Annotated in this window: 234 protein-coding genes, 1 tRNA gene, 1 other RNA gene, 2 pseudogenes and 1 riboswitch (2 of these 239 cut by a window edge); of the genes and pseudogenes, 160 read left to right on the forward strand and 78 right to left on the reverse strand. The window is 72.8% G+C overall.

Features of this window, described 5'->3' with window-relative positions:
• The 8 genes from AB0D10_RS00810 to AB0D10_RS00845 form a co-directional block, all read left to right on the forward strand.
• Positions 1-362, forward strand: the final stretch of a protein-coding gene (locus tag AB0D10_RS00810) for a hypothetical protein (protein WP_360248953.1). Its footprint begins 490 nt before the window's first position; the window shows 362 of its 852 coding nt (coding positions 491-852); the start codon falls outside the window, past its left edge; it ends in the stop codon at positions 360-362.
• A gap of 48 nt (positions 363-410) precedes the next feature.
• Positions 411-1022, forward strand: coding sequence for a hypothetical protein (locus AB0D10_RS00815; protein WP_360248956.1), 612 nt, complete (start codon positions 411-413; stop codon positions 1020-1022).
• 94 nt (positions 1023-1116) lie between these two features.
• Positions 1117-1572, forward strand: a complete 456-nt coding sequence (locus AB0D10_RS00820) for a head decoration protein (protein ID WP_360248959.1) — start codon at positions 1117-1119, stop codon at positions 1570-1572.
• Positions 1573-1586: 14 nt separating this feature from the next.
• Positions 1587-2636 (forward strand): major capsid protein, encoded by a 1050-nt coding sequence (locus AB0D10_RS00825; protein ID WP_360248962.1) that lies wholly within the window; start codon positions 1587-1589, stop codon positions 2634-2636.
• Positions 2636-2896, forward strand: coding sequence for a hypothetical protein (locus AB0D10_RS00830; RefSeq protein ID WP_360248965.1), 261 nt, complete (start codon positions 2636-2638; stop codon positions 2894-2896). The genes AB0D10_RS00825 and AB0D10_RS00830 overlap by 1 nt, the downstream gene beginning before the upstream one ends.
• A 32-nt stretch (positions 2897-2928) precedes the next feature.
• A complete protein-coding gene (locus AB0D10_RS00835; RefSeq protein WP_360249718.1) occupies positions 2929-3405 on the forward strand; it encodes an XF1762 family protein in 477 nt (158 codons plus the stop codon).
• Between the two features lie 56 nt (positions 3406-3461).
• Complete coding sequence (locus AB0D10_RS00840; protein WP_360248968.1) at positions 3462-3791, forward strand: hypothetical protein; 330 nt, start codon at positions 3462-3464, stop codon at positions 3789-3791.
• On the forward strand, positions 3788-4603 hold the full coding sequence (locus AB0D10_RS00845; protein ID WP_360248971.1) for an SGNH/GDSL hydrolase family protein: 816 nt from the start codon (positions 3788-3790) through the stop codon (positions 4601-4603). Before AB0D10_RS00840 ends, AB0D10_RS00845 begins: the two co-directional genes overlap by 4 nt.
• A 66-nt stretch (positions 4604-4669) precedes the next feature.
• Here the strand turns inward: AB0D10_RS00845 and AB0D10_RS00850 are convergent, their stop codons facing one another.
• The 7 genes from AB0D10_RS00850 to AB0D10_RS00880 form a co-directional block, all read right to left on the reverse strand.
• Complete coding sequence (locus tag AB0D10_RS00850; RefSeq protein WP_360248974.1) at positions 4670-5383, reverse strand: hypothetical protein; 714 nt, start codon at positions 5381-5383, stop codon at positions 4670-4672.
• Positions 5380-6078 (reverse strand): pentapeptide repeat-containing protein, encoded by a 699-nt coding sequence (locus AB0D10_RS00855; protein ID WP_360248977.1) that lies wholly within the window; start codon positions 6076-6078, stop codon positions 5380-5382. The genes AB0D10_RS00850 and AB0D10_RS00855 overlap by 4 nt, the downstream gene beginning before the upstream one ends.
• Before the next feature lie 68 nt (positions 6079-6146).
• Positions 6147-6329, reverse strand: a complete 183-nt coding sequence (amcA, locus tag AB0D10_RS00860) for a multiple cyclophane-containing RiPP AmcA (protein WP_360248980.1) — start codon at positions 6327-6329, stop codon at positions 6147-6149.
• Positions 6326-7450 (reverse strand): cyclophane-forming radical SAM peptide maturase AmcB, encoded by a 1125-nt coding sequence (gene amcB / locus AB0D10_RS00865; protein ID WP_360248983.1) that lies wholly within the window; start codon positions 7448-7450, stop codon positions 6326-6328. Before amcB ends, amcA begins: the two co-directional genes overlap by 4 nt.
• 133 nt (positions 7451-7583) lie before the next feature.
• Positions 7584-8432 (reverse strand): helix-turn-helix transcriptional regulator, encoded by an 849-nt coding sequence (locus tag AB0D10_RS00870; protein ID WP_360248986.1) that lies wholly within the window; start codon positions 8430-8432, stop codon positions 7584-7586.
• Between the two features lie 30 nt (positions 8433-8462).
• Positions 8463-8987: a DUF6879 family protein gene (locus AB0D10_RS00875; protein ID WP_360248988.1), complete on the reverse strand. Its 525-nt coding sequence runs from the start codon at positions 8985-8987 to the stop codon at positions 8463-8465.
• Positions 8959-9201, reverse strand: coding sequence for a hypothetical protein (locus AB0D10_RS00880; protein WP_360248991.1), 243 nt, complete (start codon positions 9199-9201; stop codon positions 8959-8961). The genes AB0D10_RS00875 and AB0D10_RS00880 overlap by 29 nt, the downstream gene beginning before the upstream one ends.
• A 390-nt stretch (positions 9202-9591) precedes the next feature.
• On the opposite strand from AB0D10_RS00880, the gene AB0D10_RS00885 reads away from it, so the two are divergent.
• Entirely contained in the window at positions 9592-10305 is a 714-nt protein-coding gene (locus AB0D10_RS00885) for an ASCH domain-containing protein (protein ID WP_360248994.1), read from the forward strand.
• A 251-nt stretch (positions 10306-10556) separates the two neighbouring features.
• A complete protein-coding gene (locus AB0D10_RS00890; RefSeq protein ID WP_360248997.1) occupies positions 10557-10787 on the forward strand; it encodes a DUF397 domain-containing protein in 231 nt (76 codons plus the stop codon).
• 291 nt (positions 10788-11078) lie between these two features.
• Here AB0D10_RS00890 and AB0D10_RS00895 read toward each other — a convergent pair whose 3' ends face one another.
• Both AB0D10_RS00895 and AB0D10_RS00900 read right to left on the reverse strand, forming a co-directional pair.
• The gene (locus tag AB0D10_RS00895) at positions 11079-11300 is read right to left on the reverse strand and encodes a DUF397 domain-containing protein (protein ID WP_360249000.1); all 222 of its coding nucleotides are present in this window, start codon (positions 11298-11300) and stop codon (positions 11079-11081) included.
• Positions 11297-12142, reverse strand: a complete 846-nt coding sequence (locus tag AB0D10_RS00900; protein WP_360249003.1) for a helix-turn-helix transcriptional regulator — start codon at positions 12140-12142, stop codon at positions 11297-11299. Before AB0D10_RS00900 ends, AB0D10_RS00895 begins: the two co-directional genes overlap by 4 nt.
• 362 nt (positions 12143-12504) lie before the next feature.
• Between AB0D10_RS00900 and AB0D10_RS00905 the strand changes: the two genes are divergently transcribed.
• The 3 genes from AB0D10_RS00905 to AB0D10_RS00915 all read left to right on the forward strand — a co-directional run bounded on the left by AB0D10_RS00905 (position 12505) and on the right by AB0D10_RS00915 (position 14519).
• A complete protein-coding gene (locus tag AB0D10_RS00905; protein WP_360249006.1) occupies positions 12505-13128 on the forward strand; it encodes an ATP-binding protein in 624 nt (207 codons plus the stop codon).
• Positions 13129-13637: 509 nt separating this feature from the next.
• A complete protein-coding gene (locus AB0D10_RS00910; protein ID WP_360249009.1) occupies positions 13638-14150 on the forward strand; it encodes a hypothetical protein in 513 nt (170 codons plus the stop codon).
• 168 nt (positions 14151-14318) lie between these two features.
• A complete protein-coding gene (locus AB0D10_RS00915) occupies positions 14319-14519 on the forward strand; it encodes a hypothetical protein (protein ID WP_360249012.1) in 201 nt (66 codons plus the stop codon).
• 221 nt (positions 14520-14740) lie between these two features.
• Here AB0D10_RS00915 and AB0D10_RS00920 read toward each other — a convergent pair whose 3' ends face one another.
• Together AB0D10_RS00920 and AB0D10_RS00925 are read right to left on the reverse strand one after the other, a co-directional pair.
• Positions 14741-15895 carry a helix-turn-helix transcriptional regulator gene (locus AB0D10_RS00920; protein ID WP_360249015.1) on the reverse strand — a complete coding sequence of 385 codons (1155 nt, stop codon included), beginning with the start codon at positions 15893-15895 and terminating at the stop codon, positions 14741-14743.
• A 3-nt stretch (positions 15896-15898) separates the two neighbouring features.
• Entirely contained in the window at positions 15899-16330 is a 432-nt protein-coding gene (locus tag AB0D10_RS00925) for an NUDIX domain-containing protein (RefSeq protein ID WP_360249018.1), read from the reverse strand.
• A gap of 174 nt (positions 16331-16504) precedes the next feature.
• On the opposite strand from AB0D10_RS00925, the gene AB0D10_RS00930 reads away from it, so the two are divergent.
• From AB0D10_RS00930 to AB0D10_RS00970, 9 genes are all read left to right on the forward strand, one after another.
• A complete protein-coding gene (locus AB0D10_RS00930) occupies positions 16505-17323 on the forward strand; it encodes a TauD/TfdA family dioxygenase (protein WP_360249021.1) in 819 nt (272 codons plus the stop codon).
• Positions 17316-18245: an SAM-dependent methyltransferase gene (locus AB0D10_RS00935; protein ID WP_360249024.1), complete on the forward strand. Its 930-nt coding sequence runs from the start codon at positions 17316-17318 to the stop codon at positions 18243-18245. The genes AB0D10_RS00930 and AB0D10_RS00935 overlap by 8 nt, the downstream gene beginning before the upstream one ends.
• 86 nt (positions 18246-18331) lie before the next feature.
• Positions 18332-19546, forward strand: a complete 1215-nt coding sequence (locus AB0D10_RS00940) for a radical SAM protein (RefSeq protein WP_360249027.1) — start codon at positions 18332-18334, stop codon at positions 19544-19546.
• 23 nt (positions 19547-19569) lie between these two features.
• Positions 19570-20766, forward strand: a complete 1197-nt coding sequence (locus AB0D10_RS00945) for a radical SAM protein (protein ID WP_360249030.1) — start codon at positions 19570-19572, stop codon at positions 20764-20766.
• Positions 20763-21923 carry a UDP-galactopyranose mutase gene (locus AB0D10_RS00950; RefSeq protein ID WP_360249033.1) on the forward strand — a complete coding sequence of 387 codons (1161 nt, stop codon included), beginning with the start codon at positions 20763-20765 and terminating at the stop codon, positions 21921-21923. Before AB0D10_RS00945 ends, AB0D10_RS00950 begins: the two co-directional genes overlap by 4 nt.
• A 29-nt stretch (positions 21924-21952) precedes the next feature.
• Positions 21953-22681 carry a WbqC family protein gene (locus AB0D10_RS00955; RefSeq protein ID WP_360249036.1) on the forward strand — a complete coding sequence of 243 codons (729 nt, stop codon included), beginning with the start codon at positions 21953-21955 and terminating at the stop codon, positions 22679-22681.
• Positions 22678-23796, forward strand: coding sequence for a DegT/DnrJ/EryC1/StrS family aminotransferase (locus AB0D10_RS00960; protein WP_360249039.1), 1119 nt, complete (start codon positions 22678-22680; stop codon positions 23794-23796). The genes AB0D10_RS00955 and AB0D10_RS00960 overlap by 4 nt, the downstream gene beginning before the upstream one ends.
• Positions 23793-24515 (forward strand): nucleotidyltransferase family protein, encoded by a 723-nt coding sequence (locus AB0D10_RS00965; protein WP_360249042.1) that lies wholly within the window; start codon positions 23793-23795, stop codon positions 24513-24515. The genes AB0D10_RS00960 and AB0D10_RS00965 overlap by 4 nt, the downstream gene beginning before the upstream one ends.
• A 20-nt stretch (positions 24516-24535) precedes the next feature.
• Positions 24536-25705 carry a UDP-N-acetylglucosamine--N-acetylmuramyl-(pentapeptide) pyrophosphoryl-undecaprenol N-acetylglucosamine transferase gene (locus AB0D10_RS00970; protein ID WP_360249045.1) on the forward strand — a complete coding sequence of 390 codons (1170 nt, stop codon included), beginning with the start codon at positions 24536-24538 and terminating at the stop codon, positions 25703-25705.
• 17 nt (positions 25706-25722) lie between these two features.
• On the opposite strand, the gene AB0D10_RS00975 is transcribed toward AB0D10_RS00970, so the two are convergent.
• On the reverse strand, positions 25723-26247 hold the full coding sequence (locus AB0D10_RS00975) for an NUDIX hydrolase (protein WP_360249048.1): 525 nt from the start codon (positions 26245-26247) through the stop codon (positions 25723-25725).
• A gap of 146 nt (positions 26248-26393) precedes the next feature.
• Between AB0D10_RS00975 and manB the strand changes: the two genes are divergently transcribed.
• From manB to AB0D10_RS01055, 16 genes are all read left to right on the forward strand, one after another.
• Complete coding sequence (gene manB / locus AB0D10_RS00980; RefSeq protein WP_360249051.1) at positions 26394-27773, forward strand: phosphomannomutase/phosphoglucomutase; 1380 nt, start codon at positions 26394-26396, stop codon at positions 27771-27773.
• A 235-nt stretch (positions 27774-28008) separates the two neighbouring features.
• Positions 28009-28143 (forward strand): hypothetical protein, encoded by a 135-nt coding sequence (locus AB0D10_RS00985; protein ID WP_360249054.1) that lies wholly within the window; start codon positions 28009-28011, stop codon positions 28141-28143.
• On the forward strand, positions 28140-28331 hold the full coding sequence (locus tag AB0D10_RS00990) for a hypothetical protein (protein WP_360249057.1): 192 nt from the start codon (positions 28140-28142) through the stop codon (positions 28329-28331). Before AB0D10_RS00985 ends, AB0D10_RS00990 begins: the two co-directional genes overlap by 4 nt.
• A complete protein-coding gene (locus AB0D10_RS00995; protein WP_360249060.1) occupies positions 28328-29197 on the forward strand; it encodes an endonuclease/exonuclease/phosphatase family protein in 870 nt (289 codons plus the stop codon). Before AB0D10_RS00990 ends, AB0D10_RS00995 begins: the two co-directional genes overlap by 4 nt.
• Positions 29194-30129, forward strand: coding sequence for a phosphotransferase (locus AB0D10_RS01000; protein WP_360249063.1), 936 nt, complete (start codon positions 29194-29196; stop codon positions 30127-30129). Before AB0D10_RS00995 ends, AB0D10_RS01000 begins: the two co-directional genes overlap by 4 nt.
• Positions 30126-30632 (forward strand): hypothetical protein, encoded by a 507-nt coding sequence (locus tag AB0D10_RS01005; RefSeq protein ID WP_360249066.1) that lies wholly within the window; start codon positions 30126-30128, stop codon positions 30630-30632. The genes AB0D10_RS01000 and AB0D10_RS01005 overlap by 4 nt, the downstream gene beginning before the upstream one ends.
• Positions 30629-31246 carry a DUF5753 domain-containing protein gene (locus AB0D10_RS01010; RefSeq protein ID WP_360249069.1) on the forward strand — a complete coding sequence of 206 codons (618 nt, stop codon included), beginning with the start codon at positions 30629-30631 and terminating at the stop codon, positions 31244-31246. Before AB0D10_RS01005 ends, AB0D10_RS01010 begins: the two co-directional genes overlap by 4 nt.
• Before the next feature lie 377 nt (positions 31247-31623).
• Positions 31624-32016 (forward strand): hypothetical protein, encoded by a 393-nt coding sequence (locus AB0D10_RS01015; RefSeq protein WP_360249072.1) that lies wholly within the window; start codon positions 31624-31626, stop codon positions 32014-32016.
• 47 nt (positions 32017-32063) lie between these two features.
• Positions 32064-32687, forward strand: coding sequence for a hypothetical protein (locus AB0D10_RS01020; protein ID WP_360249075.1), 624 nt, complete (start codon positions 32064-32066; stop codon positions 32685-32687).
• 315 nt (positions 32688-33002) lie between these two features.
• A complete protein-coding gene (locus AB0D10_RS01025) occupies positions 33003-34958 on the forward strand; it encodes an ABC transporter ATP-binding protein (protein WP_360249078.1) in 1956 nt (651 codons plus the stop codon).
• A 92-nt stretch (positions 34959-35050) separates the two neighbouring features.
• Positions 35051-36472 (forward strand): SAM-dependent methyltransferase, encoded by a 1422-nt coding sequence (locus AB0D10_RS01030; RefSeq protein WP_360249081.1) that lies wholly within the window; start codon positions 35051-35053, stop codon positions 36470-36472.
• 85 nt (positions 36473-36557) lie between these two features.
• Positions 36558-37172, forward strand: a complete 615-nt coding sequence (locus AB0D10_RS01035) for a 3'-5' exonuclease (RefSeq protein WP_360249084.1) — start codon at positions 36558-36560, stop codon at positions 37170-37172.
• A 66-nt stretch (positions 37173-37238) separates the two neighbouring features.
• Positions 37239-38690, forward strand: a complete 1452-nt coding sequence (locus AB0D10_RS01040; RefSeq protein ID WP_360249087.1) for a hypothetical protein — start codon at positions 37239-37241, stop codon at positions 38688-38690.
• 527 nt (positions 38691-39217) lie between these two features.
• The gene (locus tag AB0D10_RS01045) at positions 39218-39424 is read left to right on the forward strand and encodes a hypothetical protein (protein WP_360249090.1); all 207 of its coding nucleotides are present in this window, start codon (positions 39218-39220) and stop codon (positions 39422-39424) included.
• A 48-nt stretch (positions 39425-39472) separates the two neighbouring features.
• A complete protein-coding gene (locus AB0D10_RS01050) occupies positions 39473-39922 on the forward strand; it encodes a DUF6093 family protein (protein ID WP_360249093.1) in 450 nt (149 codons plus the stop codon).
• Positions 39919-40350: a DUF6093 family protein gene (locus tag AB0D10_RS01055; RefSeq protein WP_360249096.1), complete on the forward strand. Its 432-nt coding sequence runs from the start codon at positions 39919-39921 to the stop codon at positions 40348-40350. Before AB0D10_RS01050 ends, AB0D10_RS01055 begins: the two co-directional genes overlap by 4 nt.
• Positions 40351-40448: 98 nt before the next feature.
• On the opposite strand, the gene AB0D10_RS01060 is transcribed toward AB0D10_RS01055, so the two are convergent.
• Positions 40449-41048 (reverse strand): hypothetical protein, encoded by a 600-nt coding sequence (locus AB0D10_RS01060; protein ID WP_360249099.1) that lies wholly within the window; start codon positions 41046-41048, stop codon positions 40449-40451.
• 482 nt (positions 41049-41530) lie between these two features.
• On the opposite strand from AB0D10_RS01060, the gene AB0D10_RS01065 reads away from it, so the two are divergent.
• From AB0D10_RS01065 to AB0D10_RS01360, 60 genes are all read left to right on the forward strand, one after another.
• Positions 41531-41941, forward strand: a complete 411-nt coding sequence (locus tag AB0D10_RS01065) for a hypothetical protein (RefSeq protein ID WP_360249102.1) — start codon at positions 41531-41533, stop codon at positions 41939-41941.
• Positions 41941-42342 carry a hypothetical protein gene (locus tag AB0D10_RS01070; protein WP_360249105.1) on the forward strand — a complete coding sequence of 134 codons (402 nt, stop codon included), beginning with the start codon at positions 41941-41943 and terminating at the stop codon, positions 42340-42342. The genes AB0D10_RS01065 and AB0D10_RS01070 overlap by 1 nt, the downstream gene beginning before the upstream one ends.
• Positions 42339-42608, forward strand: a complete 270-nt coding sequence (locus tag AB0D10_RS01075) for a hypothetical protein (RefSeq protein ID WP_360249108.1) — start codon at positions 42339-42341, stop codon at positions 42606-42608. The genes AB0D10_RS01070 and AB0D10_RS01075 overlap by 4 nt, the downstream gene beginning before the upstream one ends.
• The gene (locus AB0D10_RS01080) at positions 42609-43046 is read left to right on the forward strand and encodes a hypothetical protein (protein ID WP_360249111.1); all 438 of its coding nucleotides are present in this window, start codon (positions 42609-42611) and stop codon (positions 43044-43046) included.
• Positions 43047-43221: 175 nt separating this feature from the next.
• Positions 43222-43719 (forward strand): hypothetical protein, encoded by a 498-nt coding sequence (locus AB0D10_RS01085; protein WP_360249113.1) that lies wholly within the window; start codon positions 43222-43224, stop codon positions 43717-43719.
• A gap of 11 nt (positions 43720-43730) precedes the next feature.
• A complete protein-coding gene (locus AB0D10_RS01090) occupies positions 43731-44339 on the forward strand; it encodes a hypothetical protein (protein ID WP_360249116.1) in 609 nt (202 codons plus the stop codon).
• Positions 44340-44365: 26 nt separating this feature from the next.
• Positions 44366-44665, forward strand: coding sequence for a hypothetical protein (locus AB0D10_RS01095; RefSeq protein WP_360249119.1), 300 nt, complete (start codon positions 44366-44368; stop codon positions 44663-44665).
• Between the two features lie 10 nt (positions 44666-44675).
• Positions 44676-48845 carry a phage tail tape measure protein gene (locus AB0D10_RS01100; RefSeq protein ID WP_360249122.1) on the forward strand — a complete coding sequence of 1390 codons (4170 nt, stop codon included), beginning with the start codon at positions 44676-44678 and terminating at the stop codon, positions 48843-48845.
• Positions 48845-49759: a hypothetical protein gene (locus AB0D10_RS01105; RefSeq protein ID WP_360249125.1), complete on the forward strand. Its 915-nt coding sequence runs from the start codon at positions 48845-48847 to the stop codon at positions 49757-49759. Before AB0D10_RS01100 ends, AB0D10_RS01105 begins: the two co-directional genes overlap by 1 nt.
• A gap of 15 nt (positions 49760-49774) precedes the next feature.
• Entirely contained in the window at positions 49775-50704 is a 930-nt protein-coding gene (locus AB0D10_RS01110) for a hypothetical protein (RefSeq protein ID WP_360249128.1), read from the forward strand.
• Complete coding sequence (locus tag AB0D10_RS01115) at positions 50704-51798, forward strand: hypothetical protein (RefSeq protein ID WP_360249131.1); 1095 nt, start codon at positions 50704-50706, stop codon at positions 51796-51798. Before AB0D10_RS01110 ends, AB0D10_RS01115 begins: the two co-directional genes overlap by 1 nt.
• A 3-nt stretch (positions 51799-51801) precedes the next feature.
• Positions 51802-54333: a hypothetical protein gene (locus AB0D10_RS01120; protein ID WP_360249134.1), complete on the forward strand. Its 2532-nt coding sequence runs from the start codon at positions 51802-51804 to the stop codon at positions 54331-54333.
• A gap of 89 nt (positions 54334-54422) precedes the next feature.
• Positions 54423-56720 (forward strand): hypothetical protein, encoded by a 2298-nt coding sequence (locus tag AB0D10_RS01125; protein WP_360249137.1) that lies wholly within the window; start codon positions 54423-54425, stop codon positions 56718-56720.
• 68 nt (positions 56721-56788) lie between these two features.
• Positions 56789-57148: a hypothetical protein gene (locus AB0D10_RS01130; protein ID WP_360249140.1), complete on the forward strand. Its 360-nt coding sequence runs from the start codon at positions 56789-56791 to the stop codon at positions 57146-57148.
• 58 nt (positions 57149-57206) lie between these two features.
• On the forward strand, positions 57207-57992 hold the full coding sequence (locus tag AB0D10_RS01135) for an N-acetylmuramoyl-L-alanine amidase (RefSeq protein ID WP_360249143.1): 786 nt from the start codon (positions 57207-57209) through the stop codon (positions 57990-57992).
• A gap of 125 nt (positions 57993-58117) precedes the next feature.
• Positions 58118-58372 (forward strand): hypothetical protein, encoded by a 255-nt coding sequence (locus AB0D10_RS01140; protein ID WP_360249146.1) that lies wholly within the window; start codon positions 58118-58120, stop codon positions 58370-58372.
• Positions 58373-58611: 239 nt separating this feature from the next.
• A complete protein-coding gene (locus AB0D10_RS01145; RefSeq protein ID WP_360249149.1) occupies positions 58612-59202 on the forward strand; it encodes a hypothetical protein in 591 nt (196 codons plus the stop codon).
• Between the two features lie 210 nt (positions 59203-59412).
• Entirely contained in the window at positions 59413-59775 is a 363-nt protein-coding gene (locus AB0D10_RS01150; RefSeq protein WP_360249152.1) for a hypothetical protein, read from the forward strand.
• 31 nt (positions 59776-59806) lie between these two features.
• Positions 59807-60901, forward strand: a complete 1095-nt coding sequence (locus AB0D10_RS01155; RefSeq protein ID WP_360249154.1) for an AAA family ATPase — start codon at positions 59807-59809, stop codon at positions 60899-60901.
• 302 nt (positions 60902-61203) lie between these two features.
• A complete protein-coding gene (locus AB0D10_RS01160) occupies positions 61204-62340 on the forward strand; it encodes a hypothetical protein (protein ID WP_360249157.1) in 1137 nt (378 codons plus the stop codon).
• Positions 62341-62389: 49 nt separating this feature from the next.
• Positions 62390-63280, forward strand: a complete 891-nt coding sequence (locus tag AB0D10_RS01165) for a helix-turn-helix domain-containing protein (RefSeq protein WP_360249160.1) — start codon at positions 62390-62392, stop codon at positions 63278-63280.
• Between the two features lie 100 nt (positions 63281-63380).
• On the forward strand, positions 63381-63788 hold the full coding sequence (locus tag AB0D10_RS01170) for a hypothetical protein (protein WP_360249163.1): 408 nt from the start codon (positions 63381-63383) through the stop codon (positions 63786-63788).
• A gap of 83 nt (positions 63789-63871) precedes the next feature.
• A complete protein-coding gene (locus AB0D10_RS01175; protein ID WP_360249166.1) occupies positions 63872-64270 on the forward strand; it encodes a hypothetical protein in 399 nt (132 codons plus the stop codon).
• Positions 64271-64314: 44 nt separating this feature from the next.
• A complete protein-coding gene (locus tag AB0D10_RS01180; RefSeq protein WP_360249169.1) occupies positions 64315-65151 on the forward strand; it encodes a hypothetical protein in 837 nt (278 codons plus the stop codon).
• A complete protein-coding gene (locus AB0D10_RS01185) occupies positions 65144-65359 on the forward strand; it encodes a hypothetical protein (protein WP_360249172.1) in 216 nt (71 codons plus the stop codon). The genes AB0D10_RS01180 and AB0D10_RS01185 overlap by 8 nt, the downstream gene beginning before the upstream one ends.
• 157 nt (positions 65360-65516) lie before the next feature.
• Positions 65517-65957 carry a hypothetical protein gene (locus tag AB0D10_RS01190; protein ID WP_360249175.1) on the forward strand — a complete coding sequence of 147 codons (441 nt, stop codon included), beginning with the start codon at positions 65517-65519 and terminating at the stop codon, positions 65955-65957.
• Between the two features lie 58 nt (positions 65958-66015).
• Positions 66016-66495 carry a hypothetical protein gene (locus tag AB0D10_RS01195; RefSeq protein WP_360249178.1) on the forward strand — a complete coding sequence of 160 codons (480 nt, stop codon included), beginning with the start codon at positions 66016-66018 and terminating at the stop codon, positions 66493-66495.
• A 56-nt stretch (positions 66496-66551) separates the two neighbouring features.
• Positions 66552-66719, forward strand: a complete 168-nt coding sequence (locus tag AB0D10_RS01200; RefSeq protein ID WP_360249181.1) for a hypothetical protein — start codon at positions 66552-66554, stop codon at positions 66717-66719.
• 14 nt (positions 66720-66733) lie between these two features.
• The gene (locus AB0D10_RS01205) at positions 66734-68224 is read left to right on the forward strand and encodes a DNA cytosine methyltransferase (RefSeq protein ID WP_360249184.1); all 1491 of its coding nucleotides are present in this window, start codon (positions 66734-66736) and stop codon (positions 68222-68224) included.
• Positions 68221-68406, forward strand: coding sequence for a hypothetical protein (locus AB0D10_RS01210; RefSeq protein WP_360249187.1), 186 nt, complete (start codon positions 68221-68223; stop codon positions 68404-68406). Before AB0D10_RS01205 ends, AB0D10_RS01210 begins: the two co-directional genes overlap by 4 nt.
• Positions 68403-68669, forward strand: coding sequence for a hypothetical protein (locus AB0D10_RS01215; RefSeq protein WP_360249190.1), 267 nt, complete (start codon positions 68403-68405; stop codon positions 68667-68669). Before AB0D10_RS01210 ends, AB0D10_RS01215 begins: the two co-directional genes overlap by 4 nt.
• Before the next feature lie 66 nt (positions 68670-68735).
• The gene (locus AB0D10_RS01220; protein ID WP_360249193.1) at positions 68736-69173 is read left to right on the forward strand and encodes a hypothetical protein; all 438 of its coding nucleotides are present in this window, start codon (positions 68736-68738) and stop codon (positions 69171-69173) included.
• A 79-nt stretch (positions 69174-69252) separates the two neighbouring features.
• On the forward strand, positions 69253-69624 hold the full coding sequence (locus AB0D10_RS01225; protein WP_360249196.1) for a hypothetical protein: 372 nt from the start codon (positions 69253-69255) through the stop codon (positions 69622-69624).
• Between the two features lie 94 nt (positions 69625-69718).
• Positions 69719-70321: a hypothetical protein gene (locus tag AB0D10_RS01230; protein ID WP_360249199.1), complete on the forward strand. Its 603-nt coding sequence runs from the start codon at positions 69719-69721 to the stop codon at positions 70319-70321.
• A gap of 64 nt (positions 70322-70385) precedes the next feature.
• Entirely contained in the window at positions 70386-70766 is a 381-nt protein-coding gene (locus tag AB0D10_RS01235; RefSeq protein ID WP_360249202.1) for a hypothetical protein, read from the forward strand.
• Between the two features lie 105 nt (positions 70767-70871).
• Positions 70872-71213: a hypothetical protein gene (locus AB0D10_RS01240; protein ID WP_360249205.1), complete on the forward strand. Its 342-nt coding sequence runs from the start codon at positions 70872-70874 to the stop codon at positions 71211-71213.
• Positions 71214-71350: 137 nt separating this feature from the next.
• Complete coding sequence (locus tag AB0D10_RS01245) at positions 71351-71689, forward strand: hypothetical protein (protein ID WP_360249208.1); 339 nt, start codon at positions 71351-71353, stop codon at positions 71687-71689.
• A 211-nt stretch (positions 71690-71900) separates the two neighbouring features.
• Positions 71901-72200, forward strand: coding sequence for a hypothetical protein (locus AB0D10_RS01250; RefSeq protein WP_360249211.1), 300 nt, complete (start codon positions 71901-71903; stop codon positions 72198-72200).
• Entirely contained in the window at positions 72197-72613 is a 417-nt protein-coding gene (locus tag AB0D10_RS01255) for a hypothetical protein (protein ID WP_360249214.1), read from the forward strand. Before AB0D10_RS01250 ends, AB0D10_RS01255 begins: the two co-directional genes overlap by 4 nt.
• Positions 72592-73137, forward strand: a complete 546-nt coding sequence (locus AB0D10_RS01260) for a hypothetical protein (RefSeq protein WP_360249217.1) — start codon at positions 72592-72594, stop codon at positions 73135-73137. The genes AB0D10_RS01255 and AB0D10_RS01260 overlap by 22 nt, the downstream gene beginning before the upstream one ends.
• Before the next feature lie 68 nt (positions 73138-73205).
• Complete coding sequence (locus AB0D10_RS01265) at positions 73206-74303, forward strand: protein phosphatase 2C domain-containing protein (protein WP_360249220.1); 1098 nt, start codon at positions 73206-73208, stop codon at positions 74301-74303.
• 127 nt (positions 74304-74430) lie between these two features.
• Positions 74431-74709 carry a hypothetical protein gene (locus AB0D10_RS01270; RefSeq protein WP_360249223.1) on the forward strand — a complete coding sequence of 93 codons (279 nt, stop codon included), beginning with the start codon at positions 74431-74433 and terminating at the stop codon, positions 74707-74709.
• Positions 74710-74776: 67 nt separating this feature from the next.
• Positions 74777-75160 (forward strand): hypothetical protein, encoded by a 384-nt coding sequence (locus tag AB0D10_RS01275; RefSeq protein WP_360249226.1) that lies wholly within the window; start codon positions 74777-74779, stop codon positions 75158-75160.
• Between the two features lie 59 nt (positions 75161-75219).
• On the forward strand, positions 75220-75573 hold the full coding sequence (locus tag AB0D10_RS01280; RefSeq protein ID WP_360249229.1) for a hypothetical protein: 354 nt from the start codon (positions 75220-75222) through the stop codon (positions 75571-75573).
• Positions 75574-75634: 61 nt separating this feature from the next.
• Positions 75635-76297 (forward strand): hypothetical protein, encoded by a 663-nt coding sequence (locus tag AB0D10_RS01285; RefSeq protein ID WP_360249232.1) that lies wholly within the window; start codon positions 75635-75637, stop codon positions 76295-76297.
• A complete protein-coding gene (locus tag AB0D10_RS01290; RefSeq protein WP_360249235.1) occupies positions 76294-76590 on the forward strand; it encodes a hypothetical protein in 297 nt (98 codons plus the stop codon). Before AB0D10_RS01285 ends, AB0D10_RS01290 begins: the two co-directional genes overlap by 4 nt.
• Positions 76591-76610: 20 nt before the next feature.
• A complete protein-coding gene (locus AB0D10_RS01295) occupies positions 76611-76865 on the forward strand; it encodes a hypothetical protein (RefSeq protein WP_360249238.1) in 255 nt (84 codons plus the stop codon).
• Positions 76866-76958: 93 nt separating this feature from the next.
• Positions 76959-78032 (forward strand): N-6 DNA methylase, encoded by a 1074-nt coding sequence (locus AB0D10_RS01300; RefSeq protein ID WP_360249241.1) that lies wholly within the window; start codon positions 76959-76961, stop codon positions 78030-78032.
• 98 nt (positions 78033-78130) lie between these two features.
• Positions 78131-78631: a hypothetical protein gene (locus tag AB0D10_RS01305; RefSeq protein WP_360249244.1), complete on the forward strand. Its 501-nt coding sequence runs from the start codon at positions 78131-78133 to the stop codon at positions 78629-78631.
• A 153-nt stretch (positions 78632-78784) separates the two neighbouring features.
• Complete coding sequence (locus tag AB0D10_RS01310; protein ID WP_360249247.1) at positions 78785-79672, forward strand: hypothetical protein; 888 nt, start codon at positions 78785-78787, stop codon at positions 79670-79672.
• 64 nt (positions 79673-79736) lie between these two features.
• Complete coding sequence (locus AB0D10_RS01315) at positions 79737-80600, forward strand: hypothetical protein (RefSeq protein WP_360249250.1); 864 nt, start codon at positions 79737-79739, stop codon at positions 80598-80600.
• Positions 80601-80620: 20 nt separating this feature from the next.
• Positions 80621-81046, forward strand: coding sequence for a hypothetical protein (locus AB0D10_RS01320; protein WP_360249252.1), 426 nt, complete (start codon positions 80621-80623; stop codon positions 81044-81046).
• A 64-nt stretch (positions 81047-81110) separates the two neighbouring features.
• Complete coding sequence (locus AB0D10_RS01325; protein ID WP_360249255.1) at positions 81111-81671, forward strand: hypothetical protein; 561 nt, start codon at positions 81111-81113, stop codon at positions 81669-81671.
• Positions 81668-82228: a hypothetical protein gene (locus AB0D10_RS01330; protein WP_360249258.1), complete on the forward strand. Its 561-nt coding sequence runs from the start codon at positions 81668-81670 to the stop codon at positions 82226-82228. The genes AB0D10_RS01325 and AB0D10_RS01330 overlap by 4 nt, the downstream gene beginning before the upstream one ends.
• Positions 82229-82241: 13 nt before the next feature.
• Positions 82242-82871, forward strand: coding sequence for a hypothetical protein (locus tag AB0D10_RS01335; RefSeq protein WP_360249261.1), 630 nt, complete (start codon positions 82242-82244; stop codon positions 82869-82871).
• Positions 82858-83832 carry a DUF6349 family protein gene (locus tag AB0D10_RS01340; protein ID WP_360249264.1) on the forward strand — a complete coding sequence of 325 codons (975 nt, stop codon included), beginning with the start codon at positions 82858-82860 and terminating at the stop codon, positions 83830-83832. The genes AB0D10_RS01335 and AB0D10_RS01340 overlap by 14 nt, the downstream gene beginning before the upstream one ends.
• Positions 83833-84602: 770 nt before the next feature.
• Positions 84603-85550 (forward strand): SPFH domain-containing protein, encoded by a 948-nt coding sequence (locus AB0D10_RS01345; RefSeq protein WP_360249267.1) that lies wholly within the window; start codon positions 84603-84605, stop codon positions 85548-85550.
• Positions 85551-85559: 9 nt separating this feature from the next.
• Positions 85560-85802, forward strand: a complete 243-nt coding sequence (locus AB0D10_RS01350; RefSeq protein WP_360249270.1) for a hypothetical protein — start codon at positions 85560-85562, stop codon at positions 85800-85802.
• 38 nt (positions 85803-85840) lie between these two features.
• Complete coding sequence (locus tag AB0D10_RS01355; protein ID WP_360249273.1) at positions 85841-86491, forward strand: GPP34 family phosphoprotein; 651 nt, start codon at positions 85841-85843, stop codon at positions 86489-86491.
• A gap of 73 nt (positions 86492-86564) precedes the next feature.
• Positions 86565-87476 carry a pyridoxal-phosphate dependent enzyme gene (locus tag AB0D10_RS01360; protein WP_360249276.1) on the forward strand — a complete coding sequence of 304 codons (912 nt, stop codon included), beginning with the start codon at positions 86565-86567 and terminating at the stop codon, positions 87474-87476.
• A 15-nt stretch (positions 87477-87491) separates the two neighbouring features.
• On the opposite strand, the gene AB0D10_RS01365 is transcribed toward AB0D10_RS01360, so the two are convergent.
• Together AB0D10_RS01365 and AB0D10_RS01370 are read right to left on the reverse strand one after the other, a co-directional pair.
• The gene (locus tag AB0D10_RS01365; protein ID WP_360249279.1) at positions 87492-89030 is read right to left on the reverse strand and encodes an LCP family protein; all 1539 of its coding nucleotides are present in this window, start codon (positions 89028-89030) and stop codon (positions 87492-87494) included.
• A gap of 120 nt (positions 89031-89150) precedes the next feature.
• The gene (locus AB0D10_RS01370; protein WP_360249282.1) at positions 89151-89615 is read right to left on the reverse strand and encodes a MarR family transcriptional regulator; all 465 of its coding nucleotides are present in this window, start codon (positions 89613-89615) and stop codon (positions 89151-89153) included.
• A gap of 103 nt (positions 89616-89718) precedes the next feature.
• On the opposite strand from AB0D10_RS01370, the gene AB0D10_RS01375 reads away from it, so the two are divergent.
• Positions 89719-90744: an NADP-dependent oxidoreductase gene (locus AB0D10_RS01375; protein WP_360249285.1), complete on the forward strand. Its 1026-nt coding sequence runs from the start codon at positions 89719-89721 to the stop codon at positions 90742-90744.
• A 366-nt stretch (positions 90745-91110) separates the two neighbouring features.
• Entirely contained in the window at positions 91111-91605 is a 495-nt protein-coding gene (locus AB0D10_RS01380) for a DUF3145 domain-containing protein (RefSeq protein ID WP_360249286.1), read from the forward strand.
• Between the two features lie 79 nt (positions 91606-91684).
• Here AB0D10_RS01380 and fabF read toward each other — a convergent pair whose 3' ends face one another.
• From fabF to AB0D10_RS01405, 5 genes are all read right to left on the reverse strand, one after another.
• Entirely contained in the window at positions 91685-92950 is a 1266-nt protein-coding gene (fabF, locus tag AB0D10_RS01385) for a beta-ketoacyl-ACP synthase II (RefSeq protein ID WP_360249288.1), read from the reverse strand.
• Positions 92951-93132: 182 nt separating this feature from the next.
• On the reverse strand, positions 93133-93375 hold the full coding sequence (locus AB0D10_RS01390; RefSeq protein WP_360249291.1) for an acyl carrier protein: 243 nt from the start codon (positions 93373-93375) through the stop codon (positions 93133-93135).
• 79 nt (positions 93376-93454) lie between these two features.
• On the reverse strand, positions 93455-94486 hold the full coding sequence (locus AB0D10_RS01395; protein ID WP_360249294.1) for a beta-ketoacyl-ACP synthase III: 1032 nt from the start codon (positions 94484-94486) through the stop codon (positions 93455-93457).
• Positions 94483-95433, reverse strand: a complete 951-nt coding sequence (locus AB0D10_RS01400; RefSeq protein ID WP_360249297.1) for an ACP S-malonyltransferase — start codon at positions 95431-95433, stop codon at positions 94483-94485. Before AB0D10_RS01400 ends, AB0D10_RS01395 begins: the two co-directional genes overlap by 4 nt.
• A 79-nt stretch (positions 95434-95512) precedes the next feature.
• A complete protein-coding gene (locus AB0D10_RS01405; protein ID WP_360249721.1) occupies positions 95513-96721 on the reverse strand; it encodes a helix-turn-helix domain-containing protein in 1209 nt (402 codons plus the stop codon).
• 254 nt (positions 96722-96975) lie between these two features.
• Here AB0D10_RS01405 and AB0D10_RS01410 point away from each other — a divergent pair, with 254 nt between their 5' ends.
• Positions 96976-97752, forward strand: coding sequence for a pirin family protein (locus AB0D10_RS01410; RefSeq protein ID WP_360249300.1), 777 nt, complete (start codon positions 96976-96978; stop codon positions 97750-97752).
• 94 nt (positions 97753-97846) lie between these two features.
• On the opposite strand, the gene AB0D10_RS01415 is transcribed toward AB0D10_RS01410, so the two are convergent.
• Complete coding sequence (locus tag AB0D10_RS01415; RefSeq protein WP_360249303.1) at positions 97847-98680, reverse strand: serine hydrolase domain-containing protein; 834 nt, start codon at positions 98678-98680, stop codon at positions 97847-97849.
• 158 nt (positions 98681-98838) lie between these two features.
• On the opposite strand from AB0D10_RS01415, the gene AB0D10_RS01420 reads away from it, so the two are divergent.
• Together AB0D10_RS01420 and AB0D10_RS01425 are read left to right on the forward strand one after the other, a co-directional pair.
• Positions 98839-99357 carry a MerR family transcriptional regulator gene (locus tag AB0D10_RS01420; protein WP_360249306.1) on the forward strand — a complete coding sequence of 173 codons (519 nt, stop codon included), beginning with the start codon at positions 98839-98841 and terminating at the stop codon, positions 99355-99357.
• Positions 99354-100367 carry an aldo/keto reductase gene (locus AB0D10_RS01425; protein WP_360249309.1) on the forward strand — a complete coding sequence of 338 codons (1014 nt, stop codon included), beginning with the start codon at positions 99354-99356 and terminating at the stop codon, positions 100365-100367. The genes AB0D10_RS01420 and AB0D10_RS01425 overlap by 4 nt, the downstream gene beginning before the upstream one ends.
• 160 nt (positions 100368-100527) lie before the next feature.
• Here AB0D10_RS01425 and AB0D10_RS01430 read toward each other — a convergent pair whose 3' ends face one another.
• Positions 100528-101106: a TIGR03086 family metal-binding protein gene (locus tag AB0D10_RS01430; protein WP_360249312.1), complete on the reverse strand. Its 579-nt coding sequence runs from the start codon at positions 101104-101106 to the stop codon at positions 100528-100530.
• A gap of 101 nt (positions 101107-101207) precedes the next feature.
• Here AB0D10_RS01430 and AB0D10_RS01435 point away from each other — a divergent pair, with 101 nt between their 5' ends.
• Positions 101208-102203: a WYL domain-containing protein gene (locus AB0D10_RS01435; RefSeq protein WP_360249315.1), complete on the forward strand. Its 996-nt coding sequence runs from the start codon at positions 101208-101210 to the stop codon at positions 102201-102203.
• A 79-nt stretch (positions 102204-102282) separates the two neighbouring features.
• Here the strand turns inward: AB0D10_RS01435 and AB0D10_RS01440 are convergent, their stop codons facing one another.
• The 9 genes from AB0D10_RS01440 to AB0D10_RS01480 all read right to left on the reverse strand — a co-directional run bounded on the left by AB0D10_RS01440 (position 102283) and on the right by AB0D10_RS01480 (position 114070).
• Positions 102283-103497 (reverse strand): alpha/beta hydrolase, encoded by a 1215-nt coding sequence (locus AB0D10_RS01440; protein ID WP_360249318.1) that lies wholly within the window; start codon positions 103495-103497, stop codon positions 102283-102285.
• A 198-nt stretch (positions 103498-103695) separates the two neighbouring features.
• Positions 103696-104031 carry an MmcQ/YjbR family DNA-binding protein gene (locus tag AB0D10_RS01445; protein WP_360249321.1) on the reverse strand — a complete coding sequence of 112 codons (336 nt, stop codon included), beginning with the start codon at positions 104029-104031 and terminating at the stop codon, positions 103696-103698.
• Positions 104032-104132: 101 nt separating this feature from the next.
• Positions 104133-106538 carry a Dyp-type peroxidase gene (locus AB0D10_RS01450; RefSeq protein ID WP_360249324.1) on the reverse strand — a complete coding sequence of 802 codons (2406 nt, stop codon included), beginning with the start codon at positions 106536-106538 and terminating at the stop codon, positions 104133-104135.
• 28 nt (positions 106539-106566) lie between these two features.
• Positions 106567-108504, reverse strand: coding sequence for a galactose oxidase-like domain-containing protein (locus AB0D10_RS01455; RefSeq protein ID WP_360249327.1), 1938 nt, complete (start codon positions 108502-108504; stop codon positions 106567-106569).
• Positions 108505-108735: 231 nt separating this feature from the next.
• On the reverse strand, positions 108736-109995 hold the full coding sequence (locus tag AB0D10_RS01460) for an acyltransferase (protein ID WP_360249330.1): 1260 nt from the start codon (positions 109993-109995) through the stop codon (positions 108736-108738).
• A gap of 26 nt (positions 109996-110021) precedes the next feature.
• Entirely contained in the window at positions 110022-111143 is a 1122-nt protein-coding gene (locus AB0D10_RS01465) for an alpha/beta hydrolase (RefSeq protein ID WP_360249333.1), read from the reverse strand.
• 126 nt (positions 111144-111269) lie between these two features.
• The gene (locus AB0D10_RS01470; protein WP_360249336.1) at positions 111270-111959 is read right to left on the reverse strand and encodes a response regulator transcription factor; all 690 of its coding nucleotides are present in this window, start codon (positions 111957-111959) and stop codon (positions 111270-111272) included.
• On the reverse strand, positions 111956-113269 hold the full coding sequence (locus AB0D10_RS01475) for a sensor histidine kinase (protein WP_360249339.1): 1314 nt from the start codon (positions 113267-113269) through the stop codon (positions 111956-111958). Before AB0D10_RS01475 ends, AB0D10_RS01470 begins: the two co-directional genes overlap by 4 nt.
• A 120-nt stretch (positions 113270-113389) precedes the next feature.
• Entirely contained in the window at positions 113390-114070 is a 681-nt protein-coding gene (locus AB0D10_RS01480) for a TetR family transcriptional regulator (protein WP_360249342.1), read from the reverse strand.
• Between the two features lie 267 nt (positions 114071-114337).
• On the opposite strand from AB0D10_RS01480, the gene AB0D10_RS01485 reads away from it, so the two are divergent.
• Positions 114338-115891 (forward strand): MFS transporter, encoded by a 1554-nt coding sequence (locus AB0D10_RS01485; protein WP_360249723.1) that lies wholly within the window; start codon positions 114338-114340, stop codon positions 115889-115891.
• 263 nt (positions 115892-116154) lie between these two features.
• On the opposite strand, the gene aceE is transcribed toward AB0D10_RS01485, so the two are convergent.
• The gene (aceE, locus tag AB0D10_RS01490; protein WP_360249345.1) at positions 116155-118905 is read right to left on the reverse strand and encodes a pyruvate dehydrogenase (acetyl-transferring), homodimeric type; all 2751 of its coding nucleotides are present in this window, start codon (positions 118903-118905) and stop codon (positions 116155-116157) included.
• Between the two features lie 518 nt (positions 118906-119423).
• On the opposite strand from aceE, the gene AB0D10_RS01495 reads away from it, so the two are divergent.
• The 5 genes from AB0D10_RS01495 to AB0D10_RS01515 all read left to right on the forward strand — a co-directional run bounded on the left by AB0D10_RS01495 (position 119424) and on the right by AB0D10_RS01515 (position 123623).
• On the forward strand, positions 119424-119864 hold the full coding sequence (locus tag AB0D10_RS01495; RefSeq protein ID WP_360249348.1) for a DUF3052 domain-containing protein: 441 nt from the start codon (positions 119424-119426) through the stop codon (positions 119862-119864).
• Between the two features lie 340 nt (positions 119865-120204).
• Positions 120205-120663 (forward strand): peroxiredoxin, encoded by a 459-nt coding sequence (locus AB0D10_RS01500; protein WP_360249351.1) that lies wholly within the window; start codon positions 120205-120207, stop codon positions 120661-120663.
• Between the two features lie 225 nt (positions 120664-120888).
• A complete protein-coding gene (locus AB0D10_RS01505) occupies positions 120889-121464 on the forward strand; it encodes a TerD family protein (protein WP_360249354.1) in 576 nt (191 codons plus the stop codon).
• A 339-nt stretch (positions 121465-121803) separates the two neighbouring features.
• A complete protein-coding gene (locus AB0D10_RS01510; protein WP_360249357.1) occupies positions 121804-122382 on the forward strand; it encodes a TerD family protein in 579 nt (192 codons plus the stop codon).
• Positions 122383-122528: 146 nt separating this feature from the next.
• Positions 122529-123623 carry a DUF475 domain-containing protein gene (locus AB0D10_RS01515; RefSeq protein ID WP_360249360.1) on the forward strand — a complete coding sequence of 365 codons (1095 nt, stop codon included), beginning with the start codon at positions 122529-122531 and terminating at the stop codon, positions 123621-123623.
• Between the two features lie 93 nt (positions 123624-123716).
• Here AB0D10_RS01515 and AB0D10_RS01520 read toward each other — a convergent pair whose 3' ends face one another.
• Positions 123717-124931, reverse strand: a complete 1215-nt coding sequence (locus AB0D10_RS01520) for a DUF2637 domain-containing protein (RefSeq protein WP_360249363.1) — start codon at positions 124929-124931, stop codon at positions 123717-123719.
• Positions 124932-125491: 560 nt separating this feature from the next.
• On the opposite strand from AB0D10_RS01520, the gene AB0D10_RS01525 reads away from it, so the two are divergent.
• Positions 125492-126241, forward strand: a complete 750-nt coding sequence (locus tag AB0D10_RS01525; protein WP_360249366.1) for a Tellurium resistance — start codon at positions 125492-125494, stop codon at positions 126239-126241.
• A 241-nt stretch (positions 126242-126482) separates the two neighbouring features.
• On the opposite strand, the gene AB0D10_RS01530 is transcribed toward AB0D10_RS01525, so the two are convergent.
• On the reverse strand, positions 126483-127664 hold the full coding sequence (locus tag AB0D10_RS01530) for a TerD family protein (protein WP_360249369.1): 1182 nt from the start codon (positions 127662-127664) through the stop codon (positions 126483-126485).
• Between the two features lie 356 nt (positions 127665-128020).
• On the opposite strand from AB0D10_RS01530, the gene AB0D10_RS01535 reads away from it, so the two are divergent.
• The 3 genes from AB0D10_RS01535 (at position 128021) to AB0D10_RS01545 (ending at position 132967) form a co-directional block, all read left to right on the forward strand.
• Positions 128021-129259, forward strand: coding sequence for an HpcH/HpaI aldolase/citrate lyase family protein (locus AB0D10_RS01535; protein ID WP_360249372.1), 1239 nt, complete (start codon positions 128021-128023; stop codon positions 129257-129259).
• A gap of 244 nt (positions 129260-129503) precedes the next feature.
• The gene (locus AB0D10_RS01540) at positions 129504-132146 is read left to right on the forward strand and encodes a phosphoribosyltransferase (RefSeq protein ID WP_360249375.1); all 2643 of its coding nucleotides are present in this window, start codon (positions 129504-129506) and stop codon (positions 132144-132146) included.
• The gene (locus AB0D10_RS01545; RefSeq protein WP_360249378.1) at positions 132146-132967 is read left to right on the forward strand and encodes an HAD family hydrolase; all 822 of its coding nucleotides are present in this window, start codon (positions 132146-132148) and stop codon (positions 132965-132967) included. Before AB0D10_RS01540 ends, AB0D10_RS01545 begins: the two co-directional genes overlap by 1 nt.
• Positions 132968-133159: 192 nt before the next feature.
• On the opposite strand, the gene AB0D10_RS01550 is transcribed toward AB0D10_RS01545, so the two are convergent.
• Positions 133160-133381, reverse strand: a complete 222-nt coding sequence (locus AB0D10_RS01550) for a zinc ribbon domain-containing protein (protein ID WP_360249381.1) — start codon at positions 133379-133381, stop codon at positions 133160-133162.
• A gap of 37 nt (positions 133382-133418) precedes the next feature.
• The gene (locus tag AB0D10_RS01555; RefSeq protein ID WP_360249384.1) at positions 133419-134789 is read right to left on the reverse strand and encodes a hypothetical protein; all 1371 of its coding nucleotides are present in this window, start codon (positions 134787-134789) and stop codon (positions 133419-133421) included.
• Positions 134790-134995: 206 nt separating this feature from the next.
• Between AB0D10_RS01555 and AB0D10_RS01560 the strand changes: the two genes are divergently transcribed.
• The 10 genes from AB0D10_RS01560 to AB0D10_RS01605 all read left to right on the forward strand — a co-directional run bounded on the left by AB0D10_RS01560 (position 134996) and on the right by AB0D10_RS01605 (position 146129).
• Positions 134996-135070 (forward strand) — tRNA-Val (locus AB0D10_RS01560).
• A 191-nt stretch (positions 135071-135261) separates the two neighbouring features.
• The gene (locus AB0D10_RS01565) at positions 135262-135666 is read left to right on the forward strand and encodes a hypothetical protein (RefSeq protein ID WP_360249387.1); all 405 of its coding nucleotides are present in this window, start codon (positions 135262-135264) and stop codon (positions 135664-135666) included.
• A gap of 316 nt (positions 135667-135982) precedes the next feature.
• On the forward strand, positions 135983-136573 hold the full coding sequence (locus AB0D10_RS01570; RefSeq protein WP_360249726.1) for an HAD-IA family hydrolase: 591 nt from the start codon (positions 135983-135985) through the stop codon (positions 136571-136573).
• A 165-nt stretch (positions 136574-136738) separates the two neighbouring features.
• Entirely contained in the window at positions 136739-137443 is a 705-nt protein-coding gene (locus AB0D10_RS01575; protein WP_360249390.1) for a VIT family protein, read from the forward strand.
• Between the two features lie 192 nt (positions 137444-137635).
• Positions 137636-140170, forward strand: coding sequence for an ATP-dependent Clp protease ATP-binding subunit (locus tag AB0D10_RS01580; RefSeq protein ID WP_360249729.1), 2535 nt, complete (start codon positions 137636-137638; stop codon positions 140168-140170).
• Between the two features lie 98 nt (positions 140171-140268).
• Positions 140269-141498 (forward strand): sensor histidine kinase, encoded by a 1230-nt coding sequence (locus AB0D10_RS01585; protein WP_360249393.1) that lies wholly within the window; start codon positions 140269-140271, stop codon positions 141496-141498.
• Complete coding sequence (locus AB0D10_RS01590; RefSeq protein WP_360249396.1) at positions 141495-142172, forward strand: response regulator transcription factor; 678 nt, start codon at positions 141495-141497, stop codon at positions 142170-142172. The genes AB0D10_RS01585 and AB0D10_RS01590 overlap by 4 nt, the downstream gene beginning before the upstream one ends.
• Positions 142173-142519: 347 nt before the next feature.
• Positions 142520-142807: an SHOCT domain-containing protein gene (locus AB0D10_RS01595; RefSeq protein ID WP_360249399.1), complete on the forward strand. Its 288-nt coding sequence runs from the start codon at positions 142520-142522 to the stop codon at positions 142805-142807.
• Positions 142804-143559, forward strand: coding sequence for an ABC transporter ATP-binding protein (locus AB0D10_RS01600; RefSeq protein ID WP_360249402.1), 756 nt, complete (start codon positions 142804-142806; stop codon positions 143557-143559). Before AB0D10_RS01595 ends, AB0D10_RS01600 begins: the two co-directional genes overlap by 4 nt.
• Positions 143556-146129, forward strand: a complete 2574-nt coding sequence (locus tag AB0D10_RS01605) for an ABC transporter permease (protein WP_360249405.1) — start codon at positions 143556-143558, stop codon at positions 146127-146129. The genes AB0D10_RS01600 and AB0D10_RS01605 overlap by 4 nt, the downstream gene beginning before the upstream one ends.
• An 89-nt stretch (positions 146130-146218) precedes the next feature.
• On the opposite strand, the gene AB0D10_RS01610 is transcribed toward AB0D10_RS01605, so the two are convergent.
• The 3 genes from AB0D10_RS01610 to AB0D10_RS01620 form a co-directional block, all read right to left on the reverse strand.
• Positions 146219-147103 carry a metallophosphoesterase gene (locus AB0D10_RS01610; RefSeq protein ID WP_360249408.1) on the reverse strand — a complete coding sequence of 295 codons (885 nt, stop codon included), beginning with the start codon at positions 147101-147103 and terminating at the stop codon, positions 146219-146221.
• Positions 147104-147226: 123 nt separating this feature from the next.
• Positions 147227-147562, reverse strand: a complete 336-nt coding sequence (locus tag AB0D10_RS01615; protein WP_360249410.1) for a DUF4190 domain-containing protein — start codon at positions 147560-147562, stop codon at positions 147227-147229.
• 56 nt (positions 147563-147618) lie between these two features.
• Entirely contained in the window at positions 147619-147774 is a 156-nt protein-coding gene (locus tag AB0D10_RS01620) for a hypothetical protein (protein ID WP_360249413.1), read from the reverse strand.
• 119 nt (positions 147775-147893) lie between these two features.
• Between AB0D10_RS01620 and AB0D10_RS01625 the strand changes: the two genes are divergently transcribed.
• From AB0D10_RS01625 to AB0D10_RS01650, 6 genes are all read left to right on the forward strand, one after another.
• Positions 147894-148523 carry a TetR family transcriptional regulator gene (locus AB0D10_RS01625; RefSeq protein WP_360249416.1) on the forward strand — a complete coding sequence of 210 codons (630 nt, stop codon included), beginning with the start codon at positions 147894-147896 and terminating at the stop codon, positions 148521-148523.
• Between the two features lie 153 nt (positions 148524-148676).
• On the forward strand, positions 148677-149504 hold the full coding sequence (locus AB0D10_RS01630) for a serine protease (RefSeq protein ID WP_360249419.1): 828 nt from the start codon (positions 148677-148679) through the stop codon (positions 149502-149504).
• A gap of 246 nt (positions 149505-149750) precedes the next feature.
• The gene (locus tag AB0D10_RS01635) at positions 149751-151244 is read left to right on the forward strand and encodes a S28 family serine protease (protein WP_360249422.1); all 1494 of its coding nucleotides are present in this window, start codon (positions 149751-149753) and stop codon (positions 151242-151244) included.
• A 221-nt stretch (positions 151245-151465) separates the two neighbouring features.
• Positions 151466-152116: a TetR/AcrR family transcriptional regulator gene (locus AB0D10_RS01640; RefSeq protein ID WP_360249425.1), complete on the forward strand. Its 651-nt coding sequence runs from the start codon at positions 151466-151468 to the stop codon at positions 152114-152116.
• The gene (locus AB0D10_RS01645) at positions 152100-153734 is read left to right on the forward strand and encodes an acyl-CoA dehydrogenase family protein (RefSeq protein WP_360249428.1); all 1635 of its coding nucleotides are present in this window, start codon (positions 152100-152102) and stop codon (positions 153732-153734) included. Before AB0D10_RS01640 ends, AB0D10_RS01645 begins: the two co-directional genes overlap by 17 nt.
• Positions 153731-154651 (forward strand): amidohydrolase family protein, encoded by a 921-nt coding sequence (locus AB0D10_RS01650; protein WP_360249431.1) that lies wholly within the window; start codon positions 153731-153733, stop codon positions 154649-154651. Before AB0D10_RS01645 ends, AB0D10_RS01650 begins: the two co-directional genes overlap by 4 nt.
• On the opposite strand, the gene AB0D10_RS01655 is transcribed toward AB0D10_RS01650, so the two are convergent.
• Positions 154652-155458 (reverse strand): inositol monophosphatase family protein, encoded by an 807-nt coding sequence (locus tag AB0D10_RS01655; protein WP_360249433.1) that lies wholly within the window; start codon positions 155456-155458, stop codon positions 154652-154654. It lies immediately after the preceding gene.
• 115 nt (positions 155459-155573) lie between these two features.
• Between AB0D10_RS01655 and AB0D10_RS01660 the strand changes: the two genes are divergently transcribed.
• Positions 155574-156566 (forward strand): Lrp/AsnC family transcriptional regulator, encoded by a 993-nt coding sequence (locus AB0D10_RS01660; protein WP_360249436.1) that lies wholly within the window; start codon positions 155574-155576, stop codon positions 156564-156566.
• 139 nt (positions 156567-156705) lie between these two features.
• Positions 156706-157137 (forward strand): hypothetical protein, encoded by a 432-nt coding sequence (locus AB0D10_RS01665; RefSeq protein WP_360249439.1) that lies wholly within the window; start codon positions 156706-156708, stop codon positions 157135-157137.
• Here the strand turns inward: AB0D10_RS01665 and AB0D10_RS01670 are convergent.
• From AB0D10_RS01670 to AB0D10_RS01685, 4 genes are all read right to left on the reverse strand, one after another.
• Positions 157128-158018: a helix-turn-helix transcriptional regulator gene (locus AB0D10_RS01670; protein WP_360249442.1), complete on the reverse strand. Its 891-nt coding sequence runs from the start codon at positions 158016-158018 to the stop codon at positions 157128-157130. The two genes, AB0D10_RS01665 and AB0D10_RS01670, sit on opposite strands and share 10 nt — an antisense overlap.
• Before the next feature lie 95 nt (positions 158019-158113).
• Positions 158114-158596, reverse strand: a complete 483-nt coding sequence (locus tag AB0D10_RS01675) for a hypothetical protein (protein ID WP_360249445.1) — start codon at positions 158594-158596, stop codon at positions 158114-158116.
• 120 nt (positions 158597-158716) lie between these two features.
• Positions 158717-159424: a 4'-phosphopantetheinyl transferase superfamily protein gene (locus AB0D10_RS01680; protein WP_360249447.1), complete on the reverse strand. Its 708-nt coding sequence runs from the start codon at positions 159422-159424 to the stop codon at positions 158717-158719.
• 418 nt (positions 159425-159842) lie between these two features.
• On the reverse strand, positions 159843-160478 hold the full coding sequence (locus AB0D10_RS01685) for a TetR family transcriptional regulator (RefSeq protein ID WP_360249450.1): 636 nt from the start codon (positions 160476-160478) through the stop codon (positions 159843-159845).
• A gap of 76 nt (positions 160479-160554) precedes the next feature.
• Between AB0D10_RS01685 and AB0D10_RS01690 the strand changes: the two genes are divergently transcribed.
• Positions 160555-161526: a hypothetical protein gene (locus AB0D10_RS01690; RefSeq protein WP_360249452.1), complete on the forward strand. Its 972-nt coding sequence runs from the start codon at positions 160555-160557 to the stop codon at positions 161524-161526.
• Here AB0D10_RS01690 and AB0D10_RS01695 read toward each other — a convergent pair.
• The 4 genes and pseudogenes from AB0D10_RS01695 to AB0D10_RS01710 form a co-directional block, all read right to left on the reverse strand.
• Entirely contained in the window at positions 161523-162026 is a 504-nt protein-coding gene (locus AB0D10_RS01695; protein ID WP_360249455.1) for a hypothetical protein, read from the reverse strand. The genes AB0D10_RS01690 and AB0D10_RS01695 overlap by 4 nt on opposite strands.
• 112 nt (positions 162027-162138) lie before the next feature.
• Positions 162139-162421 (reverse strand): annotated as a pseudogene (locus AB0D10_RS01700) (SDR family oxidoreductase); the annotation flags it as partial.
• 158 nt (positions 162422-162579) lie between these two features.
• On the reverse strand, positions 162580-163806 hold the full coding sequence (kynU, locus tag AB0D10_RS01705) for a kynureninase (protein WP_360249458.1): 1227 nt from the start codon (positions 163804-163806) through the stop codon (positions 162580-162582).
• A gap of 26 nt (positions 163807-163832) precedes the next feature.
• A complete protein-coding gene (locus AB0D10_RS01710) occupies positions 163833-164663 on the reverse strand; it encodes a tryptophan 2,3-dioxygenase family protein (RefSeq protein ID WP_360249461.1) in 831 nt (276 codons plus the stop codon).
• 216 nt (positions 164664-164879) lie between these two features.
• On the opposite strand from AB0D10_RS01710, the gene AB0D10_RS01715 reads away from it, so the two are divergent.
• Together AB0D10_RS01715 and AB0D10_RS01720 are read left to right on the forward strand one after the other, a co-directional pair.
• On the forward strand, positions 164880-165314 hold the full coding sequence (locus AB0D10_RS01715; protein WP_360249464.1) for an Lrp/AsnC family transcriptional regulator: 435 nt from the start codon (positions 164880-164882) through the stop codon (positions 165312-165314).
• 106 nt (positions 165315-165420) lie between these two features.
• Positions 165421-165960, forward strand: coding sequence for an NAD(P)H-dependent oxidoreductase (locus AB0D10_RS01720; protein WP_360249467.1), 540 nt, complete (start codon positions 165421-165423; stop codon positions 165958-165960).
• A 72-nt stretch (positions 165961-166032) separates the two neighbouring features.
• On the opposite strand, the gene AB0D10_RS01725 is transcribed toward AB0D10_RS01720, so the two are convergent.
• Positions 166033-166665: a MarC family protein gene (locus AB0D10_RS01725; protein ID WP_360249470.1), complete on the reverse strand. Its 633-nt coding sequence runs from the start codon at positions 166663-166665 to the stop codon at positions 166033-166035.
• A 257-nt stretch (positions 166666-166922) separates the two neighbouring features.
• Between AB0D10_RS01725 and AB0D10_RS01730 the strand changes: the two genes are divergently transcribed.
• From AB0D10_RS01730 to AB0D10_RS01740, 3 genes are all read left to right on the forward strand, one after another.
• Positions 166923-167483 (forward strand): DoxX family protein, encoded by a 561-nt coding sequence (locus AB0D10_RS01730; protein WP_360249473.1) that lies wholly within the window; start codon positions 166923-166925, stop codon positions 167481-167483.
• 154 nt (positions 167484-167637) lie between these two features.
• Complete coding sequence (locus AB0D10_RS01735; RefSeq protein ID WP_360249476.1) at positions 167638-168291, forward strand: FxLYD domain-containing protein; 654 nt, start codon at positions 167638-167640, stop codon at positions 168289-168291.
• 291 nt (positions 168292-168582) lie between these two features.
• Positions 168583-170400 (forward strand): glycosyl hydrolase family 18 protein, encoded by a 1818-nt coding sequence (locus AB0D10_RS01740; protein ID WP_360249479.1) that lies wholly within the window; start codon positions 168583-168585, stop codon positions 170398-170400.
• Positions 170401-170531: 131 nt separating this feature from the next.
• Here AB0D10_RS01740 and AB0D10_RS01745 read toward each other — a convergent pair whose 3' ends face one another.
• The gene (locus tag AB0D10_RS01745) at positions 170532-171077 is read right to left on the reverse strand and encodes a hypothetical protein (RefSeq protein WP_360249482.1); all 546 of its coding nucleotides are present in this window, start codon (positions 171075-171077) and stop codon (positions 170532-170534) included.
• A gap of 101 nt (positions 171078-171178) precedes the next feature.
• Positions 171179-171760: a MarR family transcriptional regulator gene (locus tag AB0D10_RS01750; protein ID WP_360249485.1), complete on the reverse strand. Its 582-nt coding sequence runs from the start codon at positions 171758-171760 to the stop codon at positions 171179-171181.
• Positions 171761-171904: 144 nt separating this feature from the next.
• Here AB0D10_RS01750 and AB0D10_RS01755 point away from each other — a divergent pair, with 144 nt between their 5' ends.
• From AB0D10_RS01755 to AB0D10_RS01770, 4 genes are all read left to right on the forward strand, one after another.
• Entirely contained in the window at positions 171905-173209 is a 1305-nt protein-coding gene (locus tag AB0D10_RS01755) for an MFS transporter (protein ID WP_360249488.1), read from the forward strand.
• A gap of 199 nt (positions 173210-173408) precedes the next feature.
• On the forward strand, positions 173409-175001 hold the full coding sequence (locus AB0D10_RS01760; protein WP_360249491.1) for a phospholipid carrier-dependent glycosyltransferase: 1593 nt from the start codon (positions 173409-173411) through the stop codon (positions 174999-175001).
• On the forward strand, positions 175001-175780 hold the full coding sequence (locus AB0D10_RS01765) for an ABC transporter permease (protein WP_360249732.1): 780 nt from the start codon (positions 175001-175003) through the stop codon (positions 175778-175780). The genes AB0D10_RS01760 and AB0D10_RS01765 overlap by 1 nt, the downstream gene beginning before the upstream one ends.
• A 258-nt stretch (positions 175781-176038) precedes the next feature.
• Positions 176039-176626, forward strand: a complete 588-nt coding sequence (locus AB0D10_RS01770; protein ID WP_360249494.1) for a TMEM165/GDT1 family protein — start codon at positions 176039-176041, stop codon at positions 176624-176626.
• Between the two features lie 87 nt (positions 176627-176713).
• On the opposite strand, the gene AB0D10_RS01775 is transcribed toward AB0D10_RS01770, so the two are convergent.
• Positions 176714-177871: a peptidoglycan-binding protein gene (locus tag AB0D10_RS01775; RefSeq protein WP_360249497.1), complete on the reverse strand. Its 1158-nt coding sequence runs from the start codon at positions 177869-177871 to the stop codon at positions 176714-176716.
• Between the two features lie 337 nt (positions 177872-178208).
• Here AB0D10_RS01775 and AB0D10_RS01780 point away from each other — a divergent pair, with 337 nt between their 5' ends.
• Both AB0D10_RS01780 and AB0D10_RS01785 read left to right on the forward strand, forming a co-directional pair.
• The gene (locus tag AB0D10_RS01780; protein ID WP_360249500.1) at positions 178209-180284 is read left to right on the forward strand and encodes an MFS transporter; all 2076 of its coding nucleotides are present in this window, start codon (positions 178209-178211) and stop codon (positions 180282-180284) included.
• A 106-nt stretch (positions 180285-180390) separates the two neighbouring features.
• A complete protein-coding gene (locus AB0D10_RS01785; protein WP_360249503.1) occupies positions 180391-180867 on the forward strand; it encodes an adenylate cyclase in 477 nt (158 codons plus the stop codon).
• A 209-nt stretch (positions 180868-181076) separates the two neighbouring features.
• Here the strand turns inward: AB0D10_RS01785 and AB0D10_RS01790 are convergent, their stop codons facing one another.
• Positions 181077-181553: a MarR family winged helix-turn-helix transcriptional regulator gene (locus AB0D10_RS01790; RefSeq protein WP_360249506.1), complete on the reverse strand. Its 477-nt coding sequence runs from the start codon at positions 181551-181553 to the stop codon at positions 181077-181079.
• A 62-nt stretch (positions 181554-181615) separates the two neighbouring features.
• Between AB0D10_RS01790 and AB0D10_RS01795 the strand changes: the two genes are divergently transcribed.
• Positions 181616-182026, forward strand: coding sequence for a cupin domain-containing protein (locus tag AB0D10_RS01795; protein WP_360249509.1), 411 nt, complete (start codon positions 181616-181618; stop codon positions 182024-182026).
• A 69-nt stretch (positions 182027-182095) separates the two neighbouring features.
• Positions 182096-182422: an antibiotic biosynthesis monooxygenase gene (locus tag AB0D10_RS01800; protein ID WP_360249512.1), complete on the forward strand. Its 327-nt coding sequence runs from the start codon at positions 182096-182098 to the stop codon at positions 182420-182422.
• Between the two features lie 102 nt (positions 182423-182524).
• Here the strand turns inward: AB0D10_RS01800 and AB0D10_RS01805 are convergent, their stop codons facing one another.
• The 3 genes from AB0D10_RS01805 to AB0D10_RS01815 all read right to left on the reverse strand — a co-directional run bounded on the left by AB0D10_RS01805 (position 182525) and on the right by AB0D10_RS01815 (position 184964).
• Complete coding sequence (locus tag AB0D10_RS01805; RefSeq protein ID WP_360249515.1) at positions 182525-182794, reverse strand: hypothetical protein; 270 nt, start codon at positions 182792-182794, stop codon at positions 182525-182527.
• A 252-nt stretch (positions 182795-183046) separates the two neighbouring features.
• Complete coding sequence (locus tag AB0D10_RS01810; protein ID WP_360249518.1) at positions 183047-183925, reverse strand: LysR family transcriptional regulator; 879 nt, start codon at positions 183923-183925, stop codon at positions 183047-183049.
• Between the two features lie 130 nt (positions 183926-184055).
• Positions 184056-184964, reverse strand: coding sequence for an RNA polymerase sigma-70 factor (locus AB0D10_RS01815; protein WP_360249521.1), 909 nt, complete (start codon positions 184962-184964; stop codon positions 184056-184058).
• A 158-nt stretch (positions 184965-185122) separates the two neighbouring features.
• Here AB0D10_RS01815 and AB0D10_RS01820 point away from each other — a divergent pair, with 158 nt between their 5' ends.
• Positions 185123-186199 carry an FAD-dependent oxidoreductase gene (locus tag AB0D10_RS01820; protein ID WP_360249524.1) on the forward strand — a complete coding sequence of 359 codons (1077 nt, stop codon included), beginning with the start codon at positions 185123-185125 and terminating at the stop codon, positions 186197-186199.
• 51 nt (positions 186200-186250) lie between these two features.
• On the opposite strand, the gene AB0D10_RS01825 is transcribed toward AB0D10_RS01820, so the two are convergent.
• From AB0D10_RS01825 to AB0D10_RS01855, 7 genes are all read right to left on the reverse strand, one after another.
• Positions 186251-186991 carry a hypothetical protein gene (locus tag AB0D10_RS01825; protein WP_360249527.1) on the reverse strand — a complete coding sequence of 247 codons (741 nt, stop codon included), beginning with the start codon at positions 186989-186991 and terminating at the stop codon, positions 186251-186253.
• A gap of 61 nt (positions 186992-187052) precedes the next feature.
• Entirely contained in the window at positions 187053-187886 is an 834-nt protein-coding gene (locus AB0D10_RS01830; protein ID WP_360249530.1) for an ECF transporter S component, read from the reverse strand.
• Positions 187883-189484 carry an ATP-binding cassette domain-containing protein gene (locus AB0D10_RS01835; RefSeq protein WP_360249533.1) on the reverse strand — a complete coding sequence of 534 codons (1602 nt, stop codon included), beginning with the start codon at positions 189482-189484 and terminating at the stop codon, positions 187883-187885. Before AB0D10_RS01835 ends, AB0D10_RS01830 begins: the two co-directional genes overlap by 4 nt.
• Complete coding sequence (locus AB0D10_RS01840) at positions 189481-190590, reverse strand: energy-coupling factor transporter transmembrane protein EcfT (RefSeq protein ID WP_360249536.1); 1110 nt, start codon at positions 190588-190590, stop codon at positions 189481-189483. Before AB0D10_RS01840 ends, AB0D10_RS01835 begins: the two co-directional genes overlap by 4 nt.
• 68 nt (positions 190591-190658) lie before the next feature.
• A complete protein-coding gene (locus AB0D10_RS01845; RefSeq protein WP_360249735.1) occupies positions 190659-191294 on the reverse strand; it encodes an SCO2322 family protein in 636 nt (211 codons plus the stop codon).
• Between the two features lie 101 nt (positions 191295-191395).
• A complete protein-coding gene (locus AB0D10_RS01850; protein WP_360249539.1) occupies positions 191396-192652 on the reverse strand; it encodes a prenyltransferase/squalene oxidase repeat-containing protein in 1257 nt (418 codons plus the stop codon).
• A gap of 106 nt (positions 192653-192758) precedes the next feature.
• A riboswitch (cobalamin riboswitch) is annotated at positions 192759-192836 on the reverse strand.
• Between the two features lie 115 nt (positions 192837-192951).
• The gene (locus AB0D10_RS01855; protein WP_360249542.1) at positions 192952-193578 is read right to left on the reverse strand and encodes a TetR family transcriptional regulator; all 627 of its coding nucleotides are present in this window, start codon (positions 193576-193578) and stop codon (positions 192952-192954) included.
• A 228-nt stretch (positions 193579-193806) separates the two neighbouring features.
• Here AB0D10_RS01855 and AB0D10_RS01860 point away from each other — a divergent pair, with 228 nt between their 5' ends.
• From AB0D10_RS01860 to AB0D10_RS01870, 3 genes are all read left to right on the forward strand, one after another.
• Entirely contained in the window at positions 193807-195117 is a 1311-nt protein-coding gene (locus AB0D10_RS01860) for a glycosyltransferase family 4 protein (RefSeq protein ID WP_360249545.1), read from the forward strand.
• Positions 195118-195233: 116 nt separating this feature from the next.
• Complete coding sequence (locus tag AB0D10_RS01865; RefSeq protein WP_360249548.1) at positions 195234-195977, forward strand: class I SAM-dependent methyltransferase; 744 nt, start codon at positions 195234-195236, stop codon at positions 195975-195977.
• On the forward strand, positions 195974-197035 hold the full coding sequence (locus AB0D10_RS01870) for a prenyltransferase (protein ID WP_360249551.1): 1062 nt from the start codon (positions 195974-195976) through the stop codon (positions 197033-197035). Before AB0D10_RS01865 ends, AB0D10_RS01870 begins: the two co-directional genes overlap by 4 nt.
• An 84-nt stretch (positions 197036-197119) precedes the next feature.
• On the opposite strand, the gene AB0D10_RS01875 is transcribed toward AB0D10_RS01870, so the two are convergent.
• The 4 genes from AB0D10_RS01875 to AB0D10_RS01890 all read right to left on the reverse strand — a co-directional run bounded on the left by AB0D10_RS01875 (position 197120) and on the right by AB0D10_RS01890 (position 201285).
• Entirely contained in the window at positions 197120-198016 is an 897-nt protein-coding gene (locus AB0D10_RS01875) for a hypothetical protein (RefSeq protein ID WP_360249554.1), read from the reverse strand.
• Positions 198017-198233: 217 nt separating this feature from the next.
• A complete protein-coding gene (locus AB0D10_RS01880; RefSeq protein WP_360249557.1) occupies positions 198234-199241 on the reverse strand; it encodes an N-acetylmuramoyl-L-alanine amidase in 1008 nt (335 codons plus the stop codon).
• Positions 199242-199248: 7 nt separating this feature from the next.
• Positions 199249-200472: a hypothetical protein gene (locus AB0D10_RS01885; protein ID WP_360249560.1), complete on the reverse strand. Its 1224-nt coding sequence runs from the start codon at positions 200470-200472 to the stop codon at positions 199249-199251.
• A 159-nt stretch (positions 200473-200631) separates the two neighbouring features.
• Positions 200632-201285, reverse strand: a complete 654-nt coding sequence (locus AB0D10_RS01890; RefSeq protein WP_360249563.1) for a class I SAM-dependent methyltransferase — start codon at positions 201283-201285, stop codon at positions 200632-200634.
• Positions 201286-201513: 228 nt separating this feature from the next.
• Here AB0D10_RS01890 and AB0D10_RS01895 point away from each other — a divergent pair, with 228 nt between their 5' ends.
• A complete protein-coding gene (locus AB0D10_RS01895; protein ID WP_360249566.1) occupies positions 201514-202596 on the forward strand; it encodes an alcohol dehydrogenase catalytic domain-containing protein in 1083 nt (360 codons plus the stop codon).
• Positions 202597-202720: 124 nt separating this feature from the next.
• Here the strand turns inward: AB0D10_RS01895 and AB0D10_RS01900 are convergent, their stop codons facing one another.
• From AB0D10_RS01900 to lanL, 5 genes and pseudogenes are all read right to left on the reverse strand, one after another.
• On the reverse strand, positions 202721-202888 hold the full coding sequence (locus tag AB0D10_RS01900) for a hypothetical protein (protein WP_360249569.1): 168 nt from the start codon (positions 202886-202888) through the stop codon (positions 202721-202723).
• 166 nt (positions 202889-203054) lie between these two features.
• Positions 203055-203723 (reverse strand): annotated as a pseudogene (locus AB0D10_RS01905) (ABC transporter ATP-binding protein); the annotation flags it as partial.
• 117 nt (positions 203724-203840) lie between these two features.
• On the reverse strand, positions 203841-203984 hold the full coding sequence (locus AB0D10_RS01910) for a VenA family class IV lanthipeptide (protein WP_158835523.1): 144 nt from the start codon (positions 203982-203984) through the stop codon (positions 203841-203843).
• Between the two features lie 167 nt (positions 203985-204151).
• On the reverse strand, positions 204152-206143 hold the full coding sequence (locus AB0D10_RS01915; protein ID WP_360249572.1) for an alpha/beta fold hydrolase: 1992 nt from the start codon (positions 206141-206143) through the stop codon (positions 204152-204154).
• A complete protein-coding gene (lanL, locus tag AB0D10_RS01920) occupies positions 206140-209262 on the reverse strand; it encodes a class IV lanthionine synthetase LanL (RefSeq protein WP_360249575.1) in 3123 nt (1040 codons plus the stop codon). Before lanL ends, AB0D10_RS01915 begins: the two co-directional genes overlap by 4 nt.
• 612 nt (positions 209263-209874) lie before the next feature.
• Between lanL and AB0D10_RS01925 the strand changes: the two genes are divergently transcribed.
• The 3 genes from AB0D10_RS01925 to AB0D10_RS01935 are packed head-to-tail and all read left to right on the forward strand — an operon-like array spanning position 209875 to position 212616.
• Positions 209875-210711, forward strand: a complete 837-nt coding sequence (locus AB0D10_RS01925) for a Nif3-like dinuclear metal center hexameric protein (RefSeq protein WP_360249578.1) — start codon at positions 209875-209877, stop codon at positions 210709-210711.
• 23 nt (positions 210712-210734) lie between these two features.
• On the forward strand, positions 210735-211478 hold the full coding sequence (locus tag AB0D10_RS01930) for a C4-type zinc ribbon domain-containing protein (RefSeq protein ID WP_360249581.1): 744 nt from the start codon (positions 210735-210737) through the stop codon (positions 211476-211478).
• A 4-nt stretch (positions 211479-211482) separates the two neighbouring features.
• The gene (locus AB0D10_RS01935) at positions 211483-212616 is read left to right on the forward strand and encodes a bifunctional RNase H/acid phosphatase (RefSeq protein WP_360249583.1); all 1134 of its coding nucleotides are present in this window, start codon (positions 211483-211485) and stop codon (positions 212614-212616) included.
• A 73-nt stretch (positions 212617-212689) separates the two neighbouring features.
• On the opposite strand, the gene yaaA is transcribed toward AB0D10_RS01935, so the two are convergent.
• Both yaaA and AB0D10_RS01945 read right to left on the reverse strand, forming a co-directional pair.
• Positions 212690-213475 carry a peroxide stress protein YaaA gene (yaaA, locus tag AB0D10_RS01940; protein WP_360249586.1) on the reverse strand — a complete coding sequence of 262 codons (786 nt, stop codon included), beginning with the start codon at positions 213473-213475 and terminating at the stop codon, positions 212690-212692.
• 10 nt (positions 213476-213485) lie between these two features.
• Complete coding sequence (locus AB0D10_RS01945) at positions 213486-213938, reverse strand: DUF3995 domain-containing protein (RefSeq protein ID WP_360249589.1); 453 nt, start codon at positions 213936-213938, stop codon at positions 213486-213488.
• Positions 213939-214121: 183 nt separating this feature from the next.
• Between AB0D10_RS01945 and AB0D10_RS01950 the strand changes: the two genes are divergently transcribed.
• The 5 genes from AB0D10_RS01950 (at position 214122) to rnpB (ending at position 218346) form a co-directional block, all read left to right on the forward strand.
• Positions 214122-214460 carry a hypothetical protein gene (locus AB0D10_RS01950; protein WP_360249592.1) on the forward strand — a complete coding sequence of 113 codons (339 nt, stop codon included), beginning with the start codon at positions 214122-214124 and terminating at the stop codon, positions 214458-214460.
• Positions 214457-214837 (forward strand): type II toxin-antitoxin system death-on-curing family toxin, encoded by a 381-nt coding sequence (locus AB0D10_RS01955; protein WP_360249595.1) that lies wholly within the window; start codon positions 214457-214459, stop codon positions 214835-214837. Before AB0D10_RS01950 ends, AB0D10_RS01955 begins: the two co-directional genes overlap by 4 nt.
• 41 nt (positions 214838-214878) lie before the next feature.
• Complete coding sequence (locus AB0D10_RS01960) at positions 214879-216339, forward strand: RNB domain-containing ribonuclease (RefSeq protein WP_360249598.1); 1461 nt, start codon at positions 214879-214881, stop codon at positions 216337-216339.
• 92 nt (positions 216340-216431) lie between these two features.
• Positions 216432-217934: an MFS transporter gene (locus AB0D10_RS01965; protein ID WP_360249601.1), complete on the forward strand. Its 1503-nt coding sequence runs from the start codon at positions 216432-216434 to the stop codon at positions 217932-217934.
• Positions 217935-217947: 13 nt separating this feature from the next.
• An RNA gene (gene rnpB, locus AB0D10_RS01970) (RNase P RNA component class A) lies at positions 217948-218346 on the forward strand.
• Between the two features lie 37 nt (positions 218347-218383).
• On the opposite strand, the gene AB0D10_RS01975 is transcribed toward rnpB, so the two are convergent.
• The 4 genes from AB0D10_RS01975 to AB0D10_RS01990 form a co-directional block, all read right to left on the reverse strand.
• A complete protein-coding gene (locus AB0D10_RS01975; protein WP_188306583.1) occupies positions 218384-218641 on the reverse strand; it encodes a Prokaryotic metallothionein in 258 nt (85 codons plus the stop codon).
• 108 nt (positions 218642-218749) lie between these two features.
• Positions 218750-219160, reverse strand: coding sequence for an ACT domain-containing protein (locus AB0D10_RS01980; protein WP_360249604.1), 411 nt, complete (start codon positions 219158-219160; stop codon positions 218750-218752).
• Between the two features lie 245 nt (positions 219161-219405).
• Positions 219406-220050, reverse strand: a complete 645-nt coding sequence (locus AB0D10_RS01985; RefSeq protein WP_360249607.1) for a hypothetical protein — start codon at positions 220048-220050, stop codon at positions 219406-219408.
• 13 nt (positions 220051-220063) lie between these two features.
• Entirely contained in the window at positions 220064-220951 is an 888-nt protein-coding gene (locus AB0D10_RS01990; protein ID WP_360249610.1) for an HAD family hydrolase, read from the reverse strand.
• Between the two features lie 400 nt (positions 220952-221351).
• Here AB0D10_RS01990 and AB0D10_RS01995 point away from each other — a divergent pair, with 400 nt between their 5' ends.
• Positions 221352-221405 carry the start of a PadR family transcriptional regulator gene (locus AB0D10_RS01995; protein ID WP_360249738.1) on the forward strand. 543 nt of this gene lie beyond the right edge of the window, so 54 of the gene's 597 nt are visible here — the first part of the coding sequence; it begins with the start codon at positions 221352-221354; its stop codon lies beyond the right edge, outside the window.

A 221405-nucleotide genomic window follows, 5' to 3' on the forward strand; every position in this document is an offset into this window, starting at 1 on the left:
TCATCCCGAGCACCCTCGACACGGGCACCGCGACCGCCACCGCCGAGGCAGTGACCCCGTACGTAGACGCGTTCCTGCTCGGCAACACCGCCGCGAACAAGCTCGGCAAACTCCAGCAGGGCAAGGACAACGGCCTGCACACCGTGCTATTCGTCTGGGCGGACTCCTCGCACATGAGCATCGGCATGGCGCTCTCGAACGCCTTCCAGCCCCAGGGCCAACCGGATGTTCCCCCGCACGTGGACGAGTTGTGGCTGGCCAGCTACTACGCCCCGGACACGATCTTCCGGTGGACCAGGACGGCCGGATGGACAGTGGTCTCCTCCCCCGGGGTGTTCGCGTCGGTCACCCCGTCGAGGTAGTCGCTACACTGATCACCGGCGCGGGGGCGCTGCTGCCGGAGGAATCCGATGACCACCGCCCCCCAGCCCCAGTCGACTCCGCCCGCTACCGCGCCGTCCGCGCCGGAGCCGGGCAGCACGCTCATCACCCAGGACACGCTGGCCAAACTCCTCACGCGGGAGAAGGACCAGGGCTCCCGCGCCGGCGTCAAGAAGCTCGTGACTGACCTGGGCTTCGTGGACGCCACTGCGCTCGCCACCTGGGTCGAAGCGCAGCGCACCGCCGAGCAGGCCGCCCTGACCGAGATCGAGCGCCGGGAGCAGGCCGCCGAACAGCGCGAGCAGGCCGCGGCGCAGCGCGAGCAGCAGGCCATCGACCGCCTCAACCAGGCCGTCCGGCACGCCGCGCTGAGCCGCCTCGGCGCGACCGGCCAGAACCTGGACGACGCGATCCGCCTCCTCAGCGCGCCGGACGACGCTGACCAGCAGGCCGTCACCGACGCCGCGCAGCAGCTCGCCGAACGGCGCCCCGAACTGTTCGCTGCCCCAGGCACGGTGGCGCCTGCCCCGGCCCCTGGTGGCTCCCCGGCCGGAGGCCCGCCGCCGCGCGGCCACAACACCCCGGCCGCCGGATCGGCGGGCCTGGACATGGCCAAGCGCCGCGGCTACGTGACCGCCTGACCGGCCGCCACAGCGGCCTGACCCGGCAGCTACCCGGGACGGGGACCACGCCCCAACCGCCCTCTCGTGGACGGCACCACCAGCAGGTGAGTGCGTGACCGCCAACAGCACGAAGGCGATCACCTCCTTGACCATCCAGCCGATCACCACCTCGGCGACGTACACCGCGAACCGCTCCTGGCTCGCGTCCCTGCACGGCACCGACCAGACCGAGACCGTCACCATCGACGCGTCGAAGCTGACCGCCGGCACCCACTACGTCGCGTCCACCGACTCCGCCCAGCCCTACAGCCGCGTGCTGTCCGGCGTCCCGCTCGGCCGGATCACCGCCTCGGGCCTGTACGGCCCGTACGACCCGGCCGCCGTCGACGGCCGCCAGGTCCTCGCCGGCCTCGTCTTCGACGAGACCCTGTTCGCGCCTGGCCAGCCGAAGATCCCGTGCGCCCTGCTGTGGCACGGCGTTGCCCGCACCGCCAAGATCCCCGGCGGTATCGACCCGACCAAGGTCACGTTCTCGCCTGCGGGCGGCGCGCTGATCAGGTTCGTGTGACGGGGGGCTGAACAATGACGATTCAGGACCTCATCAAGGGCGTCAGTGCCAACGACCTCACCACGTTCGCGCGCTCGATCCCATCCCCGGCGGACTTCCTGCTGACCAGCACGGTGTTCCCGACGCTAGTCAGCAACGAGGTGAAGTGGCGGATCAAGCAGAACGGCCGCCGCGTCAACACCGCCAAGTACCGGGCCTACGACTCCAGCGTGCCGTTCGCGGACCGCACCGCGTGGGAGACCACGCGGGAAGGCCTCCTGCCGCCGCTGGGCCAGAAGCTGATCGTGGGTGAGCAGCAGCAGATCCTGCTGGAGCAGTCCCACGGCGCCGACCAGGACCGGCTTCTGGAGCTGCTGTACGACGACGCCGAGCGGCACGTCGAGGCGATCCGTTCCCGCCTCGAACTCGCTGCCGGTGACGTGCTGGTCGACGGCAAGTTCACCCTCAACGCCGAGAACGGCTTGACGATCGAGATCGACTTCGGCGTCCCGGCCGGCAACATGCCCGTTGTCGCGAAGCCGTGGTCCGACCCGACGTCGGACCCGATCCGCGACGAGCTGAGCTGGATCCAGTACCTGGACGACCTCGGCGCACCGGAGCCGGAGATGGTCATCACCTCCCGGCGCGCCCTGTCCTACCTCGCGAGCAACAACGCCTACCGGGCCGCGTACTTCGGCAGTGTCAACCCGTCGAACACGCCTACCCAGACGCTGAACCCCGCCCAGGTCAACACGGTCCGCGCGAACTACGGCCTGCCGCCGGTCACGATCTACAAGGGCCAGGTCAACGTGGACGACGTCGCCACGAAGGTGATCCCCGACGACCGGTGGATCATGCTGCCGCCCGACCGGGCGAAGTGGGGCCAGACCCAGTACGGCGTCACTGCCGAGGCCCTGGTCCTGGCGCGCGGCACGAACCCGGAGATCACCCGCGAGGACGCCCCCGGCATCATCCTCACCCGCGGTGCGCAGGACGACCCGGTGCAGATCTGGTCCAAGGGCGCGGCCGTGGCGATGCCGGTCCTCCACACGCCGGACTGCCACATCGTCGCGAAGGTCCTGTGATGGCCGGCAAGCGGCTCGCCGCCGCCGTCCACGTCCACCACCCGGACACCGGGGAGAAGCTGCTCCTGCTGCCCGGTGACCAGGTCCCGCCTGAGGTGGCCGACCTGATCACCCACCCCGACGCCTTCCACCCGGAAGACGACGAGGAGGACGAGTCGAGCGAGGGTGACGAGGAGGAGGACCAGGACGCTGCTGGCGGCCCTCCGCTGGCGGCTCCCGCCGCCCGAGCCCGCAAGACCCGGGCGAGCACGGCCGAGTAGCGGTGCCTTCTGCTGACACGCTGACCGGCCGGATGACGGTCGCGCCGGTGGCGTTCCGCACGGCCAGCGACTACGTCGACCAGGTCCACCGCAGCCACCGCGCCCCGCAGGGACACAAGTTCTCGCTGGGCGCGGTGGCCGACGGCGACCTGGTCGGCGTCGCCATCGTAGGGCGGCCCGTCGCACGGGCGCTGGACGACGGATTCACCGTCGAGGTCACCCGCCTCGCAACGGCCGGGCACCCCAACGCCTGCTCGTTCCTGTACGGGGCCATCTGGCGCGCCGCCCGGGCCATGGGCTACCGGCGCGCGATCACCTACACCCAGGCAGGCGAGAGCGGCGCCAGCCTGCGAGCGGCAGGGTGGCGGCATGCGGCCGACTGCCGGGCCCGAACCGGCTGGGACACCCCTTCCCGGCCGCGCACCAGCCACGGAACCGAACAGGTCCCGCGAATCCGGTGGGAGATCACCGTGCCCACCCACCACGACCCGCCGACCACTTCCCGGTGACCGGCACCCGGCCCCTCCCCGGGTGCCGCAGCACACTCGACGAACGGAGACCGCCCGTGGACCCCGCCGCCCTGGCCTGGCTCCTCGCACAGCTCGGCCCCACCACCCCCACCGACGACCTCACCGCCCGGCACGCGCGCCTCGGCACCGCCCGCGCAGTCGCGCTCGAAGTCCTCGCCGAACGACGCGCAGTCCTGCTCTCCGAGCCGCTGCGCCTGGTCGTGGACGGCGTGGTAACCATGGACCGCACCGCCAACCTGACCGGCATCGAACGGCAGATCGCCGCCCTCCAAGCGGCCGAGGGCCCGGACGACACCCCCGTCGGCGCGGACGGTCTCCACCAGATCGAAGCGGTGCCGATCCGGGCCGCCCGGCGCACCCGGTGAGCCACCCCGCGGCCGGGGACAGCCAGCAGACCCGCGCCGCAGCAGCCACCGCCGCCGACTCCCTCACCGGCGCCTGGCAGCACCTCGCCGCCGCGCAGGCCGCCGTCCTCGCCGCCCTCCAGGGCCGCCACCGGCCGGAACTTGCCTATGCCCTATCCGAGTTCACCGCCGCGATCCGCCGCTTCCAGCGGGCAGTGGACACGGCCGTCCACGACTTCGCCGACCAGCAGCTGCCCACCCTCTACGAGCAGGGCGCCGGCACCGCAGCCACGACCCTCGGCACCGCCTTCACGTGGACGAGCAGCCACCAGCACGCCGTGCGGACCCTCACCACCGACACCTACACCGACCTGCTGCGCCACTCCCAGCAGACCGTCCGCCGTGCCAGCGCCTTCTACCGGGCCGCCCGCGCCGCAGCCCGCCAGCAGATCCCCACCGCCCTCACCGGACGCACCGCGCTCCAGGCCGCCAAGGCGCTCGCCGACCAACTCGCCGCCGCCCACCCCCTCGCCCGCGTCATCTACCGCAACGGCGCTCGAGTTCCCGTCAGGGCCTGGGCCGAAGCCGCGACCCTTGCCCGGACTGCCGTCGCCTACAACGCGGGCACCCTCGCGGTCGCCCGCGAACACGGCGTCCAGTTCGTCGAGGTGTTCGACGGCTACGACTGCGGCTGGACCAGCCACCCCGACCCGGACAAGGCCACCAGGACCCTGCGCACCGTCGAGGACGCCGCCGAGTGGCCGATCGCGCACCCTCGCTGCACCCGCGCCTTCGGCCTGCGGCCCGACGTGGGGGAACATCACGTCAGGTAGCCGGTCCGGGCGCACGCACAGGGCGTAGGGCTGCCGGTGGGCAGCTTCAGGGGGACGCGCTGACCCTCACCCGGCCTCGCCGCCACGCGCCAGGAGGGGAGGACTGAACGCTCCCCGAGTCCAGTGGCCGAGCCAGAACGCCGCGGTGGATGGCTCGGCATAGCCTGCGGTGGATCCGTCGTGCGGTAGGTACTCCGTCGGGGCGAGGTAGCCGTCGCCGGGCGCGAGCCGTATACGCAGGCAGGTCAGCGGAAGCCCTGCGGCGATGTAGGCCCGCAGGTCATCGGTGTGTGGGTAGCACGTCGCGTAGTCGGGGCGCACTGCTCGGCAGATCGCCTGGATGTCAATGTTGCAGAGCAGCAGGTAGCGGGTTCCAGGGCCGAGGTTCACACACAGGCGTCGACGGCCGCGCGCCTTGTTCTCGTAGTCGAGCTTGTCCCAGTTGTCGAGGTGCAGGCCGATGCGTCGCCCGTCTGCGTAGTTCGGCGTGGTGGTGGCGGCGTTCGGGTAGCTGTCGGCTCGGCCAAGGGCAGTGACGTGGGGTGCGGTGAGCAGGTGGGGCTTGATGTCGGCGGCGCGGACCAGCTCGACGAGCGTGGCGTCGGCGGTGTCGGCGCTGGGCGTCAGCTGGTGACACAGGTCGTCGGTGAGCGGCTGCCAGGGCCCGGCCGGGACCACCGCCCCGTCCTCGTAGACGGCATCGCCAGCGGCGGTGCGCACGGATGTGGCCTCGCACCGCTGCCGGAGGTCGCCTGGGGGCACGGCGATGCTTGCGCTCACCGGCGACTGCCACGAGCCGGGTCGTCCAGGTCCTCCCCGAAGACCACCTCCAGTTCGGTGATCAGGGCACGGGCAAGTTCGGCCTCCTGCCCCCGGTCGAGGATGACCTTCGCCAGGTTGCCGGTGCCGCGCACCTCCGACAGGTCGTTGCCGCGTAGGTCGAGCTCCCGGTAGGAGCCGCGTTCGAACTCGGTGCGGCGGAGCGTGGATGCGTCGATGACGGCCCGGTTGAGATCGCAGCCGGTGAACGTGGCCTCGGTCAGTGTGCACTTGGAGAAGACGATCGGGCCGATGGCCCGGACCTGGGCGAAGGTGGCGAAGTCGAGTTTGCAGCCGTCGAAGAGGACGTTGTCGAGGGTCAGGCCCGTCAACGTCGCGCCCATCAGCTTGCAGTCGCGGAAGACCACCCGGGAGAGCTTGCTGTCGCTCCACTGCGCGGATCCGAGGTCGCAGCCCTCGAACTCCACGGAGTCCGCCCGGACCTCCTCTAGGCGGACGCGTTCGGCTCGGACCGCGGAGATCCGCCCGCTGGTCAGGGTGGTGTCGGCCAGCTCCAGAGCCCGCAGATCGGCGTCGGCGTAGCGGAACTCCTGGACGATGCCGCGCGGGTTGTCGAGGGAGGCGACGTTGGAGAGGTAGCCGTCGTCGATGCCGGGAAGGGAGACGGTGACGCGGCGGAAGGTGCGGTCGTTCACGATGCTGCTCTCTCTCGGGCTGCGGTGCCGGGCCCGCGGAACTGCGGGCCCGGCACCGCAGGCTGCGACTACTTGCCCTGCTTGTTCCAGTTGTCCCACGTCGGGCGGTTGTCGAACGCCGGAGCGGCGTTGGCGTTGTCCCACGTCGGCCTGTTGTCGAACTTCGCGACGGCCGGCAGCGCGCTGGTGGCGTCGGTGAGGTCGATGATCACGGGCGCGTCGGATTCCTTCAGGAGTTCGAGCAGGGTCATGCGGCTTGCTCCTCTCGGACGGTATCGGACAGGGCGACCACGAGAGCTTGCCTCGACACGCGGCAGTAGCTCGTTTCGGTGGTGTCGAAGCGACCGGTCTCGAAGTACCGGTTGCCGGCCTGCGCGCCCCGGCAGTAGCCGAAGAACTCGCAGGTCGCCTCGCAGCGGTCCAGGCCGGTCAGGAACTCGTCCACGTACCTGAGCTGGGCGGCGTTCTCCAGCATCGAGGCGATGGACTGCTCCTGGACGTTCCCGGCCCGGAAGTCGTTGTAGTCCGCAGCGACGGTGTCGGCGAGTTCCGGCGACAGCAGGACGACGTCGCCCGCCGCAGAGATGGTGGGGATCGGGTCGATGAGCACCGAGCGCCAGCCGTCGCCCGCACGCAGGGCCCGCAGGTAACCACCGAGCCTGTCGACTTCGCGCACCGTAAGGTCCCGGTTGCGTCGAGTCCAGGCGATGGTGCGCCGCCAGAACTCGACGGCCTGCTCGAACGTCGGGGTCGGGCGGGTAGAGCTGGCGCCCTCCTGCTCCTCGATGTTGAAGCCGACGCTGTCACATCCGAGGGAGGCGAAGAAGTCCAGCAGCATCTCGGGATGGCCGATGCTGTCGGTCGTGACGACCGCGATCACGGAGAACCTCAGACCGTGGGCACGCAGACGGTCGATGCCCTTCATGATCAGCGGGAATGCCGGCTTTCCGCCCAGACCGACCCGCTGCCTGTTCAGATCCGCCGGGCCGTCGATGCTCACCCCGATCCGGAACTCGTGGTCGGCGAAGAACTCGCACCACGCCGGGGTGATGAGCGTGGCGTTGGTCTGGATGTAGTGGTGCAGGCGGCCTTCGCCGCGCAGTTGTTCGAAAGGGGCGACGAGGCCCGCGAACTGGCGCACGCCCAGGGCGGTGGGTTCCCCGGCGTGCCACACCAGGTCGAGCGGCGTGCCAGTGCCGGCGAAGTCGGCGGCGGAGCGGGCGATGGCCTCGGCCACCACGACGGGCATCGGCCGGCGCCGGGCCTTGAACGGCAGATAGCAGTAGGTACAAGCGAGGTTGCAGAAGGGGTCGCACTGCGCCACCAGGGTCCGGGGCTTTGCGGCGATCCTGCGGGCGTATCGGCCGAGCACGTGGTGCCTCCTTCGCGCGTCGAGGACGTCGAACGGTCGGCGGTACGGGGCGCAGCCCCATCCCGTGGCCCTGGCAGAAGCTACGGGCCAACACTCGCGGGCCTCAACGAAGTTGCGCGGATTTGCGCACGAGTCACCCGAGGGTGTCGATCGCGGCGGTGATCAGCGTGCGGGCAGCGGCGCCGTGGACCGCGAGTCCGGAGAACCGGGCGAACACCTGCGTGTACAGGGCGACGTCGCTGGGCGCGGTCACCGTGACCTGCGCCGACAGCAACTCCGCGCCGGCCTGCCGGTCATCGAAGACGTTGAAGGACTCGGTGGGCCACACGGTGCGGGCCGCCGTGAACGGGATGATGCCCAACGACACCGATGGCACCGACATGACCGTCAGCAGGTGCCCGAGTTGCCCGGCCATCACCGCCTCGTCGCCGACCCGGTACCGCAGTACCGACTCCTCGATGACGGCGACGAAGCGGCGCCCACCTTCGAAGACGACCCGGGAGCGGGCGAGGCGGGCGTCGACAGCATCGGCCACATCGTCAGGAGTCTGGCGGACGTCGGCCACCATGCGCAGCAGGGCGCCGGCGTACCCTCTCGTCTGCAAGGCCCCGGGGATCACCCTGGAGGAGTAGGCGCGGAAGTGGCTCGTGCGCATGTACAGGGGCACACGGGCCTCCTGCGCGTGGCGCAGGCCCGTGCGGGTGATGCGCCGCCACTCGACGTACAGTGAGTCCGCTGCCCGGTTGGAGGCGATCAGGTCAGGGGCCTGATCGTCGGCGCCGCAGGCCCGGCACCACGCCCGGATGTCCGAGTCCGACGGGACTGCCTTGGCGTTGAGGATGCGGGAGGTCTTGGCGGCGTGCCAGCCGCAGCGAACTGACAGCTCCCCGCCCCTCAGGCCGGCGTCGCGCATCAGCTCGCCGAGGCGTGCGGCGAGCGCCACGCGGGCCGCCTGAACGCTGGAGGACGGGGAGATCGACATAGTTGCTGCCGTGCTTGGTACGGGTGGCGGTCAGACGCTGAACTTCTCGTGCGGCACGGCCCGTTCCCAGACCGCCTCGAATGCGCTGGCACACAGCAGGGCCACCGCCGGGTCGTCACTGAAGGACGGCCCCGCAGACTCCCCGTCGCCGGTGAAGTGGTTGAACCTCACCAACTCGCCGTCGAACAACCAGAAGTCATTGCCCGGCAGGGCAATGTCCGATGCTTCACGCCGGGCCAGCCAGCGGATCTGCTCGCCTGCAGCGATGTTGGTGAAGGTCCCGGAGTGCTCGAACCGGATGTACTCCGACACCGGCTCGGACACGATCCGGGCGCGGCGGATCTCGACACCCCGGCCCACGGTCTCCTCGATCGTGGACAGCCACGGACGCCACCAGGATGCCCGGTCGGCCGGGTCGTACCGGAAGCCGTCCCGCCACGCCGCGAACGCCTGCGCCTCCTTCGTCACGCTGTAGGAGTCCCGCATCTCCAGATGGACCGCCGTGGAGCGTGCGGCGGTCAACTGCTCAGCGAACGTGGGCACCTTCGGCGGCATTGCATGCCTTCCTCAAGATCGGCACCATGCGGACCGGCAGCCGAACCACATCCTCCGAATCGGGGATGCTTCCGGTCTCCAGGCACCTGGCGCGCAGCTCGTTGCCGGCCTTCCAGCCCTGTACGACGATCTCGTCAGCTTCGTCGTCGTACCAGACCGTCGGGCACTCGTCGTCCCCCGTGTTGGGGTCGATCCCGATGAACCGTAGTGCCATGCCAACTCCCCCTTGCAACTCGGTTGCGTGGATTTGCATGACGATTCCTGACTGAGTGGCCACCGTCAAGGGCACCACATCCTAACCGTGTTGGTGGCTGCCGCCTCCGAGTAGCTTCAGTAGCGTCAACGGCTGATCATTCGTCACATTCGGTTCGTCATCGCTAGGCAGCGGGCGTGAGCCCAAGGCCTTGGAGCGCAAATCCGCGCAACTGTCTGGCACCGAGCGCAGTCATCCCGTTACGGTCGATCACCTGCCAGGGGAAGCGAGATCCACGCCACCAGCGAGCAAGCCGCTCGGCCGGGAGGTCAGGATCGCCAGACCCCTCGTCGCTGACGGCAATCACCGCACCGGCATCGCCGGCCACACCCAACGTTCGAAGGAGTACCAGTGGCTCATCCCTGGGACACCGTCGCCCAGCTCGTCGGCTGGCTGGACAGAAACGCCAAGCTGCCGCCCGAGCAGGAGCAGCTGATGCGCATCCTCAAGATCAGCGAGGAGGTCGGCGAGGTCAGCGAAGCCTTGGCCGGCGTCCTCAGCTCGAACCCGCGCAAGGGTCGCAGCCACACCGAGGCCGACTTGCAGGCCGAGCTGTGCGACGTGGTCCTCACTGCCATGGTCGCCCTGCGCAGCCGCACCCCCGACGCCGACCAGGTCTTCCGTCGGCACCTCGACCGAGTCGCTCGCCGCTCCCTGCCTGACGACCGCAGCCCGACCGGAACCCACGATCTGCACCTGCAGCCCGAGTACCACCAACTGGTCGCCTCCGGCGCGAAGACGGTGGAAGTACGAACCGCCAGTCCGGCCAAGACCGCCATCCGTGTCGGCGACCAGATCATCTTCCACACCGACGACGACGCGCCTCTCACCTGCAAGGTCGTTCGCGTCAGCCGCTATGCGGACTTCGCCGCCCTCCTGGATCACGAGGACTCAGCCACGATCAACCCCACCACCGACCGGGACGGAATCCTCGCCGCCCTGCACGGCATCTACCCGCCTGAGAAGCAGCAGCTGGGTGCCCTCGCCATCGAGATCCGCGCGCCGCTCGACTCGGAGACTCCGGGCAGCGCCACGGTGACCATCCCACCCTCGAGGGAGTCCTGATGGGCTGGGGGCTTCACCATAGGCAGCACCTCGCCGCGGCGGGGTTGCGGCTGCTGACCGTGCGCGCCCCGGCAGCACCACTCTCCGGCCGGACCGTCACCAGAGCGCACGGCCGAAGTCCGGCCGCTCTTCGACGACGTGCCCCGGATGCCCGGCAGAGCGGGGACAGCGAGTCCGGCACGGCGGGATACTTGCGGAAGCCCGCGCTGCCGCGAGGCTACTCGTGAGCGCCGCCGACCAGGAGAGCATCCGTGACCAACCAGCCCAGCCGAACTCCGAAGCCCTGCGACCTCGACCTCACGGGGGCGCAGTGGCTGGCCGCGCCGGACGCGCCGGAGGGTCCGCAGGTTGCGTTCGTCGGGGAGTACATCGTGATGCGGCACGGCTCCGACAAGTCCGCGCCGCCGCTGGTCTTCGACCAGGACGAGTGGAAGGCGTTCCAGCAGGGCGTGCGGGAAGGCGACTTCAACGAGCTGCCCTGAGCAGCATCAGGCCGTCGACTTCCCGCAACGGGAGGTGTAGCGGTCTACGGGTCGTCTTCGTAGGATCGAGCGGCCTGACCGCGCGCTCGGCGCCGCCGGGGCCTCGATCCTGGCCGGGCATTTGTGCGGCCCGCTTCGCCACGGACGCAGCGGGCCGCACTCCACGAGGGCGGCTGGCCGGTTCGAACCCGACGGTCGACTGGGACGAGCTCGGCCGGATCGCCGACGGCGGGTACGCGAACGGCCCGACACGCCACGGAGGTGTCGGGCCGCGCTCGCAGTGCAGGCTGGTCAGGCAACCGGCACGAGCGTGTTGGTGGCGACGGCGGTCAGGAACGCCCCGAAGGCGATCTCAGGGTGAAGGTGAGCGGGGCCGCTCGGGTCCTTGCTGTCCCGCAGGGCAACGGTGTTGTTGCCGGCGGCAGCGCACTCGACGCAGTTCTCGTTCGGGTTGCTGGCCTGGGCCTTCGTCCAGACGACCGGCAGGTCCGCTGCGTTGGGGTAGTGGGTCACTTGAGCAGTTCTCTCTTCTCGCGGATGAGGGTGAGGGAATCTTCCAGACCAAGGGCATTCGCCATGATCTCGTCGAAGGCCGAGCGGTATGTCTCGACCTCCTGGGGGTCCTCGACCCATCTGCTGCTGATCATGTCGCTCAGCAGGACCAGGTCGAGGGCTCGGAGCGGGAACTCCAGCATCGTGAAGGGGCCGTTCTGGCCCGGGTGCGGAGGTGCCTTGAGTGGCATGACCTGGATCGTGATGTTGTCCCGCTGACTCCACTGGATGAGCCTGTCCAGTTGGTCTTCCATGATGTTGTCGGGCGCCTTCATGGTCAGCGCCGACTCGTGGATGACTGTCCAGAGCTTCAAAGGGTTCTCTTCGCGGGTCAGCACTCCCTGCCGGTTGATCCGGACTTCGACCCGCGCATCGACGCTGGAGCCCTTGTGCGAGCCGGAGGCGATGATGCTGTGCGCGTACCGCCGCGTCTGGAGCAGGCCGGGGATGTATGACACCTCGTAGGACCGGCAGCTGACCGCTGTCTCTTCGAGTCTGATCAGATCCTGGTGTAGCGGGTTGAGGTCGCCGTAGCCGGCGACCCAGCCAGGACGGCCGGTGTCGCGAAGGCCCTCAAGCACGACCTCTGCCAGATCGGGGGCGCACTCGTAGAAGTCGAGCAGCGCCTTCACGACCTCAGGCTTGAGCGCGACGGCCGCGTTCTCGTAGCGGGACAGCTTCATGAGGTTCATGCCGGGGACGGCTACGGCCACCTCCTGCGCCGACTTGCCCGACTCCTTGCGGAGCTTCTGTAGCTCGGCTGCGGCGCGCCGATACCGCACGCGGGGCACTGTTGCGGCCATCCGCTTCCCCCTCCCTATCTGTCCGGGGACCAGTTTGCACGTCGCAGCTGCCGCTTCGCCACCACCGGCCGCTGGCAGCGGTAGAACCTTGCTTCGAAAACTGGGAATTAACAGATTTTGGCGACATGGCTTGCACTGACGATGCATCAGCCGTCATGCTGTCCGTCACGGACCAGTGCCAGACGGTGATAGTTGCCTATGTCGGGCGTCTCGTTCACAGGTTCGATCTGCAAGCCCCGCATGAAGTCGCCTTCTGTCTGCTGCCCCCAGTGGCCGGCATCTGCGCGTGCTCTCGGCGGCCTCCGGGCCGTCGCCGGATTCACCCCCAGCCGCACCACCTTGCCCGGCCCGGAGGATCTGCCATGCACAGCACCGTCATTACCTCGTTCGACACCCCCGCGAGAGACACCTCCGTCGGTCAGGCCCGCCGTACGCTCCTCACCGACCTCGCCTGCCTGAACCTCACCCCGGACCAGGCCCACGCCGTCCGGCTCTGCGTCTCGGAGATCGTCACCAATGCTCTCCGGCACGGCGTCGGCGGCGAGGACAGCCACGAGACCCTGCGCGTGGAAGCCGCCGCCGACCGGACGCGCGGGGTGCTGCGCGTCACGGTCACCGACCCGAGCCGGACGAACTCCACGCCCACGATCCGGCCCACCGCAGCCCCGGACGCCGAGTCCGGCCGGGGCCTGTCGCTCGTCGACTCGCTCGCCGACGCAATGGGTTGGGGTGAGCGGAGAGGCGCGGACGGCAAGCGCCGACGCGACGTGTGGTTCGAACTCGAGGTCTCCTTGGCCGGACTGCCTGTCGCTCCTGCGGCGGCGGAGGAGCCCGTGCCGGAGCCACGCGACGGGCGAACCACGGTGGCCAGCCGGATCGCTCTCCTGCGGGCCGCGACCCTGCTGCCGGCGATGGCGCCAGGCATACGTGTCGGCGCGATCCGCCCGCCCCGGGCCCGGGCGGCCCCCAGGAAGCGCGCAGCCTGACACGGCGAGCGCCACCGACAGGCTCCCGGGCCCGCAACCACGGCCAGATCACCACCCGCTGCTCCGCAGCAGCTGGCCGCCCCCAGGTACCCGCCGACGGGCGGGGCAAGGGCAGCGCCTCCCAACTCATTTGGGGTGAGGGGGAGTACGCCGCCAGCACCTCGGGGCCGCCACCGCAGCGGCCCCGAGCCCGCCGGCTGCCCCGCACCGGGGCAGCCGGCGGGCTGTCCGTCCCGTGGGACGGACAGTCCGGCAGTACCCCTGGTCCGCCACCACGTGGCGCGCACCGCACAGCTCCTCGACCGCCGGCGGAGCACCCCGAAGTCGGGTGGGACCTCGGGAACGCTTCACCGGCTCCGTCGGCCCGCACACCCCCCGCGGCGGGCCGACCAGCCGCCAAGGCCGAGACCCCGGTACCGGCCAGGCGGCGATGCTGCCCCGGGGCCCGGACCGCACAGGCCCCGGAGCAGTACCCCTCCAGCGCGTCAACGACACGGAAGTTCGAAGAGATGAGCAGCATCGAGTTACCCGCCGCGCCGGGAACCGCCCAGATCGAAGGAGCCCGCTGGCTCGCCGAGAAGACCCGCGACCCGCAGAAGACGCTGACCCGCTGGCGGGCCGGAACCGCCGCGCCGGTGCCAGTCGGCGACACGATCGTGGTGGTGCGGGTCCTGGATGATCGCCTCGGGCGGGCCGCGTTCCACACCCTTCAGGAGCGGGCACCGCAGCACCTCGGCCCGGTGATCGCCAACCAGGCCCTCGGGGCGGTCGAGTTCCTGCTGCCCGCCCGGCCTGCCGTGTGGCAGGGAACGGGCACCGCCCTGCTGGACGGCGCCCGCGAGTCGACCCGCGAGGTGAAGTGCCCGCCGCTGGACCGGCGCGCCTCCGGCCGAATGTGGCTGAACCGACCGTCCACCGTACCCGGCTTCGGAGCCGCACTCACCGACCCGTTCGCCCTGGCGAGAGCCCTCGACACTGCCCGCGCCCAACTCGCCCAAGCGGGACACCGCCTGACCGCCTGACCCGCCCCGGGCGCGGTTGTGCTGCGCCCCCGGCCGATGCTCCGAGCGCCGCGCGCACCTTGCCGCCGTGCGCCCCTGGCGACCACCGAGCCAGCCGCTGCCGGAATGCCTCCGGCAGCCAGCTTCCTCTCGGTACTTCTCGCGCTTCAGCTGCTGACCTGATCGGACATGACGATGCCGCAACGCCCGTACGACCCGTTCCCGCCCGCCAAGCAGTGGATCCCCGTCAACGACGCCATCGACACGGAGCCCGCGATCCGACCCTCCGCATGGGGCAGCCGCGCCACGTCGAAGCCCGCCGTGCCTGCGCGCCGAGTCCCCGGACTGTTCGAACCTGACGAGCCCGACCCCGACGGGGACGTGGACTAGGCGCGCCCCGTCCTCAGCCACTGCGACGGAGGCTCCCGGCGAACTAGGCCACCACCCGTACGAGAACCCTCGCCGCGAGGGCGCGGGCAGCGCCACCCCCAAGGCGAGGCCGCAGCTCACCGCCATCGGCAGCCGCCACAACCAGCCCGTACCACCGTCACCGCGCCCAGCAAGAAAGGAGGCTCCCTGTGAACGCGGTTCTGGAGACCGGCCAGCAGCAGTCACGCAGCTATCTGCGCCTTGATCAGGTCGAGCGCGGCGCCCGCCTGCTCCTGCACGGCGGGCAGGCCCCGGCTGGCGCGGACGACCCGCTGAAGCTGGTGAGGGAGCCGGTGAAGAGCCGCCCCCTCGATGGCGCTCTGCAGGTGTTCGGTGGCCGCGCCCTGATCGCCCCGGCGCAGCAGGGCTTCGCCAGCGGTGATCGCCGAAATGATCTGCCACTGGGAGCTGGTCGTCAGGGCGGGGCGCGGGGCGCGGTCCAGGAGTTCGACGGCCTGCTCGACGCGGTCGGTGGTCATGAGGCCGCGCAGGCGCACCTCGTGCACCGTGAATGCGGAGAACAGGGCGCTCGGCGGGGCTTCGCCCAGCAGCTGGCGGGCCTGCTCGGCGGCTTGGTCGAACAGGTCGCGGTGCCCGAGCGCGCCTGCTGCTCGGGCCAGCAGGATGACGGCCTCGGCGCGCTCCAGTGGTGTGCGGGCGAGGTCTCGCGCCTGACCGAGCCGGTGGACCGCGCTGCCGAGGAGGTGGGCCTTGCGCAGCTCGTTGCCGTGGTGGCGCAGTGCGTGGGCGTGCAGGCTCGGGTCGTCGAGCCGGCGGGCGAGTGCGAGGCCCTTGCCGGTCCAGCGGGCCGCGGTCGCCAGGCGCTCTTCGGGCAGGACGTGGCCGAGGGCGACCCCCAGGCTGACGCGGGCGCGGGCGAGCAGCCTCAGGATGTCCCTGTCGGTATGGCCGTCCGTGACGCGGGCCTCCAGTCGGGCGACAAGCGGCCACAACTCGCCGACGGCGGTGGTGGCCTGCCCGGCCTGGCGGGCGATCTCTGCGAGGGCGAGGACGGACTCGGCGAGCTGGATCACGAGTGGCTGGTCTCCGTCGGCGTCGTCCGCGACGCCGAGACTGTGAGGGGGCAGGCCCAGGCACGTGGCGATGTGCCGCAGGGTGCCGATGTCGGTGACGGTGCGCGACCCGGTCTCCAGGCGGGAGATGTAGGTCCTGGAGTAGCCGAGCAGGTCGGCGAGTGCCTGCTGCGGCACCTGGTACAGGTCGCGGTAGAGCAGCAGGATCTCCGCGACGCTGCGGCGGCGCAGGATCTCCTGGGCGCGCGGGGTGGTCCAGTGCCAGCGGATGCCGTCGCCGGGCACGGGCCGCAGCTCGGCCACCGGTCAGCCTCGGGCCGTGTGCTCGAACCAGCTGCTGATCGAGTCCTTGTAGCCGCGGGGCATCGTCAGGGCGTCGATCTCCTCGCGATGGAACAGCCCAGCCTCCTTGTGCTCGTGACTGACCACGGGCGCCCGGCCGGCGTCCTCGGGGGCGAGGACGCAGCCATAGGTGACGATGAAGACGTTCCGGCCGGGGATGGGTTCGTACATCCACACGTCCAGCAGCGGCCCGACCGTGGCGTGCCAGCCGCACTCCTCGCGGATCTCGGTCTCCAGGCGCGCGGCGGGGCCCTCGTCGGCGAGTTCGAGCTTTCCGCCCGGCAGCTCCCACTCCGCGCGTTCGTTCTTGAGCAGCAGCACGCGCTGCTGCCCGTCGAGGATGACGCCCTTGATCGAGACGGGGAAAACGGCTGGCACGTACGGCTGTTCGGTCATGTCTACATCCACGGTGAGCGGTCGGACACAGCGAGTTCGAACCTAGCAGCCGCCTCGCTCCCGCTGACCTCCTCAGGCCATGATCACGATGTGACAGCTTGTCACTTTACGCGCGGCGAAGCGGTGGAGAAGGTGGTTGCCACCCATCCCGCCACCGAGTCCGGGGGGACCTCCATGCCGTTGAACGCCATCACGGACGACTTCTTCCAGGCCGGTCCGCGGCGGGACCAGCCCGGCCTGAACCTGGCCCGGGAGAGCGTGGGTGCGACCATACGCGGGCTCGGAGCGGCGGGCCTGGCGGGGCTGCGCTCGCGCGCTGACGTCCTGGAGGCCGCGCGCCTGCTGATGGAGGAGTTACGGGTCCACCGCGACAGCGGCCCCGACGGGCTGACCGTGGTGCGGGACCTCGGTCAGGTCGGCCACCGGGCAGGGTACGGCGGCTTCGGGCGGGCCGCCCTGCTGCCGCACACGGACGGAACCCAGGTCGCCGAGCCGCCGCGGCTGGTCCTGCTCGCGTGCCAGGTCGCTGCGCGCTCCGGCGGGGAGACCGTCCTCGTCGACGGCAACAACGTGCTGCGCGAGATGGCATCCGCTCACCCCGATGCGTTCTCCGCGCTGACCCAGCCCCGTGCCGCCTACTTCGGAGGCGCTGCAGGCCACTTCGCCCCCGTCCTGCGGCAGGTCGGCGACGGCCGCTGGCAGATCCGCCTTCGCCTCGACCCCGGGCTGGCCCGCTTCTCGCCCGACGCCGAACCCCATCTGCCCGCTCTGCGGGACGTCGTCCGCAGGCACGCCCAGACGATCCTGCTCCGCCCGGGACAGGCCCTCCTCATCGACAACGAACGGACCCTGCACGGGCGCAGCGCCTTCACCGGCGAACGGCTGCTGCTGCGCGCCCTCGGCACCCCACACCCGCAGCTGCGGCTGCTCCCCGGGTTCGCAGCAGCACTGGACGAACAATCCAGCCACGGAACGGAGCAGCCTCGTGCTTGACCAAGTCGTCACAGCAGAACAGGCGTTGGACGCCGTCTTAGACGCGGAGGATCCGCCCAGCACGGCGTTGAAGGAGCTGTTCGCACGGCCGAGTTCCGCCCGCGTGACCGATGCCCTTCGAGGCGGCTACGACAACTTCCAGGCCGACCGGGACCTGTGTGAGCAGTTGGCCAAGGCCGACCCGCTGCTGCCGCACGCCGCCAGGGCCCTCCAGCGGCACGCCGTCAAAGCGAGTGAGTGGGCAGCCGGGCGCGGCATCGTGCAGTACCTCGACCTGGGGTGCGGCCTGCCCTATCCCGGGATCGACCGGCGGCTGCGCAACAGCACGCCCGCCCTGCACGCCTACGCCGTGCTGGCCGGCGCGGACCCGGCCCGCGTCCGCATCACCTACGTCGACACAGACCCGGTGGTTATCAGCCACGCCAACGCCCTCCTCGACGACGGCCCCGCAGTCCGCGTCCTGCGCGCCGACCTGCTCGACATGCAGACCCTGCTGACGGCCGAGAAGGTGAACGGACACCTCGACTCCTCGCTCCCGATCGCCGTCAGCCTGAACGCCGTCCTGCACTGGATCACCGACGACGACGCCGTGCACCACGCCCTCGACCAGCTGACCGCATGGCTGGCTCCGGGCAGCGCCGTGTCGCTCACGCACGCGGCCAGCGACTACAACCCGGCCGTCGCGGCCCACCGCGACGCCACCTCCTGCGAGGCGGGCCTGCCCCTGCGCAGCCGAAGCCGCGACGAGGTCGGGCGCCTGCTCACCGGCTTGGACCTGTACCCGCCCGGCCTGGCCGATGTGACCGACTGGTGGAACGACGACGCCACTGGACCGCTCGGCGTGTGGGCCGCGCTGGGCATCAAACCCGGCCCCCGCCCCGACCGCACGTCCGCCGGCCCGCTGCGAGCCGACGCCCGCTAGCCCCGCGGACCACCCCTGGGCGGCAACGGCCGAGACCCGACGCCGAACGCCCATCCGACCGACACCCCTTCAACCTGGAGGCTCCCGTGGACAGCACTTCCAGCTCGAACGGCACCCAGCCCGCCCGCCGTCGACGACCGCTCCCGCTCGTGTCCGCCACGGCGGTCGTCAACGAGGACGTCGCCGTGCTGACCTCAGGCGCCCGGACCGCCGCCGAACGGCTCGGCTACCGCTACGCCGAACTCGCGCAGCAGCACCAGGTCCGGCACATGTTCCACCCGCTGCGGATGCTCCAGCAGAAGCCGGTGATCGACGCCTACCTCGCCGGGGAGGACCCGTTCCCCACCTCGGTCGAGATCGACCCGGCCAACAGCTGCAACCACCACTGCACCTTCTGCATCTACAGCAGCCTGCACTCCAAGGAGCGCAGCGAGCGGATGGAGCCCGAGCGGCTGCTCGGCCTGGTCGACGAGCTGGCCGGCCTGGGCGTGACCTCGATCCTGTTCGTCGGCGGCGGCGAGCCGATGACCCACCCGGCCACCGTGGACGCCATCGAGCTAGCGGCCTCCCACAGCATGTCGGTGGGCCTGGTCACCAACGGCTCGCGCGTCTTCCCCGACGTCGGGAAGCGCCTCAAGCAGGCCGCCACGTACGTGCGGTTCAGCCTGGACTCCTCCGACCCCGACGTGCACCTGAAACTGCACCGCAACGACGACCACCGGCAGATCATCGCGAACCTGCGGGCGCTGGCCGAAGCCGACGGCCCGTGCACGGTAGGCACCGGGTACTTCATCAACCCCGACAACGTCCACGACCTCGTCGCGGCTGGCCGGCTCGTCAAGGACACCGGCGCCGCGTACATCCAGTACAAGTCCTACTCGGGCGTCGAGATCCCGGCCGACCTGCACGAGCGGATGATCACCGAGCTCGACAAGGCCCTCGACCTCCAGGACGACACGTTCGACGTGCACATCGTCGACCGGATCTTCGACAACAACGTCCACCAGGTCCGCGGCTACACCCGCTGCCACTGGCAGCAGTTCAAGCCGGTCATCGGCGCGGACGGCAACGTGTTCCTGTGCGCCCAGAAGCGCACCCGCACCGAGGACGGCACCGGCATCGCCGGGGTCATCGGCAACATCACGGACCGGACCTTCGCCGAGGTGTGGCGCGGCGAGCAGCGCCGCCAGGTCCTGGCCGACCTGCAGCTCAAGGACTGCCCGTTCTGCGTCCACGGCAAGCAGAACGAACTCGTGGAATTCCTCGGCTCGTTCACCGCGCCGCACGGCTCCTTCTTCTAGCCCGCCAACCACAAGGGGTCACCATGTCCGACCGGAGCACGTCCGGCCCCGCCGGATTCGAGCAGATCACCACCACCGCCAAGCCGAGCCCGTACTCCTCGGCTACCAAGGTCCTCCACGCCGCGACCGGCCTGTTCCCCGGCCGCCGGCTGGTCCGCGAGGTCGACATCGCCCCGGCCCCGCACTCCCTGGAGGTCTACCTGACGATGCGCTGCAACGTCGCGTGCACCCACTGCTACGCGCAGGACCGCAACGAGGAGTACGGCTTCACCGACATGCCGGTGGAGATGGCGCAGCGCCTGCACGCCTCGATCGCGGCGATGGGTGTGCGCGGCATGCAGTACTGCGGCGGCGGGGAGCCGACCCTGTGGCGCGGGGGTGAGGTCGCCGACTACATCGCGGGCCTGGACCTGGCCACCACCCGCGCCGGGATGGCCTCGAACCTCGTGCTGGGCAAGGTGCTGGCCCGCCCCGAGGTCCTGGCCCGGATGACGTTCATCGAGGCCGCGGTGTTCGCCTACGACGACGCGAGTTACCAGGCGGTCGCCGGAGGCAAGAAGTCGCACAGCCGCATGGAGGAGTCGGTCCGGGCGATCCTCGCCGTCCGGGAGGCGGCCGACTTGGACGGGCCGAAGGTCAACGCGAAGGTGCTGATCAACAACGTCAACTACCAGTGGCTGGAGCAGATCTACGACTGGGCGGCCGGTGTCGGCTTCGACAACATCCACCTGCGGCTGGTCGACGACTACGAGGGCAAGGGCGGCTTCACCCTCGATGCCGAGCAGCGCGAGGAGTTCCGCGCCCACTTGACCCGCTTCTCCGCCGACCTGGGCCTGACGTCCTGGCAGCAGCAGATCGGGCAGATCATGGGCGACACCAACAAGGGCGCGAACGGAGCGCACACCTGGTGCTGGACCGTCGCCCGGGGCCTGAACTGCTGGGTCATCGCCAACGGCGAGGTCTACATCTGCGGACCGCAGTGGGGCCGCCAGGAGTACCTGATCGGCGACCTGCGCGAGAACAACCTGGAGGACATCTGGGGCGGCGAGAAGCACCAGCAGGTCGCCCGCAGGCTCATCTCCAACATGGCACTGTCCGGCTGCTACAAGACGGGGTGCCGCCACATCCACCAGAGCCGCGCCATCGAGGAGTGGGCCGACGGGGGCCTGCCGGACCCGGACCCGGCCACGTTCGAGACGCAGCACGGGTGGTTCCTGTGAGCAGCCCCCGCCGACGCCCGGACGTGGCGATCGTCGGCGCGGGCCTGGTCGGTCTGGTCATGGCGGAGCGGCTGACCGCGCTGGTCCCCGGGGTGCAGGTCCTGGTCGTCGAGTCCTCCGGGCGACTCGGTGGCCTGTGCGCCTCCCAGTGGAACGACCACCTGGGCGTCAATGTCCACCCCCGCGGCACCCACGTCCTGGCCACCAGCAGTCGCCGCGTGTGGGCCTACCTCACCGCGCACACCCGCGTCATCCCCTACCGGCACCGCGTCTTCGCCTCCTACCAGGGCGAGTTGATCCCGCTGCCCCTCGGGCTGGAGGCAGTGGAGGCGGTGTACGGCGGCGGGCTCGACCCGGACCAGGCCCGGCGCCTGGTGGAGACGGACACCGCGCCGTACCGCGGGAGGGTGCCGCTCACGGTCGAGGACGTGGCGCTCGCCAAGGTCGGACCCCGCCTGTACGAGGCGTTCGTTCACGGACACGTCTCCAAGCAGTGGGGCGTCGACCCGTCGAAGCTGGACCCGGAGGTCTTCACCAGCCGCTTCGGGCTCACCTTCACCCGCGACAACCAGTACCACCCGGGCAGTCGCTACCAGGGGCTGCCCGCCGGCGGCTGGGGGGCGATGCTGCACAGGCTCGCCGACCGGCCGGGCATCCGGATCGAGCTGGGACGCCAGGCCACCGCCGACGACCCGCCCGAGTACACCCGGGCCTGCGTGGTTACCTCGCCGATCGACCAGTGGTTCGGCTTCGACCAGGGAGTGCTGGAGCGGCGCAGCCTGGCGGTGGAGTGGCGGCGGACCGAGGTGCGCGAGGCCCCCCGGGCGGCGACCGTCACCTACCCCGACCCGTCTGTGCCGTACTACCGCACCCACGCGCCGGCGCTGCTGCCGGGCGGCGGAGCGACCGTCACCAGCTCCAAGTCCCTGGTCGGGTACGAGCGGCACGGGCCCGGCGAGTACCAGACGGACTTCGTCCTGCGCAGCCCGGCCAACAAGGTTCTGGCCGACGCCTACCGGCGGCACGCCAAGCACCTGGCCGCTGGCGGTCTGCTCTTCGCGGGCCGGGGCGCCACCTTCTACGACGACATGGGCACGAGCATCGCAGCAGCCCTGACCTGCGCCACCGCCTTGTCCCGCCGACTGCGCCACGCCTGACCGAGACTGAGAGAGGGGACCTGACGCCCATGGGCCGCACCACCGTGACGATCCACCAACCGCACTACCTGCCCTACCCCGGGCTGCTGGACAAGGCCGACCAGGCGGACCTCGTCATCTGGCTGGACAACGCGGCTTTCTCCAAGGGCGGTTGGCACAACCGTAACCGGATCAAGACCCACACCGGGACGGCGCTGCTCACCGCCCCCGTGAGCCGGGCAGGGGCGCTCACCGGGGAGATCCGCGAGATGCCGCTGGATGCGGCCCGCCGGTGGCAGGCCGTCCACGAGAGGACCGTGCGCCAGGCATACGCGCGGGCCCCGCACCTCCCCTACTGCGAACCGCTCCTGGACGTGCTCTACCATCGGCCGTGGCGCACCCTGGGTGAACTCGCCGACGCCTGCTGCTCGATGCTGATGCGCCTCCTCGGCATCCAGACGCCCGCCGTGGCGGCCAGCGGACTGGGGACCGTCAGCGCGGTGAAGAGCGCCCGGCTGGTCGAGCTGTGCCGCAGGGTGGGGGCCGACACCTACCTTGCAGGCGACGGATCGCGCTGCTACCTGGACGTCCAGGTCTTCGCGGACGCCGGGATCGACATCCAGTGGCAGGGCTACCGGCCGCCCAACTACCCGCAACTGCACCGCCGGCACGGCTTCGTGCCGAACCTCAGCACGCTGGACCTGCTCGCCAACACCGGGCGCAGCGCCCTCGACATCCTGCGCTCAGCCCGCACCCTCCCGGCAGGAGCCGCCGCGTGAGCACCTCACCACGCCGCGAGATCCCGCTATGGAGGCCGCCCGCCCTCGACACGGCCGCGGCCCTGGACGCCTTCGGCCAGCTCCTGGACAGCGGACGGTTCCGGGACGGCCGCCACACCAGCGGTCTGGAGGAGCAGGTCAGCGGGTTCTTCGGACGCCCGTGCGTCGCGGTCGGCAGCGGCATGGACGCCCTCGAACTCCTCCTGGAGGCGGTCGGCGTCCGGGAGCGGCGGGTCCTGATCCCCGTGCACGCCTTCCAGGCGATCCCGGCCCTCGTCGTCCGCCTCGGCGGGTACCCCGTGCCGGTACCGGTCGACCCAGCCAGCCTCGCCCCCACGCCCGCCGTCACCGGCCGGGCGGGACGAGGCGCCGTTGTCATCTGGATCCACCACACCGGGATCGTCGCCACGCACGCCCGAGCCACGATCGAAGCCCTGCGCGGCCAGGGCACCACCGTCATCGAGGACGGCGCTTACCTGCTGCCCGCCGACCCGCACGGCCCCGGAACGTGGGGCGACGCCGCCCTGCTGTCCTTCGCCCCGACGAAACCCATGTCCGCGACCGCGGGCGCCGCCGTCGTCACCGGCAGCGAGGAGACCGCCCACCTCGTGCGAGTGCGCCGCACCCACTCCGGAGTCGAACACCGCTGGCAGGAAGGCGACGTGCTCTGCCGGAACCGGTCGCTGACCGAAGCCGACGCCCTGATCGCCGGCCAGCAGTGGCAGCAGCGCGCCAAGATCGCCGATGGCCTCCAGCGTGTCCAGCACGCCTACGCCCACGCCCTGCTGGCCCGCCGACCCCGTCTGTTGCCGGTCGGCCGCCAGCCGCAGCCCACCTGGGGCCGCTACCTGGTCGACCTGGGCCCGCACACCGCCACCGACGTCCGCCACCGGCTCGCCGCGCACGGCATCGCCACCTCGATCACCGCCCCGGCCCCGTGGACGGCCTACCCGGCCCTCGCCCCGTACCGGACGCCGCGCCAGAGCGATGACCTCCAGCCGCTGCTGAGCCGGACCCTCGCCCTGCCCTACCACCCCGCGCTGCCCGACCACGACGTGCAGTACGTCGCGGACCGCCTCCTCGAAACCCTCGACGACCACAAGGAGCTGCCATGACCACCACTGCGATCCTCCTCGCCGCCGGGCACGGCACCCGCCTGGGCCAGGACAAGCCGACGTTCGAACTCAACGGCGAGTCCCTGGTCCGCCGCCACGTCCGCCAGGCCCGCGCCGCCCACGTCGACCACTTCGTCATCGTCGCCAACCCCGCCAACACCCAGGCCGTCTACGAGCAGGCCCGCCCGGCGGTCGGCGACGTCCCGCTGACCGTGGTCCTCCAGGAAGGCCCCGACGCCCACGCCGCCGCGCTGACGGGCCTGCGCCGACTGTCCGCCGACTGCGAGCAGGTGTTCGTCTCCGGGATCACCGACATCGTCCCCGACACCGCGTACGAGCAGGTCGCCGCGGCCCTTCCCGGCGGCGGCATCGCGATAGCGTCCGCCGTCCTGGAGCGCACCTTCACCGGCGGGATGCTCGGCTTCCACCCCGGCAGCACCACCGACCTGGCCTGCATCATCGAACGACCCGAGGGCGGCTGCCCGCCCGGCCACCTGGTGAACATCTGGGTCCACCACATCTCCGGCCGCCAGCACATCGAGCGGATCACCGAGCTGACCGCCCACCACCGCGACTACGAGGACGCCGTCAACGACGCCCTCGCCGCCGGCACCCCCGGCACGGCCGTGGTCCTCCCCTGGTGGGAGGCCATCAAGGACCCGGCCAGCGTCCAGCGCGCCTACCTGCTGCTCGACCCGCCCGCCGCACCCGCCGCCTGACCCACCCCTGGAGCCCCGCCGTGTCCCGATCCCGCCGCAACACCGTCCGCCTCGTCGTCGCCGGAGGCGGCACGGGCGGCCACACCTACCCGGCGCTGACCACCGTGCAGGCCGTCCGCGACGTCCTCAACGAACGCGGCATCGCCCTCGACGCGGCGTGGTTCGGGACCAGCTCCGGACTCGAAAGCCGCATCGCCAAGGAGAACAGCATCCCCTTCCGGCCGCTCGCCGCTGGGAAGGTCCGCCGCTCGCTGCGCCCCGGCGCGCTCGCCCGTACCGCCCTCGACATGCTCAAGGTGCCGCTGGGCATCGCCCAGGCCATCGCCTCGCTCGCCCGCAGCCGCCCCGACGTCGTGCTGTCCACCGGCGGCTACGTGGCGGTCCCCGTGGGGCTGGCCGCCCGGCTGACCGGCCGGAAGCTGGTGATGCACGAACAGATCATGACGCTGGGCCTGGCCAACCGGGTCCTCGCCCGCTTCGCGACCACGATCGCCGTCAGCCACGCCACCTCCCTCGACTCCCTTTCCGCGCGCGTCCGCAGGCGGGCCGTCGTCACCGGCAACCCGATCCGGCCCGCCCTGCTCGGCGGCAACCGGGCCGCCGCCCACACCCACTACCAGCTCGACCCGTTCCTGCCGCTGGTCTACGTCACCGGCGGCGCCCAGGGCTCCGCGCAGATCAACCGGCTCGTCACCCAGATCCTGCCCGACCTCCTGGAGCACTGCCAGATCCTGCACCAGTGCGGCCCGGACAACCTCGGCCCCCTCCAGGCCGCCACCACCAGCCTGCCCGCCGCCCTCGCCGAGCGGTACCACCTGGTGCCCTACGTGTCCGGCAACCTCGCCGACGTGTACGCGGCGGCCGACGTCGTCGTGTCCCGCTCGGGCGCGGGCACGCTGGCCGAACTCACCGCGCTCGCCCGGCCGTCCGTCCTCATCCCGCTCGTGCCCACCGCCGGTCACGAGCAGCAGCGCGGCGCCGAAGCCCTCCAGGACGCCGGGGCGGCACTCGCCATGGTCGGCGACCAGGCGAGCGCCGAGCGGCTGCGTGAGGTACTGCTGCCGCTGCTCAAGGACTCCAGTCGGCTGGCGGACATGAGCCAGGCCGCCCAGCGGCTCGGCGCCCCGGACGCTGCCCGTCAGCTCGCGGACCTGATCATCGACCACACCTGGGCGGGGCACCACCGGTGAACCCCGCCACCGGCCACCTACACGCGGGGCCGCCCGTACTTCAGGAACACCGGGCCAGCCTGGCGCTCGCGCGCGGCGACAGCCTGCTCAAGGCGCCGGCCGTCCGGGGCGGCCAGCTTCGCCACGGCCTGCGCCAGCGGGAAGAACTGGAACCCGGCGAGTTCGTCGTCCTCGGGCAGGCGGACCTGCTCGCGCGCGGCGGCGTCCATCACTCCGCCGTCGAACACGAAGATCGTCTCTTCGAAGAACCGGCCGTCCTGCGGAATCCAGTCGACGACCAGGAGGTCCCCGACAGGCCACTCAAGACCCAGCTCCTCAGCGACCTCCCGGGCGCACGTCGCGTCCGGGCCAGCGTCGCCGCGGTCCATGCCCCCGCCGGGGAACAGCCACCGGTCCTTCCACTCTCCGGTGTGGTACGTCGGGTTGACGAGCAGCACCCGCCCGTCCTCGTCCGTGATCAGCGCGCCCGCTGCCATCGGCCACGTTGCCCGGACGTACCCGGGTGCGACCTCGGCGTGCCCCGGCGGCACTTCAACGCTCATGCCGAACTCCCCTCTGCCAGCACCGGAACCGCTCCGGTGCTCCTTCGTGGCCTGCCCCCGCGCACCACGAAGCCGGTCGTGCCCCGCTGCAACCGGGGCACGACCGGATACTCCCACGCCCGAACCGCACCAGGAGGAACGCCATCGTGACGACCGTCGAGGAACCGGGCGCGGCCTGCCACCCCGCGATCAAGACCTACGACATCCGGGGCCGTGCCGGGTCCGAGGTCACCCCGGAGCTGGCGCGCGCGACCGGAGAAGCCTTCGTGCACTTCCTCCAGGCGACCGAGGTCATCGTCGGGCACGACATGCGCCCGACGTCGCCCGAGCTGGCGCAGGCGTTCGCGGCCGGTGTCCGCTCGCGCGGCGCCGACGTGCTGTGGGCCGGTCTGACGGCAACCGACGTCATCTACTTCGCCTCCGGCACCCTGGGCCTCCCCGCCGCGATGATCACCGCCAGTCACAACCCGGCCTCGGACAACGGCATCAAGCTGACCCGGGCGGGCGTCGGCCCCATCGCCCGCGGCAGCGGCCTGGAGGAGATCCACTCCCTCCTTCACACCGGCCTGCCCGCCCTCGCCGCCGGCGCCCGCTCCGGCACGACGACGGGGGTCCAGCTCCAGGCCGACTACACGTCGTGCCTGCGCGGACAGGTCGACCTGGACCGCATTCGGCCGCTGCGGATCGTTGCCGACGCGGGCAACGGCATGGCCGGGCTCACCTGGCCGCCGCTGCTGGCCGGGCTGCCGGTCGAGATGGTCGAGCTGTACTTCGAACTCGACGGGACCTTCCCCAACCACGACGCCAACCCCATGGAGCCGGCGAACCTGCGCGACCTCCAACAGGCAGTGGTCGAACACGGAGCCGACCTCGGCCTCGCGTTCGACGGGGACGGGGACCGGTGCTTCGTCGTCGACGAACTCGGCCAGGCCGTACCGCCGTGCGCCCTGCTGGCCCTACTGGCCTGCCGCCACCTCGCGGACCAGCCCGGCGGGACGGTCGTCCACGACCTGCTGACCTCCCACGCCACGACCGAGACGATCCGCGAGCACGGGGGCGTCGCCGTCCGCTCCCGCGTCGGGCACGCCTTCGTCAAGGCGCAGATGCAGGCCACCGACGCGATCCTCGGCGGTGAGGCATCCGGGCACTACTACTTCGGCCGGTTCTGGCACGCGGACTCCGGTCCGCTGGCCGCCCTGCACACCCTCGCCGCGGTGGGCACTCAGCCCTGGCCGGCGTCCGAGCTGTTCGCCCCGTTCACCCGCTACGTCACCTCCGGCGAAATCAACATCCCGGCAGCCGACCCGCGGGCCACCGTCCACCACGTCGCCCAGGCGTTCCCCGGCGCCACCGACCTCCTCGACGGCCTGACGGTGACCTACGGGCCCGGCCGCTGGTTCAACCTGCGCGCCTCGAACGTCGATCCGGTGGTGCGGCTGACGATCGAAGCGGGCTCCCGCACGGACGTCGGCGACCTTCGCCGACGTGTCCTGAGTCTCCTTCCCGGCGGAGTCCACCAGGACTGACCAGCCGCCTCAGCGACCGCTCCACCCCGCTGCTGACCGCCGCCCGCCCCGGCCTCGCGTACCTCGCCGCCGCGATCCCACGGGTGTGCGTCGTCCCGGCCGACCCCGCAGCCCGCGGCGCTGCCGCCAAGTGGATCCTCCGGGAACCCCGCTGACCCAGCCCGCCCCGCCGGCGCGACCTACAAACGACGCCTGGACGCCCCGCCATGCCCGAACCCGAACGAAGGACCAACCGATGACCAAGCCCCAGCAGCCCGTCAGCACCGCCGAGAGCCCGCCCAAGCCGGACCCCGGCCGTTGGGCTCCAGCCGCGCCCGGCGCCGTCTACCGCGTCGTCCGCCGCCCCGCCGTCCAGCCCGGCCCCCGGTGACGGCCACCCCCAGGCCCGAGCTGCCCAGACGCGCCCGAGGCGAGCAGCTCCCCGGCGCGCACAGCACCCCGGCCACCACCGGCCTGGACCTGTTCCAGGCCCGCGTCCAGCCCGCCGCCCAGCTCCGCCGCCAGAACCTCTCCCACTTCCTGCGCCCCGCCAACGCCACTGAGGAGCAATCGAGTTGACCGCCACGAGCACCGTCATCTACTGGAACGTCGAGCACGGCAAGCACCTGGACGAGGCATGCGAGTGGCTGGCCAGCCAGAGGCCCGACCTGGTGTTCTGGGGTGAGCTCCAACCCGGCGACCAGGGCCGCGTGCAGGACGCCCTCGGCATGGCCGGCTACCTCGCCGCGCACACCCCCGTCAGCCCCAACCAGAACGCCATTTTCCTCCGCCCGGACGGCCCGTTCGAGTTCGCCGTCGAGCACACCGCCCAGCACCGCCGCGCCCCCTGGCACCCCAAGGCCAACCTGCAGGTCGCCATCCGCGACGAGCACGGCAACACCGGGCCGGGCCTGCTCGCCCTGGTGTGCGAGCACTCCTGCTACTGGTCACCGACGCTGCGCCTCATCGAAGCGGAGTGGTACAGCACCGTCTCCAAGGCAGACGGCCGGGTGCTGGCCATGGGCGACTGGAACTCCCCGCCCGTCGGGGAGGAGCCCGACCTCGCGCGCATCACCGACCTGCAGTTCCTGCACAACCGCACCTACCTGCACCCGACTCTCGGCCGTATCCCCGACACCCGACCGGACGAGACCATGGCCGCCGCCGGATACGTCGACCTCGCCCGGCACACCGCCGCCCGCAGCAGCGACCACGCGCCGCTCACCCCGACCGCCGGCTACCGCAACCCGGCCCAGGGCGGGGACCGCCGCATCGACCGGGCGTACGCCGACCCGGGAACCGCCAGCGCCATCACCTCCTTCGACGTCGTCCCGGGCCTGGAACACCTCAGCGACCACCGACCGATCCGCGCCGTGTTCGACCTCGACCGGCTGCGAGCCGTCGTCAACAACACCGCCACCGGCCCGCAGGCGGCAGCGGCATGACCCTCATGACCGAACCCGCCTCCCGGCGCGCTGTGTTCAACGCGGCGTGGGAACAGGGCTTCGACCCGGCTACGGCCGAGCTGATCGCCCACGGCTTCAACCACGTGTACCGGCTGCCGCGTGCCGGAGTGATCGCCAAGGTCCACCAACCCGGGACGAGCGCCGAAGCCGCGCACCGCCAGAACCGGATCGCGCTGTGGCTGCTGCGCAACGGCATCCCCGCCCCCCGCCCAGCCGGGCACACCACCCAGCCCGCCACCGCCGACCCGCTGCTCGTCACCTTCGCCGACGACCTCGGCACCGGCCCGGCCGCCAACCCGCACCAACTGGCCACACTGCTGCGCTCCCTCCACTCCCTGGAGGTCCCGAACGACCTCGACCTGCCGGCCATGGACCCGTTCCCGGAACTGGCCCGCCGGATCACCGCCCTGGCACCCACAGCGGTCAACGGCGAGCAGCGGATGCGGCTGCGCGTCCTCTTCGACGAGGCCCGCGAACGGTGGGCAGCTGCGGCGTGGCCAGAGCACCGGTGCGTCGTCCACGGTGACGTCGGCTGGGCCAACACGATCACCACGGCTGCCGGTCCGGCGCTCCTGGACTTCGAACGGGTCGCGGTCGGCTACGCCTGGCAGGACCTGGCCGCCGTGGCCTGGGACCGGGACGCGTTCGGCGGAAACAGCGCGGACTACGCGGAGTTCGCCGCGGCGTACGGCGTCGACGTGGTGCGGCACGACCGGGGCCGCACCTACCAGGCGATCACACGGCTGTCCGCTCTGACCGGCTGCGTGACCGCGCTCGAGGTCTCCGGGGCCCTGCCCCGGTGGCAGGAGGAGGCGGCGCTGCGGCTGGAGACCGTGCTGGCCGTGCCGTCGCCCCGCCTGCCCTGGAGCTGGCGTATGAGCTCGACGCTCGCCGTGGAGGCCACACGATGACCACCCCCGAACACCAGGTACTCGGCGACCTGGCCGCCGACACCGTCGCCCGTACCGGCATCCCCGTCCTCCTGCTCGCCGACCAGGAGGGACCGGCGACCATCACCGCCGCGATCGACGGCGAGCCCCGCCGCTACACGGCCACGACCGTCACCTACGCCGATGGCCTGCGCGGCGAGGTCCACACCCCCGGCGGCCCCACCCCGGAGGAGTTGGCCCGGCGCGCGCTGCCCGGCGGCCGGGCCGCCACCGACGTCTACCTCGCCACGCCCGGCCGGCTCACCGTCGGCGTCGAGGTACGCCACGACGGGCTGCTCGCCCGCGCCGGCACCTGGAACGGCTGGAACCTGCTGACCGTCACCATCGACCGTCGGCAAAGCAGCAGCCTCCCGGCGCTTCGCCTGGTCGGAGCGGACTCCCTGCCCACCGGACGGCCCGGCCGAGCCCTGGCACCGGCCGCAGCTCTCGAACCAGCCCCAACCCCGTCGAGGAGTATCCCATGAGCAACGCGAAGACCATCAGCTGGGAAGGCGGGCCGAGCGGCCTGGGCGCCGTCCAGCGCGTGTTCCTCGACCTCGCCGAGAACACCGCCCACTACAGCGGCTACCACCCGTCCCTGATCTGGGGGAACATCCAGAACCCCACGTACGTGCGGGCCGTGTTCGAGAACCTGCGCGCCATCTACAGCATCACCGACGAGGAGGTCGAGGTCGCGGTGCAGGCCCGCATTGAGCGGGGGAAGTTCCTCGGGCGGCCCGGATACATCTACGAGGTCGTGATGGGCGAGCAGGCACTGCTGACCCCCATCGGCGGGCGGGACGTGCAGCGCGGCCAGCTGGAGCGCCTGATCGCGGAACTCGACACCCCCGGGCTGCGCCTCGGCGTGATCCCCGCCCGCGCTGCGGTGCCCATCCACTCCACCGGCGGCTTCTCGATCTTCTCCGACCAGCAGCAGTCGGGCGGCCGTGTCGAGACCGAGGACCTGTCCGGTCTACGGACGATCACCGCCCCGGACGCCGTCGCCAACTACCGGGCCGTGCACGCCATGCTGCGCCAGGCCGCGCTGTACGGGGCCGACGCCCGCGCGCTGATCGAACAGGTACTGGACGAGACCTGAGGCCCAAGACGGCCCCACCACCTTCCCCGCCCGCCGACCAGACCACCCCGAAGGGAGCAGCTGATGACCAGCCTCACTCTCGCCGCTGGCCCGAGCAGAACAGCCATGATTCCCTTTCGGCTCCGCAGGGGCTCCTTCAGCACCAACCTGGCTACGCCCGGCCAGCAAATCCTGGGGGCGGAGGCTCACCACGGCGTGGTCCTCGCCCGCGCACGCGCTCTGGGGGACCGACCGGTAGCGACCCGCCGGCTGCCCGGCCCGCGCCTCGTCGGGGCTGGGCACCTGCCCGGGGGCCGCACCTGTGGGTTGGCGGCGCTCATCGAACAGGCGGCGGCGTGATTCCGCTTCCCGACACTGCCCCGTCCTCCGTCCTGGTGGTGCCTGGCCTTGCGGAGTTCGCCCGTGGTGGCCGTCCCGCGGTGCCCGCCAACGGCGACGGCAACCCGTGGGAGAGCGGCCTGTGCTGGCTCTACTGCGGTCAGTGGACCCGCGTGATGTGGATCGGCCCCGTCACCGTGGCCGCCGCCACGGCGCCCATGTATGCCTGCGCGCCGTGCATCCGCAAGCTCAACGAGCTGGTGTGGAACCACATCCTGCTCGTCGACACGGGCATCGGCAGGACCGAGCTTGCAGTGCCGACGGACAACGGGCCACCGGTGCTGGAAGCAAGCCGCTCCAGCCCACGTCAGCGGGCTCGCCACCGGCGCTCAACGGTCGACCGCTGGACACAGGGCTGGCGCGGCCGGGTCCGCGACCGTGAGCAGCGGTGACCGACTGCAGGAGTGCACGCTCATCTCCCACCGAAAGGGCTTACTGGATGGCCGAGTTACTGACCGATCCCCGCGTCGGGCTGCCTGTTCCGTACATCGTCGCCTGGAGCCCCGAGACTCCGACCCCGCCGACGGTCGTGCGTCGGCACGGGCCGCAGGGGCAGTACCTCGGGTACGCGGACGAGCACCCCGGGGACCGCCACTGGCGCGGCTTCCTTCTGCCGCGGGAGACACTGGCACGAGGGCGCGGCCACGCCAAGTTCGCGTCCATCCACACCCGGCGTCAGATCCGCTGCATGCGGGACCTGCTGTGCCAGGTCTGCGCGATGCCCGCGCACGAGGACGGCGAGCGGTCGGCGGTGTTCCTCTTCGCGGGAACGGACCGTCCCGTCGAGGGCGCTGTCATCGCGATCCCACCCGTCTGCCCAACCTGCATTCCGACCGCCGTGAGCATGTGCCCCCGGCTACGCGCCGGGTTCACGGCGGTCCGGGCCCAGGACAGCCGCCCGTGGGGCCTCAAGGGGGTGGTGCACGATCCGCTGACCCTGGACGAGCTGTCCGGTGACGAACTGGTACCCGTGGCGTTCGACCAGCTGGAGCTGTGCTGGATGGTGGGCTATCGGCAGCTCAACTCGCTCCACGGCCTCACCGAGGCATCCGTCACCACCTGACCGTCACCGTCAACCAGCTTTGCCGGAAAGCATGTTCTCCCCAGGAGCGGCCTCAGACGATTCTTGATCGACATCCACCAACTCGCCGACAGCGACATGGATCCGACCTGATCGAGTGAGCCCGGCCGAGACACGCCGGACACCTCGTGACCGCACTGCCAGGATCAGGGTCCGCACCAGCGACCCCCCGTCGCAGCCTGCCAGCCCGGCACCGCTGCGACCCAGGCATGCCCCCGCTGGACCCGCCACACCGGCGGGTCCAACGACCCGGCCTGCCCGCGCACCTGCCGCCTAGCCGCCGAACCAGGGAGCAACGTGACCAAGACCCACCCCGAACCGACGCCGGCCGCCGCTACGGCCCAGCCCGCCGCCGAGGAACACGCGGAGGAGTTCCGCACCCAGTACTACGGAGACAAGCGGAAGGAAGCCGGGGAGTCGATCTCCACGGGCGCGATGGTGCGCCGCCTCCCGCAGCTCGTGCGCCGCGCACTGCACCTGGCGTGGGCCGCCGACCGGCGCTCCACCGTGCTGCTCCTGATCTGCCAGGCCGCGTCCGGGATCTTCGGCGCCCTCGCCCTCTACGCCACGACCGGCACCCTGGCGGCTCTGCTGCGCCCTGGGCCTGTCACCGGTCATCTGCGGGCCGCCGCCCCGTCGCTGACCATCCTCACCGCCTCTGCTGCGCTGCGCGCCGTCCTGGCCGTCGCCGTGACCACGTTGTCCGGCAGGGTCGCGCCCCGCATCAACCGCGAGGCGGACATGGCACTCATCGAGGCCGGGTGCTCGGCCGAACTCGCCGCCTACGACGAACCGTCCTACGGGGAGCGGTGGGAGGCCGCCGACCGGGGAGCGGCCACCACCCCGGACCTGCTGACCTCGGCGCAGGACGTCATCGCCTCCACTGTTTCGCTGGTCGCGGCGGCGGGGGTGCTGGCCACGCTGAACCTGTGGCTCGTGCCCTTCCTGCTCCTCGGCTCGGTGCCCACCGGTGTGGCTGCCGTGCGCGCCGCCCGCATCCACTACCTGGCGTCCGTGACGACCGGTGAGGAGCGGCAGGCGCTGCGGATCTACCGTTGGTACCTGATCGACAAGGGACGGGCTGATCAGGTCCGCTCTGACCAGGTCACCCCGCACATGATGGCCAAGTACCGGCACACCGAGGCGCGGATCGCCGCTGCGACCGACCAGGCAGGCCGTGAGGCGGCGAAGGTGTCGCTGCTCGCCGCGGTCGGCACCGGCGCCGGGTCCGCACTGATCTGGGGCGCGCTGCTGTACCTGGTCTCCACCGGCCGGATCGGTCTGGCCGCCGCCGGATCCGCCACGTTCGCGCTGCGCACGGCCGGCAACGGCGTGCAGGGCATGGTCGGTAACGGTGCCCGCCTCTACCGGATGGGGCTCTTCCTCGACGACTTCTTCCAGTTCCTCGACGAAGCCGGCGGGCACCGCATCGCGCGGGGTGACGTGCTGCCCGGGGCGCCGACGAGGATCGAGGTCAAGGCCCTCACGTACACCTACCCCGGTGAGCAGCAGGAGCCGGCACTGCGCGGCATCGACCTGACCCTGACGGAGGGGGAGATCGTCGCGGTGATCGGGCAGAACGGCAGCGGCAAGTCGACGCTCCTGAAGCTGCTGTCCGGCCTGTACATCCCGCAGGACGGCGGCGGGTCGATCACGTGGGACGGCGTGCCGGTCGGCGACCTGGATGCCGACGCGATGTGGTGCAACGTCGCCCGCGTCCCGCAGGAGTTCGCGCGCTGGCCGCTCCCCGCGTCCGAGAACGTGCACCTCGGCCACCACGATGGCGACCCGAACGCAGACGTCGCGGCGGCAGCCGCACTGACCGGCTTCGATGAGATGGTGACCCGGCTGCGGTCGGGCTGGCGGACCCTCCTCGCGCAGGGCTGGCAGGGCGGCGCGGAGCTGTCCGGCGGTGGCTGGCAGCGCGCGGCGGTCGCCCGCGCCTTCTACCGGACCACTCGCCAGCCGGGCCTGCTGATCCTCGATGAGCCGACCAGTGACCTCGATCCGCGCGCTGAGCACAAGATCCTCCACGCGCTGCTCGGTCTGCGCGAAGGCCGGATCACCCTCCTGGTCACGCACAACCTCGCCAACGCCCGTCTCGCTGACCGGGTCGTCGTCATGGACGAAGGCCAGATCGTGCAGATCGGCACCTGGGATGAGCTCGCCCACCGGAGTGACGGTCTGTTCCGTGAACTCCTCGACCTCCAGACAGACCGGTCCGTGCCGGCGCCGCGCACCGCCGCCGAGTAGCGGCCTCGATCTGATCAGGCGTCGGCCGCCGCCCTACCGGCGCGGCCGACGCCCCCGCCTGACCAACGACCCCAACCACCTTCGGAGGACCGATGACCCTGCCGAGTACTACTCCGACCCCTGCCGGCGCCGCCACGACCAACCACGACCCGCTCGCCGAAGGGGGCCGGGTCCGGACCGCGACCGCCGCAGGCGTCTACATCCCCTGCGCCGGGAAGGTGCTCCTCGTGCACCACGCAATGTCGGACACCTGGGTACTGCCGGGAGGCAAGGCGGAGCACGAGTCGCCGCGCCAATGCGCCGAACGCGAAGCCCGCGAAGAGCTCGGGGTGCCCGTGACAGTGCAGCGCCTGCTAGCCGTGCACCACCTCACCGGCGCGAAGCCGATGTTCCCCGGCGCCCAGACCATTCCGGGCGCCTACCCCTGCAACATCATGATCTACCTCGGGGAAATCGACGAGGCCGACACCGACCGGATCAAGGTACCCAGCGACGAGCTGCACGGCTGGGCGTGGAAGGACCCCAAGGACGCCGCCAGCAGCGGCCACATGGAGGAAACCAACGCCGCGGGCCTCCTCGCCTGCGCCCGCGCCTTCCGCACCGGAGGCGTCGCCTACCTGGAGGACGGCACTGAGCTGCCGCCACCCGCGCCGGAGAAGGACGAGCCGGATGCCCTGCTGCCGGGCGGTTCCCGAATCGACCTGTCCCAGCCGAGTACCGCCCGGATCATCGAGGCACTGGCAGGAGGAACGAACTGCTACAACGCCGACCGAGCCGTGGCCGACGACCTCCTCAAGGCCGCGCCCTGCCTGCCCCAGATCGTCAAGGCCGAACAGGCCTACCCCTACCGCGTCGTCGAACACGCCCTCGCCCTGGGCATCCGCCAGTTCCTCGACCTGGGCACGACCCTCCCCCCGGAGGGGCCGTCCGATGAGGACTACGAAGACCGGCTTCTGCACCACCGGGCCCGGCTAGCAGGCGCGGACGCGGACGCGCTCCGCTTCCTCTACGTTGCCAACGACCCGGTCGTGATGGCCTGCGCCAAGACCTGGCTGGACGACTGCGACGCATCCCACGTCATCGAAGCCGACTTGAACAACACGGCCGCAGCCCTCGCCAGGATCGCCCGGTTCCCGTACCTGGACCTGAGCCGACCGGTGGCCGTGACGCTGCACGGCGTTCTGCACTGGATGAACGACGACGAGGTCACCGCCGCGATGACCGCGCTGCGCTCCACCCTGGCCCTGGGCAGCGTCGTGTCCATCAGCCACGCCACCGCCGACGCACACCCTGCGCAGGCAGCCCGGGTCGGCGCGCGCCTGACCACGGCCGGGTTCACGATCCGCCCCCGCAGCCGCGAGCAGGTCCGCGCCCTGTTCGACGGCCTTGAGCTTCTGGACCCTGGCGTGGTCCACACCGATGCCTGGCACCCGCAAGGGCCGGTGCTCGGTCTGCGGGCCAGCTGGGCAGGGGTGGCGGTCAAGCCCGACCCCGACCGAAGCACCCGGTCCTGACGCAGCCTTGCGGCACAGCCGCCGTCGGTCGACGCCTGGCCGCACCGTTCCCCTGCACCTCGAACTGCCCCTCTGGAGAGATCGCGTGGACTTCAGCTCCTGGCCGCGACTGCTGGTCATCGATTCCGAGGGCAACGGCGCCTCACCACCGGATCTGGTGGAACTCGCTGCCGTACCGATCGTCAACGGGACCGTGCTGCCTGCGGAGATCAAGACCGCGCTCGTCCGGCCGCCCACCCCGATCAGCCCGTTCGCGACCAGCGTGCACCACATCTCCAACGACGACGTGGCGGGGGCGCCCCGCTGGGAGAGCATCGCGGCAGGGGTGCAGGCCGACCTGGACGGTGTGTGGATCGCGGCGCACAACGCGGCCGTCGACTACAACCTCCTGATGAGACATCTGCCGACCTGGGCGCCCCTCGGCGTGGTCGACACGCTGAGGCTCGCCCGTGCTGCCGTGCCCGAGGCACCCCGGCACACCCTGGACGCGCTGCTCACTCACACCCGAATCGACACCCGCACGGTGCGGGGAGCACGGCACCGGGCCGGGTACGACGCTCACGTCACCGCGCTGCTGCTCCTCACCCTGGCAGACCAGTACGCGACGTGGGACGACCTGGTCGAAGTCGCGGTCCCGCCGAAGATGCCCGGCCGGCCGGCGGCCGCGAGCAGTGGGCCAGAGGAGCCGACGCTGTGGTGAACTCGGTGCCCGGGGCGGTCGCTCCGGTGTGTCCCGTTGTCGGTGGTATGGGCCATCATGCGGGCCATGGCTGAAGACGAGGCGCCCGCATCGGCGTCGGGTGACGATCTGGAAGACATCCTGCCTCCCTGGGAGGGCGACCTCCTCGCAGAGTTTCAGGGGCTCGCTGGGACTGTGAACCCGCAGCGCCGCGGGCTGCAGCTGGAGAAGCTTCTGGAGCGAGCCTTCCAGCGGGCGCATTTCCGGGTTGTGCGCAACCCCGCTGCCGCGAAGCCCCGACAGACCGACCTGATGGCGTCATCGCGGGACGCCCGGTACTTGATCGAGTCGAAGTGGGAAAGCAAGCCGATCGATGTCGCCACCTTGGGCGGTCTCCGGGAGCGCATGGAGAGGGCTGGCGGCCCGGCAATCGGTGTTCTTATCAGCGTCTCTGGCGTCGCCAAGGGCTTCGATGTCGAGGTGGTGTCCCGCAAGGACAAGGGCTTGGTGGTGGTCTTCGACGAGACCGACATCCGGCAGGCGCTCGCAGACCCGAACGACTTGGTCCGGCTGCTCAGTCTCAAGTACGAACAGCTCGTCGTTCACAGCAATCTGCACCTCGGCGGCCTCGCTGCGGCGAAGCGGACGAAGCAGCGTCGTCGTCCGGTTGGGGAACTACCCGTCACCCGGATGAAGCTTGTCGGGTTGGACGGTGAGCCGCTGAGCGCGATCCCTGGGGCTGGCTTCTTCACGCCGATGACGTTCTCGCTGGAGCTACCTGACATCGACTGGGTGCCAGCCGGGGGCGTAGGGGTGGCGCTAGACATGCCGGTGCCGGCCAGCGACGAGGCGGGCGTGGTCAAGCTGCTGCACGAGCTGCACGCGATGGGCTGGACCACTGGCAGGTCGCAGTGGGTCATCCAGCAGTGGGGCCAGAGCTGGCACGGTGTGGGTGCCGAGGAATTCGTCTCGGCGCTCGGAGACTGGAAGCAGCGGGAAGCAGCGGTTGAGAAGCCGCATCACAGCGAGAGCTTCGTGTACTTCGACGTGTGCGACGGCGGGTTCTACTCCATTACAGCGGACCTGTCGTGTTCCCCGGGACGGCGGGCGTTCCCCTGCAACGTGTCGTTCCAGCTGAGTGGAGTTCCACTGGACGCTTCCCCTCTCCAGCACCTCTACGAGCTGTTCGACGTGTCCCGCAACGGCTACTTTCGGCCGCTGCCTGGGAAGTCCGTGGACCGGACGATGTGCGTGCCGCGGCGAGTCCCGCTCGACGTCGTCGGGTTCGTGCACCAGCCTGGTCGCCGGGATGACGACGAGTGGGTGGTGGGCGTGGTCGCGAAGAACCCGTTCGCCCCGATTGGGGCACTGCCAGAACCGTCCGGCTGGCCGTTCAACTCGGAGGAATCGGGGCTGCTCGTCTGCAGCCTGCGCAGCCACCACCAGCCGAAGGACGCCAAGGACAGCTACTTCCTGTGGTCCTGGGAGCATGCCCGGACCACAGACGCGAGCGTGGTCCGCGTCGTTGCTGACTGGTGACTACGCCTGCTGATCTGTCGCCAATGCCATGGGTGACCATCGACGCCCGGGCTGCTCCTCGGAGACCGCCGGGTAGAGGTAGCCGCCGAGGGGCAGCCCGCGTTCGGGTATGCCGGTCAGGGGTTACTGCCCTTCGGCGCGGACATCTTCGTCGGTGAACGGCGGCCACCAAGGGTCGGCAGCGGCAGGCTGTTCCTCCCACTGGTGTTCGCCGTCGCGGTGCGGCATCGGGCCGGTGCCGTCTGCGCGTTCGCGGTGGCCCCGCGGGCGCAGGCAGGTTCCTGCGTCAGGGCCTGCGTGGCCGCAGGTGGGCCAGAGACCGAGTCGGTGAATCGGCTGATCAGTCATGGCGGCGACGATAGCGGGCCGGGTGGTTTGAGGGGGGTGCGGGCGGGTTCGGAGGAGGGTGCGGTGGGGGCCGTTTACTGTCCTCATAGGTAACTGTCCCAAACCCCGGTTCAGGACAGTTATCAACAGTTTGTTGAAGGCGTGTTTCTGGGCGCCTGAGCACGTGGACGGAGATGCCCGTGGGCCGACACCGCAGACCCCCCGAACCGGCACTTCCCGACGACGCCGACCAGCTGCTCGACGCGATCGCCGCAGGGCAGCCGATCGTCGAGGAAGGCGTCGTGCTCCTGCCCGGCAGCACAGTCCCGTACGGGTACCGCAACGAGTACCGGCCGGACGGGACGGTGCGCCGCGAACTCGTCCGCCTCGCCCCCGGCCCCGCCTGACTGGCTGGCAGCCCGGACGCTGTCGGTCGCGGTTCCTACGCTCGGATCATGACCACCCCACCCCCCACCTCCGGCACCGCCATGCCCGATCCCGGCGGCGTCGTCGGCATCGTCGAGCGGGCCCTGCTGTCCGACGAGACCGTGCGGATCAGCGTGCCCGGCCCGCAGGTCCTCGACCCCAACACCGGCCAGTACGTGCCTGGCCCGCCCGCCGTGCTGTACGAAGGCCCCGGTGCGCACCGCGCCGCCGGCGGGCCCGGCCTGGTGCTGCGCCTGGAAGGGCAGCCGTACAAGGACGACGGCGACGGCCGGTACACGCTGTTCACCCCGCTGTCGGCGCCGGTCGCGCCCGAGGGCGCCGAGATCGTCATCGTGGCCAGCCGCGACGGTGCGGCCGTCGGCCGCGAGTTCAAGGCCCTCGACCCTGGAGAGACCGGTACTCACGCCGTGGTCCGCTCCACGTGGATGCGGATCACCAAGACGGGAGCCGCGGCATGACGACTCCCGAGCAGCCCGCCGACCTCGACACGGTGCGGCAGGTCCTGGAGAAGACGGTGATGGTCGATCAGGTGCGGATCGCCCGGCCGACGGGCACCCCCGTGCTCGACCCGGACACCGGCTTGGTCGGCCCGACCCCGACCAGCACCGTGTGGGAGGGGCACGGCGCGGTGCTGTCCGCTCACGGCCTCGCGGCGGTCGAACATCTCGTCGGCGGCCGGTGGCTGGAGGACACCGCGTCCTGGTACGGGCTCGTCACGCCGCTCGCGGCGCCGACCCCGCAGCGCGGCGACCTCGTCACCGTCACCACCGCAGCGTCCCCGACCGCCGGCACCGTCGGGCGGACGTGGCAGGCCCTCGACCCGGGCGAGGCGAGCACCGTCGCGGTCGCCCGGGTGACCCGCCTCGACGAGATCGTGGTGGCGTAGCCGTGCCGGGCCTCTGGTGGGTCACCTTCCCGTCAGAGGCCCGTGGCCTGACCGCTGGAACCTGGTTGCCTGCACGCCGAGTTGGAGGAGTGAGTTACTCAGTCGTCAGCTGTTGCTTGAGCGGGCACGTCGGCCTTGACGGTGGGTACCTTGCGGGGGCGCCGGGCAGAGGCCCGAATTGGCACAGGTTCCGGCAGCTTGCCGACGCGAGTGCTGGCCTCCAGGACCTGCTCGATGATGCGTCGGCGCATGTCGCCCTGGGGGCCATCCTGAATCCCGTCTGCAAGACGTTCCGCCGTTAGGTAGTAGCCGTTCAGAACCGGCTGGTCGAAGTACCGATTGAGCTGTGCCTGTGATTCCTTGTAGACGAAAAGGAAAGTCTTGCTCAGGTAGGCAGAGATTGCGGCGCCAACTGCCCCTAGGGCTCCGAGGAACCACCTGACCTCATTGCTGGGGACCATCAGCCCAGCGATGAAGCAGGCCATGATCACGAGGAGCCCAGAGGCCATAGCCCTCTGGGCCGTCACGAATGATCGGTCCGCCTGCCCAGTTGCAATGGCATGGTATTGGTCGATTTGCCGCTGATTGATCTCCAAGAGAGTAGCCAGCTCGGTGTGATTCTTGAGCTCAGCCAGCGTCTGTGCATCGAGCGCCTCCTGGCGCCCTGCCGCCTCAATCGCGCGATCCTCTGCTCTCATTCGCGAGCGAATCGAGATAGCGATTAGAACAATCAGGAAAAAAATCAGCAGGCAACCAAGGCCGCTTGCTACAGGGAGAAGCCACGAAGGAACTGAGGAATTCTCCGTACCTCCGAACCAGCGGCTAAGCACCGCTCCGCCTGTGGTTACAGCCACCCCAAGGCCGCCTAGAGCTGGCTCAACCGACCTCCTGGGCTTTCGGCGGGGTGAGCCCCATGTGTGGAAGCCAGGGCGCCGCGGGGAAGCCCCACTGCTTGTCCCGGTAGTGACCGACGGCTGTCGTGGGTCCCCGTCGTCACTGATGGCAGTCTTCATCACGGTCGCGAGGCTACTGCTGGAGGTCGAAAGCAGGCTCGGATTTGACAGAAGTCATCGAACCGGTCGGAGCCTGCCCTGTCGGCGTCGTGGACCTACAAGATCTCGAACGGCTCCCCGACTGGCCGAACCTTGTGATGTCCGTCGCGGCTCCTACCTTGGGGATCATGACCCCTACCCCTATACCTCCCGAGCTTCAGCGTGTCCGCATCCAGGCATCCGGCCCGGCCGCCGTCCTGGAGATCAACGGCCGCAACGTCTCCGACCAGGTCAGCGAGTACCAGCTGCGGCACACCGCCGGGCAGCTGCCGGAGATGCTGCTGCTCCTCAAGCCGACTGCCGGCGCGGACTTCGACGGGGCTGTGCGCGTCCTCGTCGGAGAGGACCCCGACCCGGGCCCGGCCGCCGCCCAGTTCCTCGCCGCGCTCGACGGCGCCGAGGTGGAGCGGGCAGCCCTGGCCCGGCACGATCTCCTCGACGGCGGCGCGCACGAGTTCACCCGGGCGCTGCTCACCCAGCTCGCCGAGTGGGCGCTGGGCAAGCGGCAGCCCGGCGACCCAGGCGAGGTGAGCGGCTGATGGCCGGGGTGAGCAGCAACGCCGCGGTGCTCGCCGCCCGCCTCGAAGCGCAGGCCGAGGCGCTGGTCCCGGCCGCCGTCGGGGTGGTCCGCCATCAGGCGATGCTGCTGGAGACCGCGATCAAGGCAGCGGCGTCCGGGCGACCTGGGCCGAACGCACCGACGGGTGACTACCGCCGCTCGTGGACCACCGAAGTGCGGATTGCCGCCACCGGCGTCGAGGCGGTCGTCGGCACCAACAAGCCGCAGGCGAACAGGTTGGAGTTCGGATTCGTCGGCGCGGACTCGCTGGGCCGGGTCTACCACCAGCCGCCGCTGCCGCACGTCGGCCCGTCCGTGGACCGGCTCGGTCCGGGCTTCGTGGCGGCGCTCGGGCAGCTCGCCGAGGGGATCGTGCGGTGAGCCAGCTGACCGACGACATGCACCAGGCCGTCGCCGAGGTGCTGCGCGCGCACGGGGCCGGGCTGCTGTCCAGGGCGCTGCTGGTGCTGGAGGTCGTGGACGAGGTGTCCGGCGAGCTGGGCCTGTACGTGGAGGCGTCTCCAGCGGACATGCCGATGTGGGACCGGGCCGGGCTGCTGCGCTACGCCGACCTGGACCTTGCGGGGCAGGTCACTGCGTGCCGGATCGACGCCGCGGGGGCTATCGAGGATGAGGAGGACGAGTAGGTGACGGTTCAGGGAAGGGTCCTGTCGCTGGCGGTGCAGGCCGCGCTGAGCGGGGCTACGGGGCGCAGCTGCGGGTACGGGGCAGCGCCGGCGGTGGCGGACAAGCCGACGGGCAACACGATCCCGTACACGGTGCTGTACCCGCTGGGCGGCACCGCGTCCGGGCCGCCGTTCGGCGACAGCCAGGCGGATGGGCGGATGGTGTACCAGGTCAGCGGAATCGGGACGACCGCCGAGCAGGCCGAGTGGATGGCCGACAAGGTCCGGCTCGCGCTGTTCGCGAAGACGGCGAAGGGCGACTTCGCGACGCCGATCGTCGCGGCCGGGCACACGGTCGTCGCCCGGGAGATCGACAAGGAGGACGGGCCGACTGTCGCGAACGGCGTATACAGTTACATCTCGCGGATCATCCTGCACGTGACGACACCTGACAGCTGACCGCCGCACGGCCCTTCGGGGTTGAGCACCCTCACCGTGGAGACCCAGCACGGACGCCCGGCCGCCGGCACGGGCTGACTCCCCGACCACCCCCTGTCTGTGGGTGGCCGTCAGGGGAGACGGGTCTCCGGCGGAAGCTTCACCGGGTCCTGGGCTCCCCGGAAATGAGAGTCGCGTGGCCTCCACGCAGCAGCGGTTCATGCGCCGCGGCATCACCAAGATCTACTTCCTCAAGTCGATCGCCGCCGCCACCAACATCCCGACCCGTGTCGAGCTCACCGCGGTCGGCGCCACCGACCTGTCGAAGCAGGTCGCCGACATCGAGGGCTGGAGCCTCGAAAACTCGCCGATCGAGACCCCGGACCTGGGCAACAAGTTCGCGACGAGCATCCCGGGCGAGGACAAGGCCGCGTCCTCCAGCCTGACGTTCTACGAGGACCTGTCCTCTGAAGTGATCGAGACTCTGCTCGCCAAGGACACGGCCGGCTACGTCTGCATCCTGCGCAAGGGCGACATCCCGTCGTCCAAGTCCCTCGACGTGTTCCCGGTCCGGGTCGGCTCCCGCGCCCCGTCGTACTCGACCGGCACCGAGCCCGCCAAGTACAAGGTCAGCTTCTCCATCTCGGATCTGCCGACCCTGGACGCGCCGGTCCCGGCCGCCGCAGCGGGCTGAGGGGGCGGGCGATGACTACCAGCATCATTGAGCCGCCGGCGGCAGCGGTCGCGGCGGACGCGCACTGGCGAGCCAAGATGGCGAAGCTGCGGGCCCGGCGCCTGCCGGAGCGAACCGTGTCGATCTGCGACGACGATGCGGCGAAGCTCGCCGTCACCGACGCGCAGCTCAAGCTCGCCAAGGCCCTCGCCGAGGCCCGAACTGCCGCCGCCGGCAACGGAGTCGACGCCGGGCAGGTCGACGCCTACGTGGAGGCCCATCCGCAGGTCGTCATCGCCCGCTCGTTCCTCGCCACCGCCCAGCAGCACCTCGCGGACGCGACGGTCGAGGTGACGTTCCGGGCGCTGCCCCGGCCGGCGTGGGAGGCGCTACTGGCCGAGCACACCCCGACCGAGGAGCAGGCCGACAAGGGCATGGACTACAACGTGCTCACCTTCCCGGCGGCGCTGATCGCCGCCAGCCACGTCGAGCGGGACACCGCGGGCGTCGAGGTCGAAGGCATGAGCGCCGCCGACGCGCAGACCCTGCTGGACGAGTGGTCGGACTCGGACGCGAAGGTGCTGTTCACCGGCGCGATGCTCGTCAACCAGCACACCAGGGCTGATCTGGGAAAAGGCTGAGGTCCGACCCGGGGTTCCGGGCGGAGATGGAGCTGTGCGAGAGGTACCACATCCCGCACTCGCAGCTGATGGGAGCTGCCACCGGCCGGTGGACGGCGCTTGACCGCGACAAGGCGTTGGCGTGGGCGGCTCACCAGCGGGACGTGTGCCAGGGATGCGGCACCCGGCCGCAGGAGTGGGACCCGGATCAGGGCGGTGACCGGCACGCATACGTCGCGCAGACGCACCGCTGCCTGGGCTGCGAGCTGATCGAGATGGAGCAGGAGCAGGTCCCGGACGGGACCGAAGGGCGCGGGGTGAAGATCGGGCTGGCGCAGCCCAGATAGGAGCAGCCCGGTGGCGGGCGCCTACACCCTGTACGTCCAGCTCCAGGCGGGGCTGGCCGGTCTGACGACCGGGCTGCGCGGAGGCGCGCAGCAACTTCGCTCGTTCGACGGCCAGTTGTCGTCCACCAGGGCGGAGCTGGAGCGGCTGGAGGCGGCTGCGGTGCGGCTGGGCCGCGCGCAGGCCGCCGCCGCCGAGCAGGCGACCGCCTCCCAGCAGGCGGTGCGCGCGGCGGTGGAGCAGTCCGCCGCCGCGCAGCAGGCCGCCACCACCACCGCGGAGCGCGCGGGCCGGGCGCAGGTCGTCGCGGCGCAGTCCGCCGCCCGGGCGCAGGCCGAACAGACGGCGGCGATCGAGGCGACGGCCCGCGCCGCGCGGGCACAGGAACTCGCACAGACGATGGCCGCCCGCGCGCAGGAGACGACCGGCGCGGGGGCGGTCGCGGCGCAGCGCACCGCTGCCGCTGCGGCGGAGTCCGCGACCCGGGCCGGTGAGGCGCAGGTCGCTCAGGCCGCCCGCGCGGCTGCCGCTCAGGAAGCCGCCGGGCGGGCTGCCGCCCTTTCGGAGCGCACCAGCGCCGGCGCAGCGCAGGCCGCCGCGTCCGCGAGCGCAGCCCGCGCGTCGCTCGCCGCGACGGAGGAGCAGGCCGCCCGCCGGGCCGGTGCTGCGGCGATCGAACTGGGCCGCGCGCAGACCGAGGCCGCTGCCGCTGCCCAGGCCGCCACGGCCGCCCGGGTGTCCGGCCTGGTCAAGGGCGGGGTGCTGCTGGGCGCGATCCTCGCGGCCGGTCTCGCCGGGGCGATCTCCCTGCAGCGGGAGATGGCGAACGTGCTGACGATCTCGCAGCAGATCAACGGGAGCAACGTCGCCGCGTTCACGAACGAGATCATCCGCCTCTCAACTGAACTGCCGCAGACCGCATCACAGTTGGCGCAGGGCCTGTACCAGATCGTCAGTACCGGGTTCGACGGCGCCGAGGCCATGCAGATCCTGGAGGTGTCCGCGAAGGGCGCCTCGGCCGGCCTGACGACCACCGAGACTGCGGCGACGGCGCTGCTCGGCGTGCTGAAGGCCTACGGCCTGCCCGCGTCGAAGGCCAGCGACGTCATGGACATTATGTTCCAAACCGTCAATAAGGGTGTCATTTCGTTCCAGGAGTTGGCGCAGCAGCTCGGCGACGTGGTCCCCATGGCAGCTGCCGCAGGCATCAAGTTCGACGACGTGTCGGCCGCGCTCGCCGCGATCACCCTGTCCGGCATCCCCGCGGCAGAGTCCGCCACCAGCCTCAACATGCTGATGACCCGCCTCATGAAGCCGACGAAGGACCTGGCCGGGCTCATCCACGACCTTGGGTACGAGTCCGCGTCCAGCGCCGTGCAGCAGGACGGCCTGTTCGTCGTCATGGGCAAGATCAACCAGGCGACGCACGGCCAGGCCGAGGCAACTGTCAACCTGTTCAAGGACATTCGCGCAACCAGGGCCGCGCTGGCTCTGGCCGCCGCCGACGGCCAGAACTACGCAGACACCTACCAGGCCATCACCTCCGCCGTGGAGCGCGCCGACGCCACCCAGAAGGCGTACGCCATCCAGATGAACACCGCCGGCGGCCAGTTCGACCTGTTCAAGAACCGCGCCGCCGCCGCAGGCATGGACGTGGCCCGCAGCCTGCTGCCCGTTCTCCAGGAACTCGCGCAGGACGCGTCCGTGGTCGCGAACGCCTTCAACGACCTTCCCGGGCCGGTCAAGTCGAGCGTCGGCGTGCTTGTCGCGCTCGGCGCCGTAGCCCTGGTCACCCGCGCCGGTGTCGCCCAACTCTCCTCCCAGCTCGTCGCGTTCCGCGCCGCAGCCGCCGAGGCGCAGGCCGGCGGGGCGGTCCTGCCCGCGCTGCTGCGCGGCACCAGCCTGGCCGTGTCCGGCCTGACCGGCATCCTCGCCATCGGCGTGCTCGGCTACGCCGCCTACTCGGCCAGCAAGCAGAAGGCCAAGGCCGTCACCGACGACCTCACCGCCGCGCTGCGCGCCGAACGCGAGCAGCACGACGTCGGCGCCGGGATGCGCGCCCTCGCCGAGTCGCTGGCCAACAGCGACGACATGAAGAAGCTGAAGGCCGCCGGGCTGGAGATGACCGAGGTCATCGACGGGCTGATGGACGGCGGCGACAAGCTCGCCAAGCTCAACGACAAGCTCGACCTCGGCAAGGCTGCGTCCTGGGACAAGGACCTGATGGCGTTCGACCCGAGCTTCGACAAGGCGAAGCAGATCCTCGCCCAGCGCCGCAAGACCTGGGACGACGCGATCAAGGCCGACGCGGAGAACGCCACGGCGATGGACCTCGTCACCGCCAAGGTCAAGGGCTCCGTGCAGGCCAACATGGCCGCGTGGACGCCGGACCTGACGCTGCCGACCGACAAGAACGGCCAGCCGAAGTACTCGGACGAGATGAAGGCCCTCGGCAAGGCGCTCGGGGACATCGTGCAGCCCGCCGAGGCGTGGAAGGCCGCCCAGGACCGCGTCACGGCGTCCAGCCGTGCCGGAGCCGCACAGATCGACGTGTCGAAGCTGTCCATCAGCGGGTACATCGACAAGCTCACCGAGCAGGGCAAGGCCGCCCGCCAGTTCCAGACCGACCTGGACGAGCTCACCGCGCGCGGGTACGCCCCGCTCGCCGACCACTTTGCGAAGCTCGGCGACGCCTCCGCCAGCATGGCCCACGACCTCGTCAACAACCTCAAGGCCGGGAAGAAGGGTGCCGCCGACCAGCTCGCCGACCTGACCAAGGTCACCCGGGCGGGCCTGGACGACTACATGGGCGAGCTGCGCCGCCAGTTGGAGGCGCAGCGCAACTTCCAGCACAACCTGTCCGAACTCGCCGTCACCGGGCACACGGAGCTGGTCGACCACTTCGCGCAGCTCGGCGTGAGCTCCGCCGGGATGCTCGACGAACTCGTGAAGCGGATCAAGAACGGGCAGGGGCAGGTCGCCGACGAGCTGACCTCCGTCATCGAGGAGAGCACCAGCCGCTCCACCGCCGCGTACCGGGTCGGCCTGGAGCAGGTCCCGCAGATCGCCGCCAAGTACGGCCAGGAGACTGCGAGGGCGTGGGCAGTGGCCGCCGAAACGGGCGACGTTGGCGCGTTCGGCCGGATCATGCAGCAGATGGCGATCACCGACATGTCGACGGCGGTGAAGGCCGCGACGACGACCGCGCAGGCAGACCTCGGCAGTGGTCTGGACCTGATCAACCAGATGGCGTCCGCGCGCGGCCTGGACGCCGCGAACGCGCTTGCGGACGCCCTGCTGGCTGGCAACGTCGACAAGGCCATGGCCCAGCTCAAGGCCCTGTGGGGGACCTCCCCGCCGATGTCGCCCCCGGACTTGAACAACATCGTCTCCGCGTTCCAGCAGGCCGGTCTCACCTCCAAGGACCAGTGGACGGCGATGTTGACGCTGATCGCCCAGGTGTCGCAGGCCAAGGGCTCCGAGGCGGCCTCCAACCTCACCAAGGCCCTCATGTCGGGCGACATGGCGGCCGTCGAGGCGCAGCTGAACTCCATCGGCGCGTCGGTGAAGAACATCCCCGGGCAGAAGACGATCAACGTCAACGTCAACGCCCCGTCGCGGATCGACGTGCCGGTGGTCCTCACCCCGCAGGGCGCCGCGAACTGGAACGGCGGCGCGTGGGACTCGCCGTTCGCCGCGCGGAAGGCCAACGGCGGGATCATGGAGTTCTACGCCAACGGCGGCATCCGCGCCCCGCGCGGCCCCGAGAACCATATCGCGGAGATCGTGCCCGCCGGCACCTGGAGAGTGATGGCGGAGCCGGAAACGATGGGCGAGTCGTACATCCCTCTCGCCCCGTCCAAGCGCGTCCGCTCGAAGGCGATCTTGGAGGAGACGGCGCGTCGGTTCGGCGGCACCGTGCTGTACGGCGCCGCCGGGCGCCTGCACCTCGCCGCCGGGGCGATCGTCAACGCCCGCCCCACCATCCCGGCCCGGGGAGCGGCCAGCTACCTGCCCGGCCGCGCCCCCGCCACGACCGTGATCGTGCGCGAAGCCGCCGCGCCGGCGCCGCTGGTCGGCGAGATGCCGATCACCGTGTCCGGCTCCACCATCACCGGCGAGCAGGTCGCCGACGCGGTCATGCGACGACTGCGCCACCTCAAGAGGGGAGGGCGCGCCTGATGGCCGCCCAGCTACAGCTCGACGACTGGCAGTTCGACATCGACGGCGTGGTGGTCGGCCACGGAACGCCGGTCCTCGTCGAGGACGTGCAGGGCCTGGGCACGCCCAGCAAGCGCACCCCCGACGCGCCGATCCCCGGAGAGGACGGCGTCTACCCGGGCCGTGACCTGCTGGCCGCGCGGATCCTGCGCTTCACCGCCGGCATCCGCACCCCGGGCGATCCCGCTGCGGGCCTGGATCTGCTCGCCGCCCTGGAGCGCCTGGCCGACTCCGACACCCGGCTCACCCCCGGAGCGACGGCCGTCCTGCGGATCAAGCGCCCCGGCCAGCCGGTTCGCCGCCAGTACGGGCGCGTGACCAGCGCGGAGGCGGTCAGCGTCGCCCGGTCGCCGTACGGCTGGCTGCCGATCGAGCTGGTGTTCTCCGGCTTGGACCCGGTCTGGTATGCCGACCAGCCGTCCGGGGTGACGCTGTCCCTCGACGTGTCGCCGACCCGCCAGCAGGGCTTCACCGCGCCGGTCCGTACTCCCGTCACCTGCGGCACCTCCGACCCGAAGAGCCGCCCCGGCTGGGCCGTCAACCAGGGCAACCGGCGCTCGTGGCCGACCGTGCGGATCAGCGGCCCGGTCGTCTCCCCCCGGGTGTGGCTCGAAGGCATCCCCGGCGCCGTCCTGGACTTCCCGACGCTGGTCCTCGGCGCCGGCGAGTGGATCGACATCGAGACCAGGCCAGGGACCCGCACCGTGCTGCGCAACGGCGGCCAAGGGTCGGCTGCGACCGCCCTGTCCAGGACCAGCCGCCTGGACCAGTTCGCGATCCCGCCCGGCCGCTCCGAGATCCGCTGGGACGCCGTCGACTCCACCAACACCGCCCGCCTGAACGTCACGTGGCGTGACGCCTACACCTCTCTGTAAGGACAACCCCAGCTCATGACGCTCATCCAGCCGCCGCTGATGGTCACCGGCGGCGTCCACACCGCCCGCAGTTTCCGCATGGCCACCCAGGCGTCCACCCGCGGCAGCCAGGGCATCACCGAGGGCGGCGACCTCAAGGTCCGCCAGATGTCCACCCCCGGCGCGGGGGTGCGGGTCGGCAACGGCTCCTCCGTGGTACGCGGCGCCACCTGGGGCCAGGGCTCCTACACGGCGATCAACCTCGGCGACGCCATCGTGCCAATCGCCGCGACCGCCGGCACCGGCCGCACCGACCTCATCGTCCAGCGAGTCGAGGACCCCGAGTTCGAAGGCAACCGCAACCCAGCCAGCGACGACATCGTGTACTTCACCGTCATCCCCGGCGTGTCAGCGAACCAGACCACGCTGCCGCCCGGCATGACCGGCATCGTCCTGGCCCGCGTCGCGCTGCCGCCGAACACCGCCACCGTCACGGATGCGATGATCACCGACCTGCGGAAGATCGCCAACCCGCGCCGCGACCGCAAGATCCAGTCCATCAACGGCTTCCCGTACGTCACGCTGCCTGCTCAGGCCGGGGTGTGGCAGGACGACTGGCCGCCGAACGGCCGCGTCTTCACCGACGTGCCGGCCTGGGCGACCACCGCGAACCTCGTTGCCTCCTTCACGGGCGTGCGGGTCTGGGGTGAGACGTTCTTCGGGGTGCGCCTCAAGTGGGGCAGCTGGATCGGAACCGAATACCAAGTCGATACGGACACGATCACCTACATGTCGAAGACGACCGTCATGGCGTCCGACTCGCCGTGGCTGTCGCCCGACTTCCGCGGCAAGACGCAGGAGTTGAGGCTGCAGGGCGGCCGATACAACAACGCCAACGGCGGAGCGGACGTGTCCGGCAGTACGGCGCTGATCTTCGACGTCGAGTTCATCGAGGGCACGTTCTGATGCCCGCACCCGCCTACCGGTACTTCACCACGCACGCCCTGACGGGGGAGGTCCTGGCGTGGGACCTCCCCCTGTCCGGGGTCTCCTTCGGGCCGGAGCTGTGCGGGCCCGGCTCGATGCACGCCACCATCGCCCCCAAGTTCGCCCACCTCGCACCGCGGCAGGCCGACGGCGGGACCACGCTGCTGTGGGCGGAGCGCGACCAGCGGCTGATGTGGGGCGGCCTGATCTGGGACACCACCCCCGAGGACGAGAAGTACCCGATCGCGGCCTCCGGGTTCTCGTCCTACCTGACCAAGCGGCACGACCTGCACGGCGACCTCGGCGGACGCGGCCCCTACCCGGGCACCGACCCGTGCACGGTCATCGGCCACACCTGGGAGTACTGCCAGCAGCAGCCCGACGGCGACCTCGGCGTGATCGTCGACCTGCCGCCGGGCGGCTCCCCGGTGCGGCTCGGCACCACCGAACGCCCCTACAGCACCAAGGAGTGGGAGGCGACCGCGCTGTCCTCCGTGCTGCGGGACGCGACCGGCTTGGACCGGGGCCCGGAGTGGACGGAGACCGTCACCTGGAACGGCGAGCGGCCCGAGCGGCACATCACCGTCGCCTGGCCACGCCTGGGCGCCCGGCGCCGCGACATCTCGTTCAGCAGCGGCGTCAACATCGCCGAGCCCGTAGCGGTGCCCAGCCACGCCGACGACTTCGCGCAGGTCGTCATCGCCCTCGGGGCCGGCGACGGCTCAGCGAAGGTGCGCACCACCGACGCCGTCCGCGACGGGCGGCTGCGCATGGAGACCGTCCTCGACCGGCCGTCGATCACCAACAAGGACACCCTGGCGCAGCTCGCCCGCGCGGAACGCGAACGCCGCCAGCAGACCGCAGCCATCGACGAGATCACCGTCATCGACCACCCCGCCGCGCCGATCGGGTCGTGGCAGATCGGGGACGACGTGCGGGTGACCCTGCATGACCAGTGGACGGACTACGACGGCTGGTGCCGCATCGTCGCCTGGACGCTCCACCCGGCCGAAGGCGACCGGCCCGAAACGGCAACGCTGCGCCTGGCCCGCCCCTACACGACCGGAGTGTGACCCGTGCCCACCGCTCTCGACGAACTCGCCCAGCGCATAGCCGTCCTGGAGGCCGCGCTTCCGGAGCTGTCCCGCTCCTCCCGGCTGGCGTACTCCAGTGTTGACGACGGCGCGCTGACGGTGACGGCCGCCGGCACGGTGCGGGCCATCATCGGCCAGCAGCCGGACGGCACCACCGCCGTCAACGTGGTCAACGGCCCGCCGCCGCCCACCCCTGCCACGCCGGCGGCCACCGGTGCGCTCGGCGGTGTCGCCGTCACCTGGGACGGCACCTTCGCCGATGGGGCGGTGTGCCCGCTGGACTTCGCACGGGTCGAAGTCCACGCCGCTCGCACCGCTGACGTCGCAGGAGACGCCACCACGCTGATCAGCACCATTGAGTCACCACAGGGCGGCCGGGTTCTGGTGCCCACCGCCGTGCCCGTGACCGTTGTGCTGGTTGCCCGCTCCACGTCCGGCAGGGCTTCCAGCCTGTCCGCAACGGCTACCGCCAGCCCCTCCAAGGTCGTGGCCGACCAGGTGCTGGCTGGGATCGTCGGTGAACTCCAGCTCGCCGACGCCGCCGTGACCGCCGCCAAGGTCGCCGCCGCCGCCATCGACAGCCCGGCTCTCGCCGACGCAGCCGTGACGGCCGCGAAGATCGGCCAGGCCGCCGTCGCCGCAGGCAAACTCGCCAGCGACGCGGTGACCGCCGGCACCATCGCCGCAGATGCGGTCACCGCCCGCGAGATCGCCGCAGGGACCGTCACCACGGCCGAGTTGGCCGCCGGAGCAGTCACCACCACCCAGCTCGCGGCCGGAGCGGTCACGGCCGGGCAGATCGCCGCCGGGGCGATCACCGCCACCCAGCTCGCCGCCAATGCCGTGACCAGCAGCAAGATCGCTGCGGACGCCGTGGCCGCAGGGCAGATCGCAGCAGGAGCGATCACCGGCCGTGAGATCAAGGCCTTGTCCATCAGCGGCGACAAGCTCGCGGCCAACACCATCACCGCAGGGCAGATCGCCGCCGGCGCCATCACCACCGATGCTCTCGCCGTCGGCGTCGTGAACAACTTCGTTCCCGACGGCGGGTTCGAGGGCCCCGTCGGAGCGGCCCTGGTCGCTGCTGCTGGCACCGGCTGGGCCATCGCCGCCGCGGGCAACGGGTCGGTGAAGAGCGCACGAGTCGACGCCTCCGCCGCCACGGCGACCACCAAGTCGATGGGCCTGGTCACCGTCGCCGTGCGGCCCGGGGATCAGCTGCTCTTGCGGTGCGACTACCAGGCGTCGTCGGACTGGAAGGGCAGCGCGGTCAAGTTCTACGCCAAGTGGATGGACGCCACCGGCTCCGTTCTTGGCTACGGTGCCGCGCAGACCCTCACGCCCGCTCTCGGACCGACGTGGCAGCCCCTGAGCGCCACCGTCACCGCCCCGGCGAACACCGCCACCGCGCGGCTGATGCTGGAGACCCTCCAGTCCACCGCCGGGAGCGTGCTGTTCGACAACGCCGAAGCCAAGCCGGTCCTTGGCCAGGTGCAGATCGCCGACGGCACGATCACGGCCGCCAAGCTCAGCGCGGACGCGATCACCGGTAAGACGATCACCGGCGGCACCATCAGCGGCACCTACATCAACGGCGTCAACATCGACGGCGCAACGCTGAGGACCGCAGCGGCCGGCAACAGGGTGGAGATCACCTCCGCCAGCGGCTCGCCCGGCGCGACCGGCATGGTGCGGCTCTACTCCGGCTCGCCGACCGAGGTCGGTCCCGCCGCCGTGTCCAGCAGCTACGACTCCACCGCCAACACCTCCCGGCTCACGCTCATGTCCGCCGCCCTGACCGACGCACCGGCGAAGCCCGCCAAGGGCGGCGTTGTCGCCATGTCGGTACCAACGGCGTGGCCGCAGAGCAGCATCACCCTGTCCTCGTCCCCGGGGAAGTCGCAGATCAGCTTCGAAGCCACCGACACCTACGTCGGCGGCACACTCGGCATCAGGTACGGCATCTCTGCCGGGTACCTAGACCTCAGCGCCACCAGCGCGCCCGTGACCCCGACGCAGGGCGGCGTCCTCTCGGTGTCCAACCCGGCGTTCAGCCACGTCATCATCGGCAACAACGAGATCGTCGCCGCGGCGGGGCAGGACTGGACCGACCTGGTCCTTAACAAGAAGCTCGCCGTCAACCAGGCGGCGATCACCGCCAGCGTGCCGATATCTGCCGCCGGCTGGCAGGCATGGCAGAGCATCACTTACGCCAACGGCACGTCGCAGCTCGGGGGTTGGCAGACCGTCGGCTTCAAGAAGATGGCGGACGGGACGTGCATGCTGCGCGGCATCATCTCCGTGCCGGGCGCCTTCGCCAACGGGGTGGTCGGAACAATCGGCGACCCGACCTGCCGACCGAAGCTGGGCGAGGTGTTCGCGGCCTCCGTGCCCAACAACGTCGGCGGGAACGTGTTCGTCCAGGCGAACGGCAACATCGAGATCTGGAACGCCAGCGGCGCTCTCGGCGGCTGGTTGTCCTTCAGCGGAATCCGGTGGTCGTGCGTGGACTGAGACAGCCCCGCGCTCAGTGCCGCATCAAAGCCCCGACGCCCAGCCGGGGCGACTCTGCCCATCCCTGCACTACCGGAGTGTGCCCCCTCGTGCCTACTGCACTTGACGAACTCGCCCAGCGCATCGCCGTCCTGGAGGCTGCGCTGCCGGAGCTGTCCCGCTCTTCCCACCTGGCGTACTCCTCGATCGACGACGGCGCGCTGACGGTGACGGCCGATGGCACGGTGCGGGCCATCATCGGGCAGCAGCCGGACGGCACCACCGCCGTCAACATGGTCAACGGCCCACCGCCGCCCGCGCCGACGGAACCGATGGCAAGCCCCGTACTCGGAGGCGTGTGCGTCTCGTGGGACGGACGGTTCTCCGGCGGCTCACCGGTGCCACTGGACTTCGCCCGCGTGGAGGTGCACACCTCGCCAGCAGCCGGGTTCACGCCCGGCCCCGACACGTTGGCGACCACGATTGAGTCCCCGCAAGGCGGTGCTGTCACCGTGCCGACCGTCGCTCCGCTGTGGGTGGCGCTGGCCACAAGGTCAACCAGCGGTCGGGCATCCATGCCGTCCCGCCAGACCACCGCCGGGCCCGCGAAGGTCGTCGCGGACTCCGTACTGGCCGGCATCATCACCGAACTCGCCCTCGCGGACGACGCGGTGACCGCGGCGAAGGTCGCCGCCGGGGCGATCAATTCCGACGCGATCGCCGACGCCGCCGTGACCGCGACCAAGCTCGGGCAAGCCGCTGTCGTCGCAGGCAAGTTGGCCGCCGACGCGGTCACTCCCGGTAGCGTCGCCGCCGGCGCCATCAGCACGCGGGAGCTCACTGCCGGGTCCGTCACCACGACAGAGCTCGCGGCCGGTGCGGTGAACACCGCACAGCTCGCGGCCGGTGCGGTGACGGCCGGGCAGATAGCCGCCGGGGCGATCACCGCGACGCTGCTCGCCGCAGGGTCGGTCACCGCCACGAAGGTCGGGGCCAACGCCATCGGCGCGGGGAAGATCGCAGCCGACACGGTCACGGGCAGGGAGATCAAGGCGCTGTCGATCACGGTCGACAAGCTCGCCGTCAACTCGATCACGGCCGCGCAGCTCGCCGCCGGCGCCGTCACCGCCGACGTGCTGGCCGTCGGCACCGTCAACAACTACATCCCAGACGGGTCGTTCGAAGGGCCGGTCGGTGCCGCCCGGGCAGCAGCGGGCAGCCCGTACTGGTCCATCGCCTCCGGCGGCTGCGGGTCCGCGAAGTCCCTGCGCGTTGACGCCACCGCGGCGCCCGCCGCCTCCCGCAGCCTTCCCCTGGCGACCGTCACGGTTCGGCCCGGTGACCAGCTCGTGCTGCGCTACGACTACCAGGCGTCCCCCGACTGGCAGGGCGGCGCGATCAAGTTCTACGCGAAGTGGCTGGACGCCGCCGGCGCCATCGTCGCGTTCAACTCCGCCCAGGTCACTGCCCCGGTGCTCGGCCCGACGTGGCAGGCAGCCACAGCGACCGTGACGGCGCCGCCCGGGACCGCCACCGCAGTCCTCGTCGTGGAGAGTTGGCTGTCCACAGCCGGGCAGGTGTACTTCGACAACGTCGAGGCGAAGCCGGTCCTGGGGCAGGTGCAGATCGCCGACGGCACGGTCACCGCCGCCAAGCTCAGCGCGGACGCCATCAACGGAAAGACGATCACCGGTGCGACCGTGACCGGTGGCACCGTCCAGACCGGTGCAGCGGGCGCCCGGATCGTCCTCAATCCGAGCGTCGCCTGGGACGGCGAAGCGCACTCTCCGGCGCTGCTGATGTACACCGGGGCTTCGTCCGAGAAGGGCCCGGCGAGCATCACCGTGGACACGACAGCGGGGATGGCGATGATCCAGGGGAACTCCTACGGCTTCGGTTCTCCGTACTTCACACTCAGCGGCGGCCGGTCCTCGGACGACGTCGGGCGGATCCAGATGGGCGGCAGCGGCTCGGGAAGCCCGTCCGTGTCGATCGGCGGGCTGGAGCGGCGCATCGACCTGGTGGTGCAGCCGCCCGGGGCCACCAGCCCCACCCGCTTCTCGTTCGGCAAGGAGCTGTCCATCGACGGATGGCAGCCGCTGGTACTCGCCTCCGGGTTCTCCGCCTTCGGCAGCTCGTTCCGCCCTCCCCAGCTTCGGCGGCTTCCCGACGGGCGGTGCACGGTGCGCGGGGTCGTGAAGATCCCTTCCGGGTTCACCGGGGGGAAGGTCGCCACCTTGCCCGACGGGTACCGGCCGAGCGCGCACGAGGTGCTGGAGCTGCTGAACGAGACCGGCACGAAGGCGAATCTGACGGTCTACATGGACGGCACGCTGGGCGTCACGCACGTGTCCGGCCCGCTCGGAGGGTGGATCTCCTTCGGCTCCGCTACCTGGGGAGCGGACTGACCTGCGGATCTGACCGGCAGTGGCCGTAAGATGGGCGGCGGCGCGGGGGCGCAGTCCAGGAGCAATCCGTGAGCGTCCCGCCGACCGCCGAGCCCACCCTGTGGGAACTCCAGCGATCCCTGACACAGCTCCGCGAGGACCAACGCGACTCGATCGCGGGTCTGCGTGAAGACCTTCGGGGCGACCTCCAGGCGCTCGCCCTCAGGCTGGAGCAGTCGGTGACCAAGGACGTGTACCACTCGGACCAGCGGCTGATGGCGCAGCGCATGGACATGGTCGAACGCGACCTTGCCAGCGAACGCCGGGCCCGGGAGGACACCGAGTCCGCCGCGGCCGCCGGCCGCCGCTGGCTCATCGGTGCGTTCGTCGCGCCCGTTGTGGTGGCACTCCTTCAACTGTGGCTCCTGGCCCAGGACAAGCACCCGTAGTCCGCGGCACGCGGAACAGCAACACCCAGGCAGGCGCGGGGGAGAAAGCGCGCACGCCGTGCAGCTCATCACCAGGGACCAGTGGGGCGCTCGCCCCCCGAAGTCCGACTTCACCTTCATCGGCTCCACCCAGGGAGTCAAGGTCCACTACGAGGGCACCGAAGTGCCCGCCGACCTCGCCAACTCCGACCAGCACGGCCGCTGCGCCGGTCGGATGCGCGACATCCAGGCCTCCCACCAGGCCAACCAGCAGGAGAAGTACATCTGCATCGCGTACTCGGCGGTCGTGTGCCCGCACGGCTACGTCTTCGAGGGGCGCGGCCTGCACCACCTGCAGGCCGCGAACGGGCCGGGCCTCAACTCCCAGCACTACTCGGTGTGCGCGATGGTCGGCGACGAGGGTCTGACCAGCCCCACTGATGCCCAGCTGGGTGGCATCCGCGACGCGATCGAGTGGCTGCGCCGCGACGGCGACGCGGGCAACGAGATCAAGGGGCACAGGGACGGGTACGCCACCGACTGCCCCGGCGAGCCGCTCTACCGGTGGGTGCAGGCAGGGGCGCCGCGCCCGGGCGGCAGCACCGCGCCGGTGGGCCCGCCCCCGTCGACCGGCAGCGGACCGGCGTGGCCGGGCCGGTACCTCGCCGACTACTGCGAGGGCCCGGACGTGCTGCTGTGGCAGCAGCACATGGCCGCCCGGGGCTGGTCGATCAGCGCCGACGGCAAGTACGGGCCGAAGTCGGCCGCGACGTGCAGGGCCTTCCAGGCCGACAAGGGCCTGGAACAGGACGGCGTGGTCGGCGCGAAGACCTGGGCGGCGACCTGGAACAGCCCGATCACCTGACCGGCCAGCCCGACCTTCAACTGTCCGGCCCGGATGCGGACGGCCTGCCGGGGCCGGAAACCTGGCGCCGCCTGTGGGCTCTGACACCGCAACACCTGCTCGTATCAACCCAATTGAGGAGTTCAGTGAACGTGTACGTGTCCCTGCTGCGCACCGGCGTGCCTGCGCTGGTCGGCTGGCTGGTGGCCCTCGCCGCCCGCTACGGCCTCGACCTCGACCCGGCCGCGCTGGCCGGAGTCGTCGCGCCGCTGGCCAGCTTCGCCTACTACGCGGTGTTCCGGGTGGCCGAGGTCTACCTGTCGCCGCGCTGGGGCTGGCTGCTCGGCTACGCCCGCCCGCCGCAGTACCCGGGTGGGAAGGTCGCGCTGCCGTCGTCGTGACCTTGTCGCACCCGGGCGTTCGGCCCGGGTGCCCGGTGCCGCGCCGCCCATGAGTAACCCGCCCCTCGGGGTGAGCTGAAAGGGGTAGCAAGACCGCGCGGCCGGGAAACGGTTGGGCCCCCGTTCCTTACGGAATGGGGGCCCGACCTCTTGGATCACCCACTGTAGCAGCGATCCGGCGAATGGCCTCCCTGACCCTGGCGAGTAAAGTCAATACTCACTGATGTGAGGAGAGCGGCATGGCGGGAGCAGGGAGCATCCCCATCGTCTTGGTGGGTGCGCAGGAGTTCAGCACGGTCTACAAGGCGCCGGCGCGGAATGTGGCGCAGTGGATCCAGCGCGGTGTCCTGGACTACTCGGAGGCGGTGATCGTCTCGGGGCGTGCCTACTGGCCGATCGGGGCGGCGGTTGCCTTCGGGGAGAGCACCGATCGGGGCAAGACGCCGGACATGACCTACGTGGAGCAGCTGGTCGCCGAGCAGGCGCCCGGCCGGAGCGTGAAGGCGGCGTTGGCCGTGCGCGCCGCGGACTTGCCGCCGATCGTCGGCAGCCAGGAGATCATGGCGCTGACGGGTGAGGATCCGGTCAAGGCGTTCCCGCCGTTGACCATCGCGGTGAAGGGGGGCGTGTTCACCGAGCCGGACTGGCAGCTGTCGAGGTCGCCGCTGTGGCTGCTGCCGAACGCGCTCGCCGGCTTGGATCGGATGCGTGAGCGCCCGAGGTCGCGGCCCTTGGTGGTGATCCCGGAGGTGCTGAAGGCGCTGGAGAGCGGCACGTATGACGGGCCGGGATCGCAGATCCTGTCGAGGGGCAAGCAGTCGGAGGGGTAGTTGACCAACCTCCCTTGATGAGTATAGAATTTACTCAAGAGGGGGCGACCTGGCCCGCTCATCAGGGCTGGAGTCGCCATGCACGCAAGACCCCCTCCCGCTGACGTCTGGGCGGATGGGTGGCCGATCGCCTTTGCGGGCGTCGGTCTCTGGCTCGACTTGTATGTGGATTCTTCGTAGTATCCCCATCACCAAGAGGGGAGAGCAGCGATGACCACCGTCCTGCAAGACCAGCTGCCCGGCCTGGAAGCCGTGCGCCGCATCGTCCAGCCACCGGCCGGCAGCGTGCGCCAGCAGAGCATCCAGGAGCGGTTCGAGCAGTTCCACGCCCTCAACGGCTGGGTCCTCGCCGAGCTGGAACGGCTGACCGCCGAGTGCATCGACGCGAAGTTCGCCAAGGTCAGCCTCGGGATGCTCTTCGAGATCATCCGCTACTCCTACGGCCGCGCCACCCTCTCCGCCGACGACTTCCGGCTGAACAACGACTTCCGCAGCAGATACGCCCGCCTGCTCATCGAGCAACACCCCGAGTGGGCGACCTACTTCGAGGTCCGCGCCCTGCGCGCGGACTGACGCACCACCATGACCTCTTGGAGAAACACCCGTGCCCCCCAAGCTCAACTCCCGCAAGCCCACCGGCATCGTGCCCTGGCCGTTCATCCTCGTGGAGGGTGACGAAGGCGCCGGAAAGACCTACGGCGCACTCGAATTCAGCGGCAGCAACCGCATCGGACAGATGTACGTGATGGACTTGGCGGAAGGCTCTGCCGACGAGTACGCCGCCATCCCCGGCGCCCGTTTCGAGGTGATCGTCCACGATGGCACCTACCAGTCGATCGCCGACCAGGTCGAAGCGGTGTGGTGGGAAGCCCACCGCGCCGCGACCGCCGGCGAGCCGCCCGTCGTGTTCGTCATCGACTCCGGGTCGGCGCTGTGGAAGATGCTGTCCACCTGGACGTACGAGCGCGCCAAGCGCAGCAACAGCAACCGCGCCAAGCTCTCCGAGAACCCGGACGCGACCATCGACGTCGGCCGTCACCTGTGGAACGACGCCACCGCCCGGTGGTACCGGATCATCCACATGCTCCAGACCATGCCGGGCATCGCCATCATGTTGGCCCGCGGCAAGGAGATCTCAGCCACCGACGACAACGGGCAGCCGCTCATCGTGCAGCGCCGTCCCGTCAAGGAGTGGAAGGTCAGCGCGCAGAAGGACGTCGGCTTCGACAGCACCGTCTGGCTGAGGGTGCGTCGCGACAAGCCGACCGTGGTGATCAAGGCGCGCACCCTGCGGTTCCGGGTCGAGAGCGGCAAGCCCATGCCCTTGCCCCACTTCTCCTACGAGAAGCTGGTGTTCGAGATGCTGGGGTGCTCGACCGAGTCGCAGCCCCGAGACATGCCCGAGCTGACCGGTGACCGCACCGGCCCGTGGATGAAGCGTGTCACCGAGGCCGCCGACCGCGAAACGTGTGTGGCGCTGTGGAAGGAACTCGACGCGGGCCCGGAGACCGGCCTGTCCGAAGCCGAGTGGAAGACCGTCCGCCTGGCCGTGCAGGCCAGGGTGCGTGAGCTGGCCGCCCCGCCCACGACCATCGACGACGAGCCCGCTAGCGACGCCGCCCGGCTGCAGGCCGCCGCCGCGGCGCAGCAGGCCGAGGCGGACGCCGAAGTCCTCGGCGAGCCGGCAGCCGCCGCGTAGCGCCGTCGGCGGGGCCACCCAACCCGGTTGGGGTGGCCCCGCCGACGGAACCGACGATGAACGACACCCCTGTCCCCGCCTGGCCGTGCGCCAGTGCCACCTGCGGCGACCACTGCGGCTGCTGCCGCGAGTGCGGCATGCCGCCCGAGGACTGGTGCCCCGGCTGCGCCGCCTGCGTGTGCGTCCCGCCCTGCGCCTGCCCGCCAGTGAGCTGACCGCCCGGCAGCTGTCCTCTTCGCCTGAGGTTCGGCCCTACCCCGGCCGCGCCCCGACTCTTCACGACCTCTTGGAGCAGTACAGCCATGTCCACCCCGACGATCACAGATCCGTCGCCGTCCATCTGGGTCGCCGCCGACGCGATCGACCGCGCCCGGCCGCGCTCGAGGCAGCGCCAGCTCGGCGCGTCCGACACCGCGTGCGAGCGGCGTAGCGCCTACAAGTACCACGGCTGGAAGCCGACCGACCTGGTCATCAGCCCCGCCGCGATGCTCGGCACCTACATCCACGAGGGCCTGACGACCGCCGCCCGCAAGGAGTTCGGGTGGCTGGTGGAGAAGAAGGTCGCCGACGCGGCCGTGCGCGGATCCATCGACATCGTCCAGCTCGACCGAGCGACCGCACGCCAACTTCCCCGCCGGATGCGGCCGAAGGTGGCCGCCGACGAGAACACCTTGGAGGACATCAAGACCCGCACGGTCTACAGGTGGGACGAGACGGTGCGCTACGGGGCGACGGCGCCGGAGCTGCGGCAGGTGATGACCTATGCCCGGCTGCTGAACACCGGAGGGTTCGAGGACGCCGACGGTCAGCGGGTCCTGGCTCGGCTCGGCCCGGTGCGGGTCGAGAAGATCCGGCTGCGGTTCATCTGCCGGGACAACGGCGAGGAGTTCATCCAGGAGGTCCCCTACGACCCGCAGATCGCCGAGGAGGCGGTGTGGTGGCTCCAGAGGGTCGCTGAGACCGAGCACCCGGAGCAAGCCCGCCGCGACTTCCTCGGGCCCGGAATTGACGCCGCTTGCGACTACTGCCCGTTCGCCACAGCGTGCTGGGGTTCGCCGGCGGACGGCCGTCCGGTGCAGTCCAACCTGGTCCACGACGACGAGGACGTGGCCGGGCACCTGGCCGACTACGTCGCCGCGCACCGGCTGTGGTCGGACGCGGACAAGAAGAAGACGTTCGCCCGCAAGTCGGTGGACGCCTCCGAGGCGGGCCGCTACGGGGCCAACACGCTGGGCTGGGCGGGGAAGGAGAAGAAGGAGCAGCAGCCCGACGTGCGCGCGATGATCGAGCTCTTCGACACCCTCGGCGCTGTGATCCCCACGGTTCCCGACGTCGACCGCATGGTGAAGGCCCTGATGACGGCGGGCATTGCCGTGCCGACGCGCACCGTCGTCAAGCGGACCCCCAGGCGCATCGACGTGCGCGCGGCACGCGAGTGAGCGCGGTCAGCCAGCCGTACCGCAACCGCCGCCGAGAGAAAGCCCGCACATGTCGATCCACCTGATGCTGGTCGCCGCCTACCTGCCGCCGGAGGTGGTCGGCAACCCTGCCGAGAAGCTGGCGCTGATGAAGCTGGGCGACTCGGCCGACGATGAGACCCGCCTTGCGCGGCCGGGGATCCGCAGGCTCGCCGCGTGGGCGGGGGTGGGGCCTAAGCGGGCGATCACGCTGGTGACGGAGTTGGTGAAGAAGGGCCTCGTTGAGCGGGTGGAGATCGGCAAGCCGGGCCGGGCCGCCGTCTACCGGATCTTTCCCGGCGGGGTGCCGCGCATCCCCGACTCGGAGGAGCTGGAGGCCCGGTTCAAGGCCGCGGCGGACGCCCCGCGCAACAAGCGGCTCGCCCGGGAGGGGGTGGTGCGCGCCAAGCCGGCCGCTCCCGCCCGCAGGCGCGCGGAGCAGCCCAAGAAGGCACCGGTCGACGGTGGGTTCCCGAACGGGAACCCACTCGAGGGCCCGGAACGGGTTCCGGAGGGGGAACCCAGCAGGTTCCCGCCTGGGAACCCTCCAGGTTCCCGATCGGGAACCCCGTCAGTACCTCCTTCAGTTCCTGGGTCAGTACCTTCCCCCCAGCCCCCCACGGCTGACGCCGCAGGGGGCCAGCTGGCTCCGTCCCCGCAAGGGCCGTGCAGCAGGCACCGGAAGGTCGCGCGGAACTGCCGGGGGTGCGGGACCAGTGCCCGTGCCCAGCGCGAGGGGCAGGAGAAGGAGAAGCGGGAGTTGGAACGGCTGGCCGAGCAGGCGCGGACCGAGGAGATCCTGCGGGAGGGCCGCCAGTACCGCGAGGTCGTGGAGTCGAACCCGCACGGGGTCGAGGCGGCCCGCGAGGCGGCGAAGCGCCTGGCGCGCGAAGGCCGCGAACGGAGCAAACATCACGAATAGGTGACGAACCGTCCAGAAGTTGTGCCCCCCATTCGATGAGTATAGAATTTACTCAAGAGGTGAGGGGGAGAGGCCCCCACCGAGCAGGAGGAGAACCGAGATGCTGCCCACGCTCACCAGTCGCACGGTCAACAAGCGCACCACCCTGATCCTCGACTACACCTCCCTCCTCGACCCGCTGATCCGCGCCATCGCCACCGAGCGCACCGAGGACGAGCAGGTCGACAAGGACCTCGACCACATCGCCGACCTCGACGGCGCCGCCTCCCGAATCGCCGACCCCGACGACCGGGAGCCAACTGCAGCCGAACTCTCCTTCCGTGTCGATCAGTTCCTTGACGCCCTCGGCTACGCCCGCCATGAGCTGGCCACCGAGCCCCGGCCCTGGGCAGTCGGCTCCGCCCGGGTCCTTGCCGCCAATCTGCGCGGCATGGCCGACCGCATCGCCGAGTGGGCCGACAAGCTCGCCGCCCAGCCCGAACCCGGGACCGAGCCCGCCGCAGCCTGACCCGCATCTCCGGGCCGGGCGCACCCCGGCCCGGAGATGCATGTGGACTCAAATCAGCAACGACCGAAACACCGGAGGGTGTCATGCCGTACCCGATCATCCTGAACCCCGCGTACACCCCCTTCGCCGAGACCGCCCGCTCCCGCGGGGTCGCCTTCCACCTCAGCTCCCGCCGCCACACCGCCGTCCTCCACCTGCATCTCCCCGACGGCAGCACTCTCGAACTCGGCGACGACGGGGTGGGCGGGGCCGCCGCCACCAAGCCCGGCGGCACCACCGGCTTCACCCTGCGCCGGACCCTGCCCGGCGGTTGCGTCCACCACGTCTACGACTCCACGCTGACCGGCCCCCAGCACGCCAACGGCACCGACCCCGCCCCGCTCCTCGCCACCCTCGACCGGTTCCTCCCTCCGGTCCCGTCGCCCCCGGCCCGCCGCGCGGCCCGCCGTGGCCTCCTGCGCCGCCTCCTGCGCTTCACCTGACCCAACCGCACCAACCCGCACACAACGACCTCTTGGAGAGCCCGATGCGCCTCGCCCCGCTGCCCCACCACAACCGCACCAACGACCCCGCCTGGAAGGCGATGTACGACGTCTACGAGCCGCTGATCACCCCGATGCGGCGCCGCCAGCTGGTCACCGACATCGGCGACTGCGGCGGAAGCACCGTCATCTACGCCCAGCTCCCCGACGGAACCCACCTGACGATTACGACCGGCAATGAGGGCAGCCTGCCGAGCAGCATCGACAGCGTCACCTCCTGGCTGGTCACCCACAACAGCGACGACAACCCCACCGTCGACTACGTCGTCTACGACTCCGTCGCCGTCCCGAACAACGTCTACGCCTTTGCCGGCGCGCTCATCGCCCCGCTCCTGCTCGCCATCGACGCGTTCCTCGAAGCCCGCAAGATGCCGGGCGCCCCGGCCGACCACCCGGCGGTCGTGACCGTCACCACCGTCCACGAGACCGGGCCCGCCGGATTCGCCACCACCCGGCCGTTCGAGCACGGGCATGCTGCGGCCGAGAAGCACGCCACGATCGTTGACGCGCTCGCAGCCGACGGCCTCCACATCGCCCACCACACCGGGTTCTTCCCGTGGCAGCAGCAGGTCCTCGTCGCCCGCGACCGGGTCTTGATCGTTCAGACCACGCTCGCCGAACTCGTCCCCGGCGGCCGGGGCGACCTCCAGTGCTTCTGCCAGTTCGCGCACCCCCAGACCCCGGAGGAGGACCAGCGGCTGCACGCCGAAGTCGCGCAGGCGCTCAGCAATGGCGACGCCCAGGGCGTGTACCTGGGCATGGTGCGGCTGGCGACCGCCCCCGGCTGCCCGGCCCGCCCGAAGGCGGGCCGCCGTGACTGACCAGGCCTCAGCCGACCAGCCGCCGCACGAACCGGGCGACGAGAAGACCCACCCCGCCCTCGACCGGCTGCAGCTGCTGTGGGCGAGCCCGCCGATCCACCCGGACTGGTCGCCCGCCCGCCGGCGGCGAAGCACCGCCAAGGACCTGGGCCACCTCGACCTCGACGCCACCGAGGCGTACATCCGGCGGGCGGGCGACCAGCCGTGAACGCCATCCAAGCCGTGTCGCTCGCTCTGGCCGCGGCGGCCCTGGCCATCGCCACCACGAATCTCATCTGCATCGTCCGCCGCAAGGGCCACCGCCGCCGCCGGTGACCGCCCCGCCGGGCCCTGCCCGGCCACGAACCAACGAAGGAGACCCCCTGATGGGCCGAGTGCTGACCCTCGAACACAGCGACCCCCTCGCGCACTACTACCTCGACCACTTCACCTACGAGTCGGTCGTACGGGCCATGGACAGTCTCGGCATGATCCAGGACCTCCGCATCCTCGACCTGGCCCGCGCTGCATTCCACCGGGCGATCCCCGGCATACCGCTCAACCAGGTGGGGCCGGACGACGTGCGCACCGCGATGGACGCTCTCCGGGCAGTCGGCGCCGCCGAACCGTCCGGCATCCCGCGGCACAAACTCGCCACCGCCGAGGGCTGGCTGATCAGCCCGCAGGAGATCACCGCCGCCCTGGACTCCTACCACCGCGCGGCCCCCGAGCAGCGCGAGGCGGTCGCCGCCCGGATCGACGACTGGAAACCGCTGATCGACTTCCTGCACATCGCCGGCGACCACCACGGCCTGCGCAGCACCTGACCGAACCGTCCGGGCCGCACCTTGCGGCCCGGCTCCCAACCACCCCATGGAGCCCCAGATGGGTACCGAGTTCTACATCGAGACCGACACCGACACCCTCGGCGACAGATTCCGGCAGAGCGCCGGCGGCACGGCAATGCTGCTGACCTGGATGGGCGAGTTCGGCATGCTGATCGAAGGGGACCCCGCCCACCGCCCCTACCTCGCCGAGTTCGACCTGAGCCCGGACGACTTCGACGGGCCGGTCGGAGACGGCAAGATCAAGCCCGCCAAGGCGCAGGCGTTCGCGGCCGCACAGGAGGCGGCGCGGCAGCGCCTTGAGAGCTACGACCCGTCCGCCGCCGGCATCCCCCGGTACAAGGTCGACTCCAACGAGGGCTGGCTCATCGCCCCGCAGGAGATCACCGCTGCGCTCGCCGCCTACGACTCCCACCCCGCCGCCGAGCGCCGCGACGCCGAGCGCAGCGGGTACTGCGACTGGCCCGGGTGGATCGCCTTCCTGCGCAGGGCAGTTGCCTCCGGCATCCGCGTCTACTGACCACCCGAAATGCATGTGGATGTATATCGCATCCGACTTGACCTCTTGGACTTCTGATGACCCACGACAACCCGGCCGACGACCAGCCACCCCTGCCGCGCATCCGCACCGCCCCCAATCACTGGCACCTCGCGCTCACCCGACACCCGGCGCCGAACCTGACAGCCAGCCCCGCCGCACCCCGCCCGACCGGCCGCACCCCGGCCATCGACCCCAAGAGCTGAGAGAGGGGCCCGCCATGTCCGCAACCGTGATCGACTTTTTGTGCGGCGCCGGAGGCTCCTCCACCGGCCTGGTCGAAGCTGGAATGGAACTCAAACTCGGCGTCAACCACTGGCAGTTGGCCCTCGCCACCCACGCCGCCAACCACCCGGGGGCCGACCACCTGCGCATCGACGTGTCCGCGATGCCGATGCGCTACCTGCCGAAGGCGGACGTGCTGTGGGCGTCGGTGATCTGCACCGAGATCAGCCCCGCCGGAGGCCGCCGCCGCGAGAGCCCGCAGCTCGACCTCCTCGACGGTGACGACGAGTTCAAGGCCCTGCCCAGTGACGCCTTCGAGAGGACCAGAGTCACCGCCTGGTGCGTCGTCCGCGCCGCCGAGGTCCACAAGTTCAAGGCCATCGTGGTGGAAAACGTCCTGGAGTTCGCCACCGACTGGATCCTCTTCCCGCAGTGGATTGCCGCGATGAAAGCCCTCGGCTACAACTACCAGATCACCTCGGTCAGTTCGGCGCACGTCGGCGACGAGAACAACCTGCGGGCCCCGCAGTGGCGCGATCGCATCTACATCTGCTTCGTCCGACGCGGGATGCGCAAGCCCAACCTCACCCCCGCCCCGCTGGCATGGTGCTTCGAGTGCGACGAGCAGGTCAACGCCGTCCAGACCTGGTTCGACCCGAACGTCACCATCGGAAAGTACGGCCTTCAGTACAACTACCGCTGCCCGAACAGTCGTTGCCATCGGTCGGTTGTCGAGCCCTTTGTGCGCCCTGCGTCCGCGGCGATCGACTGGACGGACCTGGGGCACCGCATCGGCTCCCGCAGCAAGAAGCTTGCCGACGCGACCATGAGCCGCATCGAAACCGGACTGGCCAAATTCCCGCACCAGCCGCACTCGATCACCCTCACCCACGGCAAGGACGGCGGCGACCGGGCGTACGCCGTCGCCGAGCGGCCGATGCCGACCCGCTCCACAAAGCAGGGCGAGGCGCTGATCGTGCCGACCGGCGGCAGTTGGAACACCGAGCCGTACGCGGCATCAGGTCCGCTGCGCACCCGCACCACCCGCGAGTCCGAAGCCCTGCTCACCCCGTCGCCGTTCGTCATCGAATACCGCAACAACGCGACCTCGTCGAGCGTGCACAGCCCGCTGGCCGCCGTGACCGCGCAGGGCAACCACCACGGCTTGGTGTTGCCCGGCGGCTGCGTCGACCCACGCGACCGCAACACGCTGGTGATCCCGTACCGCAAGAGCACCGCCAAGCACGCCGGCTACCCCCTCCACACCCTGTCCACCCGGGACTCGGCCGCCGTCGTCGTCACCGCCGACACCATCGCGGACTGCTGGTTCCGCATGCTCAAGCCCAAGGAGCAGCTAGCCGGACAACGGTTTCCCGGCAGCTACATCGTGCTGGGCACTGGCGCAGAGCAGACCATGCAGGCCGGCAACGCCGTGTCGGTGAACGTGGCGAACTGGATCGGCCGCCAGCTGCTGGAGGTGCTGTGACCTCCCTTGAAGACCGGGACGAGCAGGACCTGTCGGCACTGCTGGGGTTCCCGCCCGTGTACGTGGTCCGCCCGACACGAGCCAGCCGTGATGACAGCCACCACACCGTCCGGCGCCACGGCAACGAGATGCCCGTGGCCGCGGCGAAGTGGATCAGCCCCCGACGCTGGGAGGTGCCGTGACCGGCCCGCAGCGGTGGCCGCGAGCACTCCCACTGTGCCGCGGCACAACCGAACCCGCCCGCATCCGCCCGGGCCGGTGGCGCCTGCGCCTGACCCCCGGCCCCGTACGGGTCCTGCTCCTGACCCAGACCCCGGACCCGAGCTGCCGCTACTGCGACGGCGAAGGCGGCTGGCTGGCCTGGTGGAGGGACACCCGCTACGTCACCTGCGTGTGCTGGGACCCGCTTCGCGCCAGCGTCCTGCTGCGGCTGCGCCACCCCTGACGAACAGACCCACCCGGGCCCCGGCCACTGCCGGGGCCCGGCGACACCGAGAAGGCCACCACCATCGTGTTCACCGCCCTGCCCGACACCGACAGCTTCCTGCCCGGCTGCTACCGCGACCTGCGGTTCAGCCCCGCCGAAGGCGCCTGGAAGGACAAGAAGACCCTCTCCGACCTGTGCCTGCCCGTCCTGGGGTGGTGCACACCCTGCCCGTTCCGGGCACAGTGCATCCGCCAGGTCCAGCCCCACCCGAAGCGGTTCGACGGAGTGTGCGGCGGGAGGCTGTGGCTCGACGGCCTGGTCATCGCCTCAGCGGACGGCGTGGACGACGACGACCTGCCACTGCCCGGCAAGCCCCGCACCGTATGCGGTACGACCACCGGAGTCGCCGAGCACCAGGTTCGCGGCGAGCAGCAATGCGCGAGGTGCGCGGCCTTCACCGCCGCCGAGGCCGAACGCGCCGCCGAGGAAGCCGCCAACTCCGAACTGGCCTTTGCCGCTTGACCGGGCGCGGCCGGCCAGCCGCGCACCACCGACCCACATCCGTGCCAGCAGCAGCCAACTACACACCAAGGAAGCAGACTTGACGCACGACACAACCCTGACGGCCATGGCGCTCGCGGCGTTGGCCGAGCAGCAGGCCGACCAAGCCCGCCACAGCGACGCCCTGGACGACGAATCGGTGCGCACAGCCGCTGACTTCGCCGCGTATGTCATCGGCGGCGACGCGGCCAAGCTCCTCGCCTGGGAGGCCACCGCCCCCGAGGGCGACGAAGTGTACGCGGCCCGCGCTGACCTGCCCGACACCCCCGGCTGGCACCTGCGGTGGGCGTCGGACGGAGAGGACGACACCTCCCTCGCCCTGCACCGCCCCTGCGCAGAGGGCGGGCACCGCGACCTGGTCCAGGGCCTGGCCCACCTCGGCGGGCACTTGGCGTCGCTCACCAGCCGCTGACCGCCGCCAGCATCCGCCGGATCAGCGGCGAACCTCCTGCGCGGCGGCCCGGATGGGGCCGGGCCGCCGTGCGCACCCTTTCGAGAAGGACGACATGAACTGCACCACCGAACCGGCCGATCCCCGCCAGCGCCCCATCCCGCTGGTAATCGGCCTGGACCTCTCGCTCGTCTCCACCGGCATCGCCGGCGTGGACTGGGCCGATGCGCTGCGCCCGAAGGGCCTGCGCAGGCACGCCCGCCTGGACTGGCACCTGCGAGAGATCAAGGAGCGCACCCGTGCCGCAGACCTGGTCGTGGTCGAGGGCGCGTCCTACGGGCACGGGGCCCTGGCCGGGCACCACGAGCTGGCCGGGCTGTGGTGGCACGTCACCCAGATGTTGTGGAGCCGGGGCATCCCCTACGCGGAGGTGCCGCCGGTCCAGCGGATCATCTACGCGTGCGGCGTGGCGAACCCGGCCAAGGACCAGCCGAAGAACATCCGGGCCCGCGTCACCAAGGGCATGGTGCGCGACGCGGTCGCCGACCGGTACGGCCTGGAGTGCGAGGGCGCGGGCCGCTACGACAAGGCCGATGCCGCGGTGCTGGCCCTGATGGGCCGTGACTGGCTGGGCGTTCCAGTGGCCGAGGTGCCTGAGACGCACCGGCGGGCGCTCACCGGCGTGGCCTGGCCCGCTCCGGCGCAGGAAGCACCGTGACCTGCACTGGCGCCGGCGTCCACCGGCGGAGACAGGGCTCCGGGAGAGTTGAAACCCCACAGGCATGAGTATAGAATTTATTCATGAGGTTGAGGGAGACGCCCTCACCAGCAAGGAGAACGCCACCATGTCCGCCATCGCCACCATCATCGAGGCCGACGACAAGCTCATCGCCGCCGTCCGCGATTGCTTCCCGAGCGATTCGATCACGGCCTTCACCGGCACCTCCCTGGACCTGCTTGTCGACCCGTACGGTGACCGCACCGTCCGGATCGAGGCCCGGCCGGGCGAAGCCGAGCCGAGCGTGCAGGTCTCGCTCATTCACCCGAGCCTCGGCCTGATCTGCTCCATCTCCCGCGCCTACGCCGGTGACAACGCGTCCACCCAGCTCACCGGCGACGTCTTCAAGTTCCTCAAGGGCGTCTTCAACTACGCCTGGATGTAGGCCCTTCGGGGGGTGCGGCGGCCCTATAGCAGGACTGCCGCACCCCCGACCCCCCGACCCTCCCCGCCGCGGCCATGCCGGCGCGGCCCACTCGAAAGGCCCCGCATGCCCACCCTGACCCCGCCCCGCACCTCGCGACTCGCCGAACTTCTGGCCGACGGCGACCCGGGCCCCCTCGGTGCCGAGGTCCGCAGCCTGCTCGGACTCGCGGACGACTCGACGGCGCAGTACGCGGCAGGCGTCGCCGAGTGCGCAACCTTCGCCGTCTGGGAGGCGACCAGGCGGTCCAGCCCCTACCGCGAATGGCTGAAGGACCTGCCGGAGCCCTTCCTGCACACCCTGCTGACCCTGACCGCAGACGCAGCGGACGACCAGGCGCGCGCCCTGCGCATGCTCGCACTGTGCACCGCAATGATGCGGACAGTCGCCACCCAGATCGGCCACTGAGGCACTCAAGTGCTGCGCACGGCATGCCGTCTGACTGACCATCGGGCAATGCTGGAGTTGTGCAACCGACGCAGTGAGTATAGAATTTATTCACGAGGTTGAGGGGAGGGCCCTCGACCAACAGGAGGGAAACCACCGTGAGCCTGCACCGTGAGAACGTGACCTGGCAGTCCGAAAATGGCACCTGGAGCATCGGGTTCTTCGCATTCGAGTACCCCAACCGCGAGGACTACGACCACGAATGGGACGTCATCTACGACAACACCCGGTTCTGGTGGCTATCCTCCGGCCACGCTGACCCGGACGCGGCCATGGACGCTTACTGCGCGCAGGAGTGCAACCCCGGCGCCACGACGTGGATCCACTGGAGCAAGGAGAACTCCGAGGAGATCGCCCGCTACGGGGAGATGGCGGCGGCCTTCAAGGCTGAGAGGGCTTCGTGGGCCGCCGCCTGCGCACGTCCGATCTGGGGGTAGCACCTCGACCACCCGCCGCGCATGCGGATCCGGGCAGCCCGAATCCGCGTGCGGACCAACCTGTAGCAGCTGCATCGCCGGGGGGCAGGCCTCGACGGGCGGCCCCCGGGCCTGCCTCTCGATCCGCATCCACCGCCGGCCCCCGGCCCCAGCTGGCGCCACCCTCGACCACCTGGGGCGGCCCGACCGCCCCGATGAAAGGACACACCCGATGGCCGCCATCACCACCGAGATCGACGCCCTGTACGCGGCGGGCCGCCGCCGCCCCGACGCCAGCGCCCTCAAGGCCCTTCGCCACGACGGGCAACTCGCCGGGTGGACGTTCCGCACCGGCGACGGCTACGGCTGGGTCCTGACCGACGGGCGAGTCAGCCCGTCCCTGGAGCCCTACCGGTCCTACGCAGCCGACGACGCGAACCTCAACCTCACGGGACCGGCGCCACGGCGGTGGGCGGGCTCGGCCCGCCCACCGCGTCACAGGCCACAGCAGCTCGGAGACCCATCGCCATGAACACCCCTCACCCGCACACCGAGCAGGCCATGCAGGCCCTGCTGATCACCGAGGACGGCACCACCACGCCCGTCACCTTGCCCGCCGCCCTCCCAGCAGGCCACGCTGCCAGACTCGCCATCGCCCAGTACCTCGGCGGACCTGCCCGGCTCGGCCACTGCACAGCGATCTGCTCACCCGACGCTCACCTCGCCACCGTGGGCCTGCTCGAAGACCCGCCGGCGGGGACACCCCGCAACGAATACGCGGAAGTCGTTGTCGAAGTCCTGCGCCACGCCTCGCCCAAGCAGGCCATCCACGGACCCGTGCTCATCATGGGACCCGCCGCCGACGGCACGCCCACCAGCCTGGACCCCGGCCAGCAGCGGGCCGTCGAGGACTTCGTGGCGACGTGGCGCACCCTCGTGAGCTGAGCGCGGACCAGGTGATCATCCGCATCGACCTGTCCGTGGCCCTGCACGCGGACGCCTGGGCCGAAGCTGCGGGCTCGGACCCGGCCGACGCCGCCCGCGACGCCTGCTGGTACCTGTCCGACGCCCTCGGATCGCTGCCGCACCTCGGCGAGGACGGCTGCCCGGCCTACCTGCGGGCCATCCCCGGCTGGAGCGAGGGGCAGGACCTCCTCGGCAACGTCGAGATCACCTCCCGCTGGCACCTGGAGTGCCCGGCCTCCGACTGGGCTGGCTGGCGCGCCGACCCCGGGGACTGGCTCAGCGCGAACACCGTGCCCCCGGGCAGGGCCCGCGAAGACCTCACCGTGATGGTCGTCGAAGGGCTGGTCTCCATGGCGCTGTTCTCGGAGACCCGCGCGGTGATGACCCTCACCCGCCCGTGGCAGCAGACCTACGACCACCGGTGGCGCACGCGGCCCGACACCAGGCCCGCCCCACCGCGCCGCTTCCGCCGACGGCGAAGGAAGCCGGACTGGCCGGCATGAGCCCGGCCAGCGACCCGAACCAGCCGGGCGCGCACCAGCGCCCGGACCAACGACAAGGAGAGCACCGCATGGAACGCGACTTCGCCCTGATCATCGACCCGGACGGGGCCAGCGACGAGCTGTCCTTCCTCGAGGACGACATCACCGGACAGCACCGCAGGCTCTATGCCTGCCTTGGCAAGGGCTACACCACGGCACGCCTCGGCCTGTTCCTGGTGCACTCGCCCAGGACGGTGTCCGACCAGCAGGCCAACCTGCCCGCCCAGCAGCTGTGGACCGGACTGTCGGGCGGCTCGCCGGCTCCGTTCTTCCGCGGGTCCGTGATCATCACCGGCCATCGGCGGCCGGACGGCTCGTACCCGGCGCTGCTGCCCCGCCAGCTCGACCAACTCCACCAGCACGTCGGCAGGGTCGTATGGGCGCCGCCGACGCGCCCGACGATCAGCGCCGCCCAGAGGAAGGGCGCGCGCAAGGAGCAGTGCGACGCCTTCGCCGTGCACAGGGACCGGGCCACCGGCACGTGGGCGTTCGTGGTGTGCGACGGCGTCGGCGACCACGTCGAGACCAGGGCGATGGCGCACACCTTCGCGCAGCGCATCGCCGTCGTCGCCGCCGAGACCGGCGATCCGGGCGCCGCCGTGCACGCCGCCCGAGCCGAACTCCCGACCTGGCAGTTGCACATCTGCTCCGAGACGGAACCGACCGCGACGGTGGCCGCCGCGGTGTGGAATCCCCGCGAGGTCGACATCCGGCTCGCCTGGGCGGGCGACTCGCGGATCTACGCGGTGAGCCCTGCCGGGCTGGTGGAGCAGCTGACCGAGGACCACAACGTCGCGGCTTACCAGCGGTCGCGCCGGGCGGCGGTACGCGAAGGCGACGAGCACATGCTGCTGTCGCACATCGCGAGCGGGCCCGTGGAGGAACTGCGGGTGCACCGCGAGCGGGCGGTAGGGCTGCTGCTGTGCACCGACGGCGTGTCCGGGCCGCTCTCGGCCGACGGCGGGAGCAGCGTCGCGGACACCTTCGCGCTGCTGCCGCCGAAGGAGGCCGCCAGCGCACTGGTCGCCGATGCTGTCGGCTGCGCCGCCGAGCGCAGCTGGGTCGCGTGGGGTGAGTCGCTGGCCGACAATGCCACCGCGCTGATCGTGGACATTGCGGGGCTCTGACCTGCGCAAACGCGCAGCGTCCAGCCATTGAGATCTTTCCGGCGGAGTGGACCCCCCTTCTGATTGAGTATAGAATTTACTCATAAGGAAGGGGGGAGGCCCCGACCGAGAACCGGAGGGACCCACCGTGAACGCGCTGAACGCCGCCGCCGAAGAAGCCCGCTACTACGCCCGCCAGGCCCGCTCCCGCGCAGCCCGCGCCGACACCGACCTCCAGCGCCTCACCCTCTCGGCCGCCGCCCTCACCCTCGACGCCGTCGCCCGGCTCCTCGCCAGGCCCGACCACGACAACGCCGTCCTCGACGCCCTCGGCATCGCCGAGTCCTACGCCACCAGCACCGACGCCGGGCCGCTCGCCCTGCCCGGCGGCTTCACCCTCAACGTCCTCGACTACCTCACCGCCTGACCCACCCGATCACCGGCGGCCCGACTCACACGGGGCCGGGCCGCCCCACCCCAGAAAGGCACCGATCGTGACCCTGCCCGACGTCCTCACCCTCCAGCTCACCGAGTCGAACTCGCTCCATGTCCCCGGCCCCCACCACCAGGCCATGCGCATCGTGGCCCACCTCGCCGAACACGACACGGACGGCCCCGCCTTCGCCCGGTACGCCTTCCTCCTCGGCAGCGAGTCCATCGCCATCGCCTGGGCGCAGCGCCCCGACGACTACGCGGACCTGCTCTACCCCCAGTACCGCGAGCTGGTCCGCGACCGCTACTGGGCCGACATCGTCGGCCAGGCCCTCGACGCTCCCGGCGGACCGGACCCCGTACACGCACCCGCCATCGCCGAGGCCATCACCGTCGCACTTCTCGGCGACCCCCAGCTCAACGACCGGCCCCAGCAAGCCAACTGACCCAGCCCGACCAGGCCGCCCCGCACCGGGGCGGCCCGCTACGAAGAACGGAACACCCGATGCCGTACAGCACCATCAACGTCGTGGCCGTGGAGATCCCCGGCCCCGCACACCACCACGAGGCCATCGCCGCAGCAATCCGGGCCTCCTACGCCGGGCCCAACACGGTCCGCGGCGCCTTCCTCCTCGCCGAGCACGCCATCACCGCGACCTGGCCGGTGCGCCCCACCGACCTCCTTTGCCTGACCTTCCGCCAGTTCCACGAGACCGTCGTCCATCACTACTTCGCAGATCTGGTCCGCCAGTCCCTCGCCGTGGACGCCGACTTCGCATGCATCGACGAGGTCGCCAGCTCCCTGCGCACCGCCCTGCTCTACGCGGACGACCTGATGGGCCGCAAGCACTCCCGCTGACCACCCGGTCCGGCCGCCCGCCGGCGGCCGGACCCGCCCCTCCTTGAAAGGCCAGCCAGCCATGTCGTTCACGATCGCAGTGTCGTCGTTCCATCCTCACGCGTACGCCGACCAACTGCCCATCCCTGAGCACCAGATGCCCGCAGTGGACGCCGTCCTCCTGCTCCACCCGCTGTGCGAGGCACTAGCCGACGGTACGCACGCGCTGGTCGAGCACGCCGTCACCGTCGCCTGGGCGAACCGCACCCCGTCGTGGTTCACCCTCGACCTCGGCCACTTCCACCAGATCGCCCAGTGCTTCGCCTACGCCGAGCTGTTCCACGACGCCGTGCACCTGTCCGACATCCGCCACGTCGAGACCCTGGCCTCCCGGGTGTTGGACCTCCTCGGCGCAATCCCCCTCCTGGCCGTCGGCCCCGGCAGTGCCCCCGCAGCCCGTCCGCGTCGGTGGAAGGCCGTCCTCGACACGGACAAGGAGATCGTGTCCATCGCCGTAGCCGACGGCCACGACGGGCCGGAGGAGGAGGCGGAGGACGAGAAGACCGTCTGGGCGGACTGCGGCAACGTCGTCACGCTCTACGCCCCGGACATGCGCACCGCCTACACCCAACTCCTCACCCAGCTGGCGGAATTCGAAAACGAGGACTTCGCGGACCGCGTCGCCGCCCACCACAAGGAGCTCGCCGAGGCCCACGCGGCCACCGGCGAGGAGAACAGTCGGTGAGCACGGCCCTGGACCAGGCCCTGACCGAAGCGGCGAAGCGCCTGCACATCCAGCCGAAGGTCGACCAGCTGGCCCGCGAATCGCTGCACGTGATGATCTCCACGGCCTACGACTACCGGCCCGCCGCGATGCGGGACCTCAGCCGCGAGGAGCACCGCGCCGCACTGGCCGACAGCACGCTGACCGCCCTCTACGAGCACTGCGCGCTGTCCCTCGGCGGCTACTACGGGCGCGCCGCCGCCCACCTCCTGCACACCCTCGACGGCTGGGCCCCGCGCACCGGCACGACCTGACCCGGAAGGACAGCACCAGCATGGCCAGCACGACCCGGCCCCACGGGTTCTTCCACGACGAACCGGGCCTCGCCGACACGATGCACGGCCTGGAGACCCAGGTGACCGACGCCGCAGAGCACTTCCGCAGCAACGACATCGACCGGGCCGCGACGGTGACCCTCGCGATAGCCGCCCGCCTCGCGGTCGGCGGGCAGTGCACCAAGCGGTTCGCCCGGCAGATCGCCCGACACCTCGTCGAGACGGAGGTGCAGCGCCCCGTCGGCGACCGCTGACCCCGATCAGCCCGAAACCCCGCGGCCCGGCCGGCCGCCCGAACGCGACCGGCCGGGCTTTTCCATGCCCACAACTCCGCAAGGACACCGGCGATGCCGCAGCAGCTGAACATCTTCGCCCAGCAGCCCGACGACGATGACGATGACGATGACCTGTACTTCGAGCCGCGCGAGCAGGTGACCCGCCCGCGCCTGGCCGCCGCGCCCACCATCCAGACCCCGCAGCCGCCCGCCACCGTGCTGCTCGAACCGAAGCCGAAGCCCCGTCGCTACCCCGTCGCGTACGGCAGCCACCCGCACAAGGCCGCCCAGGACATCGCCGAGGCCGTGGTCGACGCCTGGCACCGTAACCACGGCGGTGGGCAGATGAACATACCCGTCGGCGTGATCGCCGCCCTGTCCCTGTGGCCCCTCAAGGGCCCCGACGCCCCGCTCCAGGCCGACTACATCCTTGGCCTCGAAGCAAGGGACCTAGTCCAGCTGCTGCGCGAGTGCTGGGCGTACTGGTGGATGCGCCGCCCCGACCTCGTCCACCGCGCCGCGCCGATCGCCCGCTGGACCGAGGAGGACCTGAGCGACCACCAGCTCACCTGCATCAAGGCGGTGGCCCGCGCGGCGATCACCAACGGCCTGCTCACCCTCACCGGCTCCAGCGACCCCGGGGACCTCACCGAGTTCGACCTGATGTCGTGGGTGATCACCGGCCTGCGCCACGGCGCGGACCGCAAGTGGCTGGGCGAGTTCCACACCCCGCCGGAGGTGTGCGACCTGATGGCCCGGGTGCAGCTCGGTGACTGCTCCGATGTGGGGCCCGGCTTCTCGGTTCTGGAGCCGGCCGCCGGCACGGGCGGCATGATCCGCGCCATGGCGCAGACGATGCGCGAGCACCGGATCGACCCTGCGACCTGCAGGTGGCACCTCGTGGAACTCGACCCGATCGCGGCGGCAGGAGCGGCGGTCAACATGATGCTCTGGGGGATGGGCATGCGCACCACGGTCTGGTGCGGCAACAGCCTTGCGCCGGTGGACACCGCTGTCCTCGCTCACGAGGAGAAGGTCGAGCTGTTCGAGCTGCGCGACCGGATGCAGGCGGGCATGGCGATGGCGTACGCGGTCGGCAAGGCCGAGCGGCTGATCGCGGGTGCCGTCGCGCAGAAGGCCGCGTGAGCTGGGGAGTTGGGGTTCGGGGAGTTGACTCGTCCCATGAATGAGTATAGAATTTACTCATGAGCAAGAGGGAAGCACGGACAGCGAGAGGACCCACCATGATCACCGCCCCCCAGGCGCCGAACACCCACATCGCCCTGGATGCCGCCGCCCCCGTCGCCAAGACCATGGCCGACCTGCCCCCAGGCGCTCGCGGCGCCATCCGCTTCTCCTACATGGGCGAGAGCGTCAACGCCCACTACCTCAAGGGCCTCCACACCGACGAGCAGTTCAACGCCGCCATGCCCGCCGCCATCACCGCCTTCGGGGAAGCCGGCTGGGGCTACCGCAACCACTTCTGGGGCGACGGCGAAACCATCCGCAGCACCCGCTTCACCCATCCCGCCAGCCTCGGCTGGATCGGCAGGCCGGGAACCGGCCCGCACACCCTGTCCTCCGCCCTCGCCGAAGCGGCCGCCGCCCTCGGCGAGCCTGGCGCCGCCGAACGCCTCGCCCCGCACATGACCCTCCGGGAGGTCGAGGCGATCACACTCCTCCTCGCCACCTCCGGCCACATCGCATCGGGAGCCACCTGGGCCCGGGTCGGCCTCTCCCGCTGACCACCCACCCCAGCCAGCCACGCGGGCCCGCACTCGAGCGAGGTCCCGAACCCCAGCCGAAAGCCCATCAAGCGGCGCACCCTACCCCAAGTGAGTATAGAAATTGCTCTCTTGGTTGGGTGCCCGGGCCGCCCGCACCAAGGAGCCACCAGCGTGATCGTCACCGCCAGCACCCTCGAAGCCGCAGCCGACCGGCTCACCGAACTCCTCGGCACCTGCATCCCCTTCCCTCAACTCCCCAGCGAGCTGGGCACCCTGCGCCTGACCAACGCCGACGGCTACACCATCGGCGCCAGGTCCCGCGTCGAAGGCACCACCCTCCAACTGTGGATCACCGCCCCCGGCACCAGGGCCGAGAAGATCCCGCGCGGCCTCCAGCCCCTCCAGCCCGGCCGCAGCTACCACACCGTCCTGCACCTCCTCGGCCTGGACGGCGACCTCGGCGACGTCATTCACGAAGCCGTCGCCGACCGGCTCCTGCCCGCCATCGCCACCAAGCCCCGGCGTGTCGGCCACCGCCCCTGGGAGCAGGCCCCCCAGCCCGCCGAGCAGCCCGACCCGGCGCCCGCCGACACAGAACCGCAGAACCCTCTGCTCGGAGAGCGCGAGGAACCCGGCACCCCCGCCGTCGCCGAGCCGCAGGCCCCGTCCGTCGAGCAGCCGAAGTCCGCCGACGAGCCGGGCCCGCCCGGCATCGAGGGCACCCAGCCCGAGGAGGCCCCCACGGCCGAACCGGCCGCCACCCAGCCGGGCGAGCAGCCCGCACCCGAGCCGCAGCCCGAGGCGGCCCCGGCCCCCAAGACCGCCCGCCCTGCCCGTAAGCGCACCAGCGCCGCCAAGAAGACCACCACCGCACCGCCCGCCGACAAGCCCGCGCGAACCCGCAAGACCGCCGCCGCCGACGGCAAGCCGACCCGCAGCCGCACCACTGCCACGAAGAGCACCACCCCCAAGCCCGCCGGCACCAAGCCGCCCCGGGCCCGCAAGACCACCACCCCAGCCAAGCCCCGTACCCGACGAGCCGCCACCGAGAAGCCCTGAACCACCACCCAGCCGCCGGGGGCGCACCCAACCCGCGCCCCCGGCCAACACCACGAAGGTCGACATGACGACAATCGCCGCGTTCTCCCTCGCCCAGCACATCCGCGCAGGACTGCACCTGCGCGGCAACTCCACCACCCGCGAGCACCACACCCCCACCGGCGCCGCCTGGATCACCCTCGACCTACCCGGCGGCACCAGCATCTGGGCCTCCGACTACACCACTGCCATCGACCTCGACGCCGACCAGCGCACCGGCCTCCAGGCAATCCACCACCTCGGCAATCCCGACAACGGACCCGGGCACCACATCGCCTTCTACCGCGGCGACCGCACCCCCGGCCCAGACGGCCTCCACGCCGACATCACCCGCCTAGCCGCCGCCATCACCGCGTACACCAACACCTGGCAGTCCAGCCCCGCCGGACGCAGCCCCGGGCACCGGATACTCCCCGGCGCCCTCATGGACCTGCCTCTGCGGCGCCTTCGCCGAGGCGACGTCATCGTGCACACCGGCTCCGGCAGCCGCTCCGTCCTCACCCAGCTCACCCACCTCGGCCACAACGACTACCGGCGCACCAGCCGCACCATCACCCCGCCCAGCCGCGGCGGCGGCCGGGCCGCCACCTACTGGCAGTTCCCCTGGACGTTCCGCCAGCACGGAAACCAGATCGTCACCGTCGCCGCCCACGAGCACACCGACCCCGCGACCCTCCCGCCCATCCCATACCCCCAAGCGCCCACCCGCTTCAACGACGGCGACCACGTCGTCCACGACTCCGTCATCTGGCAGCGCACCGACGGCGGCTGGTTCAACCACCTGCGCACCACCCACACCAAGCCCACCAGCGACACCGCGATCCGCCGCCTGTTCACCGACGACAACTGCCTACGCCTGGGCATCCCCACCCACCAGCCCGCCCACTGACCATCAAGGACACCAACCCCGTGCTCGACCTCAGCACCCGCCGCAACGCCGCCTCCGCCTACCGCGCCGTCGGCCGCGTCGAAGAACTCGAACTGATCCCCGAACACCCCTACCCCGGCTCCGACGTCCACTGGAGGTTCCGCTGCGGACGAGTCGGCTGCACCTGGACCGGCCACCTGTTCTACAGCCACCTGCGCGCCAGCCGGGGCCACAACCGCCGGCACCCCGGCTGCACCGGAACCCCCGGCACCTACCGGATCCGCAAGACCGACGACGAACTCCTCACCCACCTCCGCACCGTGTTCCCCGACACCGACTTCCACATCCACTCCACGACGGACGGCGACCGAACCGTCGAGTGGACCAGCGGCCCCGACACCCACCACGTCCAAGCGCACCTCGGCCCCAACCAGAACCTCACCTTCGCCCAGGTCATAGACCTCTGACCGCACCGCGCCGGGCGGAACCCACACCGCCCGGCGCGGCCCCAACCAACCCCGAAAGCCCACCATGCCCATCGAACTCGACCTCACCGGCCTACCCCTCGACCTCGTCCCCGTGATCATCGCCCGCACCCGCCGCGAACTCGAACAAGCAGCACCCGCCCTCCCCGGCGCCCTCATCCGCGACGCCACCCGCGTCCACCACCGCCACCACGGACCCGGCTGGGCCTACATCCGCTGGGCCCCCCGCCACGACGGCTACGCCATCTACAACGCCCGCCACATCCTCACCACCGACCCCGACCACCCGTGGTGGTCGCTGCCCATCCACCCCCGAAGCCCCTTCCACCAGTTCAGCCCCGACACCGGCCACCCCATCGACGGCTCAGCCCGCCCCTACCCCCACCCCGTCACCCCGGACAACACCGACCCCCTCAGCCTGTGCCCGCACTGCGGATCACGCGGACGCTTCCCCGTCCGCTGCACCACCAGCGACCCCCACCGCCACCACGAACAACACCGCTACCCAGGCGGCCGCCCCTGGAAGTACGCCCCCTGCCCCGCCAACTGCCAGCCCATCACCGACCCGATCCGCCTCCACACCCCACCCCAGGAGCAGCAGCCATGACCACCCGCGACACCTACACCGGCCCCACCACCTACCGCACCCCCGCCGGCACCTTCCGCGGCCCCCACGTCACCAACGCGCCCGTCCTCGCCGTGGAACCCCTCGACCTCACGGCGATCGTCTCCAACCACGACCCGCTCGTCCGCCTCACCCTCGCCAACCCCACGGGGCGCGGCCCCCGACACGTCGAAACCGCCGAGTGGGGAACCCCCGACATGTGGAAGGCCACCGGCCCCAAGCCCACCAACGAGATCACGGCCGCGCTCACCACCGCCGGACTCTCCGCCCACCTGCACCAGAACCGGCACGGCGACCACGGCGCCATCGTCCACCTGGCCCGCAAGGGCCGCTACTGCCAGCTCGTGATCATCAACCGCAGCACCCTCTTCTACCAACTCCTCGACCAGACCGGCCACGAACCCGCCTACTACCCCTGGGAGAACACCCGCCCGGCCGACGCCCCCACCCACGTCCGGCGCTTCTGCCGTCTCTTCAACGCCCGCATCCTCCCCACCCGACCCGCCAATGCTGTACCTGGCCAACCCCTCAACCCCTGAGATCCGGGACGCCATGACCGCAGGCGACCTCGGCTGCATCACCACCCCACGCCAGGGCAACCAGGTCCCGCCCAGCACCTGGTGGGCAGCCGACAACGGCCGCTTCGGCAAGGGCTGGCCCGGCCCCGAACGGTGGTGGACCTGGCTCACCCGCCAGGTCCACCACCACGGCCCCAGCCGCTGCCTGTTCGCCGTCGCCCCAGACCGCCCCTTCGACGCCGCCAGCACCCTCGCCGACTCCGCCCCCTGGCTGGCACGCATCCGATCCCTCGGCATCCCCGCCGCCTACGCCGCCCAAGACGGCTGCGACCAGCCCGGCCTACTGCCCTGGCCCGACTTCGACGTCCTGTTCATCGCCGGCACCACCACCTGGAAAACCGGCCCGACCGCCGAACGACTGGCCCGCCAAGCCCGCCAACTCGGCAAGCCCATCCACATGGGCCGCGTCAACGCCCGCCGCCGCCTCCACATCGCCGACTACTTCGGCTGCACCAGCAGCGACGGCACCTACCTGACCTACGGACCCGACCAGAACCTGCCCCGCCTCCTGAACTGGCTCGACGACCTCCACCAACAGCCGACCCTGCTCACCCCGCCCGCCCCCTCACCCGGACGAGAAGGCCCAGACCGTGCACGACCTTGACGAACTCCGCCGCCACCTCGCCACCCCGCTCGGCGCCAACCACGACCCCGACCAACCGCCCATCGCCGGGCACCTCCTGTGGGACACCCTGATCACCGCCGGCCACACCCCCGCCGTCCACGACCACAGCGCCGGACGCGCCATCACCCTCGACCTGCCCGACGGCACCAGCATCTGGATCAGCGAGCAAGCCGACATCACCCACCCGCCCGCCGAGCACGAAGGCTGGTGCGCACTCCACTTCAACGACCCCACCGACCCGCTCGGCGACTACGTCATGGTCTACATGGGAGACGGCCTCACCCACGCCGACGACACCGCCGCCTGCGTCGAAGCGATCACGGCCTGGATCGCCGCCCACCAAGCCGTCGGCGCCATCGCCCGCCAGGCCGCCTACGTCGCCCTGCCCAAGACCATCCCCCGCGAGACCCTGCGTATGACCTGGGTGATCGCCTACAGCCACCCCGGCTTCAACGGCATCCGCCCGCCCACACCCAGCACCCAGCACGCCGCAACCCTCATCCACCGGAGCTGGGAGAAGCCCGACCCCACCAACCCGGACGCCGACCCCACCGACCTGTGGATCTACCTGCGCCGCGGAGCCTGTACCGGCTGCCCTTGGGAAGGTCCGAACCGTCGCGATCACAACCAGGCCATCGAGGACGCCCTTGACCACACGCACCCAACGTGGCGCCAGCACCCCGCCCTTCCCACCGGAGCCAGCGGGAAGCGCGCCGCCCAACTCGCAGCGCACCGCAGCGCCATCCACCCCGCACGCTGGTTCGACTCCGGCGGCCCCCTCAAGGTCACCACCACCATCCGCCGAGACCGGCACGAACCCGGCCGAGCACCGGGTGGCGGCTACCTCGTCAAGGTCCATCAGCCCCCGAAGCTGAAGCCCGGCACCGCCCAACTCTCCCTCCTCGACCAGTCCTCCGATCCTGAGGACGAGGACTACTAGGCAGCGGTCCGGAGGGCAGGCGGCGCTACTCGGTGTGACGGGAGCGGGAGGGCAGGGAGGGGCTTGCGGTGACTTTTCGAGCACGCTAACGTCACTCGGAAATCCGGTCCGAGGCGTGGTGAGAATGGCCTCGGATATCGGGAGTGGAACCGTGCTGCTGCGGAAGGGGTCTCCCTTGGAGCCCTGTTCCGGGGGTCGGCATCCCGGCAGGTCAGGCCGGGAGCGCCCGTCTGGTGCCGTCCACTCCGGGGCTGATCCGAGGAATTTCCGAGGAAGTAGTACCGGAGACAGGCGGTGAAAGACGGTGAAGCCTGGAGGCAGAGTCAGGGGTGGATACCGGCCTTGACCTGGGAAAACAGGTAAATCTGACGCAAGGCAGTGAACAACGATCAATCCACACCCAGGACTCATAATCCCTTGGTCGTGGGTTCGAGTCCCACCCGCCCCACTTCTCGACGCGTGACGAGTGTCGAAACGACCGTCCGCGGGCAGGCCCGGAGCCGGATCTCCGCCGCCCGCGACGACGCAGAGTCTAGGCCGCGGCCACCGCCTTTCCCCGTGTGGCGCGCCGGAATTCACCCGCCCGTGGGCATCGACCCCGGCGTCCCCGAGGGCTCCCCGTTCCCCTGACGGTTTCCCGTCCCCCGCCCCTGGCGGTTCCCCGTTCCCGCGCCCCCGGGCGTCCCCGCTCCCGACCCCTGGCGCCCTGCGCGCAAAAAGTGATATCACTTTGCCATCGGATGCGGACGCTCGCTGGAGGAGTCGCTCTCATGGACACACCGCCTTTCGCCGTCGAGGACGGCGCTGCCCCGGACCTGCCGGTCCCCAGGATCACCGAGCGGGTCATCACCGGGGCCGCCGGGTTGCCGATGCTCTTCGGCGCACTGGCCGGCCTGGTCGCGGGGGTCGGGTCGTTCATCGCCGGAGCGGTCCAACTGGCCGCCAAGAACCAGGGTTTGGGCGGCGCACTGATGGCCGCCGGGCCGGTGCTGGTGGTGACCTCGCTGGTACTGCTGCGCGGGCTGATGGTGGTCTCGCCGGGCCAGGCCAGGGTGGTCCAGCTGCTCGGGCGCTACCGGGGCACGGTCCGCGCCGAGGGCCTGACCTGGATGAACCCGTTCACCAGCCGCCGGTACATCTCCCTGCGGATCCGCAACCACGAGACCGAGACCACCAAGGTCAACGACGCGGACGGCAACCCGATCGAGATCGCCGCCGTGGTGGTCTGGCAGGTCGAGGACACCGCGATGGCCCTGTTCGAGGTCGACGACTACACCGACTTCGTCGCCATCCAGACCGAGACGGCCGTGCGGCACATCGCCACCAGCTATCCGTACGACGCCCACCACGAGGGCCAGCTGTCGCTGCGCGACGGCGCGGAGGAGATCGCCCGCAAGCTCTCCGCCGAGATCGCCGAGCGGGTCGCCTCGGCCGGCGTGCGGGTCGTGGAGTCCCGGATCACCAGGCTCGCGTACGCGCCGGAGGTCGCCCAGGTGATGTTGCAGCGTCAGCAGGCCGGCGCCGTGGTGGCGGCGCGCAGGCTGATCGTCGAGGGCGCCGTCGGTATGGTCGAGGAGGCGCTGGACCGGCTCGCCGAGCGTGACGTGGTGGAGTTGGACGAGGAGCGCAAGGCCGCCATGGTGAGCAACCTCCTGGTGGTGCTCTGCGGCGACCGCGGCACCCAGCCCGTCGTGAACACGGGTTCCCTCTACCAGTAAGGCGCGGCAGTGGCGACGGAACGGAAGAAGATCCTGTTGCGACTGGACCCTTCAGTTCACGACGCGCTCGCCAGGTGGGCTGCTGACGACCTGCGCAGCACCAACGCGCAGATCGAGTTCCTGCTCCGCCGCGCCCTCACGGACGCGGGCCGGATGCCCAGCGGTGCGAACCGGCTTCCCCGGCGCGGACGCCCGCCCAAGGAGAGCCCGGCCGAGGACGGTTCGGAGCCTGGCGGTTCCGCGGAGAGCTGACCGGCGGCCGGGCGCGCGAAGACCTTTCGGAGACCGACATGGACCAGCCCGCGACCCTCCCCGAGAAGCTGTACCTGCTCGCCTACGACCCCGAGCGCGAGCGGCTCACCGCGACCGACCGGCTCGACCTGGTGGTGCGGGCGGCCGCGCTCGCCGAACTCCTGCGACGCGGACTGGTCCGCGAGGACGGCCGGTACCCGGCCGCCGTCGAGGGCGCCGGTCCGGCCGGGGGCCTCGACCCGCTCACTGCCGCGCTGCTGGAGCAGATCCGGCAGGAGCGGCGGCGCAGCTGGCAGAGCTGGGTCGGCCGCAACCGGGGCCCGACGGCCCGCGCCGCGCGTGTGGTCCGGGACGGCCTGGCGGCGGCCGGCCGGGTCAGGATCGAGCAGCGCCGGGCGCTCGGGCTGTTCCCGTACTCCCGGGTCACCCTGACGGATTCCCGGTTGCGCACATCGCTCGTGGCGTCGATCGGTTCGGCGCTGAAGGGGCCCTTCAGCCGGGTCGACCCGGCGGACGCGGCCTTGGTCGCCCTGGTCGACGCGGCCCAGCTGGGCTCGGCCCTGCCCTGGAGCCGACGGCGCGAGTTCCGGGCCCGGATCGACAAGCTCGCCCCCGCCGCGGGGCCCGTGCCGCGGGCCCTGCGCCGGGCCGTCAGCGCCAGTCGCTCGGACGGTTCGGCGGGGGGCTGACCGGCCGCTCCGGCGGGCCCGGTCGCCGATCCGGCGGCCGGGCCCCGCCGTTCGGAGCCCGTAAGCTGGCCGGGTGCTCGAACCCGCCCTGCTGCCGACTCCGCTGGTGGACTGCACCGACGAGGCGTTCGCCTGGGCCGGGGTGGAGCTGCGGCTCAAGCGGGACGACCTGCTGCACCCGAGCGTGCCCGGCAACAAGTGGCGCAAGCTCGCGCCCAACCTGGCCCACGCCGTCGAGCGGGGCCACACCCGGCTGCTGACCTTCGGCGGCGCGTACTCGACCCACCTGCGGGCCGTCGCGGCCGCCGCCGGGGCGCTCGGGCTGGAGAGCGTCGGGCTGGTCCGCGGCGAGGAGTTGGCGGACCGGCCGCGCAACTGGTCGCTGCGGGCCGCCGAGGCGGCCGGGATGCGGCTGGAGTTCCTGACCCGGGCCGAGTACCGGGAGGCCACCGGCCGGGCCGAGGGGGAGCCGGGTCCGGACGGGCTGCAACGCCGCTGGGGGCCCTGCCTGGTGCTCCCGGAGGGCGGTTCCAACGCCCTGGCCGCCGTCGGCGCGGCCGCGATCCCGGCCGAACTGCCCGACCTGGGCGACCGCGACGTGGTCTGCTGCCCGGTCGGCACCGGCGGCACCCTGGCCGGTGTCGCGGCGGGGCTGCCGCCGGGGGCGAGGGCGCTCGGCGTGGCGGTGCTGCGCGGCGGCGGGGGCTACCTGGAGGAGGAGGTCGCCCGGCTCCACCGGGCCGCCTACGGACGCGAGTTCGACAACTGGTCGATCGACCACGCGCACCACGGGGGCGGCTACGGCAAGGTCCCGGCGGAGCTGGCGGCCTTCGCCGAGCGGTTCGAGCGCCGCCACGGCATCGCGCTGGAGCGTCGTTACGTCGCCAAGCTGCTGGCCGCGCTCGCCGACCTGGCCGGGGCGGGCGCCTTCCCGCCGGGCACCCGCCTGACGGCCGTGGTCACCGGGTTGCCGGATCCGGTCTAGCCGGTCCCCGGCCGGTCACCCGAAGGTCAGGTTGGCGCACGGGTCGGTGTCGGCGTTGCGGGTGTTCTCCGCTATGCCGGTGGGGATGCCACCGGGCGCGGCACCGGTCGGCGCGGTACCGGTCGGCGCGGTACCGGTCGGCGCGGTACCGGGCGTGCTGCCGGGCACCGGGCTCGGGGAGGTCGCCGAGTCGATCCGGGTGCCCGAGGGGCGGTAGTCGGCGCCGAGGGTGACGGTGACCGCCCCCGAGCCGGGCTCCTCGACCGCCTTGGCCCCGGGGAAGAGCGCCACCACCTGGTCGGCGCCGACCTTCAGCGCGGGGTCGTACGCGACCCGGGTGGCCTGGTGACCCGGCTCGTTGGCGCCGAGCGTGACGTTCAGGAAGCCCCGGCCCTTGAGCGCCTCCCCGCCGGAGCCCGCGAGGCCGGGAGTGCCGACGCCGTTGACCACGGTGATCGGGACGGCGGCCTGGTCGGGGGTGAGCGGCGCGTCGGCGCCCGGGGTCGTGGTGGGGGAGGAGGTCACCTGGCCCGTCCCTGCGGTGCTCTGCCCGTCCAGGGTGCGGTCCTCGCGCAGCAGCTTCCACAGGGTGTCGGCGTCCGGCTGGACCAGCCGCACCCGCTCGCCGGCGAAGCGCCAGGGCGCGGTGACGAACGTGACGTCGGAGAGCTTGATGTCCTGCACCGAGCGGGCGAAGTCGACCAGCTTCATCGCGGTGCCCAGCCCCTCGTCGACGGTGAGCGACTTGGTGGCCGCGTCCGCCAGGGGCAGCAGGGTGGGCAGCGAGAAGCCCTGGCCCTGGACCTTCTTGATCATGGAGGAGAGGAAGGCCTGCTGGCGCTTCATCCGGCCTATGTCGGAGCTGTCGCCGATGCCGTGGCGCGCCCGCAGGTAGTCCACCGCGGACTGCCCGGAGAGCTTCTGCAGGCCCTTCTTCAGGTGGATGCCGTACTGGTCGACGTCGTTGGGCACGCAGGCGTCCACGCCGCCGACGGCGTCGGCCATCGCGGCCGCGCCCTTGAAGTCGACCACGACGGTGTGGTCGATCCGCAGCCCGGTGAGCTTCTCCACGGTGTTCTGCGTGCAGGCCGGGTTGCCCTTGGGGTCCTCGCCCACGGTGAAGGCGGAGTTGAACATCTGGTCGTTCCTGGGCGTCGTCCAGGTCCCGTTCGGCCGTCGGCAGGAGGGGACGGTGACCAGGGTGTCGCGGGGGATGGAGACGCCGACGGCGTGCTTGTGGTCGGCGTAGATGTGCAGCACGATCGCGGTGTCCGAGTGGCCGACGCCCTCGTCGCCGCCGCCCAGCGCGTTGTTGCCGTCGTCGCGGGTGTCCGAGCCGAGCAGCAGCACGTTGACCGGCACGGAGGCCCCCGGGCTGACCGGGACGGGCGCCGGTGGGCGCTCGGTGGCCACGCCGCCCGCGTCGAAGGTGGTGATGTTGCTGTCCAGCCGGTGGTAGAACCAGGCCCCCGCCCCCACCACCGACAGCACCAGAACGGCGGCCAGGCCGATGGCGGTGCGCAGGTAGCGGCGCCGGCGCGTGCTGCTGCTCATCCTCCGTGCCCCCCGTCTTCAGGTATCCAGCGTTCGATGATTCGAACGTTAGACGTTCCGGGAGGCGGTTCGGTTACCCCCGATGGGTGAACGGATTACCCGTCCGGCCTGTGATGCTGGTCACGCGCCGGGGCCGGCGGCGCCGGTGAGCATCCGCCGGAGCAGGTCGCGCAGGACCGTCCGCTCGTCCGGGCCGAGCGCGGCCAGCGGCTCGCGGGCGAAGTTCAGCGATTCGCGCAGTTCGGCGGAGGCGGCCGAGCCGGTGTCGGTGGCGGCGACCAGCTTCACCCGGCGGTCCTGCCGGTCGGCCTCGCGGGTGACGAAGCCGCGGGACTCCAGCCGGTCGACGATGCCGGTGATGTTGGACGGCTCGCAGCTGAGCGTCTGGGCGATCTGACGCATCGGCATCGGCCCGCGCCGCAGCAGCGCGAGCACCTTGGCCTGGGCGCCGGTGAGCGAGCGGGCGGCGGCGGCCTCCTCGTACTCGCGGTGGAAGAGCGCGACCAGGTTGGCCATCAGGTCGACGACCTCGCGGGTGATCTCGTCGGGCTGCGGCGTGGCGTCCGGGGCCGGCTGGGTGTCCATGGTCGAGAGTCTACCTGAAAAGTTGACAAGATGAACCTTTCATGCCCATCGTTACTTAAGTTTCTCAACCTTTCATGCACCTGAACCGCAAGGAGCAGCACCCATGGCAGAGCAGACCGCCCCCGCGACCGCCCGTGAATGGCACCTCGCCGCCCGTCCGCAGGGCTGGCCGGTGCCGACCGACTTCGCCCTGGTCGAGGCCCCGGTCCGGACCCCCGGCCCCGGCGAGATCCTGGTCCGCAACGCCTACCTCTCGGTGGACCCGTACATGCGCGGCCGGATGAACGACGTGCCCTCGTACGTCCCGCCGTTCCGGATCGGCGCACCCATGGACGGCGGCGCGGTCGGCTACGTGGTCGCCTCCGGCGCCGAGGGCTTCGCCCCGGGTGACGCGGTGCTGCACGGCCTCGGCTGGCGCGAGTACGCGACCCTCGACGCCAAGCACGGGGTCAAGGTCGACCCGGCCGCCGCCCCGCTCCCCGCCTACCTCGGGGTGCTCGGCATGACCGGCCTGACCGCCTACGCCGGTCTGCTCGCCGTCGGCGGCCTCAAGGAGGGCGACAAGGTCTTCGTCTCCGGCGCGGCCGGCGCGGTCGGCTCGATGGTCGGTCAGATCGCCAGGCTCAAGGGCGCCTCCCTGGTGGTCGGCTCGGCCGGCTCGGCGGAGAAGGTCGCCAAGCTGGTCGACGAGTACGGCTTCGACGCCGCCTTCAACTACAAGGACGCCCCGGTCCGCGAGCAGCTCGCCGCGGCCGCCCCGGACGGCATCGACCTCTACTTCGACAACGTCGGCGGCGACCACCTGGAAGCCGCGATCGGCGCGCTCGGGGTGCACGGCCGCGCGGTGCTCTGTGGCGCGATCGCCCAGTACAACGAGACCACCGCGCCCGCCGGCCCGCGCAACCTCGCGCTCGCCATCGGCAAGCGGCTGCGCCTGGAGGGCATGCTGGTCGGCGACCACGCCGCGATGCGGCCGCAGTTCGTGGCCGACGTGGCCGGCTGGCTGGCCTCCGGTGAGCTGCGCCACGAGGAGACCGTGGTGGACGGCTTCGAGAACACCGCCGAGGCCTTCCTCGACCTGCTGCGCGGCGCCAACACCGGCAAGATGGTCGTCCGCCTGGACGTCTGACGACACGTCAGAGGCGCCGACCGCCCCGCCGTCCCGACCCGGGCGCGCGGGGCGGTCCGCCGTGAACGGTTCGTAGTCGGGCGCAGGGCGCCGGGCCGCACTACCGCATTCCGGTCGGATCCGAAAGTGCGTCAGCCATCGTGCGGGACGGCGCGGTACGGTGGTTCCGCCTGGCGATGGGGCCGTTCGGGGGAGAGATCCAGCCGAGGGGTAGACCTCGTTGAGGATTCGACTAGCATTGAGCGAAAGCCTGTCCGTTTTGCTCAATTTAGTGACTTAATGTCGGCAAGCGTGGGTAACTGTGGATCAACTGCAGGCACGAGGCAGCTGGGGAAGGCGACCCTCGTCCACAGCCTGGAGGTCCCGGTGACGACACGTGGAGTTCTCTACATCCACTCCGCGCCCCGCGCGCTGTGCCCGCACGTCGAGTGGGCCGTCGCGGGGGTGCTCGGTGTGCGGGTGGGCCTGGACTGGATCCGCCAGCCGGCCGCACCCGGACACTGGCGTGCCGAGCTCTCCTGGCAGGGGGAGCCCGGTACGGCCTCGAAGCTCGCCTCCGCGCTGCGCGGCTGGCAGCTGATGCGGTACGAGGTGACCAGCGAGCCCTGCGCCACGGCGGAGGGCGAGCGGTACAGCAGCACGCCCACGCTCGGCATCTTCCACGCCGTCACGGGAATCCACGGCGACATCCTGATCCCCGAGGACCGGCTGCGCGCCGTGCTGCTGCGCGCCCGCAGCGAGGGGGCCGACCTGGAGGCCGAGATCGCCCGGCTGCTCGGCAAGCCCTGGGACGACGAGCTGGAGCCGTTCCGGTACGCGGGCGAGGGCGCGCCGGTGCGCTGGCTGCACCAGGTGGTCTGAGACCGGAGGACACGACGAAGGGGCCGGCGCTCGCGGAGAGCGCCGGCCCCTTCGTCGTACCGTCCGGGGACGGAGGGCGTCAGCGGGTGCGGAAGGCCAGCACCACGTTGTGGCCGCCGAAGCCGAACGAGTTGTTCAGCGCCGCGATCCGGCCCTCGGGCAGCTTGCGGGGCTCGCCGCGCACGATGTCCGCGTCCACGTCGTCGTCCAGGTCGTCGACGTTGATGGTCGGCGGGGCCAGACGGTTGTACAGGGCCAGCACGGTGGCGACCGTCTCGACGCCGCCGGCGCCGCCCAGCAGGTGGCCGGTCATCGACTTGGTGGCGGAGATGGCGATGTGGTCGAGGTCGTCGCCGAGCTCCTTGCGGAGCGCCTTCAGCTCGGCGGTGTCGCCCTGCGGGGTCGAGGTGGCGTGCGCGTTGACGTGCACGATCTCGGCCTTGTCCAGCTCGTTGCGCTCGAACAGGTCGGCCAGCGCGCGGGCCACACCGGCGCCGGTCGGCTCGGGCTGGGCGATGTGGTGGGCGTCCGAGGACAGGCCCTGGCCCACGGCCTCGCAGTAGATCCGGGCACCGCGGGCCTCGGCGTGCTCGACCGACTCCAGGACGACCACGCCGGCGCCCTCGCCCAGCACGAAGCCGTCACGGGCCTTGTCGTACGGACGGGAGGCGTGCTCGGGGTCGTCGTTGTTCTTGGACATCGCCATCATGCTGGCGAACGCGGCGATCGGCAGCGGGTGGATCGCCGCCTCGGTGCCGCCGGCCACCACGACGTCGGCGCGGCCGGTGCGGATCATCTCGATCGCGTAGCCGATCGCCTCGGCGCCGGAGGCACAGGCGGAGACGGGGGTGTGCACACCCGCGCGGGCGCCGACCTCCAGGCCGACGTTGGCCGCCGGGGAGTTGGGCATCAGCATCGGGACGGTGTGCGGGGAGACCTTGCGGGCACCCTTCTCCCGCAGCACGTCGTACTGGTCGAGGAGGGTGGTCACGCCGCCGATGCCGGAGGCGATGACGGTGCCGAGGCGCTCGGGGGCGAGCTTGGAGGACTCGTCGGTGGCGGGGGTCTGGTAGCCGGCGTCAGCCCAGGCCTCGCGGGCGGCGATCACGGCGAACTGGGCCGAGCGGTCCAGCTTGCGGGCCAGCGGGCGGGGCAGGATCTCGCCGGGCTCGACGGCGGTGCGCGCACCGATCCGAACCGGCAGCTCCTCGGCCCACTCCTCGGTCAGGGCCGCCACACCGGACTTACCGGCGACCAGGTTCTCCCAGGTGCCGGCGGCGTCGGCGCCCAGCGGCGTGAAGGCGCCGATACCCGTGACGACCACGGTGCGGTTTTCAGCGGTCACTGGTTTCTTCTTCTCTCACGTGTGCGGGGGGTCGGCGGGAGCCGAGGATGGGCCCGGCCGGGCGCCCCGGTGGGGCGTCCCGGCCGGAGGATCGGCCAGGCTCGGTGAGCCGGGCCGACGGGTCAGCCGTCGATGGCGTACGGGACGCCGGACGGACTGGCCGAATCGAGCGAGTCGATCGATCAGGCGTTGGCGAGGATGTAGTCCACGGCGTCGCCGACGGTCTTCAGGTTCTTGACCTCGTCGTCCGGGATCTTGACCTCGAAGCGCTCCTCGGCGGCCACGACGACCTCGACCATGGACAGCGAGTCGACGTCCAGGTCATCGGTGAAGGACTTGTCGAGCGCGACATCCTCGGTCGGGATACCGGCGATCTCGTTGACGATCTCGGCGAGACCTTCCAGGACCTCGTCCTTGGTAGCCATACTGGCTGCTCCTCTTCAGTGTTGAACATGTCCGGCCGGCGGCCGGACACAGGCTTGTGAATCTGTGGGCGAAACGCGCCTAGGGGAGCGTAACGACTGCGGCGGCGTACACGAGACCCGCCCCGAACCCGATGATCAGCGCCAGGTCGCCGCTGTGGGCCTCGCCGGTCTCCAGCATGCGCTCCATCGCGAGCGGAATGGAGGCCGCGGAGGTGTTGCCGGTCTCCGCGATGTCACGGGCAACCGGCACCGACTCCGGCAGCTTCAGCGCCTTGATCATGGCGTCGGTGATCCGCATGTTGGCCTGGTGCGGGATGAACGCGCCGAGCTGGTCGGCGGTCACCCCGGCGGCGTCCAGCGCCTGCTGGGCGACCTTGGCCATCTCCCAGACCGCCCAGCGGAAGACCGGCTGGCCGTCCATCCGCAGGTACGGCCACTTGGTGTCCTCGCCCGCGCCGTTGACCGCGTCGGGCTTGGCGAAGGCGGTGTCCCAGGCCTCGGTCTGGGTGATCAGGTCGGCCTGCGAGCCGTCCGAGCCCCAGATCAGCTTCCCGATGCCGGGAGTGTCGGACGGGCCGACGATCGCGGCGCCGGCGCCGTCGCCGAAGATGAACGCGGTCGAGCGGTCCGACCGGTCGGTCAGGTCGCTGAGCCGCTCGACGCCGATCACCAGCACGTACTCGGCGTTCCCGCCGCGGATCATGCCGTCGGCCAGGCCCAGGCCGTAGCCGAAGCCGGCGCAGGCGGCCGAGATGTCGAAGGCCGGCGCGGTGCCGCAGCCGAGCCGCTCGGCGATCTCGGTGGCGATCGCCGGGGTCTGCTTGAAGTGCGAGACGGTCGCGACGATCACGCCGCCGATCCGGTCCGGGGAGATCCCGGCCTGGGCGATCGCCTTCCCGGCGGCCTGGATCGACATCTCGGCCACGGACTCCTCCGGGCCGGCCCAGCGGCGCTCGGCGATCCCGCTGCGGGTACGGATCCACTCGTCCGAGGAGTCGATCCACTCCAGGACCTCGGAATTGGGGATCACCCGGACCGGGCGGTAGCCGCCGACGCCGAGGATGCGCGAGAACTGCGCACCGCTCGCCGGGCGGATCTGGGGCTTGGTCATGCGGTGATCTCCTGCTCCTGACCGCCGTGCTCCGCGACGAGCGCGCGAGCCTTGTCCAGGTCGGCGGGGGTCTTGAGGGCGAGCGTGGCCACACCCTTGAGGTTGCGCTTGAGCAGTCCGGTGAGCGTGCCCGCGGGGGACAGCTCGATCACGGCCGTCGCGCCCAGCCGGCCCAGGGTCTCCATGCAGAGGTCCCAGCGGACCGGGTTGGAGACCTGCGACACCAGACGGGCGAGCACCTCGGCGCCGGAGTCGACGACCCCGCCGTCCTTGTTGGAGACGTAGCGGACCTGCGGGTCCGCCGCGGCCAGGGTCGGGGCGAGCTCGGCGAGCCGCTCGACACCCGGGGCCATGTGCTCGGTGTGGAACGCACCGGCGACCTTCAGGGCGATCAGCTTGGCGGCGGCCGGCGGGTCCGCCTTCAGCGCCTCCAGCTGGGCCAGCGTGCCGGCGGCGACGATCTGGCCGCCGCCGTTGTTGTTGGCCGCGGTCAGGCCGTGTTCGGCCAGCTTCGCTGCGACGACCTCCGGGTCGCCGCCGAGCACGGCGATCATGCCGGTCTCGGTGACGGCGGCGGCCGCGGCCATGGCCCGGCCGCGCTCGCGGACGAAGGCCAGCGCGTCGTGGGCGCTGAGCACCCCGGCGCCGGCGGCGGCGGTGATCTCACCGACGCTGTGGCCGGCGACGGCGCCGACCAGCTTGCGGGCGGCGTCCTCGTCCGGGAACAGCTCCCGGGCGGTCACCAGGCCGGCGGCGACCAGCAGCGGCTGGGCGACGGCGGTGTCCTTGATCTCCTCGGCGGATGCCTCGGTGCCGGCGTGCACCAGGTCGAGCCCGGCGACCTCCGACCAGCCACGCAGGCGGTCGGCGACACCGTCGAACTCCAGCCAGGGGCTGAGGAAACCGGGGGACTGGGCACCCTGTCCAGGGGCGACGATTACGAGCACGGTTCAACCCTCTCTCGCCAGGCGCCCAGGGGCGGGTAGGCGACGGTAACGAAGAAAACCATCCGGGATTGTATGGTCCCTACACCCCGGCTCGGGTGGGGTCCCCGGCCGCGGTGAGTCGGCCGAGGGCCAGTGCGATCCGCAGAGTGAACGCCGAACGTACGTCGGAGGGGGCGTACCCCGTGACGTCGGTCACACGTCGTAGCCGGTAGCGCACCGTGTTGGGGTGGACGAAGAGCATCCGGGCCGCACCTTCCAGCGAGGAGGCCTGCTCCAGGTAGACACTCAGCGTCTCCAGCAGTGCCGAGCCGGCCTCGTCCAGCGGTGTGTAGATCTCCTCCACCAACTGGCGGCGCGCGGCCTGGTCGCCAGCCAGCGCCCGTTCGGGCAGCAGGTCGTCCGCGAGCACCGGGCGGGGAGCGTCCGGCCAGGCGGCGCAGGCCCGCAGCCCGGCCGTGGCGGCGTGCGCCGAGCGGGTCGCGGAGAGCAGGTCGGGCACGGTCGGGCCGACCACCACCGGGCCCGGCGCGAACTGGCCGATCAGCGCCCGGGCGGCGTGCACCGGCTCCTTGTCGCCGCCGACCACCACCACCAGGCGCTTGCCCAGCACCCCGGTCAGCACGTTCAGCTTGGCGTACCGGGCGGCCCGGCGGATCGCCTCCACCACCAGCTCGCTGTCGCCGTCCGGCGCGCTGCCCATCACCACCCGGACCTGGCTGGGCTGGCCCCAGCCGAGCGCCGCGGCACGGGAGAGCACACCCTCGTCGGCGTCGCCGGACAGCAGGGAGTTGACCACCAGTGCCTCCAGCCGGGCGTCCCAGGCGCCGCGCGCCTCGGCCGCCTGGGCGTACACCTGGGCGGTCGCGAAGGCGATCTCCCGGGCGTAGACCAGCACCGACTCGCGCATGTCCGACTCGTCGCCGGGGGCGGCCACCTCCTCGATGGCCTCCTCCATCACCTCGATCGTGGTGCGGATCAGCTCGACGGTCTGGCGCAGGGTGATCGCCCTGGTCAGCTCGCGCGGCGCGGTGCCGAAGACGTCGGTGGAGATCGCCTGGGCGGCGTCCGGGTGGCGGTACCACTCGGTGAAGGCGGCGATGCCGGCCTGGGCGACCAGGCCGATCCAGGAGCGGTGCTCCGGCGGCATCCGCCGGTACCAGCCGAGCTGGTCGTCCATCCGCGAGATCGCGGCGGTGGCCAGCTTGCCCGAGGACTTCTCCAGTCGCTTGAGCGTCGCCGCCCGGCGCTCGGCGCGCTCGGCGGCGTTTCTGCGCTCCTGCGCCGTCAGACGGGGCGCCGCGCGGCCGGGCCGGTCGCGGCCGGGCCGGGGCGCCGGGCTCTTCCCGGCCGGGTCGGGCACGGGACTGGGTTCGCTCTTGGAGTTCGCGGAAGCGGCTGGCACAAGGACAAGACTGCCTCACGCGAGTGACTGCTCGTGCACACCCCCCCGGCGGAGCGGCGCGGTGGCAAGGGTCACACCCCCGGGGCGCGGTGCGCTCCCGATCCCGGGGGCGGGCCGCCCCCCGGGGGTACCGTGGGCGCGTGACCGACGCCGCTGACCGCCCCCGCGCCGACCTGCGCCGCACCGCCGAGCGCTACCGCTCCAGCCCGGGCGAGGGCATCGAGACCCGCCACGCGTTCTCCTTCTCCGGCCACTACGACCCGAAGAACACCCACTTCGGCGCGCTGCTGGCGTGCAACGAGGAACTCCTCGCCCCCGGCGCCGGATTCGACGAGCACAAGCACCGGGACACCGAGATCCTCACCTGGGTGCTGGAGGGCGCGCTCGCCCACCGGGACTCCCACGGCCACGGCGGGGTGGTCCGCCCCGGGATGGTCCAGCACCTCAGCGCCGGCTCCGGCGTCACCCACACCGAGCGCAACGTCGGCGGCGCCGCCGGCCCGGTCCGCTTCGTCCAGATGTGGCTCCAGCCGGACACGTTCGACGCGACCCCGGCGTACGGGCTGCGCAGGGTGGAACCGGCGGACGGCGGGTTGACCCTGCTCGCCTCCGGCCTGGAGCGGGACGCCGGCACCGACGCCCTGCGGCTGCGCCGCAGCGACGCCGCGCTCTGGCTGGCGACCGCGGGCCCGTGGCAGCCGCTGCCCGAACTGCCCGCGGCTCCTTGGCGTTACGCGCACCTGACGGCCGGCTCGCTGGGCTACCGGACGATCCCGGGGCCCAAGGGCGGCGGCCGGTCGATGGTCCCGGGCGACAGCGTGCGGATCACCGGCGAGGGCTTCGCCGACCCGGCGGCGGGCGAGACCGGCGCGGAACTCCTGCTGTGGGAGATGCACTCGCCGGTCTCGTACGGCTAGGCCATCGGCTGGTTCCTGTCCGGGGCGGCCGTCCCCTCGGCCGGTCACGAGGCCGCCCCTCCGGGGGCGTCCCGCAGGCCGTCCGGCCGTCCGGTCAGCCCCGCAGTTCGGCGAGGACCGCGTCGGAGAAGGCCGGCCAGGCCTCGACCGCCCACGGGCCGAAGTCCCGGTCGGTGAGCGCGACACAGGCCGCGCCCGCCTGCGGGTCGACCCACAGGAAGGTGCCGGACTGGCCGAAGTGGCCGAAGGTCGCGGGGGAGTTCGCGGTGCCGGTCCAGTGCGGGCTCTTGCCGTCGCGGATCTCGAAGCCGAGGCCCCAGTCGTTCGGGCGGCGGTGGCCGTAGCCGGGCAGCACCCCGCTGGTGCCGGGGAAGGCGACCTCGCGGGTGGCCCGCAGGACCGTGGACGGGTCCAGCAGCTTGGGCGACTGCAGCTCGGCGGCGAACCGGGCGAGGTCGGCGGCGGTGGACAGGCCGCCGGCGCCGGCCGGGGACTTGTGCGCGGTGTTGATCAGGGTGTCGGCCATGCCCAGCGGCTCGAACACCGCCTCGGCGACGTAGCGGGAGAACTCGATCCCGGTGGCCTCGGACAGCGTCCGCGCCAGTGCGTCGAAGCCCGCGTTGGAGTAGAGCCGGCGGTTGCCGGGTTCGGCGAACACCCGGTCCTCGTCGAAGCCCAGGCCGGAGGTGTGCGCGAGCAGGTGACGGACGGTGGCACCGGGCGGCCCGGCCGGGTCGTCCAGCTCGAACACGCCCTCCTCGACCGCGACGAGCGCCGCGTAGGAGGTGAGCAGCTTGGTCACCGAGGCCAGCGGGAACAGGTGCTGCTGCGGCCCGTGCGCCCCCAGCAGCGCGCCGTCCGCCCCCCGGACCACCGCGACCGCGGCATGGGGCACCGGCCAGTTCTCGATCACGCGCAAGCTCTCCATGGATCCCGACTGTAGCCGGGGCCGCGCGGGGGCGGCGGGGCACCCTGCGGTCAGGCGGGTGGTGGGGGCACCCGGCTGCCGGGCCGGGCGGGCTTGCTTGGAGTGCACTCCAACTCGGTAGCGTCTTTCCCGTCGCACAGGACAGGGGGAAACGTTCGATGGCCACACCCGCACGCGTCACACCCGCCCGGGTCGAGATCGACCTGCGCAGCTGCTCCGAGGTGTTCGGCCGGCCGGTCGGCGATCCGGACCGGACCCCGCGGCACACCATCAGCGAGGTCGCCGCGGCCAGCGGACTGACCGCCCACACCCTGCGCTGGTACGAGCGGATCGGCCTGCTGGACCCGGTCGACCGCGCGGCCGGCGGCCAGCGCCGCTACTGCGACGCCGATCTGCACCGACTGGCCTTCCTGGGCCGGCTGCGGCTGACCGGCATGTCCGTGGCGGACATGCTCAAGTACGTGGACATGGCCCGCCAGGGCGAGCGGACCTACGAGGGACGCCGCCTGCTGCTGGAGGCCCAGCGCGAGGAGGTCCGGCAGCGGATCGTCGACCTCCAGGCCACCCTCGCCGTCCTCGACTACAAGATCGATCTCTATGCCGGGAAGGCCGCCGGCACCGCCGGCGCCCCGGTCCAATGCCAGTACAACCGCGTAGAGGAAGACCAGAGCGCATGACTCACCCCGTCCTTCCCACCACCGAACTCGGCACCGGCGGACCGCTGGTGGGCGTCCAGGGCCTCGGCTGCATGGGCATGAGCGAGTTCTACGGCCCCACCGACTCCGACGAGGCACTCGCCACCCTGGGCGCCGCACTGGAGGCCGGTGTCACCCTGTTCGACACCGCAGACATGTACGGCTTCGGCCGCAACGAGGAGTTCGTCGGCCCGTTCGTCCGGGCCAACCGGGACAAGGTGGTGATCGCCACCAAGTTCGCCATCGAGCGTTCGGAGCAGGACCCGACCCGCCGCGCCGTCCGCAACGACCCGGCCTACATCCGGGCCGCCGTCGACGCCTCGCTGCGCCGCCTCGGCGTGGACGAGATCGACCTCTACTACATGCACCGCCGCAACCCGGACGTGCCGCTGGCCGAGTCGGTCGGCGCCATGGCCGGGCTGGTCGAGGCCGGCAAGGTGCGCCACCTCGGCCTGTCCGAGGTGACCGGGGCCGAGCTGCGCGAGGCGCACGCCGTCCACCCGATCGCCGCGGTGCAGTCCGAGTGGTCGGTGTTCGCCCGCGACGTCGAGCGCTCGGCGGTGCCGGCCGCGGCGGAGCTGGGCGTCGCCTTCGTGCCGTACTCGCCGCTCGGGCGGGGCTTCCTGACCGGCGCCTTCCAGGACGCCGGCAAGCTCTCGGACAACGACTTCCGGCGCACCCACCCGCGCTACACCGGCGACAACGCGGCCGCCAACGGCGAACTGCTCTCCCCCTTGCGGGAGATCGCGCAGGCCCACGGCGGGACCCTCGCCCAGGTCGCGCTGGCCTGGGTGCACCGGCGGGCGGAGGTGCACGGGCTGACCGTCGTGCCGATCCCGGGCACCCGCAAGCGCAGCCGCCTCGCCGAGAACACCGCGGCGGCGACGCTGCGGCTCACCGAGGCGGACCTGGCCCTGCTGGAGCCGGTGTCCGGCCGGGTGGCGGGGGACCGCTACGCGGACATGAGCAACACCTCGGTCGGCCGGGAGTAGTCGGTCAGGAGTAGTCGGCCGGGCGGAATCGGCCGGGAGCAATCACCGGGAGCGGTCGTAGCCCGGAGCGGACCGGAGCCGGCCGGATCGGCCCGGACCCGCGGCGGCCGGGCGGCCCGGGGGGTCACCGACTCCCCGGGCCGGGCCCGTGCCGCGCCGGTCAGGCCCGGCGTCCGAGCCAGGCGGCCAGCAGGGTGTGCACGTCGGCGTCCTCGGCGACCGGCTGGACCTCGCCGAACGGGACGTCCTCGCCCCGGGCCTCGGGCGGCAGGACGAACCGGGCGATGCCCAGTGCGGTCTGCGCCAGGGTGTCGTCCAGGGCGAAGCCGTTGTCGAGGCTGGTGGCGATGTCCCAGGTGTGGGTGACCGCCTCCATGAGGTAGCCGCCGACCACGGCGCCGCCGGGCACCTCGCCCCAGGGGGCGAGGGTCGGGCGGCCGAGCTTGGCGTCGTCCGCCCAAGCGGCGGTCGCCCGGGCGCGGGCCCGGCCCAGCGCGGCCGGCCAGCCCTCGTCCGACGGGTCCTCGATGGCGGGCACGATGTCGTCGAAGCGGCCTCCCTCGCCCATGTAGGCGAGCCGGTGCATGCCGCCGACCACGTGGTTCAGCAGCCGGCGCAGCGTGAACTCGGTGCACGGGGTGGGCCGGTCGAGGTCGGCCGGGGTGATCGTGGCGAACAGCTTCTCCAGCTGGTCGAGGGCGAGCAGGTACTGCGGGCGGGCATCCTGGACGGCGTTCATGTGCGGTCAACTCCCCGTGTTCGGGCGGGCTTTCGGGCTCGAAACGCAATCTCCCAGTAAAACCTGACAAGTGCCGTCAGGATTACTGGGATTCTTTGCCTATGAAGGCCGACCGCCTGCTCTCCGTCCTCCTGCTGCTCCAGACCCGCGGCCAGGTGTCCGCCACCGAACTCGCCGAGCGGCTGGAGGTGTCCGTCCGCACCATCTACCGCGACGTCGAGTCGCTCTCCGCCGCCGGGGTGCCGGTGTTCACCGAGCGGGGGCGGCACGGCGGCATCGGCCTGCTGCCCGGTTACCGCACCGACGTCACCGGGCTGACCGCGGACGAGGCCAGGGCGCTGTTCGTGCTGTCCGCCCAGGGCGCGCACAGCGACCTCGGGCTGGACGGCGCGCTCGGTTCGGCGCTGCGCAAGGTGATGGCGGCGCTGCCGGCCCCGCACCGTCCGGCCGCCGAGCGGATCAGCGAGCGGATCCTGGTCGACCCGGTCCGCTGGATGCCCTGCGGCGCGCCCGCCTCCGCCCCCGCCCCGGGCCCGGACCTGGGCGAGCTGCAGTACGCGGTCTTCGCCGACAGGCGGCTGCGGCTGCGCTATCGGCACAGCGGCACGCCCGCGCCGGTGGAGTACACCGTCGACCCGTACGGGCTGGTGAGCAAGGCCGCGGTCTGGTACCTGGTGGCCGATCTGCACGGCGAGCCGCGGCTGTTCCGGGCGGACCGGGTACTGGCCGCCGAGACCACCGAGGAGGTGGTGCGGCGCCGGGCCGGCACGGGGCTCGGCGACGTGTGGGCGGTGCTGCGCGAGCAGGTGGAACGGATACCGAAGGAAGTGCCGGTGCGGGTGCGGGTCCGGCGCGGGCGGCTGGACAGGTTCCTACGGATCCACGGCGGGCGGGTCACCGCGCCGCCGCCGGAGGCAGGCACCGGGCCGGCCGAGGAGTGGGTGGAGGTGGCGATGGCGTTCCCGGCCCCGGCGGCGGTCCGGTCGCTGCTGGCCTTCGGCCCGGACGCCGAGGTGCTCGCCCCGCCGGTTGCCCGGCGCGAGCTGGCCCGGGCGGCGGCGGACGCCCTGCGGCTGTATCAGGACCAGCCGTCGTAGCGGCACCGGGACCGGACGTCCGTGCGGGGCGGCGGTGCCGGGACCCCGCGCGGTGCGGGTCCCGGACGCCGTTCTCCCGTCAGGAGGTGGGCTCGGTCCGGACCACGTCGTGGTAGTGCCCGAGCGAGATCGCCGCGAAGTTGTGCAGGCTGTCGGTGCCGTCGGTGAAGTAGCCGTTGTGGCCGACCGCGCGGGCCGAGGAGATCTGCTCGGCGCCGAAGCCGCCGCCGGTCGGGTCGGCGCCGTGGCCGAGCTTGCCGACCTCCAGGAACGGGACGTTGCCGATCCAGTCGCTGGGGTTGCGGGCGGCCCAGACGTGCACGCCGTCGCCGAGTTCGGCGGCGCTCTGCACGCCCATGCCGGGGCTGCCGAACACCATCATGTCGGTGATGCCGGAGGTGTCGGACGGCGAGGCGGCCGCGCGCGGGATCTTCGGGGCGGCGGTGCCGCAGACCACCGTGCCGTACGAGTGGCAGAGCAGCGACGGGGGCACGTCCGGCCGGGTGGTCTCCTTGAGGCCGGCGAGCAGCCGCTCCAGGCGGGGCGCGGCGACGTCGGCGAGCCGGGAGGTGGCCGCGTCCGGGCCGAGGCCGGAGGGGGTGACGTAGCCGGTCCAGGAGATCACGGCGGTGCGGGTGCCGGGGGCCTGGCGCCGCTCCTCGGCGTAGAGGGCGCGGGCCATGCCGGCCGGGGAGCGCAGCGGCTCGGCGGTCTGGTCGAAGTGGCCGAGGTCGGCGTCCGAGCCGGGGACGAGGACGGAGATCCGCTCGGCGTCGGCGAGGTCGCCCCACACCTCGCTGACCAGGCCGCGGCCACGCGGGTCGAAGGCCAGGACCTGACGGCCGGGGGCGAGCAGGTGGTCGACGTCGTTGGCGCGGGAGACGGCGAGCGCGCGGGTGTCGGAGTCGAGCTTGCGGTCCTCAGCGCGGGCCCGGGCCTTGTCGCGCTCGGCGGCCAGGGCGATCCGGTTGGCGCGGTAGCGCAGGTCCAGCGGGGCGCCGTCGTAGTTGCCGACGACCAGTGGGTACTCCTGGATCAGCCGGTCCAGTTCGGTGGGCGCGAGCGACGCGAAGAACTCGGCGGCGGCCGCCGGGGAGGTGGTGGCCGGGTCGGGCAGGGAGCGGCCGAAGGAGTGGTCCTGGACCCAGGCGGCGCTGCCGGCCGGGGGCGTGGAGATCGCCAGCTGCTCCGAGGAGACGGCGGCCGCGGCGGCCGAGGCGCCGGCGTCGGCGAGCACGGCGCAACCCGCGAACGCCCCGATCAGTACCCGCTTCCAGCGTCGACGGTTGCGCACCGCACCAACTCCCTTGGGGCCTGTCACCGTTTCGCGGGCGGTGCCCGGAGGGTGCGATGGAACTGCTTGCTTCCTGCGCAAGCCTAGGGGGCTCGGCCGCGTGCCGGGCGCGCCTAAACTGTGGGATGGATCACATGAACCGGGGGTGTCCTCCCGACGTCTCCCAGTGGTGCGGACCGCGGCCCGCCGGGCCTGCGCTCAGGCGTCGAACTCCCGGACCAGCCGCTTCGGGGCCGTCCGCCGCCAGGCCTCGGTGACCAGGTCGCGCAGCTCGTCCGGGTCCACCAGGTCCAGCCGGACGCTCACCCAGCCGTGCCGCCCGACGTAGGGGGCGGAGGAGAACACCTCGGGTTCGGCGGCGAGCAGTTCGGCCTGGTCCTCGGGGGAGGCCTTGACGGTGACCCGGTCGCCGTCGGGCGCGCCCATCGCGAAGATCCGGCTGCGGACCCGCAGCGTCTCGATGTCCCAGGTCGGCTCCTGGGCGGCCTCCGGCAGGGCCAGCGCCATCGCGCGGAACTCGTCGAACGTCACCATGGCGGCAGGTTAGAGGAGGGCGCTGACAACGCGCCCCCGGCGCGCGCGATGGCGCACCGGGGGCGCGTGACGGGTGAGGCCCGGTCAGGCCGCGGTCGCGGTCAGCAGAGCGAGGCCCAGGCGTCGCAGGAACGGTCGGCGGCGATCAGCCGGTCCGGGTGGCCGCTGCCGTCCGCGACCGAGATCCGGCGGTAGTTCTGACCGCTGAACACCCAGTACTCGCTGTTCCCGCCGACCCGCTGGCGGTCCGGGACGGGCAGGAAGCAGTCCACCCGGTTCAGGCCGCTCAGCGAGCTCCACTGGGAGAGCTCGCGGTCGGTGCGCTCGCGCACGTCGGTGTGCGAGGAGCCGTCGGCGATCGAGATCAGCCGGTACTGCTGGCGGCCGGCGGTGGTGTGGAAGCACCAGTACCAGCTCTTGCCGCCGACCCGCTGCTGGTCCGGGACGGGCAGCCAGCAGTCCACCTGGCCGACGCCGCTGAGCGAGCCCCAGGAGGTGAGGTCGCGGTCGGGGCGTTCGAGCGTCGTGGTGTACCGGCCGCCGCTGCCGCAGGTGACGGAGACCAGCCGGTACTGCTGGCGGCCGGCGGTGCTGTGGAAGACCCAGTACCAGCTCTTGCCGGCCGGGTCCTGCTGGTCCGGGACGGGCAGGAAGCAGTCGACCCGGCCGACGCCCTGCAGACAGGACCAGCCGGTCAGCCAGGTGTCGTCCTCGACCTTGCGGTCGGTGTGGGCGGAGCCGTCGGCCACCGAGATCAGTCGGCAGCGGTCGCCGTGGAACGCCCAGTACTGGCTCTGGCCGACCCGGCGGTTCTGGTCCGGGACGCCGACGAACTCGTCGCACGGGTACGCCTTCACCGGCTGCGGCGTGGGCTGGGTCTGGCCGCCGGTCTGGCCTCCGGTGGTCTGCCCGCCGGTCTGTCCGCCGGTGGTCTGGCCGGCCACCGGGGCGAGCCGCCCCTCGCAGAGCCCGCGCAGGATGCTCAGGGAGGGCATGAAGGCGTACACCGAGCCGGTGGTCCGGACGAACTGCGCGAAGCTCAGCGGGGTGTGCTGGATCAGGCCGCTGGTGTCCCGGTTCTCGTAGTCGACGGGGGTGATCTCACCCGAGTCCGGGTTCGCGCAGCTCTGGGTGACCGGGTCCCGGCCGGGCACCGGCCTGGGCGAATCGTGCCCGGGCGGGGTGACGCCCTGCGAGTCGCGGTTGGGCGGGAAGTTCGGCTGGTCCATCCAGTCGGCCTGGATGAACTCGAACTGGCGCTGGAGGTCCGCCTGGTAGCAGATGAACAGCAGGCCGCGCGGGTCGTCGGGCCCGCCCGGGCCCTCGGAGGCCGGGTCGAACGGGGCGCCGTACGGGGTGCCGCGGCGCATGATCCGCCGGCCGTTGAGGTCCTTGGCGTCGAACGGCGGCTTGTCCGGGGCTTCCTGCAGACCGGCGCGCGGCTCGGTCTTGCGCAGGTGCGACCAGAGCGGGGTGACCAGGCCCTCCGGGTCGTCCCGGAAGTCGAAGTCGTTGTCCTTGGCGGCGGTCGGGTTGTTCGGGGCGTCCCGGTCCTGGTACTTGCAGACCGGGGCGCCGGAGCGCCACCGGCCGACCATCCGGGCGGCCAGCCACTCGGTGGTCGCGTGCTCCGGGACGGCCTTGGCCCGCCGGAGCTCCTCCAGCTTGACCGCGACCTGCGACCACCAGCCGGGCACGTCCTGGGCGAGCCGACGGACCACCTGGAAGGAGCCGTTGCGCGCCCACTCCGGGTACTGGTCCCTGGGGAAGCTGAACCGGTCGTTCTCCAGGCCGCAGACGAACTCGCCGGCCGGGATGAGCCGGGTGCCCGGGTGGCCGTCCACCTCGTCCGGCTTGGCCGGGTTCGGCCGGTCGAAGCCCACGACGCCGGGTTCGCTGATGCCGTCCTTGAAGCCGAAGTGCTCCTTGCCGCGCCGACTGCCCAGCAGTGTCCGGGCGTTCTGCTGGTACGCGACCAGGACCCGGCACTCGGCGGCGGCGATCCGCTGCGCCTCGACGGCGGCCTGCAGGTCCCGCTCGGTGTCGGCGGAGATCTTCAGCACGGCGTGCACCGGCTGGTTCCTTCCGTTGCCGAACAGCCAGTTGTCGGGGGAGTTGTCGCCGGTGTCGCCGAGCGCTCCGGCCCGCTGGGCCGAGCCCTCCTTGAAGGCCTCCAGGCCGCTGCCGACCGGCGGGGCGGTCGGGAACGGGTCGGTCGAGGCGAGCATCCGCAGGCCTTCGTAGGTGAAGCTGATGCCGAGCCAGGTGGCGGTCAGCGACTTGGGGTCGTCGCCGCCGGAGGCCTGCCTGGCCTCGCTGAACGCGTCGTTGAACGCGGCGACCTCGCGGGTGGTGGAGATCTGCGGGGTCAGCTTGCGGAGCCAGTCGCGGGCCCGCGCGGCGTCCTCGAACTTGAGGAACAGGATGCTGACGTTGTCCTTCTTGAACCCGGCGAGGATGTCGCCCTGGATCTCCGTGCTCTCGCGCAGACTCGGTTCCGTTGCCATGGGTGGGGTGTCCTTTCGGGGAGGGGGATCAGGCGGGGGAGCCGAGTTGGACCCACTGCGCGACGCTGGGCACGCCCTGGTCGCTGAGCAGGAACAGCATGTACCAGCCGGGCGGAGCGGCCTTGGCGTCCGGCGGGGCCTGGAACTCCAGCCGGTTGCCGGCCCGGCTGGTGAGCCGTAGGTCGATGTGGCGCTGGCTGGTGTTGACCGAGTGGGTGGAGGTGGTCGGCGCCAGCAGGACGGCCTTGGCGGCGAGGCCCGGGGTGGTGCTGGTGACGGTGAACTTCTTGTCGTAACCGACCGGCGCGGTGGGTGCGTTGGCCAGGGCCGGCCGGTCGCCCTGGTAGAGGTACGACGGCTCGTAGATCTCGATCGTGCCGTTCATGGTGACCGGCCCCGAGGTGCCCGGGACGCCGGTCACCGTGCCGTTGACGTCGGGGTTGTTGGCCAGCTGCTGCAGCTCGTCGCCGGTGACCAGGACGCGGCCGTCCGGCAGCACCACCGCGTTGGAGTGGTAGCCGCGCGGCAGCCGCTGGACCGGGCCGAGCTGCCAGTTGCCCTGGTCGTCGCGCAGCTCGATCTGGCGGTACTTGAGGTCCGCGTTGGGGTTGTACGGGCCGTTGCCGTAGTCGCGGATGTCGTAGGCGCCGTTGACGGTCAGCAGCCGGCCGGTGGGGAGCAGGATGGTGTCGTCCTGGGTGCGGCCGAAGGCGCGGGACTTCTCGGCGGTCCAACTGCCGTTGGAGAAGCGCAGGGTGCTGGGGTTGTCCCGGTCGCCGCCGAGGACCAGCGCGGAGTCCGGGCCGTTGACGCCGCCGGGGAGCATCACGGCGGAGCCGTAGTTGCGCTTGCGGCCGTCGGGGCGGGCGGTCAGGTCGCTGCGGGACTCGGCGACCGGGTCGAACTTCCACTGCTCGGCGGCCTGGCGGCCGAAGCCGTAGATGTTGCCGTCGTTGAGCGAGAACAGGTGCGGGTAGTCGGTGGTGAACGGGGCGTCGACCTTGAAGCGGTCCACCGGGGTGTTCACGGGGACGTCGGTCTTCTTCACCGGCACCGCGAAGGGCTTGGCGGGGAAGCGCTCGACCACCGGGGTGGGGGTGCCGTAACCGAGTTCGGACTGGCCGGACATGATCAGCTGGCGGCCGTCGGCGCCGGTCACCACCGAGGGGTACCAGCGGCCCACCGACATGTCGGGGTTGCGGGTCCAGGTCTCGGTCCACGGGTCGAAGATCAGCGAGAGCTTGGCGCCCGTGCCGCCGTTGCCACCCAGGTTGCCGCCGAAGACGCCGAGCATGCCGTTGGGCAGGAAGGAGTGGCCGGAGCAGAAGAACGGCGCCGGGCGGGACTCGTCCAGGCCGTCCGGCATGTTGACGATCGGCGGGTTGACCTGCTTGTAGGCCTCCGGGACGGTGCCCTTGGCGGGGTCCCAGAGGAAGGCCCGGCCGGCGTTCTCCTTGCCGGTGGTCTGGGTGGGGGCGGGCTCCTTCTCCGGGTTGGTCTCGATCCGCTCGAAGGAGAACAGCAGCACCTTGCCGGTCGGCAGCAGCGCGACGTGGTCGCCGAAGTCGGGGGAGGGGAAGTAGTCCTTGAACGCTCCGAAGGTCGCCGGGGCGAAGGCCTTGTTGTGGTCGGCCTGGGAAGCCGTCAGCGCCTTGTACCGGTTGGTGCGGGTGGTTTGCGGGTAGTCGCCGATGCCGCGGATGGCGGCGCGCATCCGGGCGTGCTCCTCGGCGTGCTCCTGGCCGAGGGCCGCGACCTCGTCCTCCCGCAGCTCGGCCATCACCCGGGGCGAGTCGACGTGCGGGGCGAGGTCGTCCGCGCCGGGGGCGGCCGGTCCGCCGTGGGCGCCGGCCGGGGCGACGGCGCCGAGCACGGTGCCGGCGGTCACCGCGAGGACCACGGCGGTGCCCGCCAGTCGGCGGCGGGCCCCGCGCCGCGGCCGGGGACGTGGTGGGGACAGGGACATGGGACTCCTCTGGAGTGTGGGGTGTGCGCGGGGGGAGGGGCGGCGAATGCGGACGGACGGGCCGTGGGCGGGCGCGGTCCTGCGTTGGTCGCCGACCGTCACAGGACATCACAGTGCGTGGTGGTTCGCATGCGGGTGCATCCTCCCGGCGCAGCCGACCGGCGCCGGACGGGCCACGCCCGGTACGGGGCACCGCACGTCCGGCGCGGGTCACACCACGCCCGGCGCGGGTCACACCACGCCCAGCGCGTACGCCGCGAACAGTGCCGCCGCGGCGCCGGCCGCCGCCTTCCCGGCCCGGGAGAAGGACGTCCACGGTCCGTCGAACCGCCGGGTGAACCACCCGATGGCCACCAGGACGGCTCCGAACAGCGGGAGCAGCGCCAGCCGGGCGGCCACCCAGCCGAGCGAGTCCGGTGCGGTGGTCAGGCCCGGGACGCTGCCCAGGGCAGCCGCGCCGGGCACCCCCACCGCGAGCATCGCGCTCTGGTGCCAGCAGAAGATCGTCATCGCCGACAGGTTCACCGCCACCACCGGCAGCCACAACAGCGGACGGCGCGTCAGCAGCCGGCCCAGCCGCTCCCGCAGCAGCACCGCGCCACCGCACTGGACCGCCGCCAGGGCGAGTACCAGCAGGGACGGCGGGTGCGAGTTGGTGCGCTCCGCCCCGGGCACGCCGACCATGCTGGCCGGGTAGTGGAACACCAGCAGCAGCACGGCGAACAGCGCGCCGCCGCCCAGCAGCAGCACCCGGGCCGTCGGGCGGCCGAGCCGGCCCTGCGCCCAGAGCACGCCCAGCTGGTACCCGAACAGCCAGCCCGGAAGGATGTTCAGCAGGGCGACCCAGGACGGCACCGACTGCGCCCACGGCCCGTACCGCAGCAGGTCGACGGTGGCGACCGAGGCCACCAGCAGGCCCGCCGACCAGCCGCCCAGCCGGCGCCCGGCGGCCACGCAGAGCGGGGTGAGCGCGGTCAGCCCCAGGTAGACCCCGATGTACCAGAGCGGCTGTACCACCAGCGTCGCGCCGGTGCGCAGGGTGTCCGCGGGGACGCCCAGCGCGGGCAGCAGCGGGATCAGCAGCGCCCAGACGGCCGTCACCCCGAGCACCGGGCGCAGCAGCCGGACCGTCCGGGCGCGCAGCCAGCCGCCGTACGAGCCGCCGCGGGCGCGGGAGCGCTCCAGCGAGCGGACCGAGGAGTGGCCGCCGACCAGGAAGAACACCCCGAGCATCTGGAGCCCCCAGCTGAGCGGGGCGAAGAAGCCGAGGGAGGAGAGCGGGCTGGCGTTGTGCAGGGCGCCGTCGGGGGAGCGGGTGAAGCCGCCGAGCATCCAGTGCCCGACCGGAACGGCAAGCAGGGCGAGGGCGCGCAGTCCGTCGAGAGCGCGGTCGCGGGTGGCGGGGGTCCTGGCGTCGACCTGCCGGGCGGTGCGGCGCAGTCCGTCGAGGGGGCGGGCGGCGCGGCGCAGGGCGGTGAGGGGGTGGGCCATGATGGTGCTCCTTCCGGTGCGGGCGGTCAGGCGCGGCCGAGGGCGACGGCGGCGTAGGCGGCGAGCGAGGCGGTGCCGGGGGCGAAGTAGCCGGTGTGGCCGTGGGATCCGGTGGCGGGCAGCGGGCGGGCGCCGAAACCGGGGTCGGTCGGGTCGGCGCCGTGGCCGAGGCCGAGCAGCCGGACGTTGGGCACGTCGCCGATCCAGTCGGAGCCGTTGCGGGCGGTGGCCCACAGCGGGACGCGCGGGTCGAGGTCGGCCGCCGAGTCGACGCCCATGCCGGGGGAGCCGAGCACCACCACGCCGGAGGCCCGGGCGGGCGTGGGGCGGGCCAGGCCGCAGACCACCGAGCCGTAGCTGTGGCAGAACAGGGTGGCGGGGGCCTGCGGGCGGGTGCTGACGGCGAGTCCGTCGAGCAGCCGGTCGAGGCGGGCGGCGCCGGCCCGGGCGAGGCCTTCGGTGGCGGCGTCGGGGCCGACGCCGACCGGGGTGGTGTAGCCGGCCCAGGCGATCACCGCGGTCTGCCCGTCGGTGGCCTGGTGCAGGGCGCGGGCCATGCCGGCGGGGGTGCCGTACGGATCGGCGGTGCGGTCGAAGTCGAGCAGGTCGATGTCGGAGCCGGGGACGATCACGGCGGTGCGGCGGGCGGCGGCGAGGTCGCCGTACACCTCGGCGACCTGGCCGCGGCCGCGCGGGTCGAAGGCGAGGATCTGCCGTCCGCCGTCCAGCAGCGTTCGGTAGCGCTCGGCGCGGGTGCGGGCGGCCTCGTGGTCCTGCGGGGTGCGGGCCGGGTCGGCGGCGCGGGCGAGTTCCCGGGTGCGTTCGGCGGCGAGGGCCAAGGCGTTGGCGCGGTAGCGGAGGGCGACCGGGGCGCCGTCCAGGTTGCCGACCACCAGCGGGTACCGGACGGCCAGCGCGTCCTGTGCGGCCGGTGCCAGTCCGGCGAAGAACGCGGCGACCCCGTCCGGGGCGCTGGTGGCCGGGTCGGGCAGGCGCCGGCCGAGCGAGGTGTCGGCCGTCCAGGCGGCGCTGCCGGGCGGCGGGCCGGTGACGGGGGTCTGGGTGTCGGCCGCCCAGCCGCCGGCGCCGAGCACCGCCGCCAGCGCCACCGCGGTGGCCAGTGCCCGCCTGATCCGGAATCCGCGCATGGTCCTTCTCCCCCTCGTTCGTTCGGCTTGCGACGAGAAGGAAGGTAGGAACGCGACGGCCCCGCGGGCGTCACACCGCGGGGCCAACTCCCGGGTGCTACCCGGGTATCAGGGGGATGTCCCCCCCTACTGGCCGGGGGTCACCAGGCCGGACTCGTAGGCCAGCACCACCGCCTGGGCGCGGTCGCGCAGGTCGAGCTTGGCGAGGATGCGTCCGATGTGGGTCTTGACGGTCTGTTCGGCGAGCACCAGCTTCGCGGCTATCTCCTGGTTGGAGAGGCCGCGGGCGATCAGCTCCAGCACCTCGGTCTCGCGCGGGGTCAGGCCGTTGAGTCGCACCTTGGGGTCGTGGCGCCTGGCGGGGCGGGTGCGGGCGAAGTCCTCGATCAGCCGGCGGGTCACCGAGGGGGCGAGCAGCGCCTCGCCGGCCGCGACCACCCGGACCGCGGCGATCAGGTCGGCCGGCGGGGCGTCCTTGAGCAGGAAGCCGCTGGCCCCGGCGCGCAGCGCCTCGTAGACGTAGTCGTCCACGTCGAAGGTGGTCAGCATCAGCACCTTGGGCCGGTGTGCGCCCCCTCCTCCCCGTGGACCGGTGGCCGGGTCGAGCAGCCGTCGGGCGGCCTCCAGGCCGTCCATCACGGGCATCCGGACGTCCATCAGCACCACGTCGGGGTGGGTGCGGCCGGCGACCTCCAGGGCCTGGGCGCCGTCCGCCGCGTCGCCCACCACGTCGATGTCGCTCTGGGCGTTCAGCAGGGCGGCGAAGCCCGCGCGCACCATGGCCTGGTCGTCGACGATGATCACGCGGATGGTCATGCGGTGGGCTCCCGTGGGGTGTTGTCGGAGGTGCCGAGGGGCAGCACGGCGGCCACCTTGAAGCCGCCGTCCGGCAGCGGGCCGGTGTCCAGCCTGCCATCGACCAGCCGGACGCGTTCACGCATTCCGACCAGACCGTGCCCGGTGCCCTCGGCCGACGCCTCCAACGACTCGGTGCGCTCCGGCGGCGGCCCGTTGACCACGGTCACCAGCAGCGCCGGGCCGTCCGAGGAGAGCGAGACCCAGGCCTGCGCGCCGGGGGCGTGCCGCACCACGTTGGCCAGCGCCTCCTGGACGATCCGGTACGCGGACAGGCCGACGGCCTGCGGCACCGTCTCCACCAGCCCGTCGTCCACCGTCAGTTCGGCCGGCACTCCGGCCCGTCCCACCGTCTCGACCAGCTGGGCGAGTTGGCCGACGCCGGGCTGCGGGGCCTTCTCCCCGCCGGACTCCTCGCTGCGCAGCACGCCCAGCAGTCGGCGCATCTCGGCGAGCGACTCCCGGGCGGTGCCGGCTATCGCGGTGAACTCCTCGGCGGCGTCGGCCGGTACGTCGGGGATCCGGTAGGGCGCGCTGGCGGCCTGGACCGCGATCACCGACATGTGGTGGGCCACCACGTCGTGCAACTCCCGTGCGATCCGCGCGCGTTCCTCCAGCAGGGTGCGCCGTTCGCGCTCCACCTCGCTGATCTGCGCCTGCTCGCTGAGCAGCCGGCGGGCCTCGGCGCTCTCCCGCAGGGCTCCGCCGAGCACCAGGACGGCGCCGGTCAGGGCGATCACGAGGAGGACGTTGTCCCCGGTGTAGCGGGAGCCCGTCGCGGCGAGTGACAGGGCGGCACTCCAGCCCGCGGTGACCAGCCAGACCGCGATCAGGGTGCGTCGCGGCTCGCGGAGGGAGAGCGGGACCATCAGGAGGAGGTAGCCGACCAGACCGGTGGCGGTCCACGGCCAGAGGCCGGCGGTCCCGGTCCCGGTGGTCAGGACCAGCAGGGCGGCCAGCAGGCCGGTGCCGCCGATCATCCACCAGGCGGCCAGCGGCCGGCTCACCGCGAGCAGCAGCGGCGCGGTCTGCGCGACGGCGAGGGCGCCGGCGAGCCCGCCGTTGATCCCGTAGTCGTTGGCCATCACGTTGATCCCGCTGGGCAGTAGCGAGGAGATGGCGGCCACCGCGAGGACGTACGGGAGGTGGCGGACCCACGGCCGGGAGGACTGGGCCAGGAACGGGGTGTGGTCGGTGGACGGTCGGACGAGCGTGCTGAGCAGGGCCCGCGCCGCGTCGAGGGGGCCGGACCCGGGGGACGAGTCGATCATCCGGTCAGACTAGGGGCGCGGCGGCCGTCCGGCGTCCGACCTGGGGCCGGGATCCGGGGTGCTACCCGGGTATGACGCGGGTGCCCGGGCGGGCTGGTGCCCCGTCGGCCGTGCGGGTGCTCAGGTGCGCCAGTGGCCGGTCAGGGCCGGGCCGAGCTGGTCGAAGTGGCGCTCGATCAGGGTGATCATGCCTTCCGGGCCCTCGGGTTCGCGGTCGGCGGTCCAGGACAGGTGGGCGGCGCGCAGCACGCTGCCGAAGACGGCGGCGAGCACGGCGGGGCGCAGGTCCTCGCGCGGGTCGAGGCCCTCGCGTTCGGCGAGCACCCGGACGACGATCCGTTCCTGCTCGGTGACCCGGCGCAGGTGGGCGGCGAGCAGGGTGGGCGCGTCCTCGATCATCCGCATGAGTTCGAGCGCGCTGGTGATCGAGCCGGGGCCGGACTCCCTGGCGTTCCCGAGGTCGCGCCAGGCCTTGACGATCGAGGCGCGCAGGGCCTGCAGCGGGGTCTCCTCGGCCGGGCGGTGGCGCAGGCACTCGATGAAGTAGTCCTCGGCCTCGGCCATGACGGCGAGCGCGACCTCGTCCTTGTTGGCGAAGTAGCGGAAGAAGGTGCGCTGGGAGACGTCGACGGCGGAGGCGATCTCGTCGACGGTCGTCCGGGAGAAGCCCTGGCCGAGGAAGAGCACGTGGGCGGCCTGGACCAGGGCGTCCCGGGTCTGCTGCTTCTTGCGCTCACGCAGTCCGGGCGTCCGCCCGAGGTCCTCCGGGGTGCCGGTGGGGTGGGGGGTGTGAGCGGCCATGGCGGGGCCTTCCGGAGCGCTGGGTGTTTCTGGTGGGAGCACAACCTTAGCGTTCTGACAAATGTCAGTAATGGCCAGAAGTCACTGTTTGCCGAATGTCAGCGACTGACATAATCTGCCGCGAGTGGCGCCCGTCGGGCCGGGGCACCTGTGGGGACGGGTGGGCCGGGGCGCCACGACCACGTTCCGACCGAGCCATGCCCCCGGAGGGCCCAGATGAGCCAGTCCGTCGTCAAGAACTCCGAGGCGGACGCCCCGCCGCCACCGATGCCACCGTCCGGGGGCGGCTTCAAGGGGCACCCCTGGCTGACCCTGCTGACCGTCGCGGTCGGCGTCATGATGGTCGCCCTGGACGGCACGATCGTCGCCATCGCCAACCCGGTCATCCAGGAGAAGCTGCACGCGGCGCCCTCCGAGATCCAGTGGGTCACCAGCGGCTACCTGCTCGCCCTGGCGGTCTTCCTGATCACCGCCGGCAAGATCGGCGACCGGTTCGGCCACCGGAACACCTTCCTGGTCGGCGCGGTCGGCTTCGCCGCCACCTCGGCCGCGATCGGCTTCGCGGGCGACATCCGGACCGTGATCGCCTTCCGGGTCCTGCAGGGCCTGTTCGGCGCGCTGCTCCAGCCGGCCGCGCTCGGCCTGCTGCGCGGGGCCTTCCCGGCCGAGAAGCTCAACATGGCCATCGGCATCTGGGGCGGCGTGATCGGCGCCTCCACCGCGGCCGGCCCGATCGTCGGCGGCCTGCTGGTCGAGCACGTCAGCTGGGAGTCGGTGTTCTTCATCAACATCCCGGTCGGCCTGATCGCGCTGGCGCTCGGCCTGTGGGTCCTCAGGGACGTGCGGGCCGAGAACGCCGCCAAGTCCTTCGACGTGCCCGGCATCGTGCTGCTGTCGGTCGGGATGTTCGCGCTGGTCTTCGGCATCATCAAGGCCCCCGAGTGGGGCTGGGGCGACGCGCGGACCCTGCTGTTCCTGGGCGGTGCGGTGGTGCTGATGGTGCTGTTCGCGCTCTGGCAGGGCAAGGCGCGCGAGCCGCTGATCCCGCTCAGCCTGTTCCGCTCGGTGCCGCTGTCGGCGGGCGTCCTGCTGATGGTGCTGATGGCCTTCGCGTTCTTCGGCGCGATCTTCTTCGTGACCTTCTACCTGCAGAACGTGCACGGGATGAAGCCGGTCGACGCCGGCGTCCACCTGCTGCCGATGACCGGCATGATGATCGTCGGCTCGCCGCTGGCCGGCATCGCGATCGGCAAGCTCGGCCCCAGGATCCCGATCGTGGCCGGCATGTTGATCACCACCACCGCGATGTTCGGCATGTCCACCCTGGACACCGGCTCCGGCACCGGCGTGATGTCGCTCTGGTTCGTCCTGATGGGCCTCGGCATCGGCCCGGTCATGGTCGGTGCCACCGAGGTGATCGTCGGCAACGCCCCGCTGGAGCTGTCCGGCGTGGCGGGCGGCCTGCAGCAGTCCGCGATGCAGGTCGGCGGCAGCCTGGGCACCGCGGTGCTGGGCGCGCTGATGGCCGCCAAGGTCGGCGACGTGCTGCCCGGCAACTGGGCCGGGGCGGGCCTGCCGCCCGTCGAGGGCCCGCAGGCCGAGGGCCTCAAGCAGGCCGCCCAGCTCGGCATCGCGCCGCCAGCCCCGCCCGGCACCCCGCAGCAGGTGGTGGACGCGATGGCCGGCGCCGTCCACGAGTCCTTCGTCAGCGGCATGTCGCTCGCCTTCGCGGTCGCCTCCGTGGTGGCCTTCGCCGCCGCCCTGCTCGGCCTGTTCACCCGCCGGGGCACCACCGACGCGGGCCCGGCCGTGCACATCTGAGGCCCGCCCGTACGCGACGGCCCCGGACTCGGCGGAGTCCGGGGCCGTCGTGCTGCCCGCGGGGCGTCCCCGCGGCCGGGGCGGAGGAGAGGCGGCGGGAGAAGCGGCCGGGGATGCCGCGGGGGTGGGCACCGGGCTTGTCACGCGGCTCGTCACGCGGTCCGTCCGCCGGCCGGCCGTGCCGGCGGACGGACCGCGTGGAACGACGAAGGGCCGGACTCCCGGAGGAGTCCGGCCCTTCACTGCCTAGACCGGGCGGGCGATCAGGCCTCGCCGCCGGCGGCACCCGGGTCGGCCGCGGCCACGTCCAGCAGCTGGTAGCGGTCGATCGCGTCCTTCAGCGCCGAGCGGTCGATCTTGCCCTGCTTGGCGAGCTCGGTGAGCACGCCCAGGACGACCGACTGCGCGTCGATGTGGAAGAAGCGACGGGCCGCGCCGCGGGTGTCGGCGAAGCCGAAGCCGTCCGCGCCCAGCGACTGGTACTGGCCCGGCACCCAGCGGGAGATCTGGTCCGGCACCGCGCGCATCCAGTCGGACACCGCGACGAACGGGCCCTCGGCACCCTGGAGCTTCCGGGTGACGTACGGCACGCGCTGCTGCTCCTCGGGGTGCAGCAGGTTGAACTCCTCGGCCTCCACCGCGTCGCGGCGCAGCTCGTTCCAGGAGGTCGCGGACCAGACGTCGGCCTTGACGTTCCACTCCTCGGCGAGGATGCGCTGGGCCTCCAGGGCCCACGGCACGGCCACGCCGGAGGCGAGGATCTGGGCCGGGATCTGGCCGGCGGTGCCCGGCGCGTACTTGTGCAGACCCTTGAGGATGCCCTCGACGTCCACGTTCTCGGGCTCGGCCGGCATCTTGATCGGCTCGTTGTAGACGGTCATGTAGTAGAACACGTCCTCGCCGTGCGGGTGCTCGGCGCTGGAGCCGTACATCCGGCGCAGACCGTCCTGGACGATGTGCGCGATCTCGAAGCCGTACGCCGGGTCGTACGCGACGACGCCGGGGTTGGTCGAGGCCAGCAGGTGCGAGTGACCGTCGGCGTGCTGCAGACCCTCACCGGTCAGGGTGGTGCGGCCGGCGGTGGCGCCGATCACGAAGCCGCGGGCCAGCTGGTCGGCCATCTGCCAGAACTGGTCGCCGGTGCGCTGGAACCCGAACATCGAGTAGAAGACGTACACCGGGATCATCGGCTCGCCGTGGGTGGCGTAGGAGGAGCCGGCGGCGATCAGCGAGGCGGTGCAGCCGGCCTCGGAGATGCCGTCGTGCAGCATCTGGCCGGTCGGCGACTCCTTGTAGGCGAGGAGGAGGTCCCGGTCGACCGACTCATAGGTCTGGCCGAGCGGGTTGTAGATCTTCGCCGACGGGAAGAGCGAGTCCATGCCGAAGGTGCGGTACTCGTCCGGCGCGATCGGCACGAAGCGGTTGCCGATGCCCTTGTCCCGCATGAGGTCCTTGAGCACCCGGACGAACGCCATGGTGGTGGCGATGGTCTGGTTGCCGGACCCCTTCTTGACCGCCTTGTACGCGTCGTCGCCGGGCAGCTCCAGCTTGCGCGGACGCACCTTGCGGGTGGGCACGTAGCCGCCCAGCTCGCTGCGGCGGTCGTGCATGTACTGGATCTCTTCCGAGTTGCGGCCCGGGTGGTAGTAGGGCGGGTAGCCCTCGTCGAGCTGCTTGTCGGTGATCGGCAGGTGCAGCCGGTCGCGGAAGCGCTTCAGGTCCTCGACCGTCAGCTTCTTCATCTGGTGGGTGGCGTTGCGGCCCTCGAAGTTGGGGCCCAGCGTCCAGCCCTTGACCGTCTGGGCCAGGATGACCGTCGGCTGGCCCTTGTGCTCGCGGGCCGCCTTGAACGCCGCGTAGATCTTCTTGTGGTCGTGGCCGCCGCGACCCAGGTGCTGGATCTGCTGGTCGGTCATGCTCTCGACCATCTTGCGCAGGCGCAGGTCGGAGCCGAAGAAGTGCTCGCGGATGTACTCGCCGGACTCGGTGGCGTAGGTCTGGAACTGGCCGTCCACCGTGGTGTTCAGCTTGTTGACCAGCACGCCGTCGCGGTCCTGCGCGAGCAGCGGGTCCCAGCTGCGGTCCCAGATGAGCTTGATCACGTTCCAGCCGGCGCCCCGGAACTGGGACTCCAGCTCCTGGATGATCTTGCCGTTGCCGCGGACCGGGCCGTCGAGGCGCTGCAGGTTGCAGTTCACCACGAAGGTCAGGTTGTCCAGGCCCTCGCGGGCCGCCAGCGACAGCTGGCCGAGCGACTCGGGCTCGTCCATCTCGCCGTCGCCGAGGAAGGCGTACACCTGCGAGTCGGAGGTGTCCTTGATGCCGCGGTGCTCCAGGTAGCGGTTCATCCGCGCCTGGTAGATCGCGCCGAGCGGGCCGAGGCCCATCGAGACGGTCGGGAACTCCCAGAAGTCCGGCATCAGCCGCGGGTGCGGGTAGCTGGACAGGCCGTACGGGGCCTTCGACTTCTCCTGGCGGAACGCGTCGAGCTGCTGCTCGGTGAGTCGGTCCAGCAGGAAGGCGCGGGCGTAGATGCCGGGGGAGGCGTGGCCCTGGAAGAAGATCTGGTCGCCGGACTCGCCCTCGGCGTCCTTGCCGCGGAAGAAGTAGTTGAAGCCGACGTCGTAGAGCGACGCGGAGGAGGCGAAGGTGGCGATGTGGCCACCGACGCCGATGCCGGGGCGCTGTGCCCGGGAGACCATGACGGCCGCGTTCCATCGGGTCGCGTTGAGGATCTTGCGCTCGATCTCCTCGTTGCCGGGGAAGAACGGCTCGTCCTTGGTGGCGATGGTGTTGACGTAGTCCGTGCTGCGCATCTCGGGCACGGCGACACGCTTCTCGCGGGCGCGCTCGATCAGCCGCAGCATCAGGTAACGGGCACGCTCACGCCCCCGCTCGTCGATGGCCGCATCGAGCGACTCCAGCCATTCCGCGGTCTCCTCGGGATCGAAGTCCGGGACCTGACTCGGAAGGCCGCCAATGATGATCGGGTTGCGATCGGATCCGGAAGCCACGCTGTTCCTTCACTGTCGGTCGAAACTAGAGGTGTGTCGCGCCGCCTCCATCGTGCTACCGCGCTCGGAGATCCGTCATCTCTACCGATCGGTAACCATTCCGCCTGGTGGGCGGAACGGTCTGGTGGTGCGCGGCGCGAGCGTCTTCGTCCGCTCCGCACACCCCCGGGTGTTACGAAAAGAGGTGGTCCGACCTGGTGTCCCGTCCGCCCGATGGCGGGCGGCCGGGGTGAGGGCCAACAGGAGACTCTACGCCCGCGCACGCGCGGACCCCGAATGCCGTTCGCATCTCGGGCACGCGTACGGCCTGTGGGCCGGGACCACCCGAAGCATCCTTGTCCCACGCAGAGAAGGGCAAATCGGTGTGATTCGCGCCACGTCCAGCGGCGTGTCCCGGTGCGACACGTCAACCTTTGGAGGGGATCGGGGGTCGGGTACTTGCGCGAACCGCCGCGCCCGTGTGGACTACGGCCACAGCCTCGGCATGGACGCCGAGCCGAATACTGGAGGTTATTCCCGTGAGCGCGACCGCGGACCCCGCGGACAAGTCCAACCCGGCGGCCCGTCTCAACTTCGAGGCCGGCCAGATCGTCCAGGAGCTGGGGTACGACGAAGACACTGACCAGGATCTCCGCGAAGGCATCGAGGAGGTCACCGGCGCGGATCTCGTCGACGAGGACTACGACGACGTCGCTGACGCCGTCCTGCTGTGGCACCGCGACGACGACGGGGACCTCACCGACTCCCTCGTCGACGCGCTGGAGTACCTCGCCGAGGGCGGCGTCATCTGGCTGCTGACGCCCAAGACCGGGCGGGACGGCCACATCGAGGCCTCGGACATCAACGAGGCGGCGCGCACCGCCGGCCTCTCCCAGACCAGCTCGATCAACATCGCCAAGGACTGGGCGGCCACCCGGCTCGCAACCAAGTCCACGGCGAAGCCGGCCGGCAAGCGCTGAACGGGTTCTGAAGCCCCTCGCCGGGCCCCGACGGAGTCACGCTCCGTCGGGGCCCGGCGCTTTTGCGTCGCGGCCGGGCCGGGCCGGGGCGGCGGGCTCCGGCGGCGGTCGGGCCGGGGTCGGGCCGCGGTGGTGCTCGGGCCGGGTCGGGCTGCGGTGGTGCTTGGGCCGGGGCCGGGTGGTGTTCGGGACGGGCGGTGGCGCGTTCGCCCAGGGCGAAAGGAGTCGGGTGCCCGACGGGCCCGCCTCATCCGTTCGGCGGAACGCCCGTAAACGAATGCGAGGATGTGGCCAGCCGCGCCCCGCCGCGCGGCCCGGTCGCGTCAGAAAGGTCCCGCCCATGGCCGTCGAGGTCGGCACCCAGGCTCCGGACTTCGAGCTCAACAACCAGCACGGGGAGTCGGTCCGGCTCGCCGACTTCCGCGGCGAGAAGAACGTCGTCCTGGTCTTCTACCCGTTCGCCTTCACCGGCGTCTGCACCGGCGAGCTCGGCGCGATCCAGCGGGAGCTGGCCGGGCTGCAGAACGACGACGTCCAGGTGCTCGGCCTGTCCTGCGACTCGCAGTTCTCCCAGCGCGTGCTCGCCGACCGCGAGGGCCTGGAGTTCCCGCTGCTCGCCGACTTCTGGCCGCACGGCGAGGTCACCCGGGCGTACGGCGTCCTCGACGAGGAGCGGGGCTGCCCGCTGCGCGGCACCTTCGTGGTCGACAGGGCCGGCACGGTCCGCTGGAGCGTCGTCAACGGCCTCCCGGACGCCCGGGACGAGCAGGAGTACCTCAGGGTCCTCGCCGCGCTCTGAGCGCCGCCCCGGGGGCCCGCCCCGGCCGTCCGGCGCGGGCCCGGCACCCGGCCGCCCGGGTGCCCGGCGGCCGTGTCCGGCCGCAACCGCGCTGCGGACGGGAACCGCGTACTACGCTCGGGCCGTTGGCGGGGTGGGGAGCGGGAGCCGGTGCGCTCCCGGGGCCCCGGACCGCACCACCGGGGGCACCACCACAGGGCGTGCCTCCCGATTCTTGGAGGACACGTGGGAGTCAGCCTCAGCAAGGGCGGCAACGTCTCGCTCACCAAGGAGGCCCCTGGGCTCACGGCAGTGATCGTCGGCCTCGGCTGGGACGTCCGGACCACCACCGGGACGGACTTCGACCTGGACGCCAGCGCACTGCTCTGCAACGCCCAGGGCAAGGTCGGCTCGGACGGCAACTTCGTCTTCTTCAACAACCTGAAGAGCCCGGACGGCTCGGTCGAGCACACCGGCGACAACCGCACCGGCGAGGGTGAGGGCGACGACGAGGCGATCAAGGTCAACCTGGCCGGCGTCCCGGTGGACGTGGAGAAGATCGTCTTCCCGGTGTCGATCTACGACGCCGAGAGCCGTGGCCAGAACTTCGGCCAGGTGCGCAACGCCTTCATCCGTGTGGTGAACCAGGCCGACAACGCGGAGCTGGCCCGCTACGACCTCTCCGAGGACGCCTCCACCGAGACCGCGATGGTCTTCGGCGAGCTGTACCGCAGCGGCGGCGAGTGGAAGTTCCGCGCCATCGGCCAGGGCTACGCCTCCGGCCTGCGGGGCATCGCGCAGGACTTCGGCGTCAGCGTCTGAGTCCTCGTCCGACCGTGCGTCGGCGCGCTGCCGCGCGCTTCACCCGGGGCGGCCCGGACCGTGGAGGTCCGGGCCGCCCCGGTTTCGTACCGGCGCCCGCGGGGCCGCCGGGCTCGCGCCCGCGGCCGTCCGCGCGGGGTGTGCGGGCGGCCCCGTACGCGGCCCGTTCGTACGGACCGCGCGGGCCGGTCGGGGGTTCGTGCGACCCGGTGCCGCGACGGCCCGTCGCGCTGCGAGGATGTGAGTTCAGGAAGTTCAGCCGACCGGAGCCGGTCGGCCGGGGCCGCGGGGGACTACACCTGGAAGGCGCCCCGGGAGAAGCAAGGGAGGAAGAACGTCATGGTGGTCACGCTCGCCAAGGGCGGCAACGTCTCGCTCACCAAGGCCGCGCCGAACCTGACGCAGGTCCAGATCGGCCTCGGCTGGTCCGCCCGTTCGACCACGGGCGCACCGTTCGACCTCGACGCGAGCGCCCTGCTCTGCGGTGGCGGACGAGTGCTCGGTGACGAGTACTTCGTCTTCTACAACAACCTCAAGAGCCCCGAGGGCTCGGTGGAGCACCAGGGCGACAACCTCACCGGTGGCGACGACACGGGTGACGACGAGGTGGTCCTGGTCAACCTGGACCTGGTCCCGGCACAGGCGGACAAGGTGGTCTTCGCGGTCTCGATCTACGAGGCCGAGGCGCGGCTGCAGAACTTCGGGCAGGTCCGCAACGCCTACATCCGGGTCGTCAACTCGGTCGACGGCCAGGAGATCGCCCGCTACGACCTGTCCGAGGACGCGTCCAGCGAGACCGCGATGATCTTCGGCGAGCTGTACCGCTACGCGGGCGAGTGGAAGTTCCGCGCGGTGGGCCAGGGGTACGCCTCCGGCCTGCGCGGCATCGCACTCGACTTCGGCGTGAACGTACAGTAAGGGCGGAAATCGGACCATCGCACCCGACCCGATCATGAGAACTGAGGGCAGTGCGGGGGTGACCTGACCGGGCGGGGCCCGGTCAGGGAGTCTCGGGGACGAGGCCGCCCCCGACACGGCCAGAACCCGAAAGGTAGCCAACTCCCGTGTTCCTCCGCACATTCGGCTGGTCGTTCGCGATCACCGCCATCGGCCTGATCGCGGCCGGACTGCTCTGGGGAGCCCAAGGCTTCGGCATCGTGCTGATCCTCTCCATCCTGGAGATCTCCCTGTCGTTCGACAACGCGGTGGTCAACGCCACGGTGTTGAAGCGGATGAACCCGTACTGGCAGAAGATCTTCCTGACCGTCGGCGTGCTCATCGCCGTCTTCGGCATGCGCCTGATCTTCCCGCTGCTGGTCGTCGGCCTCACCGCGAAGCTCAACCCCGCGACCGTCATCGACCTCGCCCTGCATTCCGACAAGACCCACGAGGGCCTCACCTACGGCCAGTACCTGGAAGCGGCCAACCCGGCCATCGCCGCCTTCGGCGGCATCTTCCTGCTGATGATCTTCCTGGACTTCGTGTTCGAGGAGAAGGAGCACAACTGGCTGAGCTGGCTGGAGCGTCCGCTGGAGAAGATCGGCAAGCTCGACGCCCTCTCCACCGTCATCGCCCTGGTCTCGCTGGTACTGGCCTCCCGCTTCTTCGCCGCCGAGCACGCCGAAACCGTTCTGCTCGCCGGCGTCCTGGGCCTGATCACCTACCTGGCGGTCAACGGCCTCTCGTCGATCTTCGAGTCCGGCCTGGAGGAAGAGGCCGAGCGCGAGGAGGAGGCGGAGAAGTCCGGCAAGTCGGTCGTCCAGGTCGCCGGCAAGGCCGCGTTCTTCCTGTTCCTCTACCTGGAGGTCCTGGACGCGTCGTTCTCCTTCGACGGCGTGGTCGGCGCGTTCGCCATCTCCAGCGACATCTTCCAGATCACCCTGGGCCTCGGCATCGGCGCGATGTACATCCGCTCGCTGACCGTCTTCCTGGTCCGCAAGGGCACCCTGGACGACTACGTCTACCTGGAGCACGGCGCGCACTACGCGATCGGCGCCCTGGCGGCGATCCTGCTCGTCGGGATCAAGTACCACATCCCGGAGATCGTCACCGGCCTGATCGGCGTCGCCTTCATCGGGCTCGCGCTCGGCTCGTCGATCCTGCGCAACCGGCGCGAGGGCGCGGACGAGGAACCGGAACTGGTCGGCTCCGGCAAGTAGCCGGGACCGGCGCCGAGTCCGCCGCACACACGAGAACGGCCGCCCCCGGGGTTTCCCGGGGGCGGCCGTTTCCCGTTCCTGCGGGAGGGGCGGTCAGCCGAGCTGCTGCTCGATCGCGCGCAGCTTGCGCTCCAGCGAGTCCAGCTTCGGCATCGACAGGGTGTCGTCGTCGGCCGTCAGGTCGATGGACGAGCTCCGCCGGGACGAGCCGAAGGCGTCGATCGACGAGGAGGCCGAGGACGAGGCCGACGAGGTCGAGGAGGAGGACGAGTACGTCGAGGAGGACGACGACGAGTACGTCGAGGGGGAGGAGTACGAGGAGTACGAGGAACCGACGGCGGCGCGGGCGCGGCGGCCGGTGTCCAGGGCAGCCGGCTCGTACGAGTCGGAGGTGCCCGCCGAGGTCCGCGAGGTCGAGGTGGTGGCGTCGGACTCCGCGGCTAGGGCAGGCTCCGTAGTGCTCGGGCCGTCTCCGGCAGCCGTGAGGGCGGGAACCTGGCGGCCGCCACGGGCCCGGGACAGCATGCCGCCGCCCTGGCGGGAGATGGCCTTCAGCTCGGCGCGCTCGCGGCGGTCGGCGGTGCGGGCGCGGACCTTGGCGTCCAGCTTCGCCTGCCGCTCCTCGCGCACCTCCTCGACCGCCTCGTCCAGGCTGCGGACGTTCTCCAGCAGCATCAGCGACCAGGCCGCGTAGGTCTCGCGCGGGGCGCGCAGCCAGCGGACGATGCGGATCTGCGGCAGCGGGCGGGGCACCAGGCCCTGCTCGCGCAGGGCGGCCTTGCGGGTCTGCTTCAGCGCGCGGTCGAACAGGATCGCCGCCGAGATCGACATGCCGGAGAAGAACTGCGGGGCGCCGGCGTGGCCGAAGCCGCGCGGGGCGTGCACCCAGTTGAACCAGGCCGAGGCGATCGCGAACACCCAGACCAGCAGGCGGGAACCGAGCGCGGCGTCACCGTGGCTGGCCTCGCGGACGGCGAGCACCGAGCAGAACATCGCGGCGCCGTCGAGGCCGAACGGGACGAGGTACTCCCAGCCGTCGGCCAGGCCCAGGTTCTCCTTGCCGAAGCCGACCAGGCCGTGGAAGGACAGCGCGGCGGCGACACCGGCGCAGCAGAACAGCAGCGTGTACGAGGAGATGCCGTAGATCATCTCCTTGCGGCGGCGGCGCTCCTCACTGCGCTCCCAGGAGTCGGTCGCCTCGTCCTTCTTCGAGTTCTTGAAACGCAGCGTCGCCATCAGGACGGCGACGAACAGCAGGGCTGCGCCGCCGACGACGGTCCAGACCAGCTGTATGGAGGTCAGGTTCATTGCGGGTCGGGCCTCGGGTTTCCGCAGGGGACAGGTTCACAGTGCGACACAGGCGGTCAGGTCCCGCCGCGCGGGCACTGCCTGACGGATCGTTCGTCACCGCACGGCGTGCCCCACCGCGCCCGCGCAGGGGCGGACGGGACACCTGTGCGGCTAGACGATATCGCGTCCGAAGTGGCGGCATGTTACGGGAGGGCGGCTTGCTCCTGCCAATCGGCCCACCGGTTCGCCCGCGGTTCGCCCGGTGGTCGGGGCTCCGCGCGTCCGGCGGTTCGGCCTTCGGCCGGCGGTGCGGGCCCGTGCGCCCGGCGGTGCGGGCCTCGTGCGTCCGGCGGTTCGGCCTTCGGCCGGCGGTGCGGGCCCGTGCGCCCGGCGGTGCGGGCCTCGTGCGCCCGGTGCTTCGCGCCTCGCGCGCCCGGTGGTCCGGCCGGTCGGTGACCGGTGGGTGGCCGGACGGGGTAGGAGAGGAAGTGGACGGGGTATCCGTCGGCCGGGCCGATGCCCGATCATTGGTCGGCGGACCGTCAGATCGCCTGGCGGGAGCGGGGGGAGAGGACGGGATGGTCTCGATCTGGGAGTACCTGCGCGGGGACCGGAGCTACACCTTCGACAACCCGGGCGGTCAGCACAAGGTCATACTCACCAAGTCGGCCCCGCAGCACGCGATCACCGGGTCGGCCGCCACCACCGGCTACCTCTACGTCAACCTGCACTGGTCGATGCGCGCCGGTTCCGGCCGGCCGAGCACCCGGGACACGGTCAAGCGGTTCTTCAGCCCGCGGATCCTCAGCCCGCTGGAGCCGGACTCACCGCAGGGCAACGAGCCGATGAACGTCGACCTCGACCTGGCCTGTATGTACGAACTCTCCGACGGCTCCACGGGCGTGGTGCAGCCGCTCGGCGGCCTCTTCGGCGACCTCCAGAACGCGCCGTACGTCAAGCTCAGCGGCGACGACCAGTACGGGGCGCCCTCGGGCGAGACGATGTACGTCAACCTGGAGAAGAAGGACAAGTTCAAGCGACTGTTGATCTTCGTCTACATCTACGACGGCACGCCGGCCTTCGAGCAGTCGCAGGCGGTCGTGACGATCGTGCCGCAGACCGGGCCGCGGATCGAGATCAAGCTGGAGGAGCGGGCCCGGGCGGCCCGCTCCTGCGCCGTGGTGCTGATCGAGAACGCGGGCGACAACCAGCTGACCGTGCGCCGCGAGGTGCGGTACGTCAACGGGTTCCAGTCGGACATCGACCGGCTGTACGGGTTCGGGATGCAGTGGCAGCGCGGCTACAAGGGGCAGTCGGGCGGCGACTGACGAGCCGGGCGGCGAGGGGCCGGGCGGTGCCGGGTGCGGGGGCGGGAGTCTCGGTGTCCGGCTCGGGGCTCACCGGGCCGCGTGATGACCGGCCGGTTCCGGTCGTTGCGCGTTCGGGTCGTTGCGCGTTCGCGTCGCTGTGCGTTCGGGTCGTTGCACCTTCCGGTTGCTGCGCGTTCGCGTCGCTGCGCGGTCGGGGCGGGACCGCCGCTGTCGGGCGGCCGCCGCCCCGGGGCGGGCGTCAGCGGGGCTGGAACTGCGGGCCCTGCGGGGGCAGCGCGAACTCCTCGCCGGTGGGCGCGGGGGGCTGGGCCGTCGGCGGCTGCGGGACGGGCGGCTGCTGGCCGGTGCCGGCCTGCGGGTAGCCGTAGCTGCCCGGGTGCGGCTGCGGCGGGACGGGCTGGTTCGGCTGCGGGTAGCCGTACCCGGTACCGGGCTGCTGCTGGTACGGCTGGGTGGGCTGCGGATAGCCGTAGCCGGTGCCGGGCTGCTGCTGCGGGTAGCCGTACCCCGTACCCGGCTGCTGCTGGGGGTAGCCGTAGCCGGTGCCGGGCCGGTGGCCCGGGGGCGGCGTGGGCGGGGCCGGCGGGACGGCCGGGGGCGCGGTGGGCGGGGGCGTCATGCTCGGCGGGGCCGTGGGCGGCGGCGGGGTCGACGGAGCGCCCGTCGACGCGCCCGCGGTGGCGGCGGCCGGGACCGGGGTGGCCGGGGCCTGCGGCTGCGGGACGGCCGGGGCCAGGGTGAAGGTGCCCGGCTCGGGGGCGGTCGGGCGCCGGTCCGGCAGCGGGGTGCTGCGCGGGTCGACCGCACCGGTCGGGGAGGCGGTGGAGGCGGGTGCCGGGAGCTGCGCCGGGTCGGGAGCGGCGCCCGCCGCCTCGTCCTCGACGGTGATGCCGAAGTCGGTGGCGAGACCGATCAGCCCGGAGGTGTAGCCCTGGCCGATCGCCCGGAACTTCCAGGACCCGGACCGCCGGTACAGCTCGCCCGCGACCAGCGCGGTGACGCTCTCGGCGTCGCTGATCTCGAACTCGGCGAGCGCGGCCGCGCCCTCGCCGGCCGTGGCGTCGAACAGCAGCAGCCGCAGGCCCGGCACCGTGCGGAACGGTCCGCCCTCGGAGGAGCCCGCCAGCACCACGCGGTCCACGTCCGCGGGCAGCTTGCCCAGCTCGACCTCGATCGTGTCGGTGATCTCGGCGCCGCCGGAGGTCTGCTGCTTGGGCAGGTGGCGGACCAGGCCGGAGGGGTGGCGCGGCTGGTTGTAGAAGACGAAGTCGGCGTCCGAACGGACCTTGCCGGTCGCGCCGAGCAGCAGCGCGGACGCGTCCACGTCCGGCGCACCGGGCGCGGCGCTCCAGCGCAGCACGGCGCGGACCGCCGCCGCCGGCAGTGCGATGTTGGCGCCCTTGGCCATCACGTGCGTCATAGCGGACCATCCTGCCTGTTCGCCACCCCTTCGGACAACGTGACCGGACCGGTTCGCGTAGGGTCGGACTTTGCCAAGACTTGCGCTTCCCGGGGTTTGCCGCCCGGGAGCCCATGATCGTCCAAGTGGACCGGGATGTTCCGGGAGTTCAGTGCCGGGGAACCGGGGGCGGCCGGATCCCGTCCGTACGATGGGCGGTCGAAAGGCCCCCGGGGGGTTCGACGGAGGGGCGTCCGAGGGTGACGCGTCCGGGGAACCAGGGCGCCCGGTCGGCCGGTTGACCAGGGTGTCGTCCGGTCGGCAGGGGCGTCGTCGGCAGGGGGCCGGAGGCCCGTCCACTCCTGGAGGAGAGCACCTTGCGCCATTTCGGCCACCTCGCCGAGGACGTACGCGGCCGGCTCTTCGTGGAACAGCCGCGCGCCTTCACCGCGCAGAGCGAGCCCGAGGTGCTCGCAACCGCGCTCGGCGGCACCCTCTACAGCCCCGCCACCAGGCCCGCGCTCGCCGCCGACATCCGCAAACAGGCCGCTCGGGGCGTGGTCTCGATGGTGCTCTGCCTGGAGGACGCGATCGCCGACCACGAGGTCGACGCCGGGGAGCGGAACCTGGTCGAGCAGCTGAATGACCTGGTCAAGGATTTCACCGACTGCACACAGAGTCATCCCCTCCTCTTCATCAGGGTTCGTGCCGCCGCCCAGATTCCCGACCTCGCCGAGCGGCTCGGTCCGGCCGTCGAGCTGCTCAGCGGTTTCGTCCTGCCCAAGTTCACCCCGGAGAACGGCGGCGCCTACCTGGCCGCACTCGCCGCCGCCGAAGCCGCCACCGGACGGCGGCTGTTCGCCATGCCCGTCCTGGAATCGCCCGAGCTGGCCCACCTGGAGACCCGCCGCGAGCAGCTCTTCGGCATCGCCGGACTGCTCGCCGGGCACCGGGACCGGGTGCTCGCCCTGCGCCTCGGCGTCACCGACCTCTGCTCCGCGTACGGCCTGCGGCGCTCGCCCGACCTCACCGCGTACGACGTCGCGCTGGTCGCGGCGGTGATCGGAGACGTGGTCAACGTGCTCGGCCGGGCGGACGGCACGGGCCACACCGTCACCGGGCCGGTCTGGGAGTACTTCCCGGTGCAGGAACGGATGTTCAAGCCCCAGCTGCGCCGCACCCCGTTCGCCGAAGGCTCGTTCGCCGGCGGCGGCACGGTCGGCGGTGCCGGTGGCGGCAGCGGCGGCACCACCCGGACCTCCGGTGAGGAGGTCCGCCGCCGGATCATCGAACACGACCTGGACGGGCTGATCCGGGAGGTCGAACTCGACCGGGCCAACGGCCTGCTCGGCAAGACCTGCATCCACCCCAGCCACGTGCCCGCCGTGCACGCCCTCTCCGTGGTCACGCACGAGGAGTACTGCGACGCCCGCGACATCCTCCGGCAGGAGCAGGACGGCGGCGGGGTGCTGCGCTCCGCGTACACCAACAAGATGAACGAGGCCCGGCCGCACCGGGCCTGGGCGGAGCGGGTGCTGCTACGGGCGGAGGTGTTCGGAGTGGCCCGGGAGGACGTCAGCTTCGCGGAACTGCTGTCGGCCTGTTTGTGTGGTTGAGGCCCGGCCGTTCCCTCCGGTTCCCGTACGGCGGATAGGAAGCGGACAGAAAAGGGCACGGGCCGGGCGGGGTGGGCTGGGCACGCCGGGGAGGGGCGGGCATGCCGGGTCGGGGCGGGCACGCAGGGCGGGGCCGGGCTTGAGGGCTCGGCGGGCCGGGCACGCAGGGGAGGATGTGACCGGCCGGGCCCGGCGAGCCGGACAAGACGAACGCACCATCGCACCATCGAAGGCAGGACCAGTAGTGACAGCAACACCCCAGACGTGGACCGGCCGTTGGGTCGCCGACCGGACCGGGATCGTGCTGACCGGTTCCGAGTGCCTCCCCGGACTCGTCGGCCTGGCCCTCCGGGAGAACCGCAAGCGAGCCCACCTGCTGGTCTCCAACGTGCTCGGCAAACACGTGCCGCAGCGCCCCTCGGTCGTCCACGGCGCCGGACTCGACCTCGGCCGCAGAGTCCGCGAACTGCTCGGCGAAGAGGCGGCCGCGCGGGCCGTCGTGCTCGGCTACGCGGAGACCGCCACCGGCCTCGGCCACAGCGTCGCCGACGGCCTCGACGCCCCCTACCTGCACTCCACCCGCCGCCCGGTGCCCGGGATCCCCCCGCTCGGCGGCTTCGAGGAGGAGCACTCGCACGCCACCTCGCACCTGCTGCTCCCCGCCGACCCCGCCCTGTTCGCCGGGGACGGGCCGCTGGTGCTGGTCGACGACGAGTTCTCGACCGGACGGACGGTCCTCAACACCATCCGAGAACTGCACGCCCGCCACCCGCGCGCCCACTACGTCGTGGTCGCCCTGGTCGACCTGCGTTCCGCCGCCGACCGGGACCGGCTCGCCGAGACCGCCACCGGACTCGGCGTCCGGCTGGACCTGGTGGCCACCGCGAACGGTGGCGTCGAACTGCCCGAGGACCTCCTGGACCGCGCCCAGCAGCTGATCGCGGAGATGTCGACGGCCGACACGGACCCGGCCGACGTCGGCGCGGACCCGGCCGGCGCCGTCGCCGCGCCGCTGGCCCGGGTCGTACTGGACTGGCCCGCCGGACTCCCGGACGGCGGCCGGCACGGCTTCACCGCCCGTGACCGCGCCCGCCTGGACGCCGCCCTGCCCCGGCTCGCCGGGCAGCTCGCCGAAGCCCTGCCCGCCGAGGCACGGCGGGTGCTGGTGCTCGGCTCCGAGGAACTGATGTACACGCCGCTGCGCCTCGCCGACGCCCTGGCCGAGCGGCTCGGCGGAGACCGCGTCCGGTACTCCACCACCACCCGCTCGCCCGTCCTCGCGGTGGACGACCCCGGCTACGCCATCCGCACCCGGCTGGCCTTCCCCGCCCACGACGACCCGCAGGACGACGCCTCGCGCGAGCGCTACGCGTACAACGTCGCCCCCGGCAGCGACCCGGCACGGCGCTTCGACGCCGTCGTGCTGGTCGTGGACGACGTCGCCGACACCCCGGCGCTGCACCGGGGCGAGCGGTCGCTGCTCGGCCAGCTGCGGCAGGTCACCGACCGGGTGGTGCTCGCGGTGCTGCCCTCGCACCGTCCGGTGCCGTCGGCGTCCGCGCTGCCGACGCCGCTGTACGGGCCGGTGCCGTCGGCGTCCGCGCTGCCGACGCCGCTGTACGGGCCGGCGTTCTCCTCCTACCGGGCCGAGGAGGTGGCGTGGCTGCTCAAGGACCTCTCCGGGGTCGCACTGGAAGCCCCCACGGAGGAGCGCGAGGAGGCCGTGCAGAACGGCGGCGCGCACTACGCCGAGTCGCTTCCGGTCGAGTACCAGCCCAGTCCCGCCTACCAGGAGCTGTTCCACCAGGCCCTGCACGGCTCCGCCCGCCGGATCGCGCTCGCCGTCGCCACCGTCGCCGAGACGCTGCTGCGCGAACGCGGCCCCGGCCTGGTGCTCGCCTCGCTCGCCCGGGCCGGCACGCCCGTCGGCGTCCTGGTCCGACGCTGGCTGGCCTTCGCCCACAGCCTGTCCGTACCGCACTACGCCGTCTCGATCGTGCGGGGCCGCGGCATCGACCCGGTCGCCCTGCGGTACCTGGCGGCCCACCACCGCGCGCAGGACGTGGTGTTCGTGGACGGCTGGACGGGCAAGGGCGCGATCACCCGGGAACTCGCCGACGCGCTGGCCGGCACCGGCTTCGACCCGGACCTCGCCGTGCTCGCCGACCCGGGCCGCTGCGTGCGTACGTACGGCACCCGGGACGACTTCCTCATCCCGTCCGCCTGCCTCAACTCCACGGTGTCCGGGCTGGTTTCGCGCACCGTCCTGCGGGCCGGGCTGATCGGCCCGGACGACTTCCACGGGGCCAAGCACTACGCCGAACTGGCCGGGAGCGACGTCTCGGCGGTGTTCCTGGACGCCGTGGCCGCGTGCTTCGAAGAGGTCCGCGCACCGGCGGTCGAGGGCGCCGACCGGCTGGCCGCCGACCCGGACCGGGCGCCCGACTGGGCCGGCTGGGCCGCCGTCGAGCGGATCAGCGCCGAGTACGGCATCGACAACGTCAACCTGGTCAAGCCCGGCGTCGGCGAGACCACCCGGGTGCTGCTGCGCCGCGTCCCCTGGCGGATCCTCGCCCGTCGCGGCGCCGGCGCCGACCTGGACCACGTCCGGCTGCTCGCCACCCAGCGCGGCGTCGAGGTCGAGGAGGTGGACGGGCTGCCGTACACCTGCGTCGGCCTGATCCACCCGCGGTACAGCCGCGGGGCGACCGGGGCCGACGGACGGTCGGCGGGGCCGACCAGGGCCGACGGGTGGTCGGCGGAACCGGTGGGGTCGGCGGAACCGGTGGAGTCCGGGGAACCGACGGTGTCGGCGGAATCGGTGGGGTCCGGGGAATCGACGGTGTCGGGGACGCACGGGGCGTCCCCGAAGGGGAGGGAATCCTGATGGGTGTTCTGGTGGCCAGCGACCTCGACCGGACGCTGATCTACTCCGACCGGGCGCTCGCCCTGGACGTCCCCGACCGGCTCGCACCGCGGCTGCTCTGCGTCGAGGTGTACCAGGGGCGGCCGCTGTCCTACATGACCGAACAGGCCGCCGGACTGCTCACCGACCTCGCCCGGCAGGCCCGCTTCGTCCCCACCACCACCCGGACGACGGAGCAGTACGAGCGAGTCAGGCTGCCCGGCCCGACGCCGGACCGGGTCCCCGAGTACGCGATCTGCGCCAACGGCGGGCAACTGCTGGTGGACGGCGTTCCGGACCCGGACTGGCGCGCCGAGATCACCGCGCGGATAGCCGCCGGCTCGGCCCCGCTGGAGGAGGTCGTCCGGCGGCTCGCGGTGTGCGCCGACCCGGAGTGGACGCACAAGCGGCGAGTCGCCGACGAGTCCTTCGCCTACCTGGTCGTCGATCGCGCCGCACTGCCGGCCGGCTGGCTGGACGAGCTGACCGGCTGGTGCGCCGAGCGTGGCTGGACGGTCTCGCTGCAGGGCAGCAAGGTGTACGCGGTCCCGGCGCCGCTCACCAAGAGCGCCGCCCTCACCGAAGTCGTACGGCGCAGCGGCGCGACCACCGTGCTCGCGGCCGGGGACTCGCTGCTCGACGCGGACTTGCTGCTCGCGGCGGACGCCGGATGGCGGCCCGGGCACGGTGAACTCGCCGACAGCGGCTGGACGGCCCCCGGCGTCACCGCCCTCCGGGAGGTGGGGGTGACAGCGGGGGAGGAGATCGTCCGGCGGTTCCTGGCGGGGGCCACGGCGAGGTAGTGGCGGGGTAGCGGCGGGTCGGATCCGGGCGCGCGTCCGGCCCGGCCCCGCCCGGCCCCGCCCGGCCGGGGTTCGGTTCCGGTTCCGGTCGGAGCCCGGTCGGTTCAGGCCCGATCCGGTCGGTTCACGTCGGATCCGGTCGGTTTCACATCCTGCTCCGGTCGGTCCCTGTCCGACTCCGGGCGGGGCCGGTCAGCCGCAGCAGCCACCGCCGCAGCAGCCGCCTCCACCCCCGCCCCCCGCGGCGGGGGCCGGACGGCCGGCGGCCGCACCGGTGACGGCGACCGTGGACAGCAGCTTCGTGGTGTCCTCGTGTCCCTGCGGGCAGACGGCGGGGTCGTTCGCCTGCGCCATCGGGCGGCGGAGCTCGAAGGTGGCGCCGCAGGAGCGGCAGCGGAAGTCGTAACGTGGCATACCGGCAGAGTACCGAGAGAACCCCGCCGGTAAGCGGTCAGTGGTGCCCGCCCAGGTCGCCGCGGATCAGCCCGATCACCCGCGTCGACGTGTCCCGCACCGCTGCCAGCTCGGTGAGGAAAGCCCAGTAGTCGGGGTGCCGGCCGGCCGCCTCCAGCGTCGCCACCGCACGGTCCAGCCGGGCCACCGCCTCGTCCAGCGGGGCGGCGTGCCGCGGGTCCGGCGCGCTGCGCCCCGCCATCGCCAACCGCTGCGCGTCCCGGATGGCGAAGCGGGCGCGCTCGATCTCCCGGTTGGGGTCGTGCTGCACCTCGTTCAGCTGCCGCAGCCGGTCGTTCACCGCGGCCACCGAGCCGTCCGCGGTCTCCAGCAGCGCGCGGACCGTCCCGATCGCGCCGGTGGCGTCCGCCCAGCGCTGCTCGTCCCGGGCACGGGCCGCCTCGGCGAGCTTGCGCTCGGCAGCGCGCCCGGTCTCCGCGACCTGGTCCGGCACCCGCTGCAGGTCCTGCCAGCAGGCGGCGCTGAACCGGCGGCGCAACTCGCTCAGGGCCGGCTCCACCGTCCCGGCCTTGGTCTCCAGCGCCTGGATCCGGGTCCGCAGGCTCGCCACCCGCCGGTCGATCTCCCTCGCCCGCTCCGGCAACTGCGCGGCGTCGGCGGCGATCGCCTCCGCCCGCTGCCGCACGTCGTCCGCCCGCTGCAGGGTGCCGGCCACCCCGTGCCGCGCCGGGCCCTCGTTCAGCCGCCCCAGCTCCGGCGCCAGCTCGGCCAACCGGGCCGCCAGGTCATCCGCCCGCAGCCCGGCGCCGCGCGCCTCGTCCAACGCGTTCGAAGCGGTGAGCAGCGCGCGCTTGGCCTGCTCGACCGCCGGAGTGACCCGCATCAGCTGCTGCTCGGCGTGCTGGACGGTCGGCTGCAGACGGCTCAGGAAGTCGTTCAGCTCGGCCCGGGCGGAGCCCAGCTGGCCCTTCACGTCCTCCAGTTGGCGCTTGGCCTGCGCCGCCGCGCCCGCGTCCAGGGCCTCGCTGTCCAGGTTGTGCGCGTCGAGGGCACCCAGGTAGTTCACGGTGACCTGATCGACCCGGCCGGAGATCGCCGCCAGATCGGCCAGCGCACGCTGCACCGTCGGCCCGTCCTCCGCAGCGCGGACCGTCTCCACCGCGAGCTGCACCTCGCGCTGGGTCTCCTCCAGCTCGTAGAACGCCTCCTGCGCCGCGGCCCGGGCCTCCCTCGCCCCCGCCCGCACGCCCTCACCCGCGCCACGCCGACCCCACCAGCCGCCAGTCCCGGACGACGCCAGACCGACCGCCCCCAACGCACCAGCCAGCACCACGGGCAACACCAGCGCGTCCGCCAGCGCACTCCCCGCCCGCCGCCGCCCCCGCCCGCTCCCGCCGGCCACCGTCACTGCGCGCTCCCTGCTCCGACCCGCTGATCCGGCCCCATTCTCCCCGATCACCCCACCCGCCCGTCACCCCCTCCCACCCCACCCGCCCGCACCATCACCACCCACCCGCACCACCCGCCCCACCCCCACCCGGGCACCTGGCCCCACACCACCCCCCGGACCAGGTACCCTAGGCACTCGTCGTACGCCCACCAGGCCACGACAGGGGGCGCGTAGCTCAGTGGTAGAGCGCTGCTCTTACAAAGCAGATGTCGGCGGTTCGAAACCGTCCGCGCCCACCAGCGCAAAAGGCCCGCAGCGATCATGCTGCGGGCCTTTTGACTGCAGTGACTGACAGCAACCGCTGATGTCAGTCGGCCGTCCGGCGTCTCCGCGGCAACTCGTCCATGGTCACGCCGATCTGCGAGTGCCCCAGGATCTTCACCCGCGGGGCGACCGCAGCGAACGGGATGGTCGCGCAACCGCGCCGCGCGTGGTGCTGCGGTCCTCCGATCAAACGCGACCTCGTACCAGGCTGGTCGCCGGTTGTGGAGGTTCGGGGCGGCAGCCCGCGACGGCCTCGGGTGGACCTGGCGCGGCTCCTCCTGCCCAGGCTTCTCAGCAGCAGCAGCAGCAACAGCAGAAGTCGCCGCCCGCCGCGACGAACGCGACCTTCCGCGATCACGACCTCGTGATCAGTGCGGTCTGCACGGTGCCCGCTTCCCGGCCGGCGAAGGTCTGGGTGCACGGTTTCGAGCCCGGCAGCTGGAAGACGGTGGTGTCGGTCGAGTTCACCCTGCCGGCCGCGGTGGTGGTCGGCTCCCGGCAGGGAGTGAAGCTGAGTGCCATTCAGGAGTTGTGTGCAGGGAACCGGAAGAACCTGCCGAAGGCCGTCTAGGCCGACGGGAAGAAGCTCCTGTTCCGTTCCGTCCAGGGCGAGCAGGAGACCGCGTTCGCATCGACCTGACTCCCGGCGCCCAGCCCCAGCAGGTCACCGCCGACGAGGCCGCGACCTCGCTCGGTTACGTCGATGTCCCGCTGGAGTGGCGCTGACCACCCCGGCGGTGCCGCGCCCCCTGGTGTCCGGCGTCGCGCTCACCGGTGAGGGGAGGGCCGGGTGCGGTCCGCTGGGGCCGTCGGCCGCACCCCCCCGGGTGCCGGGGGTGCGGTGGTGCTGGTAGGGAGAAGGGGTGACTACCAGGGCGTTTGATGCGGTGTTGTGCGATGTGGACGGTGTGATCCGGTTCTTCGACGGGGCCGGGGTGGCGGCGTTGGAGCGGGCGGCGGGTCTGGGGGAGGGCAGTACGGCGGGCGTGGGCTTCGCACCGGAGAACGACCTGCCGTTGTTGCTGGGGCGGATCGGCAAGGCGGAGTGGGTGGAGTCGATCGCGCGAGGGCTGGCCGGGCGGGTGTCGGGGGCGCAGGCGCGCGGGTTGGCGGAGGCGTTCGCGAACTCGCCGTTCTGGGCGGACGAGGTCGCGGTGGGGATGCTGCGGCAGGTGCGGGAGCACTGCCGGGTGGTGTTGGTGACCAATGCGACGGTCTGGTTGGACGAGGACCTGGAGCGGTTGGGGCTGACGGACTTGGCGCACGAGGTGGTGAACAGTTCCGTGGTCGGCAGCGCGAAGCCGGAGCGCCGGATCTACGAGATCGCCGCGGAGCGGGCCGGGGTGGCGCCGGAGCGGTGCGTGTTCGTCGACGACCGGCGGGAGAACGTCGATGCGGCGGTGGCGCTGGGGATGACCGGGGTGCTCTACCGGGGGCCGGAGGACCTGCGGCGGGCGGTGGCGCCCTTGCTGGGTTAGGGAGGCGGGGAGTCCGCCGGTGGCGTCGGCCCGGATGGTCGACCGGTGCATGCGGGTGGCGGGGCGGTGGGGCTGCGGGGAGCGGGTGGCGGGCCCGCGGGGGCCGGGTGAGGATCGGGGAGACCGGTCGGGTCCTGCGGTCGGATACCCGGGAGCGGTGAACGGATGGCTGAGCAGGTCGGGGAGACGCGGGCAGAGTTGTCGGCGCGCCTGAACTGGCTGCGGGCGGCGGTACTGGGGGCCAACGACGGTGTGGTGTCGACGGCGGGCATCGTGACCGGGGTGGCGGGTGCGACCGGTTCGCGGACGGCGTTGCTCGCGGCGGGGGTGGCCGGGCTACTGGCGGGGGCGATGTCGATGGCGGCCGGCGAGTACGTGTCGGTCAGCACCCAACGGGACACCGAGCGGGCCGCGTTGGCGAAGGAGCGGCGGGAGCTGGCGGAGGACCCGGAGGGGGAGCTCGACGAACTCACCGACTACTACCGGGGCAGCGGGCTGGCGGACGACCTGGCGCGGGACGTGGCGGTGGCGCTGACCGAGCGGGACGCGCTCGCGGCCCACGCGCAGACCGAACTCGGCATCGACCCGGAGGTGTTGACCAATCCCTGGGAGGCGGCGCTGGCCAGTGCGGCCGCGTTCACGTTGGGCGCCCTGGTGCCGCTGATGGCGGTGCTGCTGCCGCCGGAGTCGTGGCGGCTGCCGGTGACGGTGGTGTCGGTGGTGGCCGCGCTCACCCTGTCGGGCTGGGCGAGTGCCCGGATGGGCGGGGCCGGGCCGGCGCGGGCGGTGGGGCGCAATGTCGCGGGCGGGCTGCTGGCGATGGCGGTGACGTACAGCGGTGGCGTGCTGTTGGACCACTTCACCGGTTGAGGCCGGGACGGCGGGACAGCGGTGAGGCGGGAAGGGGGCATAGCGGCGTACGGGTGCGGCTGCAGGTCGGCGGGGACGGCCCGCAGCAGGCCGGGACGGCGCCCGCAGGGTGCCGGCCGGCTCGACGGGCGAGGTCGTACGGCCTGTGTTTGTGTGGCTGCAAACCGCTTGGGAGAGGTGAAGGCCGTGACCATGCCCCCGTTCGGATCGAACGATCCGTTCTCCGATCTGCTCAGCCGGTTCTTCGGGATGAGTCCGCTGGACTCCCCGCCCGCCGTGCAGAGGGTGCCGATCGGGCGGCTGCTCAGCGAGTCCTCGCAGGAGCTGTTGGCGCTGGCCGCGCAGCGTGCCGCCGAGGACGGTTCCCGTGACCTCGACACGGCCCACCTGGCCTGGGCGGCGACCCGGGTGGAGCCTTCGCGGCGGATGCTGGAGCGGGCGGGCATCGATCCGGACCGGCTGTCCGGCGACCTGGAGCAGGCCCTGCCGCCCGGCACCCCGGGTGCGGTGGACGGGCGGCCGGCGCTCACCCCCTCGGCCAAGCGCGCGCTGCTCGCGGCGCACGCCCGTTCGCAGGCGGTCGGCGCCTCGTACATCGGTCCGGAGCACATCCTCGGTGCGCTGCTGGACCAGGAGCGTTCGGGGGCGGGGGTGGCGCTGCGCAACGCGGCGCCGTCGCAGGAGTCGTTGAAGTCGGTGCTGGACGAGCGTGGCCCGGGCGGCGAGCGGGGCGGTCCGGGGGGCCGGCAGAGCGGGACGCCGACGCTGGACGAGTACGGGCGCGACCTCACCGAGGAGGCGCGCTCGGGCCGGTTGGACCCGGTGGTCGGGCGGGCCGAGGAGATCGAGCAGACCGTCGAGATCCTCTCTCGGCGGACCAAGAACAACCCGGTGCTGATCGGTGAGCCGGGTGTCGGCAAGACCGCGATCGTCGAGGGCCTGGCGCAGCGGATCGTCTCCGGGGACGTGCCGCAGAGCCTCAGGGAGAAGCGGGTGGTCACCCTCGATCTGACCGCGCTGGTGGCCGGCTCCAAGTACCGGGGCGAGTTCGAGGAGCGGCTGAAGAGCGTGATCGACGAGGTCACGGCGGCCGAGAAGAGCGTGATCCTGTTCCTGGACGAGCTGCACACCGTGGTCGGTGCGGGTGGTGGCGGCGAGGGTTCGATGGACGCCGGCAACATCCTCAAGCCGGCGCTCGCGCGCGGGGAGTTGAGCGTGGTCGGCGCGACGACGCTGGACGAGTACCGCAAGCACGTGGAGAAGGACGCCGCGCTGGAGCGCCGCTTCCAGCCGGTGCTGGTGCCCGAGCCGAGCGTCGAGGAGACGATCGAGATCCTGCACGGGCTGCGCGACGCCTACGAGGCGCACCACCAGGTGCGGTTCGGGGACGAGGCGCTGGACGCGGCGGCGACGCTCTCCGACCGGTACGTCAGCGACCGGTTCCTGCCGGACAAGGCGATCGACCTGCTGGACCAGGCGGGTGCCCGGGTGCGGCTGCGCAGCCTGAGCGGGTCCACCGAGGCGACCGGGGTGCGGGACCGGATCACCAAGTTGAGGCGGGAGTTGGAGGAGGCCGTCACGGACGAGGAGTTCGTGCGGGCTGCCAACCTGAAGACCGAGCTGCGGCAGACCGAGGACGAGCTGGCGGCGATCGCGGAGTCCCGCGAGGAGGTCGTCGACGTGACGGCCGACGACATCGCGCAGGTGCTGTCCTCCCGGACCGGCATCCCGGTCGCCGAGCTGAACGCGACGGAGAAGGAGCGGCTGCTCAAGCTGGAGGACCACCTCCACGAGAAGGTGATCGGCCAGGAGGAGGCGGTCACCGCCGTCGCCCGGGCGGTGCGCCGCGGCCGGGCGGGGATGGGCGACCCGGAGCGGCCGACCGGCTCCTTCCTCTTCCTCGGGCCGACCGGGGTCGGCAAGACCGAGCTGGCGAAGGCGTTGGCGGCGCTGCTGTTCGGTGACGCGGACCGGATGGTCCGCTTCGACATGAGCGAGTTCCAGGAGAAGCACACCGTTTCCCGGCTGGTCGGCTCCCCGCCTGGGTACGTCGGCTATGACGAGGCCGGGCAGCTGACCGAGGCGGTGCGTCGCAAGCCGTACGGCGTGCTGCTCTTCGACGAGGTGGAGAAGGCGCACCCGGACGTCTTCAACCTGCTGCTCCAGGTGTTGGACGACGGGCGGCTGACCGACTCCCAGGGGCGTACGGTCGACTTCCGCAACACCGTGGTGATCATGACCAGCAACATCGGCTCGCAGCGGATCCTGGACCACGCGGGGGACGTGTCGCAGATCAGGGACGACCTGATGCGCGACCTGCGGCAGCACTTCCGGCCGGAGTTCCTCAACCGGATCGACGAGGTGATCGTCTTTCACGCGCTCACCCGGAAGGACCTGCTGTCGGTGGTGGACCTGCTGCTGGAGCGCAGCCGGCGTCGGCTGCGGGCCCAGGACGTCAGGCTGGAGGTCACCGACGCGGCCAAGGAGTTCCTGGTCAACCGCGGGTACCAGCCGGAGTTCGGGGCCCGGCCGCTGCGCCGGACGATCCAGTCGGAGCTGGACAACCGGATCTCCGACCTGCTGCTGGGCGGAACCGTGCGGGAGGGGGACACGCTGATCGCGGACGTGAGCGACGGGGAGTTGGTGGTGACGCTCGCGCGGCCGGAGGCGTCGGCGACCTTCGAGGAGGCCGAGGAGAAGCTGGGGGCTTCCGCCGCGGACCGCTGAGGGAAGCAGGGCGGCTTCGGGCATACTCCGGCGGGAGTACGCCCGAACGCCACTGTTGGAGGACGCGCGAGGGCGGGGCGCGGGTCTAGCTTGTGGGCATGATGCCGCCCACGTCCCAGCCGCCGGAGCCGTCCGCGGAGGCGCCGCCCGAGCCGTGGCGCCCGCCGTGGGTGCGCGGGTCAGGGTCGGGCCTGCCGCTGGGGCTGGCGCCGGCGGTCGCGGTGGTCCAGGTGCTCGGCTCGACCTTCGCCGCGCACAACCAGCCCGGGCGGGCCCCGCTGGACGCGTTCGGCTACGTCCTGCTGCTGCTCGGGCCCGCCCTGCTGGTGCTGTGCCGGCGCCGCCCGGTCGCGGTGGTGGCCGGCACCTCGGCGGTCACCGCCGGGTACCTGGCCGCCGGGTACCCGTACGGGCCGGTGTTCCTGAGCTGGCTGATCGCCTGCTGCGTCGCGATCGCCGCCGGGCACCGCCGGGCGGCCTGGGCCGGACTGGGCGGGGTCTACCTGGTGCACGTGCTGGTCACCTTCGTGCTGCCCGCGGACTGGCAGCGCGCCGCCCCGCCGTCCGGCACCGTCTGGCCGCAGGAGGTCGGGCTGCTGGCCTGGCTGCTGCTCGTGATGGCGATCGCCGAGATCGTCCGCTTCCGGCGCGAGCGGATCGCCGCCCACCGGGCCTACCGGCAGCAGTTGGAGGAGCGCCTTGCCGACGAGGAACGGCTCAAGATGGCACGGGAGTTGCACGACATCCTGGCGCACAGCCTGTCTCTGATCAACATCCAGGCGGGGGTCGCGCTCGCGCTGCTCGACCGGCGGCCGGCGGAGGCCCGCACCGCGCTGGTCACCATCAAGTCGACCAGTAAGGAGGCCCTCGGCGAGGTCCGCCAGGTGCTCGCGACGCTGCGCGGGCCCGGGGCGGCGCCGCGTGGTCCGGCCCCGGGGCTGGACCGGCTGGACGAACTCACCGAGCAGGCCGACCGGGTGGGCCTGGAGGCCGAGGTGCAGGAGCTCGGCGAGCGGCGCGCGCTGTCCGCGACCGTCGACCTCACCGCCTTCCGGATCGTCCAGGAGGCGCTCACCAACGTCATCCGGCACTCGGTGGCCCGGGAGGCCGTCGTGGTGCTGGACTGGAGGGACCCGGCCCAGCTGGTGGTCCGGGTCGAGGATCCGGGGCCGGCCGTGATCGCCGACGCCGGCGGGTCCGGGAGCGGGCTGGTCGGGATGCGGGAACGCGCGGGCGCGTTCGGTGGCACCATCACGGCGGGGCCGCTGCCCGGCGGCGGTTTCCGGGTCCGGGCGGAGCTGCCGACACCGAAGGCGGGGAGCGAGTGATTCGGGTACTGCTGGCGGACGACCAGCTGCTGGTCAGGGCGGGCTTCCGGGCCCTGCTGGACCTGCAGGACGACCTCACGGTGGTCGGCGAGGCGGACGACGGGGAGGCGGCGCTGCGGCTCGCCCGCGAACTCGTGCCGGACGTTGTGCTGATGGACGTCCGGATGCCGCGGATGGACGGCCTGGAGGCGACCAGGAGGATCGCCGAGGACCCGGCGCTGTCCTCCGTACGGGTGGTCGTGCTGACGACCTTCGAACTGGACGAGTACGTCTTCGAGGCGCTGCGGTCGGGGGCGGCGGGCTTCCTGGTCAAGGACACCGAACCGGCCGACCTGCTGCGGGCGATCCGGGTCGCCGTCGCCGGGGACGCGCTGCTCTCACCGGGGGTCACCAGACGGCTGATCGGCGAGTTCGCCGCCCGGTCGAAGGCGCCCGAGGCGGGGCCGGAGGGGCTGCTCGACGTCTCGGCGCTGACCGAGCGGGAGCGCGAGGTGCTGGCGCTGGTCGGGATGGGGCTGTCCAACGAGGAGATCGCCCGGCGGCTGGTGGTGAGCCCGTTGACGGCGAAGACGCACGTCAGCCGGGCGATGGTGAAGCTCGGCGCGCGGGACCGGGCGCAACTGGTGGTGCTGGCCTACGAGTCGGGGCTGGTGCGGCCGGGCTGGCTGGGCTGAGGGGGGCGTTCGCGGGAGCTGCCGTGCCTGTGCGGCTGTTCCTGCGCGGTCGCCCCCGTGCGGCTGCTCCGGTGTGGACGCCTGCTCGGCCGCCTCTGAACGGACACCCCGTGCGGGTACTCCCGCGCGAGTACGTCGCGGGTCGGGCCCGCACGCGGTCGTCGGTCCGCTACCGTCCCGCCTGGCTACTCCCGGCCCGGCGTGTCCCCGAAGGTCCGTACTCTCCGGGGAGTATCCCGACTGCCGCTGCTGGTAGGACGCGTGAGGAGACCCCTCGGCGGGACGCTCAAGGCACCTCGGGAACCGCCCGAGGTCCTGGAGGCCCCCAGCCGAGGAGATGACCCACCATGTACACGCAGCTGGCCGACTGGCACGGGCCCGGGCCGTGGATCCTGCTGATCCCACTGGTCTGGATCGCCGTGGTGTTCCTGGTGATCGCGGTGCTGCGCCGCACGGTCTGGCGGCGCCGCGGCTGCGGCTTCGGGTACGGCGCCGGATCCGCCGCGGAGCACCCGCTGGCCGTCCTCGGCCGCCGCTACGCCGAGGGCGACATCGACGCCGAGGAGTACCGCGCCAAGCGGGCCGTGCTCACCGAGCCGACCCGGGACGACGCCCGGGGAGGTGGCGCCAGGTGACCACCCTCGACGTTGTTCGCGGCGCCGCCGCGCGGGTCGCCGACGCCGTGAAGATCCACGGCGTCGGCGGCACCGAAGTCCGGGCGCTGGACCACGTCACGGTGGAGTTCCCGGCGGGGCGCCTCACCGCGATCATGGGCCCCTCCGGCTCGGGCAAGTCCACCCTGATGCACTGCGCGGCCGGGCTGGACACGCTCACCGCGGGCAGCGCCTGGATCGGGGAGACCGAACTCGGCCCGCTGAGCGACCGGCGGCTCACGCTGCTGCGCCGGGAGCGGGTGGGCTTCGTGTTCCAGGCCTTCAACCTGGTGCCCACGCTCACCGTCCGGGAGAACATCACCCTCCCGCTCGACCTGGCCGGGGCCGCCCCCGACCGGTTCTGGCTGGAGACGCTGATCGACGTCGTCGGCCTCGGCGACCGGCTGGGGCACCGCCCGAGCGAGCTCTCCGGCGGCCAGCAGCAGCGGGTCGCGGTGGCGCGGGCGCTGGCCGGACGGCCGCAGGTGGTCTTCGCCGACGAGCCGACCGGCAACCTCGACTCCCGCAGCGGCGGTGAGGTGCTCGGCCTGCTGCGCCGCTCGGTGGACGAGATGGGGCAGGCCGTGGTCATGGTCACCCACGACCCGACGGCCGCCGGGTGGGCCGACGAAGCGCTGTTCCTCGCCGACGGCCGGCTGGTCGACCGGATGGAGCGGCCCAGCGCCGGACTGGTGCTGGACCGGATGAAGGCCTTCGAGCGGGGGCGGTCGTGAACTCCGTGACGCTCCGGCTCGGCCTGCGCTCGCTGCGCGCCCACAAGCGGCGGCTGGCCGGCACCCTGCTGTCCGTCCTGCTCGGGGTGAGCTTCCTGACCGGCACGATGGTCCTGGGCGACACACTGCGGGCCAACTTCGACACCCTGTTCGCCGACGCCAACGCGGGCACCGACGTCGTGGTCCGAAGCGCCGACGTGCTGGACTCCCCGGGCACGGCCGGCGGGGTGCGGGCGCCGGTGGAGGCGGTGCTCGCCGACCGGCTGCGCACCGTCCCGGGCGTGGCCGCGGCCGAGCCGTCGGTACAGGGCGCGGGCCAACTCATCGGCAGCGACGGCAAACCGATCGGCGGCCAGGGACCGCCCACGCTCGCGGGCAACTGGCTCACCGACGGTCGGCTCAACCCGTACCGGCTGGCCGAGGGGCGGGCGCCGGCCGCCCCGGGTGAGGTCGTGGTGAACCGCGGCGCGGCCAGGGCGGGCGGACTGCACCTCGGCTCGACCACCGTGCTGCGCACCCCCGATCCGGTGGCGGTCACCGTCGTCGGCATCGCCACCTTCGGGACGAGCGCGGACGGTATGGGGCCGAGCACCTTCACCGCGATGACCTTCGCGGATGCCGAGCGCCACCTCACCCCCAGGGGCGAGGGGCAGGCCGCCTCGGTCCAGGTCCGTGCGGCGGGCGGGCTCTCCCAGCGGGAGCTGGCGGAGCGGATCGCCCCACACCTGCCCCCCGGCGTCGAGGCGGTCACCGGCGCGGCGGCCACCCAGGAGTCCACCCAGCTGGTGTCCGGGCGGTTCCTGACCATGTTCACGACGCTGCTGCTGGTCTTCGCCGGGATCGCGCTACTGGTCGCGACGTTCACCATCCACAACACCTTCGCCATCGTGGTCGCCCAGCGGAGCCGGGAGAACGCGCTGCTGCGGGCGCTGGGCGCGGTCCGCGGCCAGGTGCTCGGGGCGACGCTGGCAGAGGCCCTGGCGGTGGGCCTGCTGGCCTCGATCGGCGGGCTGCTGGGCGGGATCGGGGTGGCGACCGGGCTCAAGGCGCTGTTCTCGGCGCTCGGCTTCGCCCTGCCGACCGGCGGCATGGTGATCAGTGCGGCCGCCGTCCTGCTGCCACTACTGGTCGGGACGCTGGTCGCGGTGGGCTCGGCCCTGCTGCCGGCCGTCCGGGCCGGGCGGACGGCTCCGCTGGCGGCGCTGCGGGACACCGGCGTCGACCGGGCCGCGCAGGGGCGCTCGGGCACCGTCCGGGTGGTGCTCGGCGGACTGCTGTCGGCCGGGGGCGTACCGGTGGCCGTGCTCGGCGCGACGGACGGCCCGTCCGTCCTGCTGACGGCGGCCGGGGCGCTGGCGGTCCTGGCCGGGACGCTGGTGCTCGGGCCGGTCGCCGCCGCCCTCGCGGTCCGGACGCTGGGCGCGCCGCTGCCCGGGCTGCGCGGGGTCTCCGGGCTACTGGCCCGGCGCAACGCGGCCCGCAACCCGCGCCGGACGGCGGCCACCGCGAGCGCGCTGATGATCGGGGTCGCGGTGGTCACGCTGTTCACCGTCTTCGGTGCGTCGATCAAGGCCACCCTGGACGACACGGTGAGCAGGTCCTTCGCGGGCGACCTCGCCGTCACCACCGCCTCGTTCGGGGCCGGCGGCAGCGGGATCAGCCCCGGGGTGGCGGCCGCCGTGGCCGGGCTGCCCGAGGTGCGGCAGGCGGTCGGGCTCGGCCGGGGCGTCGCCCGGATCGACGGGCAGGGCCGGACGCTGGACGTCACCGACCCGGCCCGGTTGCCCGGCATCGTCGACCTCGGCCGGGTCGACGGATCACTGGAGGGCCTCGGTACGGACGGGCTGGCAGTGTCCCGCAGCGAGGCCCGGCAGCACGGCTGGAGCCTCGGGCGGACCGTCACCGTGGGCTTCGCCGACGGCACGAGCGGCCCGTTCACGATCCGTGCGCTCTACGGGGGAGGCGGTCTGGCCGGGGACTACCTGATGACCCGGCAGGCCTGGGCGCCGCACCGGGGTCAGGACGCCGACACCGTGGTCGCGGTCGGGCTGCGCGACGGTGTTTCGCCGGGCGCTGGCAAGGCGGCGGTCGAGAAGGCGCTCGTCCATTTCGGGAGCCCACGGGTCCAGGACCGCGCCGAGTACGCCGCGAGCGCGGCCTCCGGCGTCGACATGATGCTCTCGGTGGTCTACGCGCTGCTGGCACTGGCGGTGCTGATCGCGCTGCTGGGCATCGCCAACACGCTGACGCTGGCGGTGCACGAGCGGACCAGGGAGCTGGGGCTGCTGCGGGCGGTCGGCCAGACCAGGGCGCAGTTGCGCGGCATGGTGCGCTGGGAGTCGGTGCTGGTGGCGGCGTTCGGGACGGTCGGAGGGCTCGGGCTCGGCGCCTTCCTCGGCTGGGCCCTGGTGCGGGCCTCGGACAGCGCCGGGACGGGGTCGTTCGCGATACCGGTCGGGCAGCTGGCCGTGGTCCTGGCGGCCGGGCTGCTGGCGGGCGCGGTGGCCGGCCTCCGACCGGCGGGCCGGGCGGCGCGGCTGGACGTCCTGCGGGCGATCGCGACGGAGTGAGCGGGAGCGGGATCGGAGGGGGTGCGGGAAAGGAAGGGGCCTGGGACCGGGGACCGGGAGGCGGAACGAGGGATCCGGGGAGCCGGAGGTCAGCCTGCGGCCGGCGGGAACACGTCGCGCAGCAGCGGGTCCGGCAGGCCGCGCTTGCGCCACTCGCGGGGGTAGCCCAGCGAGACCTCCTCGAACGGCACACCGTCGTAGGTGGTCTTGCGGGGGATGTGCAGGTGGCCGTAGATCATCGCAGCGGTGTTGAAGCGGCGGTGCCACTCGGCGGTCAGCTCGGTGCCGCACCACTGGGCGAATTCGGGGTACCAGAGGATCTCGGTGGGGTGGCGGACGAGCGGGTAGTGGTTGACGAAGACGAGCGGGATGTCCGGGTCGCAGGCCGCCAGGCGCTCCTCGGTCAGCCGGACGCGCTCGCGGCACCAGGAGTCGCGGTCCGGGAACGGGTCGGGGTGGAGCATCCGCTCGTCAGCGCAGACGATGCCGCTCTCGTAGGCGGCCGCCAGGGACTCCTCCTTGGTGGTCGTGCCCGGGGCACGGAAGGAGTAGTCGTACAGGAGGAAGAGCGGGACGATCCGGACCGGCCCGTCCGGGCCCTGCCAGACCGGGTACGGGTCCTCGGGGGTCACCACGCCGAGGCCGCGGCAGAGTTCCACCAGGTGCTCGTAGCGGGCGACGCCGCGCAGCTGGACCGGGTCCTCGGGGTGGGTCCACAGCTCGTGGTTGCCGGGCACCCACACCACGCGGGCGAAGCGCTCGGCGAGCAGGCCGAGGGCCCACTCGATGCTGGTGGTGCGCTCGGCAACGTCACCGGCGACGAGCAGCCAGTCGTCGGGGTGGGTGGGCTGGAGCTTCTCCACCAGGTCGCGGTTCTCCTGGTAGGAGATGTGCAGGTCGCTCACCGCGAGGAGCCGTCCGCCGGTCGGGGCGGGCCGCGCCGCCTCTGCGTCGCTGCGGTTCTCCGTGGTCACTCCTGCCCCCTGAGGTCGTCCGGCCGATGTGGCCACCCTACGTGGCGGGCCCGGGGAGCGGGGCGGGTTGACGGGATCAGTTGTTCGAGCGGTCCGGAGTGCCGCCGGGGAGTTGAGGACGGCTCAGGAGCTGAAGTCCATGAGTACGCCGTGCGAGGTGGCGGTGGTGACGGCGAGGATCACCAACGAGGCGGTGCCGATCACCAGGCCGAGGACGGCGCGGCCGCGGCGGCTGGTGCCGCGGACCAGGGCCAGGGTGGCGAGGGTGATGGCGAGCGGGCCCAGGACGATGTTGAAGAGCAGGAGGCCGGGGAGGCCGAGGAGGAAGGAGGCGACGGCCAGGCCGTCGGCGTCGGCGGTCTCCCGCGGGCCGGCGTTGCGGCGGCCGGCGTCCTGCCGGTCGATCTTCCGGTGGCTGGTGTCCTGGCGGCCGTACTGGGGGGTGGCGGCGGTGCTCATGGCGGTGCGGGTCCTCTCTGGGAGTGGACGCGGGTGCGGTCCGGGAAGCTTCCGGGTCAGCGGTGGCGCAGGCGGGTGATGCCTTCGCGGGCGCCGAAGGCGAGCAGCCAGGCGGTGATGGCGGCGGAGGCGGTGAGGAAGACCGGGAGCGAGGTGTGGGCGGCGGTGCCGATCAGAACGGCCATGGCGACCAGGGCGGAGAGCAGGATCACGGCTGACTCCTTCGGCTGCGGCTGTGGGTGCGCCGGTTTCGGTTGACAAGTGTTCACTGACTTCGGCATCACTGTACCCCGGCTGGCCAAGTTCGGCAAACGACTGTTTACTGAATGGCGTGAGTCACACCGTAGGGGCCAGACAGGCCCAGAAGCAGCAGAGTCGGCGGGCGTTGCTGGACGCGGGGTTGCACCTGCTGGCCGATCAGAACCTGGCGAGCCTCGGCGTCCGCGAGGTCACCCGGGAGGCCGGGCTCTCCCCGGCCGCGTTCTACCGGCACTTCCCGGACCTCGCCGCCCTCGGGGTCGCGCTGGTCGAGGAGTCGCTGGCCAGCCTGCACGTCATGATCCGCTCGGTGCTCGCCGAAGCCGGTGGCGCCGAGGAGCTGATCGACCGCGCGGTGGACGTGATCGAGCGCCACGTCCGCGAACACCGCTCGCACGTCCGCTTCCTGGCCCGCGAGCGGCACGGCGGGGTCCGGCGGGTGCGCGAGGCGATCGACGCCGAGCTCGGTCGCTTCGCCGCAGAGGTGGGGGCCGCACTGGCGCTGCAGCCGGTCTCGCGGGGGTGGAGCGAGCAGGACCTGCGGATGCTCGCCGAGTTGTACGTGGACCACATGGTGTCGACGGCCTCCGCCCTCCTGGAGGCGCAGGAGGGTGACCCGGCCCGGGAGCGGCGGATTGCTGCCACCGCGCGCCTCCAGCTGCGCCTGATCAGTCTGGGCCGGCGCCACTGGCAGGGGAGTTGACCCGGTGGCGTAGGGGGCGTGCGGGTGCCCCGGCGGCGGTGGGGGTGGTAACCGGCCATTGCGATCGGGATGGTTTCTTGGTCTTGCCTTGACTCTTGACAGTGGGTCATGTCCGCGACAGCTTTGGTGGACCCCCACACCGAGAGGTCTCTCATGAAGAAGCCGCTCATAGGCATGCTCGCCACGGTCCTGGCTGCCGGCGCCGGCGCCCTCGCCGGCGCAGCCCCCGTCCAGGCCGCCCCCTCGGCCACCGTCAACTTCGCCGGAACGGTCGCGCTCAGCAACTGCTCCGGCTCGCTGGTACGGATGCCCGGCTCGACCGCGAGCGACCCCGCGCTCGTGCTCTCCAACGGCCACTGCCTGGAGTCCGGTATGCCCGGCCCCGGCCAGGTGGTCGTCAACCAGCCCTCCAGCCGGACCTTCACCCTGCTCAACGCCTCCGGCGGCAGCCTCGCCACGCTGCGCGCGACCAAGGTGGTCTACGGCGCGATGACCGACACCGACGTGTCGATCTACCAGCTGAACACCAGTTACTCCTCGATCCAGTCCCGGTACGGGATCGCCCCGCTGACCATCGCCGCCGGCCACCCCGCCCAGGGCGCCTCGATCAAGGTCGTCTCCGGGTACTGGAAGAAGATCTACTCCTGCTCGATCGACGGCTTCGCCTACCGGCTGAAGGAAGCCGACTGGACCTTCAAGGACTCGGTCCGCTACACCTCGACCTGCAACGTGATCGGCGGCACCTCCGGCTCGCCGGTGGTCGACGCCTCGTCCGGCCAGGTGGTCGCCGTGAACAACACGATCAACGAGAACGGCGAGCGCTGCACTCTGGACAACCCCTGCGAGGTCGACCAGAACGGTGCGGTGACGGTGCGCCGGGGCATCGGCTACGCCCAGGAGACGTACGGGATCCCGGCCTGCTTCGCCGCCGGCAACCGGCTCGACCTCACCCGCGCGGGCTGCGCCCTGCCCCGCCCGTAACCCCGCCCGCGCCGCATGTGCACCCCGCACCCGCGCCGCACCCCGCACCCGCGCCGCATCCTGCGCCCGCGAGGCACCCGCCGGCAGGGCAGCGCAACCCCAGTGACCAGCACCTTTACCCCGATGGGCCATCCACCGACGGCGGATGGCCCATTCGGCCGTCCGCCGGGCGGCCGAAGCACCACCCGCACCGCAGAGTTGTGCCCACGAGGCGGCAGTCATGTCCTTTGACCAGATGGAGAGTTGATGACCACCACGCTGAGAAGGCTGTTGGTTTCCACCCTGCTGATACCGCTGCTCGCGTTCGGCGGCCTGGCGTCCCCGGCGCTGGCCGCCGACGCCGACGGCGCCCGGGCGGCCGGGGCGGCCCACGGCCGGAGCCCGGCCGACGACCCGAACGCCGACATCAAGGACCGGCTGGCGGCGATCCCCGGGGTGACCATCACCGAGGAGAAGCCGACCACCACCGGTCACCGCTACTTCATCGCGACCTACACCCAGCCGATCGACCACTCCCGTCCCTGGCTGGGGACCTTCCAGCAGCGCTTCAGCCTGCTGCACCGCGGCTACGACCGCCCGACCGTCTTCTACACCAACGGCTACACCCTGGGCACCAGCCCGTCCCGGACCGAGCCCACCCGGCTGGTGGACGGCAACCAGGTCTCCATCGAGTACCGGTTCTTCACCCCCTCCCGCCCCGAACCGGCGGACTGGTCCAAGGCCGGCATCCGTCAGGCGGCCGCCGACTCGCACCGGCTGGTGACCGCGCTCAAGCGGATCTACCAGCAGGAGTGGCTGTCCACCGGCGCCAGCAAGGGCGGGATGTCCTCCACCTTCTACCGCCGCTTCTACCCGGACGACGTGGCCGGCACGATCGCCTACGTCGCGCCGAACAACACCGACGTCAACGACTACGCGGCCTACAGCGAGTTCTTCCGCACCGTCGGCACCCCCGAGTGCCGGGACCGGCTGAACGCCGCCCAGCGCGAGCTGCTGGTGCGCCGCGACCGCCTGGTGGCCCGCTACACCGCCGACAACAAGGCGGCGGGCTCCACCTTCAACACCCTCGGCACCCCGGACCGCGCGTACGAGGCGGGTGTGCTGGACGTGGTCTGGGCGTTCTGGCAGTACAGCCTGGAGGCGGACTGCGCCAAGGTCCCGGTGGCCGCCACCGCGACCGACGACGAGCTGTACGCCTGGTTCGACGCGCAGTCGGGCATCACCGGCAACAGCGACCAGTCGCTGGCGAAGTACACCGCGTACTACTACCAGGCCGCCACCGAGCTGGGTGCGCCGTTCTTCGACGTCTCGTACCTGAAGGACCTGCTGCACTACGACTACAAGGACCTCTACTCGGCCCGGAGCTACGTGCCGAAGGAGATCCCGACCACCTTCAACCGCAACGCGATGCCCGACATCGACCGCTGGGTGAAGCGCGAGGGCGAGCGGATCATGTACGTCTACGGCGGCAACGACCCGTGGGGCGCCAAGCCGTTCCACCTCGGCCGGGGCAGTGAGGACAGCTACGTCTACACCGTGCCCGGTGGCAACCACGGCTCCAACATCGGCAAGCTGCCCGCCGAACAGTCGGCGGAGGCCACCGCCAAGGTGCTGGAGTGGGCCGGGCTGGGCGACCAGGACGCCGCCCGTTCGCTCGCCAAGTCGCCGCAGCTGATCCCGGCCTTCGGGCCGCTAGACGTCGAGGGTCAGCGGCTGGAGCAGGAGCGCCGCCCGCTGTAGCGCCGTCCCCGCTGCCGTGCCGTCCGCCGTGGCGCGCCGGCCGGCAGCGCCCCTGATCGGAGGAGGCCGCCCCGCTGCCCGGGGCGGCCTCCTTCTGCTGTCGGCGGGGTCGGCCGCCCTCGGCGCAGGGGGCGGAAGCGGCCACCGGGGGCGGAAGCGGCCGCCGGGCGTGGAGGAGGCGCCCCCGGACCCCCTCCCCGAAGCGGTGAATCAGTGCTTCAATGCTTTCCGTGGCCTACCGACGCACGCCCGCCGTACAAGCCCGCCTGGATGCCCAGCGCGAGGCGGTACTGCAGTCGGCGGTCCTGCTGCTGGCCGAGCGCGGCTACGGCGGCTGCACGATGGCCGCCGTGGCGGACCGCGCAGGGATCGCCACCGGCAGCCTCTACCAGCACTTCGCCAACAAGGCCGAGCTGTCGGTGCAGCTGTTCCGGCGGGTGGTCACCCGCGAGATCGACGCGGTCAACGCGGCCGTCGCCCAGCGGGACACCCCGCAGCGGCGGATCGCCGCCGTGGTCGAGACCTTCGCGGCCCGCGCCCTGCGCGTGCCCCGGCTGGCGTACGCGCTGCTGGTCGAACCGGCCGACGCGGTGGTGGACGGCGAGCGCCTGGTGTTCCGCCGGGCGTTCCGCGACGTGATCGCCACCGAGATCGCCGCCGCCGTGGCGAGCGGCGAACTGCCCGAGCAGGATCCGGTGCTGACCGCCGCGGCCCTGGTCGGCGCGGTCGCCGAGGCGCTGGCCGGCCCGCTCGCGGCCAGACCCGAAAGCAACGGGGTCACCGATCCTCGGGCGGCCGCCGCCGAGGTCGTCCCCGCCCTGGTCTCCTTCACCCTGCGTGCCCTGGGAGGACGCGATGACAGCGACGCATGAGGTCACCAACCAGGTGCCCCTGCCGTACGGACACGACACCGCCGCCGACCCCGCCCTGCTCGCCGCGCTGCGGCGGGCCGGTGCCGGCTGGGCCGAGCCCGAACTGCGTGAGCTGGGCCGGCTGGCCGGCTCCGAGCAGGCCGCCGAATGGGGCCGACTGGCCAACGAGAACCCGCCGGTGCTGCGCACCCACGACCGCTTCGGCCACCGCGTCGACGAGGTCGAGTTCCACCCGTACTGGCACGAGCTGATGCGCACCGCCGTCTCGTACGGCCTGCACGCCGCGCCCTGGCGGGACGGGCGCCCCGGCGCCCACACCGCCCGCGCGGCCAAGTTCTTCGTCTGGGGGCAGGTCGAGGCCGGCCACACCTGTCCGATCTCGATGACCTACGCCGCCGTCCCGGCGCTGCGCGCGAACCCCTCCCTGGCGGCGGAGCTGGAGCCGCTGCTGGCCTCGAAGGAGTACGACTTCGGGCTGCGCGAGCCGCGCACCAAGCGCGGGCTGATCGCCGGCATGTCGATGACCGAGAAGCAGGGCGGCTCGGACGTCCGCAGCAACACCACCACCGCGGCCCCGCAGCCGGACGGCACCTACCGGATCACCGGCCACAAGTGGTTCACCTCGGCGCCGATGTCCGACCTCTTCCTGACGCTCGCGCAGGCGCCGGGCGGGCTCAGCTGCTTCGTGCTGCCGCGCGTCCTGCCGGACGGCAGCCGCAACCGTCTGCACCTGATGCGCCTCAAGGACAAGCTCGGCAACAAGTCCAACGCCTCCGCCGAGCTGGAGTACGACGGCGCGGTCGGCTGGCTGGTCGGCGAGGAGGGGCGCGGCGTGCCGACCATCATCGAGATGGTCAACATGACCCGCTTGGACTGCACCATCGGCGCGGCCTCCGGGATGCGCTACGGCGCCACCCGCGCCGTCCACCACGCCCTGCACCGGCGGGCGTTCGGCAAGGCGCTGGTCGACCAGCCGCTGATGCGCAACGTGCTGGCCGACCTGGTGGTGGAGTCCGAGGCGGCCACCACGGTCGCCATGCGGCTCGCCCAGTCCACCGACCTCGCCCTGGCCGGGGACGAAACCGAGTCGCTGGTGCGGAGGCTGGGCCTGGCGGTGGCCAAGTACGGGGTGTGCAAGCGCGGTCCGGCGCACTCCGCCGAGGCGCTGGAGTGCCTGGGCGGCAACGGCTACGTGGAGGAGTCCGGGATGCCCCGGCTCTACCGCGAGGCGCCGCTGGTGTCGATCTGGGAGGGCTCCGGCAACGTCGCCGCCCTGGACGCGCTGCGGGCCATGGCCAGGCGCCCGGAGAGCGTGGAGGCGTTCCTCGGCGAACTGGACGCCGCCGCGGGCGCGGACCGCCGGCTGGACGCCGCCGTCGCCGCGCTGCGCAAGGAGCTCGCCGACCTGTCCGACCTGGAGTACCGCACCCGCCGGCTGGTCGAATCGATGGCGCTGGCCTTCCAGGGCTCGCTGCTGGTCCGGTACGGGGATCCGGCCGTGGCCGACGCGTTCTGCGCGAGCCGGCTGGCTGGCGACCGCGGTACGGCCTTCGGCACCTTGCCGTCCGGGGTCGACACCGGGGCGATCATCGACCGCGCCCGCCCGGTGACCGCATGAGCGACCTCCACGGGAACGGACACCCGGACCGCGGCCAGGAGGCGGCGGGCGTAAGGGAGTTCTGGCGGGCCCTGGGGCTGCCCGGCCTGATCGACGTGCACACCCACTTCATGCCGGAGAACGTCCTCGACAAGGTGTGGGCCTACTTCGACGCGGCCGGCCCGCTGATCGACCGGCCCTGGCCGATCACCTACCGCGAGGCCGAGGCGGAACGCGTCGCCCGGCTGCGGGAGTTCGGTGTCCGGGCGTTCACCTCGATGCTCTACCCGCACAAGCCGGGGATGGCCGCCTGGCTGAACGCCTGGTCCGCCGACTTCGCCGCCCGCACCCCCGACTGCCTGCACACCGCGACCTTCTTCCCCGAGCCCGGGGCCGCCGGGTACGTCGCCCGCGCGATCGGGGACGGCGCCCGGGTGTTCAAGGCGCACCTGCAGGTCGGCGGCTACGACCCGACGGACCCGCACCTGGACGAGGTCTGGGGGCTGCTCGCTGAGACCGGCACCCCCGTGATCTCGCACTGCGGGTCCGGGCCGGTGGCGGGCCCGTTCACCGGTCCCGGCCCGATCGGCGAGGTGCTGGAGCGCCACCCCGGGCTGGTCCTGGTGGTCGCCCACCTCGGCATGTCGGACTACCGCGAGTTCCTCGACCTGGCGGAGCGCCACCCGGCCGTCCGGCTGGACACCACGATGGCGTTCACCGACTTCGTGGAGGCCGACGACCCGTTCCCGCGCGGGGAACTGCCGCGGCTGCTCGGGCTGCAGGACAGGGTCCTGCTCGGCAGCGACTTCCCCAACATCCCGTACCGCTACGTCCACCAGCTGGAGGCGCTGGCCGGTCTGGGCCTGGGGGAGGACTGGCTGCGGGCGGTCTGCCACGACAACGCCGCAGCGCTCTTCGGCATCAAGCCCGAGGACTGATCACCGCACCGTCCGCAGCACCCCCAGCGCTTCGGCGTGCAGCCCGGGCGCGGCGACCAGGAAGCTGTCGGAGCCGGCCGTCCAGGCCGCCCCGGTGGCGTCCGTCACCGCCGCGCCCGCCTCGCCCGCGATCAGCGCGCCGGGCAGCAGGTTGCCCGCGTCCGCCCCGTACTCCCAGAACAGCGCCAGGTGCCCGGAGCCGACCTGCGCCACCTGCAGCGCGGTCGGGCCGAGGTTGCGCACCGCCAGCACGGCGCCCGCCATCGCGGACAGCGACTCGCCCGCCCGGCGCAGCGCCACCGGGTCCTCGGCGACCCGCGGCGGCTGGCTGGTGGCGGCGACGGTGACCGCCGCCGCGCGCTCCAGCGGGGCGATCGGCCGTCCGTCCAGCTCGGCGCCGCCGCCCAGCACCGCCCGGTAGGTCCGCCCGCCGTCCAGCTCCGGGGCGTGCACCACGGCCAGCACCGCGGCGCCGTCCCGGACCAGCGTGACGGTGACCGCCCAGTGCGGGTGGCCGAGCAGGTACTGCACCGCGCCGTCGGTCGCGTCGCAGAGCCACCACTCGCCCTCGGCGGGCAGCGAACCGTCCAGGGCCTCCGGCGCCCAGCCGGCCTGCGGGCGCAGCGCGGTCAGCCGCCGTCGCAGCCCGGCGACGGCCGGGCCGTCCAGCTCGGCGAAGCGGGCCCCGGCCTCCTCGACGGTCCTCGCCGTGACCGGTTCGGTGGACCGGCGGGCCGCCAGTTCGGCGCCGATCTCGCGCACCGCGGCCTCCACGCCCTCAGCCAGCGTCCACAGTTCGCTCGTCACGGTGACCCTCCTCCTGCTCCGGGGCCGGTCCGTTCCGGCCCACCGGGACAAGGAGTACCGTGCTCACGGCCGAACAGGACGCTCAAGCCGCCGGATACGGCGGGGATCGGACACCATGGACCTCACTGCTGCGGATCCGGACACCGTGCTGGACCCCCTGGATCGCCGTCTGGTCTGCGCCCTCCAGGTGGACGGACGGGCCGAGCCCGGCCGGATCGCCGAGGCGCTGGGCGTCTCGGCCCGTACCGTCACCCGCCGGTTGGCCCGGATGCGGGAGGCCGGGGTGCTGCGGGTGGTCCGGCTGTCCGATGTCGAGGACGCCGCCGTGGGTGCGCTGCTGCTGCGGGTCCGGGTGCTGAGCGGCCGGGTGGACGCCGTCGCGCAGGCGCTGGCCGACCGCCCCGACGTCCCCTTCGTCGACGTGATGCTCGGCGGCCACGAGGTCGGTGCGGTCGTGCTGACCGACGCCGGATCCCGCGACCGGCTGCTGTACGGGCAGTTGCCCGCGACCACCGCCGTCACCGAGACGACCACCCACGCCGTGCTGCACGCCTTCGCCGACGCCGGGCAGTGGCGGGCCGGTCACCTGACCGCGGAGGAGACCGCCGCGCTCGCCCGGCCCGTCGTCCCGCGCCCCGCCGCGCCCCCGCCGCTGGACGGCCTCGACCGCGCGCTGCTGGAGCGGCTGGGCGAGGACGCCCGGCAGTCCCACGCCGTCCTGGCCACGGCCGTCGGCTCGCCCGAGTCGACCGTGCGCCGCCGGCTGCACCGGCTGGACGGGCTCGGGCTGCTGCGCACCCACGCCACCGTCGACCCGCGGCTGCTCGGCATGGCGGTCGACGCCAACCTCTGGCTGGACGTGCCGCCCGGCCGGATCGCCGAGGTCGGCACCGCGCTGGCCCGCCACCCGCAGGTGCACGGCGTGTTCGCCACCAGCGGCCCGACCAGCCTGCTGGCGACGCTGTTCTGCGCGGACCACGGCGAGCTGTACCGCTTCCTCACCGACACCCTCGGCCCCCTCGGCGCCGCCCGCGTCGAGACCACGATCACCGCCCGCGCGGTGAAGCGGGCGGGCGTCCTGCTCCGGCAGCCGCCCCGGCGGCCGTAGCGGCCGTTGCCTGCGGGGCACCGGAGCGGCCGTTACCTGCGGGGTAATCGACGCCCGGCGGCGGGCCGGGCAGGGTGGGGTCGACCCGGTGCGGCCGCGACGGCCCCGGGCTCCCACCCCCGACAGGAGGCGATCCGCCGTGTCCGCCCACGCGAACCCCCGCACCCCCGCCCGGCCGGGCTCCGCCCTCGCGCCGTGGACGGTGCGCGGCGCCCTCACCCTGGACGCCCTGGTCACCGGCGCCAACGGCCTGGCCTACCTGGCCTTCGCCGGCCCGCTCGGCGACCTGCTCGGCATCGGCCGCGCCACGCTGTTCGAGCTCGGGCTCCTGCTCACCTGCTACGCGGTCGCGGTGGGTGTGCTGGGCGCCCGCCGGCAGCCGCCGCGGTCGGGGGTGCGGGCGGTGATCGGCGTCAACCTCGCCTGGGTGGTGCTCAGCCTGGTCGCGATGGAGGCGTGGCTTGAGCCGACCACCGCCGGGTTCGCCTGGATCCCGCTGCAGGCCGCGGCGGTGGGCCTGTTCGCCCTCATGCAGGTCACCGCGCTGCGCCGCGACGTCCGCTACGGCTGAGGCTCCGTCCCGACCGCGGTCTGCAGGAACCGCGCGGTCTCCGCGTCGGCCGGCAGGAAGGTCTCCATGGCCAGCTCGGAGACGGTCACGTCCAGCGGCGTGTTGAAGGTCGTGACGGTCGAGAGGAAGGAGAGCACCTGCCCCCGGTGGCGGATGCGCATCGGCAGCGCGAACGGGAAGCCGTCCTCGGCGGGGTCGGTCGCCGGGCCGTCCGCGTGACCGTCCGTGGCGCTGCCCGCCGGGCCGCCTGCGGGGCCGTGCGCCGGGCCGTCGGCCGGCTCGGGGTAGCTGCGGACCTCCTCGTACAGCCGCTGCAGCGGCTCGGCGGGGACCAGCTCCATGCGGCGCTCCATCCGCTCCAGCAGGTGCCGCCGCCACTGCCGCAGGTTGACGATGCGCGGCGCCAGCCCGTCCGGGTGGAGGGTGATCCGGACGGCGTTGAGCGGCGGCTCCAGCAGGCGCGGGGCGACCCCGTCGAGGAGCAGACCGAGCGAGCGGTTGGCCGCCAGCACCCGGAAGCCGCCGTCGAGGACGAGCGCCGGGTACGGGTCGTGGGCGGCCAGCAGCCGCTCCACGCCGCCGCGCAGCGCGTCCATCGTGGGGTCGTCCAGCGGCGTCTCGGGGTACTGCGGGGCGTAACCGGCGGCGAGCAGCAGGGTGTTGCGCTCGCGCACCGGGACGTCCAGCTGTTCGGCCAGCCGTAGCACCAGCTCGCGGCTCGGGCGGGAGCGGCCGTTCTCGACGAAGCTGAGGTGGCGGGCCGAGGAGTCCGCCCGCAGGGCCAGTTGGAGCTGGCTGAGCTGCCGTCGTTCCCGCCAGCCGCGCAGCAGCGGGCCGACGCCGGTTCCCGTCGGGCTGCCCATGCCCGCCATGATCGTCATGGCCCAGGACGGTACTCGAACGAGCCCGGTCCGCGGGAGGTGACGAACGCGGACGAAGGGGACGCGGGGGGTCGGGGACCCGGGCGGGCGGGGGATCAGACGCCGGTGCTGGAACCCGGCCGGATGACCATGAGGACCACGACCACGGCCCACAGCAGGTTGAACACCCCGGCCGTCATCGGCAGCAGGCGCAGGCCGTTGACGGCCTTGGTGCGCTGCTCGTCCTCCGGGTCGAGGGCGAGCGCGTCCACGGCGGCCTGCTGGCCGGGCAGGACGAAGAGCAGGAGCGAGAGCGCGGCGATCGCGGTCAGCACCATGGAGACGATCACCCAGGACTGTCCCATCACGTCCATCACCTGGGCCAGGCCGATGCCCAGCACCGGTACCGCCACTCCGAGCAGCGCGTAGACCTGGGTGATCCGGTGCAGGACGCGCAGCACGCCCGCGTCGGAGGCCTGGTCCGGTCCGTCGGCCAGCGCGGCCTTCGCCCGGCGCGGGAACATGCTGACGGCCACCGCGACCGGGCCTATGAACAGGACCGACACGAGGACGTGCAGGCTCAGCAGGAACTTGGCCATGGCGGGGCACCCTTTGGATCCGGTGGGCAGCTGGGGAGCGGGCGCGCGATCGGCGGGCCCACGACCAGGCACGCTAACACCGCTTATCCCCGGGGTTCCGGGCGCGGGTGCCTCCGGGGCTCAACCCGCGGCCGTCAGCTCCACGATCCGCGGCGCGGCGGTGCTGACCGCCGCGACGGCGGCGCCGTGCTCCGGGTCGGTCCAGTCGATCAGGTGCAGGTCCTCGTGGCGGCCGCGCAGCGGGGTGCCCGGCGGCACGGCCAGCGGCAGGGCGGAGAGGTCGATCCGGCCGAGGGTGTCCAGGGTGGCCCGCCCGATCTTGATCAGCGACTCCTTGCGCACCCAGAGCCGCAGGAACGCCCGGTCCGGTTCCGGGTCCGCCTCGACCAGGGCGAGTTCGGCCGGGGTCAGCACCCGGCGGGCGACCGCACGCAGCGACCCGCCCCGGGCGGACAGTTCGACGTCCACGCCGACCGGCTGGTGGCCGGCACCCGCGGCGACCACGCCCCGGGTGTGCGACAGGCTCACGTGCACCCCGGGGTGGTCCGGCAGGTACGGCTTGCCGTGGTCGGCGAGCCCGCAGTCCGGGCACTGCTGGGCGAGCACCAGGCCGGCCGCCGGGACACCGAGCAGCCGGGCGGCGCAGAGCCGGACCAGCAGGTGGCCGGCGGTGAAGTCGGTCCGTCCGGACTCGTGCCGGAAGCGCGCGGCGCGCTCCCGTTCGAGGTCGGTCAGCAGGTGCTCGCCCGCCTCGGGGTGCCGCAGCACGGCGTCGGCGGACGCGACGGCGACGAGCGGGGCGCTCTGGTCCTGGGCCTCGGTGGTCATGACTCCAACCTAGCTCCACGCCGGAAGCCGTCGGCGGGGGGAGCGCCACCGCGCCGGTGCCCGGGCGCACCGGGGCGTCGCTGAGCCGTTCGCGGGAACTCCGGATCCGATCCGATGGTCCGCCAGGTGTGAACAGGCCACCGCGAACGGCACCGTCGACCACTCCGCCGGTGAGGCGACCCTCACCGGCGGCGGCACCAGCGCGAAGCAGGTCTTCGACGTCGCACGGAACCTCGCCCCGCCGCCGCGGCCGCCACAGCTGACGGCCGGTCCGGGGCTGCCGGTCCGGGTCGGCCGGACCGGAGCGGGCCCGAACGGCGGAGGGTCTGAACGCCCGAGAGCCTGAGCAGCCGGTCCACGCCGCGGGCCGCCCGAGTCGAGCCGACCGGGCGGCCTGTGCCGGTCCCGGGTGCCGCTCCTACGCCTGCCGCCCTGCCGGGTAGTCCGAGAGCCCTGCGGCCAGCAGGTCGAAGGCCTGTTCCACCGCGGGCCCGACCCTGGCCCGGACCGCCTCGACCGGTTCGCCGGCCACCACGGCCCGTCGGATCCCGCCGAGCACGGCCCGGTGGGCCCCGGCGATGGCCCCGGCCACCACGTGGGGGAGCGGGTCGTCCTCGGCGGCCCCCGACTCCTCGGCGAGGGCGGCCGCCAGTGCGGCCTCGGCCCGCTCGCCGAGTTCCAGCAGCCGGGCCCGCAGTGCCGGGCTGTCGGCGACGATCCGCCAGAACGCGGCCATCCGCGGGTTCAGCCCGATGGTCGGCTCCCCGTCGGCGACGGCGGCCAGCAGGTCGGCCCGGACGGCTGCCGCGGCGGAGCTGCCGGCCGGGCGGCGGCGGACCACGTCGGCCAGGTGGGCGACCACCGCGTCCTGCCGGTCGAAGAACAGGTCCTCCTTGGTCGGGAAGTAGTTGAAGACGGTGTTCGGCGAGACCCCGGCGGCCCGGGCCACCTCGACGACCGTGACCCGGTCGAACCCGCGCTCGGCGAACAGACCCATGGCGGTGTCGGCCAGGAGTTCCCGGGTCTGCTGCTTCTTGAGTTCGCGAAGTCCCATGGCGGAATCCTACGCCGGAACCATGGAGTCGCATCAAACTTGAAGTGACACCAAAATTATCCGCTACGGTGGCGGCATGACATTCACCTTCGGCATCTACCCCGGCGGACTGCTCGGTGACGACACCGGTGTGCTCGCTCCCGTCAGCCCCGACGACCCAGCGTCGATCACCGAGGCCCTGCGCGAACTCCAGGGCGGGGCGGGCGAGTTCCTGGTCCGCGCCTACCGGTCGTACGGGGACCCGGCGCACGCCCCCGAGCGGCCCGAGCGGTACGCGGTCGAGGGCCGCAAGCTCGACCTGGTGCTGCAGTACCGCGACCGCAGCGGGGAGACGGCGGGCTGGCTGGACTTCGTCCGCAGTACGGTCCGGACTGAGGGGCACCGCCTCGCCCTGCTCCAGATCTGCGAGGAGCCCAACCTGGACCTGCCGCCCGTGGACGGCAGCATCCCGAACGTCCGCCGGGCGCTGGTGAAGGGCGTGGTCGCGGCCAAGGAGGAGGCGTTGGCGTGCGGTCACGACCGGCTGGCCGTCGGCTTCAACGCGGTGCCGTCCTTCGACCCCGCGGACACCTTCTGGTCCGGGCTCGGCGAACTCGTCGACGAGCGCTTCCACCGCGCCCTGGACTACGTCGGCCTGGACTTCTTCCCGGACGTCTTCCGCCCCGTCCCGCCCGGCGGACTCACCGGCGCGGTCCGGGCGGTGGTCGCCGGATTCCGGCAGGGCTCGCTGCCCCGGGCCGGCATCGGGCCTGCCGTCCCGGTCCGGATCTGCGAGAACGGGTGGCCCACCGGCCCCGGGCGCAGCGAGGCGCGGCAGGCCGAGGTGGTCGACGAGGTGGTCCGGGCGGTCGCCGGGCTGGCGGCCGAACTGAACGTCACCGGCTACACGTTCTTCGCCCTGCGGGACGCCGACAGTGCGGGCGCGGGGCTGTTCCACCACTTCGGCCTGGTGCGCGACGACTACTCGCGCAAGCCGGCGTTCCGCACCTACCGGGACCTGGTGGCCGAGCTGACCGACCGTGCCGACCCGGCCGACTGCGCGGGCTAGGGCTTGTCCGCCTCGAAGAAGCGCTCCACTGTGCGGCGCCGGGCGGCGACGGCGTGCACCGGCTCGCCGATCACCCGCCCGGCCAGGGTGACGGCCAGCTCGCCGACGTCCCCGCGGAGCACGTCGGCCGCCGCGGCCCGGTCGGCGGCGATCCGCGCCCGGCCGGCGACGAGCAGTGCGTCCCTGGTGCGCAGGCCCTCCGCGCGGGCCGCGGCGATCGCCGCCGCGCCGCGCTCGGCGTAGTCCGCCCGGATCCGGGCGGCCTCGTGCCGGGCCTCTGCCAGTTCCCGCACGTGGGCGTCCCGGACGGCGTCGGCCTCGGCGTACAGGGTCTCCGCCCGTTCCATCCGGCCCTCGGTGGCCTCCCAGCGCTCGGCCTGTACCCGTTCGGCGCGGGGGAGCAGGTGTCGGCCGAGTATCCAGAGGACCAGGAAGAACAGCGCCAGGCCGAGGAGCAGGGGGACCGGTTCCGGCTTGAGCGGGCCGAGTTCGAGGTTCACGCCACCTCCCAGTGGTCTGACGATCCGTCAATCGTCGGTTTTCCCTGGGTCGACGGTGATCGAACTCGGTGTGGGCATGACCTGCGTCACGGCGCCCGGCCGGCCCCGGACCTCACCGGCTCGTCACTGACGTGACGGTCGGGCCGGTGGTCCGGCCGCCGTCCACCGCCGGGCTCGGCGCCCGTGAGGCAGGAGGCGTCGTCGGAGCGCGGGTGGACCACGGCGGTGGCGATCTCGGGGGCCTCGCCGACCCGGGCCGCCGGGGTGTCGGGGCAGTCGCCGTTCCCACTGCGGATGCCGACCGCGGCCGTCATCGGGGTGTGGGTCGTGCCCGGGTGCACCGAGGTGACCCGGATCCGTCCGGCGCCCGGCTCGACCGCTCCGGTCCTGCCCCTCCGGGGGTGCAGGGCCTGGCGACGGACATCGCCACCGGCTCGGCGAGGAAGGTCTCCTCGCCGAGCCGGTCAGGGGGCGGACCCGGTGGGGCGCTGCTGCGTCCGGTCGGCCGGGGCCGCCCACCCGTCCCGCCTCACCGTCAGGACCGCCTCCGGGCTCAGGTCACCTCGCCCCGGCGGGAGAAGCGCTCCGCCCGCCACTCGCCGCTCTCCAGCACCTCGGCCAGCTGCCGGGCGGCGTCCCAGACCTCGGTGTACGACAGGTACAGCGGGGTGAAGCCGAAGCGCATCAGGTCCGGCGCGCGGAAGTCGCCGATCACCCCGCGCTCGATCAGCGCCTGCACCACCGGGTAGCCGTCCGCGTGCCGCAGGGCGACCTGGCTGCCGCGCCGGGCGTGCTCGCGCGGGGTCACCACCTCGATCCCGTCCAGGCCCTCGGTCAGCGAGATGAACAGATCGGTCAGCGCCAGGCTCTTCGCCCGCACCGCGGCGAGGTCGGCCCGCTCCCAGACGTCCAGCGAGGCTTCGAGGGCGGCCTGGCCGAGCAGTGAGGGCGAACTGGTCAGGAAGCGGCCGATGCCCTGCTTGGGGTCGTACCCGGGCTCGAAGGCGAACGGGCGGGCGTGCCCGAACCAGCCGCTCAGCGGCTGCAACGGACCGGCCGCCAGGTGGCGCTCGGCCACGTACAGGAAGGCCGGCGAACCGGGGCCGCCGTTCAGGTACTTGTAGGTGCAGCCGACCGCGAAGTCAGCGCCGGCGGCGCCGAGTTCGACCGGCAGCGCGCCCACCGCGTGGCACACGTCCCAGATCATCAGCGCGCCCGCGGCCTGCACCCGGGCGGTGATCCCGGGCATGTCCAGCAGCTCGCCGGTGCGGTAGTCCACGTGCGAGAGGACGACCGCGGCGACGTCGCCGTCCAGGTGCAGGTCCAGCTCCTCGGGCCGGACCAGCGCGCTGCGGGCGCCCTCGACCAGGCCGGTCACGCCCTCGGCGATGTACAGGTCGGTCGGGAAGGCCTCGGCGTCGCCGAGCACCGTGCGCCGCCCCGGGCGCAGCCGCAACGCGGCCGAGAGCACCTTGAACAGGTTCACCGAGGTGGTGTCGCAGACGACCACCTCCGCCGGATCGGCCCCGATCAGCGGCGCGATCCGTCGCCCCAGCCGGTACGGCTGCTCGAACCAGCCGGCGTCGTTCCAGCTGCGGATCAGCTCCCGGCCCCACTCCTCCTCGACCACCCGGCGCACCCGCTCGGGCGTGCGCACCGGCAGCGCGCCCAGCGAGTTGCCGTCCAGGTAGATCACCCCGTCCGGCAGGGCGAACTCCTTGCGGAACGCCGCCAGCGGGTCGACGGCGTCCAGCGCCGCGCACTCCTCGCGCGTGGTCATGCCCATCTCTCCTTCGTCGCCTCTGCTCACAGCTCGTCCCGGATCGTCCACAGCTCGGGGAACACGTCCTGCTCGGCCGACTTGCGCAGCCAGGTCAGCCCGCTGGAGCCGCCCGAGCCGGGCTTGCCGCCCATGGTCCGCCTGACCGCCGAGAGGTGCCGCTGGCGCCAGCGGGTGACCCGCTCGGCGACGTCCAGCAGGGCCTCGCCGAGCGGCTGCAGCGCGGCGAACTCCGGCTCGGAGTACACCCGGCGCCAGGCGGAGGCGACCTCCTCGGACGGGCGGTAGCGCTGCTCGGAGGGCTGCACGTCCAGTTCCAGGCCGTGCCTGGCCAGCAGCGCCAACGCCTCGTCGTAGAGGCTCGGGGAGCGCAGCGCCTCCACCAGCCCGTCCTGGGTGCCCGGCATGCCGTCGTACATCTTCAGCAGCGCGGCGTTCTTGTTGCCGAGCAGGAACTCCAGGTGCAGGAAGGCCGCGGACTGGAAGCCGGAGGCCTCGCCGAACAGCGAGCGGAAGGAGTTGAACTCCTGCGGCGTCATGGTGGCCAGCAGGCCCCAGGACTCCACCAGCACGTCCTGGGCGTGCGTGCCCCGGCGCAGCGCGGCGAGCGCGGCGGGCAGGTCGTCCTCGCGCAGTGCCCGCCGGGCGATGTCCCACTCGTGCCGCACCAGGTCGAAGAGCAGCTCCATCACCTGGGTGGTGACGATGAACGACAGCTCGGCGGGCTCCTTGCCGAGCGGGTGCTGCAGGCTGTGCAGCTCGTCCAGCCGCGCGTACCGGGCGTACGGGGTGCTCCGAACCGGCGCCCCGCCCCGACCGAACGACAGGTTGGGTGTCTCCACCGTGTCGTGCCCCATCCCGATCCCTCCTGATCCGTCCGGGCCGTATCGCCCGGTCCGGTGAACCAGACGGACTGCCCGGTTCCACCGGGTGCCCATTGTGCGGCGACGGTGGCCCCCGCTTGAATGGTCGACGGATACCGCAACCGCCATCGGAGCTGTTGATCGCGAGGCGTTCGGCCCATTCGCTTTACGAATGAAAATCACTTGATCCCGACCGCCCGGGGAGCCGCCATGGACGCCGTCGACCGCCGCCTGCTGGCCGAGCTGCAGGCCGACGCCCGGCTCTCGTACAACGAACTCTCCCGCCGGGTGAGCCTGTCCGCACCCGCGGTCGCCGAACGGGTCCGCAGGCTGGAGGCCGAGGGCGTCATCAGCGGCTACCACGCGCACGTGGACCCGACCCGGGCCGGACTGCCGATCACGGCGCTGGTGCAGATCCAGTGCTACGGCCCGCGCTGCCTGCTCCGCGACCCCGACGTGGCGACCTGGCCGGAGGTGCTGCAGCTGCACCGGGTCACCGGCGGGGCCTGCTGCGTGCTGCTGGTCGCGGTGCCGACGATGGCCGAGTTCGAGGCGCTGTGCGACCGGCTCGGCGCCTACGGCCAACCGTCCAGCTCGATGATCCTCTCCAGCCCGGTGCCGTGGCGGCCGCTGGCGCCGCGCTGACCGGGCACGCTGACCGGGCACGCGGACCGGGGCGCCGGCGACGACCCCGGGCGACGGCCGCCGGCCGCTGGCCTTGACGCGGACGTCAAGGAGTAGGTTCCGGCGCATGTCGAACGAGCGCCACATCCTGCTGCTGCCGGGGAGCCTGCGGGCCGGCTCCACCAACGAGACCGTGCTGCGCACCGCCGCCGCGGTGGCCGCCGCCACCCCGGGCCTGCGGACCACGTACTACACCGGGCTGGCCGGCCTCCCGCACTTCAACCCGGACCACGACACCGACCCGCTGCCGGAGCCGGTGGCCGCGCTGCGGGCGGCGATCGAGGCGGCCGACGCGCTGCTGGTCTGCACGCCCGAGTACGCCGGGACGCTGCCGGGCTCGTTCAAGAACCTGCTGGACTGGACGGTCGGCGGGGTGGAGGTCTCGGACAAGCCCACCGCCTGGATCAACGCCGCCGGGCCGGGCCGCGGCGGGGGCGCCGAGGCCACCCTGCGCACCGTCCTCGGCTACACCGGCGCGGCCGTGGTGGACGAGGCCTGCGTCCGGATCCCGCTGGAGCGCGGGGCGGTCGGCCCGGACGGGCTGGTCGCCGATCCGCTGGTGCGCCGGCGGATCGCCGAGGTACTGGCGACGCTGACGCGGGCCTGACGCGGGCCTGACGCGGGCCGGGCGCGGTTCGGACGCGGTCCGGCCTCGACGCGTCCGGTGGCGGGGCCGGGCTCAGTGCGCCTCGGGCAGGTGCACCCCGAGCCCGGACAGGCCCTCCAGGAACAGTTCCACGCCGACCGCCGCCAGCAGCAGCCCGAGCAGCCGGGACAGCACCTCCAGGGAGGTCCGGTGGGAGCGCTGCAGCAGCGGCGCCAGCAGGGCCACGCAGAGGTAGTTGATCACTGTGACGGCCACGTACGCCCCGGCGACCGCGGACTTCCAGGCCCAGTTGTCCTGGTTGAGGGAGGCGACCAGGACGGCGGTCACCGCGAGCGGGCTGGCGATGTACGGAAGCAGCAGCTCTCGGATGCCGTCCACCAGCGGGTTCGACAAGTGGTCGTCGCGCTCGCTGTCGCCGCCGAGGTGGACGCCGAAGACCAGCGCGACGGCGTAGACGAAGAAGATCAGTCCGCCCGCGAGCTGCAGCGACTGGTCGCTGATGTGGAAGAGGGTGCTGACCTCGTCCGCCGTGAACCCGAGCACCAGGCCGATCACCGCCGAGATGACCGTGCTCCACGCCGCCAGCCGCCGCAGGTCCCGGGTGCTGCGGGTGGTGGCCAGCCGGGCGAAGGACAGCAGGGTCTTCGGCGGTCCGACCACGGCGAAGAAGGTGATGAACGCGCTGCTCAGGTTAAAGACGAACATGCGCCCAGCATGACCGCGGCGCCCCGGGCGGCCGGGCCGCCACGCCCCGCGGTCGGGAGTGGCGTGGGCCTCCCCGGTCCGGGCTCCGCTTCCATCGGCGTTTCATTCCCGGTCGACGGTGAATTCGCCCGGATGGCGGCACCGGACTCGAACGCGTGGACGGTCTCGGTTGCTATGGAGGCAGGACTGCCACCCGGGCGGCCCCACCGGCACGACCACCGGCAGGGACCGCTCCGCCGCGGAAACGAGGAAGCGACATGTGCCTGAACCGTAAGGACCTGGGCCTGCTGGCCCTGCGCAGCGCGGTCGGCGGGGTGCTGATCGCGCACGGCACCCAGAAGCTGTTCGGCTGGTTCGGTGGCGGCGGCCTGGAGGGCACCACCCAGGCCATGGACCACATGGGCTTCCACCCGGCCCGGGAGAGCGCGATGGCGGCCGGCCTCGGCGAGGCGGGCGGCGGCGCGCTGCTGGTGGTGGGGCTGGCCACGCCGGCGGCCGGCGCGGTGGTGGCCGGGACGATGGCGACGGCTGTGGCGGTGCACGCCCCGGCCGGCTTCTTCGCGATGGGCGGCGGCTACGAGTACCCGGCCTTCCTCGGGGCCACCGGCCTGGCGATCGGTCTGGCCGGTGCCGGACGGTACTCGCTGGACCACCTGACCGGCCACGCCTTCGACCGCTCCTGGATCAGTGCGCTGTCCTTCGTGGCGAGCGCGGCCGGGGCGTACGCGGTGGTCGCGCGGCGCCGGCACGTGGTGCGGCTTCGCGAAGAGCGGGCCGCCGTGGAGGCGGACGAGCAGGACGGTTCCGGGCTGTCCTGACCCGGTCCGGGCGCCGGGAGCGGTCGGGCGGACGCGGTCACCCGGAGGCAGCAGCCCTGCTGGCGGCTGCCCCCGGGCGCTCGGAGGGTGGGCGGGGGGCGTGCCGGACAGCCCGGCGCCGACCGGAACCGGCCGACCGGAAACGAGGGACCGCATGGACCGCCAGCCGCTCACCCGGGGGACTCCCCCCGGTCCGAGAGTCACCACGCAGGACCTGGACGCGTCACCGCTGCGCCGCCGACGCCACGCGGTGGCCGGGGTGTTGAGCGCGGCGCTGGTCGGGATCGGTGCGCTGGCGGGCTGCTCCTCCGGCCAGAGCGCGAGCAGCGTGGCCTCCCAGGCGGCGTCCGCGGTGGCGAAGGGCGCGAGCGCGGCTGCCTCCGCCGCCTCGGCGCTGGCCTCGGCGGCCGGTGGGGCGGGTTCGGCGCTGGCCTCGGTGGCCGGCGGCGCGGGTTCGGCACTGGCCTCGGTGGAGGCACGGGCCTCGGAGGCGGTGTCGTCGGCGTCCTCGGCCGTCGCGGGGATCAAGGGCGGACTGGACGCCAAGGGCGACGTGACCGTCGGCGCGGTGACCACCGGCACCGACAACAAGGAGCAGGTGCAGCTGACCGTCACCAACCACGGCCAGCAGACCTACCGGTACGTGATCCAGGTGAACTTCACCGACGAGTCCGGCAAGGTGGTCGACGCCACGGCGGTGACCGTCCAGGACCTGGCGGCGGGACAGAGCGTGCAGGCCGCCGCGCGCAGCAACCGGGAGCTCTCCGGCACGGTCAAGGCCGAGGTCGCCAACGCGATCCGGTACTGACGGCGCAGCTCGGTGCGGGGGTGGAACCTTAAGCGGGTCTCAAGGCCCAACAGGACCCCTTGACGGGCGAGTTGGTCTAGTCCATTTTTATTGCCCAGGTGCAGGGAGCCCCTGAACCGGCGTCGACGGCCTCGTGCCGTCGGCGCCGGTTCGGCACATCCCGGTGTCCGTCATGGCCTGAACCGCTCGATTCCCCACCCTTTCCTGTCATGTCCCGGTCGTCCGGCCCCACCCCGGACGCGCGCCCCCGGGTCCGGCGGGAACACCCCCACAACCAGGAGTCACGCACCCATGCTGCGCTCACGCATCGAAAGGGCCGGGGCCCCGGCTCCGCAGGACGGCCGCCGACGCCGTCCGAAGAGCCTGGCCGCCGTCGCGGCCGGCACCACCGCCTCCCTGCTGCTCGGCGCGGGCCTCGCGCTGTCCGGCGGCGCCGCGGCCAACGCCGCGACCACCAACAGCACCGGCGCGCCCGCCACCAGCGGCGGCATCAAGGTCGCGTACTACGACCAGTGGTCGATCTACGCGAACGGGTACTACCCCAAGACGATCCAGGACACCGGCGCGGCCGGGAAGCTGGACTACCTGATCTACGACTTCGCCAACATCCACCCGAGCGACCTCGGGTGTTTCGAGGCCACCAAGGCCGCCGACACCAACGACAACAACCCCAACGCGGGTGACGGTGCGGGCGACGCCTTCGCCGACTACCAGAAGAGCTTCGGCGCGGACATCTCGGTCGACGGCGTCGGCGACGTCTGGAACCAGCCGATCGCGGGCAACTTCAACCAGCTGAAGAAGCTGAAGGCGAAGAACCCGAACCTCAAGGTCCTGATCTCGCTGGGCGGTTGGACCTACTCCAAGTACTTCTCGGCGGCCGCCGCCACGGACGCCTCGCGCAAGCACCTGGTGTCGTCCTGCCTCGACATGTTCATCAAGGGCAACCTCCCGAGCGACGCCGGCTACGGCGGCCCGGGCTCGGCGGCCGGGGTCTTCGACGGCGTCGACATCGACTGGGAGTACCCGGGCGGCGGCGGCCACGCCGGCAACCTCTCCAGCCCGGCCGACAAGCAGAACTTCACGGCGCTGCTGAAGGAGTTCCGCACCCAGCTGGACGCGCAGGGCAAGGCCGACGGCAAGACCTACGCCCTGTCGGCGGCGGTCGGCGCGGGCCAGGACAAGATCATGAACGTCGAGACCGACAGGATCGGTCAGTACCTGACCTTCCTCGACGTCATGACCTACGACATGCACGGCGGTTGGGACCCGCAGGGGCCGACCAACCACCAGGCGCCGCTGTACTCCGGCCCGAACGACCCGTCGACCCCGGCCAAGCCGGGCAACGGCAAGTACTCGATCGACAACGCCATCAAGGCGTGGACGGCCGGCGACGCGCAGTACGGCATCCCCGGCGGCTTCCCGGCCAACAAGATCAACATGGGTGTGCCGTTCTACTACCGCGGCTGGACCGGCGTCCAGAACAACGGCAGGAACGGCCTCTTCCAGCCCGCCGCCGCCCCGGCGGCCGGTGCGGCGATGTCCGGCAACGTCCCCGGCATCCAGATGTACAAGGAGCTCGCGGGCTTCGTCGACAACCCGTCCAAGACCTTCTGGGACGACGACGCCAAGGCCACGTACTTCTACGACGGCAACACCTTCTGGAGCGGTGAGGACGCCAGGTCGATCCAGGCCAAGCTCGACTACGCGCACTGCAACGGGCTCGGCGGCTCCTTCGCCTTCTCGATGTACGACCTGGGCACCAAGACCGCCCTGTTCGACAAGATGGTGACCGCCACCAACGGTTCCGCCGCCGGCTGCCCGGCCCCGCCGACCGGCACCCCCACCCCGACCCAGACGCCGACCGGCACCCCCACCGGTACGCCGACGGGCACCCCGACCGGCACCCCCACGGGCACCCCGACCGGCACCCCGTCCACGCCGGCCACCTGCTCGGCCGCCCCGAGCTGGGACGCCAACACCACCTACGCGGCCGGCGGCACCAAGGTCTCCTGGAAGGGCCACTACTACACCAACAAGTGGTGGACCAAGGGCGACGACCCGAGCCTGAGCGGCCAGTGGGGCGTCTGGACCGACAACGGCCCCTGCTGACGACCCGCACCACCGGGGGCCCGACGGGCCCGCGCGGCGCACCGGGAGGTCCGGCCCGCCGGGGGAGCACCCCTGGCGGGCCGGACCTCCGTCGTTCCCGCGGGGCGGCGGGGCGTGTCCCGCCCGGCCGCTCAGACCTTGGCGTAGGCGACCGAGATCGAGGTCGACGAGCTGGTGATCACCAGGTTGTCCGCGCCGCGCTCGGCGAGGCCCGAGCCGCCCCCCGTGGAGGTGACCTCGAAGCCCGCGGCCTTGAGCGCCGCCTGGTACTTGTCGTAGTCACCGGCGGCGGCCTCGCAGGTGATGATGTAGGCGCCCGCAGCGCCGTTGACCAGGGTGATCTTCCCCGGGGGGAGCGGTATGTCGGCGGGCAGGTCGGCCGGCCGGGTCCTGCCGTTCTGGACCACTCCGGCGGGCGGGGTCGCGCCCGCCGGCGGGGCGGCGGCCGGGGTCGTGACCGGGGCGGCCGGGACGGAAGCCGGCTGCGAGGCGGTCGGGGAGGCCGCCGGGGCGGAGCCGGCCGGGGCCGTCGGGGAGGCCGCCGCGGTCGTGCTCGCGGCGGCGCTCGGGGCGGCGGCGGACGAGCCGTCGTCGTTGCAGGCGGTGAGCCCGAGCCCGGCCACGACGACGGCGGCGAGCAGGGCGGACGTGCGCTTGAGCGGCATGGTGTGAGCCAATCGTGTGACGGTGCCTCAGTGTTTCCCGGGCGCCACGCAGATTGGCATACGAAAGGCCGGAAGCCAACGGAAATCCGTCGGTCCGGCCTTCCCCCCGGCGTTCAGGCCAGGTCGGCGGTGCGTCCGGGCGCGTCCGGCCGGCTCTCCTCGATCCGCCGCAGCATCCGGGCCAGCAGGGCGGAGAGCGCGGTGCGCTCCTCACCCACGACGTCCTGGAGCAGCTCCTCCTCGAACACCGCCGCCATCCGCATCGACTCCAGCCACTTGTCGCGGCCGGTCTCGGTCAGCTCGATGATCACCCGCACCCGGTTGGACTCGTCCCGCTCCCGGGTGACCAGGCCGTCGCCCACCATCCGGTCGATCCGGTGCGTCATCGCCGCCGGGGTGAGTCCGAGCCGCTTGGCGAGCTCGCCCGGCCCGAGCCGGTAGGGGCTGCCGGAGACCACCAGGGCCTTGAGCACCTCCCACTCGGCGGAGGTGATTCCGAGCACAGTCAGCTGGCGGTCGTACGCGACGCCCATCCGGCGGGAGACCCGGTTGAGGGTCTGGACGATGGTCTCCACCTGGGGGTCGACGGTGGGGAACTCCCGCTGGTAGAGGGCCACTTGCTCGGCGATGCCGAACTCCAGAGGGGTGGCCGGGGCGGGCTTGTCGGCAGCCGGCGCCGGCTTGTCCGTAGTCATGCGGACCAGTGTCGCACGAGGGTGCACTCCTTAAGCCTTTGACTCGGCAGTCTTCCGGTGCTAAGACTTTATCTCGTCAAACTTTAGCTCTGAAATCTTCTGGACTTAAGAGTATCCAGTCGAACCTTGGAAGGGATGTGCACGGTGACCGGCACGGTGAAGCAGCAGAGGCAGCAGCGACGTGGGGCGGGCAGCCCGCTGCGCCGCGTCCAGATCGGCAACGCGCTCAGCGCGTTCGGCAGCGGATTCACGATGCCGTACATGTTCGTGTACGTGGACCAGGTGCGCGGGCTGGGCTCGCTGGCGGCCGGGATGGTGTTCACCGTCTTCGCGCTGGCGGCCCTCGCGGTCCTGCCGTTCACCGGGCGCGGCATCGACAAGTACGGTCCCCGGCCGGTGCTGCTGGCCGGGACGGCGCTCGCCGCCGCCGGTGCGTTCGCCTTCGGCCACGCCACCGGCACGCCGGCCCTGCTGGTCTCCTCCTTCCTGTTCGGCGCGGGTGTCACCACCTGCCAGCCGGCGCTCGCCACGATGATCGTCCGCTGCTCGACGGCGGCGACCCGTTCGCACGCCTTCGCGCTGCAGTTCACCCTGGTCAACCTGGGCATGGGCATCGGCGCGCTGGTCGGCGGGCAGATCGTCGACGTCGCCGACCCGGCCAGCCTGACCCGGCTGTTCACCATCGAGGCGGCGACCTTCCTCGGCCTGGCCCTGGTCACCGGCACCGCCCGGATGCCGCGGATCCGGCTGAGCGCCGTCCACCCGAAGAGCGAGGGCCCGACCGGCCTGCGCGCGCTGGTCGCCGACAAGGCGATGCTGCGGCTCTGCGTGCTCGCCGGGCTGATCTTCTTCACCTGCTACGGCCAGTTCGAGTCCGGTGTCGCGGCCTTCGCCACCGACACCGTCGGCACCCCGCCCTCCACCCTGGGCTTCGCGATCGGCGCCAACGCGCTGACCATCGTGGTGCTGCAGATGTTCATGGTGCGGATCACCGCGCGCCGCCGCCGCACCACCGCGATGGCCGCGGCCGGTCTGGTCTGGCTCGGCGCCTGGGCGATGGCCCTGGTGGCCGGCCTGATCCGGACCGAGACCATGGCCGCCACGGTCGCCATCGTCTCGATCTACGCGCTCTTCGGCGTCGGCGAGTCGCTGCTCGCGCCCACCATGGGCCCGATGGTCGCCGACCTCGCCCCAGCCCGACTGCTCGGCACCTACAACGCCGGGTACGCCCTGGTGAAGCAGATCGCGATCGCGGTCGGCCCGGCCGTCGGCGTGCTGCTGGTCGGTTCCGGCACCTGGCCGCTCTACCTGGCGGCGATGGCGGGCTCGACGCTGCTCGTCGTCGTCCTGGCGCTGCGGCTGCGCCCGCACCTCACGCCGGAGCAGGACAACGCCGCCCCGGCCGTGGTCCACGCCCTCCCGGTCCGGGAGCTGCAGACCGCCGCGTAGCCGAAGGGTACGCACGAGCGTTCGGAACGGGCGCCGACCAGGTCACCTGGTCGGCGCCCGTCGCGCTTGGCTTAGCGACCACCGCCACATAGTGTCAGTGGCTGTTGACCGCCCGGATCGGCCGCAGCGCCGGGGCCCGGGCAGAGCAGACAGGCGAATCGGCGAGGCAATGACGCAAGCGGCGCTCACGCACCCCCCGGTGGCCCCGGCCCCCGTCGACCCCGCACCGGCTTCGCGCGGCGGCCCGGTCCGCTGGGCGGCCGACCGCTCCGGCTGGCTCGGGCCGATCGGCGTCGCGCTCTTCGCGGGCCTGCTGCGGTTCTGGAACCTCGGCTACCCCAACGCCTTCGTCTTCGACGAGACGTACTACCCCAAGGACGCCTGGTCGCTGCTCCGGCAGGGCTACGAGGGCACCTGGCCGGACCACGCCAACGCCGACATCCTGGCCGTCCCGCAGTCCGTCCCGCTGACCTCCGCGCCCGAGTTCATCGCGCACCCGCCGCTCGGCAAATGGGTGATGGCGATCGGCGAGCAGCTGTTCGGCCTGCACCCCTTCGGCTGGCGGTTCATGACCGCCCTGCTCGGCACCGTCACCGTGCTGATGCTGGCCCGGATCGGCCGCCGGCTCTTCGGCTCCACCCTGATCGGCTGCACCGCCGCACTGCTGATGTCGGTGGACGGCCTGCAACTGGTGATGAGCCGGGTCGGACTGCTCGACGGCATCCAGATGTTCTTCGTGCTCGGCTCCTTCGGCGCCCTGCTGATCGACCGCGACCACGCCCGCGCCCGGCTGGCGGCCGCGGCCGGGGCCGGCGGTGACGCCGACCGGGTGGGGCTCGGGTGGCGTCCCTGGCGGATCGCTGCCGGGGTGCTGATCGGTGCCGCCTGCGCGGTCAAGTGGAACGGCGCGCCGATCCTGGCCGCCTTCGGTGTCCTGACCGTGCTGTGGGACCAGGCCGGCCGCCGGGGCGCCGGAGCCCGCCGCCCCTGGCGGTCCATGCTGCGGCTGGATGCCGGACCGGCCCTCCTGGCCATGGTCGGCTCCGCCCTGGTGGTGTACGTCGGTGCCTGGGGCGGCTGGCTGCTCGGCGGCGGGAACGGCGGCGGGTACGACCGGCACTGGGCGGACGGCCGCGCCGGGCTGTCCCCGGACAGCTTCCTGGGCGTCCCGCTGCCGCAGGTGCCGATGAGCTGGGTGCCCGCGCCGCTGCGCAGTCTGTGGCACTACCACTCGCAGATGTACGACTTCAACACCGGCCTGAGCACCCCGCACACCTACCAGTCCAACCCCTTCGCCTGGCTGGTCGACGGCCGCCCGGTCTCGATGTACTGGGAGCAGGTGCCCGTCGGCAGCCGCGGCTGCACCTCCTCCGGGGGCTGCGCGGCGCAGATCCTCGGCCTGGGCACGCCGTTCCTGTGGTGGGCGGCCTGCTTCGCGCTGGTCTACCTGCTGTGGCGCTGGTTCTTCCGGCGGGACTGGCGCTCGGGCGCGGTGCTGTGCGCGGTGGCCGGGATCTACCTGCCCTGGTTCCGGTACCAGGAGCGGACGATCTTCTCCTTCTACATGGTCGTGCTGGTGCCGTTCCTGTGCCTGGCCGTCGCCCAGATGCTCGGGGCGATGCTCGGCCCGCCCGGCTGCAGCCGCGAGCGCCGCCGGATCGGCGCGATCGGCGCCGGGGCGGTCGTGCTGGCGATCGTCGGCTGCTTCGCCTTCTTCTACCCGCTGTACACGGCGGAGGTGATCCCGATGTCGTCCTGGCAGGACCGGATGTGGTTCACCAGTTGGATCTGATGGTCCTTGCGGCGTCCGGCGGTGGCCAGCTGCTGCCGGTCACCCCGGTGCTTGGGGTGGTCACCGCCGTGCTGTTGGCGGCCGCCGTCGCGGTGGCCGGCAAGGGCCTGCTCGGCCACGGGCACGCGGTGCTGCGGGCCGGGCTGCGGGCGGTGGTGCAGCTGGCGGCGGTCGCCGCCGTGATCACCTGGGTGGTCGGCTCGCTCTGGTGGTCCGCGCTGTTCGTGCTGGTGATGTTCTCGGTCGCGGTGCGCACCGCCGGGCGGCGGATGACCCCGGGGCCCGGCTGGGTCTGGGCGGCCGCGCCGATCGGGGCCGGGGTGCTGCCGGTGCTCACCCTGCTGCTGGCCGTCGGGCTGCTGCCGTTGAAGGGCCTGTCCGTCATCCCGGTCGCGGGCATCCTGATCGGTGGCGCGCTCAGCGCGACCTCGCTGGCCGGGCGACGCGCCCTGGACGAGCTGCGGCAGCGGCGCGGCGAGGTGGAGGCGGCGCTGGCGCTGGGCTTCGAGGAGCGCGAGGCACGGCTGGAGATCTGCCGGACGGCCGCTGCGACCTCGCTCGTCCCGGCCCTGGACCAGACCCGTACGGTCGGGCTGGTCACTCTGCCGGGGGCCTTCGTCGGGATGCTGCTCGGCGGGGCGTCGCCCGTCCAGGCGGGCGCGGTGCAGCTTTTCGTGCTGGTCGGGTTGCTGGCGGTGGAGTCGGTGGCGATCGTGGTGGTCCTGGAACTGGTCGGCCGGGGCCGGGTGGTGGCGGGGGCGCCGGGCGACGCCCGATGACGGCCGGGGTCGCGGGCCCGGGCGCCGACGGCGTCGGGGCGCCGGGCGGCGTCGGGTAGGCTGGGGGCGTTGAAGGGGAGTAGCCCTCCACCGGACCGTCGACATACTGGCCCCCAGGGGCCCGGCGCCCGGGGCACCGCTCGCAGAGCGTTGCCGGCGAGACCTTCGGCCGCAGTGCTGTGACCATGACCAGTGCTGTCGGGCCGAAGCGTCCCCTGGCGGAGCTGCGGAGGCCGGGCAGCCGGACCGAGGAACCCCTTGATGAGTTTCACCGTCGCCGTGTTGACCTTCGGCATCATCTTCCTGGCCGAACTGCCGGACAAGACCGCGCTGGCCAGTCTGGTGCTCGGTACCAAGTACCGCGCGAGCTACGTCTTCGCCGGCATCGCCGCCGCCTTCGCCCTCCAGGTGGGCATCGCGCTCGTCGCCGGGCACCTGCTGTCGCTGCTGCCGCACCGCTGGGTGGAGGGCGTCACCGGCCTGCTCTTCCTGGTCGGTGCGGCGATGCTGCTGTTCCACGGCGGCGGGGACGAGGACGAGCACGCGGCCAAGGAGCCGTCCTCGAACAGCTTCTGGAAGGTGGCCGGGGCCGGCTTCGTGGTCGTCGCGATCGCCGAGTTCGGCGACCTGACCCAGATCATGACCGCCAACCTGGCCGCCAAGTACGCCGATCCGCTGGCCGTGGGCCTCGGTTCCTGGCTGGCGCTCTGCGCGGTCGGCGGGATCGCCATCGTGGGCGGGCAGAAGCTGCTCAAGTACGTGCCGATGAAGCTGATCATCCGGGTGGCGGCGTCGATCATGGTGGTGCTGGCGGGCGTCAGCCTCTTCGGGGCGATCACCGGCTGACGGTGGCCCCGGTGGCCCCGGCCACCCCGGCCGGCCGACGGGCGGCGTCCGCTGACCGGCGGGCGCCGCCCTTCCGCGTGCCCGGGGTCAGCAGCCGGGATCGGCGGTGAGGACGGACTGGGTCTTGGGACCGTAGACGTTGTTCTCGCCCTTGATGTGGTTCTGGCGCTGGTAGTCGCCGAGCACCGACTGGGTCCAGTAGTCGAAGGTGCCGGTGACGATCGACTTGTCGACGAATCCGCATTCGGCCGTGTACAGGCGCTGCTGCATGTCCTTGACGTCGGGCCCGGTCATCCCCAGCTTCAGCAGCCGCGGGGTGGGCGTGGGCGTGGGCGTCGGCGTGGGCGTCGGCGTCGGGGTGGGGGTCGGCGTGGGCGTCGGGGTGGGCGTGGGCGTCGGCGTGGGGGTCGGCGTCGGGGTGGCGGTCTTCGACGGCGTCGGCTTGCGGGTCGCCGTCGCCGACGGGCTCGGCGCCTCGCTGGTCGAGGCCGACGCGGTCGTCGTGGGCACCGCCGCCGGGGTCGGGTCCACCGGCGCGGGCGCCAGGGTGGTGGTCGGCAGGGGCTGCGCCTGCTTGGCGTCCGGCTCGGAGGAGGGCGTCACGGCGTACGCGACGCCGATGGTGAGCGCCACCAGGGCGGCGCCGACCCCGACCAGCAGACCCTTGCGCTCGGTCAGCGGGCTCCCGGTGCCCTGCTCGGCCGCCCGGCGGGCGGCCCGGCCGCCGGTCCCCGGCTCGGGCCCGGCCGGGACGTTGTCGAAGGGGAAGAGGCCGATCTCGCCCCCGCCACCGGGCCCGGCCGGCGAGCGCGGCGGCGCGGCCGCGTACGCGCCGGGCCCGGAGGGCGGCACCGGCGGCAGCACCGTGGTGGCGTAGGCGTCGGCGTCCGGCCCCAGCGGCGGCTGCCCCGGGAGGACGGGCGGCAGCACCGTGGTCGCGTAGGCATCCGCGTCCGGCCCGAGCGGCGGGGTGACCGGCGCGCCGGCGGCGAAGGGCGGCCCGGGGGCGAACGGCGCGCCGGGGGCGACCGGCGGCAGCACGGTGGTCGCGAACGGGTCCACCGTCGGCGCTTGCGCCGACGGCTCCTCGGCTACCTGGCCGGCGGTCTGCGGGACGTACGGGCGCACCAGCGGCGGGCCCTCGATGTGGGGGAGGACGGCCGTCTCGGTGAGGCTCGGGTCCGGGACGCAGCCGCACCCGGTTGAGCGTGCGGTGCCGCACGTCGGGCAGTGCTGGTCCGGCATCGGCCGGTCCTCCTCGGTTTCGGTCGGTCTCGCGGGCGGTCTCGACGGCTCCCGGGCGGGGCCCGGGGCGGACGATCGCGCCTGATTATGCAGGACGTCCCGGGGGCGGGACAGGGGCGTCCTGCCTCCGGCGGGGGTGTTGTGCCGGTTGGTGCCGGTTGGCTCCCCCGAGAACGCCCCGGACGCCGCCGATGTCCCCGATGCTTACGTTCGGCTCAACCCGGAGGAACAAAACTGGACGAATCTGCCAGCATGGTGAGCTGGGAGTGATCATCCGCACGGGGCCCGGCAACCGGGGCCCGCGACCCTTCGGAGACGCCATGCCCACGGAGACGCCATGACGGATCCGCTCGCCGCGTCCGACCGGAGCCCGGCGAGCGAGCCCGGCCCGCCGACGGTCGCCGTCCACAACCTCTGGGTGCCGATTGGGGCCCTGCTGCTGGCGATGCTGCTCGCGGCCCTCGACCAGACCATCGTCTCCACCGCGCTGCCCACCATCGTCAGTGACCTCGGCGGCCTCGACCACCTGTCCTGGGTGGTCACCGCCTACCTGCTGGCCTCCACCGCCGCGACCCCGCTCTGGGGCAAGCTCGGCGACATGTACGGCCGGAAGCGCTTCTTCCAGGCTTCCATCGTGATCTTCCTGATCGGCTCGGTGCTGTGCGGCGCCGCGCAGAACATGGGGGAGCTGATCGCCTTCCGGGCGCTCCAGGGCCTGGGCGGCGGCGGTTTGATGGTGCTCTCCCAGGCGATCGTCGGCGACCTCGTCCCGCCCCGCGACCGCGGCCGCTACCAGGGCCTGTTCGGCGCCGTGTTCGGCGTGACCAGCGTGCTCGGGCCGCTGCTCGGCGGGCTGTTCGTCGACCACCTCAGCTGGCGCTGGGTCTTCTACGTCAACCTGCCGATCGGCATCGTCGCCCTGGTGGTGATCGCCGCGGTGCTGCACCCGACGGAGGCGCGGCGCGAGCACCGGATCGACTACCTCGGCACCGCGCTGATCGCCGCCGTGGCCACCTGCCTGGTGCTGATGACCTCGCTCGGCGGCACCACCTGGGACTGGAACTCCTGGCAGATCACCGGCCTCGGCGTGCTCGGCATGGTGCTGCTGCTCGCCTTCGTCCTGGTCGAGCGGACGGCCGTCGAGCCGGTCCTGCCGCTGCGGCTGTTCCGCTCACGGACCTTCAGCCTGGTCGTGGTGATCTCCTTCGTGATCGGCTTCGCGATGTTCGGCGCGCTCACCTACCTGCCGACCTTCCTCCAGGTGGTCATGCAGGTCTCGCCCACCATGTCCGGCATCCACATGCTGCCGATGGTGCTGGGCATGCTGGTCACCTCCATCGGCTCCGGCCAGATCGTCGCCCGCACCGGCCACTACCGGATCTTCCCGATCGCCGGGACCGCCGTGACGACGGTGGGACTGCTACTGCTCTCCCGGCTGGACGAGCACAGCAGCACCACCGAGATGAGCTTCTACTTCCTGGTCTTCGGCCTCGGGCTGGGCCTGGTGATGCAGGTGCTGGTGCTGATCGTGCAGAACTCGGTCGGTTACGAGGACCTCGGCGTGGCCACCGCGGGCGTGACCTTCTTCCGGTCCATCGGGGCCTCCTTCGGCGTCTCCATCTTCGGCACGGTCTTCGCGAGCGGACTGCGCGACCGGCTCGCCGACGTCCTGGCGGGCGTGCCACTGCCGCCCGGGTTCCGGCCCGAGGCCATCGCCACCGACCCGCGGGTCATCCCGCAGCTGCCCGCCCCCGTCCAGGAGGGGATCTACCACGCCTACGCGGAGTCGATCACCCGCGTCTTCCTGTATGCGGTGCCCGTCGCGGTGGTCGCCTTCGTGCTGTCGCTGTTCCTGCGGGAGCAGCCACTGCGCTCCACCGTCACCGCGCCCGACCTGAGCGAGTCCATCGGGCTCAACCCGGTGGAGCGCAGCTCCCTGGACGAGATCGCCCGCGCGCTCTCGGTGCTGATCACCCGCGAGGCCCGTCGCGACCTCTTCCGGCGGATCACCGCCACCGCCGGGCTGGACCTGCTGCCCGCCTCCAGCTGGCTGCTCCTGCAGATGCACCAGCACGGCTCGGTCGAACCGGCGGAACTGGCCGAGCGGCGGATCGTGCCGATCGCCGTCGTCGAGGACGCCGTCCGGGAGGTGGAGGGCCGGGGGCTGGCCGCGCGGAACGGGGGGCTGCTCCTGCGGCTCACCGAACCGGGGGAGGAGGCCGCACTGCGACTGGTCGCCGCCCGGCGCGCCCAACTTGCCGACCTGCTGGGCGACTGGGACGAGAAGCAGTACACCGACCTCGCCGAACTGCTGACCAGGCTCAGCTCCACGCTCTGCGCCGACCTGCGGGACAAGCCCGACCCGGTCGGGCCGGAGCCGCCGTACCGGGGCGGCGAGGGGCGGTCGTTCTGAGGCGTCCGGGCCGGTGGGAGCGGCGGGGCGCGACCGGGTGACGTATCGTCGCGTACCGGCCCCGGCCGCGTCGGCCGCCGGGGGAACTCCGTCGAGAGGGTGCGGCATGCCGCTCGAAATCGAGCGCAAGTTCCGGCTGGACGCCTTCGAACCGCCGGAGACGGCGGTGCGGCAGCACATCGACCAGGGCTACATCGCGATCAATGACGACGGGACCGAGGTGCGGCTGCGCCGGATCGGCGGCAGCCACGTCCTCGGCGTCAAGCGCGGCAAGGCGGGGGCCTCCGCCGTCCGCGTCGAGGTGGAGCGCGAGCTCGGCGAGGAGGAGTTCACCGAGCTCTGGCCGGCCACCGAGGGCGCCCGGCTGCTCAAGGACCGGTACACCTTCGACTCGGCCGGCGTCACCGTCGAGGTCGACGTCTACCAGGGGGAGTTGGCGGGCTTGCTGACCGTCGAGGTCGAGTTCGGCTCGGTCGCCGAGGCCGAGGCCTTCACCCCGCCGGACTGGTTCGGCGCCGAGATCACCGGTGTCGCGGCGTACAAGAACCAGACCCTCGCGACGCGGGGACTCCCGCAGGCCTGACGTCTCGGCGGCCCGGTCGGGACCCCGAGGGCAGCCGGCCGTGCCGGACCGCCCGTCCGCCGGACTCGAAGTTGCTCGACCCGACCACCGTGGTCGGCGTTCCGGCCGAGCTCACCGCGAAGCTGCCGACTGTCGGCCAGTGGCCGCGCACACCCGTGCCACCCCGTCCTCCTGCGGCGGGGTGGCACGTGTGCGTTCGCGTCGTTCCCTCACGGCGAGCCGAACCAGCGCGGGGTGTCGAGACGGAACGGGTCGCCGGGGGCGAGTCGGCGCAGGCCGTCCTCCACCTGGCGCAGCTGGTCCTCGCCGAGGGTGGCGGACCACTCGGCGCGCAGTTCGTCGAAGATCCGGGCCGAGCGGACCAGGCAGTCCACGCCCCGGTCGGTGAGCCGGACCACCTTGCGGCGGGCGTCGGCCGGGTCGCTGCCGCGCTCGACGTAGCCGAGCTGCTCCAGCTGTTCGACGGTCTTGCCGGCGGCCTGCTTGGAGACGCCGAGGCTGCGCCCGAGTTCGACGGCGGTGGTGCCGTGCGGGCCGATCGCCTGGAAGACGAAGCCGTGCATCGGGCGTAGGTCCGGGTGTCCTTCCCGGGCGATGCGCTCGTGCAGTTCGTCGATGATCGTCCGGAAGGCGAGGAGCAGGCGCAGCGGCAGTTCGAAGCCGGGCGGGGCCGGTTCACTTGACACGATAGACAACCTCATTGACCATATAGACAACTTGATTGTCCATCTTAGGGGGTTCCACCACCATGTCCGTGATCCGCCGCTCCGACGCCCGCCGGTCCGAGACCCCGAACGCCGAGATGACCACCTTCGCCTCGCCCACCCAGGGCTCCGCCACCCTCGCGATGTGGCAGGTCGACATGCGGGCCGGCACCCAGGGCCCGCTCCACGCCATGGACGCCGAGCAGATCTGGACCTTCCTCGACGGCTCCGCCGCCGTCGAACTGGCCGGGGAGAAGCACGAACTCGCCACCGGCGACACCCTCGTCCTGCCCGCCGACACCGCCCGCCGCATCACCACCGCCGAGGGCTTCACTGCCGTCGTCGCCTCCACCTCCCCTTCCCGCGCCTACAACCCCGACGCCATCACCCCCGAGGGCGCCTGCGCCCTCGCCCCGCGCGACGCCGAACGCCTCCTCCCGGCGTGGATCGCCTGAGCGCCAGAGCGCCTGCTCACCTGAGCGGCGGGACGCGGGCCGCCCTGTCAGGTGAGGCAGGATGGACCCATGAGCGTAGTCAAGATCAACGTACTGACCGTTCCCGCCGAGCAGCGCGAGGTGCTGGAGAAGCGCTTCGCCTCCCGCGCCGGCACGGTCGAGGGCTCCGACGGCTTCGAGTGGTTCGAGCTGCTCCGCCCGGTCGAGGGCACCGACAACTACCTCGTCTACACGCGCTGGCGCGACGAGGAGTCCTTCCAGGCCTGGATGGAGGGCCCGATGAAGTCGGCCCACCAGGGCGGCGGTGAGGGCGAGGCCCCCAAGCGTCCTGCGGCCTCCGGCTCCACCCTCTGGTCCTTCGACGTCGTCCAGTCGACCGGTCCCAAGGGCGCCTGAGCCCCCATTCGTCGTTCGCTGTCCGTGCGTCGGGCCCTTCCCCTGGTGGGGGGAGGGCTCGACGCACGTCCCGGGCGCCCGCGGTGGGTGCGGGGCGTGCGGCTACCGGCCCGTGGGGTGCAGGCCCAGGCTGCTCAGCAGCATTCCGATGACGGCCGTGCCCGTGACCGTCATGACGAGTCCGCCCCAGACCTTCGGGAAGATCCGCTGGAACGCGGGTGACCGGCCGATCCAGCCGCGTGGCATGACCTTGCGTCTGAAGACCAGCAGGCCGAGGGTGAAGAGTCCGCAGACCAGGGCCAGGGCGAGCCAGTGCCCCGGGTTGCTCGGATCGATCTGCTCGCCCTGCGCGGCCAAAACGACATGCCTCACGGTGACCCCCTGGATGTGGACCGTGTCCACCCTGGACCGTACGTACGCCGGTCCATCCCGTCAACCGGCTTCCCGGGGGCTCAACTCGCCCTCACAGGAGTGGGCTTCGGGTCCCGTCCGGCTGATCTCCGTTCGCGGCGGTGGCCCGGGCCGCCGGGTTCGCGCTCCCGATGCCGTGCACCGCCCGCTACGTCGCTGCCGTGTCGGCGCCAAGGCCGCTGTCCGGTGACCGCCTCCGGCGACCGGGCGGGTTCAGGCCGGGGCGGCGTACAGGACCTCGCGCAGTCCCGGCACGGTCTCGCGGCCCGCGCGCCAGACCAGGCGCAGGCGCAGCGGCGGGGGAACGAGCGGCAGGCGGACCAGGGTGCCGGCGGCCAGCTGGTCGTGGACCGCGAACTCCGGCAGGAGCGCGACGCCGAGGCCCTGTTCGGCGCAGGCACGGGTGACGGCGACACCGCCGGTGCGGACGCGGTCGACGTCCTGGCCGAACAGGCGCTCGCCGGCGAGGCGGAAGGAACAGGCAGGGGTGTCGACGAGGAGGCGCCGGCCGCGCAGGTGCTCGCGGGTGAGCGAGGTGGCGCCGGCGAGCGGGTCGGTGGGGGCGGCGACCAGGGCGAGCGGGACGTCCTGCAGGTCGACGTGGTCGAGCGGGGCCGGGGGCAGGTAGAAGCCGAGGTCGCCGAGCGGGCCGGCGGTGTCCAGGATCAGCGCCGCCTCCAGGGCCCCGGCCGCGACCCCGCCGAGCAGGCCGTCCCGGGCGGTGCCGGTGTGCAGGGATATCTCCAGGCCGGGCCGGTGTTCGGCGAGCCGGGCGAGCACGGCGGGCAGGTGGGTGGCCGCGATGCTCCCCAGTGCGCCGAGCCGCAGCCGGGCACGGACGGCGACCACCTCCCGCCGGGCCTGCTCGGCCTGCTCCAGCAGCCGCCGGGACCACGGCAACAGCCGCTCCCCGGCCGGGGTGAGGGTCATACCGCGCAGGGCCCGTTCGAACAGCTCGGTGCCCAGGCTCCGCTCCAGCGTGCGGATCTGCTCCGAAACGGAGGACGGGGCGAGTCCGAGCGCCACGGCCGCGCCGGGCACGGTGCGGTGGGCGACGACGGCCTCGAAGACGCGCAACTGACGTAGTTCCACTGGTTTCCCCGACTTCCGAACGACCTCGTCTGTCCGTGTTGCGGGACAGCGTACGGCCGTGCCGTGCGCGTGCGTTCGGAAACGTCGGACGTCGGACGTCGGACGCCGGACGGGATCGAGGGAACGCGGCTCAGAGGCTCACCGTCGTCTCCCGCGTCATGTACGTCAGCTTCTCCGGGTTGCGCACCGAGTAGATGCCGGTGATCAGTCCCTCGTCGAGCCGCATCGCCACCACCAGGTCGATCTCCCCGTCGATCCGCAGGACCAGCGCCGGGTGCCCGTTGACCTGGGCGGGTTCGGTCGTCACCACCGGGCCCCACAGGGCGACGCCGGCGGTCAGCAGGCGGGCGACCGGCTCGGCCCCGACGGTGGGCCGCGGCATGGCCTGCTTGATGCCGCCGCCGTCGCTGAGGGCGACCACGTCGGGGGCGAGGAGGTCCAGCAGGCCCTGCAGGTCACCGGTCTCGACGGCCCGCTGGAAGGCCGCGATCGCGGTCCGGGCCTGTTCCGGCGAGACGGTGCCGCGCGGACGGCGCGCCGCGACGTGCACCCGCGCCCGGTGGGCGATCTGGCGGACCGCGACCGGGGTCTTGTCGACGGCCTCGGCGATCTCCTCGTACCCGAGGTCGAACACCTCGCGCAGTACGAACACGGCCCGCTCGGTGGGCGCGAGGGTCTCCAGGACCATCATCATCGCCATCGAGATGCTGTCGGCCAGCTCGACCTGTTCGGCCACGTCGGGCGAGGTGAGCAGCGGTTCGGGCAGCCACGGCCCGACGTACGACTCCCTGCGCCGGCTGAGCGTGCGCAGCCGTCCGAGTGCCTGCCGGGTGGTGATCCGGACCAGGTAGGCGCGGTGGTCGCGCACCGTGGCGAGGTCGACGCCCGCCCAGCGCAGCCAGGTCTCCTGCAGGACGTCCTCGGCGTCCACCGCCGAGCCGAGCATCTCGTAGGCGACGGTGAAGAGCAGGTTGCGGTGGGCGACGAACGCCTCGGTGGCCGGGTCGGGACGGCGGCCGTCGTCGCTCTCGCTGCTCATGGTCTCTCCTCCTGGTTCGGCGCTGCCTCCCACAGGACGCCGGACCCGGCCGATCCGTGACATGCCGCGCCGTGTGTCCCGCGCCACACCGGTGCGGTGTCACGGCTCCGGGCCCGGCGGTATCTCCATGCCGACGAGCAGACGGCAGGGAGGCAGAGATGAGGGTGATTCCCGAGATGAAGGTCGTCGTGGTGGGCGCCGGGTACGCGGGGATGCTCGCGGCCAACCGGGTCGCGAGGAAGGTGCGGGCCGCCGAGGTCACGGTGGTCAACCCCCGCCCCGACTTCGTGGAACGCGTCCGGCTGCACCAGCAGGTCGCCGGGACGGCCGTCGCCGCGACGCCGATCGCGGCGATGCTCCGCACCGGGGTGGCGCTGCGGGTCGGCGCCGTCGACCGGATCGCCGAGGGCCGGGTCGTCCTCGACGACGGCGCGTCCCTCTCCTTCGACTGGGCGTTCCTCGCCGTGGGCAGCACGGTGCGGCCGCTGCCGGGCACCGTCCCGGTCGGTACCTGGGAGGGGGCGGAGCGGGCGCGGGCACTGCTCGCCTCGCTGACGCCGAGCAGCACGGTGACGGTGGTCGGCGGCGGCGCGACGGGCATCGAGACGGCGGCCGAGGTGGCAGGGGCGCGGCCGGACCTGAAGGTGCGGATCGTCGGGCCGGCGGTCGCCGACGGCTTCACCGACCGGGCGTACCGGAAGGTCCGGGCCGGGCTGGAGCGGCTGCGGGTCGAGATCACGGACGACGGCGTCACGGCGGCCGCCGACGGCGTCGTGCACCTGCGGTCGGGCGTGTCACTGATCTCCGACCTCACGCTGTGGGCGATCGTGTCCGGCGTCCCCGACCTGGCGACGCGCAGCGGTCTGACCGTGGACGAGGACGGCCGCGCGGTCGTGGAGGCGTCGCTGCGCAGCGTCGACGACGAACGGATCTTCGCCGTCGGCGACTGCGCCGCGGTCCCCGGCGCCCGCTTCGCCCGTGCCCTGGCCGGCCCGCAGGCCGCCCACGCCGTCGACAACGTGGCCCGTCTGATCGCCGGCCGCACCCCCACGCCGTACACGCCGCGCTACATCGCCCGCGCCGTCACCCTCGGCCGCCACGACGCCGTCGGTCAGTTCACCCGGCGCGATGACACCCTCCGGCGGGTGCACGTCAGCGGGCGCCCCGGGGTCGTGATCAAGGAGCTTGCCTCGCGCGGCGGCCTGTACGGCGCCCGCACGGGGCACGGCGGCTGACCGGGCCCGGGCGGGCCCGTCACGGGTGCCGGGCGGCGGTGTGGCCGGTGCTCACCAGGTGAGGAAGTCGGGCAGTTCGGCGGCGGGCGGGAGCGGTGCGTCCGCCGGCAGCGGGCGGATCTGGACGAAGGCGTGCTCGAACTGCGAGTAGGAGAAGCCGTCCAGGCCCGGGGCGACGACCAGGACGTTGTCGCCCCGGCGCCAGATCCGGTACCGCCAGTGGTAGTCGAACCCGGGCCGGCGCCGGTGCGTCACGTCGTGGTCGGGCGGGCCGAGGAGTTCGGTGAACAGGTCGGCGACGGCGTCCAGTTGGGCGTCGAAGGTCCCGGCGGGCGGGTCGACGAGGCTGTGCCAGCCGGGCTGGTCCGCCCAGAAGTCCTCCGTCCAGACCCCGTCGGGGTGGATCCAGTACTCGTAGGCGAACGGCATGGCGAGGCGGTCGTCGCCGTACACCAGGTGCCCGGCGGGGGTGTACGCCTTCTCGTTGAAGTCGCCGTAGTGGGCGCCGGTCGAACGCCAGCCGGCGTCCAGCACGGCCTTCTCGGTGAGTTCGGGGTCCTCCCAGTCGAGTTCCACCATCCCGGCGATCCGGGCGGCCAGTTCGGGGGTGACGGGGCAGACCGCGACGGTCCACGGGGCGTCCTCGTCCTCGTCCTCGTCCTCGACGGCGTCGGCGTCGGGGTCGGGGTCGGGGTCGGCGAGGGGCCCGTCGGAGACCGGGGCGAGGGACTCGGATGTGGCGGTCACCGGCTCGGCGGACACGGCGTCGTCTGACACGGACTCGGCGGACACGGGGAACTCCGTTCTGGTGCGGCGCGGGGCGTTCACCCTACGCGCACGCGGGAGCGGCGGTTCACCCCGCCGGCGGTCGGAAGGTGACCGGCGCGTCGAAGGCGGCCCGGCGAGTGGTGCGGCGCAGGGCGCGCAGGACGGGGGTGCCGAGGGTGAGGCACAGGACGACGGTCAGCGCGGCCCTGGGCAGGTCCCAACCCAGTGACGTGGTCAGGCAGTAGGCGGCGAAGCGGACCAGGTTGGCGGGCAGCGGGTCGCCGGGGACGAAGGAGACCGAGCCGGCCAGTCCGCCGATGTACGGCCAGCCCTGCAGATTCATGATGGTGCCGTACAACAGGGCGGACACCGCGCCGTATCCCGCCAGCAGCAGGAGTTCGCGGCGTCCGCGCAGCGCGGCGGAGCCCGGCAGCAGTCCCGCGCCGAGGCAGACCCAGCCCATCGCCAGCATCTGGAACGGCAGCCACGGCCCGACCCCGCCGGTGAGCAGTGCGGAGGCGAACATCGACAACGAGCCCAGGACGAAGCCGAAACCGGGGCCGAGCACCCTCCCGGACAGCACCATGAGGAAGAACATCGGCTCCAGCCCGGCCGTTCCGGCGCCGAGGGGGCGCAGCGCCGCGCCTGCCGCCGCCAGGACGCCCAGCAGCGCGACGGACTTGGCGTCGAGCCCCGGGGCGCCGCCGCCCGCCTGCCGCCCTTCGGAGATCTGCGCGACGACGACGGCGAGCAGGAGGGGCAGCAGCAGCGCGAACAGCCAGGGCGCGTCGGTGGCGTGGCCGACCAGCGCGGACTTGGTCGAGGCGAGCAGCGGCCAGCCGAAGGCGGCGACGCCGACCAGCGAGGTCAACGACAGCACCGCGACCGACCGTCGGCCGAGCGGGACCGGACGGCTCATGCGCCGATCGCCTCCCCGACCTGGCGCACGGTGAGCCACGGCCCCGGCGCCAGCACCTTGGCGACCTGCGGGGCGAACGCGGGGGAGGAGACCACGACTTCGGCCGTCGGTCCGTCCGCGACGATCTCGCCCTCGGCCAGGATCACCGTGCGGTGGGCGAGTTCGGCCGCCAGCTCGACGTCGTGGGTCGCCAGCAGCACCGCGTGGCCCTCGGCAGCGAGGCCGCGCAGGATCTCCACCAGCCGGGCCTTGGCCGCGTAGTCCAGGCCGCGGGTCGGCTCGTCGAGCAGCAGCAGCGGGGGCCGGGCGGTGAGCACGACGGCGAGTGCGAGGGTGAGCCGCTGGCCCTCGGAGAGGTCGCGCGGGTGGGCGGCGTCGGCGATGCCGGGCAGCAGACGTTCGACCAGGGCGCGGCAGGTGCCGGGTTCGGCGCCCGCGTCGGTGTCGGCCGCCGCGCATTCGGCGGCGACGGACTCGCCGTACAGCAGGTCGCGCGGGTCCTGCGGGACGAGGCCGACCTGCCGGATCAGTTCGGCGGGGCGGGTGCGGTGCGGGACGTGGCCACCGACCCGGACGCTGCCGGAGGCGGGGGCGTGCAGGCCGACCAGGCCGCCGAGCAGGGTGGACTTGCCGGCGCCGTTGCGGCCCATCAGCGCGGTGATCTCGCCGGGGCGGAGTGCGAGGTCCACGCCGCGCAGGGCGTGGACCGGGCCGCGCCGGACGGCGAGGCGGTCGGTGACGGCGATCGGTTCCCCGGTGGGGGCGGGCGCGGCGGCGGGCGCGCGGCCGTCCAGCTCGGCGCGCAGGGACGCCGCCCTGCGTCGCGCGTCGCGCACCGACAGGGGCAGCGGCCGCCAGCCGGCGAGCCGGCCGAGGCCGACGACGGGCGGGTGCACCGGCGAGTGCGCCATCACGTCGGCCGGTTCGCCCAGCACCGGGGGCGCGCCCGGGGTCAGCAGCAGGACCTGGTCGGCGTACTGGACGACGCGTTCCAGCCGGTGCTCGGCCATCAGCACGGTGGTGCCGAGGTCGTGCACCAGTCGCTGCAGGACGGCCAGTACCTCCTCGGCCGCGCCCGGGTCCAGGGCCGAGGTCGGCTCGTCGAGGACCAGCACCCGCGGGTGCACGGTGAGCACCGAGCCGATGGCGACGCGTTGCTGCTGGCCGCCGGAGAGGGAGCCCAGCGCGCGGTCACGCAGGTCGGCGAGGCCGAGCAGGTCGAGGGTCTCCTCCACCCGGCGGCGCATCACGTCGCCCGGCAGGCCGAGTGACTCCATGCCGTAGGCGAGTTCGTCCTCCACCGTGTCGGTGACGAAGTGCGCCAGCGGGTCCTGCCCCACCGTGCCGACCAGGTCGGCGAGTTCGCGCGGCCGGTGTTCCCGGGTGTCCCGGCCGCCGACGGTGACCCGGCCGTGCAGGACGCCACCGGTGAAGTGCGGCACCAGGCCGCTGACCGCGCCCAGCAGGGTCGACTTGCCGGAGCCCGACGGGCCCACCAGCAGGCAGAGTTCACCCTCGGGGACGGTGAGGTCGACGCCGTCGAGGACGGGTGCGGCGGACTCGTCGTACCGGACGGAGACCTGCTCGAAGGTGATCACGATGCCCTCCGGGGCGGGGTCGGGGCGGCGAACGCCGGTACCAGGCCGAGCAGGACGGTCAGGACGGCGGCCAGCGGCAGCGCGGGGACGGTCGGCGGGACGACGGTGGGGGCGAAGGCGGCCGGGTCCCGTGCGGCCAGGTAGGTGGTGAGGGCTGCCACGGCGACTCCGGATCCGGCGGTCAGCCACTCGGGCAGCGCCCAGGGGTCGGGCCGGTAGCGGGTCCTGACGGATCGCCGGCTGCCGAGGAGCAGTCCGGCGAAGGCGGCGGCCAGGCCGAGCGCCAGCACCGGGAGGGCCCAGCCGGTGCCGCCGGCGGTCAGCAGCCCGTACGCGGCGAGGCAGACGCCGAGCAGTCCGGCCAGGGTGAGTGCGGCCGTCACCCGGGCGAGCCGGCGCGGGATGTCGGCGGTGCGGCCGAATCCGCGGGTGTCCATCGCGGCGGCCAGCGCGATGGAGCGCTCCAACGCACCCTCCAGTACGGGCAGTCCGACGCTCAGCACGGCCGTGACGCCCTTGTCGCTGCGGCCGCGCAGCCGCCGTGCGGCGCGCAGCCGGCGGACGTCCGCGACCAGGTTGGGGGCGAAGGTCATCGCCACCACCACGGCCACGCCCGCCTCGTAGAGCGCGCCGGGCAGGGTGCGCAGCAGCCGGGCCGGGCTGGCCAGGGAATTGGCGGCGCCGACGCAGACCAGCAGGGTCGCCAGGCGCAGCCCGTCGTACAGCGCCGCGAGCAGGCCTTCGACGGTCACCCGGCCGCCGATCCGCACGCCCTGCGCCCAGGCGGGCAGCGGCACTTCGGGCAGGGTGAACAGCACGTGGGTGCCGGGGATCGGCGAGCCGAGGAACACCGCGAACACCAGCCGGATCCCGAGCACCAGCAGGCCCAGCCGCAGGAACGCCCCGTACGACCGCGACCAGGGCGCGTCGCCGCGCCGGGCCGCGACCACGTACCCGGCGACGGCGGCGAGCAGCAGCAGGATCGCCGGGTTGGTGGTGCGGGTCGCCGCCGCGCCCAGCCCGAGTGCCCACAACCACCAGGCCCCGGGGTGCAGTTGGCGGGGCCCGGTGGGCGGTCGGGTGCTATGGGTGGAGGTGCTGCGCACGGCGGCTTCCTGGGCGGGGTTCACGGGTCCATGGCTTCACGGCTTCACGGCTTCGCGGGTTCACGGCTTCACGGGGTGCGGCGCCGGCGCGCCTGCCAGACGGCGCCGCCGGCGAGGACGGCGACCAGCGCGCCGCCGGCGATCAGCCCGATGTCCGGGCCGCCGCCGTGGTCGCCGGACGGACCGGGCCCGGCCGGCCCGGCCGCGCCCGCCGCGCCGACCTGGTCGCCGCAGCCCGCCGTCGGGTACCCGGCGATGGCGCACAGCAGCCCGTTGGTGTCGTACCGCAGCGGCGGTGCGACGGCGGCCAGCACCTCGGCCGAGGTGGCCCGCGGCGCGACGGCGGCGCACGTCGTCCGCGGCTCGGGCACCGCCCCGGCCGATCCGGCGTCCTCGGCGGTCCCGAAGTCCAGCACGACGGCGACCCGCTTGTGCCCCTCCTGCGCGGGCGTCTGCGCGCAGATGTCGGCGAAGCTCGCGGCCGTCCGCGGTTTCGCGGCGTCCTGCCCGCCGTCCGGGCTCATCGCGAACCGCCAGCCGTCCACGGCCCCGTCCGGCGGTACGGCGATCGCCGGGCCCTGCTGTTGGTAGGCCCAGCCGCCGTCCGTGCCGCGCCAGAACGACCAGTACCGGTATCCCGCCGCCTGCGCGGGAGCGGCACCGGCGACCACCGGCAGTGCCCCGACCAGCGCCGCCACCAGCAGTGCCCCGACCGGCGCCCCGATCGACGCCCCGACCGGCGGCAGGTGCGGTGCGGTGCGGCGGCTGTGCGCGCGGACGGCGCGGGCCCGGCGGTTCGGGTGCGTCACAGGTGCGGGTTGCGCTTGCGCTGGAGGCTGAGCAGGAGGCCGCCGCCGATGCCGATGAGCAGGCCGACGCCGATGATCCAGTACTGGCCGATGCCGTCGTTCTTCTTCTTCGCCGGGGTGGTCTCGTCCGCGGTGGTGGCGGCGGCCTTGGGGGCCGGGCCGAGGGCGGTGAGCTTGCCGGTGAGGTCGGCGGTGGCGCGGTGGCCGGCCTGGGCGACGAGCAGCAGGGTGGCGGTGGCGCCGGCGTCGGTGCCGTTCTTGGTCCAGGCGGCTTCCTGGCCGTCGAGCCAGTCGATGGCGTTGGCGGCCTGGTCGGGGTGGCCGCTCTGGACGAGGGCGAGGGCGGCCCAGGCGGTCGCGGTGTGGTCGGGGGTCGGGGCGGCGCCCGGCGTGGTGAGGGTGAGGTGGTTGCCGCCGGCCTCCAACTGGGCGGCGAGGTAGGCGGCGACGGCCTCGCCCGACTCGGCGTGCGGCACGGTGGCGGGCGCGGAGCCGTCGGCGCAGGCGAGCGGCTTGGCCTCGTCGTCGGCGCGCACCGAGCCGACGACCGGCAGGTGTCCGCCGGCGGCGGCGAGCGCGGCCTGGCCGCCGGCCAGGGCGTTGGGGGCGAGGGCGCCGGTGGCGGCGTCCGGCTGGTAGGCGAAGGCACCGCGCTGGTCGACGGGGGCCGTGCAGCCGAGCTGGAAGCGGGCGAGGCCGTCGAAGGCGTTCTTCCCGGCGCCGCCGGTGCCCGCCTTGGCGACGCTCGCCGGGTCGGTCCGGGCGGCGAACAGCGCGTTGACTGCGAGTCCGGTGGAGTTGGCGTCGCCCGGGCTGCCCGGGTTGTAGGCCCAGCTGCCGTCGGCGTTCTGGTTGGCCTTGAGCCAGGCGACGCCCTTGTCGACGGCCGGCTGGTGCCCGCCGAGGGCGACCAGGGCCTGGATGGCGACGGCGGTGGCGTTGCTGTCCTCGGTCTTGGGGTCGCAGGCCGCGCCGGTTGCCCGGTAGGAGGGCCAGCCGCCGTCCTCGCACTGCTGGCCGGTGAGCCAGCCGACCGCCGAGTCGGCGGGCGTGACCTTGGCGGCGGTCAGCGCGGTGAGCGCGAGCGACTGCCGCCAGACGCCGTCGTAGGTCGGGTCGCCCTTCCCGTACAGGCCGTCGGGGACGGCGGCGGGGGTCGGTGAGGGGCTGTCGGCCAGGGCCGGTCCGGCGGCGACGCCGGTGAGCAGCGCGGCGGACAGGGCGGCGGCGCCCAGGCGGGCGGCGGTCAGCATGGTGCGGTTGTGCCTTTCGGTGAGCGGTGGTGGCCCGGGCGGGGCCGTTCCGTAGTCCTCGACGGTGCCGGGCGCGTGCGTCCGGACTGGCCGCTCGCCCCGCCCCGGGTGCTCCGACTCGTCCGGGGCCAGGGGGCCGGACTCACGGTTGCGGGGTCAGCGCCGGATTCGCACCGGCTTCCCCCGGGGGAGGAGCGGATGGAGTTGTGCTGCCCGTCGACTCTAGCCGCCGGAGCGCGTCGGCCACCGCGCCGTAGCAGGAACAGGTTCCAGTCGGCGGGTGTCGGACCGGGGTGCGGTCAGGGCAGGGTGAGCAGCCGGGCCGCCGTGTGCAGGTCGGCCCGGACCTCGGCGATCGAGGCGCGCCCGGACAGCCAGGCGACGAGCGCCGAGTGCCAGGTGTGCTCGATCACCCGGACGGCCGCGCGCTGGCTGTCGCTGGCCGGGCCGGACTGGCCGATCGCGTCCAGGATGAGCTGTCCGGTGGCGGCGCTGACCTGGTCCACCTCGGCGCCGACCGAGCGGTCGGCGAAGGACAACGCCCGGACCATCGCCTCGGCCAGCAGCGGTTCGCGCTGCAGCGCGTGGAAGGCCCGGGTGAGGGTGTCGGCGACCCGCAGGGCCGGTTCCGGGTCGGTCGGCGGGTGGCGCCGGATGTGCTCGTGCAGGCCCTGGAGCTGTTCCAGCATCACCGCGACCAGCAGGTGGACCTTGGACGGGAAGTACCGGTAGAGCGTGCCCAGTGCGACCTGCGCGCTCTCCGCGACCTCCCGCATCTGCACCGCCTCGTACCCGCCCCGGGCGGCCAGCGCGGTGGCGGCCCGCAGGATCCGCCGGCGGCGCTCGGCCTGGCGCGTGGTCAGCGGCAGCTCACCGGGCCGGGGCACGAGGGGGGTCGGGGTCAGGGGCTCGGTCGACGGCGGCAAGGGTGCTCCCGGGCGGGCGAGAGTGGCGGTGTGCTCCACGGATCGGCAAGGTGGGCAAGGTCCGGCGTGGCGGGAATCACCAGCCCTGGCTCCTGAGGGAAAGCTACGGGCCGGTATCTTCGAGGTCTCTCATTGTTCACGTGGTCGACGGCGAGTTCCCCAGCCACTGAAACCTGATCTACTTTAGCGACCGGCAGCACAGATAGCAGCTAGAGATGAGGGCCCACGATGACCGCGCAGCCGCTGCGGATTGCCCTGCTGTCGTACCGCGGGGACCCCTTCTGCGGCGGTCAGGGCGTGTACGTACGGCACCTCTCCCGTGAGCTGGCCAGGCTCGGCCACCACGTGGACGTGATCGGGGCCCAGCCCTACCCGGTGCTGGACGACGTCGAGGGCCCCGGTTCGGTGCGCCTGGTGGAGCTGCCCAGCCTGGACCTCTACCGCGCCGACGACCCGTTCCGCACCCCCGACCGCGGCGAGTTCCGCGACCCGGTGGACGTGCTGGAGTTCGCCACCATGCGCACCGGCGGCTTCCCCGAGCCGCTCACCTTCTCGCTGCGCGCCCGCCGGTACCTGGCCCGGCACAAGGGCCGCTACGACGTGGTGCACGACAACCAGACCCTCGGCTACGGCCTGCTCGGCCTGGCCCGGCACGGCTTCCCGCTGGTCACCACGATCCACCACCCGATCACCGTGGACCGGCAGCTGGAGCTGGACGCGGCCCCCACCCGGCTCAAGCGGCTGTCGCTGCGCCGCTGGTACGCCTTCACCCGGATGCAGCGCCGGGTCGCTGCCCGGCTGGACCACGTGATCACCGTCTCCGGCAGCTCGCAGCGCGAGATCGCCGAGCACCTGGGCGCCGCGCCCGGCGCGATCTCGGTGGTGCCGATCGGCGCCGACACCCGTCTGTGGTCGCCCTCGGACGCGGTCGGGCGGGTGCCCGGCCGGATCGTCACCACCTCCAGCGCGGACGTCCCGCTGAAGGGCCTGGTCTTCCTGGTCGAGGCGCTCGCGAAGGTCCGCACCGAGCGGGACGCCCACCTGGTGGTGGTCGGCAAGCCGCAGAAGGACGACGGGCCGGTGGCCGAGGCGGTGCGCCGCTTCGGACTGGCGGAGCACATCGAGTTCCGCAGCGGCCTGACCGACGGGGAACTGGTCGACCTGTACCGCTCGGCAGAGGTGGCCTGCGTCCCGTCGCTGTACGAGGGCTTCTCGCTGCCCGCCGCCGAGGCGATGGCCACCGGCACCCCGCTGGTGGCCACCACCGGCGGGGCGATCCCCGAGGTCGCCGGACCGGACGGGGAGACCTGCCTGGCCGTGCCGCCGGGCGAGGCGGACGCGCTGGCCGCGGCGCTCGGCCGGCTGCTGGACGACCCGGAGCTGCGCGCGGGTCTCGGCGCGGCCGGCCGGGAGCGGGTGCTGGCCCGGTTCACCTGGGAGCGGGCCGCCGAGCTGACCGCCGAGGCCTACCGTGCGGCGATCGCCACCGGCGCCGGCGCCCGGGCCCGCTCCGGGCCCGGCTGGCGGTACGTGGCCTAGCCTGCCCGGGCCGGACGCGCCCCCGGCGCGGATCCGCCGCCCGGGGCGCGCGCCGCCCAACGAAGCGTGACGAAGCGTCAAGGGCGCTTGGTAGCAATAGGAATGGGAGTCCTGCAGTGCTGACCGTCGATTTCTCGCGCTTCCCGCTCGCCCCCGGCGACCGGGTGCTCGACCTGGGCTGCGGCGGGGGCCGGCACGCGTTCGAGTGCTACCGCCGCGGCGCCAACGTGATCGCCCTCGACCAGAACACCGAGGAGATCGCCGAGGTCAGGAAGTGGTTCGCGGCGATGGAGCAGGCCGGTGAGGCCCCCGAGGGCGCGTCGGCGGTCGCGATGGAGGGCAACGCGCTGGCGCTGCCCTTCGAGGACGAGTACTTCGACAAGATCATCATCTCCGAGGTGATGGAGCACATCCCCGACGACAAGGGCGTGCTCAACGAGATGTTCCGCGTCCTCAAGCCGGGCGGCCTGCTCGCCGTCACCGTGCCGCGCTGGCTGCCCGAGAAGATCTGCTGGGCGCTGTCCGACGAGTACCACGAGGTCGAGGGCGGCCACATCCGGATCTACCGGGGCGACGAACTGCTCGGCAAGCTCAAGGACGCCGGCCTGGAGCCGTACGGCACCCACCACGCGCACGCGCTGCACTCGCCGTACTGGTGGATCAAGTGCGCGGTCGGCGTGGACAACGACAAGGCGCTGCCGGTCAAGGCCTACCACCAGCTGCTGGTCTGGGACATCGTCGGCACCCCGGTGATCAGCACCCTCACCAAGGCCGCCGAGCGCGCGCTCAACCCGGTCATCGGCAAGAGCTTCGTGGCCTACGCCTCCAAGCCGAACCGCGCCCCGGGCGGCGTGGCGTGACCGCCGCCGTCCCCGAGGTGCTGCTCCTGGACGGGGTCCTCGACGCCGAGCAGGCCGCCGACACCGTGCGCAGCATCCTGGCCGAGCAGCGCCCCGACGGCGCCATACCGTGGTTCGCCGGCCACCACCTGGACCCCTGGGACCACACCGAGGCCGCGATGGCCCTCGACACGGCCGGCGAGCACGCCGCCGCCGAGGCCGCCTACCGCTGGCTCGCCGGCACCCAGAACCCGGACGGCTCCTGGTATGCCGCCTACACCGACGGCGTGGTCACCGACCGCGCCAAGGAGAGCAACTTCTGCGCCTACGTGGCGGTCGGGGTCTGGCACCACCACCTGAGCACCGGCGACGACGCGTTCCTGGAGTGGATCTGGCCGGTCGTCCGGCGCGCCCTGGACTTCATCGTCGCGCTGCGGCTGCCCGGCGGCCCGATCGCCTGGCGGGTCGGCGAGGACGGCACGGCCACCGAGGAGGGGCTGCTCACCGGCTCGTCCAGCATCCTGCACGCGCTGCGCTGCGGGCTGGCCATCGCCGACTACCTGGAGGAGCCCCAGCCCGACTGGGAGCTCGCGGCCGGGCGGCTGCGGCACGCCATCGCCCACCACCCGGAGCGGTTCCTGGACAAGGACCGCTACTCGATGGACTGGTACTACCCGGTCCTCGGCACCGGCCTGCGCGGCGAGGCGGCGTTGGCCCGGATCGAGCGGGACTGGGAGCGCTTCGTCGTCCCCGGCCTCGGCGTGCGCTGCGTCAGCGACCGCCCGTGGGTGACCGGCGGCGAGAGCGCCGAGCTGGCGCTCGCGCTCTGGGCGATCGGGCAGTCCGACCGCGCGGTGGACATCCTGCGCTGGATCCAGCGGCACCTGCGGCACGAGGACGGCTCGTACTGGACCGGCTACGTGTTCGAGGACGACGCGATCTGGCCGGAGGAGCGCACCACCTGGACGGCCGGGGCGCTGCTGCTCGCGGTGGCCGCGCTCGGCGGGGACCCGGCCACGGTCGCGGTCTTCGGCGGGGACCAGCTGCCCGCCGGACTGGTGGTCCAGGACTGCTGCTGAGCACGTCCGGCCGCTGAGCACGGGCACGAGGAAGGGGCGGGACCGGAGAACCGGTCCCGCCCCTTCCTCGTGCGTCCGGGGACGTCAGCCGCGCTGGAGGCCCGTGGTGTCGGTCAGCACGCCCTGGGTGCCGTCCGCGAGCTGCGCGACCAGCGCGGCGCCGCGCTGCTCGACGGCCAGGTACCAGGTACCGGGCACGACCTCGCCGATCGGCGCGCCGGCCGGGTTGTCCTTCGGCGCGAGCTGACGCGGCGCCGGGACGGCGAACCAGAACGGCTGGAAGTCCGCCGCCGGGGCGGCCTGCTGCGCGACCGGGCTCGGCTGCGGGGCCGGGACACCGGCGTCCTGCGGCTGGGCCGGCTGGCCGGGCTGCGGCTGGCCGGCGGCCGGGTAGCCGTAGCCGGCCTGGGCGCCGAACGCCGGGTCGTGGCCCTGCGCCGGGTAGCCGTACTGGCCGGGCGCACCCGGGTGACCGGGCTGACCCGGGACGGGGTAGCCGCCCTGGTACGGGACGGCCGGGCTGTCGGAGACCAGCGGGGCCTTCAGCGCCGGCAGCAGCGGACCGGCGGCCGCCGCACCGGCGAGCACGATCAGCGCGATGAAGCCGAGCCAGGCGCCGAAGCCGTGGCTGATGCTGCCGCCGGACGGGCCGCCGCCGAGCGACCAGATCGAGGTCCAGAGCGCCGCGACGGCGAAGGCGATGCCCCACTGGTCCAGTCGCAGGCCGAGCACCTGGCGGTTGGCGGCCCCCTGGCCCTGGAAGCGCTGCACCAGGATCAGCACCGCCGCGGCGATGCCCAGCAGGTAGATCGAGGGCAGGATGGGGAACAGCTCGGTGCTCCACGCGTTCTGCGAAGCGTCCGGACCGCAGTACTTGCCGGAGCAGTTCACGGTCCAGTAGGGCAGGAAGGAGGCGATGAAGAGCAGGACGGCCGCGCCTGCGACGGCGGCGTCTCCCCTGGTGAGAGCGCGCAGATTCACTAACGTTCCCCTCGTTGACGTGTCTTGGACGGTGGTTCGTGCGGTCGGGCTGACCGGCCGAAACTCCCGAACGGACCAGAAGCCTAGGCCCAACCGTCCTGCCGGTGCACGGCGGGACCGGGAACGGGGCGAAGTCGTTGCAAACCAGGCGGGCCGAGCGGTAGTGCCGCCCGGCCGGGTGTGCGGCTCAACTTCCGTACTGGGTCTTCGAGTCTTCTCATTGAGTCGTCAGGAACGCGGTGAGCGCGTCGGCGATCCCCTGGGCCGCCTGCTGGCGCCACTGAGGGTCCGTCATCCGCTTCGCGTCCGTCGAGTTGCGCATGTTACCGCACTCGATGAACACCTTGGGGACGGTCGACAGGTTGAGGCCGCCCAGGTCGGAGCGGGTGTCCAGGCCCTGCTCCGCGATGTAGTCGGCGTACGGCTCGCCGGTCGCGGTGTGGAAGCGGTCGCGCAGCAGCAGGCCGAGCCGGTGCGAGGGTTCGACGATCGCCGAGGTGTCCGCCTTCCCGGCCGTCACCCTGGCGGGCATGATCACGTGGAAGCCGCTGCCGCTCGCCGGGCCGCCGTCCCCGTGCACCGAGACCGCGGCGTCGGCGTGCGCGTCGGCGCCGGCCCGGGCGCGCTCGTCGATGCACGGGCCCCAGGGGCGGTCGCCGTCCTGTACCAGCACGACCTTGGCGCCCCGGGCGGTCAGGATGGCGCGGGCCCGGCGGGAGACGTCCAGGGTGTACTCGGCCTCGCTGTAGCCGGCGTTGGTCTCGGTCCCGGTGGTGTCGCACTCCTTGCGGGCGTTGCCGATGTCCACCTGACGGTTGATCTCGGCGGTGTGCGCGACGTTGCCGGGATTGTGGCCGGGGTCGAGGACGACGGTGCGGCCCGCGAGGCCGCCCGCCGCGGCGGGCGTCGGGGTCGGGGCCTGCGGGGGCGTCCCGGCGGGCGGCTCGGGCGCCGGTGCCTCGGAGCTCGGCGGCGGCGCGACGGGGGGCGTGAGGGGCGCAGCGGCGGGGTCGGCGGTGCCGGTCGCGCCGTCCGTGCCGGTTCCGCCGGGGGAGGCCGCCGTCGTGGGCGGGGCGGAGGCGGCGGTGGCGCCCGCCGGGTCGGGGTGGTCGAGGGCCTGCCAGCCGAACCAGCCCGCCGTGCAGAGCGGAACGGCCGCGGCCACCACGGTGGTGACGCGCAGCAGGGTGGAACGGCGGGGCGGTCGGGGGGCGGTGCCGGTCACGAGTGGGTCAGATCCTGTCCTGGGTCCGCGGGGTGAGGCCGTAGGTGTTGGCGATCGGGTTCCACTTGGTCATGAAGTCGGTCTTCGCCTGGGTCGCCTGCGGGTTGAGCTCGTCCGCGTGCTTCTTGTCCTGGGTGGTCGGGGCCCTGCCGGAGCAGCCCTGGGCGGCGACGGCGCGCGCCCAGCTCGCGTACGCCTTGTCGATGTCGGCGGACAACTGCCAGGCGGATTTCAGTGAGTTCAGCGCTTCCTGGCCGCCCGGCACGTCCGTGACGCTGAGCTGGGCGAGCTTGGTCAGCAGGGTGGCGCGCTGGGTGGCGCCGGTGTCGAAGACCTGGGCCGCGCTCTCGATGTCGGCCTTCGACGGGCAGCTGCTCACCTTGGCGACGGCGCTGCCGATCGGGGCCTTGGCGTTCTCCCCCTCGCCGAGCAGGCCGTCCAGCGCCTGGGCCTGCGCCTGGGCGCCGGGCCCGGCACCGGTCGCGGTCGGCGAGGGCGCGGTGGTGGGCGAGGCCGCGGCGCTCGCGGCGCCGCCCGGTGCGGCGTCCGTCCCGGTGGGCGTCGGGGCGGGCTGCGGATTGCCGGCGCCGCTGGCGGCCGGGGCCGGTGCGGCCCGGCCGTCCTTGTCGCCGCCCCTGGCGGCGAACAGCAGGCCGCCGCCGATCGCCAGCACCAGGAGCAGGGCGAAGCCGATCAGCAGCGGGGCCCTGCGGTTGGCCGGGCGGTCCTCGTCGTCCTCGTGGCCGGCCCGGTGGTCGGCGGCCGGGTACGGGGGCTGGGCGCCGTACGGGGGCTGCGGCGGGGTTCCGGGGGGCTGGGGGTAGCCGTAGCCCCCCGGCGGCTGGTGCTGCGGGGCCTGGTGCAGCGCCGTCGCGTGGGAGGGGAACGGCGAGGCCGCGGGAGGGGCGGCCGGGGGCTGCGGCGGTGCGGTGGTGCGGGGGATCGGGGCCGTCGGCGGGTCGTAGCCGGGTGCCTCGGCCAGGTACGGGCGGGCGCCCAGCGGTGGTCCCTGGTCGCCGACGGCGCCGGGGGCGGGCGGTGGGGTGACCATGCCGAGACGGGGGTCGACGGGGGTCTGCGGGCCCGCGGGCGACTGCGGGGCGACCGGCGCGGGGGCCCGCGCGGCGGGCTCGGAGCCGGCCGGGGGCTGCGGGCCGCGCACCCAGCCGCCGGCCCCGCCGCGCGCCGTGGGGTCCCAGACCGCCGGGGCGGTGTTCTGCTGGTCCGTCATGTCGCTGCTGGCCCCCACCGTCCGCCGATGCTCTGCCTGGTGCTGCGCGGCCACCGTACCGTTCGACCCCCCGCCCGACACCCCCGGCACGACGTTAGAGCATCGGTGCGGGGCCGTGGGGCGGCTCGGGGGATCCGCCCGGTCGGGGGGTGCCCGGGGTCAGCGGGCGCAGCGGCGCAGGACGCGCAGGGAGCCGGTCACCGAGACCTCCTCGAAGCCCTCGGCGAGCGCCCGCAGGTACACCCGGTACGGGGCCTGGCCGCCGTCCGCCGGGTTCGGGAAGACGTCGTGCACCACCAGCAGGCCTTCCGGCGCCAGGTGCGGCACCCAGCCCTCGTAGTCGCCGGTCGCGTGCTCGTCGGTGTGGCCGCCGTCGATGAAGACCAGGCCCAGCGGGCGCCCCCAGAGGGCGGCGATCCGCGGCGAGCGGCCGACCAGCGCCACCACGTGCTCCTCCAGCCCGGCGGCGTGCAGGGCGCGGCGGAACCGGGGCAGGGTGTCCATCAGCCCGACCTCGGGGTCGACCAGGTCCGGGTCGTGGTACTCCCAGCCGGGCTGCTGCTCCTCCGAGCCGCGGTGGTGGTCCACGGTCAGCGCGACCGTCCCGGCCTCCCGGGCCGCCGCGGCCAGCAGGATCGCCGAGCGGCCGCAGTAGGTGCCGATCTCCAGAACGGGCAGGCCGGTTTCGCGGGCGGCCGCCACGACCGCCCCGTACAGCGCGAGACCCTCGTCGACCGGCATGAACCCGGTGGCCGCCTCGAACGCCGCCAGCACCTCGGGCGCCGGGCGGGCGCTCTGCAGCAGGTCGGACATGCGATGCTCCTCGGGTCGGGACGTGGACGGACGTGGTCGGACCCTACTGGACGGTAGTGGTGGTGGCGCGGGCGGGCCCCGGGGCGCCGGCCGCAATCGGGCGGTCGGGGCTTTCGGGCTTTACCCACCCTTTTGAAACCCGTTCTACTGATATTGCGGAGGCCATGTCAGAATCGCCCCGTCCTCGGATCCACTCCGCGTCACCCGATGCACACAGGGAGCAGCCCCATGCGCGCAGCCGTCCTGCACAAGACCGGCCAGGACACCCTCGACGTCCGCGAGGACGTGACCGCGGTCGGCTTCAGAAGAGGCAGCGTCCGGGTCCGGATGCGCGCCGCCAGCCTGTGCCACTCCGACCTCTCCGCGATGAGCGGCGTCCTGCCGCAGCCCGCGCCGTTCGTCCCCGGGCACGAGGGCGCCGGTGACGTCGTGGAGGTCGGCGAGGGTGTGAGCGGCTTCCGCGTCGGCGACCGCGTGCTGCTCTGCTGGATGGCCCCCTGCGGCCGGTGCGACCACTGCGAGCGGGACCGCGGCCACCTCTGCGTCGCCAGCCTGCGCCGGCTCGGAGCCCCCGGGTTCCGGATCGAGGAGGGCGGCCTGATCGCCTCCGGCTTCTACGGCACCGGCGCCTTCGCGGACGAGGTCGTGGTCTCCGCCAACGCCCTCGTCAAGGTGCCCGCGGACCTGCCCTACGAGGTCGCCGCACTGATCGGCTGCGGGGTGACCACCGGCATAGGGGCGGCGGTGAACACCGCCCGGGTCGAGCCCGGGGCGTCCGTCGCGGTGATCGGGGCGGGCGGCGTCGGCGTGGCCACCGTCCAGGGCGCCCGGGTCTGCGGCGCCGGCCGGATCACCGTCGTCGACCCGGTCGCCTCCCGCCGCGAGCGCGCCCTCGCCTTCGGCGCCACCGAGGCGATCGCCCCCGAGGACCTGAAGGCGGTGGCCAAGAAGCTGCCCGGCGGCGGCTTCGACTACGTCTTCGAGGCCGTCGGCCGCGCGGCCACCGTCCGGGCCGGGTACGACGCCGCCCGGCGCGGCGGCGCGGTGGTCGTCATCGGCGCGGGCGCCCAGGACGACCTCGCGCAGTTCACCATGGGCGAGCTGTTCTTCAACGAGAAGCGTCTGCTCCCCTCGCTCTACGGCGGGGCGACGGTCGGGCGCACCGTGGCGCTGGTCGTGGACCTCTGGAGGGCCGGTCGGATCGACCTCGAAGGCATGATCACCCACCGGGTCGGCCTGGCGGACGTCAACGAGGCGATCGCGCAGATGCGCAGCGGCGAGGCGCTGCGGACCGTCGTGACGATGGACTGACGTCCGGACCGGCGCGCCCGGACGGGTCGGGGCGCCGAGCGGCGTGCCGACCGGGGTCGGAACGGACCGGGGCCCGTCGGGGGAGCGTTGCTCTCCCGACGGGCCCCGTGCTGTGGGGGTGGGTTCAGCCCTGCGCCACGGCCGCGCGGTGGCGGCCGTGCGGGTCGTACTCCGGGCTGTCGTCGGAGGCGGACCGGCCGCGGTGGCGGCCGTGCGCGGCGTCCTTGGCCGTCCTCTCGTCGGCGTCGGTCCCGATCGCGGGTCCGGTGGTGTCGGTGAGGGTGTCGGACATGAGAAATCGTCTTTTCCGTGCGGAGGGTGCTGGTCATCGGCGCCCGGCCGGCGCCGGTGGCGCACGGTCGAGTCCCCGATCGGGCGCTCGGTACGCGCCCCAGCCGGTGATCGCGGCCCGTGCCCCGGCCACCATAACGGCCGGAACGGACGAGATCCTATCGAGATCACGACGCCGTCCCCGCGCTGGTCCGGGGCCCGGAACCGAGCCAGTGGCCGACCGGCTCGCGGTGGAACGGGGACAGCACCTGCGGGTCGCCGTGCCGGGCCGGCACCCCCGGCCGCCGTCCGGCAGCAGCACCCGGTCCGCCCGCAGCGCGGAACTGATCCGGTGCGCCACGACCACCAGCGTCCCCGGGCGGGCCGCGAAGGCCCGCTCGACCCGCTCCTCGGCCCCCGGGTCCAGGTGGCAGGTCGCCTCGTCCAGCACCACGACCGGCGCGGGGGACAGGTACGTCCGCACCAGCGCCGGCAACTGACGCTCACCGGCGGAGAGCTCACCCGGATCGCGGAGCGCGGCGGCCGGCCCGCCCAGGCGTGCCACCAGCTCCTCCGCGCCCAGCAGCGCCACCGCCGCGGCGAGCCGCTCGTCCGCGACGCCCGGGGCGGGCCGGGCCAGGTTCTCCCGCACCGAGCCGGGGAAGACGTACGCCTCCTGCGGCACCAGGGCCACCAGCCGGCCCGGCACCGGTCGCACCCCGCCGACCGCCACCACCCCGCGTCGGCGCCACCACCCCGGCCGGCAGCACCGCCAGGGTCGACTTCCCCGCCCCGCTCGGCCCGACCACCGCCACGTGCTCCCCGGCGGGGAGACGGGTGAGTAAGGAGAGGACGGGCGCGTCCGGAGAAGGCCTGCGAGCGGGAAGACGGCGGGTGCCGTCCCCGCCTGTCCGGACAGGCGGGGACGGCACCCGGTGACCACCGTCGGATCAGCGGTCGGCCGAGCCGGTGGCTCAGCTGACGGTGAAGAGCAGACAGGTCAGGATCAGGCAGGTGTACTGGCAGCCGTTGCCGTGGCCGGTCAGCTCGACGGACTCGGTCTCCGGCAGGTCCTGCAGCGCCGCGAGATCGGTCTCGAAGTCCACCGTGTTCTCCATGGTCGGTTCCTCCCCTTGAGGTTGCGCCCACCGCGATCTGCGCGCGGGCGTCGGGTATCGCACCCCGGTCGGCCTCCATCCACCGCGTCGGGGTCGTGCCCCGGGCCTCGGCGGGCCCGGGAGTCTGTGGGTGTGGGTCTGTGGGGTCGTGGGTCCTGGCGGGGTGCTCAGCCCGGCCGGCCGGTCCGCAGGAACGCGGCCAGCAGCTCGTGCAGCACGGCGGCGCCCTCCTCGGCGAGCACCTCGTGCCCGGACCCGGCCGCCTCGACGTACCGGAAGTCCTCGCCCTCGATCCGTCCGATCCGCAGCAACTCGTGCCGCAGCGAACGGGACTGGCTGACCGGCACGACCTCGTCCCGGTTGCCGTGCACCACCAGCAGCGGTGCGCTCAGCCGGTGCGCCAGCTGCAGCACGTCGCGCGGGCCGCGGGCGTCCGCGATCGGCTCGCCGCCGCCCAGGCGGGTGGTCAACGCCCGTACGGGGGGCGCCGCTTCGGCCAGCAGCCGGGCGCCGGACAGGAACGGGGCGACCACCGCGCAGCGGGCGACCTGCTCGGCCGGTGCGTGCGCGGCCGCCAGCAGTGCCAGGAACGCGCCGTAGCTGACCCCGAACAGTGCGGGCGGCTCCAGGCCGAGCGCCGCGCGCTGACCGGCGATGCCCTCCAGCAGGTACAGCACGTCGTCCAGGTCGGGCCCGCCCCAGTTGCCCCGGATGGCCAGCGCGTGCGCCACGCCGTAGCCCGTGGAACCGCGCTGGTTGGGCGCGACCACCGCCAGGCCCTCGGCGGCCATCCGCTGCAGTGCCGGGTCGAACTCCAGCCGCCAGGCGTCGGCCGGCCCGCCGTGCAGCGCCAGCACCAGGTGCGGGCTGCTCAGCCAGGCGTCGCCGCCGTACACCACGGCCTCCAACGGGCCTGCCGGGCCCGCCAGTTCGAGGCTCTGTGCGGGCTGCCAGCGGCCGCCCTCGCCGGGCGGGGTGCTGCCGTCCAGCCGCCAGCCGGGCGGTGGGGTCCGGACGGCCGGCACCTCGCCCGGCTGCCAGGGCAGGACGGTGTCCCACCACGGGCCGGGCAGTCCCGAGGTCAGCGGCGCGAGTTGCAACGGCAGCGGCATCGGGCCGGTGGGGGCCGGGACCGGACCGTGCGCCAGCAGCGCGTCCACGTCCAGGGTGGCCAGCGCTGCTGGGTGGTCGGGCGAGGAGTAGGGCAGCCGTAGCCCCGCCGCGTCCCAGTGCCCGACTGCGCCGAGCCGTCCGGGGGGCACCGGCAATGGGTCCAGCCGACCGGTGGACGGCCGCCACAGCGCGAGGGCGGACCCGGCGCCGTGGTCGATCTGCACCACGACCCGGGGGCCGTCGGCCCCCTGCCGCAGCGCGACCGGCCGCAGGAACATGCCCGCGACGTGCAGGCACTCCGGGAACCGCAGCGGCTCGCCGCCGCCGAGGACGCCCCAGCCGAGCCGGTCCGCGCCGGGGGCGTCGCTGCGCACCATCGCGAACCGGCTGTCCGGGTCGAACAGCGCCAGCCGGTCGTTGCTGCGCTCGCCGATCTCCAGCAGCGGGGTGGTGGTGCCGCTGCGCAGGTCGAGCGCCACGCTGCGGACCAGGCCCGCGTGCACCCGGTCCAGCGCGAGCAGCGCGCCGGTGTGGTCCAGCCAGGTGCCGCCGCCGTGCAACCCCGCGATCTCGGCGACCCGTTCGGGCTCGCTGCCGTCCGTCCGCACCAGCCAGACGGTGGTCGCCGGACGGGTGTCGGTGCCCAGGGCGACCGCCACCGGCGTCCGGGGCCCGGCGCCGACCGGCACGGGGAGCGGCAGCAGCCGCAGCCCGGCCATCCGGAGGGAGGCCAGCGGCTGCTCCACGGTGGCGGTTTCCCCGTAGTGGAGGCGGACCAGGTCGTGCCGCTCGCCGTCGTGCCGGCAGACCAGCGCCGAGCCGTCCGGCAGCGCGACCAACTGCGAGCGCAGGCTCTCCGAGCGGTTGCCGGACAGCGGCAGCGCGAGCGGCGCGGCCGGGGCGTCGTCCTGCGGCAGCCGCCAACTCTCCACGTACCAGCCGCTGTCCGCGGACGAGGCCAGGCACGCGGCGTGGCTGCCGTCGGCGGCGAAGGTGAAGCTCAGTCGGCGCAGGGCCTGCGTCACGGTCCGGGTGACCACGTTCATGCTCCGCCCACCCCGCTTCCGTCGGGCGGGAGCCGGTGCCCGTCCGGAGGAAGCCGGCGCCCACCCGGCGGCACCGGGTCCAGCCAGAGCCGGGGTCCGCCGTGGCGCAGCCGCAGCAGGAAGGCCAGCGGGCCCGTCGTGCCGGTGCCGTACGCGGGGGCGCAGCCGGTACCGGTCTCGTCCGGGAGCACCAGGAGGCCGTCGCGCAGGGCCGCCCGGGCGGCCAGCAGGGTGGCCAACTGCTCGGCGCCGGTGCGGAATCCCGGCTCGCCGGTGGCCTCGGCGAGGTCCAGCAGGTACTCGCCGTCGCCGGCCAGTCCGTGGCAGGCGCTCGCTCCGCCGTGCCAGCGGGCGGCCAGCACGGCGCGTCCGGCGGCGCGGGCCAGGCCGAGCGCTTCGGTGTCGCCGGTGGAGCGCCAGAGCCGCAGCAGGAAGCTGCCCGTGCCGGAGGAGCCGCTGCACCAGTGCGCGAGCCGCACGTGCTCCGGATCGTCGGCGGCCTGCGGCCACCAGGCGGTCTCGCGTCCGGTGCCCGGGCGGTCGCCGGGCCCGTCGCCCCACCGCACGGTCGCGGCGAGCGTCCGCCCGGCTTCGGCGGCGCCGGCGAGCAGGGCCCGGTCCCCGGTCGCACCGGCGGCGGCCAGGAGGAAGGCGCCCACGCCGGCCACGCCGTGGGCGAAGCCGAGGTGGGTGATCCCGGCGAGCGCCGAGTCGAAGTCCCGGGGCACCGGCCAGACCGTCCCGTACGGCGTCCGGCGGGCCGCGGCGAGCAGGGCGCGGGCGCCGCGGGAGGCCCGGTCGAGGAAGTCCGGATCATCGACGTCATCTGCTGCGAATCGGAGTCGGGTGAATCCGGCGCCGGCTGCACCGTGGCAGACATCGGGGTTGGGCCATTCGACGGCGATCCGGCGGGCGAGCGCGGCGGCGCGGTCGGCGAGCGCGGTGTCGCCCAGCGCCCGGGCCGCGTCCAGCAGGGCCCAGGCCGTGCCCGACCGTCCGAAGTGCAGCCCGGGCAGCACCACCGGTTCGGCGGCGACGCGCCGCTCGATCCAGCCCGCGGCGGTCCGGGCCGTCCCTGCGGCCTCCGCCCGCACCCCGGCGGGCAGTCCCTCGGTCGCGACCGCCCGCGCCAGTACGGCCAGCACCCCGGCGGCGCCGTGCTGCACGTTGCAGGGGTCGGTCCGCTCGCCCGCGGGCACCACGGGCCACAGCCGGTCCCGTCGCTCAGGCGTCGCCGTGGCGGCGAGGTGCCGCAGGCCGTCGTGCAGGAGACGGTCGTGCAGGACGGGGTCGAGCGCCGGGGCACCGGCGGCGGTGTCCGGCGAAGCGGAGCCGGTGCCCGGTGCCCGGAAGAGGACGTCCGGAGCGGCGGAGGTGGTGGTCGGCGCCGCAGTGGCGGCGCTCCCGGGAGTGGTGGTCGTGTGGGCGCCGCCCGGCCGGGCGCCGGCGTGCCAGAGGGGTGCGACGACGGCGGGTCGCGCGGGGCCGCGCCCCGGCGGCGGGTCCGTGACGGCGGGCGTACCGGCCTCCACCGATCCCGCGTGCAGCGCCTGCCGCACCCGGGCGACTCCCCACCGCTGCCCGGGTTCCTCGGCCCGCAGCCCGAGGACCGCCGGGGCCAGCCGGCGCGCGGTCGCTCCGGTGCGGGCCGCGAGAGCGAGCCAGCGGCCGAGGCGTTCGGCGACCGGGCGGGCCTGGGGGAGGTCGTCCGGCAGGAGCGGGTCGTGACCGGTGGCCAGGAGGAAGAGCAGACCGCCGAGGGCATACAGGTCGACGGCCGGGTCCGCGACGCAGCTGCTCGCGGGGGCGAGCCGGCCGGGCCCGTGCTCGGGCGCGCGGTAGCCGGGGGTGCCGGCCGATCCGGCGACCCGGCCGGCCTCGGCGGCGAGTTCGAGGTCGACCAGCCGCAGGGTGCCGTCCGGGCGGACCATGACGTTGCCGGGGGAGAGGTCGCGCAGCACCAGGCCCTGGGCGTGCACCCGTTCGACGAGGTCGAGGAGGGCGTGGGCGACCGGCCCGGCCTCGGTCCAGTCGACGTCGGGGCTGCCGTCGCGGCGCAGCCGGGCGGCGACCCAGCTGCCGAGCGGCAGGCCGGCGACGCGTTCCTGCACCAGGAAGACGGAGTCGTCCTGTTCGATCAGTTCGACGGCGCGCGGCGCCAGGTCCTGCCCGCTCAGGCGGTCGAGCAGCGCGGCCTCGTGCCGCAGCGCGTCGCGGGCGTCGGTGCCCGCACGGTCGACCTCGATGTGCGCCCGGGCCTGCTTGACCACGACCTCGGCGCCGCTCGTCGCGTCCCGCCCGAGGAACACCCCGCCCTTGGCGCCGTGCCGAACGGCGGCGGTCACCGCGTAGCGCCCGGCCAGCAGCACGCCGCCCTTCCGCTTGGCCGAACCCGAACCCGAGCCCGAACCCGGGGCCGAGCCCGAACCCGGAGCGGGTAGCGCCGCGGCGGCCCGGGTGCGCAGCGGATCCCGCGCCCACCCCGGAGCCCGGTACGACCCGCCGCGCACGTCCTCGGTCCGCTCCCCGCCGGGCCCGCGCAGCACCGACCGGTACGCCCCGTCGTTGCCCAGCTCCGCCGGCAGCGCGAACGCGCCGTACCGGTAGTGCACCCGGCTCCCGGGCCGGTAGGGCCGGTCGGAGAGCACCACCGGCCCCGGCAGCCCGGCGGTGGCCCGGTCGAGCTCGGCCGCCAGCCGCTGGAACTGCGCGTCGTCCGCCGGATAGACGGTGATGAACTTGCCTGCCGAACCGCGGTCGCTGTTGCGGGAGTTGAGCTCGCTCAGCCGCCCCTGGGCGGCGGCGAACTTGAAGCTGCACGGATCCTCGGCGAGCACCCGGACGACGGCCGAGAGCACCTCCTCGCCCACCAGGGACGCCGCGCTCACGTGGAGCTTCCACCCCTGCTCGGGCAGCGGCGAGGACGCGGACGGCCTGGCCGTGCACCAGAAGCCGCCGACGGTGACGTCCCAGTCGCCGTCGCCTCCCCGGCCTCGGGCACCGGCCAGTGCCGCCCGCGTCGTCTGCGGCCACGAACCGGCATCGTCCGGTCCGCGCCCCACCGATCCCCTGTCCCCGGCCGTACGCAGCGATGTGCCCGCCCCCATTCGCCACCACATCCCTTCGTGTCCGCCGCCGCCGCGGGTGCCCACTGCTCGGGCACCCGGGCGTACGGCCCGGCCTGATCGGTTTCCGTCGGGGTCCCCGTCGCCGCCCCGCCGCACGGGGCGACAGGGCGGCGGGGGTGCGGCCGCCGGCGGCCCACTCGGGGCTACTGCCGGGGCAACTCCCGTTCGCAGGAATGAAGTTAGTTTCGAGAAAACCGGCTGCTCAACGCAGAGCCGGTCACTTCACTCGTAAGGGTGATCCGGGGGCGGTTTCGAATTTGTGCGAGAGCGCCGGTGTGCGCAACGGGCGCCCGGCGCACCGGCGCGCACGGCCCGCGCGGGGTCGTCCGAGCGCCCCTCGCTGCAGGTTGACGCGCATCCGTGCGCCCACGGCACCCCCGTCCGAACCCGGTCCGCGCGCCCGCCGTGAGCCGTTCGAACCCCCGCGCCGATCCGGCGTCGACCCCCGCGTCGACCCCCGCGTCGATCCGGAGCCGGACCCCGCGCCGACCCGACGTCCACCCCCGCCGGACCCCCGCGGCACCCCCGTGACCGCCCCGCGGCAGCCCCGGCCCCCGAACGGCCGAGGCCCGATCGCCCCCGCGCGCACGGTAGTCTCGACAGGTGCCGAAACTGTCCGACGTCATCACCGCGCTCGAAGAGGTCTACCCGCCGGAGTGGGCGGAGTCCTGGGACGCCGTCGGCCTGGTCTGCGGGGACCCTCAGGCCGAGGTCCGCCGCGTGCTGTTCGCCGTCGACCCCGTCCAGGCGGTCGTCGACGAGGCCGTGGAGTGGGGCGCCGACCTGGTGGTCACCCACCACCCCCTCTACCTGCGCGGCACCACCAGCGTCGCCGCCACCACCTTCAAGGGCCGGGTGGTGCACACGCTGATCACCAACGGCATCGCCCTGCACGTCGCCCACACCAACGCCGACCACGCCGACCCCGGTGTCTCGGACGCGCTCGCCGAGGCGGTGGGCCTGCGGGTGACCGGTCCGCTGGTGCCGGACCCGACCGACCCGCTGGGTCGTCGCGGCAGCGGCCGGATCGGCCTGCTGGAGCCCCCGCTGCCCCTGTCGGCGTTCGCCGCGCGGGTCGCCGAGGGCCTGCCCGCCACCGCCGCCGGCGTCCGCGTCGCGGGCGACCCGAACCGGCTGATCAGCCGGGTCGCGGTGTGCGGCGGCTCGGGCGACGGCTTCTTCGCCGACGTCCGGGCGGCCGGCGTGGACGCCTACGTGACCGCCGACCTGCGCCACCACCCGGCCTCCGAGGCCGCCGAGGCGGCGCCGGTCGCGCTGGTCGACGCCGCCCACTGGGCCACCGAGTGGCCCTGGCTCGGCCTGGCCGAGCGCGCCCTGCAGTCCGCTGCGGACAAGCGCGGCTGGACCGTGGAGACCAAGGTCTCCCACCGGGTCACCGACCCGTGGACCGCGCACGCCCCCATGTCCTTCACCGCCTGACCCGATTCACAGGAGCTCTCCGCTTGAACGCCGCGCCCGCCGACCAGATCCGCCTGCTCGACCTCCAGGCCATCGACTCGAAGCTCGACCAGCTGGCCCACCGGCGCCGGACGCTGCCCGAGCACGCCGAGATCGACAAGGCCTCCGCCGACCACACCGCCCTCAAGGACCTCGTCGTCGCCGCCGAGGCGCAGAAGGGCGACACCGCCCGCGAGCTGACCAAGGCCGAGCAGGACGTCGAGCAGGTCCGCAGCCGGGCCGCCCGCAACCAGCAGCGGCTGGACTCCGGCGCGATCACCTCGCCGAAGGACCTGGAGAACCTCCAGCACGAGATCGGCTCGCTCTCCAAGCGCCAGGGCGACCTCGAAGAGGTCGTGCTGGAGATCATGGAGCGCCAGGAGAGCGCCCAGAGCCGGGTCGAGGAGCTGTCCGCCCGCCTGGAGCACTCCACCGTCGTCCTCACCGAGGCCGAGGGCCGCCGCGACGCCGCCTTCGCCGAGATCGACACCGAGGCCGACAAGGTCAAGCGGGACCGCGAGACGGTCGCCGCGGTCATCCCGGCCGACCTGCTGAAGGTCTACACCAAGCTGCGCGAGACGCAGGGCGGCGTCGGCGCGGCCCGCCTCTACCAGCGCCGCTGCGAGGGCTGCCGCACCGAGTTCTCGATCACCGAGGTGAACGCCATCAAGGCCGAGCCGGCCGACAAGGTCGTCCGCTGCGAGAACTGCTCGCGGATCCTGGTCCGCACCGCCGACTCGGGCGTCTGAGTCGGTGGCGGCGCGCTTCATCGTCGAGGCGGACGGCGGGTCCCGGGGCAACCCGGGTCCGGCCGGCTACGGCGCGGTGGTCCGTGACGGGGACACCGGGCAGATCGTCGCCGAGGCCGCCGAGTTCATCGGCCACGCCACCAACAACGTGGCCGAGTACAAGGGCCTGATCGCCGGGCTCAGGGCGGCCCGCGAGCTCGACCCGGACGCCTCGGTGGACGTCCGGATGGACTCCAAGCTGGTCGTCGAGCAGATGTCCGGGCGCTGGAAGATCAAGCACCCCGACATGCAGCCGCTCGCCGCCGAGGCCCGCACCGTGTTCGCGCGCGGCCGGGTCACCTACACCTGGATCCCGCGCGAGCGGAACAAGGACGCCGACCGGCTGGCCAACGAGGCGATGGACGCGGGCAAGGCCGGACGGCAGTGGGAGCCCGGGCCGAAGGCGCCGGCCGTCGACAAGCCGCCGCTGGAGACCGCCGCCCCCAAGGCCGGCTGGGCCGCCCCCGCCGACCTCGGCACGCCGACCACCTTCGTCCTGCTGCGCCACGGCGAGACCCCGCTCACCCCGGAGAAGCGCTTCTCCGGCAGCGGCGGCAGCGACCCGGAGCTCTCCGACAAGGGCCGCTGGCAGGCCGAGCGGGCCGCCGAGGCGCTCGCCGCGCGCGGCAGCGTCCAGGCGGTGGTCGCCTCCCCGATGCGCCGCACCCGGCAGACCGCCGAGACCGTCGCCGCCCGGCTCGGCCTGGAGGTCCGGTACGAGGACGGGCTGCGCGAGGTCGACTTCGGCGACTGGGAGGGGCTGACCTTCGCCGAGGTGCAGGAACGCCACCCGGCCGACCTGGCGGCCTGGCTCGGCTCCGCCAAGGCCAAGCCGACCGGCAGCACCGAGAGCTTCACCACCCTCACCCACCGGGCCGGTGTCGCCCGGGACAAGATCATCGCCCGGTACGCGGGGAAGACCGTGCTGGTGGTCTCGCACGTCAGCCCGATCAAGACGCTGGTCCGGCTCGCCCTCGGCGCCCCGCCGGACTCGATGTACCGGATGGAGCTGAGCGCCGCCTCGATCTGCGCCGTCCAGTACTACGCGGACGGCAACGCCTCGCTGCGGCTGCTCAACGACACCTCGCACCTGCGCTGACCCCCTCCCGGCTCCCGCTCCCCACGCCGGGGCGCGGGAGCCGGGACCGGGGCGGGCGCCGGTCGGCGCGGGGTCAGTGCACCTCGGTGACGACCACGTCCAGCTGCCACGGCTTGCGGGCCGTGCCCTCCGCCGCCTGCTCCACCCGGTGGCCCAGCGCCGACAGCGCGTCCATCAGCTCGCCGGGCGTCTTCGGCTCAGCCCCGGCGACCAGCAGGTCCCGGACCAGGCGGCCCTTGGTCGCCTTGTTGAAGTGGCTGACCACGGTGCGCCTGCCGTCGCGCTCCTGCAGCACCCGGACGGTCGCGGTCCGGGATACCACCTCACCGGCCGGCTTCCACGCCGCCGCGTACGCGGAGCTGCGCAGGTCCAGCACCAGCCCGTCCGCCACCTCCGGGAGCACGTCGGCCATCGCGCTCCGCCAGTACGCCCCGAGCGCTCCAGGGCCGGGGAGCTTCACGCCCATCGAGCAGCGGTAGGAGGGGATCCGGTCGGAGATCCGCACCGCGCCCCAGAGACCGGAGAAGACCAGCAGCGAGCGCTCGGCTCGGTCGCGGGCGGCCGGGTCCAGGGTGGCCAGGCCGAGGTTGTCGAACAGCACGCCGGTGTAGACCTCGCCCGCCGGACGGGCCCCGGCGGTCGGCAGGCCCGCGTTCTTGGCGATCTCGCCGCGCAGCCCGGGGGAGAGGCCGAGCACCTCGGCGGCGGTGTCCTCGTCTCCTCGGCAGAGGCCGACCAGCGCGTCCAGCACCGCCCCTCGCGCCGCCGTCAGCCCGGGCAGCGACAGCCGGTCCAGCGCCACCGGCCCGCCGTCCCCGGACCCGGCCTTGCCCTCCGAGGGCGGCAACAGCACCAGCACAGCGGACTCCTCAACACTTTGTGGCGGACGAACCCCGCCACCCTACTGCGGCCGCTCCGGCCCCCAACGCCACGCAGAGGGGCGAGTAGTACCGGCGGTCCAGCCGCCGGAACCGCTCCGAGCGCTCGATCACGCTGCCGAACAGCGCCGGCCCGCCGATCCCGCGCGCCAGCAGCACCCCGGCCACCGTCCGCACCCCGGCCCGTCGCACCCGTCGCGACCCCGCCCCGGGCAGCACCCCGGCCTCCGCCCCCACCAGGTACGCGGCCGTCCCCAGCAGCCCCGCCACCGCGAGACAGGCCGCCGCCGGCGGCGGCCCCTCACCCGCGCCCACCACGGTGTCCACGAACTCCTCCGGCGTCCGCAGCGGCCACGGCGTCACCGCCCACACCGCGTGCAGCACCCCCGTCACCGCCAGCGCGCCCGACACCACGACCCCGGTCGTCCTCACCGCACCGCTCATCACCCGAACCCCCTTCGCGCAGACCGTCTCCGACCCCCACCCTACGAACCCTTACACCGCCCCCGGCGCCACGGCTCCGTCCCACCCGGTCCCGCGCGACCGGGTGGGACGGAGCCGTGGCGACAATCGGGTGGGAACATCCCGCGCCCGCCACTACCGTGAGCAGCGAGGAGAGTGATCGAGATGACCCTGCGACCCCTGGACCTGGTGCCCGACGACGGCGACGCCGTGGAGGAGTCGCTGTCCGTGCGGCTGCCCGCGGGCCTGCCGGAGGAGACGCGGCAGGCGCTGGAGTTCGCGCTGCGGGCGACGGCGCAGGCGGTGATGGCCGGACGGGTGCGGGTGACCGGCGCACCGGGCGGGTCGGACACCGCGGAGCTGGCCTTCGAGGTCCGGCAGTCCGAGGTGCCGGAGGCGCTCACCGACCGGGCCGGGCCGGGCCGGGCCGAGCGCCGGGCGGCCATGGTGGCCCGGATCCGCGCCGCCAACGCGGAGACGCTGGAGAGGCTGAAGGACCTGTGACGGAGTCCACCGAGTACCTGGACCTGGAGGACGTCACCTACCTCGCCGGCGGCCCGGAGAACATCCGCGACCTCGGTGGCCTGCTCTCGGCGATCGCCCGTCCGCAGGCGAGCCTGTTCGGCGGCGACGCCTACCCGGACCTCTGGTCCAAGGCGGCCGCCCTCGGGCAGAGCCTGGCCCGCAACCACCCCCTGGTCGACCGGAACAAGCGGACCGCGTTCGAGGCGATGCTGCTGTTCCTGGACTACAACGGGGAGCCGTACACCGACCCGCGTCCGGACGACGCCGTGGCGTTCATGCTGCGGCTGGCCACCGGCGGGTACGACGACGCGCTCGCGCTCGCCGCGAAGGACCTGAAGTCCCTGCTGGGACGCTGAGCCTCCGTCCGGAATCACCCGATTCGCCCTACGCTGCCTCCATGCCTCGCCGAAAACTGCGCGTCAAGGCCGCCGACTCCGCCCGGATCAACACCGAGCTGACCGAACTCCGCACCCGCCTGGAGGTCCACACCGAGTGGCCGGAGGAGGTGCTGGCCGAGGCCGAGGAAGCGGCCGAGCGACCCCGGATGCCCGAGCACGACGCCACCGACCTGCCGCTGTTCACCGTCGACCCGCCCGGCTCGCGCGACCTCGACCAGGCCATGCACCTCACCCACCGCGCGGGCGGCGGCTACCGGGTGTACTACGCGATCGCCGACGTCGCCGCCTTCGTCCGCCCGGGCGGCGCGATCGACACCGAGGCCCGCCGGCGGGTCGAGACCCTCTACTTCCCGGACCACCGCGTGCCGCTGCACCCCACCCGGATCTCCGAGGACGCCGCCAGCCTGCTGCCCGGCGAGCCCCGGCCCGCCCTGCTCTGGCAGCTGGACCTGGACGCCGACGGCGCCGTCGTCCTCGCCGACCTGCGCCGCGCCCTGGTCCGCTCGCACCGCCGCCTCGACTACGCCGCCGTCGAGCGCGCGGTGGACCTGGGCGGTGCCGACGAACAGCTCGCCCTGCTCGCCACCGTCGGCCGGCTGCGCGAGGAGCAGGAGCGCGCCCGCGGCGGGATCAACCTGCCGGTGCCCGAGCAGGAGGTCGAGGAGACCCTGCACGGCTACGTCCTCGGCTACCGCGCGCCCGGCCCCGCCGACGGCTGGAACGCCCAGATCTCGCTGCTCACCGGCATGGCCGCGGCCGAGCTGATGCTGGACGCGGGCGTCGGCCTGCTGCGCACCCTGCCCGCCGCGCCCGCCGACGCGTACGAGCGGCTGCGCCGGATCGCCGCCGCACTGGACGTGCCGTGGCCGCAGGCGCTCCCGTACCCGGAGCTGATCCGCTCCCTGGACCCGGACGTGCCGCTGAACGCCGCCTTCCTGAACGCCTGCACGAGCCTGCTGCGCGGCGCCGGCTACCACGCCTTCGACGAGTCCCGGGGCCTGCCCGCACCCGCCGCGCCGGACCACGCCGCGCTCGCCGCGCCGTACGCGCACTGCACCGCGCCGCTGCGCCGCCTCGGCGACCGCTTCGCACAGGAGGTGTGTGCGGCGGTGGCGGCAGGGGAGGACGTGCCGGACTGGGCGAGGGAGGCGCTGCCGGACGTGCCGGCGCTGATGGCGGGCGGGGACCGCCGGGCGGGCGAGGTCGAACGGGCCTGCGTGGACCTGGTGGAGGCGGAGCTGCTGGCGGGCCGGGAGGGCGAGGACTTCCCCGCGGTGGTCATCGACGTGGACGAGAAGCGGCCCGCCGCCGGGACCGTGCAGCTGCGCGACCCCGCCGTCAGGGCCCGCTGCGACGCGTCGGCCGCCGCCGCCGGCCGGCTGCCGCTCGGACGGGTGATCGACGTCCGGCTGACGAAGGCCGACCCGGTCACCCGTACGATCCGCTTCGCGGCGGTGTAGCGGGCCACGGGTGGCGGGCACACGGCGCGTCCCGCCACCCGTACGGGTCCGTCCCGCCTCCCATGGCCGGTCCGCAGTGGGAGGATCGGTCCGTGCTCGATGCCCAGTCCCCCGCCGTGGCGCCCGCGCCCGCACCCGGGCGGCGCCGCCGGTTTCTCGTCCTGGCGATCTGCTGTCTGAGCCTGTTCATCGTCGGCCTCGACAACACCGTGGTGAACATCGCCCTGCCCGCGATCCAGCGTGACCTGCACGCCCCGGCGTCCGGGCTGCAGTGGATCATCGACGCCTACACCCTGGTGCTGGCCTCGCTGCTCATGCTGTTCGGCTCGGTGGCCGACCGCTTCGGCCGCCGTCGGGTGTTCCAGACCGGGCTGGTGTGCTTCGCGCTCGGCTCGCTGCTGTGCAGTCTGGCGCCGAACCTGCAGTGGCTGGTGGCGTTCCGGGCGCTGCAGGCGGTGGGCGGTTCGATGCTCAACCCGGTGGCGATGTCGATCATCACCAACACCTTCACCGATCCGAAGGAGCGGGCCCGGGCGATCGGCGTCTGGGGTGGCGTGGTGGGCATCTCGATGGCGCTCGGCCCGCTGCTCGGCGGCTTCCTGGTGGACGGCGCGGGCTGGCCGTCGATCTTCCTGATCAACGTCCCGGTCGCGCTGGCCGCCATCGCGCTGACGGCCCGCTACGTCCCGGAGTCCCGCTCGCCGCGGCCGCGCCGACCGGACCCGGTGGGGCAGCTGCTGATGATCGTGCTGCTCGGCTGCGGCACCGCCGCGATCATCGAGGGCCCGGGCAACGGCTGGACCTCCCCGCTGATCCTCGCCCTCGCCGGGGCCGCCCTGGCCGCGCTGGTCGCCTTCCCGCTGTGGGAGCGCCGGGTGGCCGAGCCGCTGGTGGACCCGCGGTTCTTCGCCAGCGCGCCGTTCACCGGGGCGACCGTCACCGCGGTCTGCGCCTTCGCCGCGCTCGGCGGCTTCCTCTTCCTCAACACCCTCTACCTGCAGGACGTCCGGCACTACGGACCGGTCGAGGCCGGCCTCTGGACACTGCCGATGGCCGGGATGATGCTGGTCTGCGCGCCGCTGTCCGGACGGATCGTCGGCAGCCGGGGCCCGCGCCTGCCGCTGGTCGTGGCCGGGCTCGGCCTCGCCGCGAGCGGCCTGCTGCTCACCCGGCTGTCCGCCGACTCCCCGCCGTCGCTGCTGCTGGCGGCGTACGCGCTGTTCGGTTTCGGCTTCGGCATGGTCAACGCGCCGATCACCAACGCCGCCGTCTCCGGCATGCCGCGCGCCCAGGCGGGCGTGGCGGCCGCGGTCGCCTCGACGAGCCGTCAGGTCGGCCAGTCGCTGGGCGTCGCGGTGATCGGCACGGTCGTCGCCTCGGCCCTGGTCGGCCCGGTCGCGACCGGCTTCGCACAGGCCAGTCACGCCGGTTGGTGGATCCTGGTCGGTCTGGGCATCGCGATCCTCGTACTGGGCCTGGTCACCACCACCGCCTGGGCGGGCGCGACGGCGGCCCGGGTGGCCGCCCGCCTCGGCGGCGAACCGCCCGCCGACCGGTCCGGTGTACGGGAGGCGCCGCCCGAGCGGCTACGATGACCACTACGGCGGAAGAGCCGGCCGGGCGGTCGCGACGGGTCACCAGACCCGCCGAGGAACGTCCGGGCTCCACAGAGCAGGGTGGTGGGTAACGCCCACCCGGGGTGACCCGCGGGACAGTGCCACAGAAAACAGACCGCCCTCCGCTTCGTGCGGTGGGTAAGGGTGAAACGGTGGTGTAAGAGACCACCAGCGACCGGGGTGACCCGGCCGGCTAGGTAAACCCCACCTGGAGCAAGGTCAAGATCGGTGCCCTCGGGCGCCGTGCGCGGACGATTGAAGGCTGCTCGCCCGAGTCCGCGGGTGGACCGCACGAGGCTGTCGGCAACGGCAGCCCTAGATGGATGGCCGCCTCCCCGGGCCGCGCAAGCAACCCGGGAGACAGAACCCGGCGTACAGGCCGACTCTTCCGCCCCCTCCCCGCCCCCCCCGGGCGGGACGCCCCGCGACTACGCGGGATGCGCGCCGACGGCGTCGCGGATCTGCTCGCCGAGGCCGCCGTTGACGCGGGCGCAGTTGGCGCAGCAGAAGAACATCCCGGCCACTTCGACGCCGTGGCCCACGATCCGGACGGTGCACTGTTCGCAGCGCGGCGCGAGCTTCTCCATCGCGCACTCGAAGCTGTCGAAGGTGTAGGTGTCGCCGGTGACCGTCTTGATCTCGAAGGCCAGCCAGTAGTCGTTGCCGCAGGTGACGCAGATGGCCATGGCGGCCGTCTCCTTCCGGTGGGGCCGCCCTCGGCGGGGCGGCTCCTCCCAGTGTCGAAGGCCCGGTCGGCGGCGGCCACCCGGCGGGACTGTCGGGCGGACCCCGGCTCAGTCCGGGGACGGGCCCTGGCGTTCGGAGAGGTCCTCCAGGGCGCGGACGGCGCGTTCGGCGTCGTCGGCGGCGACGAACAGGTGGTCGTGGTGGAAGCCGGCCACCACGTTGCAGCTGATCCCGTCCTCGGCGAGCCGCGCGGCCACGGCCGCGGTCAGGCCGACAGCCTCCAGGGCCGAGTGGATCTGCAGGGTGATCCAGGCCGCCACGTACTCGTAGCGCAGCCCGAGTGCGTCGGCCTCCTCCTGGGCGACCACCACCGTCACCCCCTCGGGCTCGGCGACGGTCACCACCGGCCGCATGCCGGCGGGCACCTTCGCGGGGAGGGTGCAGTAGACGTACCGCCCCGGGTTGAGCAGCGGGCGCATCCCGCGCAGCAGCGTCGCAAGATCTCGTTCTCCGGCCATGCCCGCCACCGTAGCGGCTGGGCGGTGGCCGCGTCCGGGCCTGGCGGCCGTGTCGGGCGCGGCCGGGCGGTCCGCCGGGGAACCGGTGGGGCGGTCGCCACAAGGCAGTCGAGTCGATCGACCTGTTCGAGGCGGCGGACTTCGAGGTCCAGATCGACCGCGCAGGCCAGCGCTTGGAATCCTGGGTCGTCTCCCTCCGTGGGGGCCTGCCCCCTGTGGACCGGGTGACACCCGCGGTGGGCCGGTCAGTTCGGGGTGGGCCAGGCCCGGAGGAGCTTGCGGGCGGCTCCGCTGTTTCCGAGCTGGTAGACGGCGACGGCGGCGGGGCGCACGGTGAAGGCGTCGAACGGCTCGGCCTCGATGGTCGTGAGGTCGTCGAGGGTGGCGAAGCCGACGGTGATGTGGGATTGGTACCGGTCGGGCCCGATCTGCGCTGGGACGTAGCCGTCGACCCAGTCGAGGGTGCTCTGGCTGATGCCCTCGCCGGGGTCGGTGACGAAGGCGGCGGCCGTGCCGCCGGACTCGGTGAACGGGGTGATCGCAGCGAGCAGCGCGGCCTGGAAGTCGAGGACCTGCGGTCCGGGTCGAAGGAGGATGGCCGCGAGGCCCTGCCCGGGCACGCCCCAGTCGGCGTGCCTGATGGCGACGGCCCGGTAGGACAGGGTGCCGGTGTCGGTCGCGGCCAGGGTCCGGTGGACGGCCTCGTACGCGTCGTCCAGGTCGGTGGTCCGGATGTAGCGCTGGAGGGTGGTGATGTGCGGTTGGTGGGAGGCGTCCAGGGCGAAGCCGTCCGGGACGCTCTCGCGCATCCGGGCGTTCCAGGCCTGGGCGTGCCTCAGGGTCGTCGAGTCCGGGTTGACGAGCACGTCGACGGCGGTCAGGTCGTTCAACGGGTCCTCCTGGTCAGAACAGGGTCGTCCAGTCGTTCTTCATGCTCACGATGGTCCAGCCGAGTTGCCCGGCGGTGGCGAGCGAGGCCTCGGCGCCCTTGGCGTAGGCGTACTCTCGCTGGTCGTCGTCGTGGCGGACGAGCAGCGCGAACGCGGCGCTCCGGAGCATCTCGATGTCGACGTCGGCGTTGCCGCCCGCGAAGGCGGGCAGTCGGCCGGTGTGGGCGAAGATGTGCTCGGGCTTGCCCGGCCCCAGGTCCAGGCCGCCCAGGAGCTCGCGGGAGCGGACGATCCTGCCGTCGGTGTAGGTGTAGGCGGCCGCTGAGCCGATGACGTTCTCCTTCGGGATCCCCCAGGTCTCCTCGGAGAACACGCGCATGAAGTCGCGGCCGCCGCCCGAGCATACGAACACCCGGAACCCGTTCGCGCGCAGGAGGTCGAACAGTTCCAGCATCGGCCGGTAGACCAGCTTCGTGTACGGGACGCCGAACCGCGGGTCCCGCACCGTCGTGGTCCACTCCCGGACCCGCGCGTCGAACTCCTCGGGCGTCGTGCCCGCCCACGACTGGGCGAACGCCTCCAACAGGCTCGCCACCGCCTGGGGCTCCTGCGTCGCCAAGCCCTCGAAGAACTGCTGGTCCCGCTCCACGAGCGCCTTGTACGGCTGTCGTTCCGCGAGCGAGGGGTCGGCCTTCACCTCCTCCTCCCAGGCGCGGAACACGAAGTCGAACTGCGGGGGCATCGGCTGCTCCACCCAGAGCGTGCCGTCGTTGTCGAACGTGGCGATCCGGTCGGCCGGCTCGACGAACGCCTCACCCGGCGTCGTCGCCTTGTGGACGAAGTCCAGGATCGCCTTCCTGGCCGGGCCCTCTTTCCAGCTCGCCAGCACCTGTTCGGTCACGGGCCACTCCTCTGCTCGGCAGTCGCGTCGTCCTCGCACGGCGACTCAGGGGCATTCGTGAGGCAATGGTCACTCCGGACGGCTCGGGGCACCGTGCAGACACGTCCGACACCCGCCGGTTACCGGCGAACCAGCCGCTGACCTGCGCGGTCAACCTTCAGTGACACAAACCGCTCTCCGTGCATCTTCGACGGCGACCGGTCAAGGTTCGCCGACCCGGGCCATCGGCGATATATCGGAGAACCGTTGACGAGCGACAGTCACCGATATATCGTCGAACTATCGAGACAGTGACTCGACTGGATCGGAGAACCAGGAGGTGGGCGCCATGCGCTCAGGAATGCGATTTCGTGGAGAGGGCCCGGGCGACGGCCGCTGGCCGGGGCCGGAGTTCCGGGGGATGCCCGGAGAGGGCTTCGAAGGTCGGCAGGCGTTCGGCGGCTTCGGCCCGCCG

Source organism: Kitasatospora sp. NPDC048545 (genome assembly GCF_040651155.1).
In the GTDB taxonomy this organism is placed as follows: domain Bacteria; phylum Actinomycetota; class Actinomycetes; order Streptomycetales; family Streptomycetaceae; genus Kitasatospora.

What these genes read in the sequence shown, in the direction of transcription:
- AB0D10_RS01195 (WP_360249178.1), top strand. Translation starts at nt 66,016, where the DNA reads ATGGGTACCGAGTTCTACATCGAGACCGACACCGACACCCTCGGCGAC.
- AB0D10_RS01685 (WP_360249450.1), bottom strand. Translation starts at nt 160,478, where the DNA reads ATGGGACTTCGCGAACTCAAGAAGCAGCAGACCCGGGAACTCCTGGCC.
- AB0D10_RS01445 (WP_360249321.1), bottom strand. Translation starts at nt 104,031, where the DNA reads ATGGTGACGTTCGACGAGTTCCGCGCGATGGCGCTGGCCCTGCCGGAG.
- amcA (WP_360248980.1), bottom strand. Translation starts at nt 6,329, where the DNA reads ATGACCCTGCTCGAACTCCTGAAGGAATCCGACGCGCCCGTGATCATC.
- AB0D10_RS01150 (WP_360249152.1), top strand. Translation starts at nt 59,413, where the DNA reads ATGACCACCGTCCTGCAAGACCAGCTGCCCGGCCTGGAAGCCGTGCGC.
- AB0D10_RS01595 (WP_360249399.1), top strand. Translation starts at nt 142,520, where the DNA reads ATGTACACGCAGCTGGCCGACTGGCACGGGCCCGGGCCGTGGATCCTG.
- AB0D10_RS00930 (WP_360249021.1), top strand. Translation starts at nt 16,505, where the DNA reads ATGCCGTTGAACGCCATCACGGACGACTTCTTCCAGGCCGGTCCGCGG.
- AB0D10_RS01765 (WP_360249732.1), top strand. Translation starts at nt 175,001, where the DNA reads ATGGTCCTTGCGGCGTCCGGCGGTGGCCAGCTGCTGCCGGTCACCCCG.
- AB0D10_RS01635 (WP_360249422.1), top strand. Translation starts at nt 149,751, where the DNA reads ATGACCACCACGCTGAGAAGGCTGTTGGTTTCCACCCTGCTGATACCG.
- AB0D10_RS01070 (WP_360249105.1), top strand. Translation starts at nt 41,941, where the DNA reads ATGGCCGGGGTGAGCAGCAACGCCGCGGTGCTCGCCGCCCGCCTCGAA.
- AB0D10_RS01365 (WP_360249279.1), bottom strand. Translation starts at nt 89,030, where the DNA reads ATGAGCAGCAGCACGCGCCGGCGCCGCTACCTGCGCACCGCCATCGGC.
- AB0D10_RS00830 (WP_360248965.1), top strand. Translation starts at nt 2,636, where the DNA reads ATGGCCGGCAAGCGGCTCGCCGCCGCCGTCCACGTCCACCACCCGGAC.
- AB0D10_RS01670 (WP_360249442.1), bottom strand. Translation starts at nt 158,018, where the DNA reads ATGACGATCATGGCGGGCATGGGCAGCCCGACGGGAACCGGCGTCGGC.
- AB0D10_RS01830 (WP_360249530.1), bottom strand. Translation starts at nt 187,886, where the DNA reads ATGAGCCGTCCGGTCCCGCTCGGCCGACGGTCGGTCGCGGTGCTGTCG.
- AB0D10_RS01020 (WP_360249075.1), top strand. Translation starts at nt 32,064, where the DNA reads ATGGCCGAGTTACTGACCGATCCCCGCGTCGGGCTGCCTGTTCCGTAC.
- AB0D10_RS01090 (WP_360249116.1), top strand. Translation starts at nt 43,731, where the DNA reads ATGACTACCAGCATCATTGAGCCGCCGGCGGCAGCGGTCGCGGCGGAC.
- AB0D10_RS01435 (WP_360249315.1), top strand. Translation starts at nt 101,208, where the DNA reads ATGAAGGCCGACCGCCTGCTCTCCGTCCTCCTGCTGCTCCAGACCCGC.
- AB0D10_RS01190 (WP_360249175.1), top strand. Translation starts at nt 65,517, where the DNA reads ATGGGCCGAGTGCTGACCCTCGAACACAGCGACCCCCTCGCGCACTAC.
- AB0D10_RS01200 (WP_360249181.1), top strand. Translation starts at nt 66,552, where the DNA reads ATGACCCACGACAACCCGGCCGACGACCAGCCACCCCTGCCGCGCATC.
- AB0D10_RS01315 (WP_360249250.1), top strand. Translation starts at nt 79,737, where the DNA reads ATGACGACAATCGCCGCGTTCTCCCTCGCCCAGCACATCCGCGCAGGA.
- AB0D10_RS01355 (WP_360249273.1), top strand. Translation starts at nt 85,841, where the DNA reads ATGGACCAGCCCGCGACCCTCCCCGAGAAGCTGTACCTGCTCGCCTAC.
- AB0D10_RS00965 (WP_360249042.1), top strand. Translation starts at nt 23,793, where the DNA reads ATGACCACCACTGCGATCCTCCTCGCCGCCGGGCACGGCACCCGCCTG.
- AB0D10_RS00880 (WP_360248991.1), bottom strand. Translation starts at nt 9,201, where the DNA reads ATGGCACTACGGTTCATCGGGATCGACCCCAACACGGGGGACGACGAG.
- AB0D10_RS01420 (WP_360249306.1), top strand. Translation starts at nt 98,839, where the DNA reads ATGGCCACACCCGCACGCGTCACACCCGCCCGGGTCGAGATCGACCTG.
- AB0D10_RS01030 (WP_360249081.1), top strand. Translation starts at nt 35,051, where the DNA reads ATGACCCTGCCGAGTACTACTCCGACCCCTGCCGGCGCCGCCACGACC.
- AB0D10_RS00925 (WP_360249018.1), bottom strand. Translation starts at nt 16,330, where the DNA reads ATGACCGAACAGCCGTACGTGCCAGCCGTTTTCCCCGTCTCGATCAAG.
- AB0D10_RS01960 (WP_360249598.1), top strand. Translation starts at nt 214,879, where the DNA reads ATGCCTCGCCGAAAACTGCGCGTCAAGGCCGCCGACTCCGCCCGGATC.
- AB0D10_RS01895 (WP_360249566.1), top strand. Translation starts at nt 201,514, where the DNA reads ATGCGCGCAGCCGTCCTGCACAAGACCGGCCAGGACACCCTCGACGTC.
- AB0D10_RS01580 (WP_360249729.1), top strand. Translation starts at nt 137,636, where the DNA reads ATGCCCCCGTTCGGATCGAACGATCCGTTCTCCGATCTGCTCAGCCGG.
- AB0D10_RS01370 (WP_360249282.1), bottom strand. Translation starts at nt 89,615, where the DNA reads ATGGACACCCAGCCGGCCCCGGACGCCACGCCGCAGCCCGACGAGATC.
- AB0D10_RS01235 (WP_360249202.1), top strand. Translation starts at nt 70,386, where the DNA reads ATGAGTATAGAATTTATTCATGAGGTTGAGGGAGACGCCCTCACCAGC.
- AB0D10_RS01205 (WP_360249184.1), top strand. Translation starts at nt 66,734, where the DNA reads ATGTCCGCAACCGTGATCGACTTTTTGTGCGGCGCCGGAGGCTCCTCC.
- AB0D10_RS01335 (WP_360249261.1), top strand. Translation starts at nt 82,242, where the DNA reads ATGACCGCAGGCGACCTCGGCTGCATCACCACCCCACGCCAGGGCAAC.
- AB0D10_RS01450 (WP_360249324.1), bottom strand. Translation starts at nt 106,538, where the DNA reads ATGGCAACGGAACCGAGTCTGCGCGAGAGCACGGAGATCCAGGGCGAC.
- AB0D10_RS01170 (WP_360249163.1), top strand. Translation starts at nt 63,381, where the DNA reads ATGCTGCCCACGCTCACCAGTCGCACGGTCAACAAGCGCACCACCCTG.
- AB0D10_RS01975 (WP_188306583.1), bottom strand. Translation starts at nt 218,641, where the DNA reads ATGGCCATCTGCGTCACCTGCGGCAACGACTACTGGCTGGCCTTCGAG.
- AB0D10_RS01720 (WP_360249467.1), top strand. Translation starts at nt 165,421, where the DNA reads ATGTCGAACGAGCGCCACATCCTGCTGCTGCCGGGGAGCCTGCGGGCC.
- AB0D10_RS01900 (WP_360249569.1), bottom strand. Translation starts at nt 202,888, where the DNA reads ATGTCCGACACCCTCACCGACACCACCGGACCCGCGATCGGGACCGAC.
- AB0D10_RS00835 (WP_360249718.1), top strand. Translation starts at nt 2,929, where the DNA reads ATGACGGTCGCGCCGGTGGCGTTCCGCACGGCCAGCGACTACGTCGAC.
- AB0D10_RS01330 (WP_360249258.1), top strand. Translation starts at nt 81,668, where the DNA reads ATGACCACCCGCGACACCTACACCGGCCCCACCACCTACCGCACCCCC.
- AB0D10_RS01050 (WP_360249093.1), top strand. Translation starts at nt 39,473, where the DNA reads ATGACCACCCCACCCCCCACCTCCGGCACCGCCATGCCCGATCCCGGC.
- AB0D10_RS00910 (WP_360249009.1), top strand. Translation starts at nt 13,638, where the DNA reads ATGAGCAGCATCGAGTTACCCGCCGCGCCGGGAACCGCCCAGATCGAA.
- AB0D10_RS01060 (WP_360249099.1), bottom strand. Translation starts at nt 41,048, where the DNA reads ATGAGAGCAGAGGATCGCGCGATTGAGGCGGCAGGGCGCCAGGAGGCG.
- AB0D10_RS00875 (WP_360248988.1), bottom strand. Translation starts at nt 8,987, where the DNA reads ATGCCGCCGAAGGTGCCCACGTTCGCTGAGCAGTTGACCGCCGCACGC.
- AB0D10_RS01470 (WP_360249336.1), bottom strand. Translation starts at nt 111,959, where the DNA reads ATGACCATCCGCGTGATCATCGTCGACGACCAGGCCATGGTGCGCGCG.
- AB0D10_RS01095 (WP_360249119.1), top strand. Translation starts at nt 44,366, where the DNA reads ATGGAGCTGTGCGAGAGGTACCACATCCCGCACTCGCAGCTGATGGGA.
- AB0D10_RS01480 (WP_360249342.1), bottom strand. Translation starts at nt 114,070, where the DNA reads ATGGCCGCTCACACCCCCCACCCCACCGGCACCCCGGAGGACCTCGGG.
- AB0D10_RS01010 (WP_360249069.1), top strand. Translation starts at nt 30,629, where the DNA reads ATGAGCAACGCGAAGACCATCAGCTGGGAAGGCGGGCCGAGCGGCCTG.
- lanL (WP_360249575.1), bottom strand. Translation starts at nt 209,262, where the DNA reads ATGTGGTGGCGAATGGGGGCGGGCACATCGCTGCGTACGGCCGGGGAC.
- AB0D10_RS01265 (WP_360249220.1), top strand. Translation starts at nt 73,206, where the DNA reads ATGGAACGCGACTTCGCCCTGATCATCGACCCGGACGGGGCCAGCGAC.
- AB0D10_RS01510 (WP_360249357.1), top strand. Translation starts at nt 121,804, where the DNA reads ATGGTGGTCACGCTCGCCAAGGGCGGCAACGTCTCGCTCACCAAGGCC.
- AB0D10_RS01375 (WP_360249285.1), top strand. Translation starts at nt 89,719, where the DNA reads ATGGCAGAGCAGACCGCCCCCGCGACCGCCCGTGAATGGCACCTCGCC.
- AB0D10_RS00905 (WP_360249006.1), top strand. Translation starts at nt 12,505, where the DNA reads ATGCACAGCACCGTCATTACCTCGTTCGACACCCCCGCGAGAGACACC.
- AB0D10_RS01850 (WP_360249539.1), bottom strand. Translation starts at nt 192,652, where the DNA reads ATGCTGACCGCCGCCCGCCTGGGCGCCGCCGCCCTGTCCGCCGCGCTG.
- AB0D10_RS01660 (WP_360249436.1), top strand. Translation starts at nt 155,574, where the DNA reads ATGGACCTCACTGCTGCGGATCCGGACACCGTGCTGGACCCCCTGGAT.
- AB0D10_RS01630 (WP_360249419.1), top strand. Translation starts at nt 148,677, where the DNA reads ATGAAGAAGCCGCTCATAGGCATGCTCGCCACGGTCCTGGCTGCCGGC.
- AB0D10_RS01110 (WP_360249128.1), top strand. Translation starts at nt 49,775, where the DNA reads ATGACGCTCATCCAGCCGCCGCTGATGGTCACCGGCGGCGTCCACACC.
- AB0D10_RS01240 (WP_360249205.1), top strand. Translation starts at nt 70,872, where the DNA reads ATGCCCACCCTGACCCCGCCCCGCACCTCGCGACTCGCCGAACTTCTG.
- AB0D10_RS01005 (WP_360249066.1), top strand. Translation starts at nt 30,126, where the DNA reads ATGACCACCCCCGAACACCAGGTACTCGGCGACCTGGCCGCCGACACC.
- AB0D10_RS01455 (WP_360249327.1), bottom strand. Translation starts at nt 108,504, where the DNA reads ATGTCCCTGTCCCCACCACGTCCCCGGCCGCGGCGCGGGGCCCGCCGC.
- AB0D10_RS01645 (WP_360249428.1), top strand. Translation starts at nt 152,100, where the DNA reads ATGACAGCGACGCATGAGGTCACCAACCAGGTGCCCCTGCCGTACGGA.
- AB0D10_RS01180 (WP_360249169.1), top strand. Translation starts at nt 64,315, where the DNA reads ATGCGCCTCGCCCCGCTGCCCCACCACAACCGCACCAACGACCCCGCC.
- AB0D10_RS00815 (WP_360248956.1), top strand. Translation starts at nt 411, where the DNA reads ATGACCACCGCCCCCCAGCCCCAGTCGACTCCGCCCGCTACCGCGCCG.
- AB0D10_RS01145 (WP_360249149.1), top strand. Translation starts at nt 58,612, where the DNA reads ATGGCGGGAGCAGGGAGCATCCCCATCGTCTTGGTGGGTGCGCAGGAG.
- AB0D10_RS01285 (WP_360249232.1), top strand. Translation starts at nt 75,635, where the DNA reads ATGTCGTTCACGATCGCAGTGTCGTCGTTCCATCCTCACGCGTACGCC.
- AB0D10_RS01785 (WP_360249503.1), top strand. Translation starts at nt 180,391, where the DNA reads ATGCCGCTCGAAATCGAGCGCAAGTTCCGGCTGGACGCCTTCGAACCG.
- AB0D10_RS00825 (WP_360248962.1), top strand. Translation starts at nt 1,587, where the DNA reads ATGACGATTCAGGACCTCATCAAGGGCGTCAGTGCCAACGACCTCACC.
- AB0D10_RS01715 (WP_360249464.1), top strand. Translation starts at nt 164,880, where the DNA reads ATGGACGCCGTCGACCGCCGCCTGCTGGCCGAGCTGCAGGCCGACGCC.
- AB0D10_RS01690 (WP_360249452.1), top strand. Translation starts at nt 160,555, where the DNA reads ATGACATTCACCTTCGGCATCTACCCCGGCGGACTGCTCGGTGACGAC.
- kynU (WP_360249458.1), bottom strand. Translation starts at nt 163,806, where the DNA reads ATGACCACGCGCGAGGAGTGCGCGGCGCTGGACGCCGTCGACCCGCTG.
- AB0D10_RS01295 (WP_360249238.1), top strand. Translation starts at nt 76,611, where the DNA reads ATGGCCAGCACGACCCGGCCCCACGGGTTCTTCCACGACGAACCGGGC.
- AB0D10_RS01345 (WP_360249267.1), top strand. Translation starts at nt 84,603, where the DNA reads ATGGACACACCGCCTTTCGCCGTCGAGGACGGCGCTGCCCCGGACCTG.
- AB0D10_RS01585 (WP_360249393.1), top strand. Translation starts at nt 140,269, where the DNA reads ATGATGCCGCCCACGTCCCAGCCGCCGGAGCCGTCCGCGGAGGCGCCG.
- AB0D10_RS01650 (WP_360249431.1), top strand. Translation starts at nt 153,731, where the DNA reads ATGAGCGACCTCCACGGGAACGGACACCCGGACCGCGGCCAGGAGGCG.
- AB0D10_RS01475 (WP_360249339.1), bottom strand. Translation starts at nt 113,269, where the DNA reads ATGATCGACTCGTCCCCCGGGTCCGGCCCCCTCGACGCGGCGCGGGCC.
- AB0D10_RS01430 (WP_360249312.1), bottom strand. Translation starts at nt 101,106, where the DNA reads ATGAACGCCGTCCAGGATGCCCGCCCGCAGTACCTGCTCGCCCTCGAC.
- AB0D10_RS01520 (WP_360249363.1), bottom strand. Translation starts at nt 124,931, where the DNA reads ATGAACCTGACCTCCATACAGCTGGTCTGGACCGTCGTCGGCGGCGCA.
- AB0D10_RS01795 (WP_360249509.1), top strand. Translation starts at nt 181,616, where the DNA reads ATGTCCGTGATCCGCCGCTCCGACGCCCGCCGGTCCGAGACCCCGAAC.
- AB0D10_RS01255 (WP_360249214.1), top strand. Translation starts at nt 72,197, where the DNA reads ATGAACACCCCTCACCCGCACACCGAGCAGGCCATGCAGGCCCTGCTG.
- AB0D10_RS01780 (WP_360249500.1), top strand. Translation starts at nt 178,209, where the DNA reads ATGACGGATCCGCTCGCCGCGTCCGACCGGAGCCCGGCGAGCGAGCCC.
- AB0D10_RS00870 (WP_360248986.1), bottom strand. Translation starts at nt 8,432, where the DNA reads ATGTCGATCTCCCCGTCCTCCAGCGTTCAGGCGGCCCGCGTGGCGCTC.
- AB0D10_RS01305 (WP_360249244.1), top strand. Translation starts at nt 78,131, where the DNA reads ATGATCACCGCCCCCCAGGCGCCGAACACCCACATCGCCCTGGATGCC.
- AB0D10_RS01065 (WP_360249102.1), top strand. Translation starts at nt 41,531, where the DNA reads ATGACCCCTACCCCTATACCTCCCGAGCTTCAGCGTGTCCGCATCCAG.
- AB0D10_RS00915 (WP_360249012.1), top strand. Translation starts at nt 14,319, where the DNA reads ATGACGATGCCGCAACGCCCGTACGACCCGTTCCCGCCCGCCAAGCAG.
- AB0D10_RS01040 (WP_360249087.1), top strand. Translation starts at nt 37,239, where the DNA reads ATGGCTGAAGACGAGGCGCCCGCATCGGCGTCGGGTGACGATCTGGAA.
- AB0D10_RS01300 (WP_360249241.1), top strand. Translation starts at nt 76,959, where the DNA reads ATGCCGCAGCAGCTGAACATCTTCGCCCAGCAGCCCGACGACGATGAC.
- AB0D10_RS00975 (WP_360249048.1), bottom strand. Translation starts at nt 26,247, where the DNA reads ATGAGCGTTGAAGTGCCGCCGGGGCACGCCGAGGTCGCACCCGGGTAC.
- AB0D10_RS01325 (WP_360249255.1), top strand. Translation starts at nt 81,111, where the DNA reads ATGCCCATCGAACTCGACCTCACCGGCCTACCCCTCGACCTCGTCCCC.
- AB0D10_RS00985 (WP_360249054.1), top strand. Translation starts at nt 28,009, where the DNA reads ATGACCAAGCCCCAGCAGCCCGTCAGCACCGCCGAGAGCCCGCCCAAG.
- AB0D10_RS01500 (WP_360249351.1), top strand. Translation starts at nt 120,205, where the DNA reads ATGGCCGTCGAGGTCGGCACCCAGGCTCCGGACTTCGAGCTCAACAAC.
- AB0D10_RS01710 (WP_360249461.1), bottom strand. Translation starts at nt 164,663, where the DNA reads ATGGGGCACGACACGGTGGAGACACCCAACCTGTCGTTCGGTCGGGGC.
- AB0D10_RS01575 (WP_360249390.1), top strand. Translation starts at nt 136,739, where the DNA reads ATGGCTGAGCAGGTCGGGGAGACGCGGGCAGAGTTGTCGGCGCGCCTG.
- AB0D10_RS01885 (WP_360249560.1), bottom strand. Translation starts at nt 200,472, where the DNA reads ATGACGGACCAGCAGAACACCGCCCCGGCGGTCTGGGACCCCACGGCG.
- AB0D10_RS01160 (WP_360249157.1), top strand. Translation starts at nt 61,204, where the DNA reads ATGTCCACCCCGACGATCACAGATCCGTCGCCGTCCATCTGGGTCGCC.
- AB0D10_RS01915 (WP_360249572.1), bottom strand. Translation starts at nt 206,143, where the DNA reads ATGAACGTGGTCACCCGGACCGTGACGCAGGCCCTGCGCCGACTGAGC.
- AB0D10_RS01820 (WP_360249524.1), top strand. Translation starts at nt 185,123, where the DNA reads ATGAGGGTGATTCCCGAGATGAAGGTCGTCGTGGTGGGCGCCGGGTAC.
- AB0D10_RS01485 (WP_360249723.1), top strand. Translation starts at nt 114,338, where the DNA reads ATGCCACCGTCCGGGGGCGGCTTCAAGGGGCACCCCTGGCTGACCCTG.
- AB0D10_RS01950 (WP_360249592.1), top strand. Translation starts at nt 214,122, where the DNA reads ATGACCCTGCGACCCCTGGACCTGGTGCCCGACGACGGCGACGCCGTG.
- AB0D10_RS01740 (WP_360249479.1), top strand. Translation starts at nt 168,583, where the DNA reads ATGCTGCGCTCACGCATCGAAAGGGCCGGGGCCCCGGCTCCGCAGGAC.
- AB0D10_RS01545 (WP_360249378.1), top strand. Translation starts at nt 132,146, where the DNA reads ATGGGTGTTCTGGTGGCCAGCGACCTCGACCGGACGCTGATCTACTCC.
- AB0D10_RS01860 (WP_360249545.1), top strand. Translation starts at nt 193,807, where the DNA reads ATGACCGCGCAGCCGCTGCGGATTGCCCTGCTGTCGTACCGCGGGGAC.
- AB0D10_RS00955 (WP_360249036.1), top strand. Translation starts at nt 21,953, where the DNA reads ATGGGCCGCACCACCGTGACGATCCACCAACCGCACTACCTGCCCTAC.
- AB0D10_RS01750 (WP_360249485.1), bottom strand. Translation starts at nt 171,760, where the DNA reads ATGACTACGGACAAGCCGGCGCCGGCTGCCGACAAGCCCGCCCCGGCC.
- AB0D10_RS00945 (WP_360249030.1), top strand. Translation starts at nt 19,570, where the DNA reads ATGTCCGACCGGAGCACGTCCGGCCCCGCCGGATTCGAGCAGATCACC.
- AB0D10_RS01775 (WP_360249497.1), bottom strand. Translation starts at nt 177,871, where the DNA reads ATGCCGGACCAGCACTGCCCGACGTGCGGCACCGCACGCTCAACCGGG.
- AB0D10_RS01250 (WP_360249211.1), top strand. Translation starts at nt 71,901, where the DNA reads ATGGCCGCCATCACCACCGAGATCGACGCCCTGTACGCGGCGGGCCGC.
- AB0D10_RS01890 (WP_360249563.1), bottom strand. Translation starts at nt 201,285, where the DNA reads ATGTCCGACCTGCTGCAGAGCGCCCGCCCGGCGCCCGAGGTGCTGGCG.
- AB0D10_RS01945 (WP_360249589.1), bottom strand. Translation starts at nt 213,938, where the DNA reads ATGAGCGGTGCGGTGAGGACGACCGGGGTCGTGGTGTCGGGCGCGCTG.
- AB0D10_RS01390 (WP_360249291.1), bottom strand. Translation starts at nt 93,375, where the DNA reads ATGGCTACCAAGGACGAGGTCCTGGAAGGTCTCGCCGAGATCGTCAAC.
- AB0D10_RS01730 (WP_360249473.1), top strand. Translation starts at nt 166,923, where the DNA reads ATGTGCCTGAACCGTAAGGACCTGGGCCTGCTGGCCCTGCGCAGCGCG.
- AB0D10_RS01465 (WP_360249333.1), bottom strand. Translation starts at nt 111,143, where the DNA reads ATGCGCGGATTCCGGATCAGGCGGGCACTGGCCACCGCGGTGGCGCTG.
- AB0D10_RS01280 (WP_360249229.1), top strand. Translation starts at nt 75,220, where the DNA reads ATGCCGTACAGCACCATCAACGTCGTGGCCGTGGAGATCCCCGGCCCC.
- AB0D10_RS00900 (WP_360249003.1), bottom strand. Translation starts at nt 12,142, where the DNA reads ATGGCCGCAACAGTGCCCCGCGTGCGGTATCGGCGCGCCGCAGCCGAG.
- AB0D10_RS01815 (WP_360249521.1), bottom strand. Translation starts at nt 184,964, where the DNA reads ATGAGCAGCGAGAGCGACGACGGCCGCCGTCCCGACCCGGCCACCGAG.
- AB0D10_RS01550 (WP_360249381.1), bottom strand. Translation starts at nt 133,381, where the DNA reads ATGCCACGTTACGACTTCCGCTGCCGCTCCTGCGGCGCCACCTTCGAG.
- AB0D10_RS01055 (WP_360249096.1), top strand. Translation starts at nt 39,919, where the DNA reads ATGACGACTCCCGAGCAGCCCGCCGACCTCGACACGGTGCGGCAGGTC.
- AB0D10_RS01910 (WP_158835523.1), bottom strand. Translation starts at nt 203,984, where the DNA reads ATGGAGAACACGGTGGACTTCGAGACCGATCTCGCGGCGCTGCAGGAC.
- AB0D10_RS01230 (WP_360249199.1), top strand. Translation starts at nt 69,719, where the DNA reads ATGAACTGCACCACCGAACCGGCCGATCCCCGCCAGCGCCCCATCCCG.
- AB0D10_RS01640 (WP_360249425.1), top strand. Translation starts at nt 151,466, where the DNA reads ATGCTTTCCGTGGCCTACCGACGCACGCCCGCCGTACAAGCCCGCCTG.
- AB0D10_RS01175 (WP_360249166.1), top strand. Translation starts at nt 63,872, where the DNA reads ATGCCGTACCCGATCATCCTGAACCCCGCGTACACCCCCTTCGCCGAG.
- AB0D10_RS01115 (WP_360249131.1), top strand. Translation starts at nt 50,704, where the DNA reads ATGCCCGCACCCGCCTACCGGTACTTCACCACGCACGCCCTGACGGGG.
- AB0D10_RS01530 (WP_360249369.1), bottom strand. Translation starts at nt 127,664, where the DNA reads ATGACGCACGTGATGGCCAAGGGCGCCAACATCGCACTGCCGGCGGCG.
- AB0D10_RS01165 (WP_360249160.1), top strand. Translation starts at nt 62,390, where the DNA reads ATGTCGATCCACCTGATGCTGGTCGCCGCCTACCTGCCGCCGGAGGTG.
- AB0D10_RS01800 (WP_360249512.1), top strand. Translation starts at nt 182,096, where the DNA reads ATGAGCGTAGTCAAGATCAACGTACTGACCGTTCCCGCCGAGCAGCGC.
- AB0D10_RS01980 (WP_360249604.1), bottom strand. Translation starts at nt 219,160, where the DNA reads ATGGCCGGAGAACGAGATCTTGCGACGCTGCTGCGCGGGATGCGCCCG.
- AB0D10_RS01395 (WP_360249294.1), bottom strand. Translation starts at nt 94,486, where the DNA reads ATGACCAAGCCCCAGATCCGCCCGGCGAGCGGTGCGCAGTTCTCGCGC.
- AB0D10_RS01415 (WP_360249303.1), bottom strand. Translation starts at nt 98,680, where the DNA reads ATGGAGAGCTTGCGCGTGATCGAGAACTGGCCGGTGCCCCATGCCGCG.
- AB0D10_RS01105 (WP_360249125.1), top strand. Translation starts at nt 48,845, where the DNA reads ATGGCCGCCCAGCTACAGCTCGACGACTGGCAGTTCGACATCGACGGC.
- AB0D10_RS01675 (WP_360249445.1), bottom strand. Translation starts at nt 158,596, where the DNA reads ATGGCCAAGTTCCTGCTGAGCCTGCACGTCCTCGTGTCGGTCCTGTTC.
- AB0D10_RS01525 (WP_360249366.1), top strand. Translation starts at nt 125,492, where the DNA reads ATGGTCTCGATCTGGGAGTACCTGCGCGGGGACCGGAGCTACACCTTC.
- AB0D10_RS01680 (WP_360249447.1), bottom strand. Translation starts at nt 159,424, where the DNA reads ATGACCACCGAGGCCCAGGACCAGAGCGCCCCGCTCGTCGCCGTCGCG.
- AB0D10_RS01615 (WP_360249410.1), bottom strand. Translation starts at nt 147,562, where the DNA reads ATGAGCACCGCCGCCACCCCCCAGTACGGCCGCCAGGACACCAGCCAC.
- AB0D10_RS01735 (WP_360249476.1), top strand. Translation starts at nt 167,638, where the DNA reads ATGGACCGCCAGCCGCTCACCCGGGGGACTCCCCCCGGTCCGAGAGTC.
- AB0D10_RS01000 (WP_360249063.1), top strand. Translation starts at nt 29,194, where the DNA reads ATGACCCTCATGACCGAACCCGCCTCCCGGCGCGCTGTGTTCAACGCG.
- AB0D10_RS01725 (WP_360249470.1), bottom strand. Translation starts at nt 166,665, where the DNA reads ATGTTCGTCTTTAACCTGAGCAGCGCGTTCATCACCTTCTTCGCCGTG.
- AB0D10_RS01425 (WP_360249309.1), top strand. Translation starts at nt 99,354, where the DNA reads ATGACTCACCCCGTCCTTCCCACCACCGAACTCGGCACCGGCGGACCG.
- AB0D10_RS01460 (WP_360249330.1), bottom strand. Translation starts at nt 109,995, where the DNA reads ATGGCCCACCCCCTCACCGCCCTGCGCCGCGCCGCCCGCCCCCTCGAC.